The sequence below is a fragment of the Flavobacterium aeripolare genome, from assembly GCF_013294025.1.
In the GTDB taxonomy this organism is placed as follows: domain Bacteria; phylum Bacteroidota; class Bacteroidia; order Flavobacteriales; family Flavobacteriaceae; genus Flavobacterium.
In genome coordinates this window covers 1-163,867 of the sequence record NZ_JABSNL010000009.1, presented here as the reverse complement: position 1 = coordinate 163,867, position 163,867 = coordinate 1, and the positions used below count along the sequence as shown (strand labels likewise).

Annotated in this window: 149 protein-coding genes, 4 tRNA genes, 1 other RNA gene and 2 pseudogenes; 50 read left to right on the top strand and 106 right to left on the bottom strand. The window is 35.1% G+C overall.

Features of this window, described 5'->3' with window-relative positions:
- Positions 1 to 169: 169 nt before the first annotated feature.
- From trpC to HNQ00_RS11730, 8 genes are all read right to left on the bottom strand, one after another.
- Positions 170 to 955: an indole-3-glycerol phosphate synthase TrpC gene (gene trpC / locus HNQ00_RS11765; RefSeq protein ID WP_173838695.1), complete on the bottom strand. Its 786-nt coding sequence runs from the start codon at positions 953 to 955 to the stop codon at positions 170 to 172.
- Positions 956 to 1,013: 58 nt separating this feature from the next.
- On the bottom strand, positions 1,014 to 1,382 hold the full coding sequence (locus tag HNQ00_RS11760) for a four helix bundle protein (RefSeq protein ID WP_173838694.1): 369 nt from the start codon (positions 1,380 to 1,382) through the stop codon (positions 1,014 to 1,016).
- A gap of 29 nt (positions 1,383 to 1,411) precedes the next feature.
- A complete protein-coding gene (trpD, locus tag HNQ00_RS11755; RefSeq protein ID WP_173838693.1) occupies positions 1,412 to 2,416 on the bottom strand; it encodes an anthranilate phosphoribosyltransferase in 1,005 nt (334 codons plus the stop codon).
- Positions 2,417 to 2,611: 195 nt separating this feature from the next.
- Positions 2,612 to 3,268, bottom strand: coding sequence for an anthranilate synthase component II (locus tag HNQ00_RS11750; protein WP_173838692.1), 657 nt, complete (start codon positions 3,266 to 3,268; stop codon positions 2,612 to 2,614).
- A gap of 49 nt (positions 3,269 to 3,317) precedes the next feature.
- Positions 3,318 to 4,721, bottom strand: a complete 1,404-nt coding sequence (locus HNQ00_RS11745) for an anthranilate synthase component I family protein (RefSeq protein ID WP_173838691.1) — start codon at positions 4,719 to 4,721, stop codon at positions 3,318 to 3,320.
- 318 nt (positions 4,722 to 5,039) lie between these two features.
- Positions 5,040 to 5,606 carry a YceI family protein gene (locus tag HNQ00_RS11740; RefSeq protein ID WP_173838690.1) on the bottom strand — a complete coding sequence of 189 codons (567 nt, stop codon included), beginning with the start codon at positions 5,604 to 5,606 and terminating at the stop codon, positions 5,040 to 5,042.
- A 38-nt stretch (positions 5,607 to 5,644) separates the two neighbouring features.
- Positions 5,645 to 6,277 (bottom strand): NAD(P)H-dependent oxidoreductase, encoded by a 633-nt coding sequence (locus HNQ00_RS11735; protein WP_173838689.1) that lies wholly within the window; start codon positions 6,275 to 6,277, stop codon positions 5,645 to 5,647.
- A gap of 10 nt (positions 6,278 to 6,287) precedes the next feature.
- Positions 6,288 to 6,743: a MarR family winged helix-turn-helix transcriptional regulator gene (locus tag HNQ00_RS11730; protein ID WP_173838688.1), complete on the bottom strand. Its 456-nt coding sequence runs from the start codon at positions 6,741 to 6,743 to the stop codon at positions 6,288 to 6,290.
- A gap of 653 nt (positions 6,744 to 7,396) precedes the next feature.
- On the opposite strand from HNQ00_RS11730, the gene HNQ00_RS11725 reads away from it, so the two are divergent.
- Entirely contained in the window at positions 7,397 to 13,015 is a 5,619-nt protein-coding gene (locus HNQ00_RS11725) for a PAS domain S-box protein (RefSeq protein ID WP_173838687.1), read from the top strand.
- 45 nt (positions 13,016 to 13,060) lie between these two features.
- Here HNQ00_RS11725 and HNQ00_RS11720 read toward each other — a convergent pair whose 3' ends face one another.
- From HNQ00_RS11720 to HNQ00_RS11670, 12 genes are all read right to left on the bottom strand, one after another.
- Positions 13,061 to 14,185, bottom strand: coding sequence for an ABC transporter permease (locus HNQ00_RS11720; protein WP_173838686.1), 1,125 nt, complete (start codon positions 14,183 to 14,185; stop codon positions 13,061 to 13,063).
- Positions 14,186 to 14,310: 125 nt separating this feature from the next.
- Positions 14,311 to 15,417, bottom strand: coding sequence for an ABC transporter permease (locus HNQ00_RS11715; RefSeq protein ID WP_173838685.1), 1,107 nt, complete (start codon positions 15,415 to 15,417; stop codon positions 14,311 to 14,313).
- 73 nt (positions 15,418 to 15,490) lie between these two features.
- Entirely contained in the window at positions 15,491 to 16,225 is a 735-nt protein-coding gene (locus tag HNQ00_RS11710; protein WP_173838684.1) for an ABC transporter ATP-binding protein, read from the bottom strand.
- Positions 16,226 to 16,227: 2 nt separating this feature from the next.
- A complete protein-coding gene (locus HNQ00_RS11705) occupies positions 16,228 to 17,139 on the bottom strand; it encodes an ABC transporter ATP-binding protein (RefSeq protein ID WP_173838683.1) in 912 nt (303 codons plus the stop codon).
- A 21-nt stretch (positions 17,140 to 17,160) separates the two neighbouring features.
- Complete coding sequence (locus tag HNQ00_RS11700) at positions 17,161 to 18,048, bottom strand: HlyD family secretion protein (protein ID WP_173838682.1); 888 nt, start codon at positions 18,046 to 18,048, stop codon at positions 17,161 to 17,163.
- 63 nt (positions 18,049 to 18,111) lie between these two features.
- The gene (locus HNQ00_RS16335) at positions 18,112 to 18,675 is read right to left on the bottom strand and encodes a TolC family protein (RefSeq protein WP_254598506.1); all 564 of its coding nucleotides are present in this window, start codon (positions 18,673 to 18,675) and stop codon (positions 18,112 to 18,114) included.
- Positions 18,650 to 19,369 carry a TolC family protein gene (locus HNQ00_RS16330; protein ID WP_254598505.1) on the bottom strand — a complete coding sequence of 240 codons (720 nt, stop codon included), beginning with the start codon at positions 19,367 to 19,369 and terminating at the stop codon, positions 18,650 to 18,652. The genes HNQ00_RS16335 and HNQ00_RS16330 overlap by 26 nt, the downstream gene beginning before the upstream one ends.
- Complete coding sequence (locus HNQ00_RS11690; protein ID WP_173838681.1) at positions 19,366 to 19,959, bottom strand: TetR/AcrR family transcriptional regulator; 594 nt, start codon at positions 19,957 to 19,959, stop codon at positions 19,366 to 19,368. The genes HNQ00_RS16330 and HNQ00_RS11690 overlap by 4 nt, the downstream gene beginning before the upstream one ends.
- Positions 19,960 to 20,210: 251 nt before the next feature.
- Positions 20,211 to 20,513: a thioredoxin gene (trxA, locus tag HNQ00_RS11685; RefSeq protein ID WP_173838680.1), complete on the bottom strand. Its 303-nt coding sequence runs from the start codon at positions 20,511 to 20,513 to the stop codon at positions 20,211 to 20,213.
- Between the two features lie 4 nt (positions 20,514 to 20,517).
- On the bottom strand, positions 20,518 to 20,712 hold the full coding sequence (locus HNQ00_RS11680; protein WP_173838679.1) for a hypothetical protein: 195 nt from the start codon (positions 20,710 to 20,712) through the stop codon (positions 20,518 to 20,520).
- A 1-nt stretch (position 20,713) separates the two neighbouring features.
- Positions 20,714 to 21,544 (bottom strand): methyltransferase domain-containing protein, encoded by an 831-nt coding sequence (locus HNQ00_RS11675; protein WP_173838678.1) that lies wholly within the window; start codon positions 21,542 to 21,544, stop codon positions 20,714 to 20,716.
- A gap of 145 nt (positions 21,545 to 21,689) precedes the next feature.
- Positions 21,690 to 23,105: an MBL fold metallo-hydrolase gene (locus HNQ00_RS11670; RefSeq protein ID WP_173838677.1), complete on the bottom strand. Its 1,416-nt coding sequence runs from the start codon at positions 23,103 to 23,105 to the stop codon at positions 21,690 to 21,692.
- Between the two features lie 226 nt (positions 23,106 to 23,331).
- Between HNQ00_RS11670 and HNQ00_RS11665 the strand changes: the two genes are divergently transcribed.
- On the top strand, positions 23,332 to 24,663 hold the full coding sequence (locus tag HNQ00_RS11665; RefSeq protein WP_173838676.1) for a cytochrome ubiquinol oxidase subunit I: 1,332 nt from the start codon (positions 23,332 to 23,334) through the stop codon (positions 24,661 to 24,663).
- Between the two features lie 5 nt (positions 24,664 to 24,668).
- Positions 24,669 to 25,745 (top strand): cytochrome d ubiquinol oxidase subunit II, encoded by a 1,077-nt coding sequence (gene cydB / locus HNQ00_RS11660; RefSeq protein ID WP_173838675.1) that lies wholly within the window; start codon positions 24,669 to 24,671, stop codon positions 25,743 to 25,745.
- A 159-nt stretch (positions 25,746 to 25,904) separates the two neighbouring features.
- Here cydB and HNQ00_RS11655 read toward each other — a convergent pair whose 3' ends face one another.
- Positions 25,905 to 26,690, bottom strand: coding sequence for a sulfite exporter TauE/SafE family protein (locus HNQ00_RS11655; protein ID WP_173838674.1), 786 nt, complete (start codon positions 26,688 to 26,690; stop codon positions 25,905 to 25,907).
- A gap of 71 nt (positions 26,691 to 26,761) precedes the next feature.
- Positions 26,762 to 27,388 carry a Crp/Fnr family transcriptional regulator gene (locus HNQ00_RS11650; RefSeq protein ID WP_173838673.1) on the bottom strand — a complete coding sequence of 209 codons (627 nt, stop codon included), beginning with the start codon at positions 27,386 to 27,388 and terminating at the stop codon, positions 26,762 to 26,764.
- A 283-nt stretch (positions 27,389 to 27,671) separates the two neighbouring features.
- On the opposite strand from HNQ00_RS11650, the gene HNQ00_RS11645 reads away from it, so the two are divergent.
- The 4 genes from HNQ00_RS11645 (at position 27,672) to HNQ00_RS11630 (ending at position 32,278) form a co-directional block, all read left to right on the top strand.
- Positions 27,672 to 27,983 carry a rhodanese-like domain-containing protein gene (locus HNQ00_RS11645; protein WP_173838672.1) on the top strand — a complete coding sequence of 104 codons (312 nt, stop codon included), beginning with the start codon at positions 27,672 to 27,674 and terminating at the stop codon, positions 27,981 to 27,983.
- 52 nt (positions 27,984 to 28,035) lie between these two features.
- The gene (locus HNQ00_RS11640) at positions 28,036 to 29,616 is read left to right on the top strand and encodes an NADP-dependent glyceraldehyde-3-phosphate dehydrogenase (RefSeq protein WP_173838671.1); all 1,581 of its coding nucleotides are present in this window, start codon (positions 28,036 to 28,038) and stop codon (positions 29,614 to 29,616) included.
- Between the two features lie 149 nt (positions 29,617 to 29,765).
- A complete protein-coding gene (locus tag HNQ00_RS11635) occupies positions 29,766 to 31,334 on the top strand; it encodes a GMC family oxidoreductase N-terminal domain-containing protein (RefSeq protein ID WP_173838741.1) in 1,569 nt (522 codons plus the stop codon).
- Between the two features lie 368 nt (positions 31,335 to 31,702).
- Positions 31,703 to 32,278, top strand: coding sequence for a DJ-1/PfpI family protein (locus HNQ00_RS11630; protein WP_173838670.1), 576 nt, complete (start codon positions 31,703 to 31,705; stop codon positions 32,276 to 32,278).
- A gap of 97 nt (positions 32,279 to 32,375) precedes the next feature.
- Here the strand turns inward: HNQ00_RS11630 and HNQ00_RS11625 are convergent, their stop codons facing one another.
- Positions 32,376 to 33,233, bottom strand: coding sequence for an EamA family transporter (locus HNQ00_RS11625; protein ID WP_173838669.1), 858 nt, complete (start codon positions 33,231 to 33,233; stop codon positions 32,376 to 32,378).
- Between the two features lie 147 nt (positions 33,234 to 33,380).
- Here HNQ00_RS11625 and HNQ00_RS11620 point away from each other — a divergent pair, with 147 nt between their 5' ends.
- The gene (locus tag HNQ00_RS11620; RefSeq protein WP_173838668.1) at positions 33,381 to 33,848 is read left to right on the top strand and encodes an OsmC family protein; all 468 of its coding nucleotides are present in this window, start codon (positions 33,381 to 33,383) and stop codon (positions 33,846 to 33,848) included.
- Between the two features lie 91 nt (positions 33,849 to 33,939).
- Here HNQ00_RS11620 and katG read toward each other — a convergent pair whose 3' ends face one another.
- From katG to HNQ00_RS11590, 6 genes are all read right to left on the bottom strand, one after another.
- Positions 33,940 to 36,219, bottom strand: a complete 2,280-nt coding sequence (gene katG / locus HNQ00_RS11615; protein ID WP_173838667.1) for a catalase/peroxidase HPI — start codon at positions 36,217 to 36,219, stop codon at positions 33,940 to 33,942.
- 767 nt (positions 36,220 to 36,986) lie between these two features.
- Positions 36,987 to 38,651, bottom strand: a complete 1,665-nt coding sequence (locus tag HNQ00_RS11610; RefSeq protein ID WP_173838666.1) for a sodium/sugar symporter — start codon at positions 38,649 to 38,651, stop codon at positions 36,987 to 36,989.
- 61 nt (positions 38,652 to 38,712) lie between these two features.
- Positions 38,713 to 39,735 (bottom strand): UDP-glucose 4-epimerase GalE, encoded by a 1,023-nt coding sequence (gene galE / locus HNQ00_RS11605; RefSeq protein ID WP_173838665.1) that lies wholly within the window; start codon positions 39,733 to 39,735, stop codon positions 38,713 to 38,715.
- 2 nt (positions 39,736 to 39,737) lie between these two features.
- The gene (locus tag HNQ00_RS11600; protein ID WP_173838664.1) at positions 39,738 to 40,787 is read right to left on the bottom strand and encodes a UDP-glucose--hexose-1-phosphate uridylyltransferase; all 1,050 of its coding nucleotides are present in this window, start codon (positions 40,785 to 40,787) and stop codon (positions 39,738 to 39,740) included.
- A 5-nt stretch (positions 40,788 to 40,792) separates the two neighbouring features.
- Positions 40,793 to 41,959 (bottom strand): galactokinase, encoded by a 1,167-nt coding sequence (galK, locus tag HNQ00_RS11595; RefSeq protein ID WP_173838663.1) that lies wholly within the window; start codon positions 41,957 to 41,959, stop codon positions 40,793 to 40,795.
- Positions 41,960 to 41,971: 12 nt separating this feature from the next.
- Positions 41,972 to 43,024, bottom strand: coding sequence for an aldose epimerase family protein (locus HNQ00_RS11590; RefSeq protein WP_173838662.1), 1,053 nt, complete (start codon positions 43,022 to 43,024; stop codon positions 41,972 to 41,974).
- A 99-nt stretch (positions 43,025 to 43,123) separates the two neighbouring features.
- On the opposite strand from HNQ00_RS11590, the gene HNQ00_RS11585 reads away from it, so the two are divergent.
- Positions 43,124 to 44,122 carry a GntR family transcriptional regulator gene (locus HNQ00_RS11585; protein WP_173838661.1) on the top strand — a complete coding sequence of 333 codons (999 nt, stop codon included), beginning with the start codon at positions 43,124 to 43,126 and terminating at the stop codon, positions 44,120 to 44,122.
- Positions 44,123 to 44,349: 227 nt separating this feature from the next.
- Here the strand turns inward: HNQ00_RS11585 and ssrA are convergent.
- Positions 44,350 to 44,746: a transfer-messenger RNA gene (ssrA, locus tag HNQ00_RS11580) on the bottom strand.
- 81 nt (positions 44,747 to 44,827) lie between these two features.
- Positions 44,828 to 46,021 carry a serine hydrolase domain-containing protein gene (locus tag HNQ00_RS11575; RefSeq protein ID WP_173838660.1) on the bottom strand — a complete coding sequence of 398 codons (1,194 nt, stop codon included), beginning with the start codon at positions 46,019 to 46,021 and terminating at the stop codon, positions 44,828 to 44,830.
- 237 nt (positions 46,022 to 46,258) lie between these two features.
- Here HNQ00_RS11575 and HNQ00_RS11570 point away from each other — a divergent pair, with 237 nt between their 5' ends.
- Positions 46,259 to 47,461 carry an NAD(P)-dependent oxidoreductase gene (locus HNQ00_RS11570; RefSeq protein WP_173838659.1) on the top strand — a complete coding sequence of 401 codons (1,203 nt, stop codon included), beginning with the start codon at positions 46,259 to 46,261 and terminating at the stop codon, positions 47,459 to 47,461.
- A 94-nt stretch (positions 47,462 to 47,555) separates the two neighbouring features.
- On the opposite strand, the gene HNQ00_RS11565 is transcribed toward HNQ00_RS11570, so the two are convergent.
- A complete protein-coding gene (locus tag HNQ00_RS11565; protein ID WP_173838658.1) occupies positions 47,556 to 48,317 on the bottom strand; it encodes a C40 family peptidase in 762 nt (253 codons plus the stop codon).
- A 73-nt stretch (positions 48,318 to 48,390) separates the two neighbouring features.
- Positions 48,391 to 49,569, bottom strand: a complete 1,179-nt coding sequence (locus HNQ00_RS11560) for an acetyl-CoA C-acyltransferase (RefSeq protein WP_173838657.1) — start codon at positions 49,567 to 49,569, stop codon at positions 48,391 to 48,393.
- A 241-nt stretch (positions 49,570 to 49,810) separates the two neighbouring features.
- Between HNQ00_RS11560 and HNQ00_RS11555 the strand changes: the two genes are divergently transcribed.
- From HNQ00_RS11555 to HNQ00_RS11545, 3 genes are all read left to right on the top strand, one after another.
- Positions 49,811 to 49,894, top strand: a tRNA-Ser gene (locus tag HNQ00_RS11555).
- A 51-nt stretch (positions 49,895 to 49,945) separates the two neighbouring features.
- Positions 49,946 to 50,020 (top strand) — tRNA-Pro (locus HNQ00_RS11550).
- Positions 50,021 to 50,050: 30 nt separating this feature from the next.
- Positions 50,051 to 50,124: transfer RNA gene (locus tag HNQ00_RS11545), tRNA-Arg, on the top strand.
- A gap of 108 nt (positions 50,125 to 50,232) precedes the next feature.
- Here HNQ00_RS11545 and HNQ00_RS11540 read toward each other — a convergent pair.
- The 7 genes from HNQ00_RS11540 to HNQ00_RS11510 all read right to left on the bottom strand — a co-directional run bounded on the left by HNQ00_RS11540 (position 50,233) and on the right by HNQ00_RS11510 (position 54,256).
- Positions 50,233 to 50,427: a hypothetical protein gene (locus tag HNQ00_RS11540; RefSeq protein ID WP_173838656.1), complete on the bottom strand. Its 195-nt coding sequence runs from the start codon at positions 50,425 to 50,427 to the stop codon at positions 50,233 to 50,235.
- 96 nt (positions 50,428 to 50,523) lie between these two features.
- Positions 50,524 to 50,946, bottom strand: a complete 423-nt coding sequence (locus HNQ00_RS11535) for a DoxX family protein (RefSeq protein ID WP_173838655.1) — start codon at positions 50,944 to 50,946, stop codon at positions 50,524 to 50,526.
- A gap of 10 nt (positions 50,947 to 50,956) precedes the next feature.
- Positions 50,957 to 51,940, bottom strand: coding sequence for an alpha/beta hydrolase (locus tag HNQ00_RS11530; protein ID WP_173838654.1), 984 nt, complete (start codon positions 51,938 to 51,940; stop codon positions 50,957 to 50,959).
- Between the two features lie 36 nt (positions 51,941 to 51,976).
- A complete protein-coding gene (locus HNQ00_RS11525; protein WP_173838653.1) occupies positions 51,977 to 52,489 on the bottom strand; it encodes a DUF421 domain-containing protein in 513 nt (170 codons plus the stop codon).
- Positions 52,490 to 52,602: 113 nt separating this feature from the next.
- Positions 52,603 to 53,046, bottom strand: a complete 444-nt coding sequence (locus tag HNQ00_RS11520) for a hypothetical protein (RefSeq protein ID WP_173838652.1) — start codon at positions 53,044 to 53,046, stop codon at positions 52,603 to 52,605.
- A 190-nt stretch (positions 53,047 to 53,236) separates the two neighbouring features.
- Entirely contained in the window at positions 53,237 to 53,926 is a 690-nt protein-coding gene (locus HNQ00_RS11515) for an SRPBCC family protein (protein ID WP_173838651.1), read from the bottom strand.
- A 78-nt stretch (positions 53,927 to 54,004) separates the two neighbouring features.
- Complete coding sequence (locus HNQ00_RS11510) at positions 54,005 to 54,256, bottom strand: hypothetical protein (protein ID WP_173838650.1); 252 nt, start codon at positions 54,254 to 54,256, stop codon at positions 54,005 to 54,007.
- A gap of 489 nt (positions 54,257 to 54,745) precedes the next feature.
- Here HNQ00_RS11510 and HNQ00_RS11505 point away from each other — a divergent pair, with 489 nt between their 5' ends.
- From HNQ00_RS11505 to HNQ00_RS11495, 3 genes are all read left to right on the top strand, one after another.
- Positions 54,746 to 55,318, top strand: coding sequence for a YciE/YciF ferroxidase family protein (locus tag HNQ00_RS11505; protein WP_173838649.1), 573 nt, complete (start codon positions 54,746 to 54,748; stop codon positions 55,316 to 55,318).
- Between the two features lie 153 nt (positions 55,319 to 55,471).
- Complete coding sequence (locus HNQ00_RS11500; RefSeq protein WP_173838648.1) at positions 55,472 to 57,862, top strand: glycosyltransferase; 2,391 nt, start codon at positions 55,472 to 55,474, stop codon at positions 57,860 to 57,862.
- 273 nt (positions 57,863 to 58,135) lie between these two features.
- Entirely contained in the window at positions 58,136 to 59,164 is a 1,029-nt protein-coding gene (locus tag HNQ00_RS11495) for a glycoside hydrolase family 130 protein (RefSeq protein ID WP_173838647.1), read from the top strand.
- 279 nt (positions 59,165 to 59,443) lie between these two features.
- Here HNQ00_RS11495 and HNQ00_RS11490 read toward each other — a convergent pair whose 3' ends face one another.
- Positions 59,444 to 60,289: an alpha/beta hydrolase family protein gene (locus HNQ00_RS11490; protein ID WP_173838646.1), complete on the bottom strand. Its 846-nt coding sequence runs from the start codon at positions 60,287 to 60,289 to the stop codon at positions 59,444 to 59,446.
- Between the two features lie 342 nt (positions 60,290 to 60,631).
- Between HNQ00_RS11490 and HNQ00_RS11485 the strand changes: the two genes are divergently transcribed.
- From HNQ00_RS11485 to chrA, 7 genes are all read left to right on the top strand, one after another.
- Positions 60,632 to 61,150 carry a peroxiredoxin-like family protein gene (locus HNQ00_RS11485; RefSeq protein WP_173838645.1) on the top strand — a complete coding sequence of 173 codons (519 nt, stop codon included), beginning with the start codon at positions 60,632 to 60,634 and terminating at the stop codon, positions 61,148 to 61,150.
- Between the two features lie 390 nt (positions 61,151 to 61,540).
- The gene (locus HNQ00_RS11480; protein WP_173838644.1) at positions 61,541 to 61,999 is read left to right on the top strand and encodes a DUF2652 domain-containing protein; all 459 of its coding nucleotides are present in this window, start codon (positions 61,541 to 61,543) and stop codon (positions 61,997 to 61,999) included.
- Positions 61,980 to 62,582: a hypothetical protein gene (locus HNQ00_RS11475; protein WP_173838643.1), complete on the top strand. Its 603-nt coding sequence runs from the start codon at positions 61,980 to 61,982 to the stop codon at positions 62,580 to 62,582. The genes HNQ00_RS11480 and HNQ00_RS11475 overlap by 20 nt, the downstream gene beginning before the upstream one ends.
- 13 nt (positions 62,583 to 62,595) lie before the next feature.
- Positions 62,596 to 63,810: a Pycsar system effector family protein gene (locus tag HNQ00_RS11470; protein ID WP_173838642.1), complete on the top strand. Its 1,215-nt coding sequence runs from the start codon at positions 62,596 to 62,598 to the stop codon at positions 63,808 to 63,810.
- Positions 63,807 to 64,565, top strand: a complete 759-nt coding sequence (locus HNQ00_RS11465) for an alpha/beta hydrolase family protein (protein ID WP_173838641.1) — start codon at positions 63,807 to 63,809, stop codon at positions 64,563 to 64,565. Before HNQ00_RS11470 ends, HNQ00_RS11465 begins: the two co-directional genes overlap by 4 nt.
- 599 nt (positions 64,566 to 65,164) lie before the next feature.
- Positions 65,165 to 65,554, top strand: coding sequence for a DUF6122 family protein (locus HNQ00_RS11460; protein ID WP_173838640.1), 390 nt, complete (start codon positions 65,165 to 65,167; stop codon positions 65,552 to 65,554).
- 45 nt (positions 65,555 to 65,599) lie between these two features.
- On the top strand, positions 65,600 to 66,709 hold the full coding sequence (chrA, locus tag HNQ00_RS11455; RefSeq protein WP_173838639.1) for a chromate efflux transporter: 1,110 nt from the start codon (positions 65,600 to 65,602) through the stop codon (positions 66,707 to 66,709).
- A gap of 209 nt (positions 66,710 to 66,918) precedes the next feature.
- On the opposite strand, the gene HNQ00_RS11450 is transcribed toward chrA, so the two are convergent.
- The 6 genes and pseudogenes from HNQ00_RS11450 to HNQ00_RS11430 all read right to left on the bottom strand — a co-directional run bounded on the left by HNQ00_RS11450 (position 66,919) and on the right by HNQ00_RS11430 (position 73,895).
- Positions 66,919 to 69,093 (bottom strand): TonB-dependent receptor plug domain-containing protein, encoded by a 2,175-nt coding sequence (locus HNQ00_RS11450; protein ID WP_173838638.1) that lies wholly within the window; start codon positions 69,091 to 69,093, stop codon positions 66,919 to 66,921.
- A 655-nt stretch (positions 69,094 to 69,748) separates the two neighbouring features.
- Positions 69,749 to 70,090, bottom strand: a complete 342-nt coding sequence (locus HNQ00_RS11445; RefSeq protein ID WP_173838637.1) for a MerC domain-containing protein — start codon at positions 70,088 to 70,090, stop codon at positions 69,749 to 69,751.
- A gap of 378 nt (positions 70,091 to 70,468) precedes the next feature.
- Complete coding sequence (locus HNQ00_RS11440) at positions 70,469 to 71,065, bottom strand: type 1 periplasmic binding fold superfamily protein (RefSeq protein WP_254598502.1); 597 nt, start codon at positions 71,063 to 71,065, stop codon at positions 70,469 to 70,471.
- A gap of 32 nt (positions 71,066 to 71,097) precedes the next feature.
- Positions 71,098 to 72,678 (bottom strand): TonB-dependent receptor domain-containing protein, encoded by a 1,581-nt coding sequence (locus HNQ00_RS11435; RefSeq protein WP_305793626.1) that lies wholly within the window; start codon positions 72,676 to 72,678, stop codon positions 71,098 to 71,100.
- A gap of 171 nt (positions 72,679 to 72,849) precedes the next feature.
- Positions 72,850 to 73,323, bottom strand: a pseudogene (locus HNQ00_RS16375) (TonB-dependent receptor plug domain-containing protein); the annotation flags it as partial.
- Positions 73,324 to 73,547: 224 nt separating this feature from the next.
- On the bottom strand, positions 73,548 to 73,895 hold the full coding sequence (locus HNQ00_RS11430; RefSeq protein ID WP_173838635.1) for a hypothetical protein: 348 nt from the start codon (positions 73,893 to 73,895) through the stop codon (positions 73,548 to 73,550).
- Between the two features lie 150 nt (positions 73,896 to 74,045).
- On the opposite strand from HNQ00_RS11430, the gene HNQ00_RS11425 reads away from it, so the two are divergent.
- Positions 74,046 to 74,453, top strand: a complete 408-nt coding sequence (locus HNQ00_RS11425) for a Fur family transcriptional regulator (RefSeq protein ID WP_173838634.1) — start codon at positions 74,046 to 74,048, stop codon at positions 74,451 to 74,453.
- A gap of 194 nt (positions 74,454 to 74,647) precedes the next feature.
- Here the strand turns inward: HNQ00_RS11425 and HNQ00_RS11420 are convergent.
- Positions 74,648 to 74,721: transfer RNA gene (locus tag HNQ00_RS11420), tRNA-Arg, on the bottom strand.
- A 101-nt stretch (positions 74,722 to 74,822) separates the two neighbouring features.
- On the opposite strand from HNQ00_RS11420, the pseudogene HNQ00_RS11415 reads away from it, so the two are divergent.
- Positions 74,823 to 75,326, top strand: a pseudogene (locus tag HNQ00_RS11415) (adenine phosphoribosyltransferase).
- A 4-nt stretch (positions 75,327 to 75,330) separates the two neighbouring features.
- On the opposite strand, the gene HNQ00_RS11410 reads toward HNQ00_RS11415, so the two are convergent.
- The 4 genes from HNQ00_RS11410 to HNQ00_RS11395 form a co-directional block, all read right to left on the bottom strand.
- Positions 75,331 to 75,471 carry an SsrA-binding protein gene (locus tag HNQ00_RS11410; RefSeq protein WP_173838633.1) on the bottom strand — a complete coding sequence of 47 codons (141 nt, stop codon included), beginning with the start codon at positions 75,469 to 75,471 and terminating at the stop codon, positions 75,331 to 75,333.
- Positions 75,472 to 75,554: 83 nt separating this feature from the next.
- Positions 75,555 to 77,666 carry a M56 family metallopeptidase gene (locus tag HNQ00_RS11405; protein ID WP_173838632.1) on the bottom strand — a complete coding sequence of 704 codons (2,112 nt, stop codon included), beginning with the start codon at positions 77,664 to 77,666 and terminating at the stop codon, positions 75,555 to 75,557.
- A 3-nt stretch (positions 77,667 to 77,669) separates the two neighbouring features.
- Positions 77,670 to 78,029 carry a BlaI/MecI/CopY family transcriptional regulator gene (locus HNQ00_RS11400; RefSeq protein ID WP_173838631.1) on the bottom strand — a complete coding sequence of 120 codons (360 nt, stop codon included), beginning with the start codon at positions 78,027 to 78,029 and terminating at the stop codon, positions 77,670 to 77,672.
- A gap of 217 nt (positions 78,030 to 78,246) precedes the next feature.
- On the bottom strand, positions 78,247 to 79,461 hold the full coding sequence (locus HNQ00_RS11395) for an MDR family MFS transporter (RefSeq protein ID WP_173838630.1): 1,215 nt from the start codon (positions 79,459 to 79,461) through the stop codon (positions 78,247 to 78,249).
- Positions 79,462 to 79,556: 95 nt separating this feature from the next.
- Between HNQ00_RS11395 and HNQ00_RS11390 the strand changes: the two genes are divergently transcribed.
- The 5 genes from HNQ00_RS11390 (at position 79,557) to HNQ00_RS11370 (ending at position 83,240) form a co-directional block, all read left to right on the top strand.
- Entirely contained in the window at positions 79,557 to 80,159 is a 603-nt protein-coding gene (locus HNQ00_RS11390) for a DUF1684 domain-containing protein (protein WP_173838629.1), read from the top strand.
- On the top strand, positions 80,159 to 80,818 hold the full coding sequence (locus HNQ00_RS11385; RefSeq protein ID WP_173838628.1) for a TatD family hydrolase: 660 nt from the start codon (positions 80,159 to 80,161) through the stop codon (positions 80,816 to 80,818). Before HNQ00_RS11390 ends, HNQ00_RS11385 begins: the two co-directional genes overlap by 1 nt.
- Positions 80,819 to 80,877: 59 nt before the next feature.
- Positions 80,878 to 81,594 carry a tRNA threonylcarbamoyladenosine dehydratase gene (locus HNQ00_RS11380; protein WP_173838627.1) on the top strand — a complete coding sequence of 239 codons (717 nt, stop codon included), beginning with the start codon at positions 80,878 to 80,880 and terminating at the stop codon, positions 81,592 to 81,594.
- A 70-nt stretch (positions 81,595 to 81,664) separates the two neighbouring features.
- Complete coding sequence (locus tag HNQ00_RS11375; protein WP_173838626.1) at positions 81,665 to 82,318, top strand: HAD family hydrolase; 654 nt, start codon at positions 81,665 to 81,667, stop codon at positions 82,316 to 82,318.
- 79 nt (positions 82,319 to 82,397) lie between these two features.
- Positions 82,398 to 83,240 (top strand): DUF2911 domain-containing protein, encoded by an 843-nt coding sequence (locus HNQ00_RS11370; protein WP_173838625.1) that lies wholly within the window; start codon positions 82,398 to 82,400, stop codon positions 83,238 to 83,240.
- Positions 83,241 to 83,329: 89 nt separating this feature from the next.
- Here HNQ00_RS11370 and HNQ00_RS11365 read toward each other — a convergent pair whose 3' ends face one another.
- From HNQ00_RS11365 to HNQ00_RS11315, 11 genes are all read right to left on the bottom strand, one after another.
- Complete coding sequence (locus HNQ00_RS11365) at positions 83,330 to 85,051, bottom strand: sodium:solute symporter family protein (RefSeq protein ID WP_173838624.1); 1,722 nt, start codon at positions 85,049 to 85,051, stop codon at positions 83,330 to 83,332.
- Between the two features lie 116 nt (positions 85,052 to 85,167).
- Entirely contained in the window at positions 85,168 to 87,699 is a 2,532-nt protein-coding gene (locus tag HNQ00_RS11360) for a PIG-L family deacetylase (RefSeq protein ID WP_173838623.1), read from the bottom strand.
- A gap of 139 nt (positions 87,700 to 87,838) precedes the next feature.
- Positions 87,839 to 88,372, bottom strand: coding sequence for a hypothetical protein (locus HNQ00_RS11355; protein WP_173838622.1), 534 nt, complete (start codon positions 88,370 to 88,372; stop codon positions 87,839 to 87,841).
- Positions 88,373 to 88,535: 163 nt separating this feature from the next.
- A complete protein-coding gene (locus HNQ00_RS11350) occupies positions 88,536 to 88,982 on the bottom strand; it encodes a hypothetical protein (RefSeq protein WP_173838621.1) in 447 nt (148 codons plus the stop codon).
- Positions 88,983 to 89,146: 164 nt separating this feature from the next.
- Complete coding sequence (locus HNQ00_RS11345) at positions 89,147 to 89,458, bottom strand: hypothetical protein (protein ID WP_173838620.1); 312 nt, start codon at positions 89,456 to 89,458, stop codon at positions 89,147 to 89,149.
- A 114-nt stretch (positions 89,459 to 89,572) separates the two neighbouring features.
- The gene (locus HNQ00_RS11340) at positions 89,573 to 91,393 is read right to left on the bottom strand and encodes a POTRA domain-containing protein (RefSeq protein WP_173838619.1); all 1,821 of its coding nucleotides are present in this window, start codon (positions 91,391 to 91,393) and stop codon (positions 89,573 to 89,575) included.
- A 31-nt stretch (positions 91,394 to 91,424) separates the two neighbouring features.
- Positions 91,425 to 92,603, bottom strand: coding sequence for an AI-2E family transporter (locus tag HNQ00_RS11335; RefSeq protein WP_173838618.1), 1,179 nt, complete (start codon positions 92,601 to 92,603; stop codon positions 91,425 to 91,427).
- A 191-nt stretch (positions 92,604 to 92,794) separates the two neighbouring features.
- A complete protein-coding gene (locus HNQ00_RS11330; protein ID WP_173838617.1) occupies positions 92,795 to 93,310 on the bottom strand; it encodes a mechanosensitive ion channel domain-containing protein in 516 nt (171 codons plus the stop codon).
- Between the two features lies 1 nt (position 93,311).
- Positions 93,312 to 93,896, bottom strand: a complete 585-nt coding sequence (locus tag HNQ00_RS11325; RefSeq protein ID WP_173838616.1) for a Maf-like protein — start codon at positions 93,894 to 93,896, stop codon at positions 93,312 to 93,314.
- Positions 93,897 to 93,973: 77 nt separating this feature from the next.
- The gene (locus HNQ00_RS11320; protein WP_173838615.1) at positions 93,974 to 94,501 is read right to left on the bottom strand and encodes a KdsC family phosphatase; all 528 of its coding nucleotides are present in this window, start codon (positions 94,499 to 94,501) and stop codon (positions 93,974 to 93,976) included.
- Positions 94,485 to 95,258, bottom strand: a complete 774-nt coding sequence (locus tag HNQ00_RS11315; protein WP_173838614.1) for a Rossmann-like and DUF2520 domain-containing protein — start codon at positions 95,256 to 95,258, stop codon at positions 94,485 to 94,487. Before HNQ00_RS11315 ends, HNQ00_RS11320 begins: the two co-directional genes overlap by 17 nt.
- Before the next feature lie 506 nt (positions 95,259 to 95,764).
- Between HNQ00_RS11315 and ccsA the strand changes: the two genes are divergently transcribed.
- Positions 95,765 to 98,956: a cytochrome c biogenesis protein CcsA gene (ccsA, locus tag HNQ00_RS11310; protein ID WP_173838613.1), complete on the top strand. Its 3,192-nt coding sequence runs from the start codon at positions 95,765 to 95,767 to the stop codon at positions 98,954 to 98,956.
- Between the two features lie 62 nt (positions 98,957 to 99,018).
- Here the strand turns inward: ccsA and HNQ00_RS11305 are convergent, their stop codons facing one another.
- From HNQ00_RS11305 to HNQ00_RS11295, 3 genes are all read right to left on the bottom strand, one after another.
- Complete coding sequence (locus tag HNQ00_RS11305; RefSeq protein WP_173838612.1) at positions 99,019 to 99,969, bottom strand: tRNA dihydrouridine synthase; 951 nt, start codon at positions 99,967 to 99,969, stop codon at positions 99,019 to 99,021.
- A 205-nt stretch (positions 99,970 to 100,174) separates the two neighbouring features.
- Positions 100,175 to 100,966, bottom strand: a complete 792-nt coding sequence (locus HNQ00_RS11300) for an anti-sigma factor (protein WP_173838611.1) — start codon at positions 100,964 to 100,966, stop codon at positions 100,175 to 100,177.
- Positions 100,966 to 101,496, bottom strand: a complete 531-nt coding sequence (locus HNQ00_RS11295; protein ID WP_173838610.1) for an RNA polymerase sigma factor — start codon at positions 101,494 to 101,496, stop codon at positions 100,966 to 100,968. The genes HNQ00_RS11300 and HNQ00_RS11295 overlap by 1 nt, the downstream gene beginning before the upstream one ends.
- A 232-nt stretch (positions 101,497 to 101,728) precedes the next feature.
- Here HNQ00_RS11295 and HNQ00_RS11290 point away from each other — a divergent pair, with 232 nt between their 5' ends.
- The 5 genes from HNQ00_RS11290 (at position 101,729) to HNQ00_RS11270 (ending at position 107,238) form a co-directional block, all read left to right on the top strand.
- Entirely contained in the window at positions 101,729 to 102,379 is a 651-nt protein-coding gene (locus tag HNQ00_RS11290) for a DUF4331 family protein (RefSeq protein ID WP_173838609.1), read from the top strand.
- A 23-nt stretch (positions 102,380 to 102,402) separates the two neighbouring features.
- A complete protein-coding gene (locus HNQ00_RS11285; RefSeq protein WP_173838608.1) occupies positions 102,403 to 102,957 on the top strand; it encodes a DUF4331 family protein in 555 nt (184 codons plus the stop codon).
- Positions 102,958 to 103,059: 102 nt separating this feature from the next.
- On the top strand, positions 103,060 to 104,355 hold the full coding sequence (locus HNQ00_RS11280; RefSeq protein ID WP_173838607.1) for a tetratricopeptide repeat protein: 1,296 nt from the start codon (positions 103,060 to 103,062) through the stop codon (positions 104,353 to 104,355).
- A gap of 1 nt (position 104,356) precedes the next feature.
- Complete coding sequence (locus HNQ00_RS11275; RefSeq protein ID WP_173838606.1) at positions 104,357 to 106,570, top strand: TonB-dependent receptor; 2,214 nt, start codon at positions 104,357 to 104,359, stop codon at positions 106,568 to 106,570.
- A 182-nt stretch (positions 106,571 to 106,752) separates the two neighbouring features.
- On the top strand, positions 106,753 to 107,238 hold the full coding sequence (locus tag HNQ00_RS11270) for a glutathione peroxidase (RefSeq protein WP_173838605.1): 486 nt from the start codon (positions 106,753 to 106,755) through the stop codon (positions 107,236 to 107,238).
- A gap of 35 nt (positions 107,239 to 107,273) precedes the next feature.
- On the opposite strand, the gene HNQ00_RS11265 is transcribed toward HNQ00_RS11270, so the two are convergent.
- A complete protein-coding gene (locus HNQ00_RS11265; protein ID WP_173838604.1) occupies positions 107,274 to 107,738 on the bottom strand; it encodes a hypothetical protein in 465 nt (154 codons plus the stop codon).
- 16 nt (positions 107,739 to 107,754) lie between these two features.
- Entirely contained in the window at positions 107,755 to 108,252 is a 498-nt protein-coding gene (locus HNQ00_RS11260; RefSeq protein ID WP_173838603.1) for a GNAT family N-acetyltransferase, read from the bottom strand.
- Positions 108,253 to 108,391: 139 nt separating this feature from the next.
- Here HNQ00_RS11260 and menD point away from each other — a divergent pair, with 139 nt between their 5' ends.
- Positions 108,392 to 110,056, top strand: a complete 1,665-nt coding sequence (gene menD, locus HNQ00_RS11255; protein WP_173838739.1) for a 2-succinyl-5-enolpyruvyl-6-hydroxy-3-cyclohexene-1-carboxylic-acid synthase — start codon at positions 108,392 to 108,394, stop codon at positions 110,054 to 110,056.
- Positions 110,057 to 110,255: 199 nt separating this feature from the next.
- Positions 110,256 to 110,597 (top strand): DUF2853 family protein, encoded by a 342-nt coding sequence (locus HNQ00_RS11250; RefSeq protein WP_173838602.1) that lies wholly within the window; start codon positions 110,256 to 110,258, stop codon positions 110,595 to 110,597.
- A 170-nt stretch (positions 110,598 to 110,767) separates the two neighbouring features.
- Here the strand turns inward: HNQ00_RS11250 and HNQ00_RS11245 are convergent, their stop codons facing one another.
- Positions 110,768 to 112,120, bottom strand: a complete 1,353-nt coding sequence (locus tag HNQ00_RS11245; RefSeq protein WP_173838601.1) for a M28 family metallopeptidase — start codon at positions 112,118 to 112,120, stop codon at positions 110,768 to 110,770.
- A gap of 410 nt (positions 112,121 to 112,530) precedes the next feature.
- Here HNQ00_RS11245 and HNQ00_RS11240 point away from each other — a divergent pair, with 410 nt between their 5' ends.
- The 8 genes from HNQ00_RS11240 to menC all read left to right on the top strand — a co-directional run bounded on the left by HNQ00_RS11240 (position 112,531) and on the right by menC (position 121,557).
- Positions 112,531 to 113,385: a CvfB family protein gene (locus HNQ00_RS11240; protein ID WP_173838600.1), complete on the top strand. Its 855-nt coding sequence runs from the start codon at positions 112,531 to 112,533 to the stop codon at positions 113,383 to 113,385.
- Between the two features lie 599 nt (positions 113,386 to 113,984).
- Complete coding sequence (locus HNQ00_RS11235; protein WP_256434233.1) at positions 113,985 to 114,854, top strand: 1,4-dihydroxy-2-naphthoyl-CoA synthase; 870 nt, start codon at positions 113,985 to 113,987, stop codon at positions 114,852 to 114,854.
- Positions 114,855 to 114,924: 70 nt separating this feature from the next.
- A complete protein-coding gene (locus HNQ00_RS11230) occupies positions 114,925 to 115,440 on the top strand; it encodes a PH domain-containing protein (RefSeq protein WP_173838598.1) in 516 nt (171 codons plus the stop codon).
- Positions 115,440 to 116,969 carry a PH domain-containing protein gene (locus tag HNQ00_RS11225; RefSeq protein WP_173838597.1) on the top strand — a complete coding sequence of 510 codons (1,530 nt, stop codon included), beginning with the start codon at positions 115,440 to 115,442 and terminating at the stop codon, positions 116,967 to 116,969. The genes HNQ00_RS11230 and HNQ00_RS11225 overlap by 1 nt, the downstream gene beginning before the upstream one ends.
- 149 nt (positions 116,970 to 117,118) lie before the next feature.
- Positions 117,119 to 118,081 carry a 1,4-dihydroxy-2-naphthoate octaprenyltransferase gene (gene menA, locus HNQ00_RS11220; protein WP_173838596.1) on the top strand — a complete coding sequence of 321 codons (963 nt, stop codon included), beginning with the start codon at positions 117,119 to 117,121 and terminating at the stop codon, positions 118,079 to 118,081.
- A gap of 25 nt (positions 118,082 to 118,106) precedes the next feature.
- Entirely contained in the window at positions 118,107 to 118,784 is a 678-nt protein-coding gene (locus HNQ00_RS11215) for a metal-dependent hydrolase (RefSeq protein WP_173838595.1), read from the top strand.
- 207 nt (positions 118,785 to 118,991) lie between these two features.
- On the top strand, positions 118,992 to 120,191 hold the full coding sequence (locus tag HNQ00_RS11210) for a tetratricopeptide repeat protein (protein WP_371739163.1): 1,200 nt from the start codon (positions 118,992 to 118,994) through the stop codon (positions 120,189 to 120,191).
- A gap of 322 nt (positions 120,192 to 120,513) precedes the next feature.
- Positions 120,514 to 121,557: an o-succinylbenzoate synthase gene (menC, locus tag HNQ00_RS11205; RefSeq protein ID WP_173838594.1), complete on the top strand. Its 1,044-nt coding sequence runs from the start codon at positions 120,514 to 120,516 to the stop codon at positions 121,555 to 121,557.
- Positions 121,558 to 121,627: 70 nt separating this feature from the next.
- Here the strand turns inward: menC and HNQ00_RS11200 are convergent, their stop codons facing one another.
- The 27 genes from HNQ00_RS11200 to HNQ00_RS11070 all read right to left on the bottom strand — a co-directional run bounded on the left by HNQ00_RS11200 (position 121,628) and on the right by HNQ00_RS11070 (position 147,086).
- Positions 121,628 to 122,446, bottom strand: a complete 819-nt coding sequence (locus HNQ00_RS11200; RefSeq protein ID WP_173838593.1) for a transporter — start codon at positions 122,444 to 122,446, stop codon at positions 121,628 to 121,630.
- A gap of 117 nt (positions 122,447 to 122,563) precedes the next feature.
- Positions 122,564 to 123,799: a cation:proton antiporter gene (locus tag HNQ00_RS11195; protein ID WP_173838592.1), complete on the bottom strand. Its 1,236-nt coding sequence runs from the start codon at positions 123,797 to 123,799 to the stop codon at positions 122,564 to 122,566.
- 3 nt (positions 123,800 to 123,802) lie between these two features.
- Positions 123,803 to 124,702 carry a mechanosensitive ion channel family protein gene (locus HNQ00_RS11190; protein WP_173838591.1) on the bottom strand — a complete coding sequence of 300 codons (900 nt, stop codon included), beginning with the start codon at positions 124,700 to 124,702 and terminating at the stop codon, positions 123,803 to 123,805.
- A gap of 172 nt (positions 124,703 to 124,874) precedes the next feature.
- Positions 124,875 to 126,653: an APC family permease gene (locus tag HNQ00_RS11185; protein ID WP_173838590.1), complete on the bottom strand. Its 1,779-nt coding sequence runs from the start codon at positions 126,651 to 126,653 to the stop codon at positions 124,875 to 124,877.
- A gap of 303 nt (positions 126,654 to 126,956) precedes the next feature.
- Positions 126,957 to 127,430: a nuclear transport factor 2 family protein gene (locus HNQ00_RS11180; RefSeq protein ID WP_173838589.1), complete on the bottom strand. Its 474-nt coding sequence runs from the start codon at positions 127,428 to 127,430 to the stop codon at positions 126,957 to 126,959.
- A 735-nt stretch (positions 127,431 to 128,165) separates the two neighbouring features.
- Positions 128,166 to 129,017, bottom strand: a complete 852-nt coding sequence (locus tag HNQ00_RS11175; RefSeq protein WP_217425269.1) for a hypothetical protein — start codon at positions 129,015 to 129,017, stop codon at positions 128,166 to 128,168.
- A gap of 21 nt (positions 129,018 to 129,038) precedes the next feature.
- Positions 129,039 to 129,413, bottom strand: coding sequence for a hypothetical protein (locus HNQ00_RS11170; RefSeq protein WP_173838588.1), 375 nt, complete (start codon positions 129,411 to 129,413; stop codon positions 129,039 to 129,041).
- The gene (locus HNQ00_RS11165; protein WP_173838587.1) at positions 129,413 to 129,763 is read right to left on the bottom strand and encodes a phage holin family protein; all 351 of its coding nucleotides are present in this window, start codon (positions 129,761 to 129,763) and stop codon (positions 129,413 to 129,415) included. The genes HNQ00_RS11170 and HNQ00_RS11165 overlap by 1 nt, the downstream gene beginning before the upstream one ends.
- 20 nt (positions 129,764 to 129,783) lie before the next feature.
- A complete protein-coding gene (locus tag HNQ00_RS11160; protein ID WP_173838586.1) occupies positions 129,784 to 130,080 on the bottom strand; it encodes a YtxH domain-containing protein in 297 nt (98 codons plus the stop codon).
- Positions 130,081 to 130,126: 46 nt separating this feature from the next.
- Positions 130,127 to 130,279 (bottom strand): lmo0937 family membrane protein, encoded by a 153-nt coding sequence (locus HNQ00_RS11155; protein ID WP_157510395.1) that lies wholly within the window; start codon positions 130,277 to 130,279, stop codon positions 130,127 to 130,129.
- Positions 130,280 to 130,331: 52 nt separating this feature from the next.
- The gene (locus HNQ00_RS11150; RefSeq protein ID WP_254598499.1) at positions 130,332 to 130,979 is read right to left on the bottom strand and encodes a porin family protein; all 648 of its coding nucleotides are present in this window, start codon (positions 130,977 to 130,979) and stop codon (positions 130,332 to 130,334) included.
- 175 nt (positions 130,980 to 131,154) lie between these two features.
- Positions 131,155 to 131,595: a sll1863 family stress response protein gene (locus HNQ00_RS11145; protein WP_173838585.1), complete on the bottom strand. Its 441-nt coding sequence runs from the start codon at positions 131,593 to 131,595 to the stop codon at positions 131,155 to 131,157.
- Positions 131,596 to 131,810: 215 nt separating this feature from the next.
- Positions 131,811 to 132,557 carry an MlaD family protein gene (locus HNQ00_RS11140; protein ID WP_173838584.1) on the bottom strand — a complete coding sequence of 249 codons (747 nt, stop codon included), beginning with the start codon at positions 132,555 to 132,557 and terminating at the stop codon, positions 131,811 to 131,813.
- Positions 132,558 to 132,578: 21 nt separating this feature from the next.
- A complete protein-coding gene (locus HNQ00_RS11135) occupies positions 132,579 to 133,334 on the bottom strand; it encodes an ABC transporter ATP-binding protein (RefSeq protein ID WP_173838583.1) in 756 nt (251 codons plus the stop codon).
- Position 133,335: 1 nt separating this feature from the next.
- Complete coding sequence (locus HNQ00_RS11130) at positions 133,336 to 134,094, bottom strand: MlaE family ABC transporter permease (protein WP_173838582.1); 759 nt, start codon at positions 134,092 to 134,094, stop codon at positions 133,336 to 133,338.
- An 84-nt stretch (positions 134,095 to 134,178) separates the two neighbouring features.
- The gene (locus HNQ00_RS11125; protein ID WP_173838581.1) at positions 134,179 to 134,628 is read right to left on the bottom strand and encodes a PA2169 family four-helix-bundle protein; all 450 of its coding nucleotides are present in this window, start codon (positions 134,626 to 134,628) and stop codon (positions 134,179 to 134,181) included.
- 217 nt (positions 134,629 to 134,845) lie between these two features.
- Positions 134,846 to 135,769, bottom strand: coding sequence for a YihY/virulence factor BrkB family protein (locus HNQ00_RS11120; RefSeq protein ID WP_173838580.1), 924 nt, complete (start codon positions 135,767 to 135,769; stop codon positions 134,846 to 134,848).
- Positions 135,770 to 136,014: 245 nt separating this feature from the next.
- Positions 136,015 to 136,488, bottom strand: coding sequence for a Dps family protein (locus HNQ00_RS11115; RefSeq protein ID WP_173838579.1), 474 nt, complete (start codon positions 136,486 to 136,488; stop codon positions 136,015 to 136,017).
- Positions 136,489 to 136,527: 39 nt separating this feature from the next.
- The gene (locus HNQ00_RS11110; protein ID WP_173838578.1) at positions 136,528 to 136,743 is read right to left on the bottom strand and encodes a hypothetical protein; all 216 of its coding nucleotides are present in this window, start codon (positions 136,741 to 136,743) and stop codon (positions 136,528 to 136,530) included.
- 98 nt (positions 136,744 to 136,841) lie between these two features.
- A complete protein-coding gene (locus HNQ00_RS11105; protein WP_173838577.1) occupies positions 136,842 to 137,036 on the bottom strand; it encodes a hypothetical protein in 195 nt (64 codons plus the stop codon).
- A 217-nt stretch (positions 137,037 to 137,253) separates the two neighbouring features.
- A complete protein-coding gene (locus tag HNQ00_RS11100) occupies positions 137,254 to 138,618 on the bottom strand; it encodes an NAD-dependent succinate-semialdehyde dehydrogenase (RefSeq protein WP_173838576.1) in 1,365 nt (454 codons plus the stop codon).
- A 407-nt stretch (positions 138,619 to 139,025) separates the two neighbouring features.
- Complete coding sequence (locus HNQ00_RS11095; protein WP_173838575.1) at positions 139,026 to 139,523, bottom strand: hypothetical protein; 498 nt, start codon at positions 139,521 to 139,523, stop codon at positions 139,026 to 139,028.
- 5 nt (positions 139,524 to 139,528) lie between these two features.
- Positions 139,529 to 140,209: a peptidoglycan DD-metalloendopeptidase family protein gene (locus tag HNQ00_RS11090; RefSeq protein WP_173838574.1), complete on the bottom strand. Its 681-nt coding sequence runs from the start codon at positions 140,207 to 140,209 to the stop codon at positions 139,529 to 139,531.
- Positions 140,210 to 140,357: 148 nt separating this feature from the next.
- Positions 140,358 to 140,651, bottom strand: coding sequence for an antibiotic biosynthesis monooxygenase (locus tag HNQ00_RS11085; RefSeq protein ID WP_173838573.1), 294 nt, complete (start codon positions 140,649 to 140,651; stop codon positions 140,358 to 140,360).
- 179 nt (positions 140,652 to 140,830) lie between these two features.
- On the bottom strand, positions 140,831 to 143,239 hold the full coding sequence (locus HNQ00_RS11080) for an alpha-ketoacid dehydrogenase subunit alpha/beta (protein WP_173838572.1): 2,409 nt from the start codon (positions 143,237 to 143,239) through the stop codon (positions 140,831 to 140,833).
- Between the two features lie 187 nt (positions 143,240 to 143,426).
- Positions 143,427 to 146,255: an aminopeptidase gene (locus HNQ00_RS11075; RefSeq protein WP_371739155.1), complete on the bottom strand. Its 2,829-nt coding sequence runs from the start codon at positions 146,253 to 146,255 to the stop codon at positions 143,427 to 143,429.
- A 102-nt stretch (positions 146,256 to 146,357) separates the two neighbouring features.
- The gene (locus HNQ00_RS11070) at positions 146,358 to 147,086 is read right to left on the bottom strand and encodes an LOG family protein (protein WP_173838571.1); all 729 of its coding nucleotides are present in this window, start codon (positions 147,084 to 147,086) and stop codon (positions 146,358 to 146,360) included.
- A gap of 334 nt (positions 147,087 to 147,420) precedes the next feature.
- Between HNQ00_RS11070 and HNQ00_RS11065 the strand changes: the two genes are divergently transcribed.
- The gene (locus HNQ00_RS11065) at positions 147,421 to 147,918 is read left to right on the top strand and encodes a hypothetical protein (RefSeq protein WP_173838570.1); all 498 of its coding nucleotides are present in this window, start codon (positions 147,421 to 147,423) and stop codon (positions 147,916 to 147,918) included.
- 69 nt (positions 147,919 to 147,987) lie between these two features.
- Here HNQ00_RS11065 and HNQ00_RS11060 read toward each other — a convergent pair whose 3' ends face one another.
- Positions 147,988 to 149,724, bottom strand: a complete 1,737-nt coding sequence (locus HNQ00_RS11060; protein WP_173838569.1) for a thiamine pyrophosphate-dependent enzyme — start codon at positions 149,722 to 149,724, stop codon at positions 147,988 to 147,990.
- A gap of 465 nt (positions 149,725 to 150,189) precedes the next feature.
- Entirely contained in the window at positions 150,190 to 151,110 is a 921-nt protein-coding gene (locus HNQ00_RS11055; protein ID WP_173838568.1) for a LolA-like protein, read from the bottom strand.
- 445 nt (positions 151,111 to 151,555) lie between these two features.
- On the opposite strand from HNQ00_RS11055, the gene HNQ00_RS11050 reads away from it, so the two are divergent.
- Positions 151,556 to 151,837 carry a hypothetical protein gene (locus tag HNQ00_RS11050; RefSeq protein ID WP_173838567.1) on the top strand — a complete coding sequence of 94 codons (282 nt, stop codon included), beginning with the start codon at positions 151,556 to 151,558 and terminating at the stop codon, positions 151,835 to 151,837.
- A 298-nt stretch (positions 151,838 to 152,135) separates the two neighbouring features.
- Here HNQ00_RS11050 and HNQ00_RS11045 read toward each other — a convergent pair whose 3' ends face one another.
- The 5 genes from HNQ00_RS11045 to hutH form a co-directional block, all read right to left on the bottom strand.
- Positions 152,136 to 152,678 carry a cysteine hydrolase family protein gene (locus HNQ00_RS11045; RefSeq protein ID WP_173838566.1) on the bottom strand — a complete coding sequence of 181 codons (543 nt, stop codon included), beginning with the start codon at positions 152,676 to 152,678 and terminating at the stop codon, positions 152,136 to 152,138.
- A gap of 149 nt (positions 152,679 to 152,827) precedes the next feature.
- The gene (locus HNQ00_RS11040) at positions 152,828 to 153,370 is read right to left on the bottom strand and encodes a DUF5655 domain-containing protein (protein WP_173838565.1); all 543 of its coding nucleotides are present in this window, start codon (positions 153,368 to 153,370) and stop codon (positions 152,828 to 152,830) included.
- 364 nt (positions 153,371 to 153,734) lie between these two features.
- On the bottom strand, positions 153,735 to 154,967 hold the full coding sequence (hutI, locus tag HNQ00_RS11035) for an imidazolonepropionase (protein WP_173838564.1): 1,233 nt from the start codon (positions 154,965 to 154,967) through the stop codon (positions 153,735 to 153,737).
- On the bottom strand, positions 154,967 to 156,964 hold the full coding sequence (locus HNQ00_RS11030; RefSeq protein ID WP_173838563.1) for a urocanate hydratase: 1,998 nt from the start codon (positions 156,962 to 156,964) through the stop codon (positions 154,967 to 154,969). Before HNQ00_RS11030 ends, hutI begins: the two co-directional genes overlap by 1 nt.
- 6 nt (positions 156,965 to 156,970) lie before the next feature.
- Positions 156,971 to 158,461 (bottom strand): histidine ammonia-lyase, encoded by a 1,491-nt coding sequence (hutH, locus tag HNQ00_RS11025; protein ID WP_173838562.1) that lies wholly within the window; start codon positions 158,459 to 158,461, stop codon positions 156,971 to 156,973.
- Between the two features lie 82 nt (positions 158,462 to 158,543).
- Between hutH and HNQ00_RS11020 the strand changes: the two genes are divergently transcribed.
- The gene (locus tag HNQ00_RS11020) at positions 158,544 to 159,422 is read left to right on the top strand and encodes a LysR substrate-binding domain-containing protein (protein ID WP_173838561.1); all 879 of its coding nucleotides are present in this window, start codon (positions 158,544 to 158,546) and stop codon (positions 159,420 to 159,422) included.
- Positions 159,423 to 159,461: 39 nt separating this feature from the next.
- Here HNQ00_RS11020 and HNQ00_RS11015 read toward each other — a convergent pair whose 3' ends face one another.
- Positions 159,462 to 159,929 carry a hypothetical protein gene (locus HNQ00_RS11015; RefSeq protein ID WP_173838560.1) on the bottom strand — a complete coding sequence of 156 codons (468 nt, stop codon included), beginning with the start codon at positions 159,927 to 159,929 and terminating at the stop codon, positions 159,462 to 159,464.
- Between the two features lie 973 nt (positions 159,930 to 160,902).
- Here HNQ00_RS11015 and HNQ00_RS11010 point away from each other — a divergent pair.
- A complete protein-coding gene (locus tag HNQ00_RS11010) occupies positions 160,903 to 161,469 on the top strand; it encodes a DUF6515 family protein (protein WP_173838559.1) in 567 nt (188 codons plus the stop codon).
- A gap of 559 nt (positions 161,470 to 162,028) precedes the next feature.
- On the opposite strand, the gene HNQ00_RS11005 is transcribed toward HNQ00_RS11010, so the two are convergent.
- Positions 162,029 to 162,832, bottom strand: a complete 804-nt coding sequence (locus HNQ00_RS11005; RefSeq protein ID WP_173838558.1) for a DUF6896 domain-containing protein — start codon at positions 162,830 to 162,832, stop codon at positions 162,029 to 162,031.
- Between the two features lie 165 nt (positions 162,833 to 162,997).
- The gene (locus HNQ00_RS11000; RefSeq protein WP_173838557.1) at positions 162,998 to 163,771 is read right to left on the bottom strand and encodes a hypothetical protein; all 774 of its coding nucleotides are present in this window, start codon (positions 163,769 to 163,771) and stop codon (positions 162,998 to 163,000) included.
- Between the last annotated feature and the right edge of the window lie 96 nt (positions 163,772 to 163,867).

Sequence of the window (163,867 nt, the reverse complement as noted above, 5' to 3'; positions counted from 1 at the left end):
CTGCTCGCTGCTCGCTGCTCGCTGCTCGCTGCTCGCTGCTCGCTGCTCGCTGCTCGCTGCTCGCTGCTCGCTGCTCGCTGCTCGCTGCTCGCTGCTCGCTGCTTACTCTTGTCTCTTGCCTCTTTCTTCTTTTACATGTCCACAAAAAGAGGAGTTCCCCCTTCGGGGGCTAGGGGGCTAGTTGCTTTATGAATTCCGTTGCTGCTTTTCCAGCATCATCTGTTTTCATAAAGTTTTCCCCTATTAAAAATCCCTTGTAACCATAAGGTTTTAATTCTGTTATGGCTTCGATTGAGCTAATGCCACTTTCGGATACTTTTACGAATTCATTCGGAATCATGTCTGCTAATTGCTTGCTGAAATCCAAACTCACTTCAAAGGTTTTCAAATTTCTATTGTTCACGCCAATCATGTCTAGCGTGGGCATAATCGCTTTTTCTAACTCTTCTTGATTGTGCACTTCTAGTAATACCTCCAACCCTAAACTTTTAGCAAATTCAGATAATGATTTGATTTCGTCTCGTGTTAATACCGCAGCGATTAGCAAAATTAAATCTGCTCCATGTGCCTTTGCTTCTAGTATTTGGTATTCGTCTACAATAAATTCTTTTCGCAATAGCGGAATATTTACCGAAGCTCTAGCCAATAGTAAATCGTCTAATGATCCACCAAAGTATTTTCCATCTGTTAAAACTGAAATTCCGCAAGCTCCAGCGCTCTCATATCCTTTGACCACTTCTTCCACTGTAAAGCTATGATTGATAACCGACTTAGAAGGCGAACGGCGCTTGTGCTCCGCAATGATTCCAGTGTTGCTGTTTCTTAAACTAGTGCTTAATGAAATAGTCTCTTTCGAAAAAAACACCGAAGCCTCTAATTGAGAAACCGGAATAATGCTTTTTTTGAGAATAACTTCTCGTTTTTTATCTACTATTATTTTATCGAGTATGTTCATTTTTGATATTTAAAAGATTGAAAAATTAAAAGATTGAAAAATTGACTTGTAATCGCCATTAATTTTCTTTTTTCGAATTTAAATATTTGATGAAATTAGAAAGGTTTTGCGAAATTTCAAGACTCAAAGAATATCCTTCTTCAATTTGAATTTGATTACAAAAGCCTAGCTCTCTTGAAAGTATTAACATACTCCTCACTTCGGCACAGCTCCCTTTCGAAATTTTTAAATATTTAATCAATTGTTTGTTGCTATTATATTCTGATCCTTCAGCAATGTTATTTGTAATCGAAATTACAGCTCGTTTTATTTGATTTTGAAAACCATACTCTTTCTCAAATGATTTATTACCTAATAGTTTAAAAACAATTTTAGCCAAATGCATTCCCTTCTTGTAGACTTCAAATTCTTCAAAGGACTTTGTCATAATTTTTAAATTTTTAAATCATTCAATTTTTAAATGGACTTTTGTTTGCTCAACTCCTGTAGTTTTGTCAATGCTTTCATTCCTTTTCCTGATAGCAAACTTTCCTTTGCTTGAGCGAAACCATCTAGTGGAGTACATCCTGTTACTGTGGCAATTGCCATAGCAGCATTTGCACATACAACATTGTTTTGTGCTTCGGTTCCTTTGCCTGAAAGGATGTCTGTAAACATTTTTGCTGATGCTGCTATTGTTTTTCCACCTTCGATTTCACTTTGCTTTAACTGATTTACATTAAAAGTCTCGTGAGAAAGCATTCCTTCCATACTGCTAGTGATAATCTTCGTTGGGCTTGTTAACGAAATTTCGTCATATCCATCAAGAGAATGTAGAATGGTAAAATTCACATCGGTATTTTGATATAAGTACGCATACATTCTCGCTAACTCTAGGTTAAAAACCCCTACTAATTGGTTCTGCGGGAATGAAGGATTCACCATAGGACCTAGCATATTGAAGAACGTTTTTACGGCTAGTTCTTTTCGAATGGGCCCCACATTTTTCATTGCAGGATGAAACAAAGGAGCGTGTAAAATACAAATTCCAGCTTGATCGATAGATTTTTCAAGGAAGTCAGCATCATTACTGAATTTGATTCCTAGACTTTCCATCACATTACTTGAACCTGAGATTGACGATAGTCCGTAGTTACCATGTTTAGCTACCTTGACACCTGCACCTGCAGTAATAAATGAAGCTAGCGTCGAGATATTGAAAGTGTCTTTACCGTCACCACCTGTCCCGCACAAATCGATTGTATTGTAAGCAGATAAATCTACTCGAATGCAAAGCTCTAATAGTGCCTCACGAAAACCGGCCAGTTCCTCAATACTTATGCTACGCATCATGTAAACAGTCACAAAAGCGGCTATTTGACTTGGATTGTAATTTCCATTTGAAATATTAACCAACACGCTTTTTGCTTCTTCTTTTGAAAGCGTTTCGTGATTGATTAGTCTGTTTAATATGTTTTTCATTTTGTTTTTTTTGTTATCCTCCCCCCCGGCCCCCTCCAAAGGAGGGGGTGACTGGATGGTTAAACTTTGTCTTTAAACTACGTGCGTAAACTTTGTCTTTATACTTTATGTTGAAACTTTAACTGCAAACATTTTTTGTAAACTTTGCTTGCAATGTTTTTTAGCAAACTATGACGGTAAATAAGTATCAATTATCTAGTTCCGTTTTGGCTCCCACTCCTTCGGAGGGTTCGGGGGGAGGATATTTACCCAGTTCTCTAACATTCTTTTTCCGTTTGGTGTTAACACGCTTTCTGGGTGAAATTGTACCCCACGTACGTCGTAGGTTTTGTGGCGTAGTGACATTACTTGGCCATTCTCATCAAATGAGGTTGCCTCTAGAACATCAGGTAGATTAGCATCTACTACCCATGAGTGGTAGCGTCCCACTTCAAATTCCTTACCCAATCCTTCAAATAAAAGTTCGTCATCTACTACTGTTTTAACATTAGTAGCGATACCGTGGTATACTTTATCTAAGTTAGATAGTGTTCCGCCATATACTTCCCCTATGGCTTGCTGTCCTAAACAAACCCCGAAGATACTTTTTGTAGGTCCGTATTTTTCAATCACAGCTTTCAATAAGCCAGCTTCATCTGGAATTCCTGGGCCTGGAGAAAGTAGTATTTTATCAAAATCAGCAATGTCATCTATTGCAAACTCATCGTTTCTATAAACGGTCACTTGGCAGTCTAAATCTTCTAAGTAATGCACTAGGTTGTAAGTGAAACTATCGTAATTGTCTATAACTAGTATTTTCCCCCTAGCCCCCGAAGGGGAAACTGATGCAGAGGATGTATTTGCTTTTGTCATTTTTTGTCTTAATTAAAATTTTTAATTCCCCCTTCGGGGGTTAAGGGGATTATATTGTTTCAGCTAAATCTAATGCTGTATTCAATGCTCTTAGCTTGTTGTAGACTTCTTGCATTTCGCTTTCTTCGTCAGAGCTTGCTACAATTCCTGCACCGGCTTGTGAATGGAGTTGGTGGTTTTTACTCAAGAATGTTCGAATCATAATAGCATGATTGAAGTTTCCTTCAAAATCCATGAAGCCAATCGCACCACCATAGAAATTACGATTTGTTTTTTCGTAATCTTCGATTAATTGCATGGCTCTATGCTTAGGTGCTCCGCTTAACGTTCCTGCTGGAAAAGTATCCGCTACTACCTGCATTGTTGTTGCTTTATCGTGTAAATGTCCTGTAACTTTAGAAACTAAATGAATCACATGAGAGAAAAACTGTACCTCTCTATAACGCTCTACGTTTACATGGTGCCCGTTGCGGCTTAGGTCATTTCGAGCTAAATCAACCAACATGACATGCTCGCTATTTTCTTTTTTGTCTTCAGATAATTGTTTGGCTAAAACAGCATCTTTCTCGTCATCTCCAGTGCGTTTAAAAGTTCCGGCAATAGGATGGATTTCGGCTTTACGATCTTTAACAATAATTTGCGCTTCGGGCGAAGACCCAAAAATTTTAAAATCACCATAATCAAAGAAGAATAGGTAAGGTGAAGGGTTGATGCTTCTTAAGGCTCTGTATACATTAAATTCGTCACCTTTAAAACCTTGTGTGAAACGACGTGATAAAACCAATTGAAAAACGTCTCCACGGAAACAGTGTTTTTTGGCTAAAGCCACATTGTGCTTGAACTCATCATCTGTAAGGTTAGAGAAACCCTCACCATCCTTTGTAAACTTGTAAGAAGCAATGTTGCGTGATTGCAAGAGTTGTTCTATTTCAGCAAGATTATTAGTATCTTCATCTAGACTGTGACAAAATAAATACGCTTCATTTTTAAAGTGATTGATAGCGATGATGTTTTGATAAACGGCATAATAAACATCAGGAATAGTGTTGCTATTTTCTTTTTTTGCTATTGTTACTTTTTCAAAATAACGAACAGCGTCATAAGATAAGTATCCAAACAAACCGTTGTTTATAAATTTAAAATCGTTCTTCTCTGATGTGAACTCATGCGAGAATTCTTGAATGATTTCAGGAACAGAAGTCTGCTCAGTAATAAAGATCTTTTCAGAAGTTCCGTCAGGATATGATTTTAAAATTGTCTCGTTTTCAATTTTTATAGATGCTATGGGATTACAACAAATATAGGAGAAGCTGTTGTCTCCGCCGTGATAGTCGCTACTTTCTAGAAGCAAACTATTAGGGAATTTGTCGCGAATTTTAAGGTAAATACTGACAGGCGTAATGGTGTCTGCTAGAATTTGTTTGTATTTAGTATTTAATTTAAATGATTTCAATGCGAATAAATTTTGATGATTTATAATTTATTTAAAAGTATAAAAACGGAAAAAGGCTTGTCGTGATGACAAGCCTTTTATATCTGTATTCAAAAAATACCATAGGTGCTTAGTTCACGACGTTTGACGTAAATTGTTCCACCACCAAGTATTGTTTGTAATTGTTTTCATAAGTCAAAGATAGAAAATATATTTATATGACAATCACATTAAAACAATAAATATTAAAATTTAGAAAACTTTAATATCTGTAGAAGCTGTGGAAATAAAAAACCCAACAATTGCTTGCTGGGTTTATAGTATGCGGTTATAAAAGTATTAGAATTTTAAAACAACTGTTAATTCAAATTCGTCAGCAATAGCTTTGTCACCTAAGTTATCAAAGATACTTCCTGACCCGTATTTAATATCATATTGTGTTCTTTCTACCATAAATTTAGTTGAAGCAGTGTTTCCTTTTACTGCCATATTAAATGATACTGGTTTAGTAATCCCTTTAATTGTAAGATCAGCAGTTACAGCATACATATCTTTTGAAGTCATTCCTATTTTTTTGAAAACAAGAATTGCCGTTGGAAATTTTTCAGTACCAAAGAAGTCTTCAGATTTCAAGTGACCGTTTAATTTACCTAGATATTCTCCAGTTAAATCAGTAGCGGTTAGAGACGTCATGTCTACTGTAAATGTACCACCTACTAATTTAGTTCCTTTAAATAATAAGGTACCATCTTTTAAGTTTACAGTTCCACTGTGCTCACCTGTTACTTTTTTTGCATTCCAGTTTACTGCGCTTGCTTTTACGTCAACTTTTTTAGTTTGAGCTGATACTGTTGCTGTAGATAAAACGACTACTAATGCTAATGCGATTGCTTTTAAATTTTTCATGTTCTTTTTTTTTGGTATTTAATTGATTTGTATTTGAATTATATTGTGATAAATAAATCTTCGTGAGACTTTCTTACTTTAGTGTAATGCTGTGTATCATCTTCAGTGTGGCGGTATCCCACAGGAGCAATTACAGTAGCGTTTAAGTTTAATTTGTCTAAACCTAAGATCTCATTAAATTGTGCTGCATTGAAACCTTCCATAGGAGTGGTGTCAATATTCAATTCTGCTGCTGCATTTAGCAGATTACCAAGAGCAAGGTAGGTTTGTTTTGCAGTCCAAACGGTTTGTGCCTCGTCGCTCATTCCTTTTATGGCACCATTCATTAAATCAGAGAATCCATTCAATGCTTCGGCAGGGATACCTCTCGTTTCACTAATATTCTTGATGTAAGATTGTACTTCAGTAGCACCAACATTTGTTTGTGCTGCAAAAATGAATAGGTGAGAAGCATCTGTAATTTGTGTTTGTCCAAAGGCAGCACTTAAAAGTTTTGCTTTTATCTCATCACTTTCAATTACAATCACTTTGTACAATTGTAAACCATATGATGAAGCGCTAAGTCTAACTGCCTCTTTCAAGAAGTCTAAATCGGCTGCAGTAACTTTCTTGCTACTATCGAATTTTTTTGTGGCATAACGCCAATTTTGATTCTCTAAAAATTTACTCATTGTTTGTGGTTTAATGATTTCTATATTTTTCTAATAATGTGTTTAATGTCTCCAGTTCAGTCGCATCTAGATTTGCCGCGAAGAAATTTTCATGAATAATAACCTGAGGATCTAATTGTGATAGTACTTCTAATCCTTTTGGAGTTATAGCAACCTCAATCTTACGGCGATTATCAGGGCAAACGTTACGAGTAACTAATTCCTTCAGCAGCAATTTATCAACTAACCTTGTGGTATTACTAGTCTTTGCAATCATGCGTTCTTGAATCGCAAACATATTTGCTGCAATACCTTTTTGGCCTCTTAAAATTCTCAATACGTTATATTGTTCGCTCGATAAATCATAAGGTTTTAAGACCTCGTTGAATTTTTCTGAGATGATATTTTGTGCATACAATACGTTTAACATAATACGTTTTGCATTAGTCATAGATGTATTTGTCTTTATAATTTCTTCAATTGTCATTTTAAAGTATGCTTTATTTGTTGGTACAAATGTAACACTTTATTTAGTTGTATATACAAATGTTTGTTATTATTTTTATTATTTATTTGTAAGTTGCTTTAATTTAGGCATTTGTCTTAATATTTTATAGCGTCCCAACTAATTCTTTAAAAATTATTGGATGCAGTCTGTTGTATTTGTCTAATCAGTACTAAGAATGAACGTTATAATTAGGAGATAAAAGCACACTGTCGTGATGAGAAATCATGATTACTCTAGGGATTAAGTGCCATTAGTTTGTTCATCTTCAATTCTGAAAATAGGTGTAGCGACAAGACCACAGCTAGTACTGGTTTATCTTTATCTTATTTTTTTTTCGAAAATAAAAATGACAGTGCCAAGACAAAGTTAGGGGTATAGCCATTTTATAATTGCTATCCTGATATATTTTAGTATTGGTAATTTGTGTTCAGCGATATTTTTTGACAAGTATTATGTTTGTCTTTACCTTAAAAAAGATGGAATTCAATTAGTATCTTAATTTTTTTTAATAGTACTTTAGTGTACTTTAAAAGAAAGCAATTAAAATGAGAGTGTAGCGCATACAATTGCACGCTTATTTTAGTGTATTGGCTCGCACTTTATGTAAGGATGCTGAGAAAAAATGATAGTTTATGAGTAGGGATTTTTCTAAATATGATTATGAAGAACTGTTAGCAATCGCTAGAAATCAAGAGGAAGAACTTGAAAGATTGCAAATTGTAAGTAGAATGCGAAATAACTTTGAGGGTTATTTTGACAAGTCTATTGACTTAATATGTGTAGCTGGTATTGATGGATTTTACAAGGTAGTTAATCCAGCATTTATTAAAGCACTAGGTTATGAAAAGGATGAAATTGAAAATAAATTTATTATAGACTTTATTCATCCTGAAGATATAAGCAAATCTCAAGAAGCGCTCAGCGGATTGTATAGTGGAGGTATTATTCAAGATTTCCAGAACAGATTAATTGCAAAAGATGGAAAAATCGTTACCATACAGTGGTCTACCTATGCAACGCACGCACAAGATGTTTTTTATGGAATAGGGCGCGATATTAGTTTTCTTGTCAATGCTAAAAATGAATTAGAAAGAGGGCAAAAGATCTTAAACAATGCTCAAAAAATGGCCAAGATAGGTTCGTGGGAATTTCATATTCTAACAAGTGAATTAATATGGTCTGATGAGTTGTATGCCATTTACGAAATAGAAAAAAATCCTAATCTCGACTTAGTTGCCGTTTATGAAGGAAACTTGACTGAGGAACAAAGAATTCTTTTTGCAAATAAGATCAATCTGTTAATTGCAAATCAGCAGTCATTTGAACTAGAGTACGAATTGGTTTTTGTAAATAAAAGCAAATATATTAATGTCACAGCAGAACCAATTTTAGATCAAAACAATGCTGTCATTGCTATAAGAGGGAACACTCAAGACATCACTGACAAATATTTGATAAAAAAACAGTTAGACCAGAAAATTAAGGACGAGACAGCTTTAAAACTTAGATTAGCTGAGGAAGAAGGCAATTCAAAATTCAAGGAATATATAGAAAGTGCTCCTGACGCTGTATTTGTTATCAATGATGCTGGTTATTATATCGAAATAAACAAAGCGGCAACGGTAATGACCGGGTTCTCTAAGGAAGAACTACTTCAAAAACGTTTTGGAGAAATAACGAATCCCGAAGGTCAGGAAACGGAGATCAAAGTTTTTTTGCAAGAACTTAATGAAAAAGGAATTGCAAAAATTGAGGTTAAGGGATTTAATAAAAATGGAGAACACCGCTGGCGCGCCATTGAAGCCGTTAGAATATCTGAAGATAGGATTTTAGGTTTTGCAAAGGATATAACAGAAAGTAAGGAAAGTATCGCGCTAGTTAATACCATTTTTGATCGTATTACAGATGCATTTATAGCATTAGACAAAAACTGGAATTACACCTACATGAACGCTCGTGCTGCTGAAATATTAAGTAGCGATCCAGCCACCGTACTTGGTAAAAATATATGGGAGCAATTTCCACAATGTGTAGGTACTGCATTTGATGAGGTCATTCGCAGTTCTGGGGAGACTGGAGAATATGGTTATCTTGAGAATTATTTTCATGAGGACAAGTGGTTAGAAATTCATGTGTACCCTTCAGATGACGGATTTTCACTATTCTTTAGAGATGTAAGCATTAAAAAACAGTATGAGTATGAACTTGAACACAGTGAAAAACGTTTTAGGGCTTTAGTAGAGAATAATGAGGGCATCATCACCGTTATTGACGAACATAGAAAAGTGTTGTTTAGAAGTCCTTCATCACAAAAAGTTACTGGGTACAGTGATGAAGAGTTCAATAAAATAGCCGATGAAGATTATTTTCATCCAGACTATTTAGATTACATTACAAATATTATTCAAGAATCACTTTTAAATCCTGGTAAATTGTACCCTGCGCTATTTAAGGTAAAACACCTTGAAGGGCATTACATTTGGTTAGAAGGAATGGTTAGCAATCGTTTTCACGACTCAAGTATACAAGGATTGATTGCTAATTTTAGGGATGTAACTGAAAAAATAGAATTCAATATTGCCCTTGAAAAAGAGCGTGATATCTTTGCTAAAATAGCTGCTACATCTCCGGGTTTAATTTATTCTATGCGCATTGATACAAAAGGCGTTATAAGTTTACCGTATGCTAGTGATGCCATAGATGCCGTTTATGGATATGATTTTGAAAACGTACGCGAGGATGCTACTACCATTTTTGAAAACATTCATCCTAACGACTTACAAACAGTACTAGAAAATATAAATAATAGTAAAGCTATTCTAAGGCCATTAAAAGGAATTTACCGTTATAACCATCCTAGCAAAGGTTTAGTTTGGCATGAGCTCAACTCACTAGCCGTTGCAAATTCAGATGATTCTGTGACTTACCATGGTATAGTTACAGATATTACTGATCGTATAATCTCAGACCAAAAACTACTTAAAGGGAACAGACTGTTTTCATTCATTAGCCAGATCAATCAAATGATTGTAAGAACAACTGATGAGGAGAAGCTTTTTGAAGAAGCATGCAAAATTGCGGTTGAGCAAGGCCAGTTTAAAATGGCGTGGATTGCTAAGAACAATTGTAAAAAAGGTACCATCGAGCCCGTTAGAATTTATGGCGTTGATGAAGGCTATTTAGAAATATTGTCAGATGTATTTGAGAAAAATGAAAATATCATTTCGGGGCCAGTTTGGACAGCAATAAATACAAATGAGTATGTAGTATGCAATGATATAGAAAATGATAGTATGATGCAGCCCTGGAAAAAAGCAGCCCTTAGTAGAGGGTTTCTATCTATGGTTGCCGTGCCTATTACTAAATTTGGACAAGTCGTAGGCTCTTTTAATTTTTATTCGAACGAAAAAGCATTTTTTGACTCTGAGGAGCTCAAGCTTTTGCAAGAGGCGACCGGAGATGTGTCATTTGCGCTTGAAGTAATTGAAAGAGACATCAAGAGTAAAAAAGCTGAAGAAGCAATTTTTCAAAGTGAACGTCGCTACCACGCTTTAACGGAAGCTTCCCCTGTGGGACTTTTTCGTACTGATGCGTCAGGATTTACTACTTATGTAAATCCTAGCTGGACTAGAATAACAGGAATGCTTTATGAACAGGCGTTAGGTAATGGATGGATGGATGCACTTCATCCAGATGATCGCGCCAAGACATTTATCGTTTGGGAGGATGCCACAGATAAGCAAGTAAATTCTACAACAGAATACCGTTTTATTCGCCCAGATGGTACGGTTACCTGGGTATTAGGGCAGGCTACTCCAGAGCTTGACGAAAACAATAAGATAGTAGGCTACATAGGTACAATAACAGATATATCTGAACGCAAATTAGTAGAAGAGGAACTACTCAAAATTAATTCGCGTTTCGAAATCATTTCTGCTGCTACAAATGATGCCATTTTTGAATTGGATTTTGAGAATAATGTGAGTTGGCATAACAAAGTTTCCTTAGATAATATAGGGAACCACAGTACTGATTTAACCACTAAAGAAAACAAAAAATTGTGGCGATCAAGATTGCATCCAGAAGATAAAGAGCGTGTAATTAATCATATAGAAAGTTGCTATAAAAGCGACTTAAAAACATGGTCTGATGAGTTTCGTTTTATGAAGCCAGATGGTTCTTATGGTCACTTTTATGAACGTGCCATAATTATTAGAAATGCAATAGGAAAACCGGTGCGTTTTATAGGTTCGATGCTAGATATTACTAATTTAAAAACAGCTGAAGAAAATTTTAAAAGCATTAATAAAAAATTAGAAAGTATTTTAAATGCCATTCCCGACTTACTATTTGAGGTAGGAGAAAACGGTTACATGTACAGCTTCCACTCGCATCATGAAAGCATGTTAGCAATACCTAAAGAAGAGATTATAGGTTCTTATTTCAAGGATTTTCTTCCTCCTGAAGTTGCTTTGGTGTCCTTTGCAGCACTGCGAGAAGCGGCCGAAGTAGGATTTTCTACAGGAAAGCAATATAGCATGATTTTACCAGATGGTGAGCAGCATTTCTATGAATTATCAGTGGCTCCCATGAAAAATGACCTTACAGATCAAATGCATTTTATTTGTCTGTCAAGAGATATTACGGTGGCAAAAAAAGGTGATTTTGCTCTAGAGAAGAGTGAAGAGCGTTACCGCGGGCTTTTGAATAATCTAGATGCTGGAATTATCGTTCATGATGCTAAGTCAGAGATTGTAATGAGTAATATCAAGGCCTCTGAGCTACTTGGCTTGGAGTTAGAGCAACTACATGGCGCTACTGCTAGAAGCAATTTTTGGGATTTTTTAAATGAAGATGAGTCGGTGATGCAAATAGAGGATTACCCCATCAACCAAATATTACGAAATAAAGTAGCAATTAAAAATTTTGTTTTAGGGATACGTAATGAACGTGCAATTGAGAACAAGTGGGTGCTAGTAAACGGCTTTCCTATGTATGGAGAAAACGATGAGGTGAGCGAAGTCGTAGTCAGTTTTATAGATATTACGGTAAGACGCCAGATGGAGATGGAAATTACTAAATCTAAAGAGCAGGCAGAAGCTGCAAATAGAGCTAAGACAGAGTTTTTAGCAAACATGAGTCATGAAATACGAACACCTCTAAACGGAATAATAGGATTTACACATTTATTGATGCAGTCTAATCTAGATGGCAATCAACTAGAGTACATGTCTACAGTAAATGAGTCTGCAAAAACCTTGATGCAAATTGTAAACGATGTTTTAGATTTTTCTAAAATAGAGTCGGGTATGTTTGAACTCGATTGTGAATCAATCAGTTTGCTGCAACTCAACCAGCAAGTTGTTGATCTATTTAAGCATCAAGCACATCATAAAAACATTGTACTGCAACTACATGTTGATGATAAAATACCTGCTTTTGTAATGGCTGATGCAGTCCGTTTAAAACAAATATTAGTAAACCTTTTAAGCAACGCACTAAAATTCACTGATGTTGGCTCAATCACGCTCGATATTACAGTTCTGGAAGATGGCAAGGACAACAACTGCTTGGTCAAATTCTCTGTAAAAGATAGTGGTATCGGAATCAAAGAGGACAATAGAAACAGAATATTCAGCTCATTTGTACAAGAAGACACCTCAACAAGTAGAAAATTTGGTGGCACTGGACTTGGTCTTGCTATTTCAAATCAACTGTTGGCTTTAATGGACAGTACCTTAGAATTAAAAAGTGACTATGGTATTGGTAGTGATTTTAATTTCAAAATTAATTTCGAAAAAGTGCAACAATTGCCTTTTTTAAATACTGCTAAGAAGGATGGAACTGATGCCATATTGCTTTCAAAGAAGATTGTAGCGAACAAGCATATTTTAATCGTTGAGGATAATAAAATAAACATGCTCTTAGCAAAAACGCTAATGAAGCGAATTTCACCTAATGCAACCCTATATGAAGCCTATGATGGTAATGAAGCCGTGGAACAGTTTAAAAATTTGCCTCTAGATATTATTTTTATGGATGTACAAATGCCTAATAAAAATGGATATGAGGCAACCGCAGAAATTAGAGCAATTCAAGGAGATAAAAATATTCCTATAATTGCTATTACAGCAGGTATACTTGTTGGTGAGAAGGAAAAATGCTTTGAGGCAGGTATGAATGACTATTTACCTAAACCTATAAATGTTAGCGATCTAGAGAATATGATTGTTAAGTGGCTCGCTGAATAGCTTTTTTTTATTTTATATTTAGGCTTTCGCCAAAGTCAAACTGTTCTAGTTCGTTTTTTTATAACTCCAAACTGCAAAAGCATTTAGCACAAATGCGTAGCCCAATATTATAAAAAATTGTCTTGATATATCTGAGAAATTGGCTCCTTTGAGTAAAACCATTCTAATAATTTCTACAAAATAACGAATAGGGTTAAACAACGTGATCTTTTGTGCCCAGTTAGGCATGCTTTCTATAGGAGTGAACAATCCGCTCATTAAGATGAAAATAACCGTAAAAAACCAAGCAATGAACATCGCTTGTTGTTGGGTTTCGGTGTGGTTAGAAATAATTAAACCTATTCCCAATATAACCAACAAATATACAGAAGTAAACAAATAAATAAGTCCTAAATTGCCTAGCATAGGAATGTTGAAAACGGCTTTAGAAATAATAAGACCCACCGTTAAAATAAACAATCCCAATACCCAAAACGGAAATAACTTGCCAATAATAAACTGGTATTTCTTGATGGGAGTGACATTAATTTGCTCGAGTGTTCCCATCTCTTTCTCGCGTACAATATTCATAGCTGATAGAAAAAGCGTTAGCATAGTTACCAGTAATACTAAAATTCCCGGCACCATATACGTTTTGTAATTTAAAGTGTTGTTGTACCAGAAAGACGGAATACTAATAATGCTTTGTGGTTGTACTACTATTCCATCATTAAATTGCATTGCTTGCGTTTGTATGTTTTTATTGAAATTGCTAATTAATTGTGTGATGTAAACATTAGCTACTCCTGCTGCGGCGCCGTCAATGGCATTAATACTAACGGAGAGATTTGTTTTTTTATTGATTAATAAGTCGCGTTCAAAATGGTTTGGAATTTCAAGAAGTACATCTATATTCCCTTTTTGCATGGCAGCTGTAGCTTCTTTATGTGAAGAGAAATTTTCAACTACATTGAAGTAATTGGAAGCTTCAAAACTACCTATTAATTCTCTAGAAACAGCGGAATGATCGTTGTCAATGTAACAAAACTTGATATTTTTTACTTCAAAACTAGCAGCATTAGATAGGATTAATAATTGTATTAATGGCAATACAAATAGTATAGGTAACATGCCTTTATTTCTAAATATTTGTTTAAATTCCTTGTGGATGATGAATGCTATTGTTTTCATAGATAGTTCTTGTTTGTATAGCCCTGATGGAAGTGGAAATCCTTTTGTCTCGTTTCTTTACGAGGCAAAAGATTGTAACGTACAGCAGGATAAAGCTCCTAAAACCAAAATTAATTGGGTTTAAATTACTCTAATCTTATTTTGTAATTTTTAATACTCACGCCTATAAAAAGTACGGACATTGCTATGAGAATAAGGATTTCTTTCCAAATTATTGAGAACGTTGCTCCTTTAAGCATAATGGCTTTTATAATTATGATAAACCATTTAGCAGGGATGATATTACTGATGATTTGTAAGGGTAGGGGCATACTCGAAATAGGAAATATAAATCCTGAGAGGATGATCACAGGCAGCATAAGCCCCATTAATGAAATCATCATGGCCATTTGTTGCGAGCTGGATATTGTTGAAATTAAAATCCCTAATGACAAGGCGGTAATGATGAATAACACAGTAACAAATGCCAGTAAAAACAGGTCGCCTTGAAACGGCATTTTAAAAACAAAAAAGCCTAATAGTAAGATTACAACAGCGTTAATGATGGATAAAAAAATATATGGAAATACTTTACCAATAATAACTTGATAGGGTTTCATAGGTGAAACTAAAAGTACTTCCATGGTTCCTAATTCTTTTTCTCTAGTGATGGATATGGAGGTCATCATTGCAGAAACCAACATTAAAATCACTGTCATTACTCCTGGTACAAAGGTAAATACACTTTTAAGTTCAGGGTTGTAATACAGCTGGGTTTGTGTTTGAATCTGGTAAGTTGGTTTGTTTAAGGTATTGACTTCCTGGATGTGATTTTGTAAAATAGCATTTGTATAATTAGTGATTGTATTGGCTATATTAGGATCAGTAGCATCAGTGATTATTTGGACTTTAGCCTGTTTTTGTGTTTGTAAATTTTTTATAAAGTCGTTCTCGAAAACTAAAACAGCTTTTACTTTCCCTTTTTTGAAAATTGCCTCTATTTGGTTCTCATTAGTAATTTCTTGCTCTAAATTAAAATATTTAGAAGCATTGATTTTACTGATTATTTTTTGAGTTTCTGAATCTTTTGAATGGTCTAAAATAGCAATATTTACATTATTGATTTCGTTAGTAATCGCAAACCCAAAAAGCATTATTTGCGCAATAGGCATCCCAAATAAGATAAACATAGTACGTTTATCACGAAAAATGTGATAGAATTCCTTAGTAACAAAACCGATAAATCTTTTCATTATGCTTTATTTAAATGTAAAGTTAGCAAAGGAGTTTTTAAACAGATTCCCTTTTAAACCTCTCTAATTCCTACTATTCTATATTTCGAGCCAGTTTTAAAAAAACGTCATTCATAGAAGCTACTTTGTATTTCTCTTTTAAATTTTTTGGGGTATCGAGTGCTTCAATTTGTCCTTCAACCATGATAGAAACTCGGTCACAATATTCGGCTTCGTCCATGTAATGCGTGGTAATAAATAGTGTTGTTCCTTTGTTTGCCTGTTCATAAATCAGTTCCCAAAACTGTCTTCGAGTAATAGGATCGACGCCGCCGGTAGGCTCGTCTAGAAATACAATTTTTGGTTCGTGCAGTAAAGCAACTGAAAAGGATAGTTTTTGTCTCCAACCTAGTGGCAAATCCCTAACTAGTTTGTCTACCATTTCTTCGAGTTGTAACTCTTGTACCAGTTGTTTCGTTTTTTCTTTAATCTTTGCTGTGGATAAACCGTAAATTCCACCAAAAAAAGTAATATTTTCCCTAATTGTTAAGTCGTCATACATGGAGAATTTTTGACTCATATAACCAATGCTTTTCTTGACCATTTCAGTATTGGTTTTTACATCAAAACCTGCAACAATTGCTTCACCTGAACTAGGTTTAGAAATCCCAATGAGCATTTTCATGGCTGTGGTTTTTCCAGCACCATTTGCGCCAAGAAAACCAAAAATCTCCCCCTTATACACCTCAAATGTGATGTTGTTTACGGCCTTAAAATCACCAAATACCTTGCTGAGATTTTTTACTTCTATAATTTTTTCCTGCGTCATGATTATTGATTTACAGCGGTTAAATCCATAAAAACATCTTCAATTGTATTTTTTGCAACTTTGATTTCTATTTCCAGATGATTTTGTGATTCTAGATAAATTTGTAATTCGTCAGGATTAAAATCAGTGCTTTTATCAATATAATGAAGATATTCTCCAAAGGCATAAACACTATACTGACTTGGATATTTCTTTAAATCGACAATTAATTGATTGGTATTTTTAGCCCGAATATCGTAGATCGTTTTATCATAATTCTTAATGATGTTTTCAGGAGCATCGATTTTTAAAATTTTCGCTTTTTGGATCAAGGCAATTCGGTCACATAAAGTAGCTTCATCCATGTATGGCGTAGAAACTAAGATAGTTATTCCTTTTTGCTGCAAGCGCTTGAGCATTTGCCAAAATTCTTTTCTTGAAACAGGGTCAACACCTGTAGTTGGTTCGTCTAAGAATAATACAGATGGTTTATGAATCAATGCACAACACAATGCTAATTTTTGTTTCATTCCGCCTGAAAGTGCCCCAGCTCTGCGGTTTTTAAAAGGTTCGATCTGGATGTAAATATCCTCTATCAATTCATAATTCTCTGCAATTGTAGTCCCAAAAATTGTGGCAAAAAACTTTAAATTTTCTTCGACCGTTAAATCTTGATAAAGTGAGAATTTACCAGGCATGTATCCTACAGAATTTCTAATAGATTTGTAGTCTTTAACCACGTCAAATCCAGCTACGGTTGCCGTACCTTCATTAGCTAAAAGTAAAGTGGTAAGAATCCTAAAAAGCGTTGTTTTACCAGCACCATCAGGACCTATTAATCCAAATAATTCTCCCTGATTTACATCAAAAGTGATCTCGTCAATAGCAAGGATTTTGTTGTAAGATTTTGATATGTTTTGGACTTGAATACTCATAATTAAATTTAAGGATCAGCTTTATTTGTTCAAACTCTGAATCCACATTTCAGCGGGCATTCCTATTTTTAAACTACCATCATTTTTTACTTTTACTTTCGCAGCATACACTAGATTCACGCGCTCCTCTTTTGTTTGAATCGTTTTTGGTGTAAACTCAGCCGATGAAGAAATCCATGAAATTATTCCTGTATATGATTTCATATCTTGCTCAGCATCTATTTTGACAGTTATTTTTTGATTTGTTTGGATGTGTGCTAACTGGGTTTCGCTAATATACACTCGCAATGTCATTTCTGAAATATCTGCAATTTTGTACAGTGGTTTTCCAAAAGAAGTGATCTCATTAGCTTCAGCATATTTGGCTAAAACGGTACCTTTTATAGGGTTCGTAATTTTACTTTTCTCAATTTGATCGTCTATTTTATCTATTTGAATAGCGATAGATTTGGCCTCATTTACAATAGGAGCGTCTTGTGTTTTTACGCTTTTTATTTGTTCATTGAGGACATTTACTTTACCGTTAATTTCATCTAATTGACGTTTAGTAGCTGCATTTTCTGCAAACATATTCTGAATGCGGTTTCTCTCAATCAATGTTGTTTTTAATTGCTCTTGTAAAACAGTAATTTGTGATACTACATTTGTAGATTTTGAGTAAACAGTATTTTTAGAAGCAATCAGTTGTTGTTTATTAAAATACAATTGTGTGGTATCAATTAAACCTACTTGTTTCTCGGCTTCAAGAATATCGCCTTCTTCAAGGTTTAGAAAGATTATTTTTCCATTTGCTTCTGCTGAAATTGTAGTTTCCGTGGCTTCAAAATTTCCGTAGCCATCTGCCTTTTCATCATTTTTATTGCAAGAAATAAAACTTATAGTAAGTAAAATTATTATGTATTTTTTCATGTTCGTTTAATTTATTATTCGTCACTTAATTTCTAAGAATTACGAATTTATCTGAGGCTATAATTAATTTCCGTTTATAATTAAATAATTAGCATTAGCTAAATCTAATTGTATTTCATGTATTTTTTGATTCAATTTCGCTTCATACAAATTTGTCAACTCGATTAAATAATCAGATGCCTTAATCACCCCATTTTTTAATTGTGAATCAGCTGATTTTACTACGTATTGGCGTAAAGCAATAATTTCAGAATCAGTACTCGTAATTTCATCAAGTTTGTTTATTTCGTTTTCCATTTCTTGTAATTGTAAGTTAGTGTTGACAAGAAAGGTTTCTCTTTCGGTATCAATAATTGCTTCCGAAATAGTTAATGCTTCTTTTTCTTTTTTGGATTTGTTCCAATCAAATACATTCCAATTAGCTTTTACACCCAACATATAAAATGTTTGAAAAGAATTGTCCAACATATTCAAACCTGGATTTCCATATCCTGCTTGTCCAAATGCATTTATTTTAGGCACTTTGTTCTTTGTAATGATAGTTTTAGAATGTTCAATTTGTTGGTTTTGTAGATCAAATAGCTGTAATTCTGGGCGGCAGTTAATGGTAGTAAAATTTTTTTTCAAAAATTGGTTTAATTAAAATCACATTGTCTGGTATTGTTGAAAAGGTTAATGAAGCTAAATTTGCTATAAACCTCTTTTTATCATAAGTAATTTCTGTAAGCTGCTGTTTTATTTTTAGACTTTCAGCTTCTAAAATTTTTTCAGAAGCAGCTAAAATGGCACCATATTTCACTGCTGTTTTTACTTCATTTACTTTAGAAACTAACTGTTGTTGTTTGGCTTTGAGAATTTCCATTTTTTCTTGCGATAGTAAAATAGAAAAATAGAGCTGGTTAATCTTTGATTTCAATTGATACAAATTCACTTGAACTTGTTGCTGTTGTGTTTTTGTTTGTATCTCTTTCAGTTGGGCGTTTGCATTGATTAACCCACCGTTATAAAGTATTTGATTGACATCAAAAGTTGCTTTATATTGGTCTTTATTAGCAGGGTCAACCGTTAAGTTTGGAATTTTTATAGGTAATTGTGTCACATCAGATTGATAGGTTACTTGCGCATTTAGGTCAAGTCTAGGTAGTTTTCCAAGGTTGATAGTTGCAATGTCTAAAGCTGATTTTTCTTGTAATAATTTACTTTGCTTTGCAATAGGATAGTTCTTATTTACCAAAGTATAACAGTCTTCTAAAGACAGATGTTGTTGTGCTGTAGTAAAAAAAGGAACTATAATAAGTACTAGAATAATTATTTTTTTCATTTTTTTATAGCGTTAATAATTTGTTCTGAAACAGTAATTTTACGTTCTTCCATCAAGGTATTGAATTCATTGTCAGATAGTTTTATAATGCCTTTAACGAGCATTTGAGCTGCAAAAGGAAAAATAGTCATTGAGAGGATGTCCAATAAAAGCTGTTTTGGATTGCCTTTTTTTATAATTCCTGCCGTCATTTCGTTTTCTATTTGCAAAATAAAATTGGAAGCGTCAGGAGCATTTTTATTTTTAAGAAAATTAGCTACAAATTCGGGATTGTTATTCATTTCTTGAATTACAAATGCAGGTAAAAATGGATTCTTAATCACAAACGAAATGTAGTTTTGAGTGAATTTCTTTATTTTTTTAAATACTGTTGCCTCTGAATTGAATATTTCGTTTATCTGTGGTGCTAGTTGGCTAAATGCGTTTTTAAAAACGGCTTCAAATAGTAGCTGTTTATTTTTAAAACAATAATGTAACATGGCTTTGTTTATACCGGCTTGGTCTGCAATTTCCTGCATTCTAGCACCCGAAAAACCCTTTTTTTGAAACACGATTTGCGCGGCATTAAATATTTTTTCTTCAGTAGTCATTTTGCTAACTATTTAGTTTAACCATTTGGTTAATTCAATTGTAAAAAAAAAGTAATTTGATTTACTTTTTTTTATTTTGGAACAAACATTTTAAAAATCAATCAGCTCATTAGACTTCCATATTAAATGACAGTTAATGATTTATATATTATCGCACAAGTTACAAAAGCACAACCTACTTAATAATAGTAAGCACAACCACTAAGGCAACAATAAGAATTTCAAATACGAAATTTGATAGTGCTTGATTGTTATTGATTACTCTTTTCTAAAATAACATTGATGATATCTTTTTTTTGTAAAACACCAGATTGTCTCCACAATTGTTTTCCGTTTTGGAATAAAATCATTGTAGGTACGCCACGAACTTGATATTGCGACGCAAGTTGCTGGTTTTTATCCACATCAATTTTTATTATCGAAATGCGTTCTTCAAAGTTGTCTTTTACTTCTTTTAAAACAGGAGCAAGCATTTTACAAGGTCCACACCAAGTAGCAAAAAAATCTACTAATACAGGTTTGTCTGAATTTATAATATCATGAAAACTACTCATTTTTTTATTTTTTATGTGTTGGTACATTGCATCCATTTAATCCACAACCAGAGTTAAATGCTGCTTGAAATAAGAAGAAGGCTGCCATAAAACCAAATAATGGTTGGCGGTATTGAAAAGCTTGTTGAATCAAAAATAAGCCTATCGCTAAACGAATCCAGCGCATGGCATGCCAATTTGTAAAGAGAATTTGCTTCATTTTATAGTGTGTTTATTTTTAAGTTATTATCGTAAGAAAGCACTTCTTGTAATTCTAATAACGGAAACTCATTTGTACTTACTAATAAAAGTGTTGTAAAATCAGTATTTATACTCACGTTCAAAACGCTCTCTAGCTTTTCTAATTTTGATACAACAGCACTAGTGCTATCATTTGTAATGATTCCTTCCAAGTTATATAAGTTAACATTTGTGTCATCCATTTTCTTTAATTCTATAAAAAGCTCTGTATTTGCCCTTGGAGCAATTGAATTATTGGAAACATCCATAGACAAAACCTCAAAGGCATCTTTAAAAAGCATCTTATATTCTTCTTGGCTTCCGCCAAAAGGAGGACCCGCTGTGAAAGTTCTATTGAATAATACTCCTGCTAACTTTCCGTTTTTAGCGAGTAGATCGTGCATTTTAGCAACATACTCTTGACGCATGGTAGGAGGTAATGCGCAAAAAAATGTTTGCTCAATGATTAAATCGTAACTACCCTGATGTTTAAAAAAATCACCTAAAACAATTTTAATATTATTGTTAGTAGCAAATTTCTGTTGCAGGATTCTTATTAGTGTGGGCGCTATATCAATTACCGTGATATTTGTAAAGCCCACCTCAAGTAAATAAGCTGCCTCATATGTATTGCCGCATCCAGGAATTAAAATAGCGCTATTTTTATCCTCGATGGCATCAATATAAGCCTTCAAAGGAGGCGAAATAACTCCTAGATCCCAACCGGTGGTATTGGCTTTGTATTGGCCATCCCAATAGTTTTGATCTAATACTTTGTCATTTGATTCTGTACAACATTGTTTGTTATTCATATGGTGCTTTATTTTCTACTTCTACTATCAAACAATACTACTGCTAGGAAAAAAGATAAAAATATTGTCCTACAGATCATTAAGATAAAGATAGGGACTTTTTTTTAGCGTACTAAAACAGTAGTATTAAATTGACGTTAATTTATTATTTTAAAACTTTGCTTTGACAAACAAAGTTAGTTTTAGGTACTGTCGTTTTTGAGATGGCATTAAAGCCACCTTCGACTTCTTTAAAGTTTCTAAAACCTCTTGCTTGCAAAATAGAGGCAGCAATCATACTACGGTAACCGCCTGCACAATGTAAAAAGAACGGTTTTTTTGGATCAATATCTTTTACCCAGTCGTTAATGTTAGCTAGGGGTTTACTAAATGCTTCATCCACGTGCTCAGCAGCATATTCTGTTTCTTTTCGAACATCAATTACTTTGCTTTCGCCAATTTTAACCTCTTTAGAAAATGCTTCGGCTGTGATTCTATTTACGGTATCAATTTCTTTTCCTGCTTTGGCCCAAGCCTCAAATCCACCTTCTAAATGTCCGATTATATTATCAAAACCCACACGGCTTAAGCGAGTCACAGATTCTTCTTCGTGACCAACTTCTGTTACAAGTATGATAGGTTGCTTAACATCAGCAATTAGTGCTCCCACCCATGGTGCAAAGTCTCCATCAATACCTATATTTATTGATTGCGGAATAAATCCCTTAGCAAAAACACCATTTTTACGTGTGTCCAATAATAATGCACCAGCATCTTCCACTGTGCTTTCTAGATTTGCTACTGTAATCGCTTGCATACCATTATTTAACACAGATTCAAAACTGTCATATCCTTTTTTATTCATGGCAACATTCATCCCAAAATAAGCAGGAGGAGGCAATAAACCGTCTGTTACTTCTTTAATGAATTCAGCTTCGGTCATATTTGCTCTTAAAGCATAATTAGTCTCTTTTTGGTTGCCTATAGTTCCTACAGTTTCCTTGCTCATGTTTTTACCGCAAGCACTTCCAGCACCATGCGCAGGATATACAATAACATCATCAGCAAGTGTCATTATCTTATCTCTTAAAGAATGATACAATGTTGCCGCTAATTGCTCTTGCGTCATATCGGCTGCTTTTTGAGCTAAATCAGGTCTACCCACATCACCTATAAACAAAGTATCTCCAGAGAAAATAGCATACTCTTTACCATTTTCATCCATTAGCAAGTAGGTAGTACTCTCCATAGTATGCCCTGGCGTGTGCAATGCTTTTATTGTGATGTTTCCTATGGTAAATTCTTGTTCGTCTATTGCAATAATAGCTTCAAACTCTGGTTTAGCTGTTGGTCCATAAACAATGGGAGCACCGGTTTCTTTACTCAAGTCAACATGTCCAGAAACAAAATCAGCATGAAAATGAGTTTCAAAAATATATTTCAATTTCACATTGTCTCTTTGAAGTCTATCTAAGTAAGGTTGTACTTCGCGTAGTGGATCAATAATAGCCGCTTCTCCATTTGAAATAATGTAATAAGCGCCTTGCGCTAAACATCCTGTATATATTTGTTCTATTTTCATGATAGTTCTTTTTATTATGATGTAGCAAAGATACTTGTTGTGTTTGTAATAGGACGTGACTAATGTTACATAAGCAACAATTTTTTACAGAAATTGTTCAAAGCAAAGTTATTACGACTTTATATAACAGAGGATGATAATTATCAGGATTTAAACCGGTTTTATGTGACTTGAGTTACATAAAATGGCTAAATTTACGGGTAGCTTTACAAAAAAAAATAGCAGTATGGAAGAAATGCTTTTCTACGACAGAATGCAGTTTGCATTCACAATTACTTTTCACTATCTCTTTCCGCAATTAACAATGGGTTTGTCCTTAATCATTGTTTATTTTAAATGGAAATTTCTTAGAACAGATGATATAACTTATAATAAAGCCACCCACTTTTGGATGAAAATATTTGCATTGAATTTTGCAATGGGTGTGGTAACCGGTATTCCTATGGAGTTTCAATTTGGAACCAATTGGGCTAAGTTTTCTGAATTGACGGGAGGCATTATTGGGCAAACATTAGCCATGGAAGGCATGTTCTCCTTTTTTCTCGAATCTTCTTTTCTAGGAATGTTTCTCTTTGGAGAAAAAATTATCGGGCATAAATGGCATTTTGTCACTGGATTGCTCATATTTATAGGGTCTTGGGCAAGTGGTTTTTTAATTATTGCCACGCACTCCTGGATGCAAAATCCTGTGGGTTACGAAATTCTAGCTAACGGAAAGTTTGTATTAAATAACTTTGGTGCTTTATTTGCAAATCCGTGGTTGTGGCCCTCTTATTTGCACAATCAAGCGGCTTCATTAGTAACGAGTTCATTTGTGGTTGCAGGGATTGGTGCTTTATATATCTTAAGTAAACGAAATGTATCCTACGGAAAGTTGTTCCTAAAAACGGGAGTGGTATTTGGATTGATTTCGAGCTTAATTGTAGCGGTTCCTACAGGCGATTTATTGGCAAAAAATGTGGTGAAATACCAGCCAGTCACTTTTGCTGCTATGGAAGGAATTTTTCATACGGAGGAAAAAGGAGCCGAGATTGTACTGATAGGGCAGCCTGACGTGAAGGATAAAAAACTAGACAATAAAATTGCGGTGCCTAATGTTTTAAGCTTTTTGACTTACGGCAGTTGGGACACTACAGTGAAAGGACTAGATCAGTTTGACGAAAGTACCCATCCTACCAATATTTCGGGACTTTATTATGCTTACCATATTATGGTAGGTTTAGGAACGCTTTTTATAGGGTTAATGTCCTTGGCGGTGCTTCAATTATTTAGAAAAAAACTCTTTGAAACCAAGTGGATTTTATGGGCATTGTTCTTTATGATGCCATTTCCTTATATAGCAAACACTACAGGCTGGTATACCTCAGAGTTAGGTAGACAACCTTGGTTAGTTTACAATTTACTACGCACGTCTGCAGGAGCATCGCCTACAGTTTCTTCGGGTAATACATTATTTACCTTATTGGGCTTCGTGGGACTGTATATGTTGTTAGGTTTGTTGTTTTTACTCTTAGTGGGTAAGATTATTAAAAATGGTCCAGGAACTGTAAAAAAATAAAAATTATGGAATTCTTTTGGTATGTTGTTTTAATGGGAATTTTAGCAGTCTATGTAATTCTGGACGGCTACGATTTTGGTGCGGGGATAATTCATTTGTTTTTTGCTAAAACTGAAAAGGATAAAAAAGCAATTACAAATGCTATAGGTCCGTTTTGGGATGCTAATGAAGTATGGTTAATTGCTGCAGGAGGTGTTTTGTTTTTTGCTTTTCCTACGCTTTATGCCTCTTCATTTAGCGGATTTTACTTGCCTTTGATGATGATATTGTGGTTGCTTATTTTTAGGGCAGTTGGTTTAGAATTACGTGGGCAAATCCACCATCCTATGTGGGAAGCGGTATGGGATAAAGCTTTTGGTATCGCGAGTTTATTACTAGCATTATTTTTTGGAGTTGCTTTAGGAAACGTGGTTCGTGGGGTTAATTTAGGGATGGTCACTAATGGGGTTTCGACGCAAGAAGCGCACTTTTTCTTTTTACCTTTGTGGAATCCTAGCTTCAGTCCGCAGGCTGATCAACTAGGGATTATAGATTGGTTTACATTGTTTTTAGGTGTGGTTAGTGTTGTAGCGCTAATGATTCACGGCGCAAATTGGATTATTTATAAAACAAATTCAGATATGAATGTGCGACTAAGAGAAATCGTCTTTAAGCTGAATTTTGTACTTACCGCTTTAGTGATAATATCACTTTCTATTTGGCACAAAATAGAACCACAGCCTTTTCATAATTTCTTGGATTACCCCATATTATTGCTGTTTCCTGTGCTTTGTTTTGTGGGTATTTTTGGATTGTTTAAAGTAAGATCGTTTCAACATGATGGAGCAGGATTTTTATTCTCAAGTTTGTTTTTACTTGGCGGTTTTACCTCTACTGCAGCTTCTATTTTTCCTAATGTTTTGCCGTCTACAAATTCGGTGAATCCTTCTTTGACTATCTACAATACTGCGGCAGGAGAATATGGACTTTCGGTAGGAGTCTATTGGTTTGTAATTGCACTTGCATTAGTAATTACCTATTTCATAATTCAATATAAGGTGTTTAGCGGAAAAATGGATGATGTAGGATATGGCGATCATTGATTTTAATTATTAATACTCCACATAGGAGACTACAAATAAAATGCCCTTGACTCATATAGAGTTCAAGGGCATTTTTATGTTATCTATTGGCGTAAAGCCAAAATGCAACCAACTACTACTTTAAATAGAAATAGCTATTGTTTAAAAAGGGTGCATTTGTTATAAGAATATTTCCTTTGTAATAATATAGATTCCCATCACTAATACAAACCAACCAAAGGCAGGTTTAAGTTTTTTACCATCTATTTTTTTAGATAATTGTGTTCCTATTACTAATCCTATAATAGCAATTGCTGTAATGGTTAGTAAAAGAGTAACATCTAAGCTCATTCCTGTAACAACATCTCCAGCAAAGCCTATAAGTGCATTTATAAAAATAATAAAAAGGGAGGTTCCTACTGCTTGCTTCATAGGCAGTTTTGCAAAAAAGAGTAGGGCAGGAATGATTAAAAATCCGCCTCCTGCACCTAGAAAACCAATAATCAATCCTATAACTAGTCCTATTGTGGCCAGCATTTTATAGTTTATAGTTGCATTTTCTTGATCTACTGTTGTCTTTTTTATCATCGAAAGAGAGGTTGCAATCATTAAAATAGCAAACACAATCATGATTAAGATATTTTTTGTTATTTCGAATGCACCTATTTGAAATAAATTGTTTGGAATTAAATGCAAGACATATTTTCGTACAATAAGAACAGAAACAATAGAAGGCACTGCAAAAATAAAGGCTGATTTTAATTTCAAATTACCCAATCGATAATGATTGTATGCACCTATCATTGAGGTAGTACCCACTATAAAAAGAGAATAGCTAGTGGCTTGCTCTGCCGGCACATGAAACAAATATACTAAAATGGGAACGGCGAGTATGGACCCGCCACCGCCTATAAGTCCTAATGACAAGCCAATAATTACTGCTGCTAGATAACCAAAAATTTCCATATATGCGATTTTGTTACAAAGGTTGCTCGATATAGATTAATGTACAGTAACATTTATCACACAGTCCTTTTTTATTGCAATAAAGCAATTTGATTGCGATGCAACGCTACTAAACCGCGCTGTTCCATCTTTTTTAATAATCTAGATATTACTTCTCTTGAAGTATTTAAATCGGTAGCAATTTCTTGATGAGATACTTTTAATTCCTTACAACCACAAGCCTCTGCTTGCCGTTTCAAGTAAAATTCTAATCGCTCGTCCATAGCTCTAAAAGCAATGTTATCTACTACCTCTAGAATTTCTTCAAATCGTGTTCGATAAGTCGCAATTACAAATTCGTACCAGGACTTATGCTCTCCCATCCATTTTTCCATTAAAGAGAGTGGTATCGAAATTATCTCCACATCTTCAATTGCTTTTGCCATTATCTGGCTTGTTTGTGATTGGGTAGCACAAACCATAGAGATTGCACAAGCTTGCCCAGGATGTAGATGATACATAAAAAATTCCCCACCATTTTCTCCTTCTCGTGTAATTTTTATTTGCCCCTTAGTCAGCAACATCGTGTTGTTAATATACTGTCCACTACGCATTAATATGCTGCCAGATTTAAAAGATTTTACACTTGAATTTGCGACTATTTCTTCGATTAGTTCAGTGGAAAAATCCGGAAATATTTTCTTAATCTCGTTTGTCATGATGGTAGTTTTTGAAGCAATTTTGGTTGCTTATTTGTAAAAGTAAGTGAAAAATAATGATGATTAAGGATTTCTTAAAGAACATTTTTAAATAGTAAAACAGTGACAATTAGACGTTTTAGCCTATCGATTTTGTAGGTAATCTGCAATTTTTTAGTGTCGAAATAGTAATTAACTGAGTATTAAACAATCACGAAAACGTTTGCTGCAGTTTAATCTTTAATTCACAATTTGTTAGTTTTTAGTTAGCAAAAAACATCGTATTTTTACAAAAAAGAACATTATGGATTTAACACAACAAGACTGGATATCACAGTTAGAAGCTGATGAAAACGCGGTAATATTAGATGTACGCACAGAGGATGAATTTAATGATGGTATCATTGAAAACGCGATCAATATTGACATACATAAAGGGCAAGGTTTTATTTCAGAAATCGAAGCCTTAGACAAGGATAAAAATTATTACGTATACTGTCGTTCAGGTGCACGAAGCGGAAAAGCCTGCGAGGTAATGAACGAATTAGGATTCAAAAACGCCTACAACCTAAGCGGTGGAATTTTAGCCTGGAATGGTGATGTAGTTGCACCGTAACAATTAAGGGGCTCAGGCCTCTTTTTTCATTAATATAACTAAAAACAAAACTATGAATACTATACCAGAAGAATATCAAATTAAAGGCCTTCTCAATCAAGATACTTATCTATTGAATGGAGAATTAGTACAGTGGGAAGGGCAAACATCTCCTGTTTTTTCTACAATATCCTCCACTGAGGAGTATATGCCTACCATTTTAGGATCTGTTCCTGCAATGGGAGAAAAAGAAGGATTAGCTGCTGTCGACGCTGCTGATAAAGCGTATAATAATGGGCAAGGATTGTGGCCTACCATGAAGGTGAAGGACCGTATAAAATGCATGACTCGCTTTGTGGTACAAATGGAAGCAACACGTGATGATGTAGTAAAATATTTAATGTGGGAGATAGGAAAAACGCTTGGTGACTCTCAAAAAGAATTTGATAGAACCGTGGAGTATATCTACGACACAATCGAAGATTATAAAAAATTAGACCGTGATAACGCTAAGTTTACTAAGAGTCAAGGTGTAAATGCCATGGTGCGTCGTGGACCGTTAGGAGTTGTATTGTGTCTTGGACCGTATAATTACCCGTTAAACGAAACGTTTGCTTTATTGATTCCAGCATTAATCATGGGGAATACCGTGGTTTTTAAACCAGCTAAGCACGGAATATTAGTAATTTCACCGTTATTAGAAGCATTTAAAAATAGCTTTCCAGCAGGGGTTATCAATATTGTTTATGGAAGAGGCCGCGAGGTAGCATCGCCTATTATGGCATCAGGAAAAGTAACTGTTCTTGCTTTAATTGGTAACAGTAAATCAGCAATTGCATTGCAAGACCAGCATCCTAATAAAAACAGATTGCGTTTAATTTTAGGGCTTGAAGCCAAAAACCCTGCGATCATACTTCCAGACGCCGATTTAGACTTGGCAATACAAGAATGTTTAGCTGGAACATTGTCTTTCAATGGACAACGTTGCACTGCTTTAAAAGTATTGTATGTCCATGAAAATATTGCAGTAGAATTCAACAAAAGATTTGCTGCTAAGGTGGACGAATTAAAATTTGGGAACCCATGGGAAAAAGGTGTTTCATTAACACCACTTCCTGAAAAAGAAAAGCCAGCTTATATTCAAGAATTAATAGATGATGCAACAAGCAAAGGCGCTAAGGTAATCAACGAAAAAGGAGGACAGCATTCACCAAATTACATTTTTCCAGCGGTGCTATACCCTGTAAACAAGGAGATGCGTATTTATCATGAAGAGCAGTTTGGCCCCGTAATTCCTATCTTGACTTTTGATGATATCCAAGAACCGTTGAACGATATGGCCGAATCTAATTATGGCCAACAAGTAAGTTTGTTTGGTAAAGACATTAAAACATTGGCACCGCTTATTGATACATTGGTGAACCTAGTTTGTCGTGTGAATTTAAATAGTTCTTGTCAAAGAGGTCCAGATATTTATCCGTTCACAGGTCGTAAAGACTCAGCTGTAGGAACATTAAGTATTCATGATGCCTTGCGTTCATTCTCGATTAGAACTTTTGTAGCTTCAAAAGACAACGAGTACAATAACGAAATTTTACAAGCATTATTAAACAGTGACGAATCTAACTTTATCACTACGGATTATATTTTGTAAAACATATTTCATTAAATTAAACCGCCTTCAGTTAAAGATAGGCGGTTTTTTTATGCTTCTAAAAAATGAGAGTTAGAGACCATTTCTTTTACTATGCACGCATCATAATTAAATAAAAATGCCTAATTTTCGATAAATAGTAGAAAATGATGCAGCACGATTTTGATTATATCATAATAGGCAGTGGTTTTGGGGGTTCAGTAAGTGCTTTGCGTTTTTCTGAAAAAGGCTATAAAGTACTGGTTGTCGAAAAAGGAAAATGGTACAAAGCAACCGACTTTGCTAAGACCAACTGGAACCTGCGCAAATGGTTGTGGATGCCGTATTTGCGCTTTTTTGGTATAATGAAAATGAGTATTTTCAAGAATATTGTAGTGATTTCTGGAACGGGCATAGGTGGCGGCTCACTAGTCTATGCCAACACATTACCGATACCCAAAACCAATTTTTATAAATCAGGAAGTTGGAGCCAACTAGCCGATTGGGAAACCGAATTAAAGCCTTTTTATCAATTAGCGCTTAAAATGCTTGGCGCAGCTCGCAATCCTAAATTATTTGATGGAGACATCGCACTACAAACGCTTGCAAAAGAGATGGGTCGTGAAGATCAGTTTGAGCATCCTGACGTTGCCGTTTTCTTTGGTAAGGAAGGGCAGCAGGTAAAAGATCCCTATTTTGAAGGTCAAGGTCCTGATCGATCAGGCTGTACTTTTTGTGGTGGTTGCATGACGGGATGTAGGCACAATGCCAAAAATACTTTGGATAAAAATTACCTTTATTTAGCTCAAAATAACGGTGCCGAGATCTTAGCTGAAAACGAGGTTGTAGATGTCGTACCTATAGATAATAATGATGGCGCTTCTGGATACAAAATTAGTGTCAAATCAAGTACAAAAATATTTGGTAAAAAAAAGTATTTCACTGTAAAAGGAGTTGTTTTCTCAGGTGGAGTTCTTGGAACAATCAAATTATTATTAAAGCTAAAGCAAAAATCGCTGCCGTTACTCTCTGATACTTTAGGTGATAATATCAGGACAAATAATGAAACTCTAATTAGTGTTTCTACTCTGGATAAAACTAAAAATTTGTCAAAAGGAGTTGCTATAGGCAGTATGTTGCATACAGATGAAAACAGCCATTTAGAAATTGTTAGGTATGCTGAAGGTTCTGGTTTCTGGAAATTGTTGCATTTGCCTTTATCGAATGGGAGTAACAGTTTGACAAGATTGCTTAATATGTTCAAGCAATTTTTCCGTTTTCCGTTGTCATATTTTAAAATCTATTTTAGAAATAGTTGGTCAAAAAGCACAACAGTTTTACTATTCATGCAATCTATTGACAGTACCTTGAAATTCAAAGAAAACTGGTTTGGCGGGATGTCATCTACTGTAAGTTCAGGCGTAAAACCGTCTGCAGATATTCCCGCGTCTATTGCATTGACAAAAAGATATAGCGAAATAATAGGAGGGAAGCCCACCTCGTTTGTATTAGAATCTATTGCAGGAATTCCCTCCACAGCACACGTTTTAGGCGGGGCAGTGATGGCGGAAGATACTAGCAAAGGAGTGATCAATAAGAATAATGAGATTTTTGGGTACAAAAATATGTTGGTTATTGATGGCGCGATGATATCAGCAAACCCAGGAGTGAATCCGTCGCTATCGATTACTGCAATTGCCGAAAGAGCGATGGCGCAGATAAAACCTAAGATGTCTTAATTATTATCGAACAATTATTCTTCTTTAATTGCTTTATTGTTAATTATTTACGTACTTTTATTAAGCTGTTTACCTTCTAGTAACTCTTTAAAATAGTAGTATAAAAAAGAAAATAAAAATAGTGAAAAATGTGGTACGTGAGAGGCTTCATCGTGAGCCTTATTATACGCATGCAAGCTTGGGCTTTATTCCAAACATCGTATTAAATTTAATTACCGCTAGCATTGCAATTGCTATAATAGTGACGATATTTTATTTTTTAATTCACTTTGTAGCCAATCGATTCTATCAATTGTATTAAAATGATGCTACTTAAACAGCACAGGGTATTTATTGAAAACTAACAATTATAATTAATATAGCACAAGATGAAAAAAATATTGTTTTTGACTGGCGATTATACTGAAGATTACGAGACAATGGTACCTTTCCAAATGCTTGAAATGGTAGGCTATGAAGTGCATACCGTTTGTCCTGATAAAAAAAAGGGAGACAGCATTAAAACTGCCATTCATGATTTTGAAGGCGACCAAACTTACTCTGAAAAACCAGGACATAATTTTGTTTTAAATTATAGTTTCGACAAGATAAATGTTGAAGATTATCATGGATTAGTTATTGCTGGAGGGCGAGCACCAGAATATTTGAGATTGAATAAAAAGTTATTAGAACATGTGCAGTACTTTTTTAAAGTGAACAAACCGGTAGCGGCAATATGTCACGGTATACAAATCTTAACAGCTGCAGATGTAGTTAGAGGAAGAAAGTTGACAGCTTACCCAGCGGTAGGTCCTGAAGTAACTCTAGCGGGAGGTGACTTTCAATCGATACCGGCTGATGGTGTATATGTTGATGGAAACTTAGTAACTTCACCTGCATGGCCTGCTCATCCTAGTTTTATTAGAGAATTTTTAAAAATAATGGGAGCAACAATTACGTTGTAAACTCTTTTTACACTGTAATGGCATTACTTTGCACTGTAATTTTAATAGTGGTGGGCAAGTGTTTAATCAGTTTATAAATTTAAGTTTACTCTACCGCCTACAAAACAGTTTTTTGTTTGGCGGTTAAAGTTGCTCCTGCTGATGCAATTACGACAAAAATTACCGCAAGAATTTCGTTTGTGTTGAGCACTTCTTGTAAAAAAAGTAAAGCACATATTGAAGCGACAGCTGGTTCTAAACTCATTAAAATACTAAAAGTTTGAGAGCTTAATTGACCTAGTGCTTTCATTTCTAAACTAAATGGTATCGCGCTTGACAGTAATGCTAACGCTACTCCCATATATAAATAATTCATGTTCATTAACTGAAAACCGTGACTAGCCAAACCAAATGGTAAAATCAGCAGTGAAGCAAATAGCATCCCTACAGCTACGGCATCACCTCCTTTCATGATCTTAGAAACTTTACCTCCTAGAATGATATAAGCTGCCCAAAAAGCACCAGCAGTTAAAGCTAAAATTACACCCAATAAGTCAACAGTATCGCTTTTCCATGGCGCTATTATTAGGATTCCGGCTGCAGCCAATAAAACCCAGAGGTAATCGATAATTTTTTTTGATCCTAAGACTGCAACCATTAACGGACCTATAAACTCAAGGGTAACCGCAAGACCAATAGGTATTCGCTCGATAGCGAGATAAAAAATCATATTCATCGCCCCTAAAGCTAAACCGTACGGAATAACAAGTTTCCATTGGCGGCTAGTAAATTGCTTCACTTTAGGTTGGTATACACAAAGTAGAATCAATGCAGAGATGCCTATTCGCAAAGATGCAGTTGCGGCTGCTCCTAAAATAGGGAACAATGTTTTAGCTATAGCTGCACCAGACTGCACACTTACAATCGCTAGTAAAACAGCGGGAATAGGAGGTATATTGAATGTTTTATTTTGCACAGCTCATTGTTAAAGGGTGTGCGTAAAGCTACAATAATTTAGCTGAGAACATTATTTAAATTCTAGTCGTTCTGACGCTAATTTGTTAAATAACATTATAATTATCGAATGATAAACAGCATATTTTAAGTACTTTTGAGTAAAAAAATGGGAAGCAAACATCTTTTTCAAGCCAAATTAAAATGGGAATCTCTACTTCAAGCTCAAGAGGGCACTGCTTCTAGGTATACTAAAAACCATGTGGTTTCCTTTGACGGTAAAATGCCTCTAGAAGTTTCAGCAGCTAAGGCTTTTAAAGGTGATCCTAGTAAATATAATCCAGAAGATTTACTATTAGCCAGTATTGTATCTTGCCATATGATGTCTTACCTGTACGTTTGTTCTAAAAATAATATCGAAGTGCTATCCTATTCTGATAGTGCTGAGGCCACTTTGGAAGTTTTAGATAATGGAAGCGGAAGATTTGTTGAGGTACGTTTATATCCTAGAGTTGTATTGCGAGACGAATCAACTTTTGCGAAAGCGCTAGAATTACATAAGGAAGCAAACGAGTTGTGCTTTATAGCTAATTCGTGCAATTTTCCTATTTTACATTTTCCTACGGCAGTACTTTAAAACGTTATTTTTCTTTCGAAAATAAAAATTGCGGTCCCAACTTAAAGTCAGAACCGCAATTATATTTATAATTACTTAAGTGTTTGGTTAATTAGTTCAAATCAAAACGATCTGCGTTCATTACTTTTACCCATGCAGCAACAAAGTCATTTACAAATTTTTCTTTGCTATCATCTTGTGCATACATCTCAGCATAAGCGCGTAAAATCGAATTTGAACCAAAAACTAAATCCATTCTTGTAGCGGTCCATTTTACTGCTCCAGTTTTACGATCGCAAATTTCGTATAATCCTTTTCCAACCGGTTTCCATGAATTATCCATGTCTGTTAGGTTAATAAAGAAATCGTTTGTTAAAGCACCCTCGTTAGCAGTGAAAACTCCGTGTTTAGTTTGACCGTAGTTAGTACCTATCATTCTCATTCCACCTACAAGCACGGTCATTTCTGGTGCAGTTAAGCCCATTAATTGTGTGCGATCAAGCATCATTTCTTCTGAGCTTACGGTGTAATCTCTTTTGCTATAATTACGGTAACCGTCAGCTAGTGGCTCTAGAGGATCAAAAGATGCTGCATCTGTCATTTCTTCTGTAGCATCACCACGTCCAGCAGAAAATGGAACTGTAACTGTAAGTCCTGCCGCTTTAGCAGCTTTCTCTATACCTAAATTTCCAGCTAATACAATAGTATCAGCAATACTGATTCCGAATTCACTTGCGATAGGTTCTAAAATACCCAAAACTTTTGCAAGTCTAGCAGGTTCGTTTGCTTCCCAATCTTTTTGCGGCGCTAGTCTAATGCGTGCTCCATTTGCACCACCACGTAAGTCAGATCCACGAAAAGTACGTGCACTATCCCAAGCAGTATTTACCATCTCGGCAACACTTAATCCAGCGGCATCAATTTTATTTTTTACAGCAGCAACATCATAATTTGAAGCACCTACTGGAATGGGGTCTTGCCAGATTAAATCCTCTTGAGGAACATCAGGGCCGTAATATCTCACTTTAGGTCCCATATCTCTGTGCGTTAATTTAAACCAAGCACGAGCAAATGTATCAGAGAAATACTCTTGATCATTCATGAATTTTAATGAGATTTTGTTGTAAATAGGATCTACTTTCATGGCCATATCTGCATCAGTCATCATAGGGTTGTGCTTGATGGTAAAATCTTCAACATCTGTAGGTTTGTCTTCTTCTTTTATAGAAACTGGTTCCCATTGCCAAGCTCCTGCGGGACTTTTACGTGGTTCCCATTCATGGTTAAACAACATTTGGAAAAAACCGTTATCCCATTTAGTAGGGTTAGTTGTCCATGCACCTTCAAGTCCGCTTGTTACAGTGTAACGTCCTTTACCCGTATTGCTAGGGTTTTTCCAGCCCAATCCTTGTTCTTCAACATCAGCAGATTCTGGATCAGCACCTAGTAAACTAGCATCACCATTACCGTGCGTTTTACCTACCGTGTGACCACCAGCAGTTAACGCTACTGTTTCTTCGTCATTCATTGCCATACGGGCAAATGTTTCACGAATGTGTGCCGCAGTTTTCATTGGGTTTTGTTTCCCGTTTACTCCTTCTGGATTTACATATATTAAACCCATTTGAACTGAAGCTAATGGATTTTCCATGGTTGAAGGATCTTCAACATCAGTGTAACGTTCCTCACTAGGAGCTAACCATTCCATTTCTGATCCCCAGTAAACATCTTTCTCTGGGCTCCAAACATCTTCTCTACCAAAGGCAAAACCATATGTTTTTAATCCCATACTTTCATAGGCAATTGTTCCTGCTAAGGCAATTAAATCTGCCCAGCTCACTTTGTTACCATATTTTCTTTTAATTGGCCATAATAATCTTCTTGCTTTGTCTAAACTAACGTTATCAGGCCAAGAGTTTAAAGGAGCAAATCGCTGGTTTCCTTTTCCAGCACCACCGCGACCATCAGATATACGGTATGATCCACCAGAGTGCCATGACAAACGAATCATTAATCCTCCATAATGTCCCCAGTCTGCAGGCCACCAGTCTTGACTATCTGTCATTAATTTGTGCATGTCTTGCTTTAAGGCAGGAATGTCTAATTTTTTAAGTTCTTCTAGGTAATTAAAGTGTGCACCAAGAGGGTTTGTTTTTGTATCGTGTTGGCTTAAAATATCCAAGTTAAGAGCGTTTGGCCACCAGCTAGTTACTGATGCTTTTGAAGAAGTATTCCCGCCATGCATCACAGGACATTTTCCTGCTGAACTTGCGTGATTACCTTCGTGATTACCTTCTACAATTGTTGCTCCTTCATTCAATGGCAATTGCTCATGATTTACAGGGCATTTACCTTGTCCGTTTGATGGGTCTGCATTTTGATTGTTTTCCATAGTAGCTATATTTATGTTTTTTTGGTTGAATTTTCTATCGCAAATCTAAAACTATATTGCGTCGTATAAGCGTGTTTGCAATTGTACTATTTTATCATTGTATAACTGTTTTCTATGGCTATTTTAAATAGCATCGATATATTAAATAGTTATGCGTAGTTATGACTAATTTATGCTGATTAGCGGTGTCAATTATTTATTCGAAAATAAGTACTCCTGTAAATTTACTAAAAGGAATCCAAATGAATAAGTGTATTAATGATTAATTAACGTGCTGTGCTACATTGTCATACTATTATAATGTTGAAAATAAAAGTACGCATAAAAAATTGTAGGGAAGCGGCTTACTGATTAATTTAGTATTAAATCTTCTGTATTTTTACGAATCATAATTTTTGTTTGCTGTTTCATAAGTGTTTTGTTTTCAATTTGATAGAGTTGTATAGGAATTAAATGGACTTAGATGATTTGGACTTTATGCTTCAATTTAGTTTAAATATTTTATGCTAAGAAAATACAGTTGCGGATTAAGAGGGTGTATTTAGTAGTAAGAGAACTAAGCCCTGAACATAGTAAACTTATCGATTTAGATTAGCTGTCAGTTGTTCACAATTACTATTTCAAAAAAAAAGCACTTGCAAAGTTTTCCTCGCAAATGCTTAATTTTATGTCTAGTTTAATGTTAAGATTACCTGCTTTTTACTAGATTTTTATTGTTGTGTTGTTCAGTCAATTTAACAATTAACCTTAAATACTTAATTAGGAGATTATTTCCAGAATAGCGCATAGATTACCGCTACGATTAAGATAATTGCAAATGAGCAAATATTAAACAAAGGAGAAGTCTTGAATATTTCTTTGTTTAAAGGGATACCTTTTGCATCATCTTGACCTTTATTTTGCACTAAACTTAGTATGACTATTAGAATAATTGTTAAAAGGGTAGTGTAGCCCATCTGGTCCATCCATGGTAAAGATGGGAAAAATGATTCTATTCCAGTTCCTGCTGCCCATGATTTAGGTCCTACTTTAAAGAATAAAGCGATCGGTACTGATAGTAATGCACCCCAAATTGCAGCTTTGTTTGTTGTTTTTTTCCAAAATAATCCCAGTAAAAACACTCCTAATATTCCTGGACTTACAAGACCTGTATACTCCTGAATAAACTGGAATGCTTGGTCTATTCCTCCTAACAATGGAGCCATTAATACAGCGATTAATAAGGCAACTGCACCAGAGATACGTCCTACATTTACGGTAGTCTTATCATCTGCATTTTTATTAATGTACTGCTTGTAAATATCCATTGTAAAAATGGTCGAAGTCGAATTAAGCATTGATGCTAGTGATGATACTATTGCTGCCGCTAATGCCGCAAAAGCCAAACCTTTTAATCCTGCTGGAAGAAAATGCAATAACCATGGGTAGGCTCTATCTGCTGTACCTACACCCGGAAGATTTACCATTGCCGAAGCTCCTAATCTCGCCATAATAGCGGGGTCATTTACAATCACATAAGCTGCAATACCAGGAATTACTACAATTAAAGGAATGATAATCTTTAAAAATCCAGCTAATAAAATACCTTTTTGTGCTTCTCTTAATGACTTTGCAGCCAAGGTTCTTTGAATAATATACTGGTTGAAACCCCAATAATAAATATTAGCCACCCATAATCCTCCAATTAAAACCCCTATACCTGGTAAATTCATGTACTCTGGGTTTGATTTGTCTAAGATCATAACAAATCTATCTGGAGCTGCATTATATATCGTAGTCAAACCTTGCCATACTCCAGCGCCGTCAGAAACTGTATTTAAGGCTAAGTAAGTGGTAACTAATCCTCCTAAAACTAAAAAGACAACTTGTATAACGTCTGTCCATGCTACAGCTGATAAGCCACCATATAAAGAATATGCAGCCGAAAATAAGGCAAGGCCAATAATAGCATAGATCATGTCAACACCTAATATGGTTTCGATAGCTAAACCTCCTAAATATAAAACAGTGGTTAGGTTCACAAAAACATAGAGTGCAATCCAGAAAATAGCGAGGATCGTTTTAAGGTTTGTAGAGAATCTTTTTTCGACAAACTCAGGAATCGTATAAATTCCTTTTTCGATAAAAATAGGAAGGAAATATTTCCCAACGATTATAAGTGTGAATGCAGCCATCCATTCATATGAAGCAATAGCTAAACCTAGTGCAAAACCAGAACCTGACATTCCTATAAATTGCTCTGCAGATATATTTGCAGCAATTAATGAAGAACCAATTGCCCACCAAGGCAATGATTTACTGGCAAGAAAATAATCTTCAGCATTTTTTTGTTGGCCATCTTTATCTCGCGATACCCACAGTCCCACACCTAAAATAAGAACTGCATAAGCAGTAAATACCGCATAATCTAGAAATCCAAAGTCAGTTACCATATCTTTTTTGTTATTATTTTAAACACTATTTTTAATTAAAACCTTTTAAGTCTCTGCTAATCTAAATGGTAATGCCACGCACTTTTTGCTCCCATTTCCAAGCGCTCTCCATGGCTTGTTCAAGTGTAAGTTGGGTTTTCCATCCTAGCACTTCATTGGCTTTATTAGTATTAGCATACGCTGAAGTAATGTCACCAGCTCTGCGATCAACAATGCTATAATTGAGTTTTTTACCGCTCACTTTTTCGAATGCATGAATAACTTCTAGAACAGAACTTCCTACACCAGTTCCTAAATTAAACGTTTCTACTTTCTCACTGTTTTTCTTGTCGAGTAAACGCTCTAGCGCAACGACGTGAGCTTTAGCTAGATCTACTACATGAATGTAATCACGTATGCATGTTCCGTCAGTAGTAGGGTAATCATCACCGTACACTAATAGTTCGCTTCTTAAACCAACTGCGGTTTGCGTAATAAACGGCACTAGATTTTGTGGTACACCTAGCGGTAATTCTCCAATTTCTGCTGTGGTATGCGCTCCAATAGGATTAAAGTAGCGCAACAGTATAGCGTTGATACCACTTATTTTTGCTACATCTGATATGATTTCCTCACCTATTTGCTTAGTATTACCATAAGGAGACAGCGCGGTTTGAACGGCCGTGTTCTCATCAATTGGCATCACTTTGGCTTGACCATAAACGGTACAAGAAGAGCTAAAGATAAAATGAGCATCTTCTTTTTTCTCTAATTCTTGAAGTAAATATACCAATGAATTGATGTTGTTTTCGTAATAAAGCAAGGGATTACCCACGCTTTCTCCTACTGCTTTTGAAGCTGCAAAATGAATAACTCCCTTAATATCCTGATGTCTTTTAAAGAAGTCTTGAACCACCGCCTTTTCACGTAAATCTAATTTTTCAAATAGGGGAGTCGTGCCCGTTATTGCCGTGATTCCTTGTAAAACATCTTCGGTAGCATTTGATAAATTATCAATAACAATAACTTCATAGCCTTTGTTTTGCAATTCGACTACGGTATGCGAACCTATAAATCCCAAACCTCCAGTAACTACAATTTTCATAATTATTTGTTTTTATAGTGAACGTCAGAAAGGTCTCTCAGCATTTGAGCACTTTTTTCGGCAGTGATGTCTCTTTGTGATTCTCCCATCATCTCATAACCTACCATAAATTTCTTTACAGTTGCAGAACGCAATAATGGCGGATAAAAATGCATGTGGAATTGCCATTCAGGATGTTCCTCACCATCTGTAGGCGCTTGATGAACTCCTGAAGAATAGGGAAATGAAGTTTCAAAAAGGTTGTCGTAACGTGTTGTCAATTGCTTTAAAATACTAGCAAAAGCCGTTGCTTCGTCAGTAGTGAAGTCCGTAATTTTAGTGATGTGTCTTTTACTGATAATCATGGTTTCAAAAGGCCACACAGCCCAGAAAGGTACTAGTACAGCAAAATGATCGTTTTCGACAACCACACGCTCTTTAAGTTTTAATTCTTCGTGCAAGTAATCTTGAAGCAAGTTTGTACCCTGCTTTTTATAGTATGCTTGTAAGTTGGCTTGCGTTTTTTCTACCTCTGTTGGCAGTGAAGATTGCGCCCAAATTTGACCATGAGGATGCGGGTTACTACAACCCATAACACTACCTTTATTTTCAAATATTTGTACGTGATTGATGTAATCGATGCTTCCTAAATCAGTATATTCTTTTTGCCAAGTAGCAATAATATCACTGATCGCATCGACAGTCATTTCTGGTAATGTCAAATTGTGCTCTGGTGAGAAACAAACAACCTTAGAAATACCTCTTTCTGGTTGTGCTTTAAAAAACAAGTTGTTTTTATCTTCTTGAAAATCAATAGGTTCTTGTTTTAGGGCAGCAAAGTCATTTTCGAAAACAAAACTCTTTTTATAATCTGGATTTACTTCACCATTAGCACGCACATTTCCTGCACACAAATAGCAAGTAGGATCATAAGCAGGTAATTCCTCCTTAGAAATACTTTCATTCTGTCCTTGCCATGGGCGTTTAGAACGGTGCGGAGATACCAGAACCCACTCGTTTATTAATGGATTATACCTTCTATGTGGATCTTCGTTTATGTCAAATTTTTTCATGATAATTATTTTTTATAAAGTGATGTTCCGTTTCCAATGGTAACATCATAAATTTTTAATTCTATGTTAAAGGCATCAAAATAAGCTTTTGAAAATTTTGCTTTTACTTCATCTTCAAATCCTTTTTTGACTAAATTAATAGTGCAACCGCCAAAACCGCCACCCATTAATCGAGATCCTATAACTACTTCTTCTGCTTTAGCTAAATCCACAAGAACGTCCAGTTCCTTACAACTTACTTCGTAATTTTTAGACAACCCCTCGTGCGTTGCAAACATTAATTCGCCTAAAAGGGCAATATTACCATTGTCTAAGGCTTTGCAAGCTTCAATAACTCTATTAATCTCTTTTACGACAAATAGCGAACGCTTGTACACATCGGCACTCATTTTTCCCTTTAGATCAATAATAGTTTGCTCAGTACAATCTCTAAAACTATTGATTTCGGGGAAATTTTGTTTCACAATTGCTATCCCTTCCTCACATTGATCTCTACGCTCGTTGTACGCCGATGTCATTAGGGAATGCTTTACATTCGAATCAAATAAAATTAAGGAATACTCATTAAAGTTGGCTTCATGATACGTGTATTCTAGCGTGCGGCAGTCAATTTTAACGACTTTGTTCTCCTTACCCATAACACTAGAAAATTGATCCATTATTCCGCAATGAATTCCTACCCAATGTTCTGCTTTTTGACCTAACAAAGCAATATCGATAGGCTTTATATTTAATTGAAATAGTTCATTCATACCAAATAAAAATCCGCATTCTAAAGCTGCCGAAGACGATAGCCCAGAACCCACTGGAATGTTGCTACTGAAAACACAGTTGACACCTTCAAATTCAAAACCGTTTTGCTTTAATTGTTGCAAAACTCCTCTAATATAATTTGTCCAAACACTTTCAGTTTGCGTGATTTCTTTTGTAACATCAATTTCAAATTCATCATCAAGATCCATGGCAATTACCCTAGAAGTATTTGAATTGTTTTTTTCGAAAGCAAAACAAATTATCTTGTCGATGGCAGCAGGTAGAACATAACCATCGTTATAGTCAATGTGTTCTCCAATGATATTGATTCTCCCAGGAGAAAGAACTACAGTAGTAGGTTCAGAGTGAAATACTTGTTGGAAATAGCTGCTGGTTTTATTGATTAAAGTAGTATTCATAGCGTTATTGACTTATAAAGATTGAAAATTATAGCTTGTTTTGTGATGGTACACGTCTCCTTTTTTTAAAATCGCCGAAGGGAAATTTGAATGGTTGGGTGCATCAGGATAATTTTGGGTTTCAAAGCAAATACCACTCCTACTGTGATAGGCAGCTCCGTTCTTAGCATTTAGACCTGCTTTACAGGCGCCACCTACATAAACATGAACACCAGGTTGCGTAGTATGAACCGTCATTTGTAGCTTGTTTTTAGGACTATAAAGTATGGCAGCAGCTTCATTATAATTTGGAGCAATAAAAGTGTTGTCTATAGTAGTAGGACATTTTCTAGCCGATGTAAAATCAAAGGGTCCATTAGTAGTTGCTGCAATTTTACCCGTAGGAATACTAGTCATTGTTGTTTCTAGCATTTTATCAGAGCAAATTGTTAAATCCTGATTTACCACAGTAGTATCATGACCGTCTAAATTAAAATAACTATGATTAGTTAAATTGATAATAGTATCAGCATTTGCCGTAGCATGATAAGAAACAAGCAATTCATTTTGATTGTTTAATGTGTATGCTACTTCGATTGTAAGTTCAGCTGGAAAATGCTCATCGTTATCTGGACTAATCAGTCTCATTTTCACACTCGGGAGATCTCCTTCTTTTATGTCGATTATATCCCACACTTTCTGGCTGAAATTATTAATTCCGCCGTGTAATGTATTGTTGTTGTTATTAGTATTTAATTGAAAATTAGTTTCATTCAAGCTGAATTTTCCATCCTTGATTCGGCCTGCGTATCTGCCTACAGTTGCGCCATAATAAGGCGCATCTAATCCAGCAAACGAATCTACATATCCAGACAAGTTATCAAAACCTAAAACAGTATCTATCATGGTACCGTTTTGTAAAGGAATTTTTATAGCTGTAATGGTAGCGCCATAATTTATTATATGGACCTCCATACCATTATCATTAATCAATTTACAAGAGTGTACACTTTCTCCGTTAGGTAGTTTACCAAACAATTTCGTTATATTATTACCGATAAAATGTGATATGTATTTTGTTTCCATACTTTTTTTGTTAAATACTGAAAATCAAAAGTAAAATAAAAGAATGCTTTTACACACCAGTACCTACCAGTTTTTGTATCTTGCGTAAAAATCGCACTTATGAAAATAATTTCAGTTCAAGAAAACATAGGTATTCCTAAATACAAACAGATTATTGCTACCATTGAAAAATCAATAGAGGAAGGAAGGCTTAAAAAAGATGATAAGCTACCCTCTGTAAATAAAGTGTGTTTAGAATTTACCTTGTCTAGGGATACGGTTTTATTAGCTTATAACGAACTGAAAAAGAGGGGGATAATTTACGCAATCGCGGGCAAAGGTTGTTATGTTAAAAGTGTGGAAACCAAGATAAAACAGAAGGTTTTTCTATTATTTGATGAACTAAATATCTTTAAGGAAGATATCTACAATGCTTTTTTAAAGAGTCTGGGCAAAGGCGTTCAGGTTGATATTTTCTTCCATCATTTTAACAGTCAGGTGTTTCAAAAGTTGGTTAACGATGCTAATGGAAACTACACTAAATACGTTGTAATGCCAACCAATTTGATTGAGGCAGCGGCGATTATAAAAACCCTACCAGTTGAGGAGGTGTATATATTAGATCAAACTAATCCAGAACTGCTTAGTTTTCCTGCAGTTTATCAAAATCATCGCGAAGACATTTATAAGGGACTGCAAAAAGGGAAAGGACAATTAAAAAAATACCAAAAGCTAATCTTAATTTTCCCCGGTTTTAGAGAACCAATCGGAATGAAAGAAGGGTTTTTACATTTTTGCCAGCAGGGGGATTTTGATTACGAAGTTATTTCTGATTTTGCGAATAGAACAATTAATAAAGGAGAGGTGTATGTCATTCCTGATGATAGGGACTTAGTGCACGTGATTGAAACTTCTAAAAAGCAAAAACTAAAATTAGGTCTAGATTATGGTATCATATCTTACAATGATACTCCGCTTAAAAAAATAGTCGAAAACGGCATTACAACCATTTCTACAAATTTTGAAGCCATGGGGAAAATTTTGGCACAAATGATATTAAAAAACAAACACCAACAAATAGAAAATAAAAGCGAACTTATTTTGCGTCATTCTTTATAGATACGGAGTCTTGGTTACTTTTTGTAGAAATTATATTAATAGTAGGGCTAGTTGTTTTTGGTCTTTATCGAATACTCTATTAGCAGGCGAGAGTTTTATTTCCGCGCTAGCTGTGGTTGCTACAGGATCTAGTTGAAAGTACTTTAAATAAAAATTAAACGTACAGGCAACCAAATATATCAACCGCAAACAAAAAGCCCCGTAAACACTGGGTTTACGGGGCTTTTTTGTGGAGTCGCCGAGAATCGAACTCGGGTCCAAACAAGCAATTAAAGAGCTTTCTACGCGTTTATTTCCTGATTGAATTTTCGATAGTGAGCTAGGCCAGAAACAGCCACTCAATACTTATCTTCTTAATTTTGAAATCCACCCGAAGCTTATGGAAATCTAGGTCTATTTTTACGGTTCTCCTGAATAGAACGCCACAAACCAAGGCTTTCAAGGAGAATCCAGCTTTCCTATCTGATAGGAACGTGGCGTAATCGTACTATAATTCGGATTATGCAGCTAAAGCGTAGTTATTTTCGCCGTGTAAAATTGTAAGATCTTATATTTACGAGCAAGGTCTCAATGCTCGACGTGCTTACTGTTCAATTCGACTTGCTGTCAAAACCAGTCGACCCCAAATCTCTATAAAAATTGAGAGTGCAAAGATATTCAATTTATCCCAAATACAATGTTATTGGTGGATTTATCTAAATAAAATTATTCTTGTTTTCCATCATCATCTATCTTAAAAGGATAATCTCCAAAAAGTACAGACAGTTCTCTCACTTTATAAGTGCTTCTAGTAAATTTATTAGATAAAGCAATTATCGTTACACCTTCAATAGGCAAGGTAATAAACGACGAAGTATTCCCGTGCCACCAGCCATTGTGAAAATAAAAATTTTGCCCGGTTGGCCAGTTAATCATTCGCATTCCTAGTCCGTAGTTATTTTGACCTACATGCTCGTTGCTGTAACCAATATACGCTTGTTTAAGTAATTCAGGATTAAAAAATAAAGCAGAGTTTCTTCCTTGATCAAATTTTAATAGATCACGCGCAGTAGAATATATATTCTTGTCTCCATAAATTGCGTCTAAGTAATCTAAGGCTACTTTACTGTTGTTTCTGTAAGACGGTACTGCTGTTCCTTTGTCTCTTTCGTAATCAAACACATAAGTGTCTTTCATGTCAAGAGGAGTAAAGATTAGTTTTTTCATCGCATCTTCATAGCTCAAAGCGGTTACTTTTTCGATAATTAAAGCTAGCATGGCAAAGTTAGTATTGCAGTAGCTAAAGCGAGTATCTGTTTTAAACTCTAAGTCAATTTTCTTTGTAGCCATGATATCTAAAATATCTTGGTTACTTAATATTTTATGTCGGTCCCAAATTCCTTTTTCTCCCGTAAAGTAAGCATAGTTACGCATGCCTGAGCGGTGATTTAGTAATGTTTTTACAGTAACATCAGGGTAAGGGAAGTTTGCTAGCAATGTTGTCACCTTTTGATCTAATGTCAGTTTCTTTTGATCTACTAATTTTAAAATAGCAGTTGCAGTAATTACTTTACTTACAGAGGCCAGATGAAGCGGTGTTGTACTTGTTATTGAATCTTTAGATTTTGTGTCTGTTACCCCGCTATATCTTTCAAAAATAACTTGACCATCTTTTGCCACTAAGATGCTACCATTCATACTATTATTAGGCCAAGTTTTTTTATAGAAGTGCGTTATTGAAGCTACTTTTGAAGCTACATAATTGGGATCTAGTTCCTTGCCAGGTTTTAAGATTTCTCTTGTCGTGTTTTTTGCTTGTTCTTGTGGTGAAACTTGGGCATTATTTTTTTGATTACAGCTACTTATTACTGCCGAAAAGACCAGTATATGTAGTATATTTACGTTTTTTATGAAGATCATTTTTTTAGCTAAATTGAATCGCAAATATATCGAAACAGATAGTATTCTTTATGTTTTTTTTTAACCTTAACAGTATTTTATTAGTACTATATGTTAGAATTGTATATATTTTTTTCATCGCTGTATGTTCATTGCACGGATATTTAGATTATCTTTAAAAATCAAACAATATTGAGTCAAAATGTTGTATTTGTAACATTTGACTATTTTTAATTCATTTAAGCAAGCATTTAATATATGAAGTTCGGAATCATCAAAGAAAGAAAAAGTCCACCCGACAGGCGTGTTGTTTTTTCGCCAAAAGCCTTAGTGCAATTAAAAGAGAGTCATCCAGAAGCTGAAATTGAAGTAGAAACTTCTGATATTCGAATATTCTCAGATGAGGAATATCAAAAGCTTTCTATTGCAGTTACACCAAATGTTTTTGATGCAGATGTACTTTTTGGTGTAAAGGAAGTGCCTGTTGAAAACTTGATTCCTAATAAGTCGTATTTTTTCTTCTCGCACACCATTAAAAAGCAGCCTTACAATAGAAAATTATTGAAAGCAGTCTTAGAAAATAACATTACATTATATGATCACGAAACTATTGTAGATGCTGAAAACAGACGTCTAATAGGTTTTGGTAGGTATGCTGGAATTGTAGGTGCCTATAATACTATTCGCGCTTTTGGATTAAAGTTTGAATTATTTAAATTGCCTAAGGCAGAAACGTTAGCAGGAACAGACGAACTGATAAGACACCTAAAACGTATTGTTTTTCCGCCTGTTAAGTTTGTAGTTACTGGTGGTGGTAAAGTAGGAGGTGGGATTAAGGAAATTCTAGATGCTATTAAAATCACTGAGGTTTCTGTGGATAACTTTCTTACTAAGAAATATTCGCAGGCAGTTTATACGCAAATTGATGTATTAGATTATAATAAGAGAAAAGACGGTCAGCTTATTACTTGTAAAGATTTCTACGAAAATCCTACGGAGTATGTTGGAAATTTTGAACGATTTACAAAAGTGGCTGATATTGTTATCACAGGTCACTTTCATGGTAATGACGCGCCTGATATCTTGACTAGAGAAATGCTACAGGCAAAGGATTGCCATGTGAAAGTAGTAGGGGATGTGTCTTGTGATATTAATGGTCCTATTGCTTGCACTTTGCGCTCATCAACAATTGCGGAACCTTTGTACGGTTATTTACCATCTGAACACAAAGAGGTTGAAATTTTTCATCCTGCTGCAGTGGTGGTAATGGCAGTAGATAATTTACCTTGTGAATTGCCTAAAGATGCTAGTGAAGGTTTTGGAGCGATGTTTTTACAGCATGTTATTCCAGCTTTCTTTGATGGTGATGCAAATGGTATTTTGGCTAGAGCCAAAATGACAGCGAACGGAAAATTGACAGATAAGTTTAGTTACTTGCAGGATTATGTTGATGGTAAGTAATGACACAGTTAAAGAATAAAAAAGAGACGTTAATCTAAGCAATTAACGTCTCTTTTTTATTTAGAGTATTTTCGCGAAAGCGTCATAAGATGCCTTATATGATCTTTTTGATAACTCTTAACTTGTGTGTGTGTTTATTGATTTCGCCATTATAAATACCTAGGTGATCTAATCGGTCGATTCTCACTTTTCCGCTGGCGTGAATGATGTAATTGTTTTCCATCATGATACCCACGTGAATAATTTTACCTTCCTCATTATCGAAAAAGGCCAAGTCTCCTGGCTCGCTTTCTTCGATAAAACTTAGTGGTTCTCCCTGCATCGCTTGCTCAGATGCATCACGTAACAATTTATATCCATTTAATTTATAGACCATTTGCGTAAAACCAGAACAGTCTATACCAAAAGGAGTTTTGCCTCCCCATAAATAAGGTGCATTTAAGTACAAGAACGATGTTTGAATTAAATTGTTCTTGTCTTTTATTCCTGATGTGGTTGTTCCTTCAAAATCAAATTTGCTGCTATTAATGGCATCGTGGTTTAAAAATGACAAGGAAGCTGCGAGTGGAATAGGCATTAATAGATTTGAAGGCGCCGTAATGTAATCGATTAAATCTGCATTTAAAACGATAGGTTCATTAGACAAGAGATCAAATTGTTCGTTTGATATATTTTGGCACTGTTTGCTATCAATCCATCCTTCATAACCATCGTATTGCAATTTAATTCTAGACCACTGTTTTTGAGTTTCTAAAATTTTAAAATGCTCACCAAAAAGTACTTGGGAGACGATTTCGCTCCTATCATTTGGTTCAAACCGAAGTGGGATTATAGCCAGATTACAAATTCCGAACATCTAAATGCGAGTATTAGTTATGAGATAAAAAGGGCTGCAATGACACTACATGCAGCCCATATATAAAAATAATTTAGTTTCTTTCAAGCACAATTGCCGAAGCACCACCACCACCATTACAGATAGCTGCAGCTCCAGTCTTAGCATTATTTTGCTCTAAAACATTCAATAAAGTAACGATGATTCTCGCTCCAGAACATCCTAGAGGATGACCAAGAGAAACTGCTCCACCATTTACATTTACTTTGTCATTGTCTAATCCTAAAATCTTAGAATTAGCCAAACCTACTACTGCAAATGCTTCATTGAATTCAAAAAAGTCAACATCAGTAATAGCAATTCCAGCTTTATCAAGTGCTTTAGGTAAAGCTTTTGACGGACTCGTAGTGAACCATTTTGCTTCTTGAGCAGCATCTGCATATCCTTTGATATATGCTAATGGTGTCAATCCAAGTGCTACTGCTTTCTCTTCGCTCATTAAAACTAATGCTGCTGCACCATCATTAATTGTAGAGGCGTTTGCAGCTGTTACTGTACCACCTTTACTAAATACTGCATTCAGTCCTGGTATGCGTTCGATATTTACATTTGTATATTCTTCATCTTTTGCAACGATGATAGGATCACCCTTTCTTTGAGGAACAGCAACTGGTACAATCTCGTTATCAAATTTACCAGCATCCCATGCATTAGCAGAGCGCGTGTAAGATTGAATAGCATAAGCATCTTGATCTTCTCTAGTAAAGTTGTATTCTGTTGCACACAAATCAGCGCAAACTCCCATTGCGTTGTTGTCGTAAGCATCAATCAAACCATCTTTTTGTAAACCGTCAATCATTGTTGCAGGTCCAAATTTATTTGCAGTTCTCATGTTTAAGTAGTGCGGAATCAAACTCATGTTTTCCATTCCACCCGCTACTACAACATCTGCGTCTCCGCATTGAATAGCTTGAGCTGCTAACATCACAGATTTCATTCCAGATGCGCATACTTTATTTACTGTAGTACAAGGAACGGTATCAGGTAAGCCTGCATACATTGCAGCTTGTCGAGCAGGTGCTTGACCTACTCCAGCTTGAACGACATTACCCATGTAAACCTCGTCTACTAATTTTGGATCTAAATTTATTTTATCTAAGGCACCTTTAATAGCGATAGCCCCTAAGCGAGGTGCTGGTACAGTAGACAATCCCCCCATAAAACTGCCGATAGGTGTTCTAACTGCAGAAACGATAACAACTCTTTTGTTCATAATTTATATAATGTTGGTTTGTGTAGCAAATTTAAGGTTTTTTAAACAAATTCTGATTTATAGTGTGAGTTTATATTTATGGGTTAATTATCGTGAAAAAATATTTTTGCTATATATTTGATTGTTAAGCTTTTTAAAATTAATTGCGATTTTTTTCAAAAATAATCGTCAAAATGCTTGTGGGAAACCTGAAGTTGTCTTAAATTTGCAACCGCAAAACGAGACACGTTTCTCTGAGCTTGGAGGGGTGCCAGAGTGGTAATGGAGCAGTTTGCTAAACTGTCATCGGGTAACCGGTGCCAGGGTTCGAGTCCCTGTCCCTCCGCATATTTATTGAAGATTTGAAATTTAGTTTAATTCGTTAAACTAAATGTCACGGGGTGTAGCGTAGCTCGGTTATCGCGCCTGCTTTGGGAGCAGGAGGCCGCAGGTTCGAATCCTGCCACCCCGACTAAACTTTACCATTAGTTTTAAAAGAAATGGAGGCATAGCTCAGCTGGATAGAGCACCTGCCTTCTAAGCAGGCGGTCGAAGGTTCGAATCCTTCTGCCTTCACTTAAAAACCCCGATACTTGTATCGGGGTTTTTTATTTTATAAAGGTTTGAAATATACAGCTCATAAAAAAAGCGCCTCAATAGCATTGAGGCGCTTACATTTTTAGCTTATTTCTTTTCTTCATTGTTCAGTTTATCATCAAAGTCGGGTTTCTCTCCTTTGAATTTTTGTGTATCAACATCATAGTTCTCATCGTTTGTCAACGTTTCATCGTGATCTTTGTATTGATGCTTTCTCATATCACTTCTATTGTCTCCCCCTTTTTGATTGGGTCTTTGCGGATTTTGATTGTTTGCGCTCATAATATTTTGTTTTTTTTGTTTATTTAAAATTACACATAAACAACTGCAACAGTGTTACGAAATTATACCACAATCTTATAGAATTTAATACAATGACTATTTGCGCTCATTATAGGCCTTCCAAGCTCCTGTTGACCAAATTGCCCATGCAATTAGCACCGGTTGAAAAAATAAACGCATTAATCTTGCCTGATCTGTGTCTAATGATCCAAAAGCATCTCTCTGTTCCATGTACTGCGCGATATTTCCAGGAAAGACAAGTATAAAGAAGATGCCTAGAAACCATCCTATAGTGACACGTTGTGCTTTCCAGAACATAAGAGCTAGTCCTAAAGTGATCTCGACAATACCGGATAAAATAACCACTAAGTCTTTACTCACAGGAACCCAGTCTGGGACTTGAGCCTGAAAATCTACTCTAAAAAATGTTAGGTGGCTGTATCCTGCAATCAACATGAAAGAGGCAAGTATAATTCTAAATATGTTTTGGGTGGTTGTAGTTGGTATGTAATTTTTCATAATTGTTATTTTAGTTTTTAAATTGAGCCTTAATCCAATTAAACATGACGTCATATACCTGCTGTCTCACGGCTAGTTTTGATAAAACAAGATCGTGCATACCTTCTTTGATTTCGATTATTGTTACATTTCCATTTATCAGCTTACCATACTTGGCTATGTGGGTTACGTCAAGAACAGCATCTGTGATTTTTAAATCGTCAGTCCATTTTTTTACAGTAATCGAATGATCGCTATGCAATACTAATAGCGGTACCGTTACGCTGCAATTGTTTTGAATAACTTTTTGTGCTTCATGAATGGCATGTAAGAATCCTAAATTTACTTTTTCTATATGGTTGGGTTTCCAAATCAAAGAATAATCCCATTCACCACGATATTCTTTATGCAAACTCTGACCATATAGTTCGTTGAAACCTGCAGGTAAAAGTGGTTTTGGAAATCTCTTCCCTAAAGCGGAGAGTAGTGGTATAGCAAATTTCCTTTCGAAAAAACTTAAATTGTACGCATAAAAAGGACTGTTGCATACTAGTCCGTGAAACAGCGTACTATTTGGGTTTCTTGCAGCAAAATAGCTTATGATTAAGCCTCCAGTTGAATGGCCGTTTAATAAAAGCTGATCGTTACCTTCTTGCTTGATAATTGCTAAGGCTATGAAAATTTCTTCGTCGTACTCTTGCAGCGAACGCACGTTATTTAGTTTTTGGTGTGGCAAGTACGAGCGACCGTACTTACGTAAATCTAATGCGTAAAAATTGTGCCCTTGCTCGTTATAATTGTGTGCTAATTCTTCTTGAAAAAAGTAATCGTTGAAACCGTGAATATAAAGCACGGCTTTGTCTGATGGTTTAGCGCATAATCTTCTTACCAAAGTTGCTTCGACTTGACCTTCATAATCGTCTTTTAAAGGGAGTGTTCTTTTTTCGAAATTTCCTCCCAGAATATCTATTGTGTACTCAGAATCTAAAGTTTTAATCTGTTGGTCTTCTTGCATAGTGTTTTTTATAATTATCGAAAGTTGGTCACCCTTCTATAGTAACTTTTTAATCGGTGGTGCCGTAGGGTCATCTATACGTTTAATAACCGATAGACTTCCATCAGTTTCTAAGACCACAGCATCAATATCCTCGAGTGTTGCATTTCCTGATTTTCTGAGCACGCCCCATATTTCGTCTTCATCAATGCGCTCTTTGAGCATGTTGGCTTTTATTAAATTACCACGATAAGCCATTAAAACGGGCGCAGATTTAACTAGATCACTTACGCTTTGACTTCGAGACGACAGAAAGGTAATGCCATATTGCAAAAGAATTAATAAACTGAAGGCTAAAATACCTTCGGCAATCGAAATACTTTTAGTCAAAATCACTGAAGCAAATATAGATCCTAGGGCAACGGTCACGATAAAATCAAAAGCATTCATTTTTGACAATGTACGTTTTCCTGAAACGCGTAACAAAACTATTATCGCAGGATAGGCAACTACGGTGATTATAAATATGCGTAGTAGTGGCTTCCAACCAGTATAAAATATATCTTCCATTTTGTTTTGCTTTTAGTGTGATTAATAACTGCTTAATGAATTTTAACTCCTAGTGTTTTTAAATTATCAGCTTTAGAGTAGCCAAGTCTATTGTTCTATACTGCTTTAAATAGCTAGAGTAAGAGGTAGGTAAAAGTTGCCGTAATTGTAAAAATGAGGTGTACTAAAAAGATATGTATATAATAACCCAGATAGTCGATATGTGGTTTGTACTTACACATTTTAAAAATTACTTTCCAAGAGCCAACTCCAATTAGTCCCGTTATAACAGCTAATAGTGCCAAGTTCCACCAAGGATTTTCGATTATTACAAAACTCCAGTACATTTGATAAGCGGTGACCAATGCAATCCCTATACTGTAATGCAGCAACCACGATAGTATAATGCTATTTCTCGCAGTCCAACTTAGATTAAAGGAGTCAAGAAAGCAACGCAATAAGACTGGCTCACGGTATTGTCTCCCTAAATAATTTGAAACGGCGTAACTCATCACAGTCATTACCGATGTTGCGATCACTGAAGCAATCACTACTTTAAATAATGCATAAATCATCATAACAGCTTTTTATACAAAAATAACTTTTTAACAACTGTTTAATGTTACAGCTTTTGCAACTTGATTTACGTTATTTTAATACTGATAGGAAGTTGCGGTTATAACTTGCCAAAATGCAGTAAAAAATAAAAGGTAAAAACCCTTTATTCGGTTTTTACCTTTTTTATAATGCTTGCTACTAGAACTAGATTTATACTTCGTTTGCTTCAATATATGATTTAAAGCTCTCAATATCTTTTTGAACCATATCATGAAAATACGGATTTAGAAACTGCGCAACGCTTTCACCTGTATCTCCTAATGGTGCACGGTATGAAATAATAATATCAATCTCGGTGTCATCACCTTGAGGGGTAAATGTCACTTTACCGGCATTGTAAATTGTTGCGTCTTCAAGTGATTGCCAGCCAATAATTGAGTTGGTTACTTCTCTCACAATTTCAGCAGTCCATGAAAGTGATCCTATTCCCGCAGGTCCTTTTGCTGTCCATTTTGAATGGGTATTATCAATACTTTCCACACTTTCAAGATGACTCATGAACTTAGGCAAGTTTTCAATGTTCCTCCAGAAATTGTAAACATCTTCCACTGGCTTATTGATTAACTGTTTCACTCTAATATTCACATTGGTATTTGTGTTTAGTCCTTCTGGCTCGCTTCCTTTTACAGCATGGTACACTGGGCAATATCCAGTTAAACCGCGTAATAACATGGCTCCACCAGCACTAGTTTTACTAAAACTTTTATTTTTTTTAGAAAGTGCGTTATACAATAGATAACCTCCTGCGGCAATCATAAAAATGCGTTCAATTGTGGGCACATTTGCCTTTATAATCGCAGCTGCTTTCTTCTCTGTTTTTTTTAATGCTTGTGTGTTCATAATAATTCATTTAAGTTAAATTAGGTCTGATATTTTGGTTGTGCTTTGTATAATCTTATACTTATAGTACGTTTATGATTATTCTACGGCGTTTTCTTTTTTGTTTGATAGTTCGGTGATTTTATGATACAATCCTATAGAAAGTAATGGAACAGAAAGCGTTTCAACAACAGATGCTGCTTTATCTTTTCCAGCATATTTTAGACCTGCAGAAAGCAACCACGCTGCAGCACCTGCGCCCATGATGTAGTTTGCAGGCAAATCTGATAATACATTGTCTAAATTGTCCTTTAAATGCTCTAAGCTTTCCATATTAATTAAATTTTCCATCGCTATTAGTTTTTTGATTAATGTTATTGTTTGTTTGTTTGTTTGTTTGTTTGTTTTTCAAAATTATTCGAATAAACTATACTTAATTTCTGCTATAGTATTAGAGTGTCTCAAGTGGCTATTCTCATTGGTTTTCTACTTATCCAAAAATAACCTACCAGTAGCTTTTAACCCTTACAAGATTATATTTGGATATTATAAAATTTACTAGCTACGCATCAGTTTATAATCGTATCCTAATTTGAGCTGGTATTAACGACTTTTTTTTCTTTTACATCTTGAGCTCGTTCCTTTTCATTTTCGAAATTAAATCTTCCTTTCCAAAAAAAACTTGATTAGCAGTATTTAGAATTTTAACATTTGATTACTAAATACTTAGGGAATTATTTCTTTGTTTGAAATATTATAAGAAATAAGGAAAATACTATAAACTAAATCAGCTGGAATACACATAATTTTGGTTAAAACAAACAAACTAAATCAAGCATTATGGAAAATTCAAAAACAAGCAAAACGGAGGCAAAGCCTAAAAAAGCCAGTGCTAAAAAATCAGATGTTGCTGGAGATCTAAGAGAGTTATTTGTCGACTCTTTAAAAGATATTTATTGGGCAGAGAAAGCGTTGACAAAAGCACTTCCTAAAATGGCCAATAAAGCAACTACAGCTAAATTAATCGAAGGATTAGAGCATCACCTTACAGAAACAGAAGAGCAGGTTAAAAGATTAGAAGAAGTTTTCTCTATCATCGACGTAAAAGCAAGAGCAAAAAAATGTGAGGCTATGGAAGGATTAATCAAAGAAGCTAAAAGCATCATGAAAGCGACTGCAAAAGGTCCTGTGCGTGATGCCGGAATTATTGCCGCTGCCCAAAAGGTAGAGCATTACGAAATTGCAACTTATGGAACCTTAGTCGCTTTTGCAAAAACGTTAGGTGAAGATGCTGCTGCCGAGCTGCTAGCGCAAACCTTAGCAGAAGAAAAAACAGCAGATGAAACCTTGAGTGAGGCCGCCTACAACGACATTAATTTTGAAGCTTCTGAAGAAGAAGAGCAAGATAAATAAGAATGTCACTTAGGCTTTGCTGAGATAACCACAGCATAACCTTAAATAGAATGCAACAGCAATTAGAGCGAACTGCTTTGATTGCTGTTTTTCTACCCTAGACTTGATTTAGACCATTATAATATTCGACAAAAACAAACAAAACATACCAAGATGATAACTTTAACAAACAAATCTAAAATAGTATTCCTATCTACCTATCCGCCTACACAATGTGGTATCGCCACTTTTACTGAAGATACCGTAAACGCCATTAATAAATCGTATAATAAAAGCATCAGTTGCGAAATTTGCGAAATTACCTTTAAAGGCGATGCTAGCCCTGAATCGGCTTATCACATTCCTTCAAAAGACAAAGGGGCTTATAAAAGAGTGGCTAGCGAAATTAACAGCGATCCCGACGTGAAATTAGTTCATATCCAACATGAATTTGGCTTGTTTGGTGGGCAGTATGGAGACTACTTGTTGGATTTTTTAGATGAGTTAAAAAAACCTGTTGCGTACACTTTTCACTCTGTGATTCCTAATCCTAATGAGGAATTAAAGGCAATCGTGCAGCTGTTGTGTAGCTATTCACAGGCCATTTTTGTTATGACAAATAAGTCTAAAGCTATTTTAATGGACGACTATGGTATTGCCGAAGAACACATCGCTTATGTACCGCATGGCACTCATTTAGTAGATTATGAAAGTACATCGCAAGCTAAGAAAAAATTCAACTTAGAGGATCGTTTGGTACTCTCGACTTTTGGTTTACTAGGGGAAGGAAAAAGTATCGAAACTGGATTAAAAGCGTTGCCTAAAATAATCGAAAAGTTCCCTAACGTACTGTATTTAGTGCTCGGAAAAACGCATCCCAATACCATTATTGACAAGGTAGATGTCTATAGAAACTCCCTTGAAGCGATTGTAGCTGATTTAAAGTTGGAGAAAAATGTTCGTTTTGTAAACGAATATTTAGAGGTAGATCAATTATTAGATTACTTGAAAGCAACTGATGTTTATCTATTCACATCAAAAGATCCTAATCAAGCGGTAAGCGGAACATTCTCGTATGCAATGAGCTGCTCTTGCCCAATTGTGGCTAGTAAAATTCCCCATACTTTAGAGAGTCTAACCTCTGATATTGGTATTCTAGCGGATATTCAAAACGAAGAGCAATTTGCCGATGCTACTTTAAAACTATTGTCTGATGCCGATTTAAGAGCGCATATGGCAATTAACGCTTACGCAAAAACGACACAGACTTCTTGGGAAAATACGGCTATTAAACATATCAAAGTTTACCAGTCGATTGCTCAGGGATTGACCGAAAATAAAATCACCTATCCAGAAATTAAAATGGATCATTTGAAAGCGATGACAACCAACATTGGTATGATTCAATTTTGCAAAATTTCTGAGCCTGATTTGAGTACAGGATACACACTTGATGATAATGCGAGAGCACTAATTACAATGTGTAAACATTTTAAATTGACTGCAGACCGTTCTGATGTGGACTACATGACTACCTATGTCAACTTTATAGAACGATGCCAACTTGATACGGGTGCTTTTATTAATTATGTTGATCAATACAATGAAGTAGAACCACGAAATAACGATGAAAATCTAGAAGATTCAAACGGAAGAGCCATCTGGGCACTAGGATATCTACAAACATTGAGAGATGATAATTTACCCGCTTCGTTAATTTATAAGGCTAATGCTTGCTTAGAGAAAGCAATTACAAGTGCACAGCAGCTACATTCACCGCGTGCGATGGCTTTTGCAATAAAAGGATTGTATTATATGTATAATGCCATGCCATCTGCAAGTGCCATGCAATTGATCGATATCTTAACAGAAAGATTAAAAGATAGTTACGCAAAGACAAGTACAGACAAATGGAATTGGTTCGAAAATAAATTAACCTACGCTAACAGTATTCTACCTGAAGCTTTACTATTGTCTTCTAAAATTACAGGAAAAGAGAGTTCGTTACACATCGCTGAAGAGTCAATGGAATTTTTGATCTCTAAAATGTTTGTAGATGGTAAATTCAAAATAATCAGCAACAAAGGATGGCATAGTAAAGGAGCGATTCCGCATCAATATGGCGAGCAACCTATTGAGGCGAGTTACATGATGCATGCCTTGGACTTATTTTACAAAACTTTTGGCAACCCAATGCATAAAAAATACATGAAACAAGCATTTGATTGGTTTTTAGGTGATAACCATTTAAATCATATTATGTATAACCCTATAACTGGTGGGTGTTACGATGGTTTAGAAAAAGACAATGTAAACCTAAATCAAGGAGCTGAGTCAACTATTTGCTATTTGTCTGCTCGATTATTAATAGAGAGCTATACCTCAAAAGGAGCAGAAGCATTGCGTTCAAAAAAAGCCGCTCATGCCACCGAAAATGCGTCTCTTATTGTGATGAAAGAATTCCTGAACAACAAGCGAAAAAAAGAAGAACTGCGTAAGACTAATTATGATTTAAATAATCAGTCAACAGCTGTAAAACCGGTATCAAAATTAAAAAAAGCGTAAGTACAAGCAAGCGTTTAAAATTATAATTTTAAGGAGAGATTACCGTAGTACGTAATCTCTCCTTTGCTCTTTTAAAAAGGAGATTAATGAATCACAGTACTACAAAATTACGTTAAAGTAGGTCGCTATTTTTCGGTATTTTAACTCAATTTACTATTTTTAGTATTCGAATTAAAGGGCTTAGCAACAGTAGATTTACTATAGTTGTTATGCTAAATGATGAGGTCAAATTCCTTTTCTAAAACAAATTTATTCACAGCAAAAAAGACGACAATGGTAACAGTAAAAAAGGAAGGAATAATTCTATATCACACCGATTTAGATTTTGAAAACGATGGTGTTTTAAACCCAGCAGTGTATCAAGAAGGCGATACGGTTCATTTATTTTATCGAGCTGTTCGTAAAGGCAATTTCTCTACAGTGGGATATGCTAAGTTAAACGGACCTCTAGAAGTAGTAGATCGGTTGGCAAAACCTTTGATAGGACCATCATCTGCCATAGACCAGCAAGGAGTTGAAGATGCCCGTATTGTTAAAATAGACGGTACATTTTACATGAGTTATACCTCATATGACGGTCTAAATGCGCTAGGGTCATACGCAACATCTACAGACTTAAAAACCTTTGAAAAACACGGTATTATTGTCCCGCAACTTGATTACAAAACCTTTTGCTCTTTAACAGCTGAAATTGCAAATCTTGATGAGCGATACGCTACATATAATTGCGAGAAAGAAGGGGAGGAGCGACACGGATTTATCTCAGATAAGAACCTGATCTTTTTTCCGAGATTGATTAATGGGAAATTTACTTTTTTACATCGAATACGTCCTGATATCCAGTTAGCAGCAGTAGAGAATTTAAGCGAGTTAACAGCGGAATATTGGGCAGAATATGTAAAGAATTTAGACGAAAATATTCTATTGACCTCTAAGTACGATCATGAAAGCAGCTATATAGGTGGTGGTTGCCCGCCGATACAAACCCCTGAAGGCTGGTTGATTATTTATCATGGCGTTAGAAAGTCTGAGGAAGGCTATGTTTACAGTGCTTGTGCGGCTTTACTGGACTTAGAAAATCCCGAGCAGGAAATTGCTCGTCTGCCGTACCCTTTATTTACACCAGATCAAAAATGGGAACTGACAGGATATGTAAATAATGTCGTTTTCCCTACCGGAACTGCTCGCTTTGATGAAAGATTATTCATCTATTACGGAGCCGCAGACAAGCGAATTGCTGCCGTTTCTCTAAATTTTGATGAGTTAATTAGCGCTTTATTAGAAAATAAAATCAGGTTGTGATTACCAAAATAAAAATAGAAAGATCCATTGCATACGCTATGTAATGGATCTTTCTTTTATCAAAAATGGTATTAGGATGTTTTAACGCTTATCAAAGAATCAGATTTTGATGCGGTAACAGACTGCTAGCACAAATTGTTATGATTAACAACTCCTTGTAATTGCATGCTGTTTTTAAAATGTATTTAGAAATTAGAAACTGCTTTATGATGCTTTATTGAATGGTGAAGACCAGATCTATGGCGAAGCTCGCTTAACTGTTTAAATTTAAATACACTACTACTTTAATATAAATGCGATTGTAGTAGCCACTAAAGCCTGAGTATGTTCCCGGAGATTCTCACTTTCATAGGGATGCGAAGCATCAAAAACATGATTGGCATGCTCGATTAAATGGGTACTTGCTTTAGGGAAATTTTTCTTCAATGCATTGAATTCGTCCATGGGTACTGCAGGGTCGTTAGTGCCTTGAATAATTAGAAACGGTATTTTTAATCGTTTTCCGCCATCTTTCAAACTATACTTTTCTCGATTTAACTCTAAATCCTCTAGGACCTCGATATGCAAGGGCATCATTTGGTTTGTTCTTGCATTTTTTATATACTGCACACCTTCAGTTCTCCATTTTTTGATGAATTTTGCGTTCCAACTACGGTGAAAATCAAACGGACTTGCCCATGTGATGATTCTCTGGATTTTGGTTTCTTCTTGTAAGCAATACAACAGAGCAGATGCACCTCCTTTACTATGTCCTATGATGCTAATAGTGCTGGTATTAATTTCAGGAATTGCAGTTGCCAGTTTACTATTTATAAAATGTACTATGCTTTTAATATCGGCGACCTCTTTGCCTAATGTGTTTGTTCCAAATTTTTCTAAAGCTGTGAATGCCTCAGAGTCGTCAAGTCCTATGCCGCTGTGCGAGAAATTAAATTTAAGAAAAGCCAGTCCTTCTTTAGCGAAGTATTCGGCAATGGCAGGCCAAGATCCCCAATCTTTAAATCCCTTAAATCCATGGCAAAATAGTACGAGTCCTTTTTGCTCAACAGCTGTGCTATAAGTTACATCTGCTTTAAAACTGCTCTCTAGTGCGCCTGTTAAAATAAATTCTTCATTCTTTATCATGGGTACTGCTCTTTAATTAGAACTATAAAATTACAATAAAAGTGCAGTTGTTGCCTAGTTTTGGTCACATTATCGCTTTCTTCTTTTTTATTTTCGAAAATTAAAATAACGACAATAACTCTTCGACTTTTTCAGGATAAAACAAGCAATGTAACTAATGGTAGCTTGTTGATAACGTTAAAGAATTTGTTAAAAGGCCATGTGAATATGGTGCTGTGTGAAATTCTAATTAATTTTATAAAAAGTAAAAACTATTCGTTTTAAGAAGTACGCAAGCCGTTTTTTGCTGATACTATTCTTATAAGATTCAATAGCTGGATTATTAATTTAAAGAAAAAAAATATGAACAGACCTACACCTAAACATAAAGCACCCCATTTGAGTTTTCCATTGTTAAGCGGCGGAACTTGGAATTTAGAAGAACAGAAGCCAGAAAATTTCACACTGTTGGTTTTTTATAGAGGATTGCATTGTCCGCTTTGCAAAAAATATTTGATAGAGCTGGAATCTTTATTACCTGATTTTGAAAAGAAGGGCGTAAAAGTGGTTACCGTCAGTATGGACGATGAAAAACGCGCGCGCTTGTCTAGAAAAGATTGGGGTATAAACGTGTTAGACCTAGGTTACGGTCTTGATTTGCAATCTGCTAAGGATTGGGGGTTGTACCTGAGTAAAGGAATAAAAGAAGGGGAGCCAGATGTTTTTAGCGAACCAGGTTTATTCTTAATTGATAAGAATAACGAAATCTACTATGCTGCAATCAATAGTAATCCATGGGGTCGCCCTTACTTACCTTCTTTTGTAAAAGCAGTTGATTTTATCACAGAGTCGGGATATCCTGCTCGTGGAGAGATGGTCTAGTTGCTCACTTGTATTGTATATGCAGTACTTATTATTTTCAAAAAAAAATACAACTATATTGATAAATAAAGCGCTACTACGATTTGTATCTGGGTAGTGCTTTTTTATTATAAGCTATTTGAATTGGGAAATAATTGGTTTAAACTGTCAGGAACGCTGCAAGAACTAGACTAGTATAATAAGAAAATAGGGTTAAGTTTTGAGATTTTATAAACTCTAAGTAGTTGTATTCAATGATTGTGATAGTGTCGAATAGTTTTCTATTACTCGTTTTAGTAAGCCTAAAAGCGTTCTACTTTATTTAATTTGAAAACACTACTCTTAATTTCCCTATATTTATAAACTAGCCTTTAAAAGACAAACGACCCTGTGAAAAAAGCCCTTTATTTTATGCCAGACATCAGCGGATTTACGGATTTTGTAAATAGCACAGAGGTGGAACACAGCATGCATATTATTGCCGAGTTACTAGAAATAATATTGGACAATACTAGCTTGGGCTTAGAGTTGGTCGAAATTGAAGGTGACGCACTATTTATGTACACTACTGCGATTCCGGATTATGAGGGGCTAATGAATCAAGCAAATAAAATGCTGAAAGCTTTTCACCAGCACACGGTAAACTATGATAAAATGCGTATCTGTGATTGTGGTTCTTGCCGAACGACTACTAATCTCGAACTAAAATTTTTAGTCCATTATGGGGATTTGAGTTATATTAAGGTCAAGCATATTGTAAAACCTTACGGTAGCGACGTTATAAAAATTCATCGCTTACTAAAGAATAAAATAACTTTGAACGAGTATATTTTATTTACTAATGCAGTTCATGAAATTGTACGCTACTAAAATTGACAGATCGTGGATGCCGTTAAGTGGTCTTTATGATGATCAGCGAGAAGACTATTTTTATAAAAATTTAGAGCAAGTTAGAGAAGCTGTTCTTCTTGAAGCAGAACTTTCTTCACAGCAGCAAGTAGAGTTTAGTACGCCCGTTATAGTGATTGATCAAATTTTTCAAGCTAACATACAGGCAATAAATAGCTATTTGAGCGAATTGCAGTACCGTCATCTATGGGATAAGAAAGTAAAAAGCATTCGTTTTAATGCGAACAGAGTGAACCGGGTGGGAACAGAGCATAATTGCGTTTTAAGCCTAGGGAATTTAAAATTTAAAACAATAACTGCGCCTACAGAAACCGACCTAGTTTATGGAGAAAAAACCGAAGAGATGCTGTTTTGCAAGAACTATTCGTACCTTGTGAGACTGCGTAAAATAAATGAAAATAGCACTCAAGTCACTCTTACAATCTACCTTGATTTCACTACCATAGGTAAATTCATGAAATCACGTATTTTAAAAATGCTTAAAAATAGTTGGGAAGAGAACTTAGTGGCATTGCACCACCTATCAAAAAATAAAATTCAATAATAAATACCTAATAATGGAGACAATCCTCATAAAAGCAGAGCGCTTTGCACTAGATTATTTGAATGAAAAGCTACAAGCAAATTTCATTTATCATAATTACAGTCACACGCAATTTGTAGTCACAAAAGTGGCTGAGATTATTAGCATTGAGAAGTTAAGCAAAGACGATGAAGAGATCGTGTTACTAGCGGCTTGGTTTCACGATTTAGGATATACCATCGATAAGGCCAATCACGAGGAACACAGCATTACTATTGCAGCCGATTTTTTAATGTTGGAAAATTATCCACCAGAAAAACTAACTGCAGTTATCGCTTGTATCAACGCAACTAAAGTGAATGAAACGCCAGTAACACTGCTTGAAAAAGTACTTTGTGATGCTGATTTTGCGCATTTGGCTGCAGCAAACTATGGTAAATTGTCACAGCAATTGCGATTAGAATTTGAAAACATAGGTTGCGGAAAATATACTGATAATCAATGGATAGAAGAAAATATTGCTGTCTTTAATGCCCATAAGTATTACACTAAATATGCAAATGTACATTGGACTTTTGGCAAGAACGATAATTTAATCGAACTGATTATCGAACTTAAAAAGAACAATAAAAGGGAGGATAAAAAAGGAGATAAAAAAGACGATGGCAAAAAAGATAAAAAAGAATTAGAAAGCCCGAAAGAAAGTAAGCTTGATAAAAGTGCCGAAATTTTGTTTAAAGTGATGTCGTCTAATCATTTAAAATTAAGCTATATAGCTGATAGAAAAGCAAATATTTTACTATCAGTAAATGCCATCATACTTTCGATATCCCTGTCTAAAGTGATTCCTAAGTTTGAGAATACAGAAAACGTTTACCTGCTTTACCCTACGATTATTTTTGTCTCTTTTAGTGTGATATCGATTATTCTATCAGTGATTGTGACGCGTCCTAGTGTGACCTCGGGTAAATTTACTAAGGAAGATGTTGTACAGAAAAAAGTGAACCTTATGTTCTTTGGTAATTTTCATAAAATGGAATTAGATGATTTTGAGGACAGTTTAAAAGACATCGCAGAGGACAAAGAATATCTGTTCTCGGCAATGACAAAAGATTTGTATTTACTAGGTAAGGTTTTAGATCGAAAATACCGAATCTTGCGACTAAACTACAATGTATTTATCATAGGGATTATCATTTCGGTAATTGCTTTTTTTATCTCTTATAAATTTTTAAGTAACGCAATATGAGTTCGCAAAAAATAATTTTCAAGAATGCCGAAGGACAAGATCTATCAGCTAGATTAGAACTGCCTGATAATGGAGAAGTAAGAGCTTTTGCTTTGTTTGCACACTGTTTTACATGCAATAAAAACCTAACAGCAATACGTACTATTTCTAAAACATTAAACGAGAAAAATATCGCGGTGCTGCGTTTTGACTTTACTGGTTTAGGAGAAAGTGAAGGGGAGTTCGAACAAACAAATTTTTCTTCGAATGTGCAAGATTTGCAACATGCCGCTCAGTACTTGACAGATCATTTTCAGGCACCAAAAATGCTAATAGGACATTCATTAGGAGGAGCTGCAGTTTTAGCCGCTTCACAGAAGTTACCATCTGTACAAGCGATAGTAACCATTGGTGCGCCGTCAAATCCGGAACATGTTTCGCATTTATTTAAAAGTAGCGTGGACGAAATCAATAGTTCAGGAAAAGCGCTAGTTTCTATAGGAGGTCGTGATTTCACTATTCAGAAACAATTTCTAGAAGACATCAAAGACCAAAACATCAAGAGTATTCTAGACGCTTACCGTAGTTCGATTTTAATCATGCATTCACCACAAGACACTACCGTAAGTATCGATAACGCTGCTGAAATATATAAAGCAGCTAGACATCCTAAAAGTTTTATATCACTCAACGGAGCGGACCACTTACTATCAGACAAAAAAGACTCTGCTTATGTAGGGAGTATCATTGCTACTTGGGCTGATCGTTATTTATAGACTTTTGAAGTTTTAAATCAAATGTGTTTTGTATTAATGAACCGCTAATTTGCAAATTTTTTGTTTGTAACTTGGTGGTTTTTCAATTTACAAATTAGCAGCGCAGAATTGCATTCTGTGCCAATGTTAGAGCGTCTTTATATTGTGGAAATAGATTGTAAAGATTCATCTTTCTTTATAGAGACAAGATTGGTGTTAGCATGATTTTATCCAATTAATGTTTATTAATAGTAAGTGTCGCTTTTAAATTGATCGGTTTTAAATTTGCGAATTAGCGGTTTTATCAATCGTTAGTGTAGCAGTGCATTCTGTGCCAATATCAATGCGTATTTATATTGCGGAAATAGTTTGTGGCGTTTCTTCTTTCTTCATAAAGACAAGATTGGAGTTAGGATGATTTTAGCCAATTAATGTTGCTTATAAATTGATTGATTTTAAATTTGCGAATTAGCGGTTTTATTCGTGTGAGTTAGTGATAAAAGCGCAATAGAAATATGATTTATATAGTGTAGACTTGTGTATCAATTTAAAAAATCTGACCTTTCACATCTGCTTTTGCAAGACTATTTGCAAATTCTAAAATTCTATTTTTACTAATCATGCAGGCATTCATACACTACTTTTTGCACCTCGTATTTCCGCTGTTCATTGCCTATGTGTTCTTTAAAAAGGATTGGAAAACAGTTTACTTACTATTACTTGCGACCATGCTAGTGGATGCCGACCACTTACTGGCTACTCCAATTTTTCAGGCTAATAGATGTAGCATTAATTTTCATTTTTTGCATACCTACTATGCTATGGGAGTATATGTTTTTATGTTATTTTTAAAAAGACCTTTTAGAATTATAGGAATTGGTTTGTTGTTTCACATGCTAACAGATTTTATTGATTGCTTAATTATGTATTCCAACTGTAAAACTTGTTTAGCAACTGCTCCAGCATATCAATTTATTGCATCAGTATCGCAATGGATAGGTATCACATAGCTAATGAGCATGGCCTAAATATATTTAAGATAATAATCGTATAAAATGAATAAAAATTTAAAGGAGGTCGCGCTACTTTTTTTCAAATTGGGTAGCATCGCCTTTGGCGGACCCGCTGCTCATATCGCCATGATGGAAGATGAGGTAGTAAAGAAAAGAAACTGGATGACGCAACAGCATTTTCTAGATCTGGTGGGAGCAACCAATTTAATTCCGGGACCCAATTCTACTGAGATGACAATGCATTGCGGACATGAGCGCGCGGGATGGAAAGGACTTGTGGTAGCGGGAGCTTGTTTTGTATTCCCGGCAGTAGCAATCACAATGGTTTTTGCATGGTTGTACCAGCAATATGGGCAATTACCTGCAGTAGAACCTTTTATTTACGGAATCAAGCCTGCTGTAATAGCGATTATTCTAGCTGCGGTATATAGCTTGGGTAAAAAAGCAATTAAAAATCCCACACTTGGACTGTTAGCTGTGCTTACATTGGTTGCTTGCTTATGTGGCGTATCTGAAATTATTGCGTTATTTGTTTGTGGCTTTGGTGGATTAATCTTGTACTTGACAAGCAATTCACAACAGTCCTTAAAAAGTTTTGCACCCGTGCTAGTTTTACAAATGGCACTCACGCCTAGTACTCTCAATATTTTATGGACTTTTTTTAAAGTTGGTGCTTTGCTGTACGGGAGTGGCTATGTATTGTTTGCATTTCTAGATGCCGAATTAGTTGCCACAGGTTTGCTGAGTAAACAACAATTAATTGATGCGGTTGCAATAGGACAATTTACACCAGGTCCGGTATTGTCTACCGCTACTTTTATCGGTTGGCAACTAGGTGGTTTCTGGGGTGCACTGGCTGCTACGGTTGGGATCTTTTTACCTTCGTTTTTGTTTGTGGCTCTCTTGAATCCGTTAGTGCCTAAAATGCGGAATTCTAAAATGTTCTCTGCTTTTTTAGATGCTGTCAATGTTGCAGCCGTTGCGGTAATTGTCTCGGTGTGTATAGGGATGGGACAAGAAACCATAATCGACTGGAGAACAATTGTAATTGCAGCCGTGAGTTTGATCTTTGTTTTTATATTTAAGAAAATGAACAGTGCGTACATCGTTATTGGTGGGGCATTATTAGGTTACCTATTGAGCTTACTGTAGCTAGTAAAATGCCTTTTGGAAATTAGTCGTACTTAGTAGCCCTGATCGCAGCGGCATCCTCGTAGTCCCGATTTTTAGGGACGTAGAGATATAGCGTAGAGCAGGAGGGAAGGTTCTTGCTACCACTTTGTGTATTGCTCCTAAACTGGAAAACCTCCTATATCATGTGATATAGGAGGTTTTTTAATAGTTTGAGACTGCTTAAAGAGCTAGATTTTGACTTTAATTCCGGCATTGACTACAAAGCCATCCAGCGGGGCAAAAATGTCTTTGAAAACAGGTTTTGAAAGTGTTCCAGTATAGATGCTACCAAAACGTGTTTGGCGGGTATCAGTAAAGTTTTCGAAATTAGCGTAAATCGAAAAGTTCTCCCATAGTTTCTCTATCATCACTCCAAAAATCCAGTAATCGCGCCCAGTTGTGCCATCAGTTAATTGTTGCGGACTGTAGTAATAGGCCTCTAAACCCACCTTCCATTTGTCTTCAACCTCGTACATCAATACATTGTTTAAGCGGTGTTTTGCTGTTAAAGGATTGCGAGATTTGCTGCCGTTATTTTCGACTGTGGCGTCAGTGTAGGTGTACCCAATGAACAATTTAAAGTCTTCGTAACTGAATTTTAAATTGGTTTCGGTACCCTTAGTGTTTAGATTTCCGTCTACATTCAAGAACTGAAAAGTGTCGTTTGCAAGCGGTGTCAAAATTAGAGGATCGTTCACTTTTGTATAAAAAAACAACTGGTTTACCGATAGTGAAAGTGCATCAGTAAGATGCGTTTTGTAGTTTAAATCAAAGTTGAAACCATAACTTTTTTCCAGTTTGTTAGTATCGCTGTTTATAGGCAACACATTTTGATATTGCATCGATTCGCTTTCCTCAGTAAAAATTGTAGGCGTTTTATATCCTAATCCACCACCAAGTCTAGAGCTAAGCTTAGGGCTAATTCTAAACAATGCCGATGCACGTGGCAATAGTGAGAAACCATATTCATGCACATAATCACCTCTTAAGCCAGCTTCTAGATCCAACCAATCCGTTGCTTTTACCGTGTTTTGAACAAAGGCGCCATAGGTGATTTGGTTATAATCTCTTACCGGAAATGTGTTGTTGTTTTTCTCTTTAAACTCATCAGTGTAAAAATTAGCTCCGGCAACCCATTGCGAAATCTCCCCATTATTAGCATACGTAAATTCAGAAAAAGTACTGGTTTGAACCCCATCAAAAAGATAATCAGGAATGGTAATCACACGACTAAAATTGTTGATGCTGTTTTTTACTGTAATAGATTCTCGATCATTAAATTTATGCGAAAGCGTGAATTGCGTGCTCACTCTTTGTGTTTTATTTTTTTCGAAATAGCTGTCTGGGAAAGTAGTACGATTTTTAATATAATCAATGTTTCCACCTATTCTATCCTCGAAAACGGTATTCACACCAAAGTTCAATTCGGTTTTATCGTTGAGGTATAAAAACAATTTAGGGTTGAAGTTAAAGCGTTCGAATTTAGGAATTGCGGTCAATTTATTATCAGCAGGATCGTAGGCTGCGTTGCGGTCATGAGAGGCAAAAACAGTCAAACCTACTTTACCAAAACGTTGTCCGTAAAAACCATTGATGTCGAGACCTCCAGCAGAAGTTCCGTTTAATAAAAATCGTAATTCTCTTTCTTCTGTAGGTGTTTTAGAGACTAGATTTACTAATCCAGCAATCGCTCCACCACCATACAAGGTAGAGGCAGAACCTTTGATTATTTCGACCTGTTTTAAATCTAGGGGTGGTGTTTGCAACAAACCTAAACCGCTAGAAGCTCCAGAATACACTGGGAAACCATCCTTTAAAATTTGGGTATACCGACCGTCAAGACCTTGAATACGAATAGAGGAATTACCCGAAGTAGCCGATGTTTGCTGTGTTTGTATCCCTGTACTTTCATTTAGCATCATGCGGATATCACCCGGCTTCATGTTGGCTTTTTCTTCTAACTCTTCACCAGCGATAAATTCGACGCGGGTAGGGATATTGCTGATTGTTCTTGTTCCCCTAGTTGCTGTAATGACAATCTCGTCCATTTCTTCAGCGTTACTTTTCATGTAAATAGTCAGATCTGCTGTTGCTGCGACTAAAGGGACTTGAATTGTTTTGTTTTCTAGCTCATATCCTTCCAGTTGAAAAGACAGCGAGTACACACCTTCGGCTAGGTTTTCGAAAGTAATAACTCCTTCATCGTTAGAATAAGCCGTTAAGGATTGTGCTTGTATGGTTGCTGTAACCGCATTCAGTGGCAAATTAGTATCGCTATCTTTAATATTGATTTTAAGGCTATGTTGTGCCTGAGCTGTGCCAATAGTTGCTATTGCCACAAAGAGTAAAATATATTTAAACATTTTTTATTTCTTAATATGAATAATTTTTTCAGCTACCTCTTGTAGGCAGCTGCTTGTAACGATTATAAATAAAAAGAAAATTTGGGTGGTTGCCAGATAGCACCGTTAAAGGAAGATTTTACAAGGGTAATAACAGCAATATCAAGTGATTTATTGTTACTTACAAGCGGTTGTTTTTGAGATTTAATCACAGTAGATGTGTTCATAGCAAAACCCACGCAGCTACCGCAAGAGTAGAAGGGAGAGCATTTGCCGGTGCACTCGTTACCGCATTTGTGAGAATCTTGTTCGCACTTTTTCTCTAGCGTACATTTAGATTTGGTTTCTAATGCGCTGCAAGGTACGGTTGATAGAAGTAGTACCAAAAATGATAAGAGTATGCTCCAGATTTTCACAAGGCAAATTTAAAAATAATATTTGCGAAATGATTATTAATTCGTTTCAAATTTTAATGTTTTAATATTTGCCACAGATTAGCAGGATATAAAAGGATATTAAGCTGTGCTATTCTTTTTAAGCTGTGGCAAAATTTAATTTTTATACTACTTATAATTTTTAAACTGCTAGAATGAGGCATTAATGTTTTGTTTTCGAAATGACCTTTATTAATCGCAATTTTTCATTCGAAAAAAAAATAAGGGTTAAAGTAAAATCTTTAATGCGATTTATAATTGATGAGGTGCCCGATGATCATCCCTAATCCTCCTATAAGAACCAAAGGAGAATTTACCTCTAGAAATGATTCTAAAACTACACCTACAATCACTGTAATTATAGAGCAACTAAGCAACACTTTTACCAGTAGCGGACTCGAGCTAAAAATGATTTTCAGGACTACACAGAATGAGATAAAGGCAAAGAAAAGATCAAGATAATGGTTGCCAGTAAAACTTAGTGGTAGTACTGTTAATAGCGGAAAAACTAGGCAATGTACTAAGCACAAGGTTGCGCTAGATATTCCTAAAAGATCAAAAACGATAGTTGCTTGTTTTTTCATAGCTGGATTATTATAAGCACGCGGCTTTATGTGCCGCATGCTCACTTTTTAAAGATTAATGTGCAACACTGTTTTCATGACCGAATAGGGCGATACTGTATGGTGTTGCCGAAATTTTAATCTTCGTGGTATTAAATGGTTAAAGGTTTACTTGTAATAATTCTCCCGTTGCTAGAGATTTTAGGTATCAATCTTTCACTGAGTTACAAGAAGCAGTTTGTGCATTCGATAAAACAAAAAATACTAGTTGAAAAGCTTTCTATCAAATGCGCTTTTTAGTAACAGCTTATTCCACGGATGAGCTGCAAATAGCCGTTACTAAAATGCGCTAAGAGATTTTCAATAGCAGTAAGTCTGTTTTATTGCTTGAGAGTTAATTTATAAAACAGTGATAGGAAACGAAACTTCAGCATCTGTACTTCCAGCTGCATTGGTGATATCTCCAGCTGCAACATTGTTAGCAGATTTACTTGGTTGGTGACGTAAAGTGATTGTTACTGTTCCTGTAGCGGCATCAGTAGTTGTAAACACAGATTGTAAACCTACAGGCAGTCCGTTTGCATCAAGGTTACTAGCTGATGTACCGTAAGTAAAAGCGTTTAAATTTCCGGTTTTTTGATAAAATACTTGGTGATCAACTCCTTCTTCAATGATTTCGAGTGTAATATCATCCACAGGAGTAGCTAGTTCATTTTTAAAGGTAAGCACACCATTGTAGGTTTTATTTTTTTCGAAATTTCCAGAGACAGTAATCACAGGAGCATTAGCACCTTCGCCATCTAAATCTTTGTATTGCAGGGTAATTGCAGTTCCACCATTTGCAGGAGTGTAGATCGCTGTTACCGTTGTGATTAATTCTTCCTCGTTCACAGGAGCATCAGTACTGTCATCATTACTACATGATGAGAAGGCTACAACTGTTGCCATGATAAGTGCATACGATTTCAACTTGTTTAATTTTTGCATTGTTTTCATTTTGTTTGAATTTAAATTAGTGTTTATAAAGTTTAATAATTGAATTTGAGTTGGATTTGGAAGCTTCGACCTAGTTCATCAGCAAAAAAGCGCTGACGGTTTAGGTAATCTCGGTACGAAACATCCATAATATTTTGAACAGAAAGCGCTACTGTTGTACTCACTTTTTTAAAGCTGTTGAATTTCATCTCTGAATAAAAATGGAGTAGGTGGTAAGCGGGTGGAGGCGTACTAATATCTACAATCACAGCTTGAAATTCATTGTTATTGATGATATTAGTACTAAAATTATTATCTGCGAACCTATTTTGTCTCGTTACGATTTCGCTCTTAAGTTCTAGTAATAGTTCGTGCCATTTTTTCTTAGAAAAGCTAATTTTATTGTACAAGTTTAGCGGCGGCATGTCAATTAAAGGTTGGTTTTCAGTGCGATCATCGCCCTTTACATACGCCATAGCAAAACTATGCTGCCATGAATCGTTGATTTTCCATTGTGTTTGAAGGTCTACGCCAAGTAGTTTAGCATTTGTTTGCTTGTATTCCCAGACTGGAAATGCGCCGCGAATTGTAGTCTCAAATCCCACAGGCTTTAGATAAATGTAATTCTGAATATAATTAATATACGGGTTTACTTCGATAGAGAACTGATTGATTTTTTTTCGAATAGTTAGCGATAATTTGGTTGACTGTTCCTTTTCTAAATTCAAATCACCTAGTTCAATTACTCCTGTTGAGTGGTGCAATCCATCACTAAAATATTCAGAAGGGTTAGGATTTCTTGATGCAAAACTCGCATTGGCAAAAAAGTGCCAGTCAGTAGCTGTTTTCTTTTGAATTCCAGCACTTGCGGATACATTGTGAAAAGTAAAACTCGGTTTTGTCAACCATTGCGTTCCAAAATCTTCAGTTATAAATTCCGGAAATGTACTATCATAACCGCGTTCTTCCCATCGTGATTTTTGGTAGTACTTAGTTGCATCAATTTTTGAAAAGTCATATCGCAAACCACCATCAATAGTGAAATCATTAGCCAAGTGGTAAGTTGCAATTCCGTAGGCACCTAAATCAATTTTATCATAATTAGGGATCAATGGTCGAATGCCAGTTGCAGGATTAGCATAGTTGTTTTGAAAACTAACTATAACACCCGTTTTTAAACTCCAGTCGTGTGCTTTCTTTTGGAAATCTAAAGAAAGTGTGCTTGTTTTTAAATCCAAATCTAAGGCCGCGGTATTATTGTATTCGGCTCTACGCACATCAAATTCCAACCTTCGGTTGTATTGATACGCATACTGAACCGCTAAAAAAGCGGATTCGTTGAAATAGTAATTAAAATTAATTTTGGCGATGTGGTGCGTTACATCCTGTTTTGGATTACTAATAGAATAAGAGAAATCATTGACAATCGCAGGAATTTTATTGTTGATCGATTGGTACAGGTCATTCACATTTCCGGTATGGGAAGCGCTCAAAATTCCAATAACCGATTTGTAATAACTGTACGATGCGCTCACATTGTACTTTATAGCGTCGTATTTAACATCTCCCGAAAAACTTGCTCCACGATTAGCAGTATTCGATAAAATATAATCAGGCGCTGTTTTGTCACCCATATATTTAAGGGTGGTTAGTGCGTTATAGCTCCATCCGTTGCGATTGCCTTTATGTATACTCGAACTAATCGATCCGCCTTTTCCATTGGTGTCATAGTTCAGGATTGTTTTACCAAATAAAGAATCCTTTTTACTGCTAATAGGTTCAATTAACACTAATCCACCTATTGCATCGCCGCCATATTGCAAAGCCGAAGCTCCTTTAATTAACGTTATTTTATTGGCACTGTTAATGTCAAAATTGGGTGCGTGTTCAGATCCCCATTGTTGGTCCTCCAGTTTTACATTGTTGTTTAAAATGGCGACTCTACTGCCATATAAACCGTTAATTATTGGTTTTACGACTGCGTTTCCAGTCTTTAGAGTAGATACACCTGCCACTTCAGATAATACATCTCCTAGAGATTGATTGCTGTATTTTTCTATTGTTTGTAAGTTGACAAGCTGCGCAGGGTTTGAGCTGTTATCCGTTTTGGCTTTAGCCTGAACAACAACCTCGTTTAATTTAGTGGTATTGACTTGCAAATTAAAATCAAGAGTCAAGTTACTTTTTAAATCAACAATTGTATCGGTTTTTTGATACCCCAAGTAGGATGTCGAGATAGTTGTTTTTCCTGGAGCTAAATCGTCAATTACATAGCTACCCGATAAATCGGTTCACGTAGTTTTGTTAGCAATGTGCACATGGATATTTGAGGCATTTGATTGCCCTTGTAGTGTTATTTTTCCACTGATGGAATGTTGCGAATACATGGTATTGCAAAAAAGCATCAGCCAGAAAAAAATCGAAATTTTCTTTGACATTTGTTCGTTTTAAAATAGGTAAAAGCCGATCAACCTTGGTGTAAGGAGATTTGTTTTGTAATATTTTAAAAAGTTGGTGGTGCCCGTAAAGAGAAGAAACTTCCGGTGAAGAAGGAGAAATTTTGAGTTGAGACCACTGCATAAATGGTGCTGATAGTAGTTGTTTTAACAAACTGAAATAAGAAAAAATCAGAAGCCGTGAAGCAGCTAAACTGAAAATCACAGGCAGCACATTTTAAATTAATGGTATGACTGTGTGTTAATTCAGATTTGTTTTTTGACAATTCTTGGTTTGCGATTTGCTCTACATTAATTTCAGATTGGTGCACATAACAATGCACTGACTGACACAGCACTGAAAATAATACTGTAAGTGAGAGTACAAAGTTAATTATGGCAATTTTCTGTTTCATTAATCGTAGTGCAATACTTTATTTGTGGCGATAGTAAGTGATGCTTTCTAACTAACTACTTTTACCGTATCTTTGCTTAATGCAATTATGTTGCAAATATATAAATCTTATTCTTAAATGCAACTTTGTTGCGTTTAATTTTATATCCAAATGAAAAATACTAGAAACACTACAGCGAAAGCGGCAATTTTCAAATTATTAAAAAATTCAGAAGTCGCCTTGTCTCATGCTGAAATTCAGGAGCTAAACCAAGAATCTTGTGACAGAGTGACGATTTATCGCATTTTAGATCGTTTGACTGTTGAGGATGTTATTCACAAAATTGTAACACCATCAGGTACGGTAAAATATGCTGCCTGCCATCATACTGACCACACAGAGCACCACCACATTCACAATCACGTGCATTTTAATTGCGAAGTATGCCAGTTAGTTACCTGCTTAGAAAACGTAGAGCCTACTTTTAAACTACCAAGTAATTACCAAGTAAAACAAGTCAATTTTACAGTAACGGGTATTTGTCCTTCATGTGCTATGAAAGATGTTTTAGTGGAGTAGGGGGTGGATGATGTTCTACATCTTTCGATACAAAAGATTATGTAAATTTAGCGATAGAAATAGGTTTAATATTGGAAACGAGGATTATTGTCTTAACTAAGAAGAATCGATATATAGCTTGAATTGAAAGATAAGTATTTAACCTCACTCCATAAAAAAAGCCCATTTCCGAAGAAATGGGCTTAACAAATTTGTGACCTTGACTGGATTCAAACCAGTAACCTCTTGAGCCGTAATCAAGTGCGCTATTCAGTTGCGCCACAAGGCCTTTTGTTTTTCGCAGCTCACATATTATGATGTGATTGCGGGTGCAAAGATAGAGATAAATGTGTAATCTGCAAGCATAAAAATGAATAAAATTTAAAAAAAATGGTGATAGAAAAGTATATCCGTGATATTCAGTACGTTCCATAAAAAGTAATTTTCTAAAGAGACATCACTCCGTTACTAAATGACCCTAAAGTGCGTTTAGAATGTTTGAAATTGCTGGTAGCCGACTTAAAAAATGAGAAAATTGATGCTGTAGTAGAAGCAGAGAGTAGGGGGGTTTTCTTTGGAATGCTGACTGCTCAGGAATTAAACGCCGGATTTGTGCTTATAAGATCACCAAATAAATGACCTGCTGAAATAATTAGCGCTAGTTATGCTCTTGAATATGGCACAGACACATTATAAATGCACACAGATGCAATAAAAAAGGGAGACCGAGTACTAATCCATGATGATGTTTTAGCAACAGGAGGGACTGCAAAAGTGATGTGTGAATTGGTTGAAAAATAGGGAGGCGAAATCATGCAGGTCAATTTCTTAATGGAGATCGAATTTCTCGCAGGAAAAGAAAAAATAAAGGACTGTCCTGTTTTAATGCATTGAAATATTAATTCAAAGCACGTGTGGTAACATAGTAACGAAAACCAATGATTGCCATTTGCCATTTACTGGCTTTAGCTAGATCGAGCTGTTGCTTTGAAAAGCTCGGTAAAATTACTTTATTGATTTTGGCTAATATTTTAAACATATCATTTTATTTTTACAAAGATATAAAAAAAGACGACCTTGGATGATGGTCGTCTTTTAAATAATATGTTTTGTATTTGTGAACTATTTTGTCGTGATAGTGATGATGCCGTTCAATGCTTTTTCACCGTATTTAGCTACTGCTGCTTGTTTAGTTTTTTCTGGCCCATTCGCAGGACTTTGTCGCCCAACTGTCTGTATATCATTGTGGTCCAATTTGTCTATCGCTTTAAAATCACTAAATTTACCATTGATAATTATAATAGCTTTCTTATAATCAATATTTTTATCTTGCTGAATTCCTTTTATGATATCGCTGCTGTCAGTTATTTCCATTTGCATAGCCCACCCATTAGCGTTCTTCGTCTGCGCTTTATCTTTAGTAGTGATTTTGATGCTTTTACCATTGTCTGAAGACTTATCTACATCCATTTTTTCAATCAAAGAAGGATCCATTTTATCTACTTCTGCTTTAGTGGCTATTTTTCCATTAATGTAGTAGGTAATATCTGCAGGTATTCCATCAGTTTCTCGCTTTACTATTTTAATAGTTTGACTGGTCTTACTTTTTTGTTTGTTGGTTAAATTGTTCACATCTGTTTTATCCAAGTCTAATTTTGACTTATCTTGATTTTGGTTAAAAACCATAACTTTGCTCTCATTAGGAATATCAGTTAATTCACCGTTTATCCATACTTTGTTATTAGCACTATTCATTTTTTTAGTAGATACTTTCGCAGTTCCTGTAGTAATTTCGATCACACCATTTTTACCTTTCGAACCATATTTTTTTTCAGCTTGGATGGGGTCAAGTACATTAGAAGATAAGATATCATCTTCAGAAGGAATTTTAATGAGATCATCTGGGCTTTGGGCTATACCGTTCACTACGACTAAATAGGATTTGCCTTCTTTTACATATTCATTTACGGTGTAGAAACTTTCTGCTTTTGTAATATTTAAACCTGAATTATTTTGAGATTTGGTTACTCTCGCTAATTGATCGCTATCTGGCTTAGCAAATCCAAAGTCAGTTAAAACGCCATTCTTTCTTTCAAAATAAATATTGAAAGGGTCGATCGCTTTATTTCCTTCAATATGATGCTCTTTCTCTGTTCCTTTGTTGTCTTTTAAGGCAACATTAATAGCTGTAATTTCATTGTTTGAATTGGTTTTAATTCCTGAAAATCGCATTACTAGATCATATTCTTTCTCAAAATATTCTTTCTCGCTATTTAGTTCTTTCTCCGTACTCAATGCGGTTACATGAAGCGCCATTTTAAAGTCTGAATTGTCCATCACTGATGCCTCTTTGACCTCTTGCGGCTGCTCTTGAGCAACGACATTTATTTGGAACAACAACACAAATGCACCAAGTGCAGGCAATACGGCAGCATACTTCCACGAGTTCCTTTTTCTAGATTGATTTTTGTTTAACATAACGATTCGTTTTTTGATTAATGATTGATAAAAATGATTGGTAATGGCAACACAATTCTCTTGCGTTGTTATTTTTAAAAGCGTTATTTGGTATGCTTTTTTGTCGGTTAGTTTTTTAGTAGCCTCGCTGTCAGCAATGAATTCTAAATTTTGCAGAATGGCTTTTTTATACAACCATATAAATGGATTGAACCAAAAAATGATGCAAAACACTCTAGCAATCAGTACATCAATGGTGTGGTTTTGATCGCTGTGTACCTTTTCATGCTCAAGGATATTTTCAAGTTCGCTTGCATTATATAGTTCAGAGTTGTAAACAATAGTCTTGAAAAACGAAAAAGGAGCTAGGTTTTCTTTAGTGTCAACCAATCTATAATCTGCTTGGTAACGGCTAACTTTTCCTTTTAAAAGTTGCTGCAAACTGTAAAAATCATACAGCAGTTTAGCTGCTAATAATGTTATAACAATACCATAAAGTAGTAGTGCTATAAGCGGCATGTAATCCCAAATGCTTTTTTGTTCCACCATAGTAGTAAGTGGGATTGTGGTATAATCAAAATTAGACGTTTTAGGGGCGACCCAAATCACTTTTGTGTACACCAGTAAAGGCAAAACTGCCGAAGTCAAAAGCCCTGATAGTAAAAACCAGCGGTTACTGTTAAAAAAAGTCTCTTTTCGTAATAAGCCATAATAGCTAATAAAGAAGAGTGCTAGCAACCCGCTACACTTCAATAAATAAATAGATATCGTTTCCATAGGCTATTTTTTATTTTCGATCATTTCTAAAATCTCACGCAATTCTGCAGCCGAAATTTTCTCTTCTTTAGCAAAAAACGAAACCATATTCTTGTACGAACTATTGAAGTAATTATCAATCGCGGTGTGCATGAACTTTTTTCGGTATTCCTCGATCGCAATAATAGGATAGTACTGATGCGTTTTCCCAAAGGCATTATAAGCTACATATCCTTTTTCTTCCAGGTTTCTAATGATTGTCGATAGGGTATTGTAATGTGGCGGATCGACTGTGATTTCTTCCATAACCTCTTTTACAAAAGCTTTTTTAAGCTTCCATAAAATGTGCATGATTTCCTCTTCTTTGTTCGTTAGTTTTTGCATAGTATCGTTTTTATAGGCGCTTCTTCAACCCGACCCCGATAGCTATCGGGGTCGGGGTCGGGGTTTACTTATCGCAATTCAAAATTACAACTATGTTTTCAGTTATACAACTATTTTTATAGTTTTATAACTATTTTTATAGTTATACTAGATAACAGTTTTTGATTCAGGGTGTTAATACTGCTAATTGCAATGCGAACTGTCTAGTAATTTTATTCTATTTGTTTTCGAATCTAAGTAATTTCTGTATCCAAAGGCAGCAAAGTGCGGCTATTACACCAAAAGTTCCCATGACCAGCCAGTTTGTTTGGTAGCCGTAATCAGCGATGATACCCAGTCCGGCTTTAGAACTTACAATATGTGCCAAGCTAAAACTCATGGTGTACAGTGCCATGTAACGCCCTTCATGCCCTAAGGGTGCACGTCCCATAGCAAATGCATTCGAAAAAGGAAAAGCAAAAATCTCTCCTATAGAGATGAACACCATGCTTATTACTAACATTCCTGCCCAAACATCAATCAACAATGCATAAAAACTCAAGCCCATCATCAAAGATCCCCAGAAGATAATTTTCATTTTACCTTTCTGTTTTCGTTCAAAATAACTCACAATAGGCATTTCTAGTGCAAATATTAGCAAGCCATTCAAGGTCATGAGCAAGCCAGTTTGGAATTCGCTTAAACCAAATTTCTCACTATGATATAAAGGTAAGGCAGTGAAAAGTTGGAAAAATATCATAGCAGTTACAAAACTCACAAATAAGAAAATCCAGAATACTTTGTCTTTAAACACAGAGGCGACTTCTAAGACAGAGTTGTGCGCATCGTGTTGGGTGGCTTTCTTTTTTTCTTTCACTAAAAGTGCAAATATTAAAATGGCTACAACGCAGGAGCTTCCGTCTACCCAGAATAAACCTTGATAGCCTATTCCCATAATAATCAAGCCACCTAATGCAGGTCCAGCTGCAAAGCCTAAATTTACTGCTAGTCTCACTAAGGTAAGGGAACGTGTTCTATTTTCGGGTTTGGCGTAGGCTCCAAGAGATACAAACATGGCTGGCCTGAACATATCAGCTAGAGTCATAATGGTAAACATCCCGAAGCACAAGCCCCAAAAGCTGGTAATGTATTGTAAAACAAAGAAAAATATTCCTGAGCTAAACAAACTAAATACCATCACCTTATAGAAACCTATTTTATCAGATAATTTACCGCCTAGCCAGGATCCTAACATGGAACCAAAACCAAAAGCCACCATAATCCAGCCTACTTCACCATAAGTAAAATTTAGGTCTTCCTTTAAATACTTAGATAAAAACGGCAGTACCATTGTTCCCGCTCTATTAATGAAAGTGATTAAAGTAAGAATCCATATCTCTCTTGAAAATCCTTTGAAATTATTTAAATAGCGTTGAAATGCAGTAATTAACATTAGCTTGTGATTATTTATAGCAAAGGTAGAAAACTTTATCAGCTGCTCACTTTGTCTCTTTGTAACTTTAAACTATTTTTGCTAAAACTTCTTATATGAAAAATTACAGTCTCTTTTTTGCCATACTTTTTATCAGCTTTGGCTACAGCCAAAATAAATTTGATAAAGCAAAGGTGCAATCGTTCCAAGACGAATTAAATAAAGAGTACGCAAACGCCAAAACGAGTCCGCTATTGCCAGCCGATTTAGCGCATTTCAAGTCACTAGATTTTTTTCCTGCTAACGAAAAATATTTTGTGGTAGCTAAATTCACTCGTACTCCTAAAGAAAAAGCATTCAAAATGCCCACTTCTACAGATCGCACTCCTATATATGTCAAGTATGGTGAAGTCGATTTTACTATCGATGGAAAATCATATAAATTAAATGTGTACAGAGATATCGTGTTGTCACGAAAAAAGGAATATAAAGACTATTTATTTCTACCGTTTTCTGATATCACATCTGGTGCAGAAAGCTACATAGGTGGTCGTTACATTGATTTGAAATTACCAAAAGGAGATACCATCGAAATTGATTTTAATACGGCCTACAATCCTTATTGTGCTTATAGTCCAGAGTATTCTTGTCCTAAAGTGCCGTTAGAAAATGACATTAATGTGGAAATAAAAGCAGGAGTTAAAAAATTTCATGACTAATGAATTTCTTTAATTTACATACGCATTCAGTAACACAATCAGATAATCAGATAGCATTAGTCAATCAATATCCTCAGGAGTTTGATGCTACTATTCCTACTTATTCTATTGGGATTCACCCCTGGTATGTCAATGTAGATCGAGTAGCGAGTGATTTAGCGTGTATTGAAGAAAAAATACAAGAACAAAATTGTCTTGCTGTGGGTGAGTGTGGTTTAGACAAGCGCGCTGATACAATTTTTGAATTGCAGCAAGAGGTATTTGAGAAGCAATTGCTGCTGGCTCAAAAGTATGGTAAACCAGTAATTTTGCATTGTGTAGCAGCATTTCAAGAGATTATCGAAACTAAGGAACGCTTAAAAATCACGGTGCCTTTAATTTTTCATGGTTTTTCAAAAAGTGCACAGCTAGCAAAACAACTCATTGATAGTGGTTGCTATTTGTCTTTTGGAAAATACTTATTAAAAAACCCAGATTTGGAATCCGTGTTTCAATCTGTGCCTAGCAATCGTTTTTTTCTAGAAACAGATACCATGGAGGAAACAATTGAAGCAGTGTATGAGATTGCAGCAAAATACAGCGGAGTATCTGTTGAAGAAATAAAAATAGTAATTAGAGATAATTGCAAGGCGGTTTTTAAAATCGATTTAAGCAATTAATTATATAATAAGGAGTAGGTTTAAAACATCTAACTTTAAAATTTTAAATACAATAAGCAATGGCAGAGTGGACAGAGAGAGCAGCACTTTTATTTACAGATAATGGTTTAACCAAATTACAAAACGCAAATGTTCTAGTAGTAGGACTAGGAGGTGTGGGATCATTTTCGGCTGAATTTTTAGCGAGAGCAGGAGTAGGGAAAATGACAATTGTAGACGGTGATGTAGTAGATATTACTAATATTAATCGCCAGTTGCCTGCTTTGCATTCTACTGTGGGGCAACCTAAAATTACCATTGTTGGTGATCGTTTAATGGACATCAATCCCGAACTTCAACTGACTCGTGTGCAAGAGTTTCTTTCGCCGGAGCGTGCTTTCGAAATTGTAACTGAAGAATTTGATTATGTTTTGGATTGCATCGATAGTGTGACGCCAAAATTAAATTTAATCATTGCGGCCAAACGCAAACGTGTTAAAATCATTTCAAGTATGGGTGCAGGTGGAAAAATGGAAGCTGCAAAAGTGAAAGTAGCCGATATCAATAACACTGAAAATTGTTTCTTAGCTAAAACAATTCGTAGAAGATTAAAAGAGCATAAAATTGATAAGTTAAAAGTCGTTTTCTCCTCAGAAATTCAAGACGAGGCGAGTTTAAAAATGACTGATGGTTCTAATTATAAAAAGTCTTTTTATGGTACCAATAGTTATATGCCAGGATTATTTGGTTTATACGCTGCAGAAACCGTGATTAGATACCTCCTTAAAAAAGAGTAAATTGCAGTCGCTTTAAATAATTTAATGACAACAGGAGGTAAGTCCTCTAAACCTAAAAGGTACAATCAAGATGGTAAAAACAGTAATATTTGATATGGACGGTGTAATTGTTGATACAGAACCCGTACACCGTTACGCTTATTTTCAACAATTTAAGGAACTTAATATCGCTGTAACTGAGGATATGTTTACTTCATATACTGGAAATTCAACTCGCAATACCTTTCAAAAGGTGAAAGAGACCTTTCAATTAGACCATGATGTGGAGGATTTGATTCAGCGCAAGCGTACTATTTTTAACGATGCTTTTGATAATAAGGAAGATTTAGAGTTGCTAGCAGGTGTAGAAGATTTAATTAAAGATTTCCATAAAAAGGGAATGCAGTTGATATTAGCTTCTTCGGCTTCAAAGGTGACGATCTCTCGCGTTTTTAATCGCTTCAAACTACACGATTATTTTACGCATATTGTGAGTGGAGAGGATTTTCCTATGTCTAAACCACATCCTGCAATTTTTGAACATGCAGCCTCATTATCAATAGCACCAAAAGAAAATTGTATTGTTATCGAAGACAGCACAGCCGGAATAAAAGCTGCAAAAGCCGCTGGAATCTACTGTATTGCTTACAATAGCTTTCATTCTAAACAACAAGATTTATCGTTAGCAGATAAAATTATCAATGATTTTAACGAACTCAGTTTTGAGATTATTAGCCAATTATAAGTTCACTTTAATCAATATTTAACTAAGAAGTAGTATTCAAATACTATTTTTGAATCCAATTTTAAAAAACCAATACATTATGAAGAAGTTACTAATCGCATTAGCAATCGTGATTACTCAATTTACAATTGAAGCACAGGTGAAAACACCACAATCGAGTCCGAAATCAGAAATCAAACAAGTTGTTGGTTTAACTGATGTTGAAATTGTTTACTCAAGACCTTCTGCAAGAGGTAGAGCTGTTTTTGGGAATTTGGTTCCCTTTGGACAATTATGGAGAACTGGAGCTAATGAAAATACAACAATCTCTTTTAGTGACGACGTGCAAATCGATGGTAAAGAGTTGAAAAAAGGAACGTATGCTTTATACACGATTCCAAATGCACAGCAATGGGATGTGATTTTTTACAAAGCAACAGATAACTGGGGAACGCCAGCAAAATATGATGAAGCAAATGTTGCTTTAAAAACAACTGTTAAGGAATCTACTTCTCCTACAATGGCAGAGACTTTTACAATAGGAATTAGTGGGATCGAAAACAACTCGGCTTATTTAGAGATGTACTGGGAGAATTCTTATGCTCGATTAAAGTTTGAAGTGCCTACAGAAAAAGCAGCTCTTGCAAGTATCGAAAGAACATTGGCAGGACCTAATGCAAATGATTATTTCTCTTCGGCACAATATTTCTATCAGTCGAATGGAGATGTTGCAAAAGCGAGAACTTATGTAGATAAATCACTAGAATTAAGCAAAGAGAAACCATTCTATATTTTACGTCTTAAGTCTTTAATTCAAGCAAAACAAGGAGATAAAAAAGGCGCTATTGAAACAGCTAAATTATCGTTAACTGCATCTGAAGCAGCAGGAAATCAAGATTATGTAAAAATGAATAAAGACAGTATCGCTGAGTGGGGAAGATAAGCTGCTATTAATTCATACCGTTTAAAAAAATAAAAGAAGCCCGTTTTACTTGATTGTAAAACGGGCTTTTTATTGCTGTATAATTACTGTTATGCTGCAGTTTCTTGTTTTCTAAATAAGGTTGCCTGCATGATCGTTGCTAAGATTATAGTAAGCATTGCTCCAATGAAATTAAGCCACAAATACCCCAGTTTTTCTTGGCCACTAGGATAAATTGCAATCGCATAGTAGTAGATTAAGAAAATAGTACTTTGACTTATTAACGCACTGTAAAAAATAGCTTTTGCTTTGACGTATTTGATATAGAAACCTACTAGGAAGATTCCCAATACTGTTCCATAAAAAATAGACCCAATGATGTTTACTAACTGAATCAGATTTTCGAACAAAGTCCCTACGCAAGCAAATAAAATGGCAATAATACCCCACAATAAGGTGAAGAACTTAGTTGCATTTAAATAATGCTTATCTGATTTTTCTCCTTTTACATTACGCTTATATATGTCAATTGCTGTTGTAGAAGCTAGTGCATTTAAACCCGAAGCGGTAGACGACATCGCTGCTGAGATAATTACAGCTAGCAATAAACCAATCAAGCCTTTAGGTAAATAATTTAAAATAAAATGAAAGAACACGTAATCCTTATCATTAGTTTCACTGTTGCTATCTGCTTTTAGAATGATTTCCTTAGCACGATCTCGTAGGTCTTTTTCTTTAGTAGAAAGTGCAATTAATTCTTTTCTAAGAATAGGGTTGTCGTAATCCTGATTTAACTGATCGATGTATAATAAATTAATGACTTTCTTATCTTCAGATAAAACGTCTAACTGCTTTTCTAGCGCGTTGTATTCTCCTTTATACTGTGATTTTTCAATCGTTATTTTGTTATTAGGATTAAAGTTTAACGGTACAGGATTGAATTGGTAAAAAACAAAAACCATTACCCCTGTAAGCAATATGAAAAACTGCATAGGTACTTTTAGGAGTCCGTTCATGATTAAACCCATCTGGCTTTCTCTAACAGACTTTCCAGATAAATAACGACCAACTTGTGATTGATCGGTACCAAAATAAGCCAAGGCCAAGAAAAATCCTCCAGTTATTCCGCTCCAGATGGTGTACTTATCCTCTGGATCTGTCGAGAAATTAACGATTTTCATTTTGTCATTTGCACCTGCAATATGCAAGGCATTCGAAAAAGTCATGTCGTTAGGAAGGAAATGCAAGATCAAGAAGAAAGTGATAAACATTCCAGACATAATCACAAACATTTGCTGTTTCTGGGTAACATTGACCGCTTTTGTTCCTCCCGAAAATGTGTATACAATTACAAGTACTCCTATCGCAATATTCATGTAAGTAAGGTTCCATCCCAATATAGCCGACAAAATAATGGCAGGTGCATAGATGGTCAATCCCGTTCCTAGTCCTCTTTGAAACAAGAATAATATGGCTGCTAGGGACCGCGTTTTAAGGTCAAAACGTTTCTCAAGGTACTCATAAGCAGTGTAAACCTTGTATTTATGGTAAATAGGGATGAAGGTGAGACAAATCACAATCATCGCAATAGGCAAACCAAAATAGAACTGGATAAAACCCATTCCGTCATGATACGCCTGTCCCGGTGTGGACAAGAATGTAATTGCACTTGCCTGTGTCGCCATTACAGAAAGTCCTACGGTGTACCATGGGGTTTCATTATTTCCTAATATAAAATCTTCTACGTTTTTACTTCCTTTTGTTTTCCAAGCGCCATAAATAACGATAAATGAAAGCGTAACAATTAAAACAATCCAATCAAATAGCTGCATGGTGTTATGAGTATAATTTCATTATTAAATAAAAAACTAAGATGTAGATTGCATTAGCAATCAATACCAAAGTGTAATTTTTTTTCCAACTTCTTACTTTTTTGGGCTCCATACGATTAGTTTTTGGTGGTAGTTTTATCAGTGGTAGGGGTACTTTGTAACGAAATAATATTCGATAATAATCGGTAGGCTCCAGACACTCCTACGGGTAATTCTCTAAAGAAACTTAGTCCAGTGTATACGTAGAATCCTTTTCCGTAAGGTGCAACTAACAATGCCCCATCTTTAGGACTTTCTCCTTTATCTGCTGAAGATAGGATAGGAGTGAAGTGCGCATCATATTGATCAGGGTAATACAATCCTTGTTCTTGTGTCCAACCCTCAAAATCTTCTGTCGTAATTTGGTTTGGGTAGTTTAAAACAGAATGTTTAGGAGCTAAAAACGTTGTTGCAGCATTTTCATCAGTAACGCGGTCGCGAGAAATATGCAACGAGTAAGGCGCTATATTATCTGGGATCTCATTGCTAGGCGTATTGTATTGCACAATCATAGTTTTACCACTTTTCACAAAATCCAGCAAAATTTGTTGCTTGTTAGCTAATAGAGGTACGGTGTTGTAGGCTCTAATTCCAGTGATTACCACATCAAATGCTTTCAAACTATTGGTCGAAATAGCTATAGGATCTATTACGGTAACTTGATACCCCATCTGGATCAAGCTCTCAGGAACCTGATCACCAGCTCCCATAATATAGGCAATTTTTTTATTGGTCGTTTTTAAATCAACTTGGATAAATCGAGCTGCAGCATCTTCTAGCACTTGCTGCTTTGTAATATGCTTATAATCAATTATTATTTGGTCTTTTGTATATTGTTTATCACCAACAGTTACAATGCTTTTAGCAGCCACTTCTGATGGTTTTGCTGGTGCAGTTACGTTAAAAACAACTGTTTTATCCATTCCTTTTTTATCAAGAGAGAAGGTGTAATTTGCTGGAGTAACTTTCCATTCTTTAGGTAGATCTAGTGCAACAATTCCGTTGATGTTGTCTTTACCCGCTTTTACCTTTACAGCAATTGCTTTACTTTCATTGGCAGTGAATAAGGCAACTTTGTTGATAATACTCGAAGTCACCTCAGGAACAACGTCTAGGTAATCAAATATTTCACCGCGCACATCGTCGTTGTATTTATAGACTACTTTTTGTGTGAATGGAATCACGGTTCCTGCTACTTCAATATTAAAAGTAACCTGAGCATCTCTAATAATATCTGGAATCCCTCTATTTTTTTGATCGCTTACCGTGTACATTCCTACGGTTGAAGGTTCTTTTAGCCAATACGGCTGTGTGTACTCAGTAGTCGCAGGAAGTACTATTTGAGCTGGAAAGGTTTGATCGTCATTAAATGCTAAAGCAGTATTTATTGTGGTCGATTTATTTTCTGGTTGCGTTGTAATGCTTTTAAGCATCATGGGTACCTCGCTTCTATTAATTGCTTCTAATTTTAATTTTACAGTGCTGTCTGGAAAAACTTCCTGTGTAGCTGCAGCTGCCTCAAGATACAAACCTGTGCAACCAGCAATGATTTGCTCTAATTCGGTTGATTTAATTGTTTTCCAATGTGTCTCCTCTAGTTTTTGAATCATGCTGTACGCCGTAACTAGCTCTTTTACGCTAGCGCTAGGATCCTGGAAATTGTAATTTGCCAATATCTTAGCAAGTAATTCACCAATAGGTTTCCCTCCTTTAACTCTATTCCAGCTGGTATCAATACCTTCAAATAGGTTGTCTTTGTTTTGCAATGGAGTCCCGTTTACTAGTTCTAGGTATTCTGTATCAACACCGCGACTACCAGTACTACCAAAACCTTGTGATTGATGGCTGCTTCTACTTAAGGCAGCAATTTCTTGATTTGATTTTCCTAAATTCTTGTAGTAGGTTCCTGTTTTTAAAGTTGATAAGGTCGCTTTGTTTGCAGCATCAAATTTTTCTTGGCTACCATAAAACCACCATGACGTATTGAAAAATTGTCTTTTAGTTTGCCAAGGTGTTACATATTGCAGTTGTTCCGGGAAAAGTGTAGGGTCATTAGTCATTGCAAAACTTTTTGTGCTTAAAATAGCCGACGAAGTATGATGACCGTGTGTAGTTCCGCCGGTACGGTGATCAAAACGATTGATGATCACGTCTGGTTGGAATTTTCGAATAGTCCAAATCACATCTGCGAGTACTTCGTTTTCGTTCCAAATGGTTAACGTCTCTTCTGGGTTTTTTGAAAAACCAAAATCATTGGCACGAGAAAAGAACTGCTCGCCACCATCTATCTTTCGAGCCTCAATCAACTCTTGTGTGCGTATCACACCCAATAATTCTCTTAATTGTGGACCTATGAGATTTTGTCCTCCATCTCCTCTTGTGAGCGATAGATAGCCTGTTCTGGCCTTTACATCATTTGATAAATACGAAATTAAGCGGGTGTTTTCATCATCAGGATGTGCAGCTATATATAAAACAGAACCTAGAAAATTTGCTTTTTCAATTTGGTTGTAGAGGGCAACTGACGTAGATTTTACGGGCTTTTGAGCAGCAACAAACGCAGTTGAGAAGAGAAATAAAAGAACGAATTTTGACTTGTTGTAATGCATTTTAAAGTAGTTTATTGGCAATATCTTCAAATGTAGTAATAAAATATTTCAAGTTAATTATTCCAAAATGTAATTTTTGAAATATCTAAAACAAAAAAAGAGCACCCATAACGGATGCTCTTTTAGCAATTAGGTAAAATTAATGGCGGTGATGCCCGTGTGACTCTTTACCGTGATTTTTTTTGTTTTTCTTGTAATCGTTTCTTTTGCTATATCTTTTTTCATAATGACGTTTAGCAGGAGCACGGTGGTAGCGGGCGTTTCTGTTATCACTATGTCTGTAACTAGCTGTGCGACGACCTATTGTTCTTTGCTGTGGTCCTCGATATCCTACACGGTAGGTTTTACGGTGGGTATTGTAATATCTATAAGGGCTGTTTCCTCGGTAATTGTTTAATACTACTTTGTAACCATTATACAAATCATAATTGCGATATTGTCTGGGTAATTGTCTTGAGCGAACCCAATTGCGGCCACCATAATAAATAAATTGTGAAGCGCGTATATCGTAGTATGCTTGGATATCTGGTAAGTAATAATAACCAACATTGTTATAGCCCGATGGTCCCCAAGAAGGAGCACGTCCTATATTTACATTTACAGATACTTGAGCTTCTGAGGTACTCGAGACGAGTAATATGATGCCGAGGGCGATGAGTTTTAGGATTTTCATATTGAATTTATTTTAATTAATAATGCGAATGCAAAAAGCATTACAGCTCTTTCGATAATAGAAACCAACAACTGTGCCAGCGCGCCCATCTATTTTTACATTTATTTACCACAAATAAAATAGCCTAGCTTATTTGCTAGGCTATATTTTCAGGGTCAGTACCTTAGTGCTTGGATTTGCCATGTCCATTATTATCTTTATTTTTTTTACTGTACACTTTTTTATCGTACTTAGAACCTATATTTTTCTGCGGCTTCCCTTTATAGCCTTTTGTATATTTTACTTTGTGCTCTTTATAATGTGTGTACGGAGTTTTACCGTGATAATCTGTTAGTACTACTTTATAACCACCGTATAAGTCGTAATTGTTATATTGCACAGGTAGCCTTCTAGCCCGTATCCATTTTCCGTTACCATAATAAATAAATTGTGACGCTTGAACATCGTAGTAAGACGCTACATCTGGAAGGTAATAATATTCAGCGTTATCATATCCTGATGGTCCCCATGATGGAGCGGTACCTATAGTAACATTTAAATTAACTTGTGCTTGACTCGAAGTAGCTACTGATAACAGTAATCCTAGAACTAATAATTGTAATGTTTTCATAATTGTATTTATGTAAAATTTGATTTGTTTTTTGTTTCGAATAGCTATAAAACAAGAACTGTGCCTTTCCATTTTATTCATCTTTTCAATAAGTAGCTATATTGACTTCAAAAAAAAAGAAACGTGTGATACGTTTCTCTTTTTAAGGGCTATTTTGTTGTCTTTTATAATAGTAAAATCAATAAAAGAACGATGATAATAATCGCTCCTACAGATAGGTAAACACCGTTACCGGTCGATTTTAGGTCGGCTTTTATAGCTCGAACTTCCTTGCGTAATTCTTTCTTTTCGACTCTGCTAAGATCTGATTTATCCATTTCTTTGATTTCTTCTAAGCGGTCTAATTTAAATTGCACTTCTGCAGGAATTTCTGTTGGCTCTGTTGTAGCTGGATTTTTATCTCCTGCGTAAGTAACTGTTGGTAGTGCACATAATGAAACAATTGTCATCATTAAATAAAGTCTAAATTTTTTCATAATAGGTTGGATTTGATTGTGGTTTAATTCGTTACAAAGGTAGCTTGATGGCTTACTTTATAACTATCACAATACTAGTATTAGGTTATAGCATTGCCATTTCTTGAAAGAAATTTACCTATACAACACTGTGCGAGGCTTAGCCAACTCAAAACTTTGCAGACCAAAGTCGGTTGTTTCAAATGCATTTGTTCTAAAAACGTTGTCGCCTTCAAACGGAATCGTAGGGTAGTAGGATAGCGAAAGTTGGAACGAACTAAATACTAAATAATCGTTATTGATTATCACACCAATCCCGATCTTTGAGTAGGCTTTGTTCTTTGTCATTCCCGCTTGAGAATTACCTAATACAGCCACTGAATAATTAAAATACGGATTCATCCTAAAGCCCCAAATATCCTTGGGAGCGTAGGTTTGTGTTTGCAGCGTCATTACCGCTTTGCTGGTCCCATAAATAGGACTGTTGAATCCTTGAATTCCCGCATTTTCATTGATCGAAAGTTGGTCCCCTAAAATATCTGTGCGATGGGTTCCTATTACTAATTGTGGCTTTATAAACTGTCTAATTTTCCAGCGCCCTAATTCTAGTAAATTAGTAAAGTAGTTTGCTTGGAAGGAGAAAGCGGTCTGCTCGGTATTGGATTTATTGAAATAGGTTCCTACCTCAAAATTGGTACTTAAAAATCCCCAATCAAAGTAATCTCCAAAAGAGACTTGTGCTCCCAGGTAGGGACGCCACTGCTCATTTTTATACTGGTAACCCGCCGTAATACCGTAAATACGACCAATAGGGATATCCTCTACGATACCATTTTTAAAAATGTAACGGTCCTTAATAAACTGCCTCGTATTGACTCCTATTCCTGTAAGAAGCAGTTTCTCGCCAGAATAAAAATTCTCTGGATCTATGATTTCGTTAGGACTCTCTTTATAATGGGTGTTGTAAAAACGTCCAGACAAAATCAAGTTGGTCGTACGGTCCTTGATTGTAGTTCCTTTAAAAAGTGTAAACGCTTTCCCTACCCATAAATCCTTAGTGCTGTACTTAAAGTTAGACGAGATATATTCTTTGTTGGCATTTAAGAGCGTGTCTTTTCTAAAGAGTTCACCAAAGGATATTCCACCCGCCCACTTAGTCAATGGAGAGTAAAACGGACGCTCTATTGCAATTCCTTTATCATAAAAATTATCAAGATCAACCTTGTATTTTAATACGGTGCTTACAAAGGTGTTTTTAATATTGGGAACGGTATAGGTAAAATCGTGCGCATCTTTACCATCTTCAAATCGATTGGTAAAACGGTAATCTAACTGGTGTCCGGTTCCTAAAAAGCTTCTTTCGTTTACACCAATAGCTATTCGATTGCTTGAAAAAGACAACCTAGGTTGTGTGGTCCAGGAATCAAGAACTCTAATGGTTACATCAACAGAATCTTTACTTGCACTAGTATATTCCTCAGAAATGGTTACTCTGTTGGCGTATTTTTGAGATCGAATAAGCCTTTCGGTTTCTTCGATTTTCAAAAGGTTGTAGGGGGTGTTTTTTTTGAAAAGCAGCAAATTCATGATAGCGAATTTTTTTGTTTTCAAATGCAGTTTGTTTCCCGTGCGTTCTGACCAGTTTTTAGGCGTTCTAGTGGTATCGGTGTCTGAGTAGCCAAAAGGATCTAAGGTAACAATATTGATATTTCTAATGATTTTACCTTCGGCATTGATGCGCTTCTTTGGAATGCTTTTGTTCTCTTTTTTTTGAGCATCAAGTGGATTAAAAATCAAGCGGTGCACAAACTTGGTGAATTTTCTTTTTTTAGAATAATGTTGGATGTTTTTATAGAAAGTAGCGCTGTCTTTCTCTTCTTTTACTTTTTGAGCAAAGGAAGCAGGACCGCACATGATAACTAGTAGAAGCAGTATGTTAATATAATATTTAAGCATGTTGTAATAGCGTGGTAAAGCAATTTTTATTCTATTCTATTGGGGTAATCGGTGGCTGTTCTTCGTCTTTATTGTCGATTGTGTCGTCATCATAAAAAATGATTGACGGTCTTGTTCGAGCACTGGGATCAGCATAACGCCACACAAAAGTCTTGGGCATATTATCTCCCATTAAATACCCCCAAGGTTCTAGCGATTCTATTCTATCAAAAATGATCTTTAGTATAGCAAGAAGGGGTATAGCCAGAAACATACCCGATATGCCGGCAATTCCGCCACCTATTATGATCCCTATAATAGATACAAAAGCATTGATTTCTACCTTTGTATTAATAATCATAGGTACTAAGATGTTGTTGTCTATAATTTGTACAATTATATTTATCACTACGATCCCTAGCATAATCGAAATATCTGGTGTTGCTGTCAATGATGATAAAACGGTAATAATTCCAGCAATTAAAATACCTATGTACGGAATCAAATTTAATATTCCAGTAACGATTCCTAAAAAGATAAAGTATTTAACGCCTAAGATATACAGTCCTAATGCGGTTAAAACAGCTACTACAATCGTTTCTATTATAAGCCCTACGATGTAGTTGTTGATAGCAACTTTTACTTGAGATAAAATCTCTTTTAGTTTAGCGTGGTGTTTTTTATCAACTAGTTTGGCAAAAAACAAGATAAAGTGTGTTTTATAAAGCAGTATCAAAAAGGTATATATGGGAATCAATGTCAAATCTGCTAAGACATCTGTTAACGAAATTAGCGTTGTACCTAGCACTTTTCCGCCGCCTTTCATTGAGTCTTGTTTTACGTTTTGTAAATACTGTTTTTGCTCCCACAAGCTTAAATCAAATGTGGTTCTTATGTAACCCTGTATGTCGGTGATAAAAAGGTCAATATTCTTTTTTATGCGATCATAATCATTGGCGATATCGCTTATTTCATATGACAGAAAAGTAAGTAATGCGACTATAAGTAGTACAAATAAAAGTACGGTTACGGCCACTGAAAGTACATGTGGAAAATGAAGTTTTTTCGAAAAAAAATCAGATGCAGGAAGTAATAATACCGCAAACATAAATGCCATTAATACAGGTATTAAAACATCTTTACCTATACAAATAATATAACTAATACTAAGAATGCTGATTAGTGTAAATGCCAGCTTAATGTAAAACGGATACTTCGTTGTGTTGCTCATGATTTCTGGGGATTTAATGCTATTAAAAGTGGGTTCTCTAATCTAATACATTAAAGTACAAAAATCATTTTTTACAAGCGATATTATCTTATAGCTTTCGGTGATTATCTTACATAATTACCATTTTAATACTAAGAACTGTCTTATAGGACATACATAATTTGTAAAATGAACAGTTGCTGTTTACGATTTTAAAAGTGAGTTTTCGAAATCAAAATCCCTTTCTGGAATAGCAGGTTGTTTGGATAGATGATGATTTCGCCTTCCTTTGTTTTTAGCGAAACGTGAAAAGCGCGTATGTCTTCGATTTCGCCAATGATAGGGTAGTCTTTATCAAGTATTTGGATTACATCACCAATTTTGAAAGGGAATGAGAAAAACAAAATCACTCCAGATGTAATGTTGCTTAAAATAGACCATTGTGCAAACATGGCCACACCTACAATTGTCGCTACAGAAGAAACCGTGATAAAGATATCCTTTGCTTGTACACCCCAAATGATGATAATACCTATTACGGCAAGGATTCCTAGTAAAATATGAATGTACTTTACCACAAGATTGGTGCGGTGTTCCATGCGATTTGTAAGCGCCGCAAAGCTTCTTACAATGCGCGCTAAGATTACTCTTAAAACAACTAAAAGTAATAGTAATAAGAGCGAACTAATAAGTTCTTTGCTGTAGTTTTGAAAGAAGCTATCGTACATTTTATGGCAATTGATTTAAATATTCATACACTTTATCAACAGGCATCCCCATTACATTAGCATACGATCCTTCGATTTTTGATACGGCGATAGCACCAATCCATTCTTGGATTCCGTAAGCACCAGCTTTATCATACGGTTTGTAATTTGAAATGTAATACTGGATTGCCTCATCACTTATCGCGTTAAAGGTCACCTTTGTGGTTTCGTGAAAAACCGTTGTCGTATCCATTGTTTTAAAACACACCGATGTTATCACTTCATGTGTAGCGTTAGAAAGCGATTGCAATGTTTTAAAAGCGTCTTGCTCATCTTTAGGTTTTCCTAAGGCGATGTTATTGTGCCAAACTATCGTGTCGCTAGTGATCAATAAATCATTTTCTTTCAACGCTCCATCAAAGGCGTAGGACTTCAACTCAGCTAAGAAGTCAGTGATTTCAAAGCCTTTTAGTTCAGGAGGATAGACTTCTTCAATTTCTTTTAATCGAATTTCAAAATCAAGGTCTAAATCCTTAAAAAACTGCTGTCTTCTTGGCGAACCTGAAGCTAGTATTAAATTGTAATTTTTAAGTTTTTCTCTAAGCATCGTTTGGTATTCTTATGGATTTATAATCTTTTTTTTTATTCGAAAAAGCCGTTTTGTAAGCGAGTTGATTTGTGGTATTAATCGTGAGCGCCATCAAAGTGAGTCATCCACTTTCCGTGTACTTTCATCACTTGTTCGATTACATCTCTTGCTGCGGCTTTACCACCGTTTTTATGCGAAATATACTTAGAGATAGCTTTGATTTCAGGACAAGCATCTTGCGGGCAAGTAGGTAATCCTACTAATTTCATGACATGGTAATCAGGAATATCATCTCCCATGTATAACACTTGTTCTGGTTTGATATTGTATAACTCTACGTATTCCTTGAATGTCTCCACTTTATCAGGAGTTCCTAAATGAATATCAGTAATTCCTAGATTGCGCAGTCTCACTCGCACACCTTCATTGCTTCCTCCTGAGATTACACATACATTGTAGCCGTTTTCTACAGCTGCTTTCATTGCATAACCATCCCTAATGTTCATTGTACGAAGTATTTCTCCTGCAGTAGTTACTACCACTGAACTATCTGTTAATACACCATCTACGTCAAATATGAATGTGGTGATGTCGTTCATTAATTCTTTATAACTTTTTGCCATTGTGCTGTATTGATTGTGTTAGTAATTTGTAAATTTTGAGTTGGTTATCATCATTTATGAAAGCCTCATGTGCTTCAATAGTGAGTTGGTCGTTGCGTTTTGCAGGTCCGGTTTGTGCTTGCTCAGGATCTAATGTTGCAATCTTTTTTGCTGTTTCTAGAATGAGCGGTTTTAAAACAGCAAAAGGCACTTTGTTTGCTACGCAAATGTCATTTGCAATTTGGTATAAATGATTACTAAAATTATTAGCAAAAACTGCCGCTACATGCAAGGCTTTACGTTGTTGCGAATTAATTGCTGTCGCATGATCAGAGATGATTTTCCCCACTTTGTTAAGTGTGTGAAAGTCAATACTGTTTTCGGCCTCTAGACACAGCGGTATGGTTTTAAAATCGACTGCAGCTCCCTTAGTAAAACTTTGCAAGGGATAGAATACAGCTTTCCTGTTGTTGTCGTTTAGTACGGTCATGGGAATGCTACCAGAGGTGTGCGCTACCAAGCGATTTTTAAACAACAATTCGTTAGAGACTGCTTCTATAGCATCATCAGAAACGGCAATAATATACAAATCGGCCTCTAGTAGTTCGCTGAACTCATTAGTGACTTTTTGAATGGGTATTATTGCTGCTAGGCTTTCCCTTTTTCGTGCAAATACTTGGATTAGCGAGATCCCGCTCTCGGTCTTTTCGGCATTTTGAAACGCAGTGATTAAGTGCTGCGCCACATTGCCTGATCCTATAACAATTACTTTAATCATAAGGCAAAAATAACAAAAAAAAAGCACGTGAATCTAGCAAATAGCGTGATGATGCCATGTGCAGCTTGGAATTTGTGCTGCAAGAATCCTAAAATGTTTTACAAATTATGGTCTGTTAGCAATTCACTTAAAGACTGTTTATTTTTATCGAATGAATAACAAATGTGGCGGTTTGTGCTCGAGAATGTTCCGTTTGTTCTTCTAATGGTTTTGCTAACTGGTTGTACAATAAGTGTCTAACGTGATCGTGCTGGCTTACAGGGTTTGCGTGAGGGGTAGTAGCAAGCTACCGAAGTAGCGCGAATGACCCGACGGCTTTGCTAATAAAGGGCTTATGGCTGCAATAAAAATTAGCCCTTTGTTAGGAAAGGGGGCACGCCCAAAATTTCTTTGATTATAGGCGGTTTAAAAGGCTATTTTTGGATATTATTAACAAATGTACGGCCAAAAAATTCAACATTTTTAAGTACTTTTGTCGGACTTTTTAAAATCGTAATTCTTTACAAATGAATAAAAAATTATTCTCTTTCTTGTTTTCAACCCGATTAATGGCCCTACTTTTTATCGTATTTGCAGTTGCAATGGGTGTAGGAACTTTTATCGAAAGCAAGTATAACACAGACACGGCAAGAATATTTATTTACAATGCCTGGTGGTTTGAGGTGATAATGGTGTTTTTTCTAATCAACTTTTTAGGAAATATCAAGCGTTATCAATTATTGAAAAAAGAAAAATGGGCTACTTTGCTTTTACACTTAGCGTTCATTTTTATTTTACTAGGTGCGTTTGTAACCCGTTACATAAGTTATGAGGGAATGATGCCCATACGTGAAGGAGCGGCTGAAAACCAATTCTACTCAGACAAGACGTTTTTGACTGTTTTTGTCGATGGGGAATACAAAGGAGAAATGAAGCGTAGGGTTTTTGAGGAGCCGTTATTGCTATCGCCTGTTACAAACAACAACTTTACCATAAGTGAAAAATTTGCTGATACTCCCTTTGAAGTATCTTACGAAGATTTTGTGATGGGAGCAAAGGAGTATGTAAAAGCAGATCCAAAAGGAGTTACCTATATTAAGCTAGTCGAAGCTGGTGATGGTGGTCGTGAAGAGCATTTTATTAAAGAAGGGGAAGTTCAAAACATTCACAATGTGCTGTTTGCTTTAAACAACCCTACAGAAGGTGCGATTAACATTAACACTACTGGAAAAGAATATACGATTCAAACGCCATTTGAAGGGGACTTCATGCGTATGGCTGATAAGTTTCAAGGAAAAGTACAAAAAGATGTTGTACAACCGTTAATGATGCGTTCCCTTTACAGCATAGGAGAAAAACGTTTTGTATTTCCTGATCCTGCAGTAAAAGGAGTTATTGCTTATGAATCTAATAATGATTTTAAAGCTAAAACTCATGACGATGCATTAGTGTTAAAAGTACGTGCAAACGGTGAGGAAAAAGAAGTTACAATAGTAGGGTCAAAAGGAAAAATAGGAGAGGCTAAAACGCTAAGAATAGGGAATATTGATTACAGTTTTTTCTACGGAAGTAAAGCCTATGTCTTGCCATTTAAATTGAAATTGAACGATTTTATTGCTCAAAAATATCCAGGAACAGAGAAAAGTTACTCTTCGTTTGAAAGTAAAGTGACGGTTCAAGATCCATCAGAAACGTTTGACGCTAGAATATTCATGAATAACGTGTTAGATTATAAAGGATACCGCTTTTTTCAATCGTCGTTTGATCCAGATGAAAAAGGTACGGTGCTGTCTGTAAATCATGATTTTTGGGGTACAGCAATTACTTACGCAGGTTATTTCATGTTGTTCTTTGCTATGATGGCAATTATGTTTACAAAGCACTCTCGCTTTACCGATTTAAAAAGAAAATTAGAAGTGGTTAAAACTAAAAAATCAAAATTAATTACCATTCTTGTCTTAATGATGAGTTTGAGTGGTTTTTCGCAAGCGCACAACCACGATCATGATGAAAATGGGGATCACGCAGATCATATAGAAAACGGAACGCACACTAGAGTAGCGCCTACAGAGAAGCAACTGGATTCTTTATTGAACAAGTTCCAGGTGAATAAAGAACACGCGGCAAAATTTGGTCGATTAGTGATTCAAGATGCTGGAGGTAGAATGAAACCTATCAATACATTCTCATCAGAGTTGTTGCGTAAGGTGAGTCACGCTAACTCATACAAAGGGATGAATCCTGATCAGGTGTTTCTTTCTATGTCACAGTATGCACAGTTTTGGATCGAAATTCCTCTAGTGTATATGAGGGAAGGAAATGATAGTATTAGAAAAATTATAGGAGTTGACTCTAAAATGGTTAAAGCTCCGTTCATTGCTTTCTTTGACGAAAAAGGGAATTATAAATTATCTCCTTACTTAGATGCAGCTTATAAAGCAGCAAATCCTAACCAATTTGAAAAGGATTTTATCGAAACAGATAAGAAAGTCAATTTAATGGAATCTGCCTTGAGCGGAAGAATATTAAAGATTTTCCCTATTCCAAATGATCCTAATAATAAATGGGTATCTGCTTTAGAATTAGGTGAAGCGGGATTAAAAGGAATGGATTCTACGTATACTAAAAGCGTTCTACCATTGTATTTTGGTTCTTTAAATCAAGCATCACAGACCGGTGATTTTAAAAATGCCGATGATCTAGTGGAAAGTTTGAATGGATTCCAAAAGAAATTTGGTTCTAAAGTAAGACCTAGTGAAGACAAAATCGATTTGGAAATTTTGTACAATAAGTATGATATTCTTCCTAAGTTATTCTTTTGTTATGCGCTTTCAGGGATATTCATGTTGATCTTTACTTTGTTTAGTATCTTCTTTGATAAAAAGTATTTGCGTGTAACTGTAAATGGCTTTCATATTTTAATAGCGGTATTCTTTGGCTTACATACGGTAGCTTTAATTGCGAGATGGTACATATCTGGTCACGCACCATGGAGTAACGCTTATGAAGCAATTATTTATGTGGCATGGGCAACAATGTTCTTTGGTTTAGCATTCGATAGAAAATCTAAACTTACAGTAGCTTCTGCAGCCTTTGTGACTTCGATGATTTTCATGGCGGCTTATGCCAACTGGTTAGACCCAGAAATTGCTAATTTACAACCGGTTCTTAATTCGTATTGGTTAATGATTCACGTAGCGGTTATTGTGGCTAGTTACGGTCCATTTGCGCTGGGTATGATTCTAGGTTTTGTATCGCTTTTATTGATCTTTTTTACCAATGAAAAGAACAAAGCTAAGATGGATTTAAACATTCAAGAGATTACTTATATTAACGAAATGGCTTTAACAATAGGTCTTATCCTGCTTACCATAGGGAACTTCCTTGGAGGGCAATGGGCCAATGAAAGCTGGGGGCGTTACTGGGGATGGGATCCAAAAGAAACTTGGGCCTTGATTAGTATCATGGTGTATGCCTTTGTAATTCACGCTCGTTTTGTACCTGCGTTAAGAGGAAAATGGATTTTTAACCTGATGAGTATGTTTGCTTTTATATCTATTTTGTTTACGTATTATGGCGTAAACTTTCACTTGGTAGGACTGCACTCCTATGCTAGTGGAGAAGCACATTCATTGAGTTGGATTTGGTATTCACTAGGATCGATTTCGCTGATTGGAGCGATTACCTATCCTAAGTATAGAAAATATTACAAAAAATAATCCTGCTGCAAACAGGGTATAAAAAAAGTGTCAACTAATTTAGTTGACACTTTTTTTTTGGTTTAAAACCTTTCGGCTTTTAGTATTTCAGCAACAGCGATTTCGTAGTTTCGTGTGCTATTTGCCTTTTTTATTTTCTTGTGTACTTTATGAGGATTGGTAAAAATCACTGAAAAATATTCCCACAAATGATGCATTTTTAAAAGGATGTGCGTCGCTCCAGAAAGGGATTCACTATATCCTTGATACAAAGTATCATGAAATTCACTGATTAAATCGATCTTGTTCTTAGGATATTCCAGAGTGTCGTTTTTTATCATGCTAGGTAAAAAAGGATCAGAGATCAAACCCCGACCTATCATCCAGTGATCAATACTAGGAAAACGGGCTTGCATTTCTTTAAACTTAGTTACGGTGGTAATATCACCGTTGTAATATAGTTTTACTTTGCTTTGATCAACACAAGTTTGAAAAGCATCTAAGTGCACACCACCTTTATACAATTGCTTGCCTAGACGGGCATGTATGGCAACATTTTTAACATTGTATTTTTCTAAAATTGGCAATACATCTAGAATTTCCTCTGTGGTTTCATAACCCAAACGCATTTTCATAGAAACGATAACATCAGATTCGTTTTGTACGCGATGCAATATCTCTTCAATTTTTGTTGTGTTGCTTATTAGTCCAGATCCCATACCACATTTGGTAACCATAGGATAAGGGCAACCAAGATTCCAGTTTAGTTCTTTGTAGCCCAGTTCGCGTACATACTTAGAAACAAATAGAAACTCATCAGCATCGTTAGTTATGATTTGCGGAATGACCTCTAATTCTGAATTGTTCTCTGGCAATAAATCGCGTTGGTACGAATTCTTTATGATCATTTTTCCGTTTAAACGAATGTATGGTGCATAGAAGGTATCGATTCCGCCAAAAATTTTGTTTTGTGCATTTCTAAATCGGAAATCTGTAAATCCTTGTAAAGGAGAGGAAAGTAGGGTATAGCTCATGTAATATATAAAAGTGCAAATATAACATACTTTTCAGTGCAATGGATTCATTTAACAGGAATGTTATAAAAGTGTATTTCTCATGCTAGTACGTTAATTTATCGACATTACAAATCCATAAAAAAAACCAGACAATCTAAACTGTCTGGTTTTTTTACGATATCAAAGTCAGGACCGCAGTCTTTACTTTCGAAAATAAATAAATTTATACTTTTCCTAAGGTGTATAGTTGCTCCATTGTAGGAGTTAAGCTTCCGCCTTTTGGCTCTAGTGTTATTCCAAATGCTTCGGCATCTCCCGTTTTTTCTACAGCAAATATATGTTGGTTATTAGCAACAAAATTGTCTAGTAAACCAATGCTCGTAGGAGTAAGTGGGTTTAGTTTTAAAGCCCATACTTGGTACACCATTCCTTCTGGTGGTTCAGGTAAGTTAGCGGCATCAATATAAACCACTTCTGTTTGCTTGTTCCAGTACACCTTTGCAGATGATTGTGGTGCAACTGCTTGTCCTGCAAGTTCTACGACCGTATTGTTTACATCTCTAACAACAGCTAGATTTGTTTCGGTAGTAGTATTTTGCAATTGTAATGCTTTGTTTTCTTGCTCTAGTTTGGCTTTTTGTACTTCGGTTACTGCTACTTGATTCGTAGTAACATTCAGTTCATTGTACTGATAACCAATACCTACTAATAACAACAGCGCAGCTGCCCAACCTATGTATTGCGCTACATTGCTTCTAGGTTTAAGATCGATAACATCAGCGTGCTTCAATTCTAATTTTGCCTTAATCTTCTCATAGTTAGCTACTGAGTGAAAAGGAGAAAAGCTAGAAGATAAAGCAATTATAGCTTTTTCAATAGCAATGATCTCTTCGTTAATTGCTGGATTTACTTTGGCTTTATTTGCAATCTCTTCATTTTCTTTTTCAGTCAATAGGCCGTAAACATACATTTCTAAGATACCGGAGTCGATGTATTCTCTATTTTCGTTTTCCATTATACTTTTAGATAGTTTCTTAAATCATTCATACAGTTTCTATTATGTGTTTTCACTGTTCCAAGGGGGATTTCCAGCTCCTCTGAGGCTTCTTGCTGTGTGTATCCTTTAAAGAACAATAAATCAATAATTTGTATACATTTCGGTTTTAATTTTTTGACAAATTCTTTAATCCCGATCGTGTCTACTTTATCCGTCAGTTTATTACTGTCGTCTAATAGATATACGAAATTATCTGAGGATAGGTTTTTTTGACTGTTGTTAAAGCCTTTAGATCGCAATTTATCTATAGAAGTGTTGCGCGCTATATTTAAAATCCAAGTATAAAAACGGCCTTTAGTCTCATTATAGCTATCGATGTTTTTCCATATTTTGACAAAGACATCTTGTAAAACATCTTCTGCTTCTTCTCTATTTTTCACTAGAACGTTAATAACCGAGAACAAACTTTTAGAATACATATCGTATAAGTGTGTAAACGCCCTTTCGTCCTTCTTATATATAAGGACTAATAATTCTTCTTGGCTCATAATTTTGTCGTTTTGTTATTACAAACTTAACCACAAATCAATTAAGTATCGCATTTACAGTTGGAAAATCATTAAAGTAAAATAGTTAAGATTTTATTATGTTTTTAAGTAATTGTTAATCAGGAGTTTGTGTAAAATAGTGAGTTATTTTAAGTTTTTATTTACTTTTTATAAAACCACAACAAACAATTTCCCGTAACTACTTGTATATAACCTATTAAACTATTTCAAAATGAAAAAAACAAAAATGATTATTGGCTTATCGTTAGTCGCTATCTCAGGATTAGTTCTTGTTGCAGCAGACCATATTGATGCGCCATCAGTAACAGGAAACGCGGCAGACATTACAGATGTTTATGCATTTCAAGGACAAGACACAAAAAACATGGTATTTGCAGTAAACACACAAGGGCTTTTAAGTCCTGGCGCAACAGCTGCGGCAACGTTTAGTGAAAACATGCTTATCGAAGTTAATATTGACAATACAGGAGACAATGTAGAGGACTTGGTAATTCAAGCGATTAGAAAAGGAGATAAGATGTATTTCTTTGGTCCTTATGCTCCAGCTGTTAAAGGAAAGACGAGTACTATTGATGTGAGTAAAGCATCTGGAAGTGTTGCTATTTCTAAATATGGCAGTACTGCGACCGTAGCTACTGAAAACGGAATGAAATTTTTTGCAGGTCCTAGAGACGATCCTTTTTTCTTTGACTTGGGTCAGTTCCAGAAAATATTAGGGGCAACAGCTACAGGTTTTAACAATCCAGGGACAGATACTTTTGCTGGTACAAATGTACTTGCAGTAGTTGTAGAAGTACCTAAAACTATGTTAGGAAATGCTACTTCTATAAATGTATGGTCAGAGACTAAGAAAAAACAATAATAACACCTCTAAATAGCAAAACTATGAAAACAATAAAGATAAAAAATATAGCAGCAGTAGTACTAATTGCAGTAGCAGTGGTAAGTTGTAATGATGATGATAATAACAACACTAATCCTATTGCAAGTGTTGATTTTTCTGGAACTTTTGTACAACAAGATCAAATGGCACGCCCGGCGATAAACACTGTGTTTATAGCATCTGGTCAACCTAAAGATGATTTTAATGGTACGATTCCATCTCAAATGGGAGCTACTTACCAATCTATTTTTAAATCACGTTTGTTAGCGCTTAATCCTGCGTATACTACAAATGCGTTAACATTAACAGCAGACCAATTTACAGGAGTACTTGCTACTGATGTTCTAGGGGTTTCAACAACAGCTAAAACGACTTTCTTTGATGGTACAAATGTACTTACTGGTAGAGCACTTGCTGATGATGTAATTGATACTGAATTGTTGTTAATCTTTGGAGGACCTAAAGGAGCAGACAATCCGCAATTAACATCTGATCACGTTGATGCTAATGATAAAGCATTTACTATCGCTTTTCCTTACATGGGATCGGCTTGGTAAAATAAAGACAAGTAAACAGAGTACTTCCAATAATAGGCTCTGTTTACTTTTTTATTTTCGAAATCAAAAAACAAACCAACAAACAAACAAATTACCAAGATTATGAAACAATATAAATTAATTCCATTACTACTATTTACAATTGTATTTATTTTTGGTTGTGAAAAAAAAGACCAACAAATTACTAAGGTGGCTGATTACGAGCAGTACCTTACTGTAACTAAAAATCCATCAGTAGATTTTGCCAATAGCGAAATCAATTTTTGGCAAACAAAATACGATAAAGCAAACAATCAATCGAGTTACTTAGGTCTTATTGCAGCAAAATATGCTACGCTTTTTGACTACACAGGAAATATCGACTACTTATACAAAACAGAAAAATTGTTAGCACAGTCTAACCAAGAAAATAAGTATTCAAAAGTAAGCACATTGCGTTCTCTAGCACGTAATTATATTGCGCAACACCGTTTTAAGGAAGCTCTAGCACTTGCTAATAAAGCGCTTGCTATAGGGGAAGGGAAAGCAGAAACTCAAAAATTACTATTTGATGTACAAATGGAGTTGGGAGATTTTGATTTGGCTCTAGCCAATTTAAATGCGATCAAAGACATGAAGGATTACGATTACCTAATTCGTCTTGCAAAATGGAATGATCATCAAGGCGACCTTGATACTGCCATAGGGTTCATGGAAAAAGCCCGTGATATTGCTGAGAAAGAAGATAATAAAACACTTAAAATATGGTCGTATTCTAATCTTGGCGATTTTTACGGTCACGCCGGTAGAGTTCAAGATTCTTATGACTGTTACCTAAAAACATTAAAAATAGATCCCAATTATTCCTATGCATTAAAAGGAATTGCTTGGATAGTTTTTTCGCACGAGCGCAATACTAAAGAAGCAAAGAGAATTGTCGAAGCTATTGAAGTGACACACAACACACCGGATTTTTACTTATTAAAATCACAAATCGCCCAGTTTGAAGGCAATAAAGAAGAGGCTTTAAAACAAGAGACTGCTTATTTTAACATGTTGAAAGCGCACGATTATGGCGCTATGTACAACAAATACAATGTACTAATCTACGCAGATGAGAAGCAAAACGCAACTCAAGCACTAGAAATTGCTAAGGTAGAAGTAGATCACCGCCCTACACCTGATTCGTACTCTTTACTGGCATGGTCGTACTTGAACGTGGGCGAAAGCCAGAAAGCATTGGCTATTGCCAACGAACATGTTATAGGAAAATCATTCGAACCAAAAGTACAATATCACTTGGCCATGATTTATAAGGCCAATAAAATGAACGATAAAATGGCTCCTATTAAAGAGGAATTATTAGGGAGTTTATACGAACTAGGTCCTAACTACGAGCAGAAAATTAAAACCTTATAATATGAGATATCTTGCAATTATAATGGCTTCCTTTTTCTCAATAATCATGAATGGGCAACATCATAACGGTAAGATAATTGACGCTTACGGTAACCCAATTGTGCATGCTTATGTGGTGAATGAAACGGCAAATACACACGCTCATACAAACGAATTAGGATTGTTTACAATAGATAAAACAGCTACTCAAGAGCATCTCGTTATTACTGCATTAGGATATAAAAAAATAATTTTTACTATCGAAAGCAATAACAGCATTATCATTTTAAATGATGGTATTTTCAGATTGAACGAAATTGTAATTCAGCCGAAGTTAAATGCTTTGAACATTGTTTCAAAAATTGATTTGCAAACGACTCCAGTAAATTCTTCGCAAGAGATTTTGAGAAAAGTTCCGGGATTATTTATAGGACAACATGCTGGCGGAGGAAAGGCAGAGCAAATATTCTTGAGAGGTTTTGATATTGATCACGGTACAGATATTGCCATTAATGTCGATGGAATGCCCGTGAATATGGTGTCTCATGCTCACGGTCAAGGCTATGCTGATCTACACTTTGTCATTCCAGAAACGGTGGATAAAATCGACTTTGGTAAAGGGCCATACACTGCCAGTAAAGGAGATTTTGCAACTGCAGGATATGTGGCTTTTGCCACCAAAGATAAAATCGAGACCAGCAGCATTAGCGTTGAAGCCGGACAGTTTAATACGTTGCGCACCGTTGGTTTATTTGATCTTTTAGGTAAAAATGATACCCAATCAGCGTACATCGCTTCAGAGTATATTTTGACTGACGGTCCATTTGACTCTCCGCAAAATTTTAATAGAGTTAATCTGTTGGGTAAATATTCTACTTTGCTAAATGACAATAGTAAGTTTTCCATAACTGCTTCACGCTTTTCTAGTAAGTGGGATGCGTCAGGCCAAATTCCGCAGCGCTTAGTTGATGCTGGTTTGATCTCTAGGTTTGGTGCCGTTGATGATACAGAAGGAGGGAAGACCTCACGAACAAATATCAATGCTGTGATAAGTAAATCAATAGACGAAAATACATTTATAAAGGCAAATGCTTTTTATTCGAAATATGATTTTGAGTTGTATTCTAATTTTACTTTTTTTCTCGAAGATCCTATCAATGGAGATCAGATAAAACAAAAGGAGGATCGCTCTATTTACGGACTAAATGCCGAGCTTAATAAGAGTATAAAAAATAATAGCTGGGATGTCTTGTTGCAAGTGGGTGTTGGTTTTAGAGCCGATGCTACAGTTGACACCGAGTTATCACATACACTAAATAGAACAACAGTTTTAGAAAATATAAAGTTGGGAGATATCGATGAGACTAATGGCTTTAGTTATGTGAATGGGGAGTTCAAATTTGGAAAACTGATGATCAATCCGGCATTACGAGTGGATTATTTTAAGTTCAATTACCAAGACAAATTACAAACTGCTTACAAAACGCAAACAGAAACTGCGGTTAAATTGTCACCAAAATTGAATTTTATTTATTCCCAAAATAGTGATTTACAGTTCTACTTAAAAAGCGGAATAGGGTTTCATTCGAATGATACGCGTGTCGTGGTTGAAAATAATGGTAAGGAAATTTTGCCTACAGCCATTGGAGCTGACCTTGGAACAATTTGGAAACCGTTTCCTAAATTACTGATTAATTCGGCATTATGGTATTTGCATTTGCAGCAGGAATTTGTTTACGTAGGAGATGCTGGAATTATTGAACCAAGCGGAAAAACGAGAAGAATGGGTGTAGATCTAGGTCTCCGTTACCAATTAAATGACTATATTTATCTAGATGGGGATGCAAATTACACCTACGCCCGTAGTATTGATGAAGCAAAGGGAGAAGATTATATTCCTCTAGCGCCTGATTTTACAGCTACTGCCGGTTTAAGTTTCCAAAAATGGAATGGGTTTTCAGGAGGCTTGCGTTACCGAATTTTAAAAAGCCGACCAGCAAATGAAGATAATTCGATCGTTGCTAAAGGATATGCCATAGCCGATTTCAATATCAATTATAAAATAAAGAATGTGACGTTTGGAGTGTCCGTAGAAAATCTATTTAATATTAAATGGAACGAGACACAGTTTGCAACCGAATCTCGATTACAAAATGAAGTTGCCAGTGTTGAGGAAATTCATTTTACACCAGGAACACCATTTTTCATGAAAGGAAAAGTGACCTATACGTTCTAATAAAGAGTTCATAATTTGTTTGTTTTTGTTACTAAGCCCAGTTTTGTTTGTTTGTTACTGGGCTTTTTTATGCGCTGTTGCAAAAATTTGACTACTTTTATTTCTGCAAGTAGAAAGTCGCCTATTCAAAAGCAATACGAGGTTCCTTAAAAAAAACAACAGATAAAAACGATATAACAATAATGGAAAATAAAACAATATACCAATTTAAAACTACCGATTTAGCAGGAAATAGTTTTGATTTTTCTAGTCTTAAAGGCAAGAAAATCATGATAGTAAATACGGCGTCACAATGTGGTTTGACTCCACAGTTTGAAGGTCTCGAAGCTATATACAAAGAATATCAAGGTAAAGGATTTACGATTGTGGGTTTTCCTTCAAATGATTTTGCTGGGCAGGAGCCGGGTACAAATGAAGAGATTGCTACTTTTTGTGAGCGTAATTACCGCGTTACTTTTCCTATTATGGATAAAGTAGTTGTATTAGGAGCGGATAAATGTGACGTTTACCAGTTTTTAACTGAAAAAGAAAAAAATGGTGTCGTAGACTCTACGGTAGAGTGGAATTTCCAGAAATACTTAATTAATGAAAATGGAGAACTAGAAAAAGTTATTTCGCCAAAAACATCTCCTACAGATCCAGATATTATCAAATGGATAAAAGGATAATATTAATATCGTAAAAGAGTCTAAATTTGGCTCTTTTATTTTTTATCTGTGTATCTTTTAATATGAGTGATTAGTGCCGCTTGTTCTTTCTGATTTTTACTTGTGTTAAAAATGCTACTGATATCTAATATGGCAGTTTTTTTATCTATAAAATAAAAATTTACACGATTATTAACCCGTCCAGACCATTCCTTAAAAATTCTTAGAGATTTTAAGTCAATGCTTTGTTCCTTGATAAATGTTAAGGGTACCTTTTTCTCCCAGCGTACAATTGCTGTTTGTTGTTGATCATTAATGATAATCTCAAATGTTCCTGTAAAATATTTGCACAGCGCATACGCTAAAATAAAACCTGGGACTAAAAAAAAGAGGTACAAAAATAAATTTTGACCAACATTAAAGAGTAGAGCAAATGAAAATATCAATATAGACCTACACGGTATCACAGCCAATACCGATATAGTCTCAAATTTATAGTCGGTGATTTCTTTCTGTTCCAAACTCTAATTCTTATAATTATTTTAAAATCAATTGCATAAAAACCGAGTGCAACCAGCGCTCAAATTTCCATCCAGATTCTTTTATTAAGCCTACAGTTTCAAAGCCATATTTTTCATGAAAATCTACACTACTTTGATTTTCTGAATCGATTACAGCAATCATGGTATGAATTCCTTGCTCCTTAGCAGTGGCAATCAATTGAGACATTAGCAATTTCCCAATGCCTTTTCCTTGAAAATCATTACTTACATATACAGAATGCTCTACAGTAAATTTATAGGCTTCTTTAAATCTAAATTCCCCATACATCCCAAAACCAGCTACAACACCATCGACTTCTGCAATGATTACAGGAAAATCCTTTTTCATCTTATCTTCAAGCATGGCTAATTGTGCCTCATAGGTTCTAATAGTGTAATCGTATAGCGCTGTAGAGTGCAAAATGTTATAATTAATAATGTCTAGTATCGCTTGCGTATCTTCGATTTTGTATTTTCGTAATATGGTTTCCATGAGTTGTAGTTTTGTCTCCAAATTTAACAAAAATCAGTTAAATTAAAACGGAAAAAGCATGCAAGTTCGTAACTTTGCTATAATTAAGGTCGGTACCATTATACTATGCGCCACAACCTTAAAAATAAAACTAAAAGCAATGATTTATCCTAAAATACCTTTAGCACAAAGCGTAATCGAAATATGCTTAGCAAAAGGAATCTCAACTATAGTAATTTCGCCAGGATCACGTAATGCACCATTAACGATTGGGTTTTCTAGTCGTCCAGAATTTGATTGCTATAGTATTGCTGATGAGCGCTCGGCTGCATTTTTTGCCTTGGGTTTAGCACAGCAAAAGCAAACTCCTGTTGCGTTAGTTTGCAGTTCAGGATCAGCATTGTTGAATTATTATCCTGCTTTCGCGGAAGCGTTTTATAGCCAAATTCCCTTAATAGTATTATCAGCAGATCGTCCGCAAAGTAAAATTGATATAGGAGATGGTCAAACTATTAGACAAGAAAATGTGTATGCAAATCACAGCTTGTATAATGCTAACCTGAGCGAGCAAGCCTCTAGCGAGAATGATGCTAAAATTAATGAAGCAATCAATACAGCGATTGATAAAAAAGGTCCGGTACATATTAATGTGCCTTTTGAAGAACCATTATATGAAACTGTTGACAGCTTATCTATAATTCCTGAAATTACCGCCTTAGTCAAAAATGAAGTAGTCATCACCACAAGTGAATTAAGAGATGCTGCTGAAATTTGGAATCAAGCTCTTAAAAAGATGATCTTGGTAGGGGTGAACCCACCTGGATTTGTGAAACAGTTTATTAGTGATTATCTAGCAAATGACCCTACCGTAATTGTTCTAACAGAAACAACTTCAAATTTACACCACCCTTCTTTTATAAATAATATCGATACGATTATCACACCCTTTACAAAGGAAGATTTCGACTATTTCCAACCAGATATATTAGTAACGTTTGGTGGTATGATTGTTTCAAAACGTATCAAAGCTTTTTTTCGAAATTACAAACCTACGCATCACTGGCATATTGATCCCTTGCGAGCGTATGACACTTTTAGTGCTTTGACGAAGCATTTTGAGGTTTGTCCAAATGATTTTTTCGAAAAGTTTATTCCCTTGCTCGATGGTACAAAAGAGAGTGAATATGCTACTAAAATGGCTAGTGTTGTGGCGCTTCGTAACAGAAGAACGGCACAATATTTAGAAGAAATTCCTTTTTCAGACTTTAAAGTTTTCGAAAAAGTGATTCAGTCACTACCTACGGATTCGCAGTTGCAAGTAAGCAATAGCTCTGCGATACGTTACGCACAGTTAATAGACATTGATCCTTCAATTGAAGTTTTTTGTAATAGAGGAACGAGCGGAATTGACGGCAGCACGTCTACTGCTATAGGAGCGGCTGTAGCCTCTGGAAAACCAACAGTTTTTATTACCGGTGACATAGGTTTCTTATACGATAGTAATGCATTGTGGAATAATTATATCCCTAAGAATTTTAAAATTATCCTTATTAACAACGGTGGTGGTGGTATTTTTAGAATTTTGCCAGGACATAAAGAGACCCCTGTATTTAATACCTTCTTTGAAACGGCTCATAATTTAACGGCAGCACATATGGCAACGATGTATCAATTGAAATACAGTACTGCAAATGATGAGCAAAGCTTAGTAAACGCATTAAAATTACTATACGAGTCTAGTGAAAAACCTGCTATACTAGAGGTGTTTACACCCATGACTGTTAATGATAAAATACTGTTAGACTTCTTTAAAAAGCTTCTTTAAGGTGTTTTTAATGTTAACAAAATGCATAAAAAACAATTTATATGCGAATATCAATCATAATATTTGCTTAGTGGGGTTATTTCATCGGATTTAATAGTAGTTCGTCTATTTTTAAGATAATAATTCAACATTGTATTTTTTCGGAATAATATTTGTTTAAATTTGGGAGAATAATAACTACAAATAAAAACTTAAAATTATGAGTAAGAGAGACGAATTGATTGTAAAATATGCTGCTGATCTAAAAGACAAATGTGGAGTTACTCCAGATATGGATTTACTAACTAAGGTAACGATTGGATGCGGTCCGTCAATTTATAACACCGATTCTTCTACTGTTGCAGGTAGCCAACAATCAGAATTGGATACTGTAAAAAATAATTTTTTAATTAAGAAATTAGGCTTAGCAGATGGTAAAGATCTTGATGCAGGAATCGACGCTGTAATGGAAAAATACGGTCGTTCTAATAAAACAAAACATAGAGCTGTAGTGTACTATTTACTAGCTGTTCACTTTAAAAAAGAAAGTGTTTACAACTAATTAATTAGCTACACATAAAAATATAAAAGCGCCTTTAAGGCGCTTTTTTTATGGATATATTTAAGGTGATATAATATGCTTTAAACTGCTACATTACGAGCATTATATAATGTGCTCAAATTACAGTAACTTTTAGCATTACTATTCTAAAGGATTTTATAAAGAAATAATTATCTTACCGGAACTGGGAAAACCGGCAAACTACCGTGACCCAATTCATCTACGGCTTGCACTGCAAATAAGAAGTTGTCTTTAGAATAGGGTATTGTCGCTTTAGTATCAGTTACAAAAATTGGTTTTTGCCAGCCAGCGTCTGATGTTTCTCTAATTAAAACTTGGTAACCGTGTACCGCTTTTCCTTGTGGTGCTGTCCAAGTCAAGGTTGAAAAATTTGTCAAGTCTTTAACTTCGATACCTACGGCTGTAGGCGCGTTAGGAGACCAAGCTAGATTTGCAAGGGTAACCAAGTTAGAAGCAGTAATTTTTCGCAAGTAATCAAAATCCATGAATTCAGGTAAATCACCATATTTGACTGCGTTTTCTGTACGAAGGTCTTGGTGTTGATGGTCAAAGTTTTCATTCATCTCGCAAAAACGTACCGCGGTAAAGCCATTTTGGCTAAAAGGCGTGTGATCACCACCACGTAAAAAACGATCATTACGGTACACTAAGTTCACCTCAAGCTGTGGTACGTACTGTTCCGTTACAGATTTAATGTAACGTGCTAATAATCGTGACGGGCTATCGTTATCGCGATTTGTTAATTTGCGCATTTTAGCTTCATCAGCCGTTTCTAAGTACGGAGTGGCTTCGCTAAATATTCTGAATTTAGTGTTGTCTCTTAAATTGGTTCCACTTGATAAACTGTTACCAATCATATCATTGTTAAGCATAGCTACAATATTCCAATTTTCGCTTTTCGCTTTTTCTGCCAAATGTTTTGCGCCGTATAATCCTTGTTCTTCTCCTGTAACAGCAACAAAAATAATGGTAAAAGGAAAGCTTCTTTTACTCATAATCTTAGCTAATTCCATCATAGCAGCAACGCCAGAACCATCATCGTTTGCTCCGGGAGCATCTGATTTAGCATCCATAACATCAGTAACTCTAGAGTCGATGTGACCGCTCACGATCAAAACGCGTGAATCAGCAGGGTCTGTTCCTTTTAATGTTGCCATTACATTTGCTAATTGGCTGTCTTTTGCAATACGGCGTCCATCAGCTTTAACATCAAAAAAGTCAATAGTTGATGTGAGTCTCCCACTAGAAGCCGTGGCGTATTTGTCAAATTCTGATTTTACCCAGCGTTGTGCAGCACCTATCCCGCGGCTATTACTTTTAGTATCACTCAAGGTGTGGCGTGTTCCAAAAGAAACTAATTTTTTAACTGTGGTTTCGAGATTGTCGGCTTTAATTTCTGAAATCATCTTTGTTATTTCAGGATCGTCTACTGTGATCTGTGCAAATGAGCCTTGGTTGAAAAGTAGAAAAGCAAAGAGTAGAAAAATGGGATTTGGTTTCATTTTATTTTGTGATTTGTCGTTTTAGAATACCGGTTAAGCAAGCCACTTTATAGCAGTATGTTTAATGGAATTCGCCTTTAATTAGTTTAAAAGCTAAAAATAAGTAAAAAAGCCAACTTTAGCTGTCCTCATTTGAATTTTAATAGTTGTTTAAGCGAATGGCACTAAAATAGTAGTAATCGCAATGGTTGTAGTAGTTGTTATGAAAACTACTCGTGAGGCTCAGCCCTGATGGCAGCGTGTATCCTTTTTTGGATGGTGTTCAGCCAAAAAGATACTGCGTACAGCAGGACTATGGTTTCTTAAGAGTAGTGTTTGTTGTTGCTCCATAAAAAGTATAGTAATTATAAGGAAGGATGGCATAAGTATTTTCAAACTTCGTACCTTTGCGACTTAGAAAATTGAATAAAATGATTGAAATAGGAAAATACAATACGCTTACCATACTTAGAGATACTCAAGTAGGATTATTTTTAGGAACTCCAGAAACAGATCCTGAAGGAATTCACGATGTGCTTTTACCTAATAAATATGTGCCTAACGAATTTGAAATAGGTGAGGAGCTTATTGTTTTTGTTTATTTAGATCATGAGCAACGTCCGGTTGCAACTACTCTTGAGCCTTATATTTTATTGAATGAGTTTGCACTTTTACGTGTGAATTATGTGAATCAAGTAGGTGCTTTTATGGATTGGGGAATGGAAAAAGACATTCTAGTTCCTTTCAAAGAGCAAGCGCGTCCTATGGAAAAAGGAAAACGTTACCTAGTTTACCTGTACATGGATGAAAAAACAAATCGTTTAGTGGCTTCGAGTAAAACGAACCAATTTTTGAAAAATGAGGAGTTGACCGTTGAAAAAGGAGAAGAGGTAGAATTAATCGTTTCGCATATCACTGAGATTGGGATAAATGTAATCATCAATGAGCAACACAAAGGATTGCTTTATAAAGATGAAGTTTATGATGATGCGATTCGTACGGGTGATCGTATGCGCGGATACATTAAAAATATTAGGCCTGACAATAAAATTGATGTTGCTTTGCAAATTCAAGGATACCAGAGTATCGAACCAAATGCTGATTTAATCATGAATGAATTACGTGCTAGTCGCGGATTTTTAAGATTGACTGATAATTCGCATCCAGAAGATATTAAGACGGTTTTAAAAATGAGTAAGAAGACATTTAAAAAAGCAATTGGAGCTTTATATAGAGAGAAATTAATCGAAATTAAAGAAGATGGAATCTATATAATTGGAGAATAAATTATTTCACTACCCCTTAAAAAAAGAAAGACTAATCGTAATGATTAGTCTTTCTCGTTTAAATACCTGAATATAATGCGGTATTATTAAATTGTAATTGCAAAACCATCTGTGTGTTGTTTTGCGATGTTGTATTTACCATTTTTTAACTATTAAAGTCAATTGAGGCTCAAATTCACATTCGGAACCGTTGGTTTGATCTATTGCTGTAGATTTTACTTTTTCATTTTATAGATTAATCTTTAATCAAGTATAGTAATCTACTCTTTTAACCTTGGGTGTTACTATTGAAATATCCTTATTTCATTTAATAATTTCCTTTTAGGCTCTTTTTCTTCGATTTTTAATTTGAACACCGTACAAAAAAGAGTGGTAAAACTTTTTAAATTTTTCAAAAGCATTCTTTTTTTAGGTTAATAATTCAGTTAAATTTCAATAATCAAAAGGTATTGCTTTGATTAACAGTTATAAAGTTAATTAAAAATAGTATTGCTTACTGTTAAAATTTTATTTTTTTTTTCGAATTAGCATTTTCAGATAATCACGATATACTATTTAGTTTAGCTTTAGGGATTGTTGAACGTTGTAAACTGTGAAAAATGATTTATTTTTACACTATTAAATTTAAAACTCATATAATGGATTGGATAACGGCAAGAGAATTTGAAGATATAACCTATAAAAAGTGCAATGGTGTAGCGAGAATAGCGTTCAACAGACCGGATGTACGCAATGCTTTTAGACCTAAAACTACAGCAGAACTGTATCAAGCTTTTTATGATGCTCAAGAAGATACATCGATAGGTGTTGTATTGCTTTCAGCAGAAGGACCTTCATCTAAGGATGGCGTATACTCTTTTTGTAGTGGTGGAGATCAAAACGCACGTGGACATCAAGGTTATGTGGGAGAAGATGGGCAGCACCGTCTTAATATATTAGAGGTACAGCGTTTAATTCGCTTTATGCCTAAGGTTGTAATCGCTGTAGTTCCAGGTTGGGCTGTAGGTGGTGGACATAGTTTGCATGTTGTATGTGACATGACGCTAGCAAGTAAAGAGCATGCCATATTTAAACAAACAGATGCTGATGTAACTAGCTTTGATGGTGGTTATGGATCTGCTTATTTGGCTAAGATGGTGGGACAAAAGAAAGCGAGAGAAATTTTCTTTCTAGGTCGCAATTACGATGCACAAGAAGCTATGGATATGGGAATGGTTAATGCTGTTATTCCACATGCAGAGCTTGAAGACACCGCATATGAATGGGCTCAAGAAATCTTAGGTAAGTCACCTATGGCTATAAAAATGCTGAAGTTTGCTATGAACCTAACAGATGACGGAATGGTGGGGCAGCAAGTATTTGCAGGGGAAGCAACGCGATTAGCCTACATGACTGAAGAAGCTAAAGAAGGTAGAAATGCATTTTTAGAGAAGCGCAAACCTAACTTTGAGAAAAAATGGTTGCCATAATTACTAGCTAAAGTTCAAGATGCTAATGGTGACTAAGGTTGCACTACTATTCGAATAATAAAAAAGCCAAATGGATAATTTTACAAATGATGTGCTCGCAATAGAACAGCTGCCTAAGTATGAAAGTGTCGTACTGAATACGTTGGATTCTAAATATACTACAGTAGTTGGAATTGCTATTTTGATGACAATAGTATCTGCAGCAGCAGGACTAGCGACGGTATTGTATTTTAATCCAGAACTACTTTTGTTTGCAACGCAATTAGTGATCGCTTTTACGGTGGTCGCGTTTTTATTTGCATTGTTGTCTTTTATTGGTGTAAAGAAAAAAGCCTATGCTTTTAGAGAGCACGATGTGATTTATCAACATGGTATCATTTCCACGACAACTATTGTAATTCCTTATAATAGAGTGCAACACGTTGCTTTACATGAAGGCTTTGTTGCGCGATTTTTTGGTTTGGCGCGCGTCGATATATTCACAGCCGGTGGAAGTTCTAGTGACATTATAATTCCAGGAATTGCTAAGGAGCAGGCCGAAGATATTAAGCAATTATTGATGGGGAAAATTCAAAAGAAATTGTAATGGATCCACAATTTAGCTTACCACAAAGGCAATCAGCGATAGGAGTGTTGATTATGTTTTTTAACACCTTGCAGAAACTACTACGTGCTCTAGGACCTATATTTTTAGTGCTCGTATTTAAGTTTGATGCTTCTTATAAAGGCTACGCTTATGGTGCTATTGTTGCTGTTGTTTTGCTTACCGCTGTTATTGCTTATTTTAAATATAGAAATTTCACTTTTTATCTTGATGATGAGAATAAGGAATTCATTATTCAGGAAGGAATTTTAAATAAAACAAAAACAATTATACAGTTGGATAAAATCCAACAAGTAAATATCAATCAGTCTTTGTTGCAAAGGTTGATCAATGTGTACGAAGTAACTGTAGATACAGCAGGAAGTGCAGCAAAAGAAGGGGAACTAAAGGCTGTAAATCACGCATTGGCCTTAGCCTTAAAAGCGAGATTGCTTGAAGTACAGTTGCAAGCGAGTCAAGAAGTTGATGACGAGTCTACAGAAAGTGCTGTTGATCATACGGTGTCTACTAATGATGTTATAAGTAATGATAATAAACCGTTCTTGAAGATTAGTTTTAACAGCTTATTTAAAGTAGGGATTACCTCAAATTATGTAAAGACGTTTATGTTGATTTTGGCTTTCTTTACGACCATATATGAAAACTTTAAGAATCTTTTTTCTGAGCAAGATTTAGATAAACAGAATCAAAATATTACGAATTTCGTTGATAAAACATCTTATTTAGCTTCGCTAGTTTTTGGACTTTTAGTTCTTGTATTAGTGGTTAATTTGGTTCTCGTAATTTTTAAATACTTTGATTATAAAATAATAAAGCAAAATAATAACTTGTTATTGTCTTTTGGTTTGCTAAGTACAAAAAGCACTATTATAAAACCGGAACGTGTTCAAATAGTGACGATAACACGTAATTACTTCCAGAAGAAGATGAATATTCTGGAGCTTAAAATTAAGCAAGCAAGTAGTGGTGAAGCAGCGAAGAAAAAATCGGTAATCGAAATTCCCGGTTGTAACGAAGAAGAAAAATTAGCCATTTTAAAAATGTTGTTTGCTAAAGTCCCAGAAGAGGGTGTGGTCTTAAAACCAAATTATCGCAAACTAGTTTTTTCACTATTTCTGTTTGTCTTTTTGCCATGTTTTGCATTCTGGAGTTTTGCATATTATGTCGACCCTACAGTTTTTGAATATCAATATGTACCGTTTGTTTACAGTCTGTTTATGTTTCTAGTAATTATTTTTGGGTACAAGAACAACCAGCTCTTTGTTTCGGATGATTTTATTATCAAGCAAAGCGGTGCCTGGGATATTGATAATAGTGTTATAGCGCCATTAAAAATTCAGGCAATTAGTAGTTCGCAATTGTTTTGGCACAAAAAAGCAGATATTGGTTCGTTGACGATTCACACGGCGGGAGGAGATTTATCTTTTCAATTGGGAGATTACAGAAAGATTAAAGCATTTGTAAATTTGTGGTTGTATAAAATAGAATGTTCAGATAGTAATTGGATGTGAGTTGAGCAGAGAGCTTTGGGCTGTCGGCGTTGTGACTTGTGGTTTGAGTGTATGTATTTGGTACAATAGAATAGCACTAATCACTATTTACCAGTTACTATTCACCAGTCATGAACGACCAAATAAAATAATAAATTAAATAAATAAAAATGAAACATTGGATTGAAGCTGCGCGATTACGAACATTACCTTTATCGGTATCTGGTATCATCGTAGGAAGCATCTACGCATTGGCACACCCAACCGCAAATATATTGACTCCTACAGAGGTTTTTAATTGGGAAATATTCGGGTTTGCTATTTTGACAACATTAGGATTACAGGTCTTATCAAATTTTGCTAATGATTACGGTGATGGAGTAAAAGGAACAGATAATGCGGATCGTGTAGGGCCTATGCGTGCCATTCAAAGTGGTGTCATTACACCTGCAGAGATGAAACGCGCCATTATTATCACATCGGTATTAACCTTGCTTTCGGCGATGTTGTTGATTTACTTTGCATTTGCAGATACAAACTTGTTCTATTCGCTTTTTTTCCTAATACTTGGAATTGTAGCAATTGCTTCGGCTATTAGATACACTGTAGGGAGTTCTGCTTATGGTTACAAAGGATTTGGAGATATATTTGTCTTTGTATTTTTTGGACTGGTAAGCACGCTTGGTGTCAACTTTTTGTATTCTCAAGAATTGGATTACCAACTCTTTTTACCAGCGGCAGCGATAGGATTGTTGAGTGTTGGGGTTTTAAATTTGAACAACATGCGCGATGAAGATTCAGATAAAGCAGTGGGTAAAAACACTATGGTTGTAAAAATGGGAGCTGCAAATGCTAAAAAATATCACTACTTTCTAGTGGTGACAGCAATGGTTCTAGTGATAGTATTTGCTATAATTGAAGACTTTCAGTTTGATCAATATTTGTTCTTACTAGCATACATTCCCTTAACAAAGCATTTAATTAACGTATATAAAAATCAAGAAAAACGCGCATTAGATCCAGAGTTGAAAAAATTAGCACTAAGCACATTTGCATTATCGATATTGCTAGCGCTTAGCATGACGTTTTTTCTATCGGATATTATTGTGAACGTCTTTCTTGGAGGAAGATAATTATTAATTTTTTAAATTTCAAACGATGAAAATCACATTTTACGGACACGCTTCTCTAGGTATCGAAGTAGGAGGCAAAAATATTCTTGTGGATCCATTTATTACCGGGAACCCAAAAGCTGCAAATATCAATATCGACACTTTAAAAGCCGATTATATCTTAGTAACGCATGCGCACGGAGATCACGTAGGTGATGTTGAAGCGATCGCAAAAAGAACGGGAGCGACTATTGTTTCTAATGCTGAAATTGCTGGTTACTATGGTGCTAAAGGCTTAACAGCACACCCAATGAACCACGGTGGAAGTTGGAAATTTGACTTTGGAAAAGTGAAATACGTAAACGCAATTCACTCTAGCTCTTTCCCTGATGGCGCTTACGGAGGTAACCCAGGTGGATTTGTAGTAGAAACAACTACTAAAAACATTTACATCGCTGGAGATACAGCTTTAACAATGGACATGCAGTTGATTCCTATGAGGACTAAATTAGACTTGGCGATCCTACCGGTAGGTGATAACTTTACCATGGATGTAGAGGATGCTATTATTGCTTCAAAATTTGTTGCTTGCGATAAGGTTTTAGGGTACCACTATGATACTTTTGGATATATCGAAATCGACCATAAAGAAGCAGTTGAGAAATTCTCTGCTGCAGGAAAAGAATTGATTTTGCTCGAAATAGGAGCAAGTATCGAATTGTAAGATTCCTTAAAATACCATTAAGAAACAGACTATTTAGTCGTTCTTAATGGTATTTTGTGTTTTAATGAGAGTAGTTTTTAATTTTTTTTTAGGAGCTATTTCCAGCTGTACGTTGCAATCTTTCTTGCCACCCGATTTTCATCGGGATAGCAACAAAGGATTTTCACTTCCATCTGGGCTAGTATAAATTGTAAATAAGACGTTTAAGTGAAAAAGATAATTGCGATAGTTTTGATGGCTATTTTTTGTCCTAAAATGCAAGGGCAAAAAGACGGTTACTGGGATAAAAATAGAGCGATAACGCAAGAGTTGGTTGTTTCTGCAGGGCAGCGCGTGGTTTTTAAGGCAGATGATTTTCCTATTGGTACTACTGAGTTAGTTTATAGAATTACGCTTCTTGATGACAACCAGCAATTAGCTAGCAGTCTCGTTTCTTTGCTGAAATCGATTCCTGATCCTACTGGAATAAGTCAAGGCTCAGCGGGAGCGGTGTTTTTAATGTCTAAAATTTCTGGTGAGGATAAATGCAAATATGCTATTTTTAGCACTAATGAATTGGCAGCGGCATATCAAAAGACAGGGAAGACTACGCAAGCTTGCTTTGATCAGCAATCAGCAGTAAGTAAAGAGGCAAAACGCTTGTCATTAGCAAAGTCTAGTTGCTTACGAACAATTGAAAACGGACTCTATTTTGGTTTTCAGAGTTCAAACTGGATTATGAAACAGAAGATAGTGCTCGAAATTGTGCCTTGGATTGATTATAAATTAAACAGTGGCTGGACGCTTGAGAATAGAAAAACAATTATAAATCAATGTAAAACATCAGCACTAGCCAGGAAAATGGCTAACTCAGATGATTTTTGTATTTGTGTAGAAGAGAAAATCCAAAAGAAATTTAAGTTCCAAGAATTCCAGAAGTTACTGCAAATAGAGCAAACGAAATATTACAAGGATTTTGGTGTGATTTGTTTTGAAGAAACGGGAGGGTCTAAGGCTTTAATTGATGGTTACCGAGCTAGTGCAGCTAAATTTGAAAAAAGAGCCGATTACAGTAATGCAATTGCGCAATACAACCTCATACTAGCTGATGGTAAAGCCGTGGTTAGTGATTACAGTGCGTTAGGATATAATCTCGTGCTTACAAAGCAATTTGATAAGGCAATTAAATATCTAAAGCAAGGCGAGGACTTAGATAAAACAGATTTGACTATTAAACTCAATTTAGCACACGCTTATCTACTGAATAATGATTTTAGATCGGCAAAAAACATTTACAAGGAGTTTCAAGGACAAAATGTTAGCGATACACTTAGTTGGGTTGAAAAAATGAATCAAGACTTTGAGTTGTTCAAAACTACAGGCTTAAAATCTGACGATTTTGACAAAATAATTAAATTATTGAAGTAGGCTTCATTGCTCCTCTTAGCGTAGTAAGCGATTTTCTTGAAATTTACCATGATAAGCTGTGAACTAACAACTAAAGCTCACGGACTTGCTTCTAGGGTGGTTTAATTTCGAAATATAACTGGAGTAGTTTAATTGCAGCAATTACTGTATTTATTTAGCAACTGCTAAATCGCGTTCTCGAGCGTGATTAAATTGCTTGGTGCTTAAAAAAGCTATCCGCTGACAAAGCAGAGTGAAGTTGAGATTGATTAGAATGCAATAAAAATAAATTTAATCAATAGCCTTAGATTTGGTTGATTAAATAAATTAAAAACACTTTAAAATGAAAGCAACGTATCATAAATATATTCTAGATTTCAAGCGTCCTTCTGGAACGTCTCGAGGTGTTTTGACACACAAAGAAACTTGGTTTGTTGTACTTGAAAAAGATGGTAAAAAAGGAATAGGAGAGTGCGGAATTTTACGTGGCTTGAGTGTTGATGATCGAGATGATTATGAAGCCAAATTGCAATGGACGTGCGAGAATATTCATCTGGGTGAAAACCAACTTTGGGATGCTTTAATCGAATTCCCTTCAATACAATTTGGTGTCGAAATGGCGTTCCTATCGCTAGCAAGTGCTACTCCCTTTTTACTCTTTCCTTCGGCCTTTACAAGTAATGAGAAATCCATTGCTATAAACGGCTTAGTTTGGATGGGTGAACCAACTTATATGAAGGAGCAAATTCAAGATAAATTAGCAGAAGGATTTCATTGCATAAAACTGAAAATAGGGGCCATTGATTTTGATAAAGAAATAGCTCTTTTGCAATTTATTAGGGATAATTTTTCTCCCGAAGAAATCGAAATAAGAGTAGATGCTAACGGAGCTTTTGATTCAAATAACGCTTTAGTTAAGTTAAAGCAACTATCTGGTTTTAAATTACATAGTATTGAACAGCCTATTCAAAAAAATCAAACTGACAGTATGGCAGAGCTGTGTAGCTTAACCCCTTTGCCTATTGCATTAGATGAAGAGTTGATAGGTGTGTTTCATTACGGAGATAAAGAAGCTTTACTGCTTAAAATCAAGCCACAATACATCATTTTGAAACCAAGTTTTGTGGGTGGTTTTAAGGGTGCAAATGAGTGGATTTCATTAGCTGAAAAGCACGGAATTGGTTGGTGGATTACTTCTGCTTTAGAGAGTAATATAGGTCTAAATGCAATAGCGCAATGGACATTTTTAAAGCAAAATAGTATGCCTCAAGGATTGGGAACTGGAGCGCTTTATACTAACAATTTTGACTGTCCGTTAACGGTTTCTCAAGGGCAGTTATGGTATCAAAATGAAGTTTCTTGGCACTTCGACTTTAATGAAATCTAGAGTATTTTTAACGATTTTTTTTAACTAATAATTTATGGGATGGGTGGTGCTTTTATTTTTGTTTTCGAACTTACAATTTGGCGTAGACTGCAAAATTTATTGAAGGAGATAGCGGCGCATTATCATTACCAAAAGCGCCGTAAGTAGATATATTTGCACCGTATTTATCAGGACTAAACTCGTAATTGAATTTTAATCCAAACGCATTATAGGTTTGACGATCTAAATACGATGGCCATTGCGAAGCGTTATTTTCAAAAGCTTTTTCTTTTGCAATAGGATTTTTAGTATCTAGGGCAAGAATTAAGTGTCCTAGAGGGATGATATTGTAACCTACTTCTGCAGCTAATTTGAAATAATCTGAATAGGAGTTAGTCATATATCCATAGCCTATGTTTCCAAAGTAATACCATTTGCTTGAACTACTTCCCACTGATAGGTAGGGTAATAGCGTACTAGCATTAAAATCGGTACTTAAACCTGTATTGCTATCTCTATTAGAGCTATTAGCTTGTAGCTGCAATCCTGTTGCAATTTTCCATTTCTTATCATGCAGCTTGTATTTAAGTCCTAAGTTGATATTTCCTAGGCCTGTTAAAGACTCCGTAGCGCTAGTAGTTTTAGATTCAAAACTGGCAAATTTAATAGGAACGATTAACAAAGCTTCTAGCTTGTTTGTGATGCCATATTCACTATAAATTTGCGTTGTAATATCGCTGTAATCATTGTCAAGAGTAGTATTTTTTCCATCAATTTGTGCTTTATCATAAAATAACCCAGATACACCTACTTGAACGTAAGCTTTACCTTTTTCTTTAGTCCACGGACTCTGAGCTTGAATAAATTGTGCTGAAAGTGCAATGCATAATAATAGTATAGTTTTTCTCATAATTAGTCTGTTTAATGGTATAGTCGCTGTAACGGCATTTTCCTGACACTTTATCGCATAAAAAAAGACCATTTTAGAAAAAAATGGTCTTAAATAATTTTTGAAAATGAAATGGCTTTATTTTGATTGCATTTTTTTAGCAAACTTACCAATGGTCATCCCTTGTACTAAAATTGAGAAGCAAACAATAACATAGGTGATTGTTACCCAAACATCTTTATTATATTCTGGTGCGATAGAAAGAGCTAGTGCAATCGAAATTCCACCTCTCAAACCACCCCAAGTAAGGATCAGTATGGTTTTTTGAGTAATTCGCTCCTTCAGTCTAACAGCGATTGAGGGAATGTAAACAGATATATACCTTGTAATTAAGGTGATAAATAGCAATATTACTGCAGCAAAAAGTACCTTTTGACTTGTTTGGATAATTAGTAATTCTAAACCAATTAGTACAAATAGTACCGCATTAAGGATTTCGTCAATTAATTCCCAAAATTTATCAATGTACTCTGCTGTAACATCAGACATTCCTAATTGTTTCCCTTGGTTTCCTGTGATAAGTCCAGCAACTACCATTGCTAATGGTCCAGAAACGTGCGTGTAATGTGCAAAGGTGTAACCGCCCATAACAACTGCTAGTGTAATCAAAACTTCTACTTGATAATTGTTAATACTTGCTATTAACTTGAAACCAATGTATCCTATTACTAATCCTAGCACGATACCACCGATAGCTTCTTGACCAAAAAGCATTGCAATTTTTTGCATGTCAAAGTCGGTTCCTGGTTTTGCGAGTTTAAGTATAGTTATAAATACAACTACCGCTACACCATCGTTAAACAGCGATTCTCCAGCGATTTTAGTTTCTAGTGATTTGGTTACACCAGCTGTTTTTAAGATGCTTAAAACAGCGATTGGGTCAGTAGGGGAGATCAGTGCTCCAAAAAGCATTGCATGAATTAGCTCTACTTTTATGCCCATGAAATTTAGTAAGTAGAAACTAGCAAACCCAATAACAAAAGTACTAATCAGTACACTAATCGTGGAAAAAAGTAAAATACTTAGCTTCTCGTTGTTCAAATCCTTGAATTTGATATGAATTGCACCCGCAAACAACATGAAACTTAGCATTCCTTCTAGCAATAGCTCGCTAAAATTAATGCTTTCCATTTGCGCTGCGATACTTTCTTTAAACTCTGGAAAAAAATGCCCTAATACTAGCACTAAAAGAGAGAAAAGTAGTGATACAAACATGAGTCCGATAGCGTTTGGTAATTTTAAAAAGCGAAAGTTGATGTAAGCAAATCCCGCTGATAGCACGATTAGAATCGAAAATAGGTGAAAGAAATCCATGAATTATTTTTTAATATTAATGTTAAAATCTGGTGCTTGAACAAGCTGAAAGGTAGCAGAAGCCATACTTACTTGACCTTTTGTGGCTTCGATATCTTTCATAATTTTTTTAAACAAAATCGTCTTAGTTGCCCGACGTTTTTTGTAGCCTACAACGTAACGCAAGGTGTATTCTGCCCAGTTGTCATTAGCAACAAGCGATATCATTGGTTCTGTTTGTGCTTCCTCTAAGCGGTATTTATTCTGTAAACTATGCCATTGCTGTTTTGAGGTTTCAGAAAGTTCTTCGGCGATGGAGTTTCCTGCATTCATAATGATTTCTTCTGCTTTATCATAATTACTCCCATACTGAACAGGAATTTTGATTTCGTCCCATAAAAAAGGAAAATCACCAGAGTAATTAAAAACAGGTTCTTTAAAGACGTAGCTGTTTGCAATAAGCACAATGCGGCCGTTGTATAAATCACCGTCTACCCATTGTCCTGTCTCCATAATGGTTGTGCGCAACACACCTATGTCCATTACATCCCCTTTGATTCCGCCTAGTTGCACGCGGTCTCCTGTATTGTAAAATCCTCCAAACATGATTGCTAACCAGCCTGCAAATGACGCGATTACTTCTTGTAGTGCAAAGGCGATTCCTGCTCCAGCAACTCCTAGGGCAACTGTAAAGCCTCCTAGCTTGTCACTGAAAACAATGGTTAAATAAACAATAGTAAGCAAATACCCTATGAAACTGCTTATTTTCTTGGCTTTGTATCTGTTGTCGTTGCTTTTGATCTTACTAAACAAACGCTTTTGTAGCAGGTTGATTAAGACCCATATAACAGCGACTCCAATTAGAAAAGTTACAATCTTACCTACTGTAGGATTGTATAGATAGCTTTGTATTTGTTCTTCCATAAGTTGAAGTTAATTAGGTACCGTAAATTATAGGTAAGAGATTGATTTTTATTCGAATACTATATTTTTATGACTGATAAGAAAGCTTCGTTAAAAAAGTAAAGCTTTAGTACCTGTTGTAATTATCAGAATACTAAAGCTAAACATTATTGAACTCTTTTAAGGTAGTTAGTTACATAATTAAACGCACACCACCTAGTTCAGATACACGGTAAGAGAATCGATCTCCTGGTGACCCTATGAACATAAAGTTTTTAGGGATATTCCATTTATTTGATAATTCATCAATGATATCGGGACCAAATTCTCCTTCTAATTCGATAAATTCAATATCAATTTCTGGATACGCACGGTCAAGTACTTTTAAATCGATAATCAATAATTGGTTATCGATATGATCTTTGTTGATGTTAACGATTTTTAATTTTTTAGTAGTCTCGTTGTTTTGAACGTACTGCATTACCTTGTTGATAATGGCAACATCATCTCCTTTTGTGAAAAACACAAACTCTTGTGAGTTGATTTTGAGGTTCATTTTTAATAAATAGCGGTTACTAAAAATAACGATTTTACGTAAAGGTGTATAGAAATATTCTAAAGCTTCGATTAATAATCTAATTAGTAGCGAACGGTTTAGCATGATGGCGACAAAACCAAATGCAGGTACTAAGTACTGTAAAAAGGTATAGAATGAAGTCAAGTTCAATTTCATGTTACCAATAAAAGCGGTTACAATTAATGCGACAGCAATAATAACAGATATTCCTCGTGCTTTTTCTGGTCTTGGTAATTTTTTTCTTTTAAACTTCAAAAGTAAATTCCCAATTCCGAATAATCCCATAACGGCAAGAAATGAAAAGGTATAAACTCCTGCAAGGGCGATAATATCTCCTTTAGTAACAAATAATACCGATACACATAAAACTAAAAAACTAATAATGATTCTATAATTTGAACCTCTCTTATTTTGTTTTAAGAAGTAATTAGGCAAAATTCTATCTAAAGTCATACGGTTCAATAATCCAGATACTCCAACAAATGATGTAAGTACAGCACCACAAAGAACAAGTACAGCATCAATCGAAATTAAGTACGCTAGCCATGATCCACCAGTTGTTTGTCCTAGGAAGGCAAGCAATGATTCTTGGTGTTCACCTACTTGTGCTAGAGGAATAATACAAATCAATAATAAGGCAATTACAGGATTGAAAAAACTAACAATCGCCCACATATTACGTAATGTTTTTGGGAAAACACCTATTTCTTGCTCCTCTACAAAGTTAGCTGAACTTTCGAAACCAGAAATTCCTAACATCGCTGCAGAAAAACCTAAAAACAAAGCATTTACAATTGTTCCAGAGGTGATAGGTAAGCTCCAGTTCATACTGAACACATCAAATCCATTCATGAAAATAAACCATACAGAAGCTAAAACTAGCAATGTTAAGGTAGATAAGTGAGTAATAAAGATTACTACCGCTACAATAGCTGATTCACCGATACCTATAATAGCTAGTGTGGTGAAAATTAGTAAGATAATGACAGTGGCAATAGTGATAAAGCTAATGTCAATATAAAACAAGCTGAACGAGTGATGTATTTGAGGAATAATATTACTCAAGTAATGCACTCCCTCTGAAGCCGAAATTACAGCTGTTGCCATGTAAGATAGCACAGTTAATGTTGCTGCGATAGAAGCTAATCGCTTTGATGACGTGTTAAGTAATACATTGTAAGCTCCACCATTAAGAGGTAACGCACCTACAACTTCACCATAAATTTTCCTGAATAAGAATAAAACTACAGCTACAAATAACAAGGAGATCCAGGCATATTGTCCTGCATACATTATTGTTAAGGCCGAAACATATAAGCAGGAAGAACTAATATCATTACCGCAAATTGCTGTTGCTTGTAATTCGTTCAATTTCTTGTGCACAACTTCTTTCATTTTAAAACTCTGTTTTCTGTTATTTTAACATTTTTTTAGCATTGCAAGATAACAATTATGCTACACAAACACAAAATACTTCTCAGGTTTAACCATTAGTTGTTTTTACAAATAAGTGCATGTTAACTACAGTTTTTTTATATCTGTCTAATCACTAAGTTGTTATCCTTCGAATTTATAGCGATTGAAAAAATTTTACAAATAATCCATCGATAGAATTTATCTTCATAAAATCATTTTCAAGTCTATTACTAGGGATGAAGTCATAATCCACTAAGCTGTGTTTACTTAAAAATTGTCTTTTTATACCTTCTTTTTTGAGTAATTGTCTAGAGAGGTTACTGCATTTTGATGTATTTTTTGTTTCATAAATGCTGTCCAACCCATCAAGTACCCTTTAAATCCAAAAGCTTGTTGCGACCATTTGTACAGATCAAATACATCATTATGTGCAATAATGAGTCCATCCTTAAAAAGAAACTTGGCTTTTACTTTATTTACAACTCTACGATTAGTTGCGGTAAATAAGTAGGTTGCAACCCAATTTGCAGTACCTTCTTTATCGTTTGCTGTGATATTAGAATATTCGATTACATTTTTACCTCGACCTCTTTCTAACAGCATTTCCCACATCTTGAAAGCATCAGCAGCTTTAAGAGTATGAAATATAGGGTCTGTAAATACTACATCGGGATGGTAGCAAGAAATCATGTCGGCGTAATTACTTGTAGCAAAGGCAGCGTAAAATTTATGAAGTGTTTTTTGATTTTCATTCATGGCATAAAGTATATGGTTAAATGTATCTCTTTTTAATACAGCGATCCTACAAAATTCTCATAAAGTTTTAATTCTCAAAAAAATCTAAAAATGGTGATTTCTCGATTTGAATCAGGCGTAATGTAAAAGTGAGTAGCCAATACTATAGTTTGCATTTATTCTTTAGTAGTTACAATGAACAGCTTAATAATTTTATTTGCTATTTCTTTGTGATTAGGTCAATGGCAAAATTCAGATGCTTATCTCTGTTTGTTGTACATTGTTTAAATGCATGCGTTATCTCGTGCTTAGTAATAATTCAGCTGCCGTACTTTTGGCTTTCTTTTTTTTTTACCTCCTGTTCTAAATTTACGTTAGAAAAGCCAATCACTAATTTTAAATTTGCTAATCAGTGGGATTACTGCTGCCACCATCATTATCAACGACTAAGTTGGCTGTTTTTTTTTCGATCGAATAAATTTTCTAAGCAACGCAGCTAATAAATTAACATCCATAGTATCGCTCTTTATTAGACATCATTCTAGATACATACGATAAGCTAGATAGTGTGAATTCAATAACAAAGCTTCACTGATATAAAAAATCAACAGCTCGTTAAAACAGTTATTTCTAACTATTTCAACGAGCTGTTGCTATATGATTAAATATTATGTCTAAATTTAAAAAGAAGTGATGGAACAATGGCAAAGAAATAAACTACTGCAGGGTTTCAATTATAGTTGATGGCCGCTTTACTTATTCCTTAATTAACTGTCCGTTTTCTTTAGCTATATTCTTTCCGTCTTTTTCAATTTCGAGCGTAATATCAGGAGTGTTTTTTTCTCCTATTATATTTCTATATACTTTGTAGGTGTACTCTTTATTAGTAAAAGTAATCACGTGATTTCCTCCACTTCCATCAAAGACTAGTACACCGTTGTCTAGAATTAGACTGGGTTCTGCATTTTCTTTCTCTCCCTTTTTCCAGGAAGCGTATCGATATTTAGAATCAGCTAATTCGTCGATTCTAATATGATATTTAGGAGTCTCTATTTTATAAGTAGGACGTTCAAATTTAAGCAATGAAGCGTGTAAAATTTGTTTATCCTTAGCTATTAAATTTTGCATTAACTCCTTCTCAATATCACTTTGGTAGGTAATGCTGCTAATCATTCCATCAGAATTTGCCATCCATACAATACCGTTATCTAACATAGTTCCTCTCCAGCCAACTTCTGACCATTGATCAATTGTAGAATTTGCTATTTTGTTAAGTAATGTTTTATCAAAAACTTGATTGAAACGCTTTTTAAATTCTTCTTTGTTCTTAATACTAGGTATGGGATATTGTCTTTTAAGCGGAAAATTAATTTTACTTGCTATTTTGTCACTATTCCCAGTCTTAAAAATTGCGATTAGGCTTTTAATACTGTCGCTTTGAGCTCCTTCAATTTTATCTGAGGAGTCAACTTGCGTTTCTTGTTCGCTTAGATCTTGTACAGTTTCAGTTACAGCATTACTTGTTGTGGACTTAGTTGTACTATCCTTTTGGTTACAGCTAGATAATAAAACCCCAGCTATTAATACCGTTAAATGTAATTTTCGCATACTTTTTTATAAGAATATTGTTTATCTCTTAGGCAAGTCTTTCATCATATGACCTAATTTTTCAACAATACCATCTGAGTGTTTAGAAACGACATTTGTAATTAGAAATTGTGCTACGGTTCCTAATATCTTTTTAAGAGGATTTGTAGAACCAGCTACCATAAGTTTCTTAGAAAGGTAACCGGTAGATAAACCAACTAAATTGTTCAACATATTGTTTCTCAAATTAGGTGTTTTAACTATCTCATTGACTGCAGTATTAATCAAATTAGAAGGCTTAACGCTTTCATAAACAATTTTCACTTGTTGGTTTAACGCTAATTTTTGTTCTCTTTGCTGCTCTTTTAGCGCTATAATTTGTCTGTCTAGACTAGCGGTAGGATTTAATTCTTTCATTAGTCAATATTTTTTAAAAGTTTTGTAATAATCTTGTTACTCATAGGAACTTTAATCCACTGATCTTTGAATGAATAAATTAATATTGCAAGCAGTAAATAAAATGCCGCTACAATAAAAAATCCCCAATAAACACTACCCATTGCATCTCCAATAAAGAAGGCAAGGCCAAAACTCAAAAGCAAAATGAACATTGCAGCAGCAATAGAAATTACTATTTTTGAAATTACAGACGATATAACATCTGAGGATTGTGCAATAGCATTAAGCTTAGTAAGCTTTAAAGTTGTTTTTACATAGTCCTGTGCATTCTCTAACAGAACTTCTATTGATGTTGCCTTGTTACTCATAATTCAATTTTTTATGCAAATTATACTTGCGCTTTGTAACGCTCTGTTTCGTTTTCAACTTCTTTAGCTGCATCTTTAACTTTTTCTTTTCCTTCAGCATAAGCTGTTTTAGTTTCTGACTTTAAATCATCAAACTTTTTAGAAATAGTGTCTAAGGCTGTATCAAATTTCTCTTTAAGGTTGTCAGCATAATCAACGCTTTTGTCTTTGATTTTACCTCTTGTTTTGTTTCCTTTTTCTGGTGCATATAGAATACCTAAAATTGCTCCTGCAGCTAATCCACCTAAAACTCCTAATAATACTTTATCTGTTTTCATAATATTGTTATTTAATTGTTACTTGTTTTTATTCGTTATTGCCTGTTTACAGACTTCTTCCTTGTATTAATCGTAATAGAATTGCTATAATTGCAATCACTAATAGTATGTGAATAATTGCTCCTGCACTGTACGCAAAGAATCCAATTGCCCAAAAAATGATTAAGATTACTGCTAATGTATATAGTAAGTTACTCATAATTTCTGTGTTTTATTTATTACTGTATCAGTTAGTTGTTGTATGGTTTGATTTAGTTTAATGCAAATCCAACATAAGCATTAATAGTACCATTCTTCGCATCTGGAAGCGTTACAGTAGTACCACCAAATGATCTCTCTTTTCCTACTTTTGTCAATCCGTAGTTGTAACGAACACCAAAGCTCAATACTTCTAAGTCAACTCCAACACCTGCAGCAATTCCTGCTTCAAATCTTTTAAAGTCGTTTGTGTCTAAATCAAAGCTAGAAGATCCTATGTTAGAATCATTACTTACTTTTCCGCTTACCATATAGGCTGCATAAGGTCCAGCGTGTACATTGAAATGATCAGTTATGTTGATTACTGCAAGTACAGGTACTTCGATATAGTTTAATTTAAACTTAGATTCACCATCTACTAAACCGTCATAAGTTAATTTTGATCCTTTAGTCGTGTAGTATACCTCTGGTTGAATAGCCACACGTTCAGAAATAGGGAATTTTGCAAATAAACCAGCATTAAATCCAGTTAACATATTTTCCTCATTTGCGTCGTTATCGCTAAAAAGAGTTGAAAAATTCATCCCCCCTTTAATTCCAAAAGTAGGTTGTTTTTTTATTCCGTCTTGTGCTTGAACATTAGTGAATGCGATGCAGCTTAATGCGAAGCTAGCCATAGCTATTTTTCTTGATTTTTTCATTTTGTTAAATTTGTTTGTTTTTGTTTGTTTTTGATATTTCAAAGGTCGTGATCTTTGTGAAGGCTTGTGTTATACAACTTTATTCAAAAGTTATGGGATTTACATTTTCGAATAAAAAACTACTAATAAGAAGTCTTTTTCAATAGTGAAGTCAAATACATACATCCTGAAATTCCTATTTTTCATTGTCAACAGTCAAATCTTCTAGAGCATTCCCTAATTGGCTCATGTCATGATTGAATTCTGTTTTGAAAGAATCCCAGTTCTGACTATTGTCGTCTTTATAATTCTGAATTTTCACTTTCATTGCTGCATTGCGTTCTTGCAACTGAGCAATCTTATTTTCATAAGTAGAATCCATTGCTTTACCAGTATTCTTCATTTTTACTTTAAGCTCAGCAATACGCATGTCGTTTTCATTGATAATGCTATCTGTGCTAACTTTAAATGCTTCCCATTCTTTATTTTGAGTTGCATTTTTGACCATTAAAGAATTACCATCATCATTAGTAATTACTTCAACATCGTCGCCTTTATTTTCGGTGTTTTCTTTACACGAAATCAAAGTTGTCCCAATTAATAGGGCAGTGGCTAGTGTGTAGATTGATTTTTTCATAATTGGTACTCTAAATTTGTAATCGTTTTGTTATTACAAATATCAGCAGCTTTAACGTTTATTGTGTTACAGTAATACCATCATAAGTTGCGGTATTTACATGTTATACATAAAGATGAAGTTTAAGTAAATGCTAATACACTTTATGAAAGAGTCCTTACGCAAAAAAGCCTCTCACCATTACGGCAAGAGGCTTTTGTATAATTTGGTGCTCTTTATTTTTTATCTTTTTTAGCTTGCTCTTTAGCAGCTTCTCCTCTAGCTTTTTCTGCCTCTTCTTTCTTCTTCTCTTTTGCCTTTTCTTTCTTTTTAAAATACCCTCTTAAAAGGAAATTGTGTTTGGCAGCCTCCATGTTCTCGCTAAGTCCTTTAGTTCCTTCTTGTAAGTTATCCATGGTTTTGTCTAAGCTATTGGCAAAGGATTCATCAGTCAATAATTTAGACAGTGCTCCTTTACCGTTATTCATATCGTAGCTAAACTGCGCTAATTCATCAGTTATTACACTAGCATTTTCCATAGTAGTTTTTGCACTTTGCATGATTTCGTCCATCTCTACAGCTGCAACAGAACCTATTCTTCCATTTTCGGCTATCATTTTATTCGAATGTGTTCCTGGAGAAATAGTCAATACTTTATCACCCATTAACCCATCAGATCCTATGCTCGCCTTAGCATCTGTTTTAATAAATTTTTGCACTTCTTTTTTAATTGACATTACTACCACAACAGTTGAATCTGAAACTAATTGCACTTCATCAACAGTTCCAACAGTTATACCAGAAAATCTAACATTATTTCCTACTATCAATCCGCTAACATTTTTAAAATTGGCTTGTATTCTAATGCTATCTCCAAAAAGGTTTTGCTGTTTTCCAATAAAGAAAATAGTTGCTGCAAAAACAAGTAGTGCTCCTACTACAAATGCGCCTAACTTCCAGGTATTGTTTGATTGGGTATTCATGATTACTTTATTTAATATGTTTTATATAAAAAATGAACGAATCCATTCATCTTCACTTTTTTCTAATTCTTCGTAAGTTCCTTCAGTATAAACAACACCTTCTTTGAGTATGATGATTCGGTCAGCAGTCATTTTGGCGCAAGCCATATCGTGCGTAATAATTATCGAAGATGTTTTGCGTTTCTTTTGAATACTCAAAATCAACTGACTAATCTCCTTAGAAGTCACCGTATCTAATCCAGTTGTGGGTTCGTCATACAATATGATTTCCGGTTTCAAGATTAACGTTCTGGCTAAACCAATTCTTTTTCTCATTCCACCAGATAACTCCGAAGGCATTTTATCTATTGCTTCTGCTAATCCCACACTTTCTAGAACGTCTTCAATTTCTGAGGTGATCTCTTCGCTAGAAATAGCCGTGTTATGGCGGCGTAATGTAAAGTCTAGATTTTCTCTCACTGACATCGAATCGTAAAGTGCAGCGCTTTGAAACAAGAATCCTACTTTAACTCTAATTTTATTGAGCTCCTTTGTGTCAAGATTCATAATATCTTGTCCTAAAACTTTGATCTCTCCTTCATCTCCTTTAATCAATCCTACAATACATTTAATAGTGATTGATTTTCCAGTACCTGATTTTCCTAATACTACGAGATCTTCACCTTTATTTAATTTAAGCGTAATCCCTTTTAAAACATGATTATCTGCGCCAAAGGTCTTGTGTAAATTGTTTATTTCGATTACCGGAGTTCTAGTAGCTGTTTGATTTGTTTCCATATTAAAATAATAAATCAGTTAATTGTACCGCAAACATGTCTATTAAAAAAATACTCAAAGAAGCGGTTACAACTGCAGAGTTAGCTGCGACTCCCACACTCTCGGTTCCACTGTTTGCATTAAAACCTTTGTAGCAACCTATAATTCCTATGAAGAAACCAAAGAAGAATGTTTTAACCGTAGCCGGCAGTAAATCAGAGAAAGTTAGTATGTCAAATACTTTAGTTATGTACAAGTATAGCGACATATCTCCATGTATGTTTACACCCATATAACCACCAAAAACACCAATCACGTCAGCTAGTACCACTAGTAAAGGAACCATTAAGGTGGTTGCGAGTACACGGGTTACAACTAGGTATTTAAAGGGATTAATTGCCGCTACTTCCATGGCGTCAATTTGTTCGGTAACTTTCATAGATCCCAGCTCAGCCCCAATACCCGATGCTATTTTACCAGCACAAATAAGGGCGGTAATTACAGGTGCAATTTCTCTTATTAGCGATAATGCAACCATTCCTGGTAACCAAGATTCAGCTCCAAAACTAACTAGAGTAGGGCGGGATTGTAAGGTTAGTACCAGTCCCATTATAAATCCAGTTATTGCTACTAGTGGGATCGATTTGTACCCTATTTTGTAGCACTGTTTAAGAAATTCCTTGAATTCGTATCGAGGTACAAATAACTCCTTAAAAAACCTGATGATGAATACTGATAAGTCACCAACATCGTTAAAATAATTTTTTATAGCTGAAGTCAAAGCATGGTGATTTAAAATGAATATTAAGTAGGATTTTCTAATCTACTAAAACCGAATCTTTTTAAAGAAGACTAGCTCTAGTGACTATAGTAACGATTTAAGTGATTTAATCTCGTAGTGCTCTGTATTGATAGAAAAGTATTGTTCGCTCAACATCAATTGCTGGTTGTCACTTAAATCTTCACGGTTACTATCAATGGTGTTGTAATACCTTTGCATTACCTCATTCTCGCTAAACTCGATACTAGTGATTAATTTTTTAAGGTCTTTATAAATAAAGTTATTCTTTATAGCCAACCATATTTTTCCAAATGTATTGAAGCTGCTTTCAGTGCTTAATGGAGTTCCACCTAGTTTGATGATCTCATTGCTTAATTCTGCGTTGCACTTTTGACTCGTTTTTTGAAAATTCTGGAAAGCACTTTTTAAACTATAGTTTTCTATATCTTGTGCTGCAACTTTATATCTTTCGATTCTATCATTGTTAATAATGATAAATGAGTTTAATACTTTTATAGCCGATTCTGTGTTCATCTTTGTTCTGTTTTTGAGTTAATAATTTAACTTGTATCACGATGTAAAGGTCGCGCAGAAGCAGTTGTTTTTTGTTTCAATACTTTACGATTAGATTATAATATTAACATACATTTATACTAATATTATGAAAACAGCAAAGAACGTTTTTAATGAGATTTTTAGGATTAATCTCCTCAAAAAAGGGAATATAAATGCTATTATAGTATGGTGTTGGTTATTTTGAAACGTCTTCTATTGTAGCCAACCTATCTTCTTTTGATGCTACTGCAATAGCTGTAGGTTCTATGTCTCCAGAATATTTGCGAGCATAGGTTGCTGTAAATTCAGCTCCAAAGAACAATATCATCGATGAATAAGATACCCACAGTAAAATCAAGATTAATGATCCTGCTACTCCATAAATTGAGCCTGGATCTGACGTGCTAAAGTAGTATGCTAATAATGTTTTTCCTATTGTGAATAATAATCCTGTTACAATACCACCCATCCATACGTGCTTCCACTTGATTTTTGCATCCGGTAGTATTTTAAACATCAACCCAAAAAGTACTGATATGATGGCTAAAGAAAACACAAAGTTGATGATGTTGTATAAAATGATTGTAGAATCATGGGTATACACTTTTAACCAAGTTCCCATTGATGATATTAATGTCGAAATCACCAATGATATCGTTAGTAGGAAAGCAATTGCTACAATTAATCCAAAAGAAAAAAGTCTTGCCTTTACAAGTGCCATAATCCCCTCTTTTTGTACTTTGAGTTCTACTTTCCAAATTTGGTTGAAGGTTTTTTGCAATTCGACAAATACAGCGGTAGAACCAAATAATAAAACAGCAATACCAATAATACTTCCCCATACAGTAGACTTTTCGGCAGTCGATTTTTCTAGCATATTGCTTACCTGCAGCGCAGCATCTGCACCTATCGTATCAGATATTTGCCCCATGATATTATCGTTAACGTTGCTTGTTCCATAAAAATATCCTGCAACTGTAATGATAAGAACTAGTAAACCAGGAATGCTAAAGATGGCATAATAAGCGATTACGGCACTTTGTCTAAATGGATCTTTATCGTTCCAACTCTTAAAAGTAGTTTTTAATAATTCAAAGGTATGTTTTAATTGAAAACTCATAATGGTATTGTTAAGGTTAAACTTCTCTATACAGCATTATTAGATACACTATATAGCACTGTAAATTTCTGAATTTATTACTTAAGTACTTTACGTTTCAGCATGAATATCTTATGGTATTTGCATATAAATAACCATAGAAAAAGGGCTGCCTTATATAAAGACAACCCTTGTTCAAACCAAAAAACCAATTTATATAATAATCATCTAGAGGCTATGAGACTCTAAACAAACTACTATTCTTCCTAGCTTAAGTATCTTCTTAAGATCCAAGCGATTGTTTCGTGTCCTAATAATAATGATGTTAAGAAATCTGCAGTACCTACATCGTTATTTTCTTCTTCAGCAGTATCAATATCTTTTCTTAACTGTTGGATTACTGTTTCATGATCTCCCAGTAATTCTTTGATCATATCTTTTTGAGATGGATACACATCTGGAGATTCTTTTAATCTTGTTAGATCTGTGAATTCTTTCATTGTTCCAATAGTTTTTCCGCCCAGTTTATTGATGCGTTCTGCTATTTCGTCAATGTTCACCTCTAATTGTTTGTATTGGTTTTCAAACAATTTGTGAATTTCCATAAAACTCTCTCCAGAAACATTCCAGTGAAATTTTCTTGTTTTTGTATATAGCGTTACTGCATCTGCTAATACTGCTGATAATAATGTAATGCTACTTTCTAATTTTTTATCTGTAATTCCAATATGTGGTTTCATAATATTTGTTTTTTATATAATTATTTATGCTATTATCGTTTATTTTCTTTTATCTGCGATTACTAATAGGATGCCTCCTACTAACAGTGTCACTCCTACAATAGGGGACCATTGTACAGGATGATTTTCCTCTTTGTTGATTTCGATCGGACCAATATCTACAACTTTCTTTTTAGTTACAAAGTTAAATCCAGTGTAGAACACCATTATTGCTCCTATAACTATTACTACTATTCCTATTGATCTTAATTTCATCTTTATAATATATTGAGTTGCGAATCTTCAATCTTTTTTATTTTCGAAAATTAAAAAGCAATTCACAACGGTTGTGGTTATTTGATTACTGATGCATCTTAAGATTCATCCTTTGTGGCTTTGACTAAGCTAATTCCTGAACTGAAAAAGACCAAACCTAAAATACCGTAAACAACAATTGTTTTGATATCTTGTCCTTCGCTAGAACCATTAGTAAAAGCTATTGCTGTGTAAATTAAAGCAGCTATTCCTAAAAGGGTTAGTAAGGCTCCGAATATTCTTTTTAAGTTCATCTCTGGTTTGTTTAAGTTTTTATGTTATCACTGCAGTAATTACATTACAAAGATAGGGCAGTAGTACGCCTAACTATTTACACAATTGTTTTCAAAAGTTACAGTATTTACAGATGGAATTTGCTCCCTTCTATAAACGCAAAAGAGCGGTAGCTGTCAATAGACAATCACCGCTCTTTCTAGTAATTAATAGTATGCAAATTAGTAACCCTACAAACTAGCTTACACGTATTAATTTTTTATTTACAAATTCTTGTATTCCTTGTTCTGACAATTCTCTACCATAACCTGATCTTTTTGTTCCACCAAATGGTAGATCAGCTTGCGTCCAAGTAGGTGAGTTTATAAACACCATTCCTGAGTCGATTTGGTCAGCAATTTTAATCGCTTTCTCAATGTCTTTAGTATAAATAGAACCTCCTAAACCAAACGGAGAATCGTTAGCTAAATCAATCGCTTCTTGTTCGTTTTTGACTTTGTAAAATGAAGCAATTGGTCCAAATAATTCTTCTTTGAATGTTTCTTCTTCTCTGTTTAAGTTTGTCAATAGCGTAGGTTGCATATATGCTCCTTGGTCTAATGCTCTTTTTCCTCCTGTAACAACTTTTGCTCCAGCAGCTTCAAATCGTTTCACTTGATCTAATATATTATCTAGCGCTTCTTGGCTGCTTAATGGTCCTACATCTGTAGTTGGATCCATAGGGTCACCCACTTTTAAAGCTTTAATTTTAGCAGTAAATTTTTCTAAAAATTCATCTGCCACTTCTTCAACTGCGATAAATCGTTTTGAAGCAACACAGCTTTGACCATTGTTGTTCATACGTCCAAAAATAGCCAAATCTACTGTTTTATCAATATCAGCATCTGCTAGTACAATGAAGGCATCACTACCACCTAGTTCTAACACTGATCTTTTCAAGTTCTTACCTGCAGCTTCGGCCATACTTGCTCCAGCACCTTCACTACCAGTTAATGAAACACCTTTTATTCTTGTGTCTTCTACAAGCGCTGTACTTCTTTTTCCAGAGATCATTAAGTTAGTGTACAATCCTTCTGGAGCCCCTGCTTCTTTAAATAAGTCATCTATTGCAATCGCACATTGTGGTACTATCGAAGCATGTTTCAATAAAATGGTGTTTCCTACCATAATATTAGGTGCTGCAAATCTTACTACCTGATAAAATGGAAAATTCCATGGCATTACTCCAAATAATACTCCTATAGGACTACTTCTTACGAATGCTTTTCCTTCTTCAGGACTTAATGCTTTATCTGCTAAGAATTTTTCGGCATTATCAGCATAGTAATCTAATATACTTGCACTCAAATCAATTTCTCCTTCTGATTGCGCGATAACTTTACCCATTTCTAGCGTAATCAATTTAGCTAGTTCAGTTTTCTTAGCACGCATTAATTCAGCTACTTTATGTAGTAGTGTAGCACGTTCTTTATAACTTGTCTTTTTCCAGTCTTGAAACGTATTATTTGATAATTCAATAGCATTATCAACTTGCTTATCGGTCATTTCATCAAATGATTTTTCGACCTTATTTGTAGCGGGGTTTGTTGTTTTAATAGACATATGTATGTAAAATTTTAATTAATAAATAATTCAACCTTTTTGCATTAGCCTTAAAATAACTTTAAACTTTATGTTTGTTTAGAGTGGCAGCACTAGCTGATTGAATTTTGTTTTATAAAGGTACCGTTAACTTGAACGTCCTTATTCCAATTTTAAGTTAAAATCTTTTTTGAAAGCTATTAATATAATGCTAAAATTTAACATTTGTATTTTTGTAAAATATTTAAGAACAGCGCAGTAGCTGCTAAGTAAGCAGTTAGATTGAATCGTAGTAAGAGTGTCGAGTTAAATATTTAAAATAAAGTGGTTTGGTATGTTTTTTGTCGAAAGGGTATCCGAATAAAAAAAAGCCAGTAAAAGAATTTGACATCTTATTACTGGCTTTAAATTATTTACAAAGTGCGTTTTTATTTTTTACGCTCGAAGGTTGTTTCCCAATCCATCGATTTTATTCCTGATACTTTGTTCTCGTTATTCATGTAAACGCGCAACTCTTTATTAGCAACTTCTTTTGTATACAATGCTTTGTACCTAAACACAGTTGTTGAATCATCATAATCTTGATAAATTTCAGCTAGCTGTAAATCTTTAAAGTCTCCGTAAGATTGTCGGTATCGGTTACAAGTTTTAGATAATTTTTCTAATGTGATGTTGTTTATAATACTTTGTGTGGCTTCATCTGGTGTAAAAGGCTTAAATTTTGACGTGTTACAAGTATTCAATATGCGTTTCCCTAATTCGTAAGCTCTAGTTTTATGTTCTAAATCTACTGAGCTAAGTGGCAACTGTTGGATACCTACTTTTGCTGGCTCTTCATAACTAGTGTTACTGCTTGTAGTTACAATTTTACTTGTTTTGCAACTTGCTAAAACCATTAAACTAAGAAGGATGATAAATTTTTTCATGATGATTATGCATTAAGTTTTAATAATATATTTGGATCAGGGCAATTCTCTAGATAATAAGCTAGTTCTTTTTTGCTACATACTCCAGGATAATCTCCAGAATATTTTTGAATATCACTTATAATTTGAAAATGTAAGTGAGGAGCATAATCACCATTAACCGTTGCATCACCTAGGGTACCTAGTTGTTGGCCTTTTTTATAGGTGGCACCCACGGTCAATCCTGCTAAGCTAGCTCTAGACAAATGTCCATACAAGGTATAAAATATTTCCTTATTAAGTTCGTGTTTCATGATAATTGTAGGGCCGTAGTCACCTAATCCAGTATTGTCCTGAAAACTGTGAACAATACCATCTACAGCACACAAGATTGAAGTGCCTGCTTTGATCCATAAGTCCAAACCAATGTGCATGTTGCGCTCATCGATTGCTTCTTTATTAAATATAGTACTTCTTTTATATAAATTGCGCTCCTCATTATAGCCTCCATAGGCTACTTTTGCATCGTTTTCAGCTAATTTACTTTCGATAAAAGCTTCAAATTCAGCTGCATTAGTTAATGTCGCTGTTTTCAAAGCTGGATTGTTAACAGATAAATCTAGGCGAGTATATTTATTAAGGGAAATAGCTGTGGGAATTACTGATACATCTTCAACAGTATGCAATATGTTTTCTAGTAAGGTCATTTTATAATAGCGTTTAGAGTGCTAATTTAAAAAAATTAAAGCCAACATAAAAAAATTATGTTGGCTTTAAAAATTCATTTTTAGCTCATTTGAACTAATTGTAGCAAAGAGAGCTTGAAATCTCCTGCTTAATGCAATAATACGCTAATTACTTTACAGCGATCAGTTCGATAAATTCAATTATAGGATCTTGTGATAATAAATCACCTGCATGTTTCATTAACGAGGCAGCTATTTCACCTTCTAGATGTTCTTTTCTCCCAGCTTCAGTTTCGAATGTATCGAATATTCCAAAAGAAGAGGGTCCGAATTGTAATCCATACCATTTTACGGTAGCGTTTTCGTTTTCAGCTATTGGCAATGCACTTTTTAAAAATGCAGCTACTTCTTGTTCTTTTCCAGCTTTTGCTTCTAATCTTCCTAGTAAGGCGTATTTTTCCATGGTATCTTTTATTTTGAGATATTAAAATTACGTTTTATTGTTATTTACACAATCGAGTTTAACAATTGTTCATCATAAATTAATCATAATACGCACTATGGCTGCTAAATACGCTGCTGCTATAAAACAAAAAATCCCAAACGACTAGCGCTTGGGATTTACTATTGGTAAGGATACTATTAGTATAGTTTAGGAAATTTAGCAGGATTTGACTCGTGCATCATTTCGTATACTTTTTCGTAGATATCTTCAGTTGAGGGTTTAGAGAAGTAATCACCATCTGTACCGTAAGAAGGGCGGTGTGCCTTTGCTGATAAGGTTTGTGGTTTACTGTCTAGATATTTGTAAGCATCTTGCTGCTCTACTATTTGCTGTAAAATATACGCTGATGCTCCACCAGGCACATCTTCATCTATTACTAGTAAGCGGTTTGTTTTCATCACACTTTTTACTAAATCCTGCTTGATGTCAAATGGCAATAATGATTGTAAATCAATTACTTCACAGTTAATACCTACAGTTTCTAATTCTTTTGCAGCTTGTTCTACTAATCGTAATGTAGAACCGTAAGAAACTAAAGTGATGTCATTTCCTTCCTTAATTGTTTCTACAACTCCTATTGGTGTTTTGAACTCCCCGTAATTTGTTGGTGTTTTCTCTTTTAATCTATACCCGTTCAAGCATTCAATTACTAATGCTGGTTCGTCACACTCTAATAATGTATTATAAAATCCAGCCGCTTTAGTCATATTTCTAGGAACTAAAACGTGAATACCTCTAATGGCATTTATTATCATTCCCATAGGAGAACCTGAGTGCCATATTCCTTCTAGACGGTGTCCGCGAGTACGAATAATAAGAGGTGCTTTTTGTTTTCCTAATGTTCTATATTGTAGTGTAGCAAGATCATCGCTCATGATCTGGATTGCATATAGCAAATAATCTAAATATTGAATCTCTGCGATAGGTCTTAATCCACGCATTGCCATTCCTATTCCTTGTCCTAATATTGTAGCCTCACGAATACCCACATCAGCAACACGTAATTCACCATATTTCTCTTGCATTCCTTCTAAACCTTGGTTTACATCACCAATGTTTCCAGAATCTTCTCCAAAGATTAACGCCTCTGGATATTTTGTGAATATTGCATCAAAGTTATCGCGAAGAATCATACGACCATCTGCTTCATCTTGAGAATCTGTGCTGTAAGTAGGTAGTACCTCGTCTACAGAATAAACATTCAACGCTGAATTAGAATGAAGGTGACTGCTAAAATTAGGCTGTGTCTTAGCGATATAAGCGGTAATCCACTGTGCTAATTCAGTTTGTCCATTTTCATTCATTAACAAACGCAAGCTTTTGCGAGCCGTAATTAAAATCTCCTTTTTTAAAGGGTCTTTTGTTCCTTTTAATTGGGCAACCAATCCTAGGATAGCTTCTTTATTTGCGCTTGTTGCAGCTAGTTTTTCTACTAAGGCAATTAATTCTTTTTGTTCTGTAACGATAGGATTAATAAAAGCAGCCCAAGCAGCTTTCTTACCTTCTAGAACTTGCTTTTTAGCGTCAGCATCAATTTCGTTAAGCTCTTGAGCCGAAGCGATATTGATAGCGATCATCCAAAGTCTCATTTGTCTAATACAATCAAAATCTCTTTCCCAAGCCAATCGATCTGCATCTTTGTATCGTTCATGAGAACCAGATGTAGAATGTCCTTGTGGTTGTGTTAATTCATTAACGTGTACTAGTATAGGAACGTGTTGCTCACGTGCAATTTTTGATGCTTTTTCATACGTAGTAATCAAGTCAGTATAATCCCAACCTTTTACTCTTAGAATTTCGTACCCTTTTGCATTGTCATCACGCTGATATCCTTTTAAGATTTCTGAGATGTTTTCTTTTGTCGTTTGGTGCTTAGCGTGCACAGAAATTCCGTACTCATCATCCCAAACGCTTATTAACATAGGTACTTGTAGTACGCCAGCAGCATTGATAGTTTCAAAGAACAATCCTTCTGAGGTGCTTGCATTTCCTATAGTTCCCCACGCCACTTCGTTTCCGTTGACTGTGAAGTTCTCTTTATTTTTAATTCCGTCGACTTGACGGTATACTTTAGACGCTTGTGCTAACCCTAATAGTCTTGGCATTTGCCCAGCAGTAGGAGAGATGTCTGCGCTTGAATTCTTTTGTTTTGTTAAGTTTTTCCAAGAACCGTCTTCATTCAAACTATGTGTAGCAAAATGGCCACCCATTTGTCTACCTGCTGACATAGGATCTTGTGCTATACTCGTGCTACCATATAATCCGGCAAAAAACTGCTCGACAGTTAATTCCCCAATAGCCATCATAAAAGTTTGATCACGGTAATATCCAGAACGGAAGTCACCATTTTTAAAAAACTTGGCCATAGCTAACTGTGGAACTTCTTTTCCGTCTCCGAAAATTCCGAATTTTGCCTTACCAGTTAAAACCTCTCTACGCCCTAACAAACTACATTCCCTACTAATCATAGCGGTCTTGTAATCGTTTAGTACTTCAACTTTAAAGTCCTCAAATGTCAAGGTAGTATTAGCTTTTTCTTTTATCATAATATAGTTGTATCACTTTATGACGCAAATTTACTTAAAAAGTAGTTATTTTCATAATTGATTTGAATAAATATAATTATAAATTTTATAACGTATTTTCATTTTAAATATGATTTTTTGTATTATATGTAAATTTAAGGGCTTATTAGTGGTTATTGTCTAAAATATTTACGAAAAATCAGCTGTTTTAAAACCATTTTCGATTAAATAAATTGGATAGTATTTTAGGAGATAAAGTAATTATAAATCTAATTTTTTCGTTGTACCTGTTTTGACCTATTTCCCATCCGTTTGAAGAATATACAGGCAAATAAACTTCAAAATAATCGGGAACCAAATTTAAACGTACACCACTGTCGTATAAAAATCGCTCATTGAATTCTTTGCTCTTCACCACTGCGGCATCTGCGTAGATTTCGAACCAATTAAATAAATTATAACTACCATTAATACTGGTGATCCAGTCATTTGCAAAGGGATTGGCTAGTTTTGATTTAAAACCTCCTTCGGCAACAATTAATTGCTGGCTGAAAAAACCACTGTTTTCAGATCTTCCATAGTAATTGTAATCAAACAAGTAGTCTGTAGGGCGGTCTAGTGCAAAGCTGTAATAATCAGATTTACTAGTATTATAAAGGAACTTCCCTGCATAAAATCGCAAATTGACTTGGTGGTTGTTTTCGAATAGTTTTCTGTATTCCACCTCAGCGGCTAGTTTTCCAAATTTGCTTGATAATTGTAAATCAGTCGACAAACTCATATGATTAATGATTTCTGTACGGCTGTTAAAATACCGCGCATTAAATACAGAATAATTTTCACCTACCTGATTGGTCACAATGGCACTCTTTTCTCTATTTACAATGACCTGTCGCAATACAATCCCCTGTTTTTTATTGTCACGGTAATCGTCTTCGCGAAAGCGTAGCAAGACTGTTGGGTTTATCCTTAAGTAGGTAGCATCTGGAGCGTAATGAAAATAAGAACCACTCAAAGAATACCGTACATTAAAAAGATTGCTATTGCGGTAATTTTGATTGACTACTATAGATCCAGATCCCGAAATCGTTTTGGCTTTTGTCGAATAAGATGGATTAATATCAAAGATAAATGGTTTTTCTAATATGGTTTTATTGTGCAATCGCAAGCCCGGAGTCAACCCATCATAGAGGTTGTAACTAATTGTAGGAACATATAAAACTTGATTGTAATAAGGATCTTCAAGATCTTTCATAAAAACAAACTTGATGGGTCTGTTGTTAGGAAAGAAGCCAGTAAGCGATTTCCAGTTGTTTCTCAAATTATATTCTGGAACTTCATTTTTATAATTCAAAACTAGTTTGTCAGCTGTTCTACGAGCTACCGTAAAAACACTGTCAGTGCGGGTAGGTTCTAGCCATTCTTTAAATACTATTTTCTTGTCTTTTAGACCATACAAAGGAATGGGAACCGCTACAGCAGTACGATTCTTAATAGTAAAAGAGACGCTATCTGCAGTTTTTGAAGCAGGTCCAAACTTGTAGTCTACTAAGTCTCTTGATCGAATGATCGTTTTAAAGAACCAATCAATGTCTTTGTTGGCATTTGATTTTAAAATAGTTTCAAATGTAGCTGCACTTTGTTGCTCTTTTAAATTGGCTTTATAAAATTCTTGAATACTGTTACCGACAATATTTTTTTCTAAATAATTGTTTAAGAATCGCAAACTCAATCCTGCGCGGTACTTGCTCGCAATTTGTTCGTTGAATTTTATAAGCGAGCTTTTTGTGTTTTCAAGTGGCTGGTCTAGGTTTTTTCTAGCCATTAACATATAAAAATAGCTGTATTGCTCGTTGAAATCGAGATTAGTAAGATTGTAACTTTTTAGCAGCTTAAACTTAGATGTGCTTCCTAGCATTTTACTATTGGGATGCAGCTGTTCGATGTACTTCATCATAGTATAGACTTGAATTCCGTCGTAGATCCAACTCTCTTTGCGATTGTCTAATTGTAAACTGTTTTTCAAATAGGCATTTAAATAGGTTTTTAAAAAGCGTAATTCATAAGTAAAAGCATCTGAAAACGGACTTATAAAAGCGGGTAATTGATTGAGTCCATAAAAGGGATTTCGATCATAATCAGCTTGAGTAATTACGATCTTTTCATGTGGATAGCGGCCTATCTCTTGTGAAACAAAATTAACGATGCCAGCGATAAGTTTCTCCTGTTCAATTTTAGTTAGTTTTTCCTCTTTTAAGTCGGTAATAACTTGTTGGTTTTTTACCTTATAAGTATCAAAATGGGACTCAGGACTTAGAAGCAAATTAAAATTCATGATATTTCTCCCTGATAGGGAATACAGCACTGAAGATGAAACTTTAGAAAGCGTCTCCATACGCAAGTCCGTTGTTACTTTTTGATCGTCAGCTACTTTCAATAAAATAGAAAGGTCACTTTTTGCATTGGCAATATCATCCAGATTTTCATTACTGTAGGTAGCAAAGTGATTGTTTTTAAATCGGGCAGGAGTAAGGTACCAGTTTTTGAGTATCATACCGTTATCTTCAGTGTAGCCATATTTTGTAAAAGTGGCACTTGGAATCTTTAGTTCGTATTTTAATTTTAACCGCATTTTTTGATGTGGAGCAATGGCGTGTGGGAGCACCACGTAAACCAAATCAGGCTGTGTATCTGGGCGGTACCATTGCATCGCTATACTTGTACTATCGGTAATAGTATTGATGGTGGTCTTACCACGTTCTTCAGTTTTAGCCAAATGAAAACCTCTGTAAAACTCGTCAGAAAAACGTTTGGCAAGCGGTGTGTCATTACCAGAATAAGCGTTATTCCAGTCGTTTAAAACTAGTAAATCAATTGCCACATCTGATTCGTTATTATAAATTAATTCTTGTTCAATCGTAATGGTCTTTTGCTGCATATCAACTTGAGCAACTATCGAAGATTGATGTTGTGCAACAACTGAGAAAGGCAGTAGCAAGAGCGCAATAATACTAAGATAGGCGTAAAGGTTTTTCAATCAGGGGAAGTTTTAAAATGCTTCTCTAAGATACAGAAATTAAGATAATTATTGCAAAATTGACAAAAAAAAAGCTGTTTTAATTAAAAAACAGCTTTACGGTTAAAAGTTTGGTTTCAGATTGTATTTCTTATAGAAATTATCTAGTGCAGTGACTACCTCATCTTCGGTGTCTACAATTTTTATTAAGTTCAAATCATCTGGACTTACAGTCTCAAAACGTTCGATTAATACTGTTTTAATCCAGTCCATTAATCCTGACCAAAAACTAGAGCCTACTAATATAATAGGGAACTTAGCGATTTTCTTAGTTTGGATTAAGGTTACCGCTTCAAATAATTCATCCATCGTACCAAAACCTCCTGGCATAACTACGAATCCCTGTGAGTATTTCACAAACATTACTTTTCGAACAAAGAAATAATCAAAGTTCAAGTTTTTATCACTGTCGATGTATGGATTAAAGTGTTGTTCGAATGGTAAAACAATATTCAAACCTACAGAGGTACCACCACCTAAGTGCGCTCCCTTGTTTCCTGCTTCCATGATTCCAGGTCCTCCACCGGTGATTACACCGTAACCAGCTTTACTAATTTTGTAAGCAATCTTTTCGGCTAGTAAATAATTTTCATGGTCTGCCTTTGTACGCGCTGATCCAAAAATAGATACACATGGACCAATACGTCCCATAGCTTCGTAACCATTAACAAACTCTGCCATGATTTTAAAAATGGCCCAACTGTCATTTGTTCTTATTTCATTCCAAGTTTTCTGCTTTAGTCTGTCTTGGATTATTTTATCCTCATCATTGTCAAAATCTTCTAATCTCATTTTTTATATTTTTAATCATTAATAGTGGAGCAATTTTACCACTACGCTAATAGCAGCTTGCATTTATGCTTGAATAATTTAGAATTTTAAAAGCATTAAATGTAAAAATTACATCCAGGATACTAAAGTAATTCTTTTTTCAAATACTTTGACAGATACCTTTTTAATTTTTTAAATTGCAGTCTTATTCTTCCTTAATATAGCTTTTAAAAACGATAATAGCAAATTAACTAGTCAGGAAGTTGCCCTTTTTATGCGGTGTCTCTATACAGTTTAGGGGTAAAGTTTTAAGGCTTAATAACTTATTAGAATAAAGCAAAATACATCATCACGTATGGAAACAATTATAAAATGGCAAAAAAGTATCTTTTCTAGCCAATATCAGCTTTTCTCTAATCATCAAAATATAGGGTACTTGAGTCACAATTTTTCCTCTTTAGTAGCAAAAAGCCAAATTAAAAAGGATAGTTTTATCTTTAAAACCAACGGATTCTGGAGTAAGGAAACTAAAATAAGGAATTTAGATGATGGTTTTCACCTAGGAGATATTATTTATTACGATAGTCTAACCAAAGCGAGGATTACATGTCTAGGAGATACTTACATCTTTGAATATACAGATAAAATGCGCGAAAACTGGCAGCTTACAAATGAATCCGGAATTAAAATCGCTTACAAAGGCTCTTTTCGAAAAGGGAGTATTCAGGGGAATACTAGCGAACCATTATTATTAATTGTGGGTTTGTTCATAGCCAACTTATTCTGGCAAAAGACTATTACAGCAATATTTGCAATTTTAATTTTCGCACAGTTACTGTACTTTGTATGGTAAGGTTTTTATGAAAAAAAGCAATGACACTCTTCATAAAAATGCCATTGCTTCGTTATTTTTTTTCGAAAATTATAAAACCTCTTTCAAGTGTTTGTAATTAGTTTTGACCATTTCGAGCACTTCATCCATTCTGCCACCTAGAATCATTTTGCTTATAGATAATGCGTATCCTTTCATTTGGTCAAATTCCATTTTGGGAGGCATCGCCAAAGCTTGTGGATTAGTAAATACACTAACCAAAACAGGGCCATCGTGAATAAAAGCTTCCTCTAATGCATTCTCTACCTTAGTAGGATCAGTAACGGTAATACCTTTGAATCCCATTGCTTGTGCGACCATAGCAAAATCTGGATTTACCATATCAGTTTGGTTATTCGGTAGGCCTTCTACTTGCATTTCGAGTTGCACCATTCCCAGCGATCTGTTATTAAAGACAATCAATTTAATAGGCAGGTTGTACTGCTTGATGGTAGCCAAGTCTCCTAGTAACATCGATAATCCGCCATCACCGCAAAACGCAATAACTTGTCTAGAAGGGTACGCAAGTTGGGCGCCAATCGCCATAGGCATAGCATTTGCCATAGAGCCATGGTTAAAAGAACCTAACATTTTTCGTTTTCCAGTTCCTTCAATGTATCGCGCGCCCCAAACGCAACACATACCAGTATCTACGGTAAAAATAGCGTCATTATGTGCCATTTTGTTGATAGTAGCAGCAACATATTCCGGACTTATATGATCATGTGTTCCTGAATCTTGAACATATATATTTAGATTTTCTTTTACTTTCTCGTAAAACTCTAATTGTGCTTTTAAAAAGCTATCGTCTTCCTTATTTTTAATGAGCGGTAAAAGTGCTGCAACAGTGTCTCCTATTTTACCTGCTAATCCCATTTCGAGTTTTGCTCTGCGCCCTAGTCGTTCTGGCTTCTCGTCAATTTGCACAATTTTATTGTCAACGGGCATAAAGTGCTCATACGGGAAATCGGTTCCCAATAAAATAACAACATCCGATTCGTGCATGGCATGATACGCAGAGGGAACGCCTAGTAATCCCGTCATTCCTACCTCATAAGGATTATTGTGCTGCATGCTCATTTTTCCCCTAAATGAATAGCCAATAGGCGCTTTGAGCAACGATGCTAGTTTAATGATATCTTCGTGTGCTTCAGCGGCTCCAATACCGCAAAAAATCGAAATCTTAGGATTTTTATTTATTAGTGCTGCCAATTTTTGTAGGTCAGCATCTGCAGGTCGTACCACTGTTTGAGAATTATAATTGTACATGGCTGTAGTACTTTCTACAGCAGTCATGGCTGAAACATCTCCAGGCAAACCAAAAACAGCAACTCCTTTTTTATGAATAGCATTTTGCATCGCTGCTTGTAGCATTCTAGGAACTTGATTAGGGGTAGTGGCAATCTCATTGTAGACACTGCAGTCATCAAATAATTTATAAGTATTGGTAGATTGAAAGTAGTCAACACCAAATTCTGGTGTGTTAATAGTAGACGCAATAGCAATCATGGGAACGCCAGAGCGGTTTGCATCATACAAACCATTGATTAAATGCACATGGCCGGGACCACTACTACCAGCGCAACAAGCCAGACCGTCTAATTCTGCTTCAGCGGCTGCTGCATAGGCGCCCACTTCTTCATGTCGCACATGTATCCAGTCTATTTTTCCGTTCCTTCTTACAGCATCGTTCAGTTCATTCAAGCTATCGCCTGTAACAGCATAGATTCTTTTTACGTTATTGCTTACGAGCATTTCTACTATTTGGTCCGCTACTTTTTTTGACATAATTCTACTTTTTATTAATGTATGCACTATTTACTGCCTCCTTGTTTACAAACACTATTTCAGAATCGATTAAAAATGATTTGATGATCTTGAATCCTTTATTTATTCGAATAGAAATATTCCAAATAAAATAGTTGATACTTCATGAATACAGATTAAATCAATGTTCCGGATGAGTAGTAAGCTTTGAATCATAAAAAATTTAGCCACAAATTACTCCTAGTGATACGATTTCATCTTGAATAGTATTGTTTTCAAAGCTTAATTAACTTGTAATTAAAGACTTAAAATAGTTTTAATTGTTTGTCTAGCTAAGTTAGCAATTAAGCTCGACGCACTAAATTTTTAAAGCATAATGATATGTTAATCCTTTCAGTCTTAAAAAATATAGTGCTACAATTAATGTGGTTGAAAACAATGCAAATAAAAATAGTGTGGCTGTTAGAAAGTGAATATATAAATCTATTATAGGATACAATCAAAAACAGAAAACCCAGCAAGAGCACCATTAAAGGCTATGCTGGGTTTAAATTGTATTTTAAAATGGCAGTCTTTCTTCTTGAAATCAGCTGCTGTAAGTTTGTTGTCAAATTTAATATCGGTCCATTCCACAACAGTCCATGGCTCGTTTGAAACAATTGCGTCCCAGTTAGAGGCTTTGTACTTGCGTTTAGTGGGAATCATAAATCCGTCTATTGTTTCGTATTCTAATTGCATTAGTAGAGGTTCTGCTTTACCAAAATCCATTACTGTAAACAAGAATTGATCAACCAGTCCTGTATCTCTATTAATGTACAACTGGTAAATATCTTTGGGTGTATTATCGGGACTGTCAAACGTAACTTTCACCACATCATAAGTAGTATCAGCTAGCTTCTTCTCATTCAAATACTCGTAATTTACGCCCTCATCCATTAATTTTTGCATCATTGTAAACCAGTAAAAATTGGTTGGTCGATTAAAAGCCACCATCTTTAAGAGTTGCATATCTTCGCTGTTTTTACCGTCTTGTCTAAGCCAGAATTGCGTACCATCATAACCTTGCTCAATCACACCGGTTAACTCAGGAAGCGTGCGCTCATGTTTTTTGTAAATTCCGTACGATAATTGACCTTCAAAAATGTATTTCTCTGTAGCTACATCCGTTTTACCATCGGCAGTTTGATAGGTATACGTGTACACCACATCTTTTTTATTGTATAATTTGTTCCAGTCGCCTACTTTTTGCACCATGTTGTAAACGAGTTCATGCCCTTTATTGTCAAATTTAGGAATTGTACTGACAATACTATCGGTGGTATTCTCATTTGTAATTACACTCTTGTCATTCTTGCAAGAGATAATACTTAATCCCATTAGCGCTACTATAATAATTCTACTGTTCATGCTTTTCTTTTTATTGATGGCCCAAAAGTAAAGAAAGCTAGGCTAGCAGCGAAAAAGAATGCTTACTATTCTGTTATTTTCAAGTTAAAACGAATTGCTTTTAATAATGGAGGGCATAATTAAACTATTTGTCGGAGTCTTTAGCACTTTTTAATTTTCGAAAACAAAAAAGAAGACAAATGTGAATAGCGATACTGATTATTAAGGAGTTGCTATTAAACGGGCAGGAAATAAATAACTTTTTCTTGAAAATTATGTTGTTGTCTAAATAGTAAATTCTTGATGTAGAATAAGATTTGTACTTATTTAGGTGAAAATGCTGTTAAAATAGTATAAAAAAATCAGTAATATGAAAAATCTATTTTATATTTGTTAGAGTGGTAACGGGCATTCACAAGCCATTTTTAACCATTCAATAATTTTTACTAATACTAAATACGACCCCATGGATACTCAATTTAAAATCATAGAAAAAGAAAATATAGCCGACTTAAAATTCCCTCACAGCGAAATTTTAAATGATGATAAAGCAATCGATCAAAGAACAACTGAATTAAAAAGAGCATTATCATTAGGAAATCTAGAGCATTCAAAAATCCAAATCTACTTTGAGGACGAAATGTCAAAAAAAATGGTAGAAACCACCGTGTGGGCATTAACTGATGAGAGTGTGGTTCTAAAAAAAGGAGTGGGAATTCCTATAAACAGAATCGTTAAAATAGCTTAGAAAGCTGTAATAGGGTAGTGGTTTAAAAACGCTTTAAATTATGATGCGCCTAATCCAGCACTCCGCTATAGCCCTCAATTTAAGTCCATTTTTTATACAATCTTAATCCAGCTTCTTGCAGTCGCTGGCTACGATTAATAAAAAAATGTCCTTAAAAAATCGGGGCTGCCACTTCGATCTGGGGCGTAAAAACACCAACTTTATTAATGTAAATTTCCAAACTTCTTTATCGGAATTTTTAAAATAAAAATGCCACAACCCCAAGTGAATGCTTGGAGTTGTGGCATTTTTGTTCCTATTATTTTATATACGCTGTAGTGTTTGTAATTGTTGCATAAAACTGGCTTAGCCCAGCAATAAATGCTGTTTGTACACTTGCCGCAGCTACTGATTGCCCGTTTACCTCTAGATCTCTAGTGGCTGTAGCATCTTCAATGACGGTACAGTCAAATTGATAATCTTTTGCTGCTCGCACGCTGGCATCGATGCACATATGCGTCATCATTCCCACAAAAACGAGTTCGGTCACTTTTTTAGATTGTAAATAAGCAAGTAAATCAGTGTCTCTAAAACTGTTTGGGTAGCTTTTTACAATCAGTTTTTCTGTTGGTAATGGCTTTACATCTTCATGTATTTCTTGTCCCTTAGTATCTGGTAAAAAAAATGTAGCTCCTGGCGCTAGAGATAAATGTTGGATATGAACTACCTCTAAGTTATTCTCTCTAAAATGGGATAATACACGCTTGGCATTTTCACTAGCTTTTATTGGTGCTACTAATTCCATTGCTCCGTTTTCAAAATAATCATTTTGAATATCTACTATAATTAAGGCTTTGCTCATGATTTTAATTTAATGTTGAAGGCACAAATTTAAAATAAAACTATAGCATAGTAATAGGCGTAGGGAAACCTTTAACTTCTTTATAAGGAGCATTCTTGAAGTTAATAAGACGCTTTCGATAATAATAAAGAGTTTGAAAGTAATACTGTTTAATTTGCAGCTTGATAAGCTATTTTTAGCCATTCTATTAACTCTGTGTCAATATCGGCAAGAGTAAATAGCTGCACTCTGTGGGTGCACATGGCGCCAAAAGGTCCTGAATTTTCCAGTCTTCCAGTTGTTGGTTCATCTTTTAGCTTTAGACCAAGATCGATTCTTGTTTTTGTTGCTGGCTTAATCAATGCAAATTGCTTTTTCCGAACAATGCTTACCGTTGCTTTTTTAGGTATGATAGTTACATCTTCAGCTATATTTTTCACAACTTCAAGCAGGGCTTCGTAGAGCGGACGTAGGTTTTCCTTTCCTTGATATTGGTTGTTTACAAGATCTTTGTCTGTTGTATTATTTTCTTTAGATAAAGCGATAATAGCATTGGCAAAGCCATGAGTTACGCTATGTTCATTTATTAAATAATTCATAGCTTCTGTATGTTTAGAAAATGCTTTTTTGTTCAATATTATTTTCCAATCTGCCAAAGACTTGCCTGTTTTCAAAGGCATATTATCAATCATTGTTTGTAATGCTTTATCCACTGTAAAGTATTTAATAGTTCAGTTTTGAGACAGTACTAATTGTTTATCAACTAGCTTAATATCGTATCGTATTTAGTTTTTTAGCTTTCGATAAGAATGAAAGTAATAGTTTAAATGAGTATATACAAGTATTTATATATCAATATTTTAATTAGTAAAATTAATTACTAAATGATACTTGAAAGGAAACTATTTATTATTAGATAAAATGCTTATTACACAGTGAAAGGATTTAAATGGAGTGTCAATTATAATCCTTTCAAACTGCGATTTATTTAATTTTGCTTCTCTTTAAAAGAAGCATTTGCATGTTTTCAAATTAAGCTCAAATAAATACCCTTTCTACTATTCAGGTTCCTCGAAGCTAGATTTCGTTTCCTCTCAAGTACACTTTATCGACGCAGTGATTACCAAAAGAGTAGGGAATAAAATTATATGAATTTATTTCTTTTGTCAAGATTATGTTGGCTATTTTACCTCTACTTATCGAACCCACTTTGTCTAAAACATTCATGGCATAAGCCGCGTTAATAGTAGCTGCATTTATAGCTTCCTCAGGAGTCATTTTCATCTTGATACAGGCTGTGGCAACAACAAAATTCATGTTTCCGGAAGGCGTAGAGCCAGGATTATAATCAGTAGCTATTGCTAGTGGCAAACCGGCATCGATCATTGCTCTTGCTGGAGTGTATGGAATACTTAAAAAATAAGAACAACTAGGCAATGCAACAGGCATTGTTTGTGTATTTTTTAAAGCTTGAATATCTTCATCTCTCATTTCTTCTAAATGGTCTACGGATAAGACTGTATTAGCGACGCCCACTTGTATGCCGCCAATAGCGTTGAATTGATTCACGTGAATCTTTCCTAGTAGTCCGTGTTTTTTACCAGCTTCTAAAATCAACTGCGTATCAGCCACCGAAAAATATCCGGTTTCGCAAAAAATATCAATAAAATCGGCTAGGTTTTCCTTTTCAATTGTAGGTAAAATATCTGTTATCAACATTTGTAAATAACCTTCTTTATCATTTTTAAATTCAGCAGGAACCGCGTGGGCACCTAGAAAAGTTGCTTTTATTTCGATAGGATAATTTTCCTTCAACTTTTTAATGACCCGTAACATTTTAAGTTCGGCATCTTTAGTTAAACCGTATCCCGACTTAATTTCGACAGCGCCAGTACCCAGCTGAATAATTTCTTCTAATCGCTTCTTACTTTGATTGTACAAGTCGGTTTCAGTGGTTTCCTGTAACTTTTTAGCCGAATTTAATATCCCGCCTCCATTATCAGCAATTTCTGCATAGGAAAGGCCGTTGATTCTATCTACAAATTCATTTTCTCTATTTCCAGCATAAACTAAATGCGTGTGCGAGTCACACCATGAAGGAAGTATCATTTTTCCTGCGGCATCGACAGTTTTAATAGCCACAGTGGGACAATCGCTCATTATTCCATAATCAGAAATAAGACCGTTTTCTACTAATAAAAAGGCATCTTTAATAGTAGGTAATTCCTTCATTTGGGCGCCAGATAGAAAATTGACATCCCGAGCTCTAACTTGTAGTAATTCTTTAATATTTACAAATAATACATCCATTAAAACAAGTCTTTTAAAAGGTTATCTTCTACTAAGTTAGGCAATGTCACTTTAAGATTAGGTGTTCGCTCCATTTCTCTTTTAATAGCAAAAATAGCTTCATCGTTTCTAGCCCAACTTCTTCTAGCGATTCCGTTATTTACATCATAAAACAGCATGTTTTTAAGCTTTTCTTCTGCTTCGATTGTTCCATCGAGTAGCATACCAAAACCGCCGTTGATAACTTCACCCCAGCCTACACCACCGCCATTATGAATTGAGACCCAAGTTGCTCCTCTAAAGCTATCTCCAATCACGTTATGGATAGCCATATCTGCAGTAAATTTACTCCCATCATAAATATTAGATGTTTCCCTAAATGGGGAGTCTGTTCCACTAACGTCGTGGTGGTCTCTTCCTAAAATTACAGCTCCAATTTCACCTTTGGCAATAGCATCATTAAATGCTTTTGCAATTGCAATGCGTCCTTCGGCATCTGCATAAAGAATCCTAGCCTGCGAGCCCACCACCATTTTATTAGACTTGGCATCTTGAATCCAAGTAATGTTATCTTGCATTTGTAATTTAATTTCGTCAGGAGATTTTAGCATTAGTTCTCTCAATACCGTAGCTGCAATAGCATCTGTCTTGTCTAAATCATCACTATTCCCCGAAGCACAAACCCACCTAAATGGTCCAAAACCGTAATCAAAACACATGGGTCCTAGAATGTCTTGCACATAAGAAGCGTATTTAAAATCAATTGCATTTTCAGCCATTACATCTGCGCCAGCGCGTGAAGACTCTAGCAAAAACGCGTTTCCGTAATCAAAGAAATAAGTTCCTTTATTAGTATGCTTATTGATCGCTGCGGCATGCCTTCTCAAAGACTCTTGGACTTTTTCTTTAAACAATTCCGGATTCTCTTTAATTAGTATATTGGATTCCTCATAAGACAAATCAGCAGGGTAGTAGCCACCGGTCCACGGAATATGAAGCGAGGTTTGATCAGAACCAATGTGGATGAAGATATTCTCTTTATCAAATTTCTCCCAAACGTCGATTACATTACCTATATATGCGATTGAAACTACTTCATTATTCTTTTTAGCCTCAAGCGTACGTGCTACTAAACCGTCAATAGTATCAATTAAAACGTCGACCCAACCCTGCTCGTACCTTTTTGTGGCAGCTTTTGCATTTACTTCTGCACAAATTGTAATGCAGCCAGCTATGTTTCCAGCTTTGGGTTGGGCACCACTCATACCACCTAAACCTGCCGTTAAGAATATTTTCCCATTAGGATTTTCTTCTTTTTTAAGTATTTTTCTAAAGGCATTCATTACCGTAATCGTTGTACCGTGCACAATTCCTTGTGGTCCTATGTACATGAATGAACCAGCAGTCATTTGGCCATATTGGCTAACGCCTAGAGCATTGAATTTTTCCCAATCATTCGGTTTGGAATAATTTGGAATCACCATGCCATTAGTCACTACAACACGTGGTGCATTTTTACTAGATGGAAATAATCCCATGGGATGCCCTGAATATAAATGCAAAGTTTGCTCCTCTGTCATGATGGCGAGATAGTGCATTACAAGAAGGTATTGCGCCCAATTTTGAAATACAGCGCCATTACCACCATAGGTTATCAATTCTTCAGGATGCTGTGCTACGGCAGGATTTAAGTTGTTTTGAATCATCAACATTAGCGCAGCTGCTTGTGGTGTTACTGCGGGATACGCTGCAATTCCTCTAGCATATATTTCGTAGTCTGGTTTAAAACGATACATGTAAATGCGACCAAACTCTTTTAATTCAGTTGCAAATTCGGTTGCCAATTCTTGGTGCCACTCTTTTGGAAAGTAACGCAACGCATTTCTAATTGCGAGCTGTTTTTCTTCAAGAGACAAAATATCTTTTCTTTTAGGTGCTCTGTTCGCATCATCTGGATAGCTTTTTACGGCTGGTAAAACACTTGGAATCCCTTGTAAAATTTGTTCTTTGAATGTCATAGCGTATTATTTTACAATTAATTTTTCGTTTTTAACTAGCTGGATCATGTTATAGATATCGTCTTTTAACAATCTATCGTCTTCAAGCTTATCAACTTTAGCTCTAATGATTGCATGATTTTTTTCGATTATTTTAGAAAAACTATTCGGACGCCTAAATTCCATTGCTTGAGCGGCATACATTAACTCAATAGCTAGTATTTTCTCTAAATTTTCTAGAATTTGGTTTAACTTTCGACCAGAAATACTACCCATAGAAACGTGATCCTCTTGACCTAAAGATGTAGGAATACTATCTGCAGAAGGAGGGAAGCAAAGAGATTTGTTTTCTGTAACTAAAGCAGCAGTAGTATATTGCGGAATCATAAATCCAGAATTCAATCCTCCGGCTTTAGTTAATAAACGAGGCAAACCGTATTTACCTTCGATTAATAAATAACAGCGCCTATCGGCAATGTTTCCTAGCTCAGAAGCGGCAATAGAGCAATAATCTAGCGCCATAGCCAGCGGCTGTCCGTGAAAATTCCCGCCAGAGATCGCTTCTGTTTCGCTTAGCACGATTGGGTTATCTGTAACAGAATTCATTTCGATTTCAGCCAGTTCTAATAGATGGTAAAAAGCATTTCTAGAAGCACCGTGAACCTGCGGAATACAACGCATAGAATAAGGATCTTGAACGCGCTCACAATTCTCGTGTGAAGCGATATTTTGTGAACCGTCAAATAGCATACGCATTCTTTCTGCTACATGAATACTCCCTTTAAATGGTCGTATTTGGTGTAATTCAGGTCTAAAAGGAGAAGCACTTCCTTTATAACCTTCGATACTCATGGCACCACTTACATCAGCTAGATCTAATAGATATTCCATTTTAAGAAGTCCTGTAATCGTATGCGCTAGTATAAATTGGGTACCGTTAATTAAACCCAAACCTTCTTTAGCTTGAAGCTCAAGAGGGATAATATTATGCTGTTTCAAAACTTCCTTTGCAGGAAATATTTCGTCATTGATCCAGAAATCACCTTCGCCAATTAAAGGTAAGAATAGGTGAGAAAGCGGCGCTAAGTCTCCAGAAGCACCTACAGATCCTTGCTTAGGTACAGTGGGAAGCAATCCGTTCTCTATAAAATAAACAATACGTTCAATAAGTTCTAAACGAACACCAGAAAAACCCTGACAAAGTGCGTGAACCTTACAAATCATCATGATTTTAGAGAGCTGTTTATCGATATTTTCTCCTACACCCACAGCGTGAGTAATCAAAAGGTTTTTTTGCAACAAGCTCGTTTCGTCTACAGTAATTTGGACATCACACAAGGGACCAAAACCAGTATTGATACCGTAGACCACCTTATCACTTTTAGTAATTGTCTCTACCTTTTTTCGGCAAGAATTAATTTTAGCCTTGGCTTCATCGTTAATAATTGCTTTTAGCGTTCCGTTAGTGATTTGGTTAACGAGCTGTAATGTTAGTGTATCTATTCCGTATTTGAACATCTTGTGTTGTAATTTTAGTTTTACCAAAGTTATGATTACTTTTGATGCTTTATGATATCAATTAAACCACTAATTAATAACTATGAGTTATCAAATAGAATTAAGGCATATGCGGTATTTTCTAGCTGTAGCAGAAGAATTGCATTTTAGAAAAGCGGCCGAGAAATTATTTATTTCGCAACCAGGTTTAAGCAGGCAGATAAAATGGCTTGAAGAGGAACTGGGTGTAACGCTATTTGAAAGACACAATCGAAAGGTAGTGCTAACAACTGCAGGGGATTATTTAAAAACGGAATTCGCACAGCAGCTGAAAACCATTAATAATACAATAGCGACAGCCAAACTAATCCACGATGGAAAAAAAGGGGAGTTGAAGATAGGATATGTGGGCTCAGCGATGCAGGATGTGATTCCGAATCTATTGTTAACTTTCGAAAATAAAAATCCTAATATTTTATTTGACTTGAAGGAAATCGATAACCAAAAACAAATTGAGGACTTGCTATCATTCTCCTTAGACATAGGATTTGTTAGATTAGAAAGAGTTCCCTTAGCCTTAGAAATTAAAACAATATTAGAAGAGAATTTTTGCTTGGTTCTACCAAAATATCACCCAATTAACGAAAAAAATTTTAAAAATATAGCACAATTTAAAGAGGAATCTTTTATTCTATTTGATGCTAAATACAGTGCTTCGTATTATGAGAAAGTAATGCAAATTTTTGATGATTGTAATTTTACTCCTGTGATATCGCATAATACGATACATTCTAGTTCGATTTTTAAATTAGTAGAGAAAAATTTCGGAGTATCATTAGTACCCAAATCATTAGCAATAAAAACAGGTTACAAAATTAAATTCATCGAACTAGATACTATTGCTCAAAAAACGAAATTATCCGTGATTTGGAATAAAAAAAATGGCAACCCTATTTTAAAGGATTTTCTAGAACTGATATAGTTGTCGCTATTTATAATAGTAAGTTTGATCTACAAAACGTTAAAAAGTTACAGGAATAGTAAAGCTAATTTCCTCTCCAGCTTCATCGCCATCTCCTGAACCTGGATCATTGTGAATTACAAGTGTTCCAGTCTTACTTTTTGTAGCATCAAAGGTTAGTTTAGTGGTAAAGTTTACGGGACTATCTGTCATCCAATTTTCGTTTGTAGATAAAAAGCCAGTTGCAATTTCGATGCCTTGTTCATCTAATAATTGTACATAACCTAGAGATCCTTCGGTGGCAAACCATAGCCCTTGAGAATTTACTTTAATTATTGCAGGCGATGTTAAGATATCATTTTCTTTTATGTTGACGGTAGGCAGCGTTCGATTTACCAACTCTTTATTAGGCTGTGCTGGTGCTTGCTCTACTTTTTTACTTGGCTTGTTTTTGTTGTCATTACAAGCTAGTAGTACTACTAATAAAGTTAATATAGTAGCGGTTTTTTTTAACTTTGATGCTCTCATAATGATGTCGTTTTTAGTTTTATTTTATCTTTTACAGTAGAGTGATAGCATGGAAACTGTCATAGAACAATGCCTTTATCAGCATACCACTTTAAGGTCATTTAGTGTAACGAAATTTAAAAGTATTTCTTATAATTTATTTCCGAAAAATTTTCAAGCCGATGTATAAAATTATGAAGTAAAACAGACTATACGGAATTGCAAATAGTGGCGCAAAGGCTATCGCTGTATCTGAAGAATATTTTTTTAAAGCGGTTTGTTGAGCAGTGTAATTTCACTACCGCTAAAGATTCCGTCATGATTTAAATCGAAAGAATCAAGATAGTTATGAGATTCTGTTTTAGTATCATTACTAAAATGAAAATCATTTCAAACCAGTCTAATCTAAAACCAGTTTTATATTTCATAAACTATTTTTTTTCAATTTGAGTTCGATTCTTGACTTTTCGTGATCTTTCCACCAACGTTTCGCGGCTTCAATAAGTTGCAAACTTCGTGACCGAATATTTTTAGCTAAGATAAAATTTATTGCGAAAGATAAACGTGAATTTACCACAAATTTAGCCATTTATGCAAACCGCTGTTGATATTATTTTTTTATATAAATTTAAAATTTTTAAGTCATCACTTTTTGTTTTTTAAGTAATTTTTTTAATTACTTAACTTTTTAAAATTGACTCTTTAGATGTTAAATATCAAATTGGACAGTTTTCATAATTTTCCTCTCTAATTTCAGTTATTTCGTCACCAACATATTTCTTTTTCTGTAAGTTTCTCATCCATGACAATTGCTACTGATAATTTCCCGTTGAATAATTATGCTATTTTATAATTATTAAAATTAATCTAATCTATGAAATCAAACTGTCTATAGATGTAAATAGTCATAACGTCTATTTGCTTTTTGAGACAGCTGTAATTAAAATACCTTTAACCCAATGATTAGAAAAACAGTAATTTAAATTCAACTATTATGAAAAATATTTATAAAACCATCGCATTATGCATCGTCCTACTTTCTGGAATTACAGAAGTAACTGCTCAAAACAGAAATGCCAAAACTGTAGTTACAAAAAAAGTTTCGGTAAAAAAAGTACCATCATCAAAAGTGGTTTATAAAACGCCTAAAAGTAAAGTAACCACTGTGCGTACATTACCCAACAAAACTAACATCAAATACAATGGACAAAATTACTATTATTCAAACAATAAGTATTACACTTATTCACAAGGTCATTACGTAAATATAATGCCAAAAGTAGGTTTTAAAATAAGTGTGTTACCTCAAAATTTTGTAAAAGTTAATTTCAAAAATCATAACTATTTTCAGTCTCAGGGAATGTTTTACATCCAGAGCGGTAGCGATTATGAAGTAGTAGATCCAGAGATTGGAACTATAGTTTACGAGCTTCCGAGTGATTACGAAAAAGTGACGATTGATGGTCAAACTTATTATGAATATGCTAACATACTTTATGAAAAAGTTCAAAATAACGGTACAAGAGCTTACGAAGTGGTAGGTTATATTGATGCCAATTAACTTAATATTAAAGTTGCTAATTCATAACCATAAAGACCCCTTATTGATTTTGATAAGGGGCCTTCTTGTGTTTTGACGCCAATAACGACTGATGACGTCAGTATGCTTTATTAAGCATCGTAGAGCGTTTAAATTACTCCCGATAACTATTCTTTGATACGTTCTTTGAGTTTTTTAAGTTATTGATCTTTACTCATTGTTTCAGAATTTCGTCAAAAGGTACGCAATCTTTTCATCCAATAGGTAATTGAAGAGTGAGAAATTCCATGTAATTAGAAAGCGTGATTTGCCAAAATCTGACAGTTTGTAATTTGGTCAATGATGGAAAGTTTAATATCAAAACCAATTTTTTGATACTTCTTTTTTGGACATTTTTTATAATAAAATTGCGTTAGATTCTTGACTCTACGTCACATTTGCAGATTACGTGTCGCGGCTTGCAGAAGTGGCGAACTTCGTAACCGAGATTTTTCGGCTAAGATAAAAGTTCTTGCGAAAGATAAACGTGATTTTACCACATATTTCGCCATTTTTGCAAACCGCTGTTGTGCGTTCGTTTTTATTTTTTCAGTCCTATAAAATTCCAAAAATTAAATTTGGGGTTTTCAGTTTGTTTGTTTTGCTCTTTGTACAATTTTTCCAAGTCCAAATGGGATTTGATTTCTACTTTTGGTCTTTCAGAAACCACAATTCCATAATGGTTGTCAACATTAGAACTTATTTTTTCAAACTTACCAAGTGTTAGCATTTTTTCATTTATCCTTTTTCCGTCAGCATATTCTTCAAAAATATCAACTGGCAGAGGTTTGTATTTCGGTGTAGATTTTACGAATCTTGAGAAAAAGTAAGGGTCTAAATCTCCAAATTCTTGTCCAAATACAAGAGGGACTTCTATAATTTGTCCTGTTGTCTTGTTTTCAAAACCGCAATGAAATCCGTGAACGAAATATTTCCAATTTTCAAGTTTTCCAATTTGCCTATTGTCTCGTTTAAGTTCGTTAAACGTATCCATTGGAAAGTCCTTATTTAATTTCAAGTCAAGTTTGTCTACCAACTTATATAGTAATTCTTCGCCTAATTGTCTGTAATCCTTCGCACATTGCTCAAAAAAGTCTTTATTGTCATCAATTTCTTTGACGGTTATAAGCTTAGATATGTTTATTTCTGGTTCAATTGTATGTATTCCAACTTGAAAGCCAACAAGTTCAGTTTTTAGATTTTGTCCTACTGCTTGTCTTTTATTTTCAACTCCTTTTTCAAAAATGAGTTTTAATGTGCGCTCACGTGGTATTGTTCGAATTGCTTCGAGTGTCGGAATTTGACTAATGGAGTTTATTGATATTATTTCATTCGTTCTATTCAATGGTGTCGGTTTTTTAAAATGACGCACAACGTGTCGCGGCTTGCAGAAGTGGCGAACTTCGTGACCGATTATTTTCGGCTAAGATAAAATTTCTTGCGAAAGATAAACGTGAATTTACCACATATTTCGCCATTTTTGCAAACCGCTGTTGGCAGTAGTTTTTTTTTATATTTCAGCAAGACCAACATTGAATAATATTCCAACTCCTTTTGTATTGTGATTATAACCTGGCATTCTTGTCATCAATAAATGCTCAATATATTTACGTTCATTTTCTTTCAAATGTGATAAAATGAATTGAATAAATTCTAAAACAGTATTATAATCTGAAAAAGCAGTTTTTTGTTCAACATTTTTTAAATAATTTTTCATAGTTTTTATTATTATTCCTTCGTCTTCATCGAACAAAGGTATGTATTCCAAGTCAAAGTAAACGTCTTCAAACATTAACCGTGTTGGGTCAATATTTCCGTGAAGGAAGTCATTTCTATTATTCATTATTGTATGAAATTTTTTAAACGATTCTTCTTCACTATTTACAGATTTATTGAATCCATCACAATTTAAATGTAATGTTTTGACCCTAATATCTATTTGTTGCCGAATTAAATTTTCATATAATCTTTTGTCTTTTTTATAATCGTCTTTTGCAAGAATTAAAATAAGTAAGTTTATAAATGATTCTGCTAAAACAGGAGATAACATTCTAATTGTTGTTCCAAGAGCAACGGAACGTTCTAAATTTACTATCCATTTATTTAACTTTTCATAATACTCATCATTTTCTTCTTTTGAAGATGTCATTGGATTGACTCTTTTTATTTCAGTAATATCTAATGATTTTAATTCATTTACAATTGAAAATAATGTACTTTTTAATCTGCAAAAAGGATTTATGAATAAAGTATATTTTTGAAATTCAGAATGAATTTCTTTCATCTGTGTTTTGACCCCTATAAAACAAGAGTATTATTCTAAATTTCGATTATTAATTATGCTGTTAATTTTTCCATTAAAATTAGATGTTTATCCTGG

Coding starts and splice junctions, on each gene's coding strand:
- HNQ00_RS11015 (WP_173838560.1), bottom strand. CDS start 159,929: ATGAGAGCATCAAAGTTAAAAAAAACCGCTACTATATTAACTTTATTA.
- HNQ00_RS11680 (WP_173838679.1), bottom strand. CDS start 20,712: ATGAAGCAAATTCTCTTTACAAATTGGCATGCCATGCGCTGGATTCGT.
- HNQ00_RS11640 (WP_173838671.1), top strand. CDS start 28,036: ATGAATACTATACCAGAAGAATATCAAATTAAAGGCCTTCTCAATCAA.
- HNQ00_RS11760 (WP_173838694.1), bottom strand. CDS start 1,382: ATGACAAAGTCCTTTGAAGAATTTGAAGTCTACAAGAAGGGAATGCAT.
- HNQ00_RS11200 (WP_173838593.1), bottom strand. CDS start 122,446: ATGAGAAAAACTATACTATTATTATGCATTGCACTTTCAGCACAATTT.
- HNQ00_RS11375 (WP_173838626.1), top strand. CDS start 81,665: ATGGTAAAAACAGTAATATTTGATATGGACGGTGTAATTGTTGATACA.
- HNQ00_RS11475 (WP_173838643.1), top strand. CDS start 61,980: ATGAAATTGTACGCTACTAAAATTGACAGATCGTGGATGCCGTTAAGT.
- HNQ00_RS11100 (WP_173838576.1), bottom strand. CDS start 138,618: ATGTCTATTAAAACAACAAACCCCGCTACAAATAAGGTCGAAAAATCA.
- HNQ00_RS11585 (WP_173838661.1), top strand. CDS start 43,124: ATGAAAATAATTTCAGTTCAAGAAAACATAGGTATTCCTAAATACAAA.
- HNQ00_RS11705 (WP_173838683.1), bottom strand. CDS start 17,139: ATGAGTATTCAAGTCCAAAACATATCAAAATCTTACAACAAAATCCTT.
- HNQ00_RS11090 (WP_173838574.1), bottom strand. CDS start 140,209: ATGACCTTACTAGAAAACATATTGCATACTGTTGAAGATGTATCAGTA.
- HNQ00_RS11355 (WP_173838622.1), bottom strand. CDS start 88,372: ATGAAAATCCTAAAACTCATCGCCCTCGGCATCATATTACTCGTCTCG.
- HNQ00_RS11395 (WP_173838630.1), bottom strand. CDS start 79,461: ATGTTAATTACTGCATTTCAACGCTATTTAAATAATTTCAAAGGATTT.
- HNQ00_RS11345 (WP_173838620.1), bottom strand. CDS start 89,458: ATGAAAAAATTTAGACTTTATTTAATGATGACAATTGTTTCATTATGT.
- HNQ00_RS11690 (WP_173838681.1), bottom strand. CDS start 19,959: ATGACTACTGAAGAAAAAATATTTAATGCCGCGCAAATCGTGTTTCAA.
- HNQ00_RS11340 (WP_173838619.1), bottom strand. CDS start 91,393: ATGCTTAAATATTATATTAACATACTGCTTCTACTAGTTATCATGTGC.
- HNQ00_RS11505 (WP_173838649.1), top strand. CDS start 54,746: ATGGAAAATTCAAAAACAAGCAAAACGGAGGCAAAGCCTAAAAAAGCC.
- HNQ00_RS11145 (WP_173838585.1), bottom strand. CDS start 131,595: ATGAAAAAATCAATCTACACACTAGCCACTGCCCTATTAATTGGGACA.
- HNQ00_RS11665 (WP_173838676.1), top strand. CDS start 23,332: ATGGAAGAAATGCTTTTCTACGACAGAATGCAGTTTGCATTCACAATT.
- HNQ00_RS11635 (WP_173838741.1), top strand. CDS start 29,766: ATGCAGCACGATTTTGATTATATCATAATAGGCAGTGGTTTTGGGGGT.
- HNQ00_RS11055 (WP_173838568.1), bottom strand. CDS start 151,110: ATGAACAGTAGAATTATTATAGTAGCGCTAATGGGATTAAGTATTATC.
- HNQ00_RS11095 (WP_173838575.1), bottom strand. CDS start 139,523: ATGAAAAAATTTATCATCCTTCTTAGTTTAATGGTTTTAGCAAGTTGC.
- HNQ00_RS11735 (WP_173838689.1), bottom strand. CDS start 6,277: ATGAGTAAATTTTTAGAGAATCAAAATTGGCGTTATGCCACAAAAAAA.
- HNQ00_RS11295 (WP_173838610.1), bottom strand. CDS start 101,496: ATGAGCCAAGAAGAATTATTAGTCCTTATATATAAGAAGGACGAAAGG.
- HNQ00_RS11165 (WP_173838587.1), bottom strand. CDS start 129,763: ATGAGTAACAAGGCAACATCAATAGAAGTTCTGTTAGAGAATGCACAG.
- menD (WP_173838739.1), top strand. CDS start 108,392: ATGATTTATCCTAAAATACCTTTAGCACAAAGCGTAATCGAAATATGC.
- HNQ00_RS11655 (WP_173838674.1), bottom strand. CDS start 26,690: ATGGAAATTTTTGGTTATCTAGCAGCAGTAATTATTGGCTTGTCATTA.
- HNQ00_RS11470 (WP_173838642.1), top strand. CDS start 62,596: ATGGAGACAATCCTCATAAAAGCAGAGCGCTTTGCACTAGATTATTTG.
- HNQ00_RS11430 (WP_173838635.1), bottom strand. CDS start 73,895: ATGAAACAGAAAATTGCCATAATTAACTTTGTACTCTCACTTACAGTA.
- ccsA (WP_173838613.1), top strand. CDS start 95,765: ATGAATAAAAAATTATTCTCTTTCTTGTTTTCAACCCGATTAATGGCC.
- HNQ00_RS11620 (WP_173838668.1), top strand. CDS start 33,381: ATGGGAAGCAAACATCTTTTTCAAGCCAAATTAAAATGGGAATCTCTA.
- HNQ00_RS11185 (WP_173838590.1), bottom strand. CDS start 126,653: ATGAAAGAAGTTGTGCACAAGAAATTGAACGAATTACAAGCAACAGCA.
- HNQ00_RS11725 (WP_173838687.1), top strand. CDS start 7,397: ATGAGTAGGGATTTTTCTAAATATGATTATGAAGAACTGTTAGCAATC.
- HNQ00_RS11645 (WP_173838672.1), top strand. CDS start 27,672: ATGGATTTAACACAACAAGACTGGATATCACAGTTAGAAGCTGATGAA.
- HNQ00_RS11445 (WP_173838637.1), bottom strand. CDS start 70,090: ATGAAAAAACAAGCAACTATCGTTTTTGATCTTTTAGGAATATCTAGC.
- cydB (WP_173838675.1), top strand. CDS start 24,669: ATGGAATTCTTTTGGTATGTTGTTTTAATGGGAATTTTAGCAGTCTAT.
- HNQ00_RS11285 (WP_173838608.1), top strand. CDS start 102,403: ATGAAAACAATAAAGATAAAAAATATAGCAGCAGTAGTACTAATTGCA.
- HNQ00_RS11485 (WP_173838645.1), top strand. CDS start 60,632: ATGAACAGACCTACACCTAAACATAAAGCACCCCATTTGAGTTTTCCA.
- HNQ00_RS11320 (WP_173838615.1), bottom strand. CDS start 94,501: ATGGCAAAAAGTTATAAAGAATTAATGAACGACATCACCACATTCATA.
- chrA (WP_173838639.1), top strand. CDS start 65,600: ATGAATAAAAATTTAAAGGAGGTCGCGCTACTTTTTTTCAAATTGGGT.
- HNQ00_RS11365 (WP_173838624.1), bottom strand. CDS start 85,051: ATGCAGCTATTTGATTGGATTGTTTTAATTGTTACGCTTTCATTTATC.
- hutI (WP_173838564.1), bottom strand. CDS start 154,967: ATGGATGTATTATTTGTAAATATTAAAGAATTACTACAAGTTAGAGCT.
- trpC (WP_173838695.1), bottom strand. CDS start 955: ATGAACATACTCGATAAAATAATAGTAGATAAAAAACGAGAAGTTATT.
- HNQ00_RS11750 (WP_173838692.1), bottom strand. CDS start 3,268: ATGACAAAAGCAAATACATCCTCTGCATCAGTTTCCCCTTCGGGGGCT.
- HNQ00_RS11080 (WP_173838572.1), bottom strand. CDS start 143,239: ATGATAAAAGAAAAAGCTAATACTACCTTGACATTTGAGGACTTTAAA.
- HNQ00_RS11530 (WP_173838654.1), bottom strand. CDS start 51,940: ATGCAAGAAGACCAACAGATTAAAACTTTAGATTCTGAGTACACAATA.
- HNQ00_RS11215 (WP_173838595.1), top strand. CDS start 118,107: ATGAAAATCACATTTTACGGACACGCTTCTCTAGGTATCGAAGTAGGA.
- HNQ00_RS11385 (WP_173838628.1), top strand. CDS start 80,159: ATGAATTTCTTTAATTTACATACGCATTCAGTAACACAATCAGATAAT.
- HNQ00_RS11515 (WP_173838651.1), bottom strand. CDS start 53,926: ATGAACACACAAGCATTAAAAAAAACAGAGAAGAAAGCAGCTGCGATT.
- HNQ00_RS11175 (WP_217425269.1), bottom strand. CDS start 129,017: ATGCGAAAATTACATTTAACGGTATTAATAGCTGGGGTTTTATTATCT.
- HNQ00_RS11020 (WP_173838561.1), top strand. CDS start 158,544: ATGAGTTATCAAATAGAATTAAGGCATATGCGGTATTTTCTAGCTGTA.
- HNQ00_RS11170 (WP_173838588.1), bottom strand. CDS start 129,413: ATGAAAGAATTAAATCCTACCGCTAGTCTAGACAGACAAATTATAGCG.
- HNQ00_RS11180 (WP_173838589.1), bottom strand. CDS start 127,430: ATGAATGAAAATCAAAAAACACTTCATAAATTTTACGCTGCCTTTGCT.
- HNQ00_RS11490 (WP_173838646.1), bottom strand. CDS start 60,289: ATGATAAAGAATGAAGAATTTATTTTAACAGGCGCACTAGAGAGCAGT.
- HNQ00_RS11120 (WP_173838580.1), bottom strand. CDS start 135,769: ATGAGTTTTCAATTAAAACATACCTTTGAATTATTAAAAACTACTTTT.
- HNQ00_RS11535 (WP_173838655.1), bottom strand. CDS start 50,946: ATGAAAAATTACATACCAACTACAACCACCCAAAACATATTTAGAATT.
- HNQ00_RS11225 (WP_173838597.1), top strand. CDS start 115,440: ATGGATCCACAATTTAGCTTACCACAAAGGCAATCAGCGATAGGAGTG.
- HNQ00_RS11495 (WP_173838647.1), top strand. CDS start 58,136: ATGGTAACAGTAAAAAAGGAAGGAATAATTCTATATCACACCGATTTA.
- HNQ00_RS11290 (WP_173838609.1), top strand. CDS start 101,729: ATGAAAAAAACAAAAATGATTATTGGCTTATCGTTAGTCGCTATCTCA.
- HNQ00_RS11270 (WP_173838605.1), top strand. CDS start 106,753: ATGGAAAATAAAACAATATACCAATTTAAAACTACCGATTTAGCAGGA.
- HNQ00_RS11050 (WP_173838567.1), top strand. CDS start 151,556: ATGGATACTCAATTTAAAATCATAGAAAAAGAAAATATAGCCGACTTA.
- HNQ00_RS11010 (WP_173838559.1), top strand. CDS start 160,903: ATGAAAAATATTTATAAAACCATCGCATTATGCATCGTCCTACTTTCT.
- HNQ00_RS11190 (WP_173838591.1), bottom strand. CDS start 124,702: ATGGAAGAACAAATACAAAGCTATCTATACAATCCTACAGTAGGTAAG.
- HNQ00_RS11540 (WP_173838656.1), bottom strand. CDS start 50,427: ATGAGCGCAAACAATCAAAATCCGCAAAGACCCAATCAAAAAGGGGGA.
- HNQ00_RS16330 (WP_254598505.1), bottom strand. CDS start 19,369: ATGAAAAAAATAATTATTCTAGTACTTATTATAGTTCCTTTTTTTACT.
- HNQ00_RS11435 (WP_305793626.1), bottom strand. CDS start 72,678: ATGGGTGACAAAACAGCGCCTGATTATATTTTATCGAATACTGCTAAT.
- HNQ00_RS11715 (WP_173838685.1), bottom strand. CDS start 15,417: ATGAAAAGATTTATCGGTTTTGTTACTAAGGAATTCTATCACATTTTT.
- HNQ00_RS11610 (WP_173838666.1), bottom strand. CDS start 38,651: ATGGTAACTGACTTTGGATTTCTAGATTATGCGGTATTTACTGCTTAT.
- HNQ00_RS11510 (WP_173838650.1), bottom strand. CDS start 54,256: ATGGAAAATTTAATTAATATGGAAAGCTTAGAGCATTTAAAGGACAAT.
- HNQ00_RS11390 (WP_173838629.1), top strand. CDS start 79,557: ATGAAAAATTACAGTCTCTTTTTTGCCATACTTTTTATCAGCTTTGGC.
- HNQ00_RS11140 (WP_173838584.1), bottom strand. CDS start 132,557: ATGAATACCCAATCAAACAATACCTGGAAGTTAGGCGCATTTGTAGTA.
- HNQ00_RS11410 (WP_173838633.1), bottom strand. CDS start 75,471: ATGTTTAAAATATTAGCCAAAATCAATAAAGTAATTTTACCGAGCTTT.
- HNQ00_RS11380 (WP_173838627.1), top strand. CDS start 80,878: ATGGCAGAGTGGACAGAGAGAGCAGCACTTTTATTTACAGATAATGGT.
- HNQ00_RS11370 (WP_173838625.1), top strand. CDS start 82,398: ATGAAGAAGTTACTAATCGCATTAGCAATCGTGATTACTCAATTTACA.
- HNQ00_RS11525 (WP_173838653.1), bottom strand. CDS start 52,489: ATGGAAGATATATTTTATACTGGTTGGAAGCCACTACTACGCATATTT.
- HNQ00_RS11335 (WP_173838618.1), bottom strand. CDS start 92,603: ATGAGCAACACAACGAAGTATCCGTTTTACATTAAGCTGGCATTTACA.
- HNQ00_RS11155 (WP_157510395.1), bottom strand. CDS start 130,279: ATGAGTAACTTACTATATACATTAGCAGTAATCTTAATCATTTTTTGG.
- HNQ00_RS11135 (WP_173838583.1), bottom strand. CDS start 133,334: ATGGAAACAAATCAAACAGCTACTAGAACTCCGGTAATCGAAATAAAC.
- galK (WP_173838663.1), bottom strand. CDS start 41,959: ATGAATACTACTTTAATCAATAAAACCAGCAGCTATTTCCAACAAGTA.
- menC (WP_173838594.1), top strand. CDS start 120,514: ATGAAAGCAACGTATCATAAATATATTCTAGATTTCAAGCGTCCTTCT.
- HNQ00_RS11070 (WP_173838571.1), bottom strand. CDS start 147,086: ATGAGATTAGAAGATTTTGACAATGATGAGGATAAAATAATCCAAGAC.
- HNQ00_RS11300 (WP_173838611.1), bottom strand. CDS start 100,966: ATGGAAAACGAAAATAGAGAATACATCGACTCCGGTATCTTAGAAATG.
- HNQ00_RS11230 (WP_173838598.1), top strand. CDS start 114,925: ATGGATAATTTTACAAATGATGTGCTCGCAATAGAACAGCTGCCTAAG.
- HNQ00_RS11590 (WP_173838662.1), bottom strand. CDS start 43,024: ATGGAAACAAAATACATATCACATTTTATCGGTAATAATATAACGAAA.
- HNQ00_RS11045 (WP_173838566.1), bottom strand. CDS start 152,678: ATGAGCAAAGCCTTAATTATAGTAGATATTCAAAATGATTATTTTGAA.
- HNQ00_RS11150 (WP_254598499.1), bottom strand. CDS start 130,979: ATGAAAAAATCAAGAAAAATAGCTATGGCTAGCTTCGCATTAAGCTGC.
- HNQ00_RS11720 (WP_173838686.1), bottom strand. CDS start 14,185: ATGAAAACAATAGCATTCATCATCCACAAGGAATTTAAACAAATATTT.
- HNQ00_RS11000 (WP_173838557.1), bottom strand. CDS start 163,771: ATGAAAGAAATTCATTCTGAATTTCAAAAATATACTTTATTCATAAAT.
- trpD (WP_173838693.1), bottom strand. CDS start 2,416: ATGAAAAACATATTAAACAGACTAATCAATCACGAAACGCTTTCAAAA.
- HNQ00_RS11115 (WP_173838579.1), bottom strand. CDS start 136,488: ATGAAACCACATATTGGAATTACAGATAAAAAATTAGAAAGTAGCATT.
- HNQ00_RS11400 (WP_173838631.1), bottom strand. CDS start 78,029: ATGCAAAAACTAACGAACAAAGAAGAGGAAATCATGCACATTTTATGG.
- galE (WP_173838665.1), bottom strand. CDS start 39,735: ATGAAAATTGTAGTTACTGGAGGTTTGGGATTTATAGGTTCGCATACC.
- HNQ00_RS11500 (WP_173838648.1), top strand. CDS start 55,472: ATGATAACTTTAACAAACAAATCTAAAATAGTATTCCTATCTACCTAT.
- HNQ00_RS11480 (WP_173838644.1), top strand. CDS start 61,541: ATGCCAGACATCAGCGGATTTACGGATTTTGTAAATAGCACAGAGGTG.
- HNQ00_RS11125 (WP_173838581.1), bottom strand. CDS start 134,628: ATGAACACAGAATCGGCTATAAAAGTATTAAACTCATTTATCATTATT.
- katG (WP_173838667.1), bottom strand. CDS start 36,219: ATGGAAAACAATCAAAATGCAGACCCATCAAACGGACAAGGTAAATGC.
- HNQ00_RS11730 (WP_173838688.1), bottom strand. CDS start 6,743: ATGACAATTGAAGAAATTATAAAGACAAATACATCTATGACTAATGCA.
- HNQ00_RS11195 (WP_173838592.1), bottom strand. CDS start 123,799: ATGGATTTCTTTCACCTATTTTCGATTCTAATCGTGCTATCAGCGGGA.
- HNQ00_RS11465 (WP_173838641.1), top strand. CDS start 63,807: ATGAGTTCGCAAAAAATAATTTTCAAGAATGCCGAAGGACAAGATCTA.
- HNQ00_RS11520 (WP_173838652.1), bottom strand. CDS start 53,046: ATGATGATTTATGCATTATTTAAAGTAGTGATTGCTTCAGTGATCGCA.
- HNQ00_RS11670 (WP_173838677.1), bottom strand. CDS start 23,105: ATGAAAATAGAACAAATATATACAGGATGTTTAGCGCAAGGCGCTTAT.
- HNQ00_RS11560 (WP_173838657.1), bottom strand. CDS start 49,569: ATGAACAAAAGAGTTGTTATCGTTTCTGCAGTTAGAACACCTATCGGC.
- menA (WP_173838596.1), top strand. CDS start 117,119: ATGAAACATTGGATTGAAGCTGCGCGATTACGAACATTACCTTTATCG.
- HNQ00_RS11315 (WP_173838614.1), bottom strand. CDS start 95,258: ATGATTAAAGTAATTGTTATAGGATCAGGCAATGTGGCGCAGCACTTA.
- HNQ00_RS11575 (WP_173838660.1), bottom strand. CDS start 46,021: ATGATCTTCATAAAAAACGTAAATATACTACATATACTGGTCTTTTCG.
- HNQ00_RS11280 (WP_173838607.1), top strand. CDS start 103,060: ATGAAACAATATAAATTAATTCCATTACTACTATTTACAATTGTATTT.
- HNQ00_RS11425 (WP_173838634.1), top strand. CDS start 74,046: ATGAAAAATACTAGAAACACTACAGCGAAAGCGGCAATTTTCAAATTA.
- HNQ00_RS11675 (WP_173838678.1), bottom strand. CDS start 21,544: ATGAATAACAAACAATGTTGTACAGAATCAAATGACAAAGTATTAGAT.
- trxA (WP_173838680.1), bottom strand. CDS start 20,513: ATGAGTAGTTTTCATGATATTATAAATTCAGACAAACCTGTATTAGTA.
- HNQ00_RS11250 (WP_173838602.1), top strand. CDS start 110,256: ATGAGTAAGAGAGACGAATTGATTGTAAAATATGCTGCTGATCTAAAA.
- HNQ00_RS11240 (WP_173838600.1), top strand. CDS start 112,531: ATGATTGAAATAGGAAAATACAATACGCTTACCATACTTAGAGATACT.
- HNQ00_RS11450 (WP_173838638.1), bottom strand. CDS start 69,093: ATGTTTAAATATATTTTACTCTTTGTGGCAATAGCAACTATTGGCACA.
- HNQ00_RS11160 (WP_173838586.1), bottom strand. CDS start 130,080: ATGAAAACAGATAAAGTATTATTAGGAGTTTTAGGTGGATTAGCTGCA.
- HNQ00_RS11030 (WP_173838563.1), bottom strand. CDS start 156,964: ATGACATTCAAAGAACAAATTTTACAAGGGATTCCAAGTGTTTTACCA.
- HNQ00_RS11650 (WP_173838673.1), bottom strand. CDS start 27,388: ATGACAAACGAGATTAAGAAAATATTTCCGGATTTTTCCACTGAACTA.
- HNQ00_RS11330 (WP_173838617.1), bottom strand. CDS start 93,310: ATGTACGATAGCTTCTTTCAAAACTACAGCAAAGAACTTATTAGTTCG.
- HNQ00_RS11570 (WP_173838659.1), top strand. CDS start 46,259: ATGAAGTTCGGAATCATCAAAGAAAGAAAAAGTCCACCCGACAGGCGT.
- HNQ00_RS11460 (WP_173838640.1), top strand. CDS start 65,165: ATGCAGGCATTCATACACTACTTTTTGCACCTCGTATTTCCGCTGTTC.
- HNQ00_RS11065 (WP_173838570.1), top strand. CDS start 147,421: ATGGAAACAATTATAAAATGGCAAAAAAGTATCTTTTCTAGCCAATAT.
- HNQ00_RS11360 (WP_173838623.1), bottom strand. CDS start 87,699: ATGCATTACAACAAGTCAAAATTCGTTCTTTTATTTCTCTTCTCAACT.
- HNQ00_RS11350 (WP_173838621.1), bottom strand. CDS start 88,982: ATGAAAACATTACAATTATTAGTTCTAGGATTACTGTTATCAGTAGCT.
- HNQ00_RS11245 (WP_173838601.1), bottom strand. CDS start 112,120: ATGAAACCAAATCCCATTTTTCTACTCTTTGCTTTTCTACTTTTCAAC.
- HNQ00_RS11325 (WP_173838616.1), bottom strand. CDS start 93,896: ATGCTTAGAGAAAAACTTAAAAATTACAATTTAATACTAGCTTCAGGT.
- hutH (WP_173838562.1), bottom strand. CDS start 158,461: ATGTTCAAATACGGAATAGATACACTAACATTACAGCTCGTTAACCAA.
- HNQ00_RS11235 (WP_256434233.1), top strand. CDS start 113,985: ATGATTTATTTTTACACTATTAAATTTAAAACTCATATAATGGATTGG.
- HNQ00_RS11600 (WP_173838664.1), bottom strand. CDS start 40,787: ATGAAAAAATTTGACATAAACGAAGATCCACATAGAAGGTATAATCCA.
- HNQ00_RS11105 (WP_173838577.1), bottom strand. CDS start 137,036: ATGAACTTAAAAAGAATATTCGGAGCCTTACTAACCCTTTTAGGAATA.
- HNQ00_RS11740 (WP_173838690.1), bottom strand. CDS start 5,606: ATGAAAAATTTAAAAGCAATCGCATTAGCATTAGTAGTCGTTTTATCT.
- HNQ00_RS11275 (WP_173838606.1), top strand. CDS start 104,357: ATGAGATATCTTGCAATTATAATGGCTTCCTTTTTCTCAATAATCATG.
- HNQ00_RS11085 (WP_173838573.1), bottom strand. CDS start 140,651: ATGGAAAAATACGCCTTACTAGGAAGATTAGAAGCAAAAGCTGGAAAA.
- HNQ00_RS11260 (WP_173838603.1), bottom strand. CDS start 108,252: ATGGAAACCATATTACGAAAATACAAAATCGAAGATACGCAAGCGATA.
- HNQ00_RS11110 (WP_173838578.1), bottom strand. CDS start 136,743: ATGAAATTAAGATCAATAGGAATAGTAGTAATAGTTATAGGAGCAATA.
- HNQ00_RS11565 (WP_173838658.1), bottom strand. CDS start 48,317: ATGTTCGGAATTTGTAATCTGGCTATAATCCCACTTCGGTTTGAACCA.
- HNQ00_RS11630 (WP_173838670.1), top strand. CDS start 31,703: ATGAAAAAAATATTGTTTTTGACTGGCGATTATACTGAAGATTACGAG.
- HNQ00_RS11700 (WP_173838682.1), bottom strand. CDS start 18,048: ATGAAAAAATACATAATAATTTTACTTACTATAAGTTTTATTTCTTGC.
- HNQ00_RS11440 (WP_254598502.1), bottom strand. CDS start 71,065: ATGAAAACAATGCAAAAATTAAACAAGTTGAAATCGTATGCACTTATC.
- HNQ00_RS11405 (WP_173838632.1), bottom strand. CDS start 77,666: ATGGAAACGATATCTATTTATTTATTGAAGTGTAGCGGGTTGCTAGCA.
- HNQ00_RS11710 (WP_173838684.1), bottom strand. CDS start 16,225: ATGACGCAGGAAAAAATTATAGAAGTAAAAAATCTCAGCAAGGTATTT.
- HNQ00_RS11305 (WP_173838612.1), bottom strand. CDS start 99,969: ATGAGCTATACCCTACTTTCCTCTCCTTTACAAGGATTTACAGATTTC.
- HNQ00_RS11060 (WP_173838569.1), bottom strand. CDS start 149,724: ATGTCAAAAAAAGTAGCGGACCAAATAGTAGAAATGCTCGTAAGCAAT.